Source organism: Arthrobacter sp. ATA002, assembly GCF_026898095.1.
In the GTDB taxonomy this organism is placed as follows: domain Bacteria; phylum Actinomycetota; class Actinomycetes; order Actinomycetales; family Micrococcaceae; genus Arthrobacter_B.
Genome location: NZ_CP114015.1, coordinates 1,717,426 through 1,948,111 on the forward strand (window position 1 = coordinate 1,717,426; position 230,686 = coordinate 1,948,111).

Here is a 230,686-nt window from a genome sequence, read left to right on the forward strand (position 1 = left end):
GCCGCAGGCAACCCGGAAGCGGTTAACCTGTGGGCCGGAACAGGGTTCCGGCACGCGGTTGAAGATCCGGCACCGGTGATTCTCCGCAGGCTGTTCGGGCTGGCTGACTGAGGTCCGCCGCGGGACACCGCAGGGCCCGGCAGCGGGACACCGCAGGGCCCGGCAGCGAAGCGGGTCAGGGCACCGTAATCCGGATGAAAACGGAGCTGGCATCCTTGGCAGCCCGGGCCAGCACCGCCAGTTTGGGGTCCTGAACATCGAGCGGACGCAGTCGGTCCAGTTTGTTCCATGGCGTGAAGATCTTCTGCCGGGCCAGCACCTCGGTCAGCGCACGGTCTCCGCCGAATACCAGGTATTCCGGCGGATGTTCGGTGAAGATCCGCGCCGCCTGTTCAGCGGCGGTCTCCACCAGTGCGTCGGCCTGGTTGGCCCGCCGCCGGGCAAAACGCTGCTGCGATCCGCCGCCGGCAGCCGTGCGCGACTGTACATAGCGGTTGCCGGCCTTGGATCCGAGCAGCCGGCCCTCCCGGCAACCCCCACGGCGTAACCGCCGCGGCGCAGCAGCACAATCCCGAGCGTGCGGGACTGGCCGGCCAGTGAAACCAGGCGCTCGACGTCGCCGGCTCCCCGCCCGGGGCGGCCGTCATCCGGCCACGGCGCCAGCAGGTCCGCTTCGGTGCCGTTGGCTGCGCAGACATGCAGTCCGCCGTGCCCGGGCGTGATGCTCAGCTCCCCGTGGGCGGCGGCCAAACGGTCCAGCCAGCCGGGCAGCCGCTGCGCGGAAACAAAGGTGGAGCGTGTGGCAGGCATATCCGGATTCTCCTGGTGGAACTGCTCACCGAAGGTAAACAGCAGCCGGCATCCGCCGGGCAAACTCCTACGCTACGGCACGAGTAGCCTAGTGGGGTGAGTGATTTGTTCAGCAGTGACAGCGACGGTGACGTCGATACCGCCGACCGGGACGGCGACGGCGACGGCGCCGGCTCGGGTCCGGGGGCCGGCGACGACGCCCGGAAGCGCCCCGCAGCCCCCTGGCAGTGCGGATGCGGCCGCGGACGCTGGACGAAGTGGTGGGACAGCAGCATCTGCTGGGTCCGGGATCGCCGCTGCGCACGCTGGCCGAGTCCGCCGATGACCGCGGGCCGGCGGGCCCGTCGTCAGTCATGCTCTGGGGGCCGCCCGGCACCGGCAAGACCACGCTGGCGCACGTGGTCGCGCGCGGTTCCGGCCGGAAGTTCGTGGAGCTTTCGGCCATCACCGCCGGCGTGAAGGATGTCCGCCGGGTGATGGAAGAGGCGCTGACCAACCGCGACCTGCACCGCATCACCACCGTGCTGTTCCTGGACGAAATCCACCGGTTCAACAAGGCCCAGCAGGACGCGCTGCTGCCCGGCGTCGAGAACCGCTGGGTGGTGCTCGTGGCGGCCACTACGGAAAACCCGTCCTTTTCGGTGGTCTCGCCGCTGCTGTCCCGGTCACTGCTGCTGACGCTGAAACCCCTGACCGAAGAGGACATCGCGTCGCTGCTCCAGCGTGCGGTGGAGGACGAACGGGGCCTGGCCGGGCGGGTGACGCTGACCGTGGAAGCGCTGGAGCACCTGGTGCGCCTCGCTGCGGGGACGCACGGCGCGGGCTGACGGCGCTGGAAGCTGCAGCCGGCGTCGCGTTCTCCGAACGCTCCGGAGACACGGAAATTCCCGAAGTTCTGCTCAGCCACGCCGAGAAGGCGCTGGATGTGGCGGCGCTGCGCTATGACCGTGCCGGCGACCAGCACTATGACGTGACCAGTGCCTTCATCAAATCGCTGCGCGGCTCCGATGTGGACGCCGCCCTGCATTACCTGGCGAAGATGCTCGAGGCGGGGGAGGACCCGCGCTTTATCTCCCGGCGCCTGATGATTTCCGCCGCCGAAGACGTGGGCATGGCGGATCCCACCGCGCTGCAGACCGCCGTCGCCGCAGCGCAGGCGGTCCAGCTGATCGGCATGCCCGAGGGCCGCCTCATCCTGGCCGAAGCGGTGGTGCACATTGCCACCGCCCCCAAATCCAACGCCGCGTACAACGGCATTAACGCCGCCGTCGCCGACGTCCGCGCCGGGCGCGGGCAGGGAATTCCCGCGCATCTGCGGGATGCGCACTATCCCGGCGCCAAGCAGCTGGGGCACGGCAAGGGATACGTCTACTCCCATGACGCACCGCACGGCGTGGCCAGGCAGCAGTATCCGCCGGATGACCTGGTGGGACGCAACTACTACGAACCCACCGGCAACGGCGCGGAGCGGGACATTGCAGCCCGGCTGGAGCGGCTGCGCGGCATCATCCGGGGGACCTAGGCGCATCATCCGGGCCGCCGGCCCGTGCTAGGATTGATGGTTGACTGGCAAGCACGACGCCGGACCCCTTCCCGCTCCACGCGGTGAAGCTGTGCCCGGTGCCGTGTCTGTAGCAGAAGGCAGCGGTTGGCCCGAGCTCTCCCTAATGGAGGCCAGTACTTACGTATCAGTCATCTCGGTATCCCGGTGAGAACCAGGGCTGCGGTGGCCAAACCGCCAGAACAGTGAAAGGTGAACGTGGCTAACAACACACGTGCACGCCGTCAGGCTCGCGCTTCGCGCGCCCTCGGCATTGCTTTGACCCCCAAGGCAGCCAAGTACTTCGAGCGTCGTCCTTACCCCCGGGTGAGCACGGCCGCGCACGTCGCAAGCAGGACAGCGACTACGCGGTACGCCTGCGTGAAAAGCAGCGTCTGCGCGCCCAGTACGGTATCCGCGAAGCACAGATGACCCGTGTCTTCGAGGAAGCCCGCCGCACCGCCGGTCTGACCGGTGAAAACCTGATCGAGCTGCTCGAGATGCGTCTTGACGCCCTCGTGCTGCGCGCCGGCTTTGCCCGCACGATCGCCCAGGCCCGCCAGCTTGTTGTGCACCGTCACATCATGGTTGACGGCGCCCGCGTGGACCGCCCGTCGTTCCGCGTTTCCGAAGGCCAGCTCATCCATGTGCACCAGCGCAGCGAGACCATGACGCCGTTCCAGGTTGCCGCTGCCGGCGCCCACCGCGACGTCCTGCCCGCCGTTCCGGGTTACCTGGACGTTTCCCTGGACAAGCTGCAGGCACGCCTCGTGCGCCGCCCGAAGCGCTCGGAAGTTCCCGTGACCTGCGAAGAGCAGCTCGTCGTGGAATACTACGCACGCTAATTTCGAGTCCTGCTCGATCTTTCCGAACAGCCCGCGGCCTCGGCCGCGGGCTGTTTGGTCAGCGGCACCTGCCGGTCCGGTCCGCTGCCGGCCCGCTGCCGGCCCGCTGCCGGCCCGCTGCGCCGCTTGTGCCGCGGGGCACAAGTGAGTGCTGCGCCCGGGAAGTGGGTAAGGTACATAGCGGAAAGTCTTAGTTTTCAACCCCAAGAGGAGTGCCATGTCGGGTGGAGATATTGCCGGTCTGATTGCTGCCGGTGTGTTCGCAGTGCTGGTGGTGCTGCTGGCCGTCCCGATCTGGAAGCTGGGCAAGGTGTTTGACGAGCTGCGCGGCGCCATTCGAAACATCAGCGACGAGACCACTCCGCTGATCGAGGAAGTCACCACCACGGTGTCCACCACCAACCTGCAGCTGCAGAAGGTGGACGGCATTTCCTCGAACGTCTCCGACGCCAGTGCCAACATCTCCGCGCTGTCCTCCCTGGTGGCCGCAACAGTTGGCTCGCCGCTGATCAAGGTGTCGGCGTTCAGTTACGGAGTCCGTGAGGCCCTTTCTTCCCGCGGCAAGAGCCGCGGCCGCCGCAGCCGCTAACCCCGCCACCAGCACAGGAGCGAACCAGCATGATCAAGCGAGTCTTTTGGATGTCCATCGGCGTCACCATCGGCGTCATCGCCGTCCGCCGTCTCTCGGACGCCAGGAACACCCTGGGTCCCGCGGGACTCAATACGGCCATCGGCACCGCAGCCGATGCGCTGCAGAACTTCGCCGACGCGTTCCGCGACGGCATGACCGAACGTGAAGGCGAGCTGCGCACCGCCCTGGGCATGGAAACCGGCGACACCGTTGCCGCCACCATGACTGCCGTGCGCCGGTAGCCGCCGAAACCGGACCGCACCGCCCGGCACCGTGTGCCGGCAGCCTCAACCTGCGCAAAGCCGAAATTACCGGAAGGGTAAAAAGCACCATGAAGTCCCACGAGATTGCACGCCGCTGGCTGGATTTTTTCAGCGCCAAGGGCCACACGGTGGTTCCCTCCGCGTCGCTCGTCACCAATGATCCGTCGCTGCTGTTCACCGTGGCCGGCATGGTGCCTTTCATTCCCTACCTCACGGCCCGCGAAAAGGCCCCGTATCTGCGGGCCACCAGCGTCCAGAAGTGCATCCGCACCGCCGACATCGAAGAAGTCGGCAAGACCGCCCGTCACGGCACGTTCTTCCAGATGGCCGGCAACTTCTCCTTTGGCGACTACTTCAAGGAAGACGCCATTACCTTCGCGTGGGAGCTGCTGACCTCGGGCGTCGACAAGGGCGGCTTCGGCCTGGACCCCGAGCGTCTCTGGGTCACCGTCTATGAGGACGGCGACGAGCGCGACGACGAAGCACGTGCGATCTGGCGCGACAAGATCGGCCTCCCGAACGAGCGCATCATCGGCACCGGCAAGGCCGACAACTACTGGAACACCGGACAGGCCGGCCCCGGCGGCCCCTGCTCCGAGATCTACTACGACCGCGGCCCGGCCTACGGCCTCGAGGGCGGCCCCGCCGTCGACGAAACCCGCTACATCGAAATCTGGAACCTGGTCTTCATGCAGTACCAGCTCTCCGCCGTGCGCTCCAAGACGGACTTTGACGTTGCCGGCGAGCTGCCGCAGAAGAACATTGACACCGGTCTCGGACTCGAGCGACTGGCGATGATCCTGCAGGGCGTGGAGAACATGTACGAGACCGACCAGGTCCGGCCGGTCCTGGACAAGGCAGCCGAACTCTCCGGCAAGGAATACACCTCCGCTGAAGACCCCGCGGACCCGCACCACGCCGACGACGTCAAGCTGCGCGTCGTGGCGGACCACGTCCGTTCCGCTTTGATGCTCATCTCCGACGGCGTGAGCCCCTCCAACGAAGGCCGCGGGTACGTACTGCGCCGCCTAATCCGCCGTGCCGTGCGCAGCATGCGCCTGCTTGGCGTGGAAACCGCTGTGCTGCCCGAGCTGCTGCCGGTCTCCCGGGACGCCATGAAGGGCACCTACCCCGAGGTGGAGACCGACTTTGCGCGCATCAGCCGCATTGCCTACGCCGAGGAAAAAGCCTTCCTGCGCACCATCGCCTCCGGCACCGAGCGGCTGGAGGAAGCGGTCAAGATTTCGCAGGCCGCCAACAAGCCGCTGTCCGGCGAAGATGCCTTCACCCTGCATGACACCTACGGTTTCCCCATCGACCTGACGCTGGAAATGGCCGAGGAAGCAGGGCTGAAGGTTGACGAGGCCGGCTTCCGTTCCCTCATGCAGGAACAGCGCCAGCGCGCCCAGGCGGACGCCCGCGGCAAGAAGCACGGCCACAACGACGTTTCGGTGTTTAACGAACTCCTCGCCGCCGGGCAAACCGTGTTCACCGGCTATGACGAGCTGACCAGCGAATCCTCGGTCCGCGGCATCATCTCCGCAGGCTCGCGCGTTCCGCACGCCGGCCAGGGCACTGAGATTTCCCTGGTGCTGAACGAAACTCCGTTCTACGCGGAAGCCGGCGGCCAGGCGGCCGACACCGGCCTCATTACCGGTGACGGCTTTGTCCTCGAGGTGCAGGATGTCCAGCGCCCGGTCAAGGGACTGAGCGTGCACAAGGCCATTGTCCGCGAGGGCGAAATTGCCGAAGGCGCCACCGTCCTCGCCGCCGTTGATGCCCAGCGCCGCCACGAGGCCGAGCAGGCGCACTCCGGCACGCACATCGTGCACGCGGCACTGCACCAGATCCTCGGCCCGGAGGCGCTGCAGCGCGGTTCCTTCAACAAGGCCGGCTACCTGCGCTTCGACTTCTCCTGGGGCGAGGGCCTGTCCGACGCCGCGAAGTCGGAAATCGAAGAGGTGTCCAACCTCGCCATCCGCAGCAACTTCCAGGTCGAGACGAAAGTCATGTCCCTGGCGGAGGCGAAGGCCCTGGGCGCCACGGCATTGTTCGGCGAAGCCTACGGCGACACGGTGCGCGTGGTCGAAATGAACGGGGACTGGTCGCGCGAGCTCTGCGGCGGCACGCACGTTGAATCCACCTCCCGGATCGGCAGCCTCACCCTGCTCGGCGAGCAGTCCGTCGGCTCGGGAAACCGCCGGGTCGAAGCCTTTGTCGGCATGGACGCTTTCCGCCACCTGGCCGCCGAGCGCGCCCTGGTCAATGAACTCTCCGAAATGCTCAAGGTTCCGTCCGTGCAGCTGCCGGACCGCCTGGCCGCCACCCTGGCCAAGCTGAAGGCAACCGAAAAGGAACTCGAGAAGCTGCGCCGCGAGCAGCTCGCCGCCTCGGCCGCCGCACTGGTGGGCAAGGCTGTGGACGTCGACGGGGTGCGTGTCCTCGCGCACGACGCCGGTGCCGGCGCGGGCGCGGATGACCTCCGCACCCTGGCACTGGACCTCCGGTCGCGGCTGGGCGGCGGCGCCGCCGTCGTCGCGGTTGCCGGTGTCTCCAACAACCGTCCCGTCGTGATCGTTGCGACCAACGAGGAAGCCCGCGCTGCAGGCGTCAAGGCCGGCGCCCTGGTGAAAACCGCCGCCGGCGTGCTCGGCGGCGGCGGCGGCGGGAAGGACGACGTCGCCCAGGGCGGCGGTTCGGACGCTGCGAAGGTCGGCGAGGCGCTCACCGCCATCCAAGCCGCAGTTGCCAATCGGGGCTGACATGGCCCCGCAGGACTACCCCGCGGGGTTAAGCTGGGGGTGGACGTCGGTTTGGCCCGGGTGGGCCTTGCCGTAAGCGACCCGGACGGCGTGCTTGCCATGCCCGTCAAGACCCTGAAACGGGATGCGAAGAAGGACAGCGACGTTCGGGTCCTCGTCCGTGAAGCGGCCGAGCGCGGAGCGGTGCAGGTTTTTGTCGGCCTGCCGCGCAGCATGAAGGGCACGGAAACCGCGTCCACGCAGATGGCGCGGGACTACGCCGGCGTGCTGCTGGAGGCACTGGAGCGGGCCGGAAACGGCATCTCCGTTCGCCTGGTGGATGAGCGGCTGACCACGGTCAGTGCGCACCGTTCACTGCACGAAGCTGGCTTGAACAGTAGAGAACATCGTAGAGTGGTGGATCAAGCGGCCGCTGTAGCAATCTTGCAGCAGGCTATTGACATGCAGCGTTCCCTTGGACGCGATGTGGGGGAGCCAGTCACGTTATGCCGGCAGCAGCGCCCGACGGGTGCCCTGCCGGCCCCGACCCAGGAGCCAATCATTTCCCAGGATAATAAGCGCGAAAACGGGAACGCGCTGTGAGCCACAGGTATCCGGATTTCCCGCCCATGGGCGCTGAACCGGATTATGAGCCGACTGCCCACCACGGGCGGGACGGCCGGGACCACTACCCGGAGGACAATCCGCCGGTCGACGAGTTCTTCGACGACGGGCAGGGGACGCGCCGCAGTCTGCGCCCTTCCCGGGAGAAGCAGCGCCGCCGGCGCCGCCGTACCATTGTGATGTTCGTCGTCCTCGTTTTCTTTGCCGGCGTGGTGTTCGGACTGACCATGTTCCTCCGCGACCTGCTCGGGATGAACGAGATCAAGGACTACGAAGGAGCCGGAACCGGAAGCGTCAGTTTCACGGTGGCCGACGGCGACGGGCCGATGGTGATCGGGACCAAGCTGGAAACGGCAGACATCGTCGCCACCTCCAAGGAGTTCGTCAACGCGTTCGCCGAGGAGTCCGCCGGACGGGAAATCCAGCCCGGCTCCTACGAAATGAAGCAGCAGATGTCCTCCTCTGCTGCTCTGGAAGCCCTGCTGGGTGAACAGGGTACTGCGGTGCACTATGCCGCTGTTGCCCGCGACCTGCGCCAGAACGAAGTGTTCGACATCCTCACCGAGTCCACCGGTATTCCCCGGACTGAATTTGAGGCTCTCGCCCAGGACCCCGCGGCTTTCGGGCTGCCGCCGGAAGCCGTAAGCCTGGAGGGCTACCTGCACCCGGGTGAATACCGCTTCCCGCTGGAGCAGGACGCAACCTCCATCGTGACTGAAATGGTCGACAACACCTTTGCCACTCTTGAGGAAGCCGGAATCACCGATCCGGCCGAGCAGTACCGCATCCTGACCAAGGCCAGCATCATCCAGGCCGAGGCCGGCGAAGCCGACTACGCCACGGTGGCCGGGTCCATCCAGAACCGGCTGCGGGCCGACAATGTGGAAACCAGCGGCCTGATCCAGTCCGACGCCACCGTGACGTACGGACTGAACCGCAAGAGCTACGACCTGACGCCGGAGGAGAAGGCGGACAAGTCCAACCCCTACAACACGTACGCCAACCCCGGACTGCCGGTCGGACCGATTGGTTCTCCCAGCAAGGAAGCCATCGATGCGGCCGCGAATCCCGCCGACGTGCCGTTCTACTACTGGGTGACGGTCAACCTGGACACCGGCCAGACCGAGTTCTCGTCCACGCTGGCGGAGCACGCAAAGTACGTCCTCCAGTACCAGGAATGGTGCGGCAAGCAGGAACCGGAAGGTGCGCGTAATTGGCGGCCAGTCCCCGGCGGGCAGCCGTGCTGGGACATCCGGTCGGCCATTCCAAATCCCCGCTGCTGCACCGCGCCGCCTACGGCTACCTCGGATTTGACTGCTCCTACGACCGGATCGACCTTCCCGAGGAAGACGCGGCGGACTTCGCCGCGTCCCTGCGGGAGGCAGGTCACGGGCAGCCCCGCTGGGCGGGCCTGTCCGTGACCATGCCGCTGAAAGCGGCACTCATCCCGGCCATGGACCACCTCACCTCTCCTGCCGCTGAGCTGCAGGTCCTGAACACGGTGACGTTCGACTACACGGACGGCGGCGTGGTCCTGACCGGCCACAACACCGACGTCGCCGGCATCGTCAACGCCCTGGGCCATGCCGGTGCCCGGCCCGCGCCGCGCGTGGTGATCCTTGGCGCCGGGGGCACCGCGTGCGCCGCGGTGGCCGCGGCGGCCCGGCTCGGCGCCGCGTCGGTGTCGGTCTGCGCCCGCCGGTTTCCGCCCGGGCCGGACGGCATGCCGGGCGTGGCCGACGCGGGCCTGCGCACCGGCACCGGGGTCCGGATGCTTCCTGGGCGGACGCGGCCGACGCCTGCGCCGCCGCCGACGTCGTGATCTCCACTCTTCCGCCGCACGCGGCCGACGGCCTGGCCGCCGAGCTGGCTGCGGCACCGGCCGCAGCCGCCCCGGATGCCGTCCTGCTCGACGTTGCCTACGATCCCTGGCCCAGCCGGCTTGCCGCTGTCTGGACGGGCCGGGCGGACGGATCGTACCCGGACTGGAAATGCTGCTCTACCAGGCGGTGGAACAGGTCCGGCTCTTCACCGGCGGGACGTTCCGTGAAGCGAATGCCGTCACAAACGTGATGTGTGACGCTGTCGGAGCACCACGGCGCTGAAGCCGGGTACGGGACATGGCAGTATTGAAACCATGTTGCGTTGGTTGACCGCCGGTGAGTCCCATGGGCCTGCACTGGTAGGAATAGTTGAGGGCGTCCCAGCAGGCGTCGAAGTGAACACTGCCATGATCCAGGAGGCGCTGGCGCGCCGGCGGCTCGGCTACGGGCGCGGCGCCCGCATGAAGTTCGAACAGGATGCAGTCCGCATTGTCGGCGGAGTCCGGCACGGGCTGACCCAGGGCGGGCCCGTCGCCATTGAGGTGGGCAACACCGAATGGCCCAAGTGGCAGCAGGTCATGTCGCCTGACCCGGTGGATCCCGCCCTGCTCGCCGAATCCGCCCGCAATGCGCCGCTGACCCGGCCGCGTCCCGGGCACGCCGACTTCACCGGCATGCAGAAGTACGGCTTCGATGAAGCCCGTCCCGTGCTGGAACGCGCCAGCGCCGGAAACCGCGGCCCGCGTGGCGCTGGGCACCGTGGCCGCTTCGTTCCTGAAGTCCCTGGGCGTGGAACTCGTTTCCCACACCGTCAGCATCGCCGGGGTGGGCAGCCCCGAAGGCTCTGCGGTTCCCGGCCCCGGCGACGTCGCCGCCCTGGACGCGGATCCCCTGCGCTGCTTCGACGCCGAGGTGTCCGCAGCCATGGTTGCCGAGGTGGACGCCGCCCACAAGGACGGCGAAACCCTCGGCGGCGTGGTGGAAGTCCTCGCGTACGGACTGCCGCCGGGACTGGGCAGCTACACCCACTGGGACCGCCGGCTCGACGCGCGGATTGCCGGTGTGCTGATGGGGATCCAGGCCATCAAGGGCGTCGAGATTGGCGACGGGTTCCTGACCGCCGCACGGCGCGGTTCAGCCGCCCACGACGAGATCCTTCAGGACGCAGACGGCCGTGCGGTCCGCTCCGGCAACCGGGCCGGCGGGATCGAGGGCGGCATGAGCATCGGCGAGGTCCTGCGGGTCCGCGCGGCCATGAAGCCCATCGCCACCGTTCCGCACTCCCTGCAGACCGTGGACGTCAGCACCGGGGAGCCCGCCCGCGCCCACCACCAGCGCTCCGACGTCTGCGCGGTGCCCGCCGCCGGCGTCGTGGCCGAGGCAATGGTTGCCCTGGTGCTGGCCGAAGCGGTCACCGAGAAGTTCGGCGGCGATTCCGTGGCTGAAACCGCCCGGAACCTGCGGACCTACCTCCAGAACATCCCCGGCGCCCTGGAATCGGCTGGCACCAGTGTCCGGACCGACTGAACCCTGCCGCCACATTGTCCTGATCGGCTTCATGGCGGCGGGCAAGTCGGTGGTGGGACGCGAGCTCGCATCCCGCAACCAGCTGAAGTTCATTGACACGGACCAGCTCATCACCGAGCGCCACGGTTCCATTTCCGACCTGTTCGCCGCACGCGGGGAATGCTACTTTCGGGAAGTGGAAGCGCGAACCGTTGCGGCCGCGCTGGCTGAACAGTCCCGCACGGTGATTTCCCTGGGCGGCGGTGCGGTGCTGGACACCGGCACGCAGCAGCTGCTGCGCGGTGCCACCGTGGTTTTCCTGGATACCGACCTGGAAACCGTACTGCCCCGCATCACCCGCTCCGGCAACCGCCCCCTGCTGGCCGGCGACCCCGCGGGCCGCTGGCAGGAACTGGCGAAGGCCCGGCGCCCCGTTTACGAATCCCTGGCCGACATCACCCTTGACACCAGGGACTTTCCGTCACGGCGGTCATCGACCGGCTGACGACCATCCTCAACGAAGGAGCATAGAACCATGGCCTCCGAACCCACCGTTATCCCGGTGACCGGCGACAGCCCCGCAAGCAATTACGACGTCGTGATCGGCAACGGGCTGCTGGACCGCCTGCCCGCCATGCTCGGTGAGCGGGTGCGGCGGGTCCTGGTCATCCACCCCCGGGCGCTGCGTGCCACCGGCGACACCGTGCGTGATGAACTCGCGGCCACCGGCCTCACCGCCGTTACCGCGGAAATCCCGGACGCCGAAGAAGGCAAGCACATCCAGGTGGCCTCCTTCTGCTGGCAGGTCCTGGGGCAGAACGACTTCACCCGGTCCGATGCGGTCGTGGCGGTGGGCGGCGGGGCCGTCACCGACCTGGCCGGCTTCGTGGCGGCCACCTGGCTGCGCGGGATCAAGGTGGTGCACATTCCCACCTCGCTGCTGGGCATGGTCGACGCGGCAGTGGGCGGCAAAACCGGTATCAACACAGCCGAGGGCAAGAACCTCGTGGGTGCTTTCCATCCGCCCGCCGGTGTCCTGGCCGACCTTGACGCGCTGGCCACCCTGCCGAAAAATGAACTCCTCAGCGGCATGGCCGAGGTCATCAAATGCGGATTCATCGCCGATCCGGCGATCCTGGATTTGGTCGAAGCCAACCCCGAAGCAGTGGCCGACGGCGCGTCCGCCGTGGTGCGCGAATTGGTGGAGCGCTCCATCGCCGTCAAGGCCGAAGTGGTCTCCTCCGATCTGCGTGAAGCCGGACGCCGGGAGTTCCTGAACTACGGCCACACCCTGGGCCATTCCATTGAACTGGCCGAGCGCTATCAGTGGCGCCACGGCGCCGCCGTTTCCGTGGGCCTGGTCTTCGCCGCCGAACTGGGACGCATGGTCGGCCGGCTCGACGACGCCACGGCGGACCGGCACAAGGAAATCCTCACCTTGCTGGGCCTGCCGGTCACCTACCGGAAGGACCGCTGGTCCGCCCTGCTGGACGGGATGCGGCGGGACAAGAAATCCCGCGGCGACCTGCTGCGATTCGTAGTCCTGGACGGACTGGCCCGGCCATCCATGCTTGAGGTTCCCGACACCTCGCTGCTGTTCACGGCCTACCAGGAGATCGCTTCCGAACCCCAGGGCGGCATCCGGCTCAGCCTGTAGCTTCCCGGAGCAGGTAGAATGGTCGACGGACTAAAAACGAAACTTGGCGAATCAACGAAAGAGAAACTGTGGCGACGACCAACGACATCAAGAACGGCACCGTGCTGAAGCTTGAAGGCAACCTTTGGAGCATCATCGAGTTCCAGCACGTGAAGCCGGGCAAGGGTGGTGCGTTTGTCCGTACCAAGATGCGCAACGTGCGTTCGGGCAAGGTTGTCGACAAGACGTTCAACGCCGGCATCAAGATCGAGACCGCGAGCGTTGACCGCCGCGACTACCAGTACCTGTACCAGGATGGCGACGACTACGTCTTCATGGACACCTCCGATTACGACCAGCTGACCGTCCCGGGAACCATCGTGGGCGAGAACGCCAACTTCATGCTCGAATCCATGATGGTGACCATCGCCATCCACGAGGGTTCACCGCTGTACATTGAGCTGCCCCCGTCCGTGGTCCTGGAGATCACCTACACCGAGCCGGGCCTGCAGGGCGACCGCTCCACCGGCGGCACCAAGCCCGCCACCGTGGAGACCGGCTATGAGATCCAGGTTCCGCTGTTCCTGGAACAGGGCACCAAGGTCAAGGTGGACACCCGCAACGGCGATTATTTGGGACGCGTTAACGAGTGAGTGCACGCACTAAAGCCCGCACCCGGGCACTGGAAGTTCTGTTTGAAGCTGAGCAGCGCTCAGCCTCGGCCTTTGACATGATCAGGGCCCGCCGGGAACAGACCGATCAGACGATCAACCCCTACACCGTTGAACTGGTGGAGGGCGTAGTTTCCATGAAGGAGACCATCGACGAGTTCCTGGGCACGTATTCCCAGGGCTGGCCGCTGGAACGCATGCCGTCAGTGGACCGCATTATCCTGCGGATCGGCGCATGGGAACTGCTCTACAACGACGACGTCCCGGACAAGGTGGCGATCAGCGAGGCCGTTGAACTCGCCAAGACCCTGTCCACCGACGAATCTCCGTCGTTCGTGAACGGACTGCTGAGCCGGCTCCACCAGCTCAAGCCGTCACTGCTGGCCTAGCCCGCCGCTGCCGGCTTACCCCGTCACGGCGCACGCCCCGTTTCGGGCCGTCCGCGCCCCAGCCCGCCCGTGCCGCGTTTTCGCGGCACGGGCGGGTTTTGTGCGTCAGCCGCCGGCGCGGGCCAGCATGAGGCCCCGGGTGCGCGTCAGGTCCTGCAGCAGCGTCTGCTCGGCGGCACAGTTGGCCGGCAGATCCCGCCCGGCGGCAATCTGCTGGCGGATCAGCGCGAGCCGGGTGGCCTTCTGGATGAAGGTCCGCATGGTGCTGCGGGCGCCGAAGCGCCCCGCCCAGGCCAGCGCCTGGTGCCGGCCGGCACGGGTGGAGAGCATGAGCACCTCCTGGGGAGTGAACCAGCCGGCAGCGGCATATTCGCCCAGCCGGGCGCGGGTGAGCCGCTGTTCCGCCCGGCGCAGCAGGACGACGCCGGTCACGGCCAGGGCAAACAGCGGCACCTGCAGTACGAAGTAGAAGACCAGGAAGCTTCCGGACACCAGCGCGGTGCCCCCGTTCCAGAACATGTGCCCCAGGATTGCCGCCGCCAGGCCCAGCAGGAACCCCGCGAGAATCCGCAGCGTGCCGCCGCGCCGAACGGCAAGGCCCAGTCCGAGGCCGATGGCTGCTGTGAACAGTACGTGGGCGAAGGGGGAGAACAGTCCGCGCAGCACGAACACGAAGCCCAGTTCAACGCCGAATCCGCCGCTGGAAAGCAGGGCGGAGCCGAAGTAGAGGATGTTCTCGGTGAAGGCGAAGCCGGCTGCCACCGTGCCGGCATAGACAATCCCGTCCACCGGGCCGTCGAAATGGCTTCGCCGCACAAACACGAGGATCAGGACCCCGAGCCCCTTGGCGGTTTCCTCCACCAGCGGCGCTTCCAGCACCGGTCCCGTGAACTCCGGCGCAAGCCCGGGCAGCAGGACGGACAGGGCATCGCCCACATAGGGCCCGGCAAGCAGCGTGATGCCCACCGAGATACCGGCCCCCCATAAAAAGGCAAACACCAGCGCCGAGCGGGGTTCGGGTTCCCAGCGGTCCACCCAGTGCAGTCCCAGCAGGCAGATGCCCAGCGGTATCAGTGCCAGGATGCCGCAGAGCAGGAAGGCGGCGGTTCCCAGCTGCCACCACAGGAACCAGGCCACGAGCAGCAGGGCCAGGGAGGAGCCGATGATCAGCAGGACGGTCGCCGCCGTGCCGGTGCCGCCGCGCGGGGAGCGGACCACAGCGGCTGCACCGGGGCCGGGCCGTGGCCCGGCGGCTGGACCCGGGCGGACCGGGCTTCTCCGGGCGGCGGAGTCCAGGGGACGGCCCCGTTGGGTCCGGACCGGTTGTCGGGGAGATATCCGCTCATGCGCCTGCGCCTGTCATAGGGCAACACTATGAGGAAAACCGGGCTGCGGGTGGAGCACCGCCTGGACTGGGGACAGAAAAGCGGGGCGTACCCCGCCGTCACAGTGCCGGCATGCAGCCGGCGCTGTGATAGCTTGAGACCGCATTCACCCTTTAAATTCCGTCCTGTGAGGCGGGGAAGGAGGAGGCAGAATATGGACTTGTCCAACCCGCCGGGCGCACCCGCGCCCGCACGCACCGTTCTGGCTTCAGCTGACATTGACCGCGCGCTTACCCGGATTGCCCATGAAATCCTGGAAGCCAACAAAGGCGCCGCAGACCTCGTGCTGATGGGGATTCCGCGCCGGGGCTATCCGCTGGCCCGACGGCTCGCCGAGAAGATTGCCGCCGCCGATCCCTCAGTGGATCCGGCCGCCGTGACCGGACAGCTCGACGTCACCATGTTCCGCGACGACCTGGCCCGCCAGCCCACGCGCACACCCCACGCCACCGAGGTTCCGCTCTCCGGGATCGACGACAAAGTAGTGGTCCTCGTCGACGACGTCCTGTACTCCGGCCGTACGATCCGGGCCGCGCTGGACGCCCTCGTGGACCTGGGCCGGCCACGGGTGGTCCGGCTCGCCGTCCTGGTGGACCGCGGGCACCGGGAACTGCCCATCCGCGCAGACCACGTCGGGAAAAACCTGCCCACCGCCATCGTGGAAAAGGTCCGTGTCCACCTGCGGGAGACGGATACCCCGGCCGTTGACGAAGTGGTCATCGAGGGCGCCCTGTGAGGCACCTGCTTTCCACCCGCGACCTTCACCGCACCGACGCCCTGGCCATCCTGGACACCGCCGAGCAAATGGCGGCCGTGTCGCAGCGGGAGGTCAAGAAGCTGCCCGCCCTGCGCGGGCGGACCGTCGTGAACCTCTTTTTCGAGGACTCCACCCGGACCCGGATCTCCTTTGAAGCGGCCGCCAAGCGCCTGTCCGCGGACGTAATCAACTTTTCCGCCAAGGGTTCCTCGGTGTCCAAGGGCGAGTCGCTGAAGGACACCGCCCAGACGCTCGCGGCCATCGGAGCGGACGCCGTCGTCATCCGGCACGGCTCCTCCGGGCGCCGGCCCGGCTCGCCGGCTCCGGCTGGATTGACGCTTCGGTGCTGAACGCCGGTGACGGCACGCACGAGCATCCCACCCAGGCGCTGCTGGACGCCTTCACCATGCGCCGGCACTGGGCACGGCTGCACGGGACGGCGTCCACCGGAACCGACCTCGCCGGCATGCACGTGGTGATCGTCGGCGACGTCCTGCATTCCCGCGTGGCCCGCTCCGATCTGTGGCTGCTGCGCACCCTGGGCGCCGCCGTCACGCTGGTGGCGCCGCCCACGCTGCTGCCCTTCGGCGTCGAATCCTGGCCGTGCACGGTCAGCTACGACCTCGACGAGGCACTGGAATCCGGGCCCGACGCCGTCATGATGCTGCGGGTGCAGGGCGAGCGGATGCAGTCGGCGTTCTTCCCTTCGGTGCGTGAATACTCGCGCCGCTGGGGGTTCGACGATGTCCGCCTGGACCGGCTGGACACGCTGGGCCTGAAGGATACCATCCTGCTGCACCCCGGCCCGATGAACCGTGGCCTCGAAATATCCTCCCGCGCCGCCGACTCGCCGCGGGCCACCATCCTTGAACAGGTCAGCAACGGAGTTTCCGTGCGCATGGCCGCCCTCTATCTTCTGCTGTCCGGTGAGAATTCCCCGGCCGGCACCGCACCCCAGGAGCTGGCACTGTGAACCCCACCCACCCGAGTCCCGCCGCGGACACCGCCGCAACCGGAACCTACCTGATCCGGGGTGCGTCCCTTCTCGGCAGGGACACCGCCGACCTGCTGATCCGGGACGGGCTGATCGCCGCCGTCGGACCGGCGCTCGAGGCCCCGGAAGACGCCGTGCTCATCGAGGCGGCAGGCCTGATCGCCCTGCCCGGCATGGTGGACCTGCACACCCACCTGCGCGAACCCGGCCGGGAAGACGCCGAAACCGTGGAAACCGGCACCCGCGCCGCCGCGCTGGGCGGCTTTACCGCCGTCCACGCCATGGCCAACTCCAACCCGGTGGCGGATACCGCCGGCGTAGTGGAGCAGGTCTGGAGCCTGGGCCGCCGGTCCGGCTGGGTGGATGTGCGTCCGGTGGGCGCCGTGACCGTCGGGCTGGAGGGGGAGCGGCTGGCCGAACTCGGCGCCATGGCCGACTCCCGGGCCCGGGTCCGTGTCTTCTCCGACGACGGCAAATGTGTTTCCGACCCCGTGCTGATGCGCCGTGCGCTGGAATACGTCAAGGCGTTCGACGGCGTGATTGCCCAGCACGCACAGGAACCGCGCCTGACCGAGGGCGCCCAAATGAACGAGGGCGGCGTCAGCGCCGTCCTGGGGCTGGCCGGCTGGCCCGCGGTGGCGGAGGAATCCATCATCGCCCGCGACGTGCTGCTGGCACAGCACACCGGATCCAGGCTGCACGTGTGCCACGTGTCCACCGCAGGCTCCGTGGAAATCATCCGCTGGGCCAAGGAACGCGGCATCAACGTCACCGCCGAAGCCACCCCGCACCACCTGCTGCTCACCGACGACCTGGTCCGCAGCTATGACCCGGTCTATAAGGTCAACCCGCCGCTGCGCACCGCGTCCGACGTCGAGGCGCTGCGCCGGGGCCTGGCCGACGGGACCATCGACATTGTCGGCACCGACCATGCCCCGCACCCCTCCGAGCACAAGGAATGCGAGTGGGCGCAGGCGGCCATGGGCATGACCGGGCTGGAGACCGCGCTTTCCGTCGTCCAGCACGCCATGATCGATACCGGGCTGATGGACTGGGAAGGCTTCGCGCGGGTGACTTCCATCACTCCGGCGGCCATCGGAGCCCTCGAAACCCAGGGCCGGCCGCTGGCGGCCGGGGAACCGGCCAACGTCATATTGGTGAACCCGTCTGCGCGGCGCACGGTGGACCCTTCTAAGATGGCTTCAAAGGGGCGCAACTCACCGTTTGCCGGGCTTGAGCTGCCCGGGACCGTGCAGGCGACCTTCTTCGCCGGCCATCCCACGGTCCTGGCTGCCGCCCTGAACACACCTCACCCCGTTTCCACAGAGGAGTCCGCATGGATCGCGTGATATTCGGCCTGGGCTCGCTTGCCCTGGTCCTGGTGCTCCTGGGCCTGTTCGCCTGGAGCTGGCGCGGCCGCCAGCAGCGCCAGCAGAACGTGCCGCGGCCCGTCCCGATGCCCGACGGGCTGGAGGAACCCCGGTTCCAGGCCCTGGGCCAGTACGTGTGCACCACCACCGCCGGGGACTGGCTGGACCGGATTGCGGTCTACGGCCTGGGCGTGAAGTCCAACGCCACCGCCGCCGTCTTCGACCAGGGTGTACTGCTGGTGCGCAGCGGCGCACCGGACGTCTGGATTCCCCGCGAAGACCTGGACGGCGTCCGCCTGGAAAGCGGCATGGCCGGCAAATTCGTGGAAAAGGAAGGCCTGGTCATCATCACCTGGAAGCTGGGTTCGACCGCCGTGGACACCGGCTTCCGCAACCGGACCCCCGATGAAAAGACACCGCTGGTATCAGCAATCACCGAAATCCTGCCGGCCGAGCCGGCAGAACCAAGCGAGGAACAACTGTGACCGTCTCCAACACTCCCGCCTCCACCGCAGCTGTCCTGATGCTGGAAGACGGCCGCACGTTCCGCGGCCGCAGCTACGGCGCCGAGGGAACGGCCCTGGGCGAGGCCGTCTTCGCCACCGGCATGACCGGCTACCAGGAAACCATCACCGACCCCTCCTACGCACGCCAGCTGGTGGTGCAGACCGCACCCCACATCGGCAACACCGGCGTCAACACCGACGACGCCGAATCCCGGCGCATCTGGGTGGCCGGCTACATCGTGCGCGACGCCGCCCGCCGGCCGTCGAACTGGCGCTCCGAGCGCACCCTGGACGAGGAGCTCGCCGCACAGGGCGTCGTCGGCATCTCCGGCGTGGACACCCGCGCCGTCACCCGCCACCTGCGGGAGCGCGGGGCCATGAAGGCCGGCATCTTCTCCGGGGCCGACGCCGCGCGGCCCGATTCCGAGCTGCTCGCCGATGTCCTGGCGCAGGAGCCGATGGCCGGCGCCCGGCTGGCCGAAGAGGTCAGCGTGGAAGCGTCCTACCTCGTCGAGCCGAAGGACCACGGCTGGGACGGCGAGCCCCGCTTCACCGTGGCGGCCCTGGACCTGGGCATCAAGTCCATGACTCCGGTCCGCTTCGCCGAGCGCGGCGTGCGCGTCCACGTGCTGCCCGCCTCCGCCACCCTTGCGGACGTTACCGCCCTGAGCCCCGACGGCGTGTTCATGTCCAACGGCCCCGGCGACCCCGCCACCGCCGACGTGCAGGTGGAGCTGCTGCGGGACGTGCTGGACACCGGCATCCCGTTCTTCGGCATCTGCTTCGGCAACCAGATCCTGGGTCGCGCCCTGGGCTTCGGCACCTACAAACTGCGCTACGGACACCGCGGCATCAACCAGCCGGTGCTGGACCGCCGCACCGGCAAGGTGGAAATCACCAGCCAGAACCACGGCTTCGCCGTCGACGCCCCGCTGGACGGGCCGGTCACCGCACCCGAGGCCCGTTTCGGGCGGGTCGAGGTCAGCCATGTGTCCCTGAACGACGACGTCGTGGAAGGCCTGGCCTGCCTGGACATCCCCGCCTTCTCGGTCCAGTACCACCCGGAGGCCGCCGCCGGACCGCACGACTCCGCGTACCTCTTCGACCGCTTTGTGGACCTCATGGGCTCCAGCAAGACCGACGCCAGCAAGATCAAGGAATCCCTCTAATGCCCCGCAGAACAGACCTCACGTCCGTCCTGGTCATCGGCTCCGGCCCGATCGTGATCGGCCAGGCCGCTGAATTCGACTACTCCGGCACCCAGGCCCTGCGTGTGCTGAAGGAGGAGGGCCTGCGGGTCATCCTGGTGAACTCCAACCCGGCCACCATCATGACCGACCCGGAGTTCGCCGACGCCACCTACGTCGAGCCCATCACCCCCGAGGTGGTCGAGAAGATCATCGCGAAGGAGCGCCCCGACGCCATCCTGCCCACCATGGGCGGGCAGACGGCACTGAACACGGCCATCGCCCTGGATAAGAACGGCGTGCTCGAGAAGTACAACGTGGAGCTGATCGGCGCCAACATTGCCGCCATCGAACTCGGTGAGGACCGCGAAAAGTTCAAGGGCGTGGTGGAGCGCTGCGGTGCCGAATCCGCGAAATCCATCATCGTGCACAGCATGGACGAGGCCTTCGCCGCCGCTGAAGAGCTGGGCTACCCGATGGTGGTCCGGCCCTCCTTCACCATGGGCGGGCTGGGCTCCGGCCTGGCCTACAACGAGGCGGACCTGCGCCGCATTGCCGGCGCCGGCATCCAGTACAGCCCGACCTCCGAGGTGCTGCTCGAAGAGAGCATCCTGGGCTGGAAGGAATACGAGCTGGAAATGATGCGCGACCGCAACGACAACGTCGTGGTGGTCTGCTCCATCGAAAACTTCGACCCGGTGGGCGTGCACACCGGCGATTCCATCACCGTGGCGCCGGCCATGACCCTGACCGACCGCGAATACCAGAAGCTGCGGAACATCGCGATTGCGGTGATCCGCGAGGTGGGCGTGGACACCGGCGGCTGCAACATCCAGTTCGCCATCGAACCCGGCACCGGCCGCGTCGTCGTGATCGAAATGAACCCCCGCGTTTCGCGCTCCTCGGCGCTGGCGTCCAAGGCCACCGGCTTTGCCATCGCGAAGATCGCCACCAAACTGGCGCTGGGCTACAGCCTGGACGAGATCCCGAACGACATTACCAAGCAGACCCCGGCCTCCTTCGAGCCCACCCTGGACTACGTCGTGGTGAAGGTGCCGCGGTTCGCGTTCGAGAAGTTCCCGGCCGCGGATCCCACGCTGACCACCACCATGAAGTCGGTGGGCGAGGCCATGGCCATTGGCCGCAACTTCACCGAAGCCCTGCAGAAGGCCCTGCGGTCCCTGGAGCAGAAGGGCGCGTCGCTGTCCTTCGCCCCGGTGGATCCGGCCGGGGTGCCCGGCCTGGTCGAAGCCGCCAAGCGGCCGACGACGGACCGGCTCAAGCAGGTCCAGCAGGCGCTGCTGGGCGGCGCCACTGTCGAGGAACTCTATGAAGCCACCGGCATCGATCCCTGGTACCTGGACCAGCTGGCGCTGATCAACGAGGTGGCCGCGGAAATCGCCGCCGCCGGCGCCGTCAACGAGGAGATCCTGCGCCGGGCGAAGCGGCACGGGTTCTCGGACGAGCAGATCGGCGCGCTGACCAACACGCCCGAAGCCGTGGTGCGGGGCGTCCGGCATGCCCTGAACGTGCGTCCGGTGTTCAAGACCGTGGACACCTGCGCCGCGGAATTCGCCGCCTACACCCCGTACCACTACTCCTCCTATGACGAGGAGGACGAGGTGGCGCAGCACGACAAGCCCTCCATCATCATCCTGGGCTCCGGGCCGAACCGCATTGGGCAGGGCATCGAGTTCGACTACTCCTGCGTACACGCCACCATGGCGCTGCGGGAAGCCGGCCACGAGACGGTCATGATCAACTGCAACCCGGAGACGGTGTCCACCGACTACGACATCTCCGACCGGCTCTACTTCGAGCCGCTGACCCTCGAGGATGTCCTGGAGGTTATCGCCGCCGAACAGCGCACCGGGGAGTGCTGGGCGTGTTCGTCCAGCTCGGCGGGCAGACCCCGCTGAAGCTCGCCCAGGCCCTGGCCGACGCCGGTGTTCCGATCCTGGGCACCTCACCGGAAGCGATTGACCTGGCCGAACACCGCGGAGCCTTCCAGCGGGTGCTGGACGAGGGCGGGCTGATCGCCCCGAAGAACGGGACCGCCGTGTCCTTCGACGACGCCAAAAAGATTGCCGACGAGATCGGCTACCCCGTGCTGGTCCGGCCGTCGTACGTGCTCGGCGGCCGCGGCATGGAAATCGTCTACGACGAGGCGAACCTCTCGCGCTACATCGCCAACGCCACGGAGATCACCCCGGACCATCCCGTTCTGGTGGACCGGTTCCTGGAAGACGCCATCGAGATCGACGTGGACGCGCTCTTTGACGGCACCGACCTGTACGTGGGCGGGATCATGGAACACATCGAGGAGGCCGGCATCCACTCCGGCGATTCCGCGTGTGTGCTGCCGCCGATCACCCTGGGCGCCGACGTCGTCGACCGCGTCCGGGAAGCCACCCGGGCCATTGCCGCCGGTGTGGGCGTGCGCGGGCTGATCAACATCCAGTTCGCCCTGGCCTCGGACGTCCTCTACGTCATCGAAGCCAACCCGCGTGCCTCGCGGACCGTGCCGTTTGTCTCCAAGGCCACCGGCGTGCAGCTGGCCAAGGCCGCGGCGCTGATCGGCACCGGAATCTCCATTGCCGACCTGCGCGCCGCCGGTAAGCTGTTTGCCGCCGGCGACGGCTCGGCGCTGCCGCTGGACGCACCCGTGGCCGTGAAGGAAGCCGTGCTTCCGTTCAGCCGCTTCCGCACACCCGAGGGCACCGTGGTGGATTCGCTGCTCGGCCCGGAAATGCGCTCCACCGGTGAAGTCATGGGAATCGACAAGTATTTCGACACGGCCTTTGCCAAGTCCCAGGCCGCCGCCAACTCCGCGCTGCCGACCGAGGGCAAGATCTTCGTGTCCGTGGCGAACCGGGACAAGCGCTCGATCATCATGCCCGTGAAGCTGATGGTGGACCTGGGCTTTGAGATCCTGTCCACCGGCGGCACGGCCGAGGTGCTGCGCCGCAACGGGATCCAGGCCACCACCGTGCGCAAGGTCAGCGAGGGTGCCGGCCCCAACGGCGAAGGCACCGTGGCCGACCTGATCACCGCCGGCGAGATCCACCTGGTGGTCAACACGCCGTCGGGCGGCCAGGCCCGCGGCGACGGTTACGAAATCCGTGCCGCGTCCACCTCCATCGGCTGCCCGGTGGTGACCACGGTGTCCGAATTCGGTGCCGCGGTACAGGCCATCGAGGCGATGCGTTCCTACGAGTGGGATGTCACGTCGCTGCAGGAGCACGCCGCCAAGCTCAAGGCTTCGGCCGTTGCCTGAGCAGTCGCCTGAACCTTCGCCTGAACGGCTGCCGGAGCACGGGGCCGGGACCGGTCCTGTGCGTGCGCCCTTCGGGCAGCGCCTGCGCCGGACCATGGATGCGCGCGGCCAGCTGTGCGTCGGCATTGATCCGCACCCGGCGCTGCTGGCGGCATGGGGACTGAACGACGACGCCGAGGCCCTGGAACGGTTCTCCCTCACCGTCCTGGAGGCGGTGGGGGAGCAGGCAGCTGCCGTCAAACCGCAGGTCGCGCTGTTTGAACGCCACGGCTCAGCCGGCCTGGCGGCCCTGGAACGGGTGCTGGCGGCCTGCGCCGATGCGGAACTGCTGAGCATTGCCGACGCCAAACGAGGCGATATCGGCTCCACTATGGCCGCCTATGCCGACGCCTGGCTGAAGGACGGCTCCGCCCTGGCGGCGGACTCGGTGACGCTGAGCCCGTACCTGGGATTCGAGTCGCTGCGCCCGGCCCTTGACCTGGCCGCCGCGTCCGGCCGCGGCGTGTTCGTCCTGGCCCTGACCTCCAACCCCGAGGGCGCCTCGGTGCAGCACGCCGGCGGAGACCGGTCGGTCGCGGCGCGGATCGTGGAAGCAGCCGCTGCGGAAAACAGCCGCGAACTGGGCCGTGCGGCAGCCGCCGGACCCGGTGCCGCGTCCGGCTACGGCGGCCTGGGCTCCACCGGACTGGTGGTCGGAGCCACTGTGGGCAGCGCACTGGCAGGGCTCGGCATCAACCTGGCTGCAGCCCATACGCCGGTCCTCGCGCCGGGCCTCGGCGCTCAGGGGGCCACCGGTGCCGATCTGCGGTCCACCTTCGGTCCGGCCTACCCCAACGTCCTGGCCACCTCCAGCCGGGACATCCTGCGCGCCGGCCCGGAACCGGCAGCACTGCGGGACGCTGCGCGCCGAACACTGGAGGAGCTCGGCACGTCCTGACTTCGGGTAGAGGTGTGCATTGCAATTGCCGCGCGGTTGCGGATAGGTTCAGACCGTATCCCCATACACCAGCACCGCCCCGGCACCGCCGCTGTGTTTTGTGCAGCGGTTCCGGGTCAGTCCTTGCCCGGGAGGGTCTGTTGAACCTCAAGCCATTGACCGAAGACGAGCGCACCAGGGCCCGGGAGAAGGCAACCGCCGCCAGATCCGTCCGGGCCGACATCAAGGCCAAAATCAAGACCGGGGAAATGTCCGTGGAAGAGGTCATCCTGTCCCGGTCTTCCGAGGAAGCAGTAGGCCGGCTGAAGGTGGTGGACCTGCTCCGGGCACTGCCCGGCGTCGGAGAGCGCCGCGCAGCTGGAATAATGACTACCGTAGGTATTGCCCCAACCCGCCGCGTGCGCGGTTTGGGCGTGCACCAGCGCAAAGCGCTGATTGAACATTTGGAATCCGACTAGGGGCCGCTTTCACTGCGGCCCGCCGTCGGGCCGAAACACAACGAGAGCAAATGAGGTCCCCAGTGTCGCAACCGCGGCTGACAGTTCTTGCAGGTCCAACCGCAGTTGGCAAAGGCACGGTGTCCACGTTCATTCGGGACAACTATCCGGAGGTGTGGCTGTCCGTTTCGGCCACCACCCGTCCGCCCCGGCCGGGCGAGGAGAACGGGGTGCACTACTTCTTCGTATCCGCCGAAGAGTTCGATTCGCTGGTCGAAGACAACCAGATGCTTGAGTGGGCCGTAGTTCACGGGCGCAACCGCTACGGCACACTGCGCAGCACTGTGGAGTCCGCCATGGCCGAGGGCCGCTCCGTGCTCTTGGAGATCGACCTGCAGGGGGCGCGCCAGGTCAAAAAGTCCATGCCCGAGGCGAATTTCGTGTTCCTGGCCCCGCCGTCCTGGGACGAAATGGTCCGCCGGCTGGTCGGACGCGGCACAGAAACACCCGAAGAGCAGCAGCAACGGCTGGAAACCGCTAAACTGGAGCTTGCTGCCGAGCCCGAGTTCGATCACACCGTGGTAAATGATGACGTCCAGCGGGCAGCAGCTGAGCTTGTATCACTCATGGGAATCAGTCCGCGCCCGCGCTGACGCACCGCACCATCCCGTATCAAAGATTTTGGAGAAACTGTGTCTACTGTGTCTGAAGGCATCATCAACCCGCCGATCGACGACCTGCTGAACGTTGCCGACTCGAAGTACGCGCTCGTCATCTACGGCGCGAAGCGCGCACGCCAGATCAACGCCTACTATTCCCAGCTGCATGAGGGCCTGTTCGAGTACGTCGGCCCGCTGGTCGAAACCAAGCTGAACGAAAAGCCGCTGTCCATCGCCCTGCGCGAGATCAACGAAGGCATGCTCGTCAGCCGTCCGGTCGAGTCGGCCGAGTAGTCCCACCCGCCGGATCAAGGCACCGCCGTCCGGCACCGGACGGTCCGTACGAAACAGCCGGCCGCCTGGGCCGGGGTCAGGAGCAGCAGCGGTGCGCATAATTTTGGGTGTGGGCGGCGGCATTGCCGCCTACAAGTCCGCGTCGCTGCTGCGTCTTTTCACTGAGGCCGGACACAACGTGTCGGTCATTCCCACCGAGGCCTCCACCAGATTCGTTGGGGTTGCCACCTGGGAGGCCCTGTCCGGCAACACGGTCTCCAGTTCCGTCTTCGACGAGGTGGAGAAAGTCAACCATGTCCGCCTGGGCCATGAGGCGGATCTCATTGTGGTGGCCCCCGCCACCGCTGACCTCCTGTCCCGTGCGGCTGCGGGGCAGGCCGGTGACCTGCTGACCAACACCCTGCTCATGGCACGCGGGCCGGTGCTTTTCGCTCCCGCCATGCACACCGAAATGTGGTCCCATCCGGCGACCCGGGCGAACGTGGCCACGCTGCGCAGCCGGGGCGCCCTGGTGATGGAACCGGCGGTGGGGCGGCTGACCGGGAAGGACACGGGTGCCGGCCGGCTTCCCGATCCGGAGGACATTTTCGCCGCGGCCATGGCTGCGCTGGAGATGCGCCCGCAGGAGCCTGCCGTCCCGGCCGGAGCACTGGCCGGCAGGACCGTCACGGTAACCGCCGGCGGCACCCGCGAACCGCTGGATCCGGTGCGTTTCCTGGGTAACCGCTCCTCCGGCAAGCAGGGCGTTGCCGTGGCCCGTGCCGCCCTTGAGGCCGGCGCGCGCGTCCGACTGATCGCTGCGCATATGGACGTTCCGGCCCCCGATGGGGTGGAGCTGAGCCGGGTCGAGACCGCACTGGAACTCCGGGAAGCCGTGCATGCCGTAGCCCCTGAGTCCGATGTGCTGATCATGGCCGCCGCCGTGGCAGACTTCCGTCCGGACAGCCAGTCCAACACCAAGATCAAAAAGCGCGACGACGGCGGGGATCCGGTGATTACCCTGGTCCGCAACCCGGACATCCTTGCTGAAGCCGTGCAGCAGCGGAACGCGGCGGCAGCATCCGGAGAAGGGGCCCTTCCCTCGGTCATCGTCGGATTCGCCGCGGAAACCGGCGACGGGTCCGGCGAGGTGCTGGACTACGGCCGGCAGAAACTGGCCCGCAAGGGCTGCGAGCTGCTGGTCCTCAACCGCGTGGGTGTCTCCCTGGTGTTTGGGCAGGACGTTACCGAAGTGACCTTGCTTTCACCCGCCGACTCCGACGCCGCACCCGCCCCCACCTACACGGGAACCAAAACCGAGGTGGCCGCACACATCATCACCCGGGTAGCGCAGGAGCTCACCGGGGCCCTCTCCGTCCACTGACCCCTGCGGTCCGTTCCGCCGAGTGTGGACTTCCTGCCGCTCCGTTCCGCCGAGTGTGGACTTCCTGCCGCTCCGTTCCGCCGAGTGTGGACTTCCTGCCGGAATGCCGCGGGCAGAGTCATATGGTCAGTGCAACGCTCTGAAAATACAGGAGCGATGCGATGCCCAGCGGTTACCCCTTCAGCCAAGATTTCAAGGACCGGTTTTACGACCTGATCTGTTCCGGCGTCTCCCTGACCAGAGCGTGCGAGCTCATGGGCGTGTCAGCGATGGGAGCAAGGAACTGGTGGCGTGATGCTGGTGCAATGAAACTAGTTCAAAGACCCGGTGGTGGCGGACTGGCAAGACCTGGCCCGTCGAATAGACCCGGCGGCCCGGGACGCCGGCTAAACCTGGACGAACGGATCGAGATCATGTGCGGACTGCGGGCCGGTAAAAGCCAAGCCGAGATCGGGCGCATGATTGGCCGGGACAAATCCGTGATCTGCCGGGAAATCAGACGCAACCTCAACGCCAACGGGATCTACCACGCAGGGATGGCGCACTCCCGCGCCCATATCCGCGCCGACCGGCCCAAACCGTTCAAACTCATAGACAACCCGGGACTCTGCACCCAGATCACGCAATGGATGGATCAGGGCTGGAGCCCAAAACTCATTTCGTTGGTCCTGGCCAAGGACTTCCCCGATGATAAGAGCATGCAGGTCAGCCACGAAACGATCTACCAGTGCCTTTACGTTCAAACCCGGGGCCAGCTCCGCAAGGACCTTTACCGCACCCTGAGCCTAAAGCGGGCCCGCCGCAAACCGTTGACCACCGATCACACCACCGGGCGCGGCAAGCTCTTCTCTGACGCGTTCACGATCAGCCAGCGCCCGGCCGAGGCCGAAGACCGGGCAGTGCCGGGGCATTGGGAAGGGGACCTGATCGTCGGAACCGGCTCCCGCTCAGCGATCGGCACGCTGGTGGAACGCTCGACCAGATTCACGATCCTGCTGCACCTTCCCGAACGGCATACCTCCGAAGCGGTCGCGGAGGCCATGATCGCGGCGATGAAGCACCTGCCGGCGGACCTGCTGCGCACGGTGACCTGGGACCGGGGCTCGGAAATGGTCAAGCACAGGCAGATCACTGCAGAGCTCGGGGCGCCGGTCTATTTCTGTGATCCGCATTCGCCTTGGCAACGCGGAACGAACGAGAACACGAACCGATTACTGCGGCACTGGTTCGAGAAGGGTACGGATTTGAGCGTGTATACCAAAGCCGATCTGCGCAAGGTCCAGGACTCCTTGAACCGGCGGCCCCGCCCGACCCTCGGGCTGGCGACACCGGCTCAGAAACTTGCTGAGCTGCTGCAACCTGCAGCAGCCTAAACCCGCGTTGCACTAACCGGTTGACTTAGCCGCGTCCGGAACGGCACGATGCCGACAATGGACCGGGGAAACCGACGCCGTCCCTGCACTGGACCGGCAGTAGAAATCACACCCACAGGGCAGCGCCGGCATTCGGGGTCCCGGCCCGGACCCAGTAGAGTAAAACTCGTGACTTTCCCAGATGCTCCAGTACTTTCCGCTGCCCGCGACGGGCTGCGTCTTTTCACCTCGGAATCCGTCACTGAAGGTCATCCGGACAAAATCTGTGACCAGATCAGTGATGCAATCCTGGACGGCCTGCTCAAGGTGGACCCCGAGTCCCGCGTGGCGGTGGAGACCCTGGTCACCACCGGCCTGGTCCATGTGGCCGGCGAAGTCACCACCGAGGGCTATGTCGAGATTCCGCAGCTGGTCCGCGACACCATTCTCGGGATCGGCTATGACTCCTCGGCGAACGGATTCGACGGTGCACGCTGCGGCGTATCCGTGTCGATCGGCCAGCAGTCCCCGGAGATTGCCTCCGGAGTGTTCAACTCGGTCGAGAACCGCGCCGGGAAGAACATTGATCCCTACGACGTGCAGGGCGCGGGGGACCAGGGCATCATGTTCGGCTATGCCTCGGACGAGACCTCGGTCCTCATGCCCACGCCCATCTGGCTGGCGCACCGCCTGTCGGAGCGGCTCACCGAGGTGCGCAAGGACGGAACGCTGGATTATCTGCGTCCCGACGGCAAGACCCAGGTCACCATCGGCTACGACGGCGACCGGCCGGTCTCCGTGGACTCGGTGGTTATTTCCTCGCAGCACGCGGTCGACGTCGAACTCGCGCAGCTGCGCACGGACCTGGTCACCCACGTGATCAAGCCGGTCCTGGCGAACACCGAGCTGGACGTGTCCAACGTCAAGCACATCCTGAACCCGGGCGGCCCCTTCGTCATCGGCGGTCCGGTCGGCGACGCCGGCCTTACCGGACGCAAGATCATCGTGGACACCTACGGCGGATTCGCCCGCCACGGCGGCGGCGCCTTCAGCGGCAAGGATCCGTCGAAGGTGGACCGGTCCGCCGCCTACGCCATGCGCTGGGTGGCCAAGAATGTCGTGGCCGCCGGGCTGGCCCGCCGCGCCGAGATCCAGATTGCCTACGCGATCGGCATGGCACACCCGGTCGGAATCTACGTGGAAACGTTCGGCACCGAGACCGTGGATCCGGCCCGTATCGCCGACGCCATCCAGGAGGTCTTCGATCTCCGCCCGCTGGGCATCATCAACTCGCTTGACCTGAAGCGCCCGATCTACCAGAAGACTGCCGCCAACGGCCACTTTGGCCGCGAGGACGAGGAGTTCACCTGGGAGCGCAGGGACAAGGCCGGGGACCTCCGCAGCTACTTCAACGCCTAACCGGGCCATGCCCAAGCCCACGCAGCAGGAGCCGGCCGGGGAAACCGGGCAGCTTTCCCTGCTGCACGGGTTTGTCTCCCCGTCCCGGAACCTGGGCACGCAGCCGGCGGCGCCCGAGCTGCCGATCGCGCGGGTACTGCTGGATCTCGCCGCTGCCGCATCTGGACCGGGCGTTCGATTACCTGGTGCCGGCGAACCTCGACGATGACGCCGTGCCCGGCGCGCGCGTGCGGGTGCGCTTCGGCGGGCAGGAGCTCGCGGGGTTCATCACTGCCCGAAGCGCCGAGGCGGACACCTCGGCCCGCCTGATGCCGCTGGGCAAGGTGGTGTCGCCGCAGCCGGTCCTCGCGCCGCAGATCCTGCGCCTGGCCGAGTCCCTGGCGGCCCGCTACTCCGGCACCGTCCACGACGTGCTGCGGGTGGCGGTTCCGCCGCGTGCCGCCCGGGTGGACAAGGAGTTCACGCCCGAGGCCCGGAAAGCAGCTGCGGCGGCAGCAGGTGCCCCGTCCGGTGAGGGCGCTGCTTCCGGCGGTGTCCCGGCACCGGACGGAGAGTCCACGGCCGACAGCGCACTGCCCACAGGTGACGCTGTCCCCGCCGGGCCGGAGGGTTCCGGGCCCAACCCCTGGGCCAAATATCCACATGGACCGCGTTTCCTGACCCATCTGGCGGCCGGACACAGCCCGCGGGCCGTGCTCTCGTCGCTGGGCGGTTACGGGCCGGGCGCCTGGCCGGACGAGATCGCCGCGGCAGTAAAGGCGACCCTGCTTTCGGGCCGCGGCACCGTCGTCGTTGTGCCGGACGCCAAAGATCTCGCCCGCGTCGAGGCGGCCTTGACAACGCGCATCGGCGCAGCGGCCTTTGTACGCCTCTCCGCCGACGACGGCCCCACACCCCGTTACCGCAGTTTCCTGCAGGTGCTGCACGGGGACGTGCAGGTGGTCATCGGCACCCGGTCCGCGGCCTATGCGCCGGTGCGCAACCTCGGGCTGGCCGTGCTGTGGGACGACGCCGATGACCTGCATGCCGAACAGCGGGCGCCGTACCAGCATGTCCGGGACGTGCTGCTGCTGCGGGCTGCCGCTGAAGACACCGCGCTGCTGCTGGCCTCACACTCGCGCAGCACGGAGGCCCAGCGGCTTGTCGCCAGCGGCTGGGCAGCGGGCATTGCGGCCGGGCGCAGCACGGTGCGGTCGCTGGCTCCCCGCGTCGTCAGCACCGTCGACTCCTTCAACCTGGAACGGGATCCGCTGGCGGCCCGGGCGCGGATTCCGCATGCCGCGTGGAAGGCAGCACAGGACGGGCTGACCCGGGGCCCCGTGCTGGTGCAGGTGGCGCGGACAGGGTTTTCACCGGCGCTGTCCTGCCAGGACTGCCGCGAACCTGCACGCTGCCGGGCGTGTGCGGGTCCGCTGGGGCTGGCGAGCCGCAACGGTCTTCCCGTGTGCCGCTGGTGCGGGCGGCCGGAGCCGGTGTGGAGCTGCGGAAACTGCGGCGGTACGCAGCTGCGCGGATCGGCGGCGGGGGCGGGACGCACAGCCGAGGAACTGGGCCGGGCTTTTCCCTCGGTTCCTGTTATTTCATCCGCGGGCGACCATGTACGGTCCGACGTTCCGAACACCCCGGCCCTGGTGGTGGCGACACCGGGCGCGGAGCCGGTCGCGGCGGGCGGTTACGCAGCGGCCATCCTGCTGGACGGAAACGCCATGATGTCGCGCGAATCGCTGCGGGCGGGGGAGGAGACCCTGCGCCGCTGGTTCAGCGCTGCCGCCCTGGTGCGTCCGGCCCTGGACAAGGGGCTGGTGGTGGTGACCGCCGATGACACATCAACGGTCGGGCATCTGCTGCGCTGGGACCCGGCTGGCGCCGCTGAACGCGAACTGGCCCTGCGCGGCGAGCTGGGCCTGCCCCCGGCCGTCCGGTACGCGGAACTGACCGGATCCCGGGAAGCCCTGACGGCATTCCTGCCGCGGCTGGACCTGCCGGCGGAAACGCGGGTGGTGGGACCGGCGCCCTGGAAGATCCGCCTGGCCCGGTCCCGGTGCACCGCGACGGGCAGCTGGGCGGGTCCGGGGCCGGTACCGTACACTGCTTTTCTTTTCCTATGCCGCAGCTCCGGCAGTGACCGCGGCGATGCGGTCCGCCAAAGCCGCCGTCTCCGCCAAACGCACCGGGGATCCGGTGTACGTGCGGGTCGACGGGACCGACGTCCTGTAGGACGGACCGGGTCCAGGGCTGAGACACCAAGCTGTTTAGCGATTTCCTCTCTGGTGTTTCCCTCATCCTGGAGCTTCACGACGTTGGCGCATTCTGCGACCCGTTGAAGTACGCACGTGCGGGACCACTCGTTCACCCCGGCCACTCCTTGGCGGCTCGCGGAGGTGGGGCTGTCTCTGTCAGCAGCCGGGGACGAATCAGCAAGAGCATCGTGGAGGCGCACCAGGCGTCCAACGCCTATACAGGCAGGCGGGCCTGGTAAACGGGTGACAAGCGGAATTGCTTAGGTCCGGAATGATGTGCGGGCCCGGTCGCCGCCGGGGCACAAATAGCAGATGGCCAAGCCCGCACAGCGTACTGGGAACAGTTCCAGCTGTTCCACAACCCGCCACGGTGGACACCCCAGGGGAAGGGCAATCGTCACCCCGCATTTCAGAGCGTATCCCTGATATTTTCGGCGACCACGGTTCAGCGGCGACACGACGTCATTTATCGCTCGTGCGGTGCACCAAGCCGCGCGTTCAGCGGGAGGAGAGCCCCAGCAGGGACAGGGCAGCACGGAGCTCAGGGTGTCGGAACTGAGATCCTCAAGTTCGATGCCGGTAATGTGTGCGCTGGTCTGCCCGTCGGTGTCGCGCTCATAGACGGCCCGCAGCAGCAGATCATCACCATGCCGGGAACGGAACTGGGATTCCGTCGCAGAAGTCAGTGCCGTCGGGAGCCACTGGTCAATCTCCAGTTCCCCGGGACTTGCGCTGAGGAACTGTTCCGCGTCGGAGTCATCTTCGACGATGTCATCGATCTCGGCCACCAGGTAAGGATCGGGCCGGTGCGGTGCCAGGAGCTCCACCAGGCACGCCGAGAGCGAGTCAGCGGCGTAGACCGTGCGGTAGAGGCCATGATCGAGGGGATCCCAGCGGCTGTTGAACCGTCCGTCGGGGCCGGCCCACCGCCAACCGGACCACTCCGAGGGCTGGGGAAGGAAGCCCACCCGCCAGACACGCTGATCCAGTTCTGCGAATTTCATCCCAGACGAGCGAACGCGCGGGCCGCTGCCAAACTTCAGGGCCGCTTTGATTCGGGTTGGTTTCTCGGATCAGGCGCGCGGGGAGCGGTCTTCCAGCTGCGGGTTCATGCCCTGAAACCAGGTCTGGGCGATCCTGGGGCCGTTGGACTCCAGGATGATGCCTGCCACGTGGTAGGCCAGCCGCAGCCGCGCTTCAGTTTCGGAAGGCATCCTGCGGGTGCCTTCCGCCCACTGGCGGACCGCCCGGGTTTCGCCGACTCCTGCCAGATAGGCGACAAGTTTGGCGCCGAGCATGTCGCGGAGCTCAGCGACCAGGGTGCAACCTCGAGGTTGATGGAGTCGCGGTAGGCGCGGATGCCGGGAGATGCTGTCTGGCTCATGGCCCGATCATCTCCCGGATCCAGGGCAATCACAAGACCGATACCAGCATCGATCCCACCCTGCATCCCACCACAAACTTGCGAGCGACACTCGTTAGCTGTGCGATATTCGGCATCGCTTGCTGACATATGCGCTGTTATCGGCGTTTACGGCAAATACGACAACAGGTCGGACCAGACGCGGGGCAGGTTGGCAAGGGATCCTTCACCCAACGATGGCGACGTCGCATGGTCCAGGCAAGTCAGCAGAGTCAGTGACAGCAACCCGCAAGCGGATATTTGTAAGCAAGCAGACCTCAAGGGTGTAGTTGAAGCCTCAGCCATTGAGAAGATGAGAAGATTTAGCAATGAGGACTAACGATACAGCCGGCGAACGCCCTGGCATCGTCTTCAGAAACTCCATCCTGTACTTCGGTCCGCGGGTCTGGTGGGGTGCCGGTTTGGCGGTACTAGTAGTAGGCGCAACTGTTTTAGCCGCCGGCAATGTTCGCAATGGCCTCCTTCTCGGAGCTGCCGCGGTGGCGGGTACGCTCATCGGCGCTCTCTTTTCCCCCGCGCCGAAGCCCATAGACCATTCACAGACAGCGAGCGACTCCATCGTGACTCTGCTCGACCTCAGAGCTGACTTGGAAAGAGCCCGAGATGCTATATATGCAGCATCTACCGAGACGAATAAGGGCCTGCAGGCGATCCACTTGCTGTCTGCTCAGGAGACGTTGCGGAATCAAGACGAACGCCTCGCAAGGTCCGTTGAGAACTGGAACGTTGTCACCCCAGACATAGCCGGGCGTGTAATCGAATCCAGGAAGAGCGGCAAACGAAGACTCGAACAACTCGTGCAGGAAGGAAACTGGAATGACTAGCCAAGAGGCTGAGAAAATTACCGGGAAGGTCGCTGAAATCGTCAGTGACAGAGAACTGATACTTAATCGCGGTTCTGATCACGGTGTTGAAAAGGGGATGTATTTCAATGTCCTCGACACGACCACCGACAGTATTAAGGATCCAGAAACCGGCGAGGTCCTGGGCGGCTTCAAACGAATTAAAATCTCAGTTGTTGCGGTTGAGGTGGCAGAGCGGATCACCTTAGCTCAGACCTTTAGGAGCAAGACCGTCAACCTCGGTGGAAGCGGTTCAGGTTTTTCAGCTATATCGAATATGCTCGCAGAACCCCGCTTCGTAGAACGAGTCGAGACGCTAAAACTGGACCCCGCAGCGGCAAAGCCGCTTGGTGCATCTGAAAGCGTCGTCAGCGTGGGCGACCCATTCGAGCAAGGCGTTGCCAGCGATGGTGACGCTGCCCGTGCCGTTACCCTGTGGAAATAGGGCGTTCCAGAAGGCAAGTCGCGGATTACACGGCCGCATTCCAAGCGCACGCGGCGACGCGTCCGGTCCTCGTTGGCACAGCTTTGCGCTTCCAATGAGGTAAGGGCGCAACTGGCCTCAGTGATTTTCCGGATGTCAGCCAACCGGTGCTAGGCATAATTAGGGTCAGATCCAACAGGAGGAACAGATGGAATCGGCTTCGCGTATCAACTGGAGCAAGATTAGCGAGATCGATTTCAACGAGACCGTCGAAGCCCTGATCGTGCGTGATCGAACCGAAGGCGGATTGGTGGCGCAGGCGATAGACGGCCGGGGTGGCGATGGTGGTATAGACATTGACGTCAAGGTTGCGAAAACGGGGCAGTTGATCGAGATTCTGCAGCTGAAGTGGTTTCCTGAGGGCTTTTCGGGTGCCCGATCGAAGCGCAGAGAGCAGATCAAGAAGTCCTTTCAATCCGCAATGGTCCATAAACCGTCGGTGTGGACGCTGGTTGTTCCAGCCAACCTCACGATCCCTGAGCGGCAGTCTGTCTACGCTTTAAAGAAGAGTCAAAAGGTGCTGATCCGGTTGATTGGTTCGGCTGAGTTGAACAATTTGCTGGCAAAATACCCCAAAATCCATGACTGGGCACTGCGTGATGCTGCCCGGGATTTATTAAGCATCGTAGGCCGCGAAAAGGCCACACTGTCAAAGCCAGGAGACCTGGCCGCAGAAGTGAACAATCTGGCTGACAGAAGTGACGCCATCAGCCCGTATTGGGGATTTAACTTCAGTAGCAGGGAAGGCGTTACCTCTTCGCAGATATACGCAAAGCGCGAGGACGCCATGGAACGAGAGCCCTTGTTCTTCAATCTGGAGGCCGAGTTCGGCCCGGACGACTCCGCGCTACGGCAGGAGTTTGAAGACAGCCTTGATTACGGGGTGACAAAGCGCTTGGTTTTACCTCGCCATGTTGTCAGCTCTTTCACAAAGGAAGGCCCTGAATGGTTCGCAGGGGAGGTTGGTCCGGGCGAGCTTCATATTCTCCCCGCGGAAAACAGCTTTCGTAATATGCGAATAGATGCCACCAGCTTCAACTCAGATGGCAAACGGTTGGCAGCTGTTTCAGCGCGGAGGGAAGATTCGTGATGGGCAACTTAGGGGGAACCCTGGAGTTTTCTGCCCCGGGTGGAGTGTCGATGAGTTGGAGACTCCCCAAGGGTGCCGATGAAGGCTCTGTTCGCGTTGATTTCGAGCCGGAGAGCCACAGCGCCTTGGACGTCCGAAAAGCTTTGGGATTCGTTTCCACTCTCCATTTGGCGGAAAAAGTTCTCCTCGTCGTTGATGGCCAGGTCAGTGAATTGATCTTCTCTGAACGTTCGAGTTCGCCGGTCGGGGATCCGGAGACCGCGGAACTTGTTGAAGACCTTGCAGTCATTGAAGTCAAGACGGGTGTTGCGTTCGCTTTCCCCAAGTTCCCTCCCTCGGTGCTGGACCGCGTATGGGCACGAATTATCAGGCGTATTTTGGAAGGTGGGTATGTAGCCCTTCCCAACACAGATGGTTTCAATGTCGTTCTTCGCGGGAATGGTGGAGAAACTATCGAGCGAGTGCTGTTGGAAGGTGGTGCCATGGTCATCAGCAGTAAAGAGTGGGCCGTGGAGCTTTTTGGGGAAACTGTATTTGTTGGCGACGTCGCGGTCTACCACGGCGATGTCCGTGCTGACAAGGGTCAGGAACATGTTGAAGCGTTGAGGGTCGGAGCTGGTGCCGGTCGTAAGGTGAACTTCAGAAGCGCGTCCGGTTTTCCAGGCGTGATCTATATGCCCGGCCATCCAGACGGAAAAGAGACGGTGGTCCCGGAATCATGGGGGCTTACCGGTGTCCGCGAGCATGTTGGCCTCAGTCCCCATCGATAACCCATCAAGCAGAAGGCACTTCAAGTGTCGATCTATTTACCACGCCCGTAGGCAGCTAATAGCCGGGTCGATGCGTCATGCTCAGAACTCTTTATGAGAAGGCAGGCATTTGGAGCCCGTTCTGATTCAAGCAAGCAAGCCCGCCGCAAACTGCCCTGTGAACCTGTGAAGGCTAAGCCCGAGTCGTCTCCCAACCCGTGGGTTGAAAGACATTGGGCTGAGACAGTAATGCCGCCGCAGAAATTCAGGATGCGGGATGTCTTGTCACCATGTATCGCAAGTACCTGATAGTTTTGCTGACATGAAGACTGCTTGCGAGACTAGTCGAAGTTACATGGGAAAACTGATCGGTTATGCCCGGGTCTCCACCAAATTACAGGATGCGGACCGTCAGATCGGGGACTTGCTCGCGGCGGGTGTACGCCGGGACGATCTGTATACCGACCATGGAGTCAGCGGTGCTCGGGCGTCAAGGCCAGCATTTAGTAGGGCGTTGGATGCGCTGCATGAGGGCGACACCCTGGTCATCACCACCTTGGATCGTCTGGGCCGGTCCACGGTAAACATGCTTGGACTCTCCGAGGAGTTGCGGGGAGAGGAGTCAACCTGCGGGTGCTGAATCTGGGCGGCGGGAATGTGGACACCGGCACGCCGATGGGCTCCATGGTCTTTACCGTGATGGCGGCGCTGGCTCAGATGGAGTTGGAGATCAAACGTGAACGAATCAACGACAGTGTCTCCAAACGCCGTGCAGCGGGCAAAGACCTCGGTGGGCGGCGCCAGCAATTCACTGACTCCCAGATCCGCAACGCGCGACGCTTGATCGATGCAGGGGAGCCGGCGGTCCATGTGGCCAGGGACTTGGGCATGTCCCGGGCGACCTTCTACCGGAGAATGGCCGAACTCGACGCCCGCGAGTGGATGGCAAAGCGTTGAAGTGTTCGCCCGGCGTATCCGGACATAAAATATGGGAGCGCTTCCATAGGATGGGTTCATGACATCCGACCGGCTGGATCCACTTCCCGAGGACTACACAGGGCTGCTGGAATCCCTGAAGGACCGGGTCCGCCAGACCCGGATGCGGGCGCAGCGGACCGTTAATACGGAACTGATCGGACTGTACTGGGGCATCGGCCGAGAGGTCCTGACCCGCCAGGACCGACAGGGGTGGGGCAGCGGAGTGATCCGCCGGCTGGCCGAGGACCTGCGGGCCGCGTTCCCGGAGATGACCGGATTTTCCCAGCGAAACCTGCAGTACATGCGAACCATGGTCGAAGCCTGGGGCAGCGGAGTAAATGTGCCACAGGCTGTGGCGCAATTGCCGTGGGGCCACATCCGCACCATCCTGGACAAAGCCGAGTCCCCTCAATCCCGTGACTGGTATGCCGCTGCGGCGCTGGAGTACGGGTGGTCCCGCAACGTCCTGCTGAATATGATGATGAACCGGTCCATGGAGCGCACCGGGACGGCGCCGTCGAACTTCACCCGCCAGCTGGCCTCTCCGGACTCTGAGTTGGCACAGCAGGTCGCCAAGGACCCCTACGCTTTCGAATTCCTAGGGCTCTCCGGTGAAGTCGCCGAACGGGACCTGGAACAGGCGCTCATGGACCGGATCGTGGAGATGCTGAGGGAACTGGGCCCGGGGTTTGCCTTCGTGGGCCGGCAGGTCCACTTCGAAGTTGCCGGTGATGACTTTTATATCGATCTGCTGTTCTTCCACGTTGAGCAGCTACGCTACTTCGTGATTGAACTGAAAACCGGCAAGTTCCAGCCCGAACATGCAGGCAAGCTCAATTTCTATGTGGCGCTGGTCGATGACCAGCTCCGCCGTGAGGCGCATGCACCGACTGTGGGGATCCTGATCTGCGGCAGCAAAAACGAGCACACGGTCCGGTATGCCCTGGGGCGCACCACCTCGCCGATGGCCGTGGCCGCCTATACCTATGAGCAGTTGCCCGCGGCGGACCAGAGACTGGTTCCGGCCGAGGACCAGCTCACCGCTGCATTGGATTCCCTGCCGGAGACTGCACGAGAGTAATCAGAGGCTGGTGTAGCCGGTGTGCTGGTGGTTACATCACAAGCTGCGGTCTTTTAGGCCTCCCTTCATAGGGCCTTTTTGTCGGCGGGTCATGTGCGAATTTGAACGGCGATCATCGAGATATAGGAGCTTTCAGGCCAGGGGAGCGGCCCCAAGGTGTCGCGGTGGGGGGACCGGCTTACGGGACTAGGCTGCCCGACACGAAAGGCACTGTTATGAGCGGTCTTGGACTCGTGTCATAGCGCGGGGTTCGTAGGGGAGCGGTTCCAGCTCCTGTATGTTCTGATACGTGTCCAATGAAAAAGAGACGGGAGCCCAAATAGAACGAAGAGTGTCAGAATCCAGCTGGCGTCTTTATTTTCGTGGTGCATGTCTCAATGCGGTCGCTGTTGGCGGGCTTGTCTGGGTGTTGGTGGTGACGAGTCCACCGGGTGCCACGGATGATTTCGGTCCTGCTGGCATGGGCTTTATCTTCGCTGCATGGGTTGTAGTTCCCTGGTTTACTTTTTCGCTCCTCGTCGGGGGACCGGTTGTTCTTCTGATGAATGCGGCGTCGAGTCGGCCGCCGTGGATCGCTCTTTGCACCTGTTTTCTCTCGGCTACGCTAGCGGCGTTAGCCGTCCCTGTCCTGTGGCAGGCGGTGGTGGGTTCCATGAGACTCGGGCAGGCTTTTGTCTTTTGGGTGGTCTTACCGTTGCTGAGCGGCGGGTGTTGGGCTTTCGTCATAGCTCGCCGTGTGCTGCCAAGGGGTGGCCTGAGGTCGGCTTTGGGGCAGGCAACCAGACTGTGAATGCAGTGATCGATCGGATTGCGGGCGCACCTTCAATGAAACAGCGGTGAATAAACGGGTTAATTCTTTACATCCACTTTATAAACTGTAAACTACTTCTCATGACTGAACCAGAACGTGCCGCCGCTTCGCTCCAAGCCGCCGCTGACGCGCAAAAACGTGCGCGTACTGATGTCCGCTGGTTTCCCTGGGCGTGCTTAGCTATGTTCCTGATCGTCATTCCGGGGGGAACGGTCGTGCCTTGGGGATGGCCCGATGCTCTCGTTGTTACATCCTGCACCTTTGTCCTCATGCTCTGCGCTGTTCTGGTGATGAGCAGAATGCGGGCAGCTCCACGTGGGAGCAAGACCGCCACCTATCTGGCCGTCGGTTGCTGGATCATCCTCAGTACGGTCGTCTCAACCCTCGGCAACAATATCGAGAGCCTTGGACTGGGGCTGGTCTGCTCTGCCTTTGCTGCGACACCGTTCCTTGTCGTGGCCGCTAAATTCTGGTCTCAAAAGGACGGATCCCGGTGACACATGCCCGCTATGACCTGGACCCGTTGATTCATTCCCCCGTGCGATTCTCGATTATGGGCTACCTGCGGTCCGTCGATGAATGCGAGTTTCATATCCTGCGTGACGCTGTAGAACTGTCTGACTCCAGCCTTTCCCAGAACCTCACCCGGCTTGCAGAGGCAGGGTTTGTCACCATCGAGAAGCGCCAATCAGGTCGGCGTGTAAAGACATGGATTGCAAGTACTGATGCCGGCAACCAAGCACTGGAAAGCAATCTGGCGATTCTTCGAGATATCGCAGGAAGAACCGCCTAGCCCGTCTTCTGCTCCGCTTCCGCGGCCAGCGCGGCTATTACCACCGCTGGGTCCTGTCCCGCTTACCGATCCGCCAGTGGACGCTGACTGGGACAGTTAGTCACCTTAACTGTGCCAATCTGCGAATAGACATGGCATAAGGGTGGACTGCGTTGAAAACTCAGCTCGCGTACTGTTGACGGATGCAAACCAAACACGGAATGTTCAGCTGGAAAATGACACGCTTCCTCTTCTCCAGCGGTAGTTTCGTTGCCATGGCTGGAATTCTCCGAATCGCGACTGCGGCTTCGTGGGGGTACATCTGGTTTGTACTGCTCGGGCTTGCTCTCGTAGCACTGTCCACCCGTGGCCCGTGGGATAGCGAAGCAAGTGGCCGCAATCGGTCAGTTTTGGGTTTCCGCGTCCGTCAATAGCAGGTCCGTAGCGACAGGCTAACTACAAACCACGGGGTTAGCATGAATAGCCCGCAGGGGATATCTTGTGACACGTACGAGAATGCCGCGAGTTAGGCTATGCGTATGACTGCATGGAGCCGCTACCTGTTCGGGGTCTCGTTCGTTCTCGGGGTGGGCACGATGCTACTCGCTGAACAACTGCCGGATTGGTGGCGGCCGGTGTCGGTCCTTTTCATGGTCCTGGCAGCATCCGCGTTCCTCATCTGCTCCGTTCTTGACTACCGACGCGGCCGCACCGCAGCCGGCAGTTTGGATCATCAGCTCCACTCTTAGGGGCACCATGTGTACGACCGGGCGCCGACACGATCGGTGAAGGATCGGCTTACGAGGCGCCTACTTGCGGGGCTCTCTTGCCCGCGGCACTGAGAAACTGTGCAGAGTCTGGAGAAGTGAATTAGAAGAAGTTAATTAGTGTCGTAGCAAGTTCGTCTGGGGCCTCTTCTGCCATGTGGTGCCGCGAATCGACCCCGTGCCCGCGAAGGTCGGACGCCCAGTCTTTCCATATGTCGAGCGGATTACCGTACAGCATTTCCAAGTCATCTCGCAGGGACCAAAGCACCAGCAGCGGCATTTGCAGAGTCTTTTCAGCGGTCCGATCCGCTTCCTCGTGTTCCCGGTCAATCGTTAGCCCGGCGCGGTAATCCTCAAGCATTGCCCGGATTGTCTCCGGATTTCGCACTGCTTGGCGCCACTCATTGTAGTTCTCCTGCCCCATGATCGCGGGATCACCTTGGTACCAGCTGTCGGGGTCGGCGGTTATGACCCGTTCAGGAATCTCGGGTTGGGCGTAGAAGAACCAGTGCCACCAGTTCGTTGCGAAGCTCGCGTTAGCGCGTGCCAGATGTTCACTGATGGGGATGCAGTCCAGCAGTGCGAGCTTTGACACCGCCGATGGGTAGTCAAGGGCAAGACGGAGTGCGGAGTAGCTGCCCCGGTCATGGCCGGCCAGAGCGAACTGTTCGTGCCCCAAATGGTTCATGAGCCCAAGCATGTCCTGCGCGGTGGCACGTTTGGAATGTGCTGAGTGATCAGGAGTGGGTTCCGGTTTGCTGGACCGCCCGTATCCGCGTAGGTCCGGACAAACAACTTGGAACCCCGCCTCGACCAGGCGAGGTGCTACCCGGTGCCATGTCGCTGACGTTCTCGGGTGGCCATGGAGCAGCAAAACAGGCGGCCCTTCTCCTCCAACTCGAACGAAGAGCTGAGAATCTCGGACGTCAACATTCGATTCGACGAATTGTTCAAACATGCCTTCATCCTGCCTCACCAGCCAGTGCCGCAAGCCGATCCCCTGCCGCACGCCGCTTTTCCTCATTTCGACGCCAGCAGATGGCGCATTTGGAGTGTTTTGGCCACGTGTCTCGCAAACCCAACAAGTCTTCAGCCGGAGCGCCGGCTCGTTATTCGGGATTCGCACCTTGACTGCGACGAAGATCTGCATCCGGTTCGACATGGGATGTTGTGGCGGTTGGCCCGCTGGAATGTTCAACCATTGAGCCTCCCGAGGTGAAGCCGAAGATTCTTGATTGAACGGACGCCGAACTGATAATTGGAGCGGCAATCCTCGAACGCCAAGAACGGATACCGGTTAGTACTCGAATCAGGATAAGCACCCCGAGGGCTGCTGCGAGCGACCTGATCCACCCGCTCAGGTCCGCCTCAATCGCTTGGTCCAGTATCGAGATCAGCAGGAGTGCCCCCAGCAGAACGACTGTGGCGGCCGTCAAAACACGCGAGAGTCCTGTTGTCATCAACCCACCCTACTCAGAAATTGGTACCTTTCCACCCACCCCCGTCCATACGGTGAGGGGCTGTAGCGTGTCACTTTTGCGCCAGAGATAGAGACTCCGGGATTGGCGGCGAGTGTCTGATAACCGATCCCTTACTGCCTATCAGGATCCGCAGGCCGGGACCGGTCACGTCTGAGCTGCAGAGCATTAAACAATGCGAAGAGAAGCAGTCCAACAGCCACGATGAGAAACAGTACGTCCAAGAAGGGTGTCCCCAGCCCTCTCTCCCCGGTTACCGCCACGGTGGCCGAGTAAACAAGTCCGACAGATACGACCAACTGGAGGATAACGGCGGTCTTCGAGAGTCCGCGTGGCAATGTTCCTTCTGACATGCAGCTGACTGTAGTAGCTCGTAGGGGGATCCCCAGGGTACACAGGGAGACTAGGCCCAGGGGTGATCTATTGTCAGAGCGAATGGGTGAATTACTCGAAGACACCGCAACTGGAAAGGGTTCTGGTATGGATCTTACGAAGTACGGTCATGCTTGTGTTCAGCTCACAGAGGGCGCAACTACGATCGTGATCGATCCTGGTGCTTTGACCCCGGAGCCCGAAGCCTGCCACGGCGCCGAGGCAGTACTAATCACTCATGAGCATTTCGACCACCTCGATCAAGGCATCCTTGAAGCCGCTGTAGCGTCCAAGCCAGATTTGCGGATTGTTACATGTGCAGGCGTTGCCCGGAAGCTAGAGGCATCCGAGCTCGTTCGAGAGCATGTGGAAGTGATGGAGGACGGCCAGACGGTCTCCATTGGTGACTTTGAGATAGCAGCCGTTGGAACATCGCATGCTTACAGCCACCCTGACGCTAGCCCTGTGAACAACATCGGGTTCCTCATCAATGACACAGTTCTGCACCCCGGTGACGCGCTGACGGATGTTCCCGCCCCCGTCCTTCTGGCTCCCGGCCAAGCTCCCTGGCTGACAGTTCCTGCCCTTGTCGAGTACATCCGCACACGGCAACGGGATCATGTCTATGCAATTCATGACGGGTTGCTCAACCATTGGGGGCTGCAAGTATTGGACTCCGTCCTCGATATCGAAGCTCGACGTGCCGGAGCCAGCATCAGACGCCTCCTCGTCGGCGAAACCGTTCATCTCTGAGGTACACCTCGAACTAGAACGCCCGACCGGGACATCGCCGGTGGTCGTGGTCCCATGAGCCCAACCGCGAGAGCTGATCCCGGCCGCCGCTGGGAAGAGGTCCCCGTGTGCGAGACTCATCTTCATGAGTGAGCAATCAGTCCCGGATGAACAAGACCATTTGGGCCGAGGTGCCGGGTATCTTTCAGCTCAGTTTTCCGGGCCGGAATGGATGCTCGATCCGGCGGATCCGGTTCTCCAGCGGCACGCCGACCACCAGTCCCTGGGACCTAACAACCCCGCCGATTACCGGGATTTCATCGATGATGCGGCAGTGTTGAAGTACTTGATCCGCACGCGTCATATCGCCGTCGTGCTCGATCCCGACAAGGCTCACGCCACCGACGGGATCATCGATCGGTGGGCCCAGGGGTTATCCGCCTCGAAGCCCACAACGTTGGCTGGGTGCGTCGGATCCTTAGGGAGGGAACTAAGGAAGGCCCTCGGTGACGGGCACCTACATGTGCGCCACGGCGAGCATCACGGCAGGGAGAAGGAAACTCTTGGTGAGGACCCCGGTCCAGCGTGGGAAACGACCACGATGAACAGCATCAGGATCATTCGAGTCAGAACCTTGGACGGATCCGACGGGGTCGATTCCGTCCTTCAAGCCGGGGCAGAGAATCATGCCGAGGACTTCACCTTTCAGGACATCATCGTCGATCTGCGCGGCAACGGAGGAGGAGACGACTCCTACATCACCTCTTGGTTCACACCCCACGTTAGCGAGTCGTGGACGAAGCCGTGCGAAGAGCACGGGATGACACTGTCATCCTCGGGTGCGCCCATCGCCTACTGGAATTACGCGACGTGGTTACGGCTCACCGACCACACCGTGCCCGCAGCGTTCACCGCAGACCATCTTCGTCCCCGGCACGATGACTGCGTCATCGTCACCGCTTCCCAGAATGATGCCAATCATTCTGAGACGACCCTGGAGCCTGGCGGCACGGAGCACTGGCGGGGACGGATGCTCGTTGTCATCGATGGTGGCACGGGATCCTCCGGCGAATCAGCGGCCCTGCTGTTAAAGAACGCGTTCGACGCCGTCCTCGTAGGTTCACCCAGTTACGGAATCATTGATTACGGGAACGCAACCCCTACTACCTACCCACTAGCGGCATGCAACTACACGTGCCGTCTCAGGCCAATAACTGGGGAACTGCCATCGACTTCATCGGTATCCAACCCGACATCCTTCTTCCCGCGTCGACGCCGCTCCGCGACATCGCAAGTGCTTTCAATGAGATCCACGTCTCCCGAACCACTGAGATTCACGGCTGACGTCCACTGTCGCAGCCAGGGATCCGTTGAGAGACGTGCACGGGACACCCTTGTTATGGTGAGGCCATGGGGCACATTGGGTCATATCTGTGGAAGATTCGGCAACACCTCGGATCTCAACTCGTTCTTCTGCCAGGCGCTCAAGTGCTCGTGCTAGGAGGGCAAGAAGGCCATGCTTTGTTCCAGCGCCGAGTGGATAACGGAGTGTGGGAGCTGCCTGCTGGCGGCTGCGAACCCGGCCAAAGTTTCCGAACTGCGGCTGTAACCGAGTTGTTTGAAGAAACGGGCATCGTCGCTAAAGCAGAAGACCTCGAACCGTTCGCCAGCCTGTCCGATCCTTCAATACACACTCTGGCCTACCCCAATGGCGATCAGGTTCAAGCCTTCGCTATGTGTTTTGTGCTCGCTAGCTGGGAGGGAAGCCTGTTAGCAGAAGAGTCCGAGGTGAGTGACCTTGGGTTCTTCCCTCTGGCTGATCCACCGTATCCCACTCATATCCCGACTCTGGAAGTGCTGAAGCTGTATGCGCTGTTCTAGGAAACCGGCGTTTTTCAAGCAAATTAGGCGTCGCGGTAGGAAATCCGTTGCTGTGCATAAGTGCATGACAACTACATAGGATTTGTGAATGGGTCGTAGACAGCAGCACAACGTGGAAGCCGTCCGGGTCGAGATAATTGCCGCAGTAGCGGAGCTACGTGCTGTGGCCCGGTCAGAGCAGGACAAGCAACGAATAGATGTTGCCGACTGGCTCGACGAGCAATTCATCGATATCGCGGACCCAGGCGTTCTGCTTGAGACAACGCGAAATGCTCTCACCTTGTACCAAGGCGGGATGGGGTCATTCCAAGATGTCGGCACCGCGGCATCGGCGCACGCGGTCAGCCGGTTGCGTAGCGCTCTGGTGCGTGGGCTCGATAGCGAAGCTGGCAACTCATCAACGTGCTCATGATGGGCCGGCACCGTCCTGGTGAAGGATCCCCAATGAGCGGGCTGTGCAGACGACTTTGACATTCTCTGCAGTCGACTTCGGAAACTGACAGATCCCCTAACTTCGACACTCAGCTGCGGCAAGCCCAAAGATGAGGGCTGAAGAGATGAGCATTGTCGAAGCGGCGAAGCTTCTTCAGATGGGCCGCACGAGCCCCGCCCATGCCTTCCACCGGGCTACCGAGGAAGCGATCAAGACGTGATCAGGCTCGTCCTCGGGATACTCGTCGGAGGTATGTGGATCAACCACCGGGCTGTACGTGCGGTATTTGTGCTGATCCTTCGGCTGTTTTCTTTGAGAGAGCCAACCAGAAATAAAGTCGCAGGAGTCTTAACCCTGGCATTCTGGCTTGTATGGGTCTGGGCTATTTTGATCGGCCTGCAAGTACCTATCTGGACTCACCTGGCTGCTGCTGCGTTCGCTGTCTGGCTGTATGTCGCCGTTGTCCGAATGGAGGGCGCCATCCTCTCCGAAGGGAGGCGCGCCGTGCACCTGTCCGACGCTGAAAGATTCCAGTCCCATGTTCTGCGGTGGCCCAGGCAAGGTAGTGGTTCACGGCGGGATGGAAGGCATCGAGGACATGCAGTCCCGGCATCACTGTGACGTTCCCCTGTGTGTCCGGGCGACAGCCGACGCCCAATCACACCTGGTTTTAGGGACATGATCTGACAACATGATCGACCTCGGCCCGTAAGGGCCAGCTTCCGTCGGCGGCAGCAAATAAATGGCGTCACCTTCCACGCACTGAACGGGCGGCGCATTCCAGGTCACTGCGGAGGCCGGACCTCGATTTTCCGCCGGCGCCGGGCCGGATCCACGGGCAGGAAAACGCTGAGCACGCCGCAGGTGCACTGCGCGCTGATCTTGGCGGTGTCGATCTCCGGGCCCAGGAGCACCTGCCGCTGGAGCAGTCCGCGGCGCCGGTCGCGAACCTGCCAGTCCGGTTCGGCGGCGTCGCGCAGGGTGCGGTACCCGCGGAGCGTCAGGAGCCGTCCCTCGACGCCGACGTACAGGGAACCGGGATCCAGCCCCGGGAGGTCGGCATTCAAAATGTAGTGGTCTCCCTCGCGGTACAGGTCCACGGGGATGCCGCTGGTATCCGCTGCTCCTTGGCTGCCGGAAAGCTGCGGGCCGGGCAGGTCCAATCCCGGTGCCGGATCGAACCGGAAAACCATACGTACCATCTCCCTCGCATGTGCCAGTCCTCCAGCTGCACGCCCCGGGCCGGTGTCCGGTGCGATGCTGGAATACCAGCAGTTTAGGACCGGTGGCGCCCTGCCAAAAAATCGGGGCCGGGGCCGGGGCCGGGGCGTGGACTGTGCCGGGGCTCGCTGCCGTGGGCTGGGTTGGGCCGGGTCCGGGACGTGGCTGACGACGCGTGCGGTGTGCGGAACGGGTAGATCAGTTGTGCACAACTGAATGGTGCGTTAGGTTCGGGGGATGAACGATTCCCTCCACCGCCAGGTCTGCTTCTCGCTGTACTCGGCGTCCCGGGCGGCCACGGCCGTGTACCGCCCGCTGCTGGACCAGCTGGGCCTGACGTATCCGCAGTACCTGGTGCTGATGGTGCTGTGGGAGCAGGACGGGGTGACCGTCCGGGACCTCGGACGGTCCCTTGAACTGGATTCGGGCACGCTCTCGCCCTGCTCAAGCGGCTCGAAGCGGCCGGCCTGGTGCAGCGGCGGCGCTCGGCAGCCGACGAGCGCCGGGTCGAGATCCATCTGACCGGGGAGGGCCGCTCCCTGAAGGAGAAAGCCCTGCACCTGCCGCAGCAGGTTGCGGCCGCCGCCGGCCTTGAGCCCGGAGAACTGCGCACGCTGCAGGAAACACTGGCGAAAGTGACCACGGCGCTGCGCGCAGCGGCACGCTGACCACCCCAAATTTCCAACCCCATCGGGCCCGCGGGCCCGGCAAGGAAGGCATTCCATGAGCGACTACCCCAAGACCGGCCGCGAAATCCAGCTGGCAGCCCGCCCCGAGGGCTGGCCTGCCGGGGAGAACTTCCGGCTCGCCGAAGTACCCGTGCGGGAACCCGGTGACGGACAGGTCCTGGTCCGCAACCTGTACATGTCCGTGGATCCCTACATGCGCGGGCGCATGAACGACGTGAAATCCTATGTGCCGCCATTCCAACTTGATGCTCCGCTCGACGGCGGCGCGATAGGAGAGGTCGTGGAGTCCCGCTCGGACCGCCATAAGGCCGGCGATTTGGTGCTGCACAGTTTGGGCTGGCGCGACTACGCGGTCCTGGACGGAAAGCGTGCCCGCATCATCGACACGGCCCTGGCTCCGGCAACGGCATACCTGGGGGTGCTCGGCATGACCGGCCTGACGGCCTACGCCGGGCTGACGAAGGTCGCGGAGTTCAAGGAAGGCGACGTCGTTTTCGTCTCCGGTGCCGCCGGAGCCGTCGGGTCCCTGGTGGGCCAGATCGCCAAGGCCCTGGGCGCCAGGAAGGTCATCGGCAGCGCGGGCTCGGCCGAAAAGGTGCAGCGCCTGCTGGACCTGGGCTTCGACGAGGCCTTCAACTACCACGACGGCCCCGTCAAGGAGCAGCTGAAGAAGGCCGCCGGTGCGGACGGCATCGACGTCTACTTCGACAACGTCGGCGGCGAGCACCTCGAAGCCGCCATTTCCGTGCTGAACAAGTACGGCCGCATCGCCATGTGCGGGGCCATTTCGCAGTACAACACCACCGATGCGCCCACTGGACCGCGCAACCTGGCGCTGGCCATCGGCAAGGAACTCACCCTGCGCGGGTTCATCGTCGGCAGCTACAACGAGTACGCCGACGAGTTTGCCGGACTGATGTCCGGGTGGCTGCGCGACGGCGCGGTGAGCTACGACGAGACCTTCGTGGAGGGCCTGGAAAACGCACCCCAGGCCTTCATCGACCTGATGAAGGGCGCCAACAAGGGCAAGATGATCGTCACCCTGCAGAATTAACCCTGCAGAATTAACCCGGCAGGATCACGCCCCGGCACGCCCCCCGCGGGCCGGGGCGTGCTGCCCCCGACCGGTCAGCGGGTGCCGTGCAGGCGCACGGCCTCCTCGGCGGCGGCCAGCAGCTGAAGCGCCGACGTCTCCCAGGAGTATTCGGCTGCCCGGCGCAGCCCGGCGTCCGAGACCCGGGCCCAGCGCCCGGGCTCCTCCAGCGACAGCACCGCTTTGGCAAACGCCTCGGGGCTGTCCGGATCGGTCAGCAGGGCGGCGCCGCCGGAAACCTCCCGGAAAATGGGAATGTCACTGGCCACCACCGGAGTTCCCGCGGCCATCGCCTCGATCATCGGAAGACCGTAGCCCTCGGCCCGGGACAGGGTGACAAGGGCGGTGGCCGAGCGCAGCAGCTCCGCGTATTCCGCGTCGGTCACGCCGTCGTGGAACACCAGGCTGCCCTCCGCCGGGGCCAGGGCTTCCAGTTCGCTGCGCCGGGCCGGGGAAATCCGGCTCAGCAGGTGCAGGGTGTAACCGGGCAGGTGCGCCATTGCGCGCACCGCGGTTTCCACGTTTTTGTACGGCATGAACGAGCCCATGTAGAGCAGGGTTTTCTCGGGCGGCTCGGCGGCGCTGCGCACCGGGGTGCCGGGCTGCGGCGCATTCCCCACGATCCGCACCGGCCGCTTCGTCAGCCGGCGCCGGGCCATCAGCGAACGCGTGGTGTCACTGATGGTGGCGACGACGTCGGCCCGGTTCAGCAGCAGCCGCTGCGGCCAGTAGGCCAGGTGGTACAGGCGCCACAGGGCGCGCACGGGCAGCGGCAGGAAGCCCGGGGGCGTTGGGTTGGAGTAGTAGATCAGGTCATGCAGGGTCAGGATCAACGGATACTTTCGGCCCCAGCTGCCCATGGTCTGCATGGGGGATACGACGACGTCGGCGCCCAGCCGGTTCACGCGGAGGGCGACCAGCAACTCGGCCGGCGACAGCGGGCTGTTGATTTGAACCCAGGGCAGGTCCGGCAGGAGCGCCAGCTGCCGTTCATCCGAGATCAGCATCAGGACTTCGGCGTGCCTGGACACGGCGTGGATCAGGGACGCGCCGTACCGGCTGATGCCGTCGTGGTGGTCGGTCCGGGTGAAACGGGCATCCATAGCTATGCGCAGGGTCATGAGTGCCTCCGGTGCAGAAAATCCGTTATCAGCGCTGCCGCCTCGGCGGGGGCTTCGTAATGCACCAGGTGGCCGACACCGGGCAGCACATGGAGTTCGGCGTCAGGCATCAGCCCGGCCAGCGTGCGCTGCCCGGCGACCGAGCCGAGGTCGTCACGCTCCGCCGCGATCAGGAGAACGGGCATGCGCAGCTGTCCCGCCGCGTCCCGGACCGTGGACGAGATGGAGGCCCGGAAGGCGTCCAGGACCACATTCCGGTTGGCAAAGGCACTGAAGTAGGCCCGGTGCTGGCCGTGGATCCAGCGGCGCAGGTCCGGGTCCCGGGTTTTGGCCATGAAAATACTCATGCCGCGCACGATCGCCGGGTGCTGAAGCAGGGCCATGCCCAGGCGTTCCGGCAGGCGTGCCGCCGTCAGGTAGTACAGCTCGGCTGCTTTGCTGGTGATGCCTTTGGGCCCCTCGAGGGCCGGTTCGCAGATGGGATTGACCAGCACCAGTTCGCTGATCAGCCCGGGACGGTCCGCCGCGACCCGGGAGGCGATGATGGAACCGAAGGAGTGTCCGAGCAGGACGGTGTCCGGCCCCAGCTCCGGCACCCCGCCGTCCAGCGCCGCGGTGACGAATCCGGCGTACGCGTCGACGTCGTGCTGCCCGGGAAGCGGATCGGCCGAGCCGAAGCCGGGCAGGTCGGGAACCAGGACGCGGTGCTGCGGCAGTGCCTCGACGATGCGCAGCAGGCCGTGGTGATCGCCGCGGAAGCCGTGCACCATGAAAATTGGCGGCCGGACAGCGGCACCGCCGGCGTCGCCGATACTGTCACCGTCGCCGCCGCCGTCCGCAAGCGCGGGAAAGTCCCAGCAGCGCTGGACCGTCCCGTCCACCGTGAAGGTGCGAACGTCTGCGCGGCGGGTCAGGCCGATGCCGGCAGCGCTGCTGTTTTTGGCTGCGGTCCGCATTAGTTCACGCTGTCCGGGTGCGAGCCGGAGCGCTGGTTCCGCTCCAGGCCCGCGACGGCGTCGAGCTGCGCCGGCGTCAGCTGGAAGGAGAACACATCCAGGTTTTCGGCGATGCGTTCCGGTGAGCTGGCCTTGGGTATGGCGATGTTGCCCTGTTCGACATGCCAGCGCAGGATGACCTGGGCGGGGAAACTCCGAGCTCGGCGGCGGCGGAGGTGATGACCGGATCGGAGAGGACCGCACCGCGGCCCAGGGGGCTCCACGCCTCGGTCAGGATGCCCAGTTCGGCATGCAGGGCACGCAGCTCGCGCTGCTGCAGCCACGGGTGCAGTTCGATCTGATTGACCGCCGGAACGACGTCCGCGGCGTCCATCAGGGTTCTGGAGGTGCTCGGGCTGGAAGTTGGACACCCCGATGGCCCGGACGCGGCCGGAACGGTGGAGCTCCTCCAGGGCACGGTACGTCTCCACGAACAGGCCGCGCTCCGGGCAGGGCCAGTGGATGAGGTACAGGTCAAGGACTTCCAGGCCCAGCCGGTCCATTGAAGCGTCGAAAGCCCGCAGGGTCCGGTCATACCCCTGGTCGGTGTTCCACACTTTCGATGTGATAAAAATCTCATCCCGGCTAACGCCGCTGTCCGCCGTGAAGGTGCGAACGCCTTCGCCCACTCCTCCTCGTTACCGTACAAAGCCGCCGTATCGATGTGCCGGTACCCGGTGCTGAGCGCCGCAGCCACGAGCCGGGCAGCGTCCGGGGCCGGGACCTTGTAGGTGCCGAAGCCCACCTGGTCCAGGTGAACGCCGTTATTGAGGGTCAGTTTGGGGGCCGGTTCCATGCTGAAGACTCTACCGAGAATGCTGTCTGCCGGTGGAATCGCGCCGGGGATGCCGCGCACTGCGGCTCCGGTCCGGCCGCCGTCGTCCTGCCGCCGGCCGGCGGCCTACCTGTTTATCGTGGGATCCTTGATTGCATAGTCCAACATCGAGATACTGCGCAAGTAGAAATACCGCGCATGCGGTACCCGTGTTCCGGACCAGTGGCAAAGTCATGACAGAGTTGTTCCAGGCCGACTGAACATCAGCCGGCAAACTTGACTAGAAGGATGGAGAAGTCAATGGTGACTCTCGGTGAGGTTTTCCTCAGTGAGTTGGCGGGAACGGCAATACTGATACTGCTTGGCTGCGGTGTGGTTGCGAACGTGGCGCTCAGGAAGACGAAGGGCAACGGGGGCGGAACCCTCATGGTCAACTTCGGCTGGGGGCTCGGCGTTTTCGCGGGTGTCTTCGTGGCGGTGCAGTCCGGTGCACACCTGAACCCGGCTGTGACCGTCGGGCTCATTTTCAACGGTTCCGACCTGGCTCCCGGCGTGGAAACCAGCTTCGCGTCCGTCCTGGTCTACCTGGCCGGACAGCTGCTGGGTGCCATGCTCGGTGCCGTGCTGGCCTGGCTGGCCTACAAGAAGCAGTTCGACGACGAGCCGGATGCGGCAAACATTCTGGGCGTTTTTTCCACCGGCCCGACCATCCGTTCCTACGGCTGGAACGTCGTCACTGAAGTCATCGGCACCTTCGTGCTCGTGTTTGTCATCCTGTCCTTCGGCGGAACGCCGAACGAACTGGGACCGCTGGCCGTCGGCCTCCTGGTGGTTGCCATCGGTGCCTCCCTCGGCGGTCCGACCGGCTACGCGATCAACCCGGCACGTGACCTAGGCCCCCGTATCATCCACGCCCTGCTGCCCATCGCCAACAAGGGCAAGAGCGACTGGGCCTACTCGTGGGTGCCGGTTGTCGGCCCCCTCCTCGGCGGTGCCCTTGCAGGACTGGTCTTCAACGGCATCCCGATGCCCGTTGTCTAAGCAACCCGGCACGGCGGCCTGTACCCGTGCCATCCCATCCACCCAGCAGTAAAAGGAGCAACCATGCCTGACCCGAGCTACATCATTGCGATAGACCAGGGCACCACCAGCAGCCGCGCAATCGTGTTTGACCATGACGGCAACATCGTCTCGACCGGCCAGAAGGAACACGAGCAGATTTTCCCGCGGGCCGGGTGGGTGGAACACGATCCCGAGGAAATCTGGACCAATGTCCGCGAGGTTGTGGGCTTGGCCTTGTCCAAGGCGAACCTGACCCGGCACGACATTGCCGCCGTCGGCATCACCAACCAGCGCGAAACCGCAGTGGTCTGGGATAAGACCACCGGCAAGCCGGTCTACAACGCCATCGTCTGGCAGGACACCCGCACACAGCCCACGGTGAACGAGCTGTCCAGTAACGGTGGCCTGGACCGGTACAAGGACAAGGTTGGCCTGCCGCTGGCGACGTACTTCTCCGGCACCAAGATCAAGTGGATCCTGGACAACGTGGACGGGGCGCGGGAGCGCGCCGAAGCCGGCGACCTGATCTTCGGCAACACGGATTCCTGGATTGTCTGGAACCTCACCGGCGGCACCGACGGCGGTGTCCACATCACCGACGTCACCAACGCCTCCCGCACGCTGTTCATGAACCTGGAAACCCTGACCTGGGACGAGGGCATCCTCAAGGACTTCGGCGTGCCGCTGTCCATGATGCCGGAGATCAAGTCCTCCTCCGAGGTCTACGGAACCGTCCACACCTCGCAGCTGCTGCGTGAAACCCCGGTTGCCGGCATCCTGGGCGACCAGCAGGCCGCCACCTTTGGCCAGGCTGCCTTCGGCCAGGGCGCTGCCAAGAACACCTACGGCACCGGCTGCTTCCTGATCTTCAACACCGGCGAAGAAATCGTCCGGTCCGAGAACGGCCTGATCACCACGGTGGCGTACCAGATCGGCGATGCCAAGCCGGTTTACGCACTGGAAGGTTCCATTGCAGTCACCGGCTCGCTGGTTCAGTGGCTGCGCGACAACCTGGGCATGATCCAGAGCGCCGCCGAGATCGAGGCCCTCGCCACCGAGGTCACCGACAACGGCGGCGTCTACATCGTGCCGGCGTTCTCCGGGCTCTTCGCTCCGCACTGGCGCTCGGACGCCCGCGGCGCCATTGTGGGACTGACCCGCTTCGTGAACAAGAACCACATTGCCCGCGCTGCGCTGGAGGCCACGGCCTTCCAGACCCGCGAGGTGCTCGACGCCGTGAACGCGGACTCGGGCGTTCCGCTTACCGAACTGCGCGTGGACGGCGGCATGGTGGCCAACGAGGCGCTCATGCAGTTCCAGGCCGACATCCTCGGCGTGGACGTGGTCCGCCCCAAGATCGTGGAGACCACCGCCCTGGGTGCCGCGTACGCAGCCGGCCTGGCCGTGGGTTACTGGAACGACACCGACGAGCTCGAGACCAAGTGGGCCGAAGACAAGCGCTGGACCCCGCAGATGGAAGACAGCGAACGCCAGCGTCAGATGCGCCTGTGGTCCAAGGCCGTCACCCGGACGTTCGACTGGGTTGACGAGGACGTGCTCTAACCAGCACATCGTCAACCAGCACAGCGCGGCGTCGGCCGGCAGCTGAGCGTCTCCGGACGGCAAATGAATAAAGCTGGGCCGCGAGGGTCTGAGCACGGTATTGCGCCGGGCTCAGGCCCTCGTGCTTTGTCGACTGCACTGCATCAAAACAAAGGGATATAAAGTGGAGATATTTTGGCCCGGAGTCATTATTGGACCCATTCTTTTTACGGGATGCCTGATTGGCTTCCGCAAACTTTATGCTTTGAGCAGGGTTGCAGGTCAGGCAACCTCACAGGTAGTTGGCAAAAAAGTGATGGACAAATTTGCCGGCAGCCCGGAGTATCAGAAGATGAGTCTGATCATTCCCTTATTCGCGGGAATGGCAACGGGGGTTCTCCTTGCTTTTTTCGGAATTTTCGGCAGTTTTTTCAACTAGTTGCATATCCCTCAAGGAGGAGGAGTCACATGCCACCTTTAGCTGTGGTGCTCATCGTGATTGGTTTTGCATGTGGAGCAGCGGCACTCGTCAAGACCCTGCGTTCAAAAGAGTCCCCTCCGCCCCGCAAGGTCCCGCTGATCCTGAGCAATGCCGGCATGCTGTTTATTGTTGCCGCCGGAGTTGTTTTTTATTTCGATAAACAATAGCTGCACACTAAGGAAAGCGGCACGGGACCCGGAAGGCAGCCGGTGAGGCGGTTTGACCCGCCGTAATCACTTCTGTAGCGTTCCAGCAGCATCAACGGTTGCAGGTCACGAAAGCAGGAACGAGTGTCGAAATTCTCCACAGCAGCAGGGGACGGCAAGCTGCCGGTTGCTGTCATCGGATCCGGGCCGAGCGGTCTGGCCACCATGCGGGCACTTTCCCGCCAGGGGTTGGACTTTATCGGCTTTGAGCAATTCACCGATGTGGGCGGACTGTGGAACATCGGCAATCCGGCGAGCACGGTCTACGAGTCGGCACATCTCATTTCCTCGAAGACCACCACTGAATTTGCCGAGTATCCGATGCCGGCCGGCACCCCGGACTATCCCGGCCACAGCCACCTGAAGCAGTATTTTCGCGGGTACGCGGAGACCTTCGGGCTGCGGCGCCACATCCGCTTTTCCACCCGGATAACCGGCGCCGTTCCGTCCGGCGACGGCGGATGGACTGTTGCCTGGGAAGGGCCGGGCGGAGCGGACAGTGGAAGATTCAGCGCCGTCGTTGTTGCCTCCGGCACGCTGCACGCCCCCTTCCTGCCTGCGTTCAGGGGGACGTTCGCCGGCGAAATCCGTCACTCGGCACAGTACAAGAAGGCCACCGACCTTGCCGGCAAACGCGTGCTGATCGTGGGCGCGGGCAACAGCGGCTGTGACATAGCCGTGGACGCCGTGCACCACGCGGATGCCGTGGACATCAGCGTCCGCCGCGGCTATTACTTTGTACCCAAATACGTCTTTGGCCGGCCCACCGACACCCTGAATCAGGGCAAACCCCTGCCCCGGCCGCTCAAGCAGTTTCTCGACAAACGCCTGCTGCGGATGTTCACCGGGATCCGGCACGTTTCGGCTTCCCGAAGCCGGATTACCGGATCTACGAATCCCATCCGGTGGTCAATTCCCTGATCCTGCACCACATCGGCCACGGCGATCTTGCCGTGAAACCGGATATAGACCGGCTGGAGGGCAGCACCGTGCATTTCCGGGATGGCAGTTCGGGGGAGTATGACCTGCTGCTGTGCTCCACCGGATACGTCCTGGACTATCCGTTCCTGGAGCCGGAGCTGCTGGGCTGGCACGGCCCGTCCCCGGATCTCTACTTGAACATCTTCAGCCGCGGGGCAAAGAATTTGATGGTGGTGGGCATGGTGGAAGCTTCCGGCCTCGGCTGGGAGGGCCGGTACCGCCAGGCGGAGCTGGTGGCTGCATATGTCGCAGCACAGCGGGACGCACCTGTTGCCGCTGAGGCCTTCGGCCGCACCATCAGCGGACGCTCACCGGATGTCACCGGGGGCTACCGCTACCTTGACCTGGACCGGATGAGCTACTACGTCAACAAGGATGCCTACCGTGCGGAGCTGACAGCGCACCTGGCCCGGCTTGACGGAACTGACGGAACTGACGGACCTGCCGGACCAGCCATGCCCGCCATGGCGGAGGTGCGTCGCTGATGCCCATTGACGACGTCGTACTGAACTTTTCGCCCGGCTCGCTGGTGATCCTGAACCTGGTCCTGGCCGTCATCATCCTCGGGATTGCCCTGGAGGTCCGGCCCTCGGACTTTCGCACCGTGCTGCGCAGCCCGAAAGCGGTGGTGCTGGGCATCGCGGCACAGTATCTGCTGCTGCCTGCGGTGACAGTCGGCATAGCCCTGGCCCTGAAGGTTCCGGCGTCCATCGCGCTCGGAATGATCCTGGTGGCCTGCTGTCCGCCGGGCGGGATTTCGAATGTGCTCACCCACCGGGCACACGGTGATGTGGCGCTCTCGGCGTCCATGACGGCGGTGTCGAACCTGGTGGCCATTATCGTGATGCCGCTGAACGTTGCCTTCTGGGCGGCGCTGAGTCCTTCCACCGCCTCGCTGATGCGCGACTTCTCCCTGGACCGCGGAGGAATGCTGATTCAGGTGCTGCTGATCATCGGAGTTCCGTTTGCCGTAGGGATGCCCCTGGCCCGCCGCTTCCCGGGTATCACGGACCGGCTCCGGCCCTGGGTGCAGCGGATCGGGCTGATAGCTCTCCTGGCGTTCATCCTCGCAGGGACGGCAAGCAACCTGGAACCGCTGCGCGAACATCTCGGCACCATCTTCCTGGTGGTGCTGCTGCATGACGCCGTGGCGCTTGCGGTTGGCTACTGGAGCGCTGCTGCCGTTGGGCTGGATGAAGCCAGCCGCCGGGCCGTCACCTTCGAAGTGGGTGCCCGCAACACCGGGCTTGGGCTCGGACTGACCCTGACGTTCTTCTCCGGACTGGGCGGCATGGCCATGGTTGCTGCATGGTGGGGGATCTGGGACATCCTGGCCGGATTGCTGCTGGCAGCGTGGTGGCGGCGGCGGGATGCCCGGCGGGCCTTCGCCGCGGAACCCCGGGAGGCTGCGCAGTGAACCGGGTCTGCGTGACCGGCGGCAACGGATTCCTGGGCAGCGCCGTCGTCGCCCGGCTGGCAGCGGACCCCGGGATCAGCTCCGTCCTGAGCCTGGACATCCGCGAGCCCGCCGCAGACCGGCGGCTCGACGGCGTCGAGTACGCACTGGCCGATGTCTGTTCGCCGGAGGTTGGCCGGCTGCTGCAGGCTCACCGGATTGACACCGTGGTTCATTTGGCGGCCATCGTGAACCCGGGCAAGGACACCAGCAGGGAGCAGGAGTTCCAGGTGGACGTGGCGGGGTCGCGGAACGTCCTGGCCGCCTGTGTCTCTGCCGGGGTTCGGCACGTGGTTATCTCATCCTCGGGGGCTGCCTACGGCTACCATCCCGACAATGCACCCTGGCTCACCGAAGGGGATCCGCTGCGCGGCAATGACGAGTTCGCCTACTCCCGGCACAAGCGGCTGGTGGAAGAGGAGCTCGCCCGGGTCCGCAGCGAGCATCCGGAACTGCAGCAGACGATCTTCCGGATCGGCACCATTCTGGGGGAGCGGGTGCGCAACCAGATCACCGCCCTGTTCGATGCACCCCGGCTGCTGCGCGTGGCCGGCAGCGACTCGCCGTTCGTTTTCATCTGGGACCAGGACGTCGCCGACGCCATGGTGCAGGCGGTGCTCACCGGCCGCAGCGGCATTTACAACGTGGCCGGCGACGGCGCACTGACGGTCCGCGAGATCGCTACCCTCATGGGCAAGCGGACCATCAGCGTGCCGGCCCCGGTGCTGGCCGCCGGGCTGTGGCTGGGACACAAACTGAAGCTGACCGTGCACGGACCGGAGCAGCTGCGTTTCCTGCGCTACCGGCCGGTCCTGGACAACACGGCGCTCAAGCGGGAGTTCGGTTTTACGCCGTCGCGCACCAGCAGGGAGGCGTTCCTTGAGTTCCGGGCTGCCAGGGACGCCGCCGCCGCAGATGCCGACGACGACGTCGCTGCCCGCCGCCGCTAGAAGTAGCTCACCCCGTTTGTCTTGAACGGCAGTCCCAGTTCACCGGCCACCTCAGCCAGCACCTCGGGGCAGAAGAAGTACCATTTCAGCTCCGCGATCAGCGCTGCACCGTGGGCGGTGCGCACCCGGAGGACATCGGCCACCACTTCGGGAACCTCCGGCGCGTCCTTAGGGCGCTCCCACAGGAGGATGACGTTCTCCCCACCGAAGTGATGGACCGTCGCCCGGTAGAGTTCGGCGGCATCTGCACCGAAGGTGTGGGTCATGGACCCGGTGCGGATCTGCTCGTGTCCGGTTTCGCTGACGTTCCCGATCACCTCGGACCGTCCACCCGCGAGGAAGAGGTTCACCATGGCGTCAATGTCGTAGGCGTTGAAGGCTTCTGCCAGCCGGCGCAGCAGCAGTTCTTGCCCGGCGGGCCGGACTGCGTCCGAGGACCCTGCCAACGATCCTGCCGGAACTGTAACAGCTGAAGATCCCGAATCGGAGCCGGCATGTGCCGCCTGCAGTGTGGCCCGGCCGCGGTGCAGGGCCGACTTCACGGCACCCTGGGTCGTCTCCAGCATCCCGGCGATCTCAGCCAGAGGATACGAGAACACATCTTTAAGGACCACGCACGCCCGCTCCCGCGGGGGCAGCAGATGCAGGAGGCGGCGGAGCGCAGACTCCACGGCCAGGTTCGCCAGCGGATCGGGTGCCCCCTCATCAGGAAGGTCAGGGGCGGATTCAGTCCACTCAAGGGTCACCCGGTTGCTCCGGCGCAGGGAGTCTATCCAGGTGTTGGTCGCGATCCGGACCAGCCATGCCTGCGTGTTCAGGATGGGTTCGTGCCGCCGGGACGCTTCCTCCAGGGCCTTGGTCAGTGTTTCCTGCAACAGGTCTTCGGCATCCCACACCGTGGGCGTCAGGCTGCGGCAATACGCGTACACGGAGGCCCGTACGGGCTCCAACGCCACCAGGAAGTCGCGCCGGGCCTGCCGCAAATTGTTTCTGTTGTCCGCGAAAGCCGGTGTCTCTGCTGCCGTGCGGGCTTCCACAGCCGCTGCCGTGCCGAATTCCGTTGCCGTTTCGAGTGCCATTGACGTTTCCCCTCGTTCTCCCCGCCCAAGGCGGTACCTGGATGAAAGCATGGCATTGCGCCATGTCCTCACCCGGTAGACGCACGGGTACGCCCAAAAGATACGTCGCCAACGGAACAAGCTGTGGATGCGGCAGAATCGGTGCCTGGAACTGCATACGCCACGGCTGCTCCTGGGCAGCTACCGCCCGGAGGATTTGGCGGCCGCCGTCGTGCACTTTGGCTTTGCCGTGCTGGGCTTGGATCGCATCCGTGCCACCTGCCGGCCGGGCAACGCCGCGTCGTCCAGGGTGCTGGAGAAGACCGGAATGGTGCTGGAAGCCCGCCTGCCCGCGCACAAGCTGATCCGCGGCCGGTGGGAGGACTCCCTGCTGTACGCGATCAGTCCGTCATAAGGCTGTGGCGCGGCTGCTGCAAAGAGGCGGCTGTTGTAAAGTGGAAAGATGAACGCTTTCCTCCTCCTTAGGTAGCCGCGCACCGTCCGTGCGCGGCCCAGCCCCTTGCCTGCCGAGGGGCTTTTGTGTGTCTGGGGGAGAGCGTGACGAAACTTGAGTTTAAGCGGCGGGACCGGCATGGACCGGCAACCGCGGATCAACAGGATTTCTTTGAGGACAGAGGCGACAACAGTGAGTACGCAGTCACAGACGGATGAGTCTGAAGAGGCCGTATACAGTTTTGCGGACATTGAGCAGAAATGGCCGGCGGTCTGGGACGATCTCGGTGTTTTTCAGCCCGTCGACGACGGTTCCAAGGAACGCCGCTACGTGCTGGACATGTTCCCGTACCCGTCCGGTGACCTGCACATGGGTCACGCCGAAGCGTTTGCCATGGGCGACGTCGTTGCCCGGTATTGGCGTCAGCTCGGTTACGACGTGCTGCACCCGATCGGCTGGGATTCCTTTGGGCTGCCGGCTGAAAACGCAGCGATCAAGAACAACGCCCACCCCAGCGACTGGACGTACCGCAACATTGACACCCAGGCGGCGTCGTTCAAGCGCTATGCGATCAGCGTGGACTGGTCCCGCCGCATCCAGACGTCCGACCCGGAGTACTACCGCTGGACCCAGTGGCTGTTCAAGCGCTTCTACGAGCGTGGCCTGGCCTACCGCAAGAACTCCCCGGTCAACTGGTGCCCCAAGGACCAGACCGTGCTCGCCAACGAGCAGGTCGTCAACGGTGCCTGTGAACGCTGCGGCACCCAGGTCACTAAGAAGTCGCTGAACCAGTGGTACTTCAAGATCACCGACTACGCCGACCGCCTGCTCGATGACATGGAGCAGCTCAAGGGCCACTGGCCCGAGCGCGTGCTGGCCATGCAGAAGAACTGGATCGGCCGTTCCGAAGGCGCCCACGTCCGCTTCGTCATCGAGGCCGACGGCGGCAAGCCGGCCGAAGAGGTCACCGTCTTCACCACCCGCCCGGACACCCTGGCCGGAGCCACGTTCTTCGTCGTCGCCGCCGATGCTCCGCTGGCGGTGGAGCTGACCACGGACGAGCACATGGACGCTCTGCTGAACTACCGCGAGCAGGTCAAGGCCCTCTCGGACATCGAACGCCAGTCCACCGAGCGCACCAAGACCGGCGTGTTCACCGGCCGCTACGCCGTGAACCCGCTCAACGGCGAGAAGCTGCCCGTCTGGGCCGCCGACTACGTGCTGGCCGACTACGGCACCGGTGCCATCATGGCCGTGCCCGCCCATGACCAGCGCGACCTGGACTTCGCCAGGACCTTCGACCTGCCGGTCAAGGCCGTGCTGGACACCGGCGAAGAAGATCCCGCCGTGTCCGGCACGGCCACCACCGGCGAGGGCACGCTGATCAACTCCGGGAAACTGGACGGGCTGCCCAAGTCCGAAGCCATCCCGGCCGCCATCGGGATGCTCGAGGAGCAGGGCACCGGCGAGAAGTTCGTAAACTTCCGCCTGCGCGATTGGCTGCTGTCCCGCCAGCGTTTCTGGGGCACGCCGATTCCGATCATCCACTGCGAAAACTGCGGCGAAGTCCCGGTTCCGGATGACCAGCTGCCCGTCACGCTGCCCACCGGGCTGAAGGGCGAAGCGCTGGCTCCCAAGGGCACCTCCCCGCTGGCCTCGGCCGAGGACTGGGTCAACGTGGCCTGCCCCACGTGCAACGGTCCGGCTCGCCGCGACACCGACACCATGGACACCTTCGTGGACTCGTCCTGGTACTTCATGCGCTTCGTTTCCCCGCACTACACCGACGGCCCGTTCGATCCGGAAGCGGCGAAAAACTGGATGCCCGTGGGCCAGTACGTGGGCGGCGTCGAACACGCCATCCTGCACCTGCTCTACGCACGCTTCTTCACCAAGGTGGTCCATGACATGGGCCTGCTGGAAACCAGCGAACCGTTCAGCTCGCTGCTGAACCAGGGTCAGGTCCTCAACGGCGGCAAGGCCATGTCCAAGTCGCTGGGCAATGGCGTGGACCTGGGCCAGCAGCTGGACAAGTACGGCGTGGACGCCGTCCGCCTGACCATGATCTTCGCGTCCCCGCCGGAGGACGACGTCGACTGGGCGGACGTTTCGCCGTCGGGCTCGGCGAAGTTCCTGGCTCGCGCGTGGCGCCTGGGGCAGGACATCACCAGCGAACCCGGCGTGGATTTCTCCACCGGTGACAAGAAGCTGCGCTCCCTGACGCACCGCACGGTCGCCGACGCCACCGAACTGTTGGAGAACAACAAGTTCAACGTGGTGGTGGCCCGGACGATGGAACTGGTCAATGCCACCCGCAAGGCGATCGACTCCGGCGTTGGCGGAGCGGACCCCGCGGTCCGCGAAGCCGCCGAGGCCGTGGCGGTCATCCTGAGCCTGTTCGCGCCGTACACCGCCGAGGACCTGTGGGCCCAGCTGGGCCGCCCGGCGTCCGTGGCGAACGCCGGCTGGCCCGCCGTTGACGAAGCGCTGCTGGTCCAGGACACGGTCACCGCCGTCGTCCAGGTGCAGGGCAAGGTGCGCGACCGTCTCGAGGTGCCCGCCGACATCAGCGAAGAGGACCTGCGCGAACTCGCGCTGGCGTCCGCGCCGGTGCAAAAGGCACTGGACGGCCGGGACATCCGCACCGTCATCGTGCGCGCGCCGAAGCTCGTCAACGTCGTTCCGGCGTAGGCTGGCGTTCAGGCAGCAACAGGTAACAAACGGGTAAGCGGCACGGGGGACACATGAACGCGGACTGGCTGGAAAAACTGAGCCAGCGAGCGAAACGGGGGCGGCTCCGCGAAGCCGCCCCCGCATCCCGGGTCGGCGTGGTCACCGACTCTGCCGCCGCACTGCCCGAGAACTGGGCCGCTTCCGCATCAGTGACTGACCTGGTGCGGGTGGTCTCCATGCCGGTCATGATCGGCGACCAGATTTACGGCGAGGGCACCGACCGCATGATCGGTGCCCTCGCTTTGGCATTGGCGCAGGGATCGGACGTGCGGACTTCCCGGCCCTCGCCGGGGCAGTTTGAGGCGGCCTATGCGGAGCTTGCCGCCGCGGGCTGTTCGTCCGTGGTGTCGCTGCATTTGTCCGGCGAACTGTCCGGAACGGTGGACGCCGCCCGGCTCGCGGCCCGCAGCGCGTCAATCCCCGTGACCGTCATCGACACCGCCAGCGTGGCCATGGGCCTGGGGTTTGCGGTTGCCGCTGCGGCGGAAACAGCGCGCGACGGCGGTTCGGCGGAGTTGGTCGCGGATGCGGCCCGGGTGGCAGCGGCGTCTGCAAGCATTCTCTTTTATGTCCCGAGTCTGGACCAGCTGCGCCGCGGCGGCCGGATCAGTGCCGCAGCGGGATGGTTTGGCACCCTTTTTGCGGTGAAGCCGATCCTCGTGGTGCGCGGCGGGAAGATCGTGCCGCTGGAGCGGGTGCGTTCCGCTCCGCGTGCCCTGCTGCGGCTGACCGAACTGGTGCAGCAGGATATCACCGCCCGGTCCGGACGGGTGCGGGTTGCCGTGCACCACTTCGGCAACGAGGGTGAGGCCGAGCGCCTGGCTGGGACCATCACCGAGGTTTCCCCGGGGTGGAGCTGACGATCTGTTCGCTGCCCGCCGTCCTCGCAGCCCACGCCGGCTTGGGTGTCTTGGCGGTGGCGGTGGCCGGGGAAACCTCGGCGCCCCCACACCCCTGGTTCGCCGCCGGTGCCGCCGGTACCGGGTGAGCGGCCGGACGCGGGGCCGTCCTCAGGCCCCGAAAGTGGTCCGCGCCAGGGATAGCGGCTCGTCCTGTGCGGCTCTGTCCTGCACAGGCAGCCGGAATGCTGCTGTGTGGCAGGTCTTTCCCTCAGCGGTATTGATGACGGCTTTGCGCGGTCCCGCCCGGGACTAAGTTTTGGGGATGGCAAACCACCGCTGGGAGACTTCCCCGCCCCTGTCCCGGCTGTCCGTGCCGCGGTCCGGTCCGGCTGAGAGCCAAACCTTCGGCGACGGTGAACCCGCCGATGACCCGGACCTGAAGGGATCACCCACTCGGCATCGGCGTCGCTGGCTGATGTCTTTTCGTGCTTCGGTTCTCGCAGTCAGTCTGCTCGCGGGCACAGCGGGCGGGCTGGTGCTCTTCAAAGGTGGAGGGCCTCCTGTCCAGATCGCGAGTGTCGAGCTGGATACCGACCGCTCCGTGTCCCCGGCGGATGAGGGTGCCGAAGCCCGTTCCGCGGCGGACGATTCCGCCGGCCAGGACCACGGGGAGGCGCGAGGCGGCGGGGAGGCGGCGGATCCTGCGCCATCGCCGGTTGGGCCGTCGGTCCTTGTCGTCCATGTTGCCGGCGCCGTCACCAGTCCTGGCGTGGTTCGGGTGCCTTCCGGGAGCCGGAACGCAGATGCCGTGGAGGCAGCCGGCGGGGCAGCGCCGGACGCGGACCTGACGGCCGTAAATCTGGCCGCTCCGCTGCAGGACGGCATGATGGTGATCGTGCCACGGATTGGCGAGGAGGCGGCGGTGCCGGTGCCGGTGGCTGGTGCGGACGGCGGCGCCGGAGCGCCCGGCAGTGGTCCTGGAACCGGCATGGATCCGGATTCCGAGCCCGGAGCCTTGGTCAACATCAACACCGCTTCGCTGCAGGAACTCGACGCCTTGCCGCGCGTCGGCCCCGTGACCGCCGAGCGCATTGTCGCCTGGCGCAACGAGCACGGAAACTTTGCCCGCCCCGAGGACATAGATGCTGTGCCCGGCATCGGCGAAGCAATGCTGGCCGCACTGCTGCCGCTCATCACGGTTTGACTGCTGCCCGGCCATGCCTGAGCGGGAGGATAGCCATAACGCAGACATGGCGGCGCGGGGCCGCCGCAGCCGCTGGCACCATTACTCGACGGCGGCAATTCGCGGTCCGGCTCCGCTGCCATCCGCGGGGGATTCGCTGGATTTGCTGGATTCGATGGCAGTACGCGGGGTGCCGCAGGCCCGAGCCATCCGGCGCCGGCCAGGCTCCGGTTACCCGGCCCGGGCCCTGGACCGTTTGCGGGCGCGGGTTTCGGAAGCTCCGCCGGAAATCCAGGTCCGCCCTCTGCTGGAGCTCAGGCTTGTCCCGGTGGCAGCGGCTGCCTGGTTTGCAGCCGCCATAGCCGTGCGAAGTAATGGCGGTGCGGCAACAACTGCCGGCATAGCCCTGGCCCTGGCGGCGGCAGTCCTGCTCGCGGTGGCGTTGCTCGGGTCCAACGGGAAATCGTTGACTGCAACCGGAACAGCGAAAGGCATTCCGGCGCCGGCTGCGCTTGCGGTGGTGAAGACGGCCGCGCGGGCGGCAGCTGTACCCATGGCGGCCGCGGCCGTCGTCATCGTGTGTGCCGGCACGCACCTCTCGGAGAGGATGGCCGGCCCGATTGGCCCCGCCGTCGCCGAAGGGGCAACCATCGCCGGCAGCTTTCGGGCGCTGACCGATGCACGGGCCGCGGCTGCTGACGGGTTCAGCGGTAAGCCCCGTTACCTCGTGGAAGCAGTGCTTGAAGAAGCCACCAGCGGCGGGCAGCGCTTCGGCTCAGCTGCAACGGTCCTGGTGATCGGCGGTGACGGGTTTGAGAGCGTCCATTTGGGGGACAGTTTCACCTCGTCGGGCCCGCTCCAGGGAACCGATCCGGGGGAGCGTTCGGTGGCTGTCCTGTATGCGAACGGAGCGCCGCATGTGGTGCCGGCTGGCGGCTGGTACGCAGTGACAGCGCGCATCCGCGCCGCGTTTGCCGCTGCCGCAGCCCGGTATTCGGGGGTTTATGGCATTGATGCTGCCGGACTGCTGCCGGGCATGGCGCTGGGGGACCGGAGCACGCTCGATCCAACGCTGGAAAGCGCAATGAAGAACACCGGGCTGACGCACATTGTTGCTGTCTCCGGGGCAAACTGTGGTTTTCTCCTGGCCTTTGTTTTCCTCCTTGCCCGAACGCTCCGGCTGCCGCGCGGTGCTGCCGCCGCGGCAGGCATTCTGGCGTTGCTCGGTTTTATGCTCCTGGTCAGGCCGGACGCCAGCGTCCTGAGAGCTGCGGTCATGGGCAGTCTGGGAGCACTGGCCGTTCTGTCGGGACGGGGAAAGCTGCCCGCATCGCTGCTGTGCCTGTCAATCACGGTGCTGCTTGCCGTCGACCCCTGGCTCAGCGGCAGCTACGCCTTTATCCTCTCGGTACTGGCTACTGCCGGATTGATCCTCCTCGGGCCCCGGCTGACAAAACTCCTGTCCAGCCATCTGCCGTGGCCGCTGGCAGCGGCACTGGCCGTACCGCTGGCCGCACAGTTCTTCTGCACTCCAGTCCTGGTGCTGCTTCAACCGCAGGTTCCGCTTTTCTCGCTGCCGGCAAACGTAGCTGTGGCTCCCGTCATACCCCTGGTGACCATCGCGGGGATGGGGGCAGCAGTGCTGGCATCCACGGTCCCGGTGCTGGCCGGCCCGCTGCTGGTTGCAGCAGGCGCCGGAGCAGCTTGGACTGCATTTGTTGCCCGGTCCTTCGACGCCCTTCCCGGCTCACTGCTGCCCTGGCCCGCAGGGGCATCCGGCGCTGTTCTCATGGCCGCAGTGACAGGCGCCGGTGTTGTGGCGCTGTGGTTGGTGGGACGGCGCGATTCGGTGGTTAGGCCACCTCAGCGTGCAGCTGCTCCCGAGGGCTCCAGGCGCTCAGCGGGCCTTCCGTGGGCCGCACCGGCGTGGCGCAAAACCGCAGCGGCAGCCACCGTGCTCTTACTGCTGCCATCCGGGGCATTGTTCGGCTGGGACCGGTTGCGGCCGGCACCCGCACCGGACGGGTGGATGGCGGCTGCCTGTGATGTGGGCCAGGGCGACGGCTTAGTCGTGAGCACCGGGCCGCACAGTGCCATCGTTATTGATGCCGGACCCGACCCGGAGTCCATTGACCGCTGCCTGAAGCAGCTTCGGGTGGAGACCGTGGATCTTTTCATCCTGTCCCACATCCATCTGGACCATTACGGCGGAGCTGCCGGAGTGCTCCGGGGACGCGAAGTGCGGAGCATCGCCTACTCGACCGCCGAACAGCAACTTTCCGGCCCGCTGCTTCAGGCTCTTGACGAGTCCGGTGCAGGGACAGTCCGGCTCAGCGCGGGCATGGGGTCACGCATCGGTGCGGTGCGGTGGGAGGTCCTGTGGCCGCCCGCGAACGGTGCTCCAGGCGCGGCCGAGAATGATGCCAGCGCGGTGGTGCTAATTACTGTGCCCGGTGACCAGGAGCGGCGCGGCACTGAACTCAGGCTCCTGCTGACCGGAGACATCGAGGAAGAGGCTGGCGCCCGGCTGCTGGCGGCTAACGCCCAGCTGGCAAACGATGGAGTCGACATCCTGAAGGTGCCGCATCATGGCGCGAGAAACGGTGGCACCCAGCTGATCGAAGAACTTCAGCCGGACATTGCGCTGATCTCTGTCGGCGCCGACAACGATTACGGGCATCCCGCTCCGTCGATCCTTCGGTCCCTGCAAGAGACCGGCACGATCATCGCCCGTACGGACCTGCTGGGTTCGGTCATTCTCGATACGGATGGCACAGCGCTACGGGTCAATCGCTTGGAGGGCAGATGACCGCCTCCATCCGGCTGGTTGCCCAGAAGCTGTTGGTGGTTCAGAAGTCTTGGAACGGCCCATACCCCAGGAGGTTGCTCGCTTTTTTGGCGGTTTGAGCTACCACTGGTCCCAACCGTGGAGCGTCCTCCTTTGTAACCCGCTGGGTGGGAAAACCTAAGCCGAGCGCAGCAACCAACCGTCCCGCGTGGTCGAATACAGGCGCACTAATGGAGCCAACGTCCTCATGGCGTTCACCGAAAGCTGCGTAGTACCCCAGCGCCCGAGCCTCCTCTGCCTGTTCCCGGAGGCGGCCGACGTCTTTGGGCGTGTCATTGGTAAAGCGTTCCAACCCAGTCGTCTCGGACGGGTTGATAACGTCCCATGCCTCAGGGTCGAATGCGAGAAAAATCTTCCCTGGAGCTCCGGCATGGATTGGCATCACCATTCCAACCATGAAGGGGCGCATGACGACATGCCTTGTCTCAGCCACTGCCACGATTGTTCTGTAGGCGCCGTCCCTGATGTACAACGAGGCCGTCTCTCCGGTGGCATCACGCAGCTCTTGGAGAACTGGTTTGATGAGGCGCACTACATCGAGTCCGAAAGTACCGGGGGTAGCCCACCGCACCAAGCCAATGCCAATCCGGTACCGGTCACCTTCCCGGTCGAGGAAACCCTCGTGCAGCATGCTTTGCACCAGCCGCTGGCATGTGCTTGAAGGCAGTCCAGTGCTTCGAATGATGTCCTGAAGCGTGGGGTCAGGCCGCTCGATTGAAAAGCAATCGAGAATGGTCGTTACCTTGCTCAAAACCAGGAGCGGTGTGGAGCCTTGAGGTTTCTGCGTTGCCATCTGAGCCCTTCCTTCCGGTTGCTTTCGTCGCGCAAATCAGCGGCCCCTACTGTACCCGCTGGGGCCGAGCTGAACCTGAAGCGCGGTCACGTGATGCTTGACACACTCACCCTGAACCCACACTATGGGTTGTGAACTCGCGATGTGGGTTGAAATCGTTCCTGTCACCAATACCTTTTGAGGCGGAGAAAAGTATGAGCACTTCCGACATCACAGCCGAAGTTGAGACTGAACCGAAACGTCCGGGTTCATCCCGAGTGGGACTGATCGTTCCCAGTTCCAACACGACGATGGAAACCGAGCTTCCGGAGTTGTTTCGGCGCCAAACCGAAGCGACCGGGCACAAGTACACCTTCCACTCGGCCCGGGCAGGCATGAAGAATGTCAACCGCGAAGAGCTACTGGCGATGGTGGGCAAAGCAGCAGACTGTGCGGAGGCAGTTTCCGACGCCGACGTCGATGTCATCGCTTACGCCTGTCTGGTGGCCGTCATGGCACAAGGACCTGAAGCGCACGTCGAGTCGGAGCGGGTGCTTGGTGAGGCGGCTGCTGGTAACGGGCACCCTGCGCCCGTTACCAGCAGTGCCGGGGCGCTCGTTCGCACCCTGCAGGGGATTGGTGCCAGAAAGGTTGCGATGGTGACGCCATACATGAAACCTCTGACCAGCATGGTAGTTGACTACATCGAGGGCGCAGGGATATCCGTTCTGGATGCCACGAGCCTCGAGGTTGACGACAACCTCGCTGTAGGGTGCCTGGACCCGCAGAACCTCCCTGACATTGCGCGCCGGCTTAAGCGTGAAGGCGCGGATGCCATTGTCCTGTCTGCCTGCGTCCAAATGCCTTCGTTGCCCGCGGTGCAGGCGGTCGAGGAAGAGTTCGGACTCCCGGTTATCACCGCCGCCACAGCAACGACGTACGAGATCCTCAAATCGCTCGGGCACCAGCCGGTGATCTCCGGTGCGGGCCGCCTGCTTTCGGGGATGCTCGTCGCTGACAACTCGAAAGTCTAGGCGGCCGCGATGTCCTTATCCATCATCGCCTTTGCGGTCCTCATTGTTGCTTTCGCCATCGGATCCTTTACCCGGATTAACGCGGGACTTATCGCTACAGTTGCCGCGTTCGGAGTGGGCACTTTGGTGGCGGGACTGCCCATTACCGATGTCATCGCCCAATTCCCCTCCGGGCTTTTCTTCATCCTTATTGGTGCGACGCTGCTTTTTGCCATTGTGCGGATCAACGGCACCATCGATCTTCTGGCCTACTGGGCAGAGCGGCTGGCGGGCGACCGGAAGATCCTTGTACCTGTCCTGATGTTTCTCTTGACAGCCATCCTCGCTTCAGCGGGAGCCTTTACACCGGCGGCGATTGCCATCGTTGCTCCAGTGGCTCTGGCCCTCGGCATGCGTTTTGGCATTAGCACTCTTGCCATGGGTCTAGTAGTGGTGCAGGGCGCCAACGCCGGTGCTTTTTCGCCGGTGAATCCCTTTGGCGTGCTTGCCAACGTCATGCTTGAAGACGCAGGGGCCTCTGCAGATTCGTTCAAGCTCTACATCTACTGCTTTGTCTTCAATGCGGTGCTCGCCGTTCTGGCTTATGTCCTTGTTCAGTGGGTCATGCGGCGCCGAAACCTTCGGCGAGAGGAAGGGCCGGTATCCACAGGCTCGGACAATGATTCGCCGGCGGCAGGAGCAAGTGGCCAGGAAGAGGCTATGCCGTCCACGGAATCAGAGGCGCTAGGGCACTCGACGTCGCGCAGCGACACTGCTCTGGCCGACACGGAGACCCAGGCATCCCAAGCTCCGGTCAAGGTCGCGGTGACGCCCATGCGGGTGCTGACGCTGCTCGGCATCGGTTCACTCCTCATCCTCACGACCGTCTTTGGCCTTGACGTGGGTGTTGCCTCCCTCATCATTGTCCTGGCGCTGATCTGTCTGGATCCGGGCGTCCAGAAGCCTGCGGTCGAGAACATGCCCTGGTCCGCCATCATTCTGGTCACAGGCATCGTGACCTACGTGGGAATGCTGGAGGAAATGGGTGCGCTGGAGGAGCTGCAGGCAGGAATTGAAAGTCTGGGCAGCAGCTCCGTCGCCGCGCTCATCACCAGCTATGTCGTGGCCGTTGTTTCCGCATTCGCTTCCACCACCGGCACTCTCGGGGTAGTGAGTCCGATCGTAACGCCTATTGCCATGGACCCGCTCCTGACGCCCATCGGAGTGGTGACAGCCATCGCGATCAGTTCCTCTGTGGTCGATGTAAGCCCCATGTCAACCAGCGGTGCGCTGCTCATGGCAAGCGCCCAGCCCAGGATGAGCGCCTGTTCTTCCGGGCACTTCTCCTTTGGGCGGTGGCGATGATCGCCGTCGTGCCACTGCTTGTGTGGTTCATATTCGTGCAGCTCGGCCTAGGATAAAGGCCGGAACGTTCGACAAAGTTCGAATCAACGGGATGCGCATAAGAGTGCGGGGACGTCCACACCGATTGGACGCCCCCGCAGTCTGACTTAATGTTCCGTTCCCGGAGTGAAATGCCCCGGCCACTCTGATTTTCGGATTCTCTTGATCTCGCGGACTTCCCCCAGCATGCTCCATTCATCCAAGCCAAGGCGTGAGAGCGGCTCAAGCTGATGGATCCGGGGTGATCGCCGTCGAGAAACTCAGACAGGACCGCTGCATGAGTCACCCGGCCGAAAATGATGGTGCAGTCTCCCATGGGCAGGATCAGGTGGGTTTTGCATTCCAGGGCCACCGGAGATTCCTTCACCCGCGGCGGCGATACGGTCAGGCTTTCTTCGCGTGTCAGGCCGGCCGCGTCGAACTCGCTGACTTCCGGCGGAAAGCTTGTTCCAGTGGCATTTACTTCAGCCATCAGGCTCGCCGGGGACATGTTCACGACAAACTCACCCGTGGCCCGGATGTTGCGTAACGAGTCCTTCTCTCCGACCGATGTGAACTGAATGATGGGCGGCTTCACCGACGAAACGGTGAAAAAGGAGTGGGGAGCCAGATTGTCGATGCCCTCCGCGGACAGGGTGGACACCCAGGCAATCGGCCGGGGGACCACGACGGACGTCAGCAGGCGGTAGAAATCACCGGAGGGCATCTGGTCTGGGTCAAAGTATGTGCGCACTGCTCCAGACTAGCCATGCAGCTCCACCCGGGGCGGGTAGTGTTGGAGTGTCCCCAGCGTAGTTCCGCCGTCCCATCCCAGGAGTCCGTTTACTGTGAACCCGGCCGTCCCGTCCGCAAAGCGAAGCACCGCAAAGTCTGCCGGTAAATCCGCGGGAAAGATTGTCTCCTGGCGTGAGGTGGAACCCGCTCCGGTGGTACTGCTCAGCGGGCCCGAAGACTATCTGGCCGGCCGCGCCATGGAACGGATCCGCGCTACCCTGCGCCAGGACCAGCCGGACACAGAGATTGTCCGTCTGGACGCGGCAGCCTATGCCGCCGGCGACCTCATGCTGCATTCAAGCCCTTCGCTTTTCGGCGAGGCCAAACTCATCGAGGCCTCGAACCTGGCCGCAATGAATGATGAGTTCCTGACCGACACTCTCGCGTATCTCACGGACACTGCACCCGACACGGTGCTGGTGCTCAGCCACGGTGGAGGCAACCGCGGCAAGAAACTCCTGGATGCGGTGAAGGCCGCCGGGGCGCCGGTGGTGGAGTGCCAGCCGTTCAAGAAGGACGCTGAGAAGCTGGACTTTGTGGCCCAGGAATTCAAAGCTGCCCGGCGGCGGATCGACCCGGCTGCCTCCCGCGCCCTGGTTGCCGCCGTGGGCTCCAAATTGGCGGATCTGGCGGCCGCCTGCCGGCAGCTGATCAACGACGCTTCCGGGGAAATCAGCGAAGAGCTCGTGGAAAAGTACTACGGCGGCCGGGTGGAGGCCACCGCCTTCAAGGTGGCCGATGCGGCGCTGGCCGGACGCGGGGGACAGGCACTGTCCATGCTGCGCCACGCGCTGGACACCGGCGTGGATCCGGTGCCGCTGGTGGGTGCGCTGGCCATGAAGGTCCGGGCCGTAGCCAAGGTGGCGAACCTTCGCGGCTCATCGGCGTCCATGGCGAAGGACCTGGGCATGGCGCCGTGGCAGGTGGACCAGGCCCGGCGCGACGCCCAGCACTGGTCGCAGGAATCCCTGATCAAAGCGGTGCAGGTGCTGGCGGAAGCCGATGCGCAGGTCAAGGGTGCCGGACGCGACCCCGTGTACGCCGTCGAGCACGCCGTGACGGTGATCTCGCTCGCGGCAGCCGGGCGTTGAGGCGCCCCGGCGAAGGCCGGGAGTTCCTGCTGCAAGCGGTCTGGCCGGCCCCCGAAGGGACCGGCCAGACCGATAAGACTAATACAGGAACAACAGCTTAGAGTGCGTTGACCTTCTTGGAGATGGCCGACTTGCGGTTGGCAGCGTTGTTCTTGTGAATAACACCCTTGCTGACAGCCTTGTCCAGCTTGCGGCTGGCAGTGGCCACTGCTGCGACTGCGGCATCCTTGTCGCTGGCCTTCAGGGCAGCGTCAACGGAGCGGATTGCGGTCTTCAGCTCGGACTTCACCGAGTTGTTGCGCATGCGCGCCTTCTCGTTGGTGAGGATGCGCTTCTTCTGGGACTTAATATTGGCCACGTATATAAACTCTCTTTGTATTGCGGACTTGGTCGGTGAGGGAATTTCAGCCCAGACATTGACTGAGCGGCGTGGGGATACCGTAATGGCGCCTGAACTGAAGTGCCCGTCGACCTGCGCGGACACACAGCAATAAATATTAGCAGAACTTGGACGCGAAGGCCCATTGGCGGGCGGAGCGGACGACGGCGCGGCTTTCCTCAGGTGCGCGGCCCCGGCCGGGCGGGCGGCAGGTAATCAGTTCCGAGCCGAGAATCGAGAGGCCACGCGCTGAAACGCGGCGGCGGACATCACGGCCCCCTGGCGCCGGACAGCCGCCGGGTCCAGCTGCAGCACGCGGTCCAGCTTGACCTCGCTGGGCCGGCCCCGGCTGTCCCAGGGGCCGGTGCCAACGTCCACATAGTCCGGATCTGACTCCCGTCCGTTGTTGCGGTCGCGGGTGGTCATCATCAGGGCCAGCAGCCGCGGGCCGCTGCGGCCAATCAGCAGCACCGGGCGGTCCTTGCCCTGGGAATAGTCGTCCTCATAGGGAACCCAGGCCCACACCACTTCGCCCGGGTCGGGGGAGCCATCCGGTGACGGAGCGTATACAGGGGCGACCTTGCCCCGGTAGTCACCCGGGTAGGCGCCCGGTGCGGCAGGTTTCCGGGCCGTAGACGTTGGCGCGGACTTCCGGACGGAGGAGTTCGCTGCCGGCTTCGGACCGGCGGTCTTGTTTCGGGTGGTGGGTGAGCCAGGGGCGGAACGGCCCGGCCTGGCCGCGGAACCGGTGCCGGAACGGATGAGCAGGCGAAGGGCCGAACGGGCCAGGGAAAGAAAGGAGCGGCTGGAGGAGGACATGACCCCACGCTATTACGTTCGGCGGTTCCAGCACGGACCGGCAAACGTGGGAGACTGTTAATTCAGCAGTTAAAACCACCAGGAAAAACGACGAACCGCGCCCTAACCGGTTCCGGCCCACGGCCACCGCCGCAGCCGCCGTGAAGTCCTGTGAACAGTAAAGGAACCGCCACAGTGTCACCTATGGCCCGCTTCTCACCGGTGCCTGCCGCGACGGATCCGGCGATCATCAGAAACTTCTGCATCATCGCCCACATCGACCACGGCAAGTCAACCCTGGCCGACCGCATGCTCCAGTCCACCGGCGTCGTCGAGCACCGGAACATGAAGGCCCAGTACCTGGACCGCATGGACATTGAGCGCGAACGCGGCATCACCATCAAGTCGCAGGCCGTGCGCATGCCGTGGGAGCTCGACGGCGAGTCCTACGCCCTGAACATGATCGACACCCCGGGCCACGTGGATTTCACCTACGAGGTGTCCCGGTCCCTGGCAGCCTGCGAAGGAGCCGTGCTGCTGGTGGACGCGGCCCAGGGCATCGAGGCCCAGACGCTGGCCAACCTGTACCTGGCGATGGAGAACGACCTCACCATCATTCCGGTCCTGAACAAGATCGACCTCCCGGCAGCGCAGCCGGAGAAGTACGCCGAGGAACTGGCGAAGCTGATTGGCGGCGATCCGGCGGATGTCCTGCGGGTTTCCGGCAAGACCGGTGTTGGCGTCGAAGCCCTGCTGGACCAGATTGTGCGCGAGATTCCGGCACCGGTGGGCGACCCCAACGCTCCCGCCCGCGCCATGATCTTCGACTCCGTGTACGACACCTACCGCGGCGTCGTCACCTACGTGCGTGTGGTCGACGGCAAGCTCTCGCCCCGCGAACGCATCCAGATGATGTCCACCCGGGCCAGCCACGAACTCCTCGAGATCGGCGTCAGCTCACCGGAACCCACCCCGTCCAAGGGGCTGGGGGTCGGCGAGGTCGGCTACCTGATCACCGGTGTGAAGGACGTCCGGCTGTCCAAGGTCGGCGACACCGTCACCAACCTGGCCAAGCCGGCCGCCGAATCGTTGCCCGGCTACGCCGATCCCAAGCCCATGGTGTTCTCCGGCCTGTACCCGATCGACGGTGCGGACTACCCGGTGCTGCGCGACGCGTTGGAAAAACTGATGCTCAACGATGCCGCCCTGGTCTACGAGCCGGAAACCTCGGCCGCGCTGGGCTTCGGCTTCCGCGTGGGCTTCCTGGGGCTGCTGCACCTGGAAATCACCCGTGAACGGCTCGAGCGCGAGTACAACCTTGACCTGATCTCCACCGCGCCCAACGTGGAATACGAGGTGACGCTCGAGGACAAGAAGGTCGTCACTGTCACAAACCCCAGCGAGTACCCCGAGGGCAAGATCAAAGAGGTCCGCGAGCCAATGGTCTCGGCCACGATCCTGGCGCCGAACGAATTCGTCGGCGCCATCATGGAGCTGTGCCAGTCCCGCCGCGGTGTCCTGGGCGGCATGGACTATCTCTCCGAGGACCGGGTGGAAATCCGGTACCGCCTGCCGCTGGCCGAGATCGTTTTTGACTTCTTCGACATCCTCAAATCCAAGACCCGCGGCTACGCCTCGCTGGACTGGAAAGCCGACGGCGAGCAGGTGGCTGACCTGGTCAAGGTGGACATCCTGCTCCAGGGCGAACAGGTGGATGCCTTCAGCTCCATCACGCACAAGGACAAGGCCTACTCCTACGGTGTGATGATGACCGGCAAGCTGCGCGAACTCATTCCGCGCCAGCAGTTCGAGGTGCCCATCCAGGCTGCCATCGGCTCCCGGATCATTGCCCGCGAATCCATCCGTGCCATCCGCAAGGACGTGCTGGCCAAGTGCTACGGCGGCGACATCAGCCGTAAGCGCAAGCTGCTCGAAAAGCAGAAGGAGGGCAAGAAGCGCATGAAGATGGTTGGCCGCGTGGAAGTTCCGCAGGAAGCCTTCGTGGCTGCACTTTCCTCCGACGATTCCAAGGACAAAGCCAAGAAGTGACACCCAGCGCACTGCCCCTCGGGGATCCCGCACCCGCCGACGGCCTCCTGCCCGCGCAGGCGGCGGAGGGAGCGGCGGACCGGAACTTCGGTCTCTACGTCCATATTCCGTTCTGCTCCGTCCGCTGCGGGTACTGCGACTTCAACACCTACACCGCCACCGAGCTCGGGGGCGGCGCCTCGCAGGACGCCTACGGCGGCACGGCGCAGCAGGAAGTGCGGTTCGCCGCGCAGGTGCTCGAGGCCTCGGGGCTTCCGGCGCGGAAAATGGGCACCGTCTTTTTCGGCGGCGGCACTCCCACCCTCCTGCCGGCGGAGGATCTTGCCGGGATCCTGAAAACGGCCGTGGACGCATGGGGCCTGGAGCCGGGGGCCGAAGTTACCACCGAAGCCAATCCGGATTCGGTCACCCCGCAGTCCCTGCAGTTGCTCGCCGACGCCGGTTTCACCCGGGTCTCCTTCGGCATGCAGTCGGCTGTTCCGCACGTGCTGGCGGTCCTGGACCGAACCCACACGCCGTCGCGCGTTCCCGAGGCCGTGAAGTGGGCGCGCGACGCCGGCCTGAAGGTGAGCGTTGACCTGATCTACGGCACGCCGGGGGAGTCCCTGGCAGACTGGAAGGTTTCCGTGGAGGAGGCGCTGAGCTACGAGCCGGACCACATCTCGGCCTACGCGCTGATCATCGAGGACGGTACCAAGCTGGCCGCGCGCATGCGGCGCGGCGAGGTGCCGCCGATCGACGACGACGACCACGCGGACAAATACCTCATGGCCGACGAGATGATGTCGGCGGCCGGCCTGTCCTGGTACGAAGTGAGCAACTGGGCCCGGACCCTGCCGACCAGTGCCGGCACAACCTGGCCTACTGGCGCAGCGGTGACTGGTGGGGCATCGGCCCCGGCGCGCACTCGCACGCCGGCGGCGTGCGCTGGTGGAACGCCAAGCACCCCACCGCCTACGCGCAGCGGCTGGCTGCCGGTGAGTCACCGGCGGTGGGCCGTGAAACGCTCGACGCTGAAACCCGGTATGTGGAAGACATCATGCTGCGCACCCGGCTGGCCGAGGGGCTGGAACTGTCCCGGCTGAAGGAATCAGGCCGGCTCGCGGTGGCCGGGCTGATGGCCGACGGGCTGGTGGATGCCAGGGCGGCCCTGACGGGCCGGGTGCTGCTGACGACCAGGGCCGCCTGCTGGCGGACGCCGTCGTGCGCCGTTTGCTGCCTGACTGACGGCTCCGCCGAACCGAAGAGGGCCCCGGGCCGGCAGCAAATGCCGACCCGGGGCCCTCCGTGCAGGCGGTCCCTACTGGATGCGGCGCAGGTTCACTGGATGCGGCGCAGGTTCAGCCGGTACCGGTAGGGGCGTCCGCGGTTGACTTCGACGCCGGCGACAACCGAGGCCACGGCAATGGCGATCCAGAGCAGGGCGTTCAAAAGGGCGAAGGCACCGCCGACGACGGGAATGAAGGACAGCAGCCAGGCGACCAGGGCAATAACCGTGGGAGGGAGCGTGAAGTTCAGCGCTTCCTTGGATTCCTGGGCCGTGAACGGCCCGCGGTCGCGGAAGACCAGATAAATGACCAGTGACGGAATAAACCCCAGAATGCCGCCGAAATGCGCCATGGTGGCCCACTGCCGGTCCTCGGAAGCAGTCAGGGGCAGGGCAGTGGCCGGCGCGCCCCGGTAGGCGGGACGGTCGCCGGAACTCCGGTCGTCGGGCTGGGGGTGGTCGTTTTGGCGAAGATTCGACACTGCTGATTCCTTTGTGACTCTGGATGCCTGGTCGGTGCGGTTTGCTGCCCTGCATCTCCACTAGATTACTGGCAACCGGGCCGGCCCCCGGCATGCGGGGCCGCGCGCGGGTCGCTACGGCACCGTCAGGAAGTCGATCACTTCCTCCACCCGGCCCAGCAGCGAGGGTTCCAGATCAGCGTACGTGGTGACGGCTCCCAGCAGTTTCTTCCATCCCACGGCCACATCCGTGTGGTCCCGGTGCGGCCAGCCCAGGCCCCGAAGGATGCCCGTCTTCCAGTCCTCGTTCCGGGGCACGGCCGGCCATGCGGACAGGCCGATGGTCTGCGGCTTGATGGCCTGCCACACATCCACGTACGGGTGGCCGACGATCAGCACGTTTCCGCGCGCGCCGGGGTGTTTCATGGCTTCGGCGGCGATGCGGGATTCCTTGGAGCCGGCCACCAAATGGTCCACCAGGATGCCCAGCCTGCGCTCCGGGCCCGGATTGAAGTCGCGGACCGCCGCGTACACGTCATCCACGCCGTGCAGGGGCTCGACGACGATGCCCTCCACGCGCAGGTCATCGCCCCACACCTTCTCCACCAGTTCGGCGTCGTGCTTGCCTTCCACCCAAATCCGGCTCGCCCTCGCCGTGCGCGCCCGCATGTTGTCCACACGGACGGAGCCCGACGCCGTCCGGCGGGGCGCAGGAGCCGATGCCTTCACCGCGGGGATTACCTCCACGGGCTCACCGTCGAGCAGGAAACCGAATCCCAGTTCAAAGGACTTGGTTTTCCCCTGCGGTCCTCCAGCACCATCAGGTGCAGTCCGCCGGACTTCTCCACCCGGACCACGGCTCCGACCCACCCGCTTTGCACGTCCTCGAGCACCAGGCCCGTCTCGGCACCGACTTTGGGGAGCGTTTTCCGGGCCGGGGCACTGATGTCCTGCGGCCCCCACGAAAAGTTGGACACGGGTGTTTTCCTCGCTTTGGTTGGTCCGGTGCAGCCGGCACCTGCGCGTCCGGCAGCTGCGCGGCACGGGACACTCAATGCTAGCAACGACTCCGATCCGTATTAGACTTAGCACTTAGGCATGGGGAGTGCTAACCGGGGCGGGAGCCGTTCCCGGGACGCAGGCAGACATAGGGCCATCGGCGAGGGAGGGAAAACCATGAGTGAGCCACGCAGACTCGAGGTGCTCCGGGCCATTGTTGAAGACTATGTCCATTCGCGCGAGCCCGTCGGTTCCAAGGCCCTGGTGGAGCGCCACCAGCTCGGTGTGTCCAGCGCCACCATCCGCAACGACATGGCAGCCCTTGAAGAAGAGGGGCTGATTGTTGCTCCGCACACCTCAGCCGGCCGCATTCCCACCGATAAGGGCTACCGGCTGTTCGTGGACCGGATTTCGGATGTAAAGCCGCTGTCGGCCGCGGAACGGAAGGCAATCCAGACCCTGCTTGAGGGTGCCGAAGACCTCGACGACGTCATGGAGCGCACGGTCCGGCTGCTGTCGCAGCTGACCAACCAGGTGGCCGTGGTGCAGTACCCGCACCTGGGCAACGCCCGGGTGCGGCACATCGAATTTGTGCTGCTTGCCCCGGCCCAGGTGCTTGTTGTCCTGATTTCCACCACCGGCAGGGTGGAGCAGCGGGTCATCACGCTGCCGGACCAGGTCGCCGAACCGGATCTCCTGGAACTGCGCCGGCACTTCCTCGCAGTACTGGGCGGCACCGCGCTCACGCGCATCACCGGCCAGCTGGCCGAGTGCCTGGCAACCGTTCCAGCCCCCAAGCGGCGCAACGCCGGCGTCCTGGCCCGCTGCCTTGAGCAGTTGGCCGGAATCAACCGCGAGGACCGAATGGTGATGGCCGGGACCGCCAACCTGGCCCGCTCCACCGTAGACTTTCCCCTGACGATCGGCCCGATCCTCGAGGCGCTTGAGGAACAAGTGGTCATGCTGCGGTTGTTGTCCGAGATGGAGCAGGATGCCCGGGGAGTGTCGGTCCGGATTGGACGGGAAAATCCGCACGGTTCCCTGTCGGAAGCGTCTGTCGTGGCAACCGGCTACGGGCCTGATTCTTCCGCCAAGGTGGGGGTCCTCGGGCCGACCCGGATGGACTATCCCACGACTATGGCAACGGTCCGTGCCGTGGCACGCTATCTTTCCCGGATACTAAACAACTAGAAAAACGTTAGAGAATACAGCAGCAGTCGCCGGTGCAGGCACGCGTGAAGCGGGCGGGCACCGGCGGAAGTCTTCGAAGCGAAGAGGACACCGCGCAAGCGGATACTGCAACTACAGGAAGCGATGTGCACGAGTGAGCGATCACTACCAGGTCCTGGGCGTTGGACGCGACGCCACGGGCGAAGAAATCAAGAAGGCGTACCGGAAGCTGGCCCGCAAGCTGCATCCGGACGTCAACTCCGCTCCCGGAGCGCAGGATGAGTTCAAGGCCGTAACCCACGCCTACGAGGTGCTCGCGGACCCGCAGAAGCGCCGCATCTATGACACCACCGGCAACGAGAACGGCAGCGACAACGGCTTCGGCGGCGGTGCCGGCTTCGGCGGCCAGGGCTTTGGCTTCCAGGATATCTTCGATACGTTCTTCGGCGGTGCCGGACCCGGAGGGGGCGGCGGCCGGGGCCCGGCCTCGCGCACCCGCCGCGGCCAGGACGCCCTGATCAACGTGCGGATCGATCTCAAGGACGCCGTCTTCGGCACCAACAAGAAGATCGACGTCGACACCGCCGTCACCTGCCCGACCTGCGACGGCAGCTGCTGCCAGCCCGGCACCTCGCCGCGGACCTGTGACATCTGCCACGGTACCGGCCAGGTGCAGCGCGCCGTCCGCTCCATCCTGGGCCAGGTCATGACCAGTGCTCCCTGCGGCTCCTGCCAGGGCTACGGCTCGGTCATTCCCGACCCCTGCCACGAGTGCGCCGGCGAAGGACGCGTCCGCAGCCGCCGCAGCCTGAACATCAAGATCCCCGCGGGTGTGGCCACCGGCACCCGGATCCAGCTGGGCGGCCAGGGCGAAGCCGGAACTGCCGGCGGACCGCAGGGCGATCTGTACGTGGAGATCCGGGTCAACGCCGATCCCACTTTCGTGCGCGAGGGCGACGACCTGCATGCCACCCTGACGGTGCCCATGACCGCCGCAGCGCTGGGTTCCTCGATCAATTTCGAGACGTTCGACGGCGACCGTGAGATCAACGTCAAGGCCGGCACCCAGTCGGGGGAGATCACGACGCTCAAGGGGCTTGGCGTCACCCATCTGCGCGGTTACGGCCGCGGGGACCTGCTGGTCCATCTTCACGTGGAAACGCCGCAGAAGCTGGACACGGAGCAGGAGGAACTGCTGCGCAAGCTGGCGCAGCTGCGCGGCGAGGAGTACGCCGAAGGCCGCCTGGCCGGCAGCGGATCCGGCGTCTTCGCAAGGCTGCGGGACCGCCTGGGCAACCTCTAGCCATGACCAACCCGATTTTCTTCGGGGATCCGGGCGCTGTACGCGCGGCTGTGCCCGGATCCGTGGTGGTTCTTGAGGGTCCGGAAGCCCATCACGCCGTTGCCGTGAAGCGGCTCGCCCCCGGTGAGCCCGTGGACATTGTGGACGGTGCCGGAGTGCGGCTGACGGGAACCGTGTCCGCGGCGTCGCCGGCCCGGCTGGAAGTCCAGGTGGAAACCGTCACCGAAGAAGCAGGGGCCGCCGAAACGCTCATCCTCGTCCAGGCCCTGGCCAAGGGCGGCCGCGATGAGCAGGCCGTGGAAGCGGCGACCGAACTCGGCGCCGGCAGGGTTATCCCGTGGCAGTCCGAACGCAGCATTGTCCGCTGGCGCGCCGACAAGGCAGCCAAGGGGCAGGCAAAGTGGCAGGGCATCGTCACGGCTGCCGCGAAGCAGTCCCGCCGTTCGCGGATCCCTTCGGTGGAAGACATGGTGGAGTCGAAGGCGCTGGCACGCCGGCTCGCCAATGTGGACCTGGTGCTGGTGCTGCATGAGGAGGCCGACGGCGCCCTGGTTCCGGCGGTCACGGAGGCGCGGCGGCTCGCCGGGGACCGGCCGCTGAGCATTGCCGTGGTGGTGGGCCCCGAGGGCGGCATCAGCGCCGCGGAGGTGGAGCTGCTGCGCGGCGGCGGCGCGGTGGCGGTCCGCCTGGGTCCGCATGTCATGCGTTCTTCCACCGCGGGACCTGCCGCCCTGGCGGTGCTGAATTCCGTGCTGGGACGCTGGTAGGTCAGGGATTCCGCGGGTAGGACAGGAACCCGGTCGGAGCCCGGAGTTACTGCGCCGCCGACGACACGGTCACGCGTTTGGAATCTTCGTTGGCGCGTTCCGTCCCGTGGAAGACGCTCACGCTGTAGTCGCCCGCCGGCAGCTCCACGGTAAAGCTGAAGAGTGAGGGCCCGCCGGTGGATGCGTCGAGTTCGGCATAGCCGCGTTCCACGGCTTCCCCGGTGGGCCGTCCGTCCACAATGGGCTCCACGCGCCAGGACAGCTGTCCGCCTTCCGGCACCGCCGTTCCCTGCACCGTGAGTGAGGACTGGGAGCCGTGCCCCTCCTGCGGATCGATAATCCAAATCGGTGCCATGAGCGCCGGATCACGCAGCTGCGGACCTTCCAGGACTTCATGGCCGAATGCCGTGTAGCCGGCCTTGCCGTCCACCAGCAGCACCACCGAGGACTCGTGGCCCACGGTGGTGAGTCCGGCATTTGAGGCCGCGGCGGTGGCGGTGTAGACCAGCTGCTGCACGGCGCGGTGAGCCATTCCTGCGTCCATGGAGGTTCCGAAAGCGTCTTCGGAGATGTCCACGGTGATGACGTTCTTGCCGGAGATTGACGCGGTCACGCTGCCGGCCTTTTTCCAGGGATTGAAATAGTCCGGGTCCGACGGTGTGCCCGACGTCATGGCGAGGACTGCTTCGCCGATGGGGTCACCGTCTTTTTCAGCCGGCTGGAACTCCCTGTACAGGTGCACGTCCGAACCGTTCAGGCCCAGCCAGTACACCGGGATGCGGCCGGGTGCCGGTTTGCCTTCCAACGGGGGAACGGCAGCCAGGGGAGCAGCAATGGTGCTCCCGGCGGAGTCGCCGAAGGAAATGGGCATGGTGGTGGTCGGGCTCGCGGCAACCACGCCGCAGCCGCTGAAGAGGAGTGACGAAACAACCAGCAGTCCGGCGTAGCGCCGGCGGCCCGGCCGCATCAGCCGGCGGTCCATTAAGCCCATTCAGTCCTCCTTCCGCGAAATGATCGCTTTCCAGCTTGGCACATGCCAAACGCCCGATCCGCGGTCTTGACCATCCTGCGGCCGGACTGAGACCCGATTGAGACCCGGCGGGCAGCCGCGGCGCCGGGGGCGGTACCGGGGGCGGTACCTGCACGATCCGGGACGCGCCAAATGAGGGAAGACTTCGTGCGGAGGCATCAAGTAATATTGGAGTGTCTGTCGTAACAGCGCCCGCGTCGGGCGGCCGCACCCGGCAGGACCGGGCAGTTCCAACATGCTCAGCACAAAACACCACACACTCTGCAAAAGGGGCGATGAAAGGCCTGGGAAGGCCGAATATATGACTGAATCCTCAGGAATTGGCACCATCGGGCTGGATCAGCAGACCATCGTCTTTGATTCCACTGAACACATGGTCCAGTCGCTGGGTGCCAATGACGAGGCACTCAAGATTATCGAAGCGGCATATCCGGAAGTCAGCCTGCACGTCCGGGGCAATGAGCTTTCCATCTCAGGTGCGGCGCCGGCCGTGGCTCTCACACACCGGCTGGTTACCGAGGTGCGGGTCCTCGCGCGCAGCCAGACCAAGGTCACCCCGCAGCTCCTGGAGCAGCTCATCACTATGCTCAGGGACCAGACGGCGCCGCGGCCGGCGGAAGTCCTGACCCAGAACATCCTGTCCAGCCGCGGGCGCACCATTCGGCCCAAGACGCTGAACCAAAAAAACTACGTTGATGCCATCGACCGGAACACCATCGTGTTCGGGATCGGGCCGGCAGGCACCGGCAAGACCTACCTGGCCATGGCAAAGGCCGTGCAGGCGCTGCAGCAGAAGGAAGTCAACAGGATCATCCTGACCCGTCCCGCCGTCGAAGCGGGAGAACGCCTCGGCTTCCTGCCCGGGACGCTCAGCGACAAGATCGACCCGTACCTGCGCCCCTCTACGACGCCCTGCACGACATGATGGATCCGGACTCGATTCCGCGGCTCATGGCCGCCGGAACGATCGAGGTTGCGCCGCTTGCGTACATGCGCGGACGCACCCTGAACGACGCGTTCATCATCCTGGACGAGGCGCAGAACACCACGCCGGAGCAGATGAAAATGTTCCTCACCCGGCTCGGGTTCGGCTCCAAGATGGTGGTCACGGGCGACGTCACCCAGGTGGACCTGCCGGGCGGAACCGCTTCCGGGCTGCGGATCGTGCACGACATCCTTGGCGATATTGACGATGTCTCCTTCTCCGAGCTGCACGCCTCGGACGTGGTGCGCCATTCCCTGGTCAGCAGCATCGTCACCGCCTACAGCGAATGGGACGAGTCCAGGCGCGCCGGTGACGCCGCTGCCGGGGGAAACCGCCGTTCCGCGGGACGGAGCAGCGCCAAGTGAGCATCGAGGTCAACAACGAGTCCGCGGTTGCCGTGGATGACGCCGAACTGGCCCGGCTGGGCCGGTACCTGCTGGAGAACCTCTATGTGCATCCGGAAGCGGAACTCTCCATCATCCTGGTGGACGAGGAAGCCATGGAAAAACTGCACATTGAGTGGATGGACATTCCCGGTGCAACGGATGTGCTCTCCTTCCCCATGGACGAACTGCGGCCGGGCGTCCCCGGACGCGTGACGCCGGCGGGCGTGCTTGGCGACATTGTGCTCTGCCCGCAGGTGGCTGCCGAACAGGCGGAAACGGCCGGACACAGCATGCAGGAAGAGCTGCTGCTGCTGACCACGCACGGCGTGCTGCACCTGCTGGGCTATGACCACGCCGAGCCCGAAGAAGAACAGGAAATGTTCGGCCTGCAGCGCGAGCTTCTCTCCTCCTACCTGGGCCGGGAGGCCCCGAAGGAGACGCGCAGTTGAGTTTTGCCCTGCTGATTTTCATGGCTGTGGCCTTCATGGTCCTGGCCGGGCTGCTCACCGCGGCCGAATCCGCGTACGGCTACCTGCCGCGGCATGAAGCCGAGGCACTGCTGAACGGCAAGGCCGGAAAACCGCTGCGCAGGATCCTGCAGCATCCCGTGGCACACATGCACGCGCTGCGGTTCTGGCGTGTCTGGTTCGAAATGGCCACTGCCGTTTCGGTGGCCACCCTGTTCCAGATGCTTCTGGACAACATTTGGCTGGCCGGACTGCTGGCAACGGTGGTGATGGCCGGAATCGGCTTCGTGCTCGTTGGCGTATCGCCCCGGCAAATCGGGCGTAAGCACGTGACCGGCGTCGTCGTCCTGACTGCCGGCATGGTGCGCCTTCTGCGCGTGGTGCTGGGGCCGGTGCCGGGCTGGCTCGTCCGCCTGGGCACCGCCGTCGCGCCGGGCACGCAGGGGCCCGATGCCGCCTTCTTCACGGAGGAGGAATTCCGTGAACTGCTGGACCGTGCGTCCGAAGCGGACATGATCGAAAATACGGAGGCCGAGCTCATCCACTCCGTCTTCGAACTGGGTGACACGAAGGTCCGTTCCGTGATGGTGCCCCGCACCGACATGGTCTGCATTGACGCCGGGTCCAGCCTGCGCCAGGCGATGTCCCTGTTCCTGCGCTCCGGTTACTCGCGTGTTCCGGTGATCGAGGACAGCGCCGACCAGATTGTGGGCATCCTCTACCTCAAGGATGTGGCTGCGCAGATGCACTCCAATCCTGCAGGGGCCACGGTCCGCCGGGTGGAGGAGGTCGCCCGCGGCGTCCGCTACGTTCCCGAGTCCAAGGCAGTGAGCGAACTGCTGCAGGAGCTGCAGCGCGAATCCACCCATGTGGCGGTGGTGATTGACGAATACGGCGGAACCGCAGGCCTCGTCACGCTGGAGGACCTGATCGAAGAGATCGTGGGCGAGATCGTGGACGAGTATGACTCCGAGCGCCCGGAGATCGAGAACCTCGGCGGAGGGCGCTACCGCATCAGCTCCCGCGCCGGCATTGGCGACCTCGGCGAACTGTTCGGCGTCGACCTCGAAGACGACGAGGTGGACACCGTGGGCGGCCTGCTGGCCAAGGCCCTGGGCCGCGTGCCGATTGTCGGCAGCGAGGTGGTGGTCGACGGCGTCGTACTCCATGCCGAGCGCCTCGAAGGCCGCCGCAACCGCGTGTCCCACCTCATCGCCTGGAAACAGCACCGCGACGCTGACACAGACGCACAACACGACGACGGCAGGGAACCCTCCCGCGTCCATTCAACAGAATTGGTACCCCGCAATGACTGATCCACAATTCCGCGCCGGCTTTGTCTCGCTCGTGGGCCGGCCCAACGCCGGAAAATCCACACTGACCAACGCCCTGGTGGGCCAGAAGGTGGCCATCACCTCCTCCAAACCCCAGACCACGCGCCACACCATCCGCGGGATCGTGCACCGCGGGGACTCCCAGCTGATCCTCGTGGACACTCCGGGCCTGCACCGGCCCCGGACACTGCTGGGCAAGCGGCTGAACGATCTGGTGGCCGACACCCTCTCCGAGGTGGACGCCATCGGCTTTTGCCTTCCGGCCAATGAGGCAGTGGGCCCCGGTGACCGCTACATTGCCAAGCAGCTTGCCGCGCTGAAGAAGAAGCCGGTGGTGGCACTGGTCACCAAGACCGACCTGGTGGACCGGGCGGCCCTGGCCAAGCAGCTCATGGCTGTGACAGCCCTGGGCAATGAGGTCCTGGGCGGGGCAGGATGGGCCGATATCGTGCCGGTTTCCGCAGCGGACGGCTTCCAAGTGGACACGGTCGCCGAGGTCCTCTCCGGCTACATGCCGTCCTCGCCGCCCCTGTACCCGGACGGCGAACTGACTGACGAACCCGAAGCGGTCATGGTCGCGGAGCTCATCCGCGAAGCCGCGCTGGAAGGCGTCCGTGATGAGCTTCCCCACTCCCTGGCCGTGGTGGTCGACGAAATTGTTCCCCGCGAAGGGCGCTCCGAGGACAACCAACTGCTGGACATCCGCGTGAACCTGTATGTGGAGCGGTCCTCGCAGAAAGCCATTATTATCGGCAAGGGCGGCGCGCGCCTGCGCGAAGTCGGCACCAACGCACGGCTGGCCATCGAAGCCCTCCTGGGCACCCGCATCTACCTTGACCTGCACGTCAAAATTGCCAAGGACTGGCAGCGGGATCCCAAGCAGCTGGTAAAGCTCGGTTTCTAGGCCCGCTGGAAACGCTGCCCTGACGTTTCCTGTCAGGGCAGCCGCGTACACTTGCACCATTCAGGTGCGCATCACCGTCGTTGACCACGAATCAGAACACGAAACATTGAAGGGGACCGGCTCATGTCATCTCGCCGTGCCGTAACGGGTGCCGGTCCCTCCGGAAACTCAGGATCCGGAGCATCCCGGGCGCAGCATCCGGGCGGCCGGCATCTCGGACGCCGGGGCGCCCCGCATCCCGTACTGCGCGCCGTTGCCCTCGCCCTTTCCCTGACACTGGTCTCGGGTCTGGTCTTCGTGGGCGTGCAGGTAGTCCGCCTGCAGAACAACCTCGACACTAAGCCGCTGAACCTCGGCTCGGACCAGGAATCTGCGGCGCCGGTGGATGCCAACACCGATCCGCTGCAGATCCTGATCCTGGGCACCGACAACCGTGAAGGCCAGGAAAGCAACAACTCCGACGTCATGATGCTCGCCAATATGTCGGCGGACCGGTCCCACGTAACGGTGGTCAGCTTCCCCCGCGACCTGCTGGTGCCGCTGCCGGCCTGCACCGACCCGGAAACCGGCACCACCTATCCGGCAATGGAGCTTGCCCAGATCAACGGTGCCCTGGGCAACGGCGGGCCCGGCTGCACCGTGGCCGCCATCAACGAGGTCACCGGCCTGAGCATCGACCACTTCATGATGGCCGACTTTGATGCGGTGAAGGAACTGTCCAACACCCTGGGCGGCGTCGAAGTCTGCGTCAACCAGCCGGTGGAGGACGAGCTGTCCGGGCTCAGCCTTCCCGCCGGCGTCAGCAGCGTCCAGGGTGACCAGGCCCTTGCCTTCCTGCGGACCCGCCACGGCTTCGGCAACGGCGGCGATGAGGGGGAGGATCCGGGCGCAGCAGAGCTTCCTGGCGTCCATGGTCCGCAAAGTTCAGGACGAGGGCACCCTTAACAACCTGCCCAAGCTCTACTCCATAGCCGAAACGGTCACCCGGAACCTGACTGTCGATAAGGAACTGACCAACCCGACGTCGCTCGACTGCCCTCGCGGGGCGCCTGAAGGATGTTGACCTCACCCGTGTGGCGTTCGTTACGGCCCCGGTAGTGCCGTACGAGTATGACAACAACCGGCTGGTGCTTGATGAGGCCGCCGCTGGACCGCTTTTCACCGCACTGGTGGAAGATCGGGACATTACGGCGCCGGCCCCGGGCCCGAGCCGGATGCGACGGCACCGGAGGGGGAATTCGCGCCCGTTCCGGAGGAACAGGCGCCGCTCTTCGACCCGGCGACCATCCCCGTCACGATCCTTGATGCCACCGGCGGGGCCGACGACGCCGGCACGGAATCCCGTGACCAGGCCCTCGCCGCCCACCTGCTCTCGGAAGGCTTCGCCCTGGCCTCAGCCGCCGGGCAGACCGCTGAGCCCAGCCCGGCCACCCAGATTTTCCACGGCCCCGGCTACCTGGAAATGGCCGAACAGGTGGCTGCTGCCCTTGGTGTTCCGCCGGTGCAGGTGATGGCGAGCAACTTGGTGGCCGGCGTCAGCGTGCAGGTGGGACAGGACTTCACGACGGGGACCACCGTGCCCGACGCCGGTGACCTGGGTGGCCTGACGGGCCAGACCGCGGCCCAGGTTACGTGCCAGACCGCATTCGGCAATTAACAATTGGGCAGCTCCCCGGGCTGCTGTTAGGGTGGTCACGTGCGCGCAGAGCTTCTCCTTCTTAGCTGCCGCGGCGGGGCCATAACCACCATATAGGCCGTCCCCCGCTGCGGAGTTTGTGTTGCCCGGCCGCTCTTCTGAACTTCTAGAAAAGGCCCCACCAGACATGCGAAATGCACAGCAGCCCTCGGGAATGCCCATCTCCAAATACGTTCCTTTCTCGGAACAGATCAGCTTTGAACTCCCGGACCGGACGTGGCCCGACAAGCTCATCACCCAGGCGCCGCGCTGGTGCGCAGTGGACCTGCGGGACGGAAACCAGGCCCTGATCGATCCCATGAGCCCCGAACGCAAGCACAAAATGTTCGACCTGCTGGTGAAGATGGGCTACAAGGAGATCGAGGTCGGCTTCCCTCCGCCTCCCAGCTGGACTTCGACTTTGTCCGCCAGCTGATCGAAGGTGACCGCATTCCGGACGATGTCACCATCCAGGTCCTCACCCAGTCCCGGGAGCACCTGATCGAGCGCACCTACGAGTCGCTTGAGGGCGCGGACCGGGCAATTGTCCACCTGTACAACTCCACCTCCGTGCTGCAGCGGAAGGTCGTGTTCAACACAGACCAGGACGGCATCGTCGATATTGCCCTCTCCGGTGCACGGTTGTGCCGGAAGTATGAGGAGCAGCTGCGCGGCGTCGACGTCACGTACGAGTACTCGCCCGAGTCCTACACCGGCACGGAGCTGGACTTCGCCCTGCGCATCTCGAACGCCGTGGCCGAGGTGCTGGAAGCATCCCCGGACCGGCAGATGATCCTGAACCTGCCGGCCACGGTGGAAATGGCAACCCCCAATGTCTACGCCGACTCCATTGAGTGGATGCACCGCAACCTCGCCAACCGCGACTCCATCATTCTGTCCCTGCACCCGCACAATGACCGCGGCACGGGCGTTGCCGCAGCCGAGCTGGGCTACCTGGCCGGCGCCGACCGGATTGAGGGCTGCCTCTTCGGCAACGGCGAGCGGACCGGCAACGTGGACCTGGTCACGCTGGGCATGAACATGTTCAGCCAGGGCATCGATCCCCAGATCGATTTCTCCGACATTGACCATGTCCGGCGCACCGTCGAGTACTGCAACCAGCTGCCCGTTCCCGAGCGTTCCCCCTACGGCGGGGACCTGGTGTTTACGGCGTTCTCCGGTTCGCACCAGGACGCCATCAAGAAGGGCTTCGAGTCCATGGAGAAGGACGCTGCGGCGGCCGGAACCACGGTGGACGGGATTCCGTGGGCCGTCCCGTACCTGCCCATCGATCCCAAGGACATTGGCCGCAGCTACGAGGCCGTGATCCGCGTGAACAGCCAGTCCGGCAAGGGCGGAGTGGCGTACCTGCTCAAGAGCGAGCAGAACCTGGACCTGCCCCGGCGCGCCCAGATCGAATTCTCCGGCGTTGTCCAGCGCCGCACCGACACCGCCGGCGGCGAGGTCACCGGCGCCGAACTGTGGAAGGTGTTCCAGGACGAGTACCTGCCGTGCACGCCGGAAACCGGCGGTGAGCCGTGGGGTCACTACGCTCTTTCCTCGGTCAACGCGGACACTGCCGAAGACGGTTCGTTCAAGTTGACCGCGGCGCTGATGAACGGCGGGGTGCAGCAGAAGCGCACCGCCTCGGGCACCGGCCCAATCGCCGCCCTGCTGGAAATCCTGGGCGAGGACGGCATCGATGTCCGGCTGCTGGACTACACCGAGCATGCGCTGTCCGCCAGTGGAAACGCTGCCGCAGCAGCGTACGTGGAACTGGCCGTGGGGGAGCGGGTGCTCTGGGGTGTGGGAATTGATTCCAATACCACCATGTCGGCGCTCAAAGCCGTGATTTCCGCGGTCAACCGGGCGATCCGCGACCGGTCCTGATTTCCCGAAAAGACCGCGGCAGGCGCGCCCGGCAGCCTTATATTCCCGGGTGCGCCCCGCTTGCCGCCGGACGTGGGAAAATAACACGGTGGCAGGAAAATCATTTGCTTCCCGAACATACCGGGACGAGGGCGTCATCCTGCGTACCCACAAGCTGGGTGAGGCGGACCGCATCCTGGTGCTGCTGACGCGCAGCCGCGGCCAGGTGCGGGCCGTGGCCAAGGAGTGCGCCGGACGTCAAGCAAGTTCGGTGCCCGGCTGGAGCCGTTCATGGTGGCCGACCTTCAGCTCTCCTCCGGACGGAACCTGGATATCGTGACGCAGGCTACCACTCTGGGCGCGTACGGACACGGGATCGTCTCCGACTATGCGCGCTACACCGCCGCGGCGGCCATTGCCGAAACCGCCGAGCGGCTTACCGACGTCGACGGCGAATCCGCCAACGCCCATTACCACCTCGTCATCGGCGCCCTGGCTGCGCTGAACCGCGGAGCCCACGCCCCGGAACTGATCCTGGACTCCTACCTGCTGCGCGCCCTGGCCACCGCAGGCTGAGGCCGAGCTTCACGGACTGCGCCCGCTGCGGCGCGCCGGGACCGCATTCGGCGTTTTCCCCGGCGCTGGGCGGCGCGGTGTGTCCGGTCTGCCGCCCGCCGGGCGCCGCATCGCCCTCGCCGGAAACCATGGTGCTCCTGGCGGCCCTGCTGTCCGGCGACTGGAGCACCGCCGACGGCGCCGGGCAGCAGCCCCGGCGGGAGTCGGCCGGTCTGGTGAGCAGCTATCTTCAGTGGCACCTGGAACGGGTCGTCAAATCACTTCAACATGTGGAGCGTGTCTAAGCTTGCGTTCAAAGTCCCCTTCCCAGGGCTCCGGCCCGGTTTCGCGTCCGGCACCGCACCCCTCCGGTGCAGTGCCGCCACCGGTTCCCGCCGAGTTCGTGCCGCAGCACGTGGCCATTGTCATGGACGGCAACGGACGCTGGGCCAACCAGCGCGGACTGCCCCGCACGGAGGGCCACCGGGCCGGCGAAGCCGCGCTCCTGGACGTGATGGCCGGTGCGGTCCAGATGGGCATCCGGCACGTCTCCGTGTACGCCTTCTCCACCGAGAACTGGAAGCGTTCGCCCGAGGAGGTCCGCTTCCTCATGGGCTTCAGCCGGGACGTGCTGCGCCGGCAGCGCGACCAGCTCAACGAGTGGGGCGTACGGATCCGCTGGTCCGGCCGGCGCCCGCGGCTCTGGCAGTCGGTGGTGAAGGAACTGGAGACCGCCGAGGAAGTGACCCGGAACAACACTGTGTGCACCCTGAACATGTGCGTGAACTACGGGGGGCGGGCGGAGATCACCGACGCGGTCTCCGCGATTGCCGCCGACGTCGCCCGGGGCACGCTGCGCCCGGGCTCCATCACGGAAAAGACCATCCAGAAGTACTTGGACGAACCGGATTTGCCGGATGTGGACCTTTTCCTGCGGACCTCCGGCGAGCAGCGTCTGTCCAACTTCATGCTCTGGCAGTCCGCGTACGCCGAGATGGTCTTCATGAACACCCTGTGGCCCGACGTCGACCGGCGCACCCTGTGGGAGGCCGTGGAAATCTACGCCCGGCGCGACCGCCGGTACGGGGAGCGGTGGACCGGGCGGCACCGGCGCAGCCGTAGGCCCCGTCCAGCCGCAGAGAGCCGTTAGCTTTTCAACAGGAAAGCGCGCGCCCACTGTTCAAGCTTGCCGTACACCCGGCGCCGCACGGGGCCGGCCGAGAGCAGCACGTCGTGCAGGGCGTTCTCGAAGCGGTACACGGTCACCTGCGGGCCCAGCAGCAGGCCGCGCTGCACCATCAGGTTCACGTCCAGGACGCTGTCCGAGGTCTTCATCGTCTCGTTCCAGGAAACGGCCACCGTGGACCTGGCTGACGCCAGCAGCAGGATCGGCACCCGGATATCCAGCCCCCGCGCCACCTGGGCATGACCGCTGAGCACCGCGCTGATCCAGCCGACCCGGATCGGCCAGCTTGCGGGCGGCCGCAGCTGCGGATCCAAGTCCCATTCGCCGTCGCCCTCGCTGCTGATGCTGCGCCAGTAATTGGTGAGTTCGGGGACTTTCAGCCGGGCCTTCGGCCGCATCCGGGCGAGCGGCTCCAGCAGGGATGCGGTGGCATTGCGCACCACCCACGAGCCGCCGAGCTCCAGCCATGGACTGTTCAGGATTAGAGCCTCGATGCGTCCGGGGTTGCGGTGGGCCCACAGGGACGCGACCAGTCCACCGGTGGAGTGGGCCATCAGGGAAATCCGCACCGGGGTGCCGGCGCCGCGGTGTTCCCGGATGTGCGCTGTTATGGCTGCAATCGCAGCCTCAATGTCGGCGTCGTACTCCTGCAGGTCCAGCGTGAAGCCCTCGGACTGCCCGGGCCGGAGACTCCGGCCGTATTTGCGCAGGTCCAGGGCATAGAAGGCGACGCCGAGCCCGGCCCAGAAGTCCGCCAGTTCCGTCTGAAAGAAGTAGTCGCTCCAGCCGTGGATGTACAGGACGGCGTGAACGGGTTCGGGTTCCACCGGCGCCCGCAGCCCGTGCAGCAGCTGCCGGACGCGGCCGGTAATGGACGGCGGGGGCGGAGGCTTGGGGGTATATGACACCAGCGTGGCTACCACGGGCCCCTCGTCGTCTTCCCCCAGCTCCAGCGTCAAATACCGGTAGCCGTCGCCAAGGATGTCCGGCTTCCACTGCGGGCCGCCGGGCCCCGTGCCTGTATCACTAGCCATATATTGAGAGTAGCTGTCCGTGGGCCGGGTGCCGGACCGGACGGCGGCTGAACCGGCCGCGGAACACCGGAGCAACCGGATTTGGTGCAGCGCCCGGGTAGTGCAAGCATAAAAAGTATGCGCGTTTATCCTGCCTTCTTTCGTGCCGTTTTTGCCGGCATGGACCCGGAAAAGGCACACACCATAGGCTTCGACCTGATCAAACTGGCCGCAGCGACTCCGGCCGGGCCGCTGATGCGCCGGCTGATGCGTCCCGCTCCGGAGCTGCGGGTCCGGGCCCTGGGACTGGATTTCCCCTCTCCATTCGGTCTGGCCGCCGGATTCGACAAGGAAGGATCCGGCATCGTGGCCCTGACCAACATGGGCTTCGGCCATGTGGAGGTCGGAACGGTGACGGGACGGGCCCAGCCGGGGAATCCTCAACCGCGGCTCTTCCGCCTCGTCGAGGACCGTGCGGTCATCAACAGGATGGGCTTCAACAATGACGGCGCCGCTGCCGTGGCTCCCCGTGTTGCCGCCGCACGGCAGGCCCTGGAGGAGACCTGGGGGAGCCATCGTCCGGTCATCGGCGTCAATATCGGCAAAACCAAGTCGGTGGACCTGGCGAACGCGGTCGACGATTACCTGATCAGTACCCGTGAGCTGGCACCGCACGCCGATTACCTGGTGGTCAACGTGTCCTCCCCCAATACCCCCGGGCTGCGGCTGCTGCAGAACATCGAGTCACTGCGGCCGCTGCTCTCCGCAGTGGCAGCGGCCGCCGACGACGCCGCCGGACGGCACGTGCCGCTGCTGGTGAAGATCGCCCCGGACCTCACGGACGACGACGTCGACGACGTTGCCCGGCTGGCCCTGGACCTGGGCCTTGACGGCGTCATTGCCACCAACACCACCATCACCCGCGACGGCCTCGCGACAGATCCGCACAAGGTCATCGCATGCGGCGTGGGCGGCCTGAGCGGAGCGCCGCTGCGGCGCCGTTCACTCGAGGTGCTGAAGCGGCTGCGCGCGGGCCTGGGCGAGGACGGGCCGGTCATCATTTCAGTCGGAGGCGTGGAGTCGGCCCGCGACGTGCATGAGCGCCTCAGCGCCGGTGCAACCCTGGTGCAGGGCTACACCGCCTTTCTCTACCAGGGGCCGTTCTGGGCCGCACGCATCAACCGGCGGCTGGCCCGGCTGCTGAAATAGCGGCAGGACCACCTGATTGATGCAGGACCACCTGCAGGCAGCAAAAATGAAGGGCCGCTCCAAAGAGCGGCCCTTCATTTTGGTTTGCCAACGGGCAGTGCGCTGTTACTCGGGCTTTTCGCCGCGCTTAACCAGGGCCTTGGGCAGACGGAAACGGCGCAGCTGAAGCGCCCGGGAAACGCCGTACCACACGTCGCCGCGGTTGGGTTCGCCGAATTTTGCGGTCAGGCGGCGGCGGAGCAGCGAACGCAGAATGAACGAATCCAGCACGACCGCCAGGATCAGCACCCAGAAAGCGAGCATGACGATGCTCTGCACGGTGAGGTTCGGGATGAAGCTGACCACGACGAAGACAAGGGCCGCGATCATCACAAACTCTCCCAGGTTCCAGCGGGAGTCCACCACGTCGCGGATAAACCGGCGCTGCGGTCCCTTGTCGCGCAGCGGCAGGTAGCGCTCGTCGCCGGTGTCCAGGGCGGCCCGGGTCTTCAGCCGTTCTTCGCGCAGGGCCTCGCGGTTCGCGTTCTTCGCGGCCTTGCGGTCGGTGGGAACCAGCGGGCGCTGACGCGCGGCCACCTGGTCCCGGCGCTTGGGCGTGGGTACTCCCTTCCCCGCAGCGGTGCGGGTTGAGCCGGTCTGGGCTGCAGCAGCAGCCTGGTCCACAGTTTCCTGCGCGGTGGGCGCTTCATTCTTTCGTCCAAACACCCTCTAGGATACCTTGGCGGCGGCGGCCGCGGACCGGATGCCCGCATGTACTGTTTTGTTATGACTTTGAATCCAGAATCCTCTTCTGCGCCAGTGGATATCGACGCCCTCCGCGCCGCCGTGGCAGCCGATTTCCCCCGCACCGTCGAGCAGCTGAAGTCCCTCGTGGCAATCCCCGGAATCGCCTGGGATTCGTTTGACCCGGAGCGGCTCAACGAGAGCGCCGAGGCCGTTGCATCGCTGATCCGCGGCGCCGGGCTGACCGACGTGCAGATCCTGCGGGTGGACAACAACGGCAAGCCGGGAGGCCCCGCCGTCGTCGCGCGCCGCCCCGCCCGCGAAGGACTGCCCACGGTGCTGCTCTATGCCCACCACGACGTCCAGCCTCCGGGGGATCCGGAGCTGTGGGAGTCCGACCCCTTTACCGCCACCGAGCGCAACGGACGGCTCTACGGACGCGGCGCCGCCGATGACAAAGCCGGCATCATGGCGCACATCGGGCGCTCCGCGCACTGGACGAAGTGCTGGGGGAGAACTCCGGCGTGGGCATCACGCTCTTTATCGAAGGCGAGGAAGAGGCCGGTTCGCCCACCTTCCGTACCTTCCTGGAGACTTACCGCGGCCTGCTCGAGGCCGATGTCATTGTGGTGGCGGATTCCGGAAACTGGAAGGTGGGGGTGCCGGCGCTGACCACGAGCCTGCGCGGTCTGGTGGACGGCACGGTGGAGGTGCAGGTCCTGGACCACGCGGTGCATTCGGGCATGTTCGGCGGTCCAGTGCTGGATGCGCCCACGCTGCTGGCCCGCCTGATTGCCACGTTCCACGACGACGCCGGTGATGTCGCCATTGACGGCCTGGTGGCCTCCGACACCGCTGCGGTGGAATACGCCGAAGCGGACTTCCGGGAGGATTCCTCGGTGCTCGACGGCGTGCAGCTGGCCGGCACCGGCTCAATCGCCTCGCGGCTGTGGACCAAACCCGCCCTGTCCGTTATCGGCATCGACGTTCCCACCGTGGCACTGTCCTCGAACACCATCCAGCCGAAGGCACGCGCCAAATTCAGCCTGCGGCTTGCCCCGGGCAGAGCCCGGAGGAAGCGATGGCAGCCGTCGAGCGCCATGTGCAGTCCCATGCGCCGTTCGGTGCGAAGGTGACGTTCACGCCGGGGAGCAGGGCCAGGCGTTCGCCACGGATACCTCGGCTGCCGCCGCCCGGACCGCCCTGTGGGCGCTGCGGGAAGCCTGGGACGGGGTGGAGCCCGTGGAGTCCGGAATGGGCGGCTCCATTCCGTTCATTGCCGACCTCACCGAACTGTTCCCCTCGGCACAGATCCTCATCACCGGCGTCGAAGATCCGGACTCGCGGGCACACAGCGCCAACGAGTCCCTGGACCTGGGTGACTTCCGCAACGCGGTGCTGGCCGAAGCGCTGCTGCTGGCCCGTCTGGGGCATGCCGGCTCCTAGGCAGCCCCTGCGCCCCGGGCCGCCGGGCGGACGGCCGGGCCGGAAATCTTTTCCGGCCCGGCCGCGTTGCCCCAGTGTGGATGCACCGACGTACCATGGAGAATGAACTGGCCCGGAGTCCGGGGAGCGCAACTGCCCTCCCGCGCACGGACCACGTGAAGAAAGAGAGAAGCAATGAGTACTTCCACCAGCGAAACCGGCACCAGCGTGGATACGGCAGCTGCCGCAACCCCGGAAACGGAGCTGCCGACCCATGAAGTTGCCCTCTCCGATGTTGCCGCCGGGAAGGTGCGCAGCCTGCTGGAGCAGGAAGGCCGGACCGACCTGCGGCTTCGCGTGGCTGTCCAGCCCGGCGGCTGCTCCGGCCTGATCTACCAGCTGTACTTCGACGAGCGGGTCCTCGACGGCGACGCCGTCCGGGACTTCGACGGCGTCGAGGTCATCGTGGACAAGATGAGTGTTCCGTACCTGTCGGGCGCCTCCATCGACTTCGAGGACACCATCTCGAAGCAGGGGTTCACCATCGACAATCCCAACGCGGGCGGATCGTGCGCCTGCGGCGACTCGTTCCACTAAGCTTCGCCACGGGTACCCCGTTTCACTAACGGGGAGCCCGCGGCCGCAGGTGCCGTAACACACGGTATTTTGCGTCCAACGCGGTGCGGTCTGTCACTGGATGGCCACGCGTGCGGGTAAGCTCTACACGTAGTAGTAAAACTGATCGTGCGCAGTGGGAGGATTTTTTCTGCCCGCTGTGCCGCACTTGCACGTAACAAGAGGAAGGGCCGTCTGTGAGTTCGCAGGACCGAACCAGCAGCCGACGCGCCAGGATCTTAAAGATCTCAGCCGTAACGTCGGCCGGCGCGTTGTTTTTATCGGGTTGTTCGTCAGAAGTCCAAAGAGGCTGGTTGCCCACGGAACGCGACGTCACCAATCACACCGGCCGAATCATGGACCTTTGGGTCAATTCATGGATCGCGGCACTGGCAGTAGGTGTGCTCACCTGGGCACTGATCATTTGGTGCATCGTCGCTTACCGCCGGCGGAAGAACGAAACCGGCTACCCCCGGCAGCTGAGCTACAACCTTCCCCTGGAGATCTTCTACACGGTGATCCCGCTGTTCATGGTGCTGGTGTTGTTCTACTTCACCGACCAGGACATCCGCGCCATCAGTGAGCGCGTGGACGACCCCGACGTCGTTGTCGACGTCCGCGGCAAGCAGTGGGCCTGGGACTTCAACTATGTCAATGAGGACAAGTACGACCTCAACGTGCAGGTGAATCTGGACGGCCAGGAGAAGGCGGAGTCGGAAATGCCGACCCTGTACCTGCCTGTCGACCAGACGGTCGAGCTCCAGCTGAACTCGCGCGACGTGCAGCACTCCTTCTGGGTTCCCGCCTTCCTGCAGAAGATGGACCTCTACCCGGGACGCACCAACTACATCAACATCACGCCCGGCGTCGAGGGCACCTACGAAGGTAAGTGCGCCGAGCTGTGCGGCGAGTACCACTCGGAAATGCTTTTCAACGTCAAGGTGGTTTCGGAAACCGAGTACGACGAGTACCTGGCAACCCTGCCCGACGGCCAGGTCGGCTCCGAGTACGACCGCGTGTACAACTCAGAATCAAGCGAAGTAAGGAGGTAGGAGGAAGCTGTGACTACTCTCGAATACACTTCGGAAGATACTCAAGTTGCACCGCGCGTCGTCCCCGTCTCCAAGGGACGCATCATCGTCAGTTGGATCACCTCCACTGACCACAAGACCATCGGGTACATGTACCTGATTGCATCATTCATTTTCTTCTGCCTTGCAGGTGTGATGGCCCTTGTCATCCGCGCCGAGCTCTTCGAGCCCGGCATGCAGATCGTGCAGACCAAGGAACAGTACAACCAGCTCTTCACCATGCACGGCACCGTGATGCTGCTGATGTTCGCAACACCGCTGTTCTCCGGCTTCGCCAACGTGATGATGCCGCTGCAGATCGGCGCACCCGACGTTGCGTTCCCGCGGTTGAACGCCCTGGCGTTCTGGTTCTTCCTCTTCGGCAGCACCATCGCAGTTGCCGGCTTCATCACCCCGCAGGGCGCCGCGTCCTTTGGGTGGTTCGCCTACGCGCCGCTGTCTAACACCACCTTCTCGCCCGGCGTGGGCGGGGATCTATGGGTGTTCGGCCTGGCGCTGTCCGGATTCGGCACCATCCTGGGTGCGGTCAACTTCATCACCACGATCATCTGCATGCGTGCCCCGGGCATGACCATGTGGCGCATGCCGATCTTCACCTGGAACACGCTCGTGACCGGTATCCTCGTCCTGATGGCCTTCCCGCCGCTGGCGGCCGCCCTGTTTGCGCTCGGTGCGGACCGGCGCTTTGGAGCCCACATCTTTGATCCGGAGCGCGGCGGAGCAATCCTCTGGCAGCACCTGTTCTGGTTCTTCGGCCACCCCGAGGTGTACATCATCGCGCTGCCGTTCTTCGGTATCGTGTCCGAAATTTTCCCGGTGTTCAGCCGCAAGCCGATCTTCGGTTACAAGGGTCTCGTCTACGCCACCATTGCCATTGCAGCCCTGTCCGTGACCGTCTGGGCGCACCACATGTACGTCACCGGTGCTGTCATGCTGCCGTTCTTCTCCTTCATGACGATGCTGATCGCGGTGCCAACCGGCGTGAAGTTCTTCAACTGGATCGGCACCATGTGGCGGGGATCGATTACCTTCGAGACTCCCATGCTCTGGAGCATCGGATTCCTCATCACCTTCCTGTTCGGCGGACTCACCGGCATCATCCTGGCCTCCCCGCCGCTCGACTTCCACGTCTCGGACACCTACTTCGTGGTCGCCCACTTCCACTACGTGGTCTTCGGAACCGTTGTGTTCGCCATGTTCGCGGGCTTCTACTTCTGGTGGCCCAAGTGGACCGGCAAGATGCTCAACGAGCGCCTGGGCAAGATCCACTTCTGGATGCTGTTTGTCGGCTTCCACGCAACGTTCCTTATCCAGCACTGGCTGGGCGTGCTTGGCATGCCGCGCCGCTACGCCGACTACCTGCCGGAGGACAACTTCACGGTGATGAACCAGTTCTCCACCGTGGGATCCTTCCTGCTGGGTGCCTCGATGATTCCGTTCTTCTGGAACGTGTACGTCACCTGGCGCAACGGCAAGAAGGTCGAAGTCGACGATCCCTGGGGCTTCGGCGGATCGCTGGAGTGGGCTACCTCGTGCCCGCCGCCGCGCCACAACTTCACGTCCCTGCCGCGCATCCGTTCGGAGCGTCCGGCCCTGGACCTCCACCACCCTGAACTGCAGCAGACGGTGACCGACACGTCGGCCGCCGGAAAGGTCTTCGGACCGGGCGACCGTAAGGAGAAAGTCAATTGAAGGTAGAGACTAAACTCTTCGCTTACATGGCGCCGTTCTTCCTGGTGGTCGGCGTCGTGTACGGCTACCTCGTCGAGTGGATGGAACCGGTGGGCTACCTCGCCCTGTTCCTGACCGCCGGCATGTCAGCCATGATCGCCTTTTACATCGGCTTCACGGGCAAGCGCATCGGCGCCCGCCCGGAGGACCGGCTCGACGCCGAGATCCACGAGGGTTCCGGCGAACAGGGCTTCTTTAGCCCCTGGAGCTGGTGGCCGCTGCTGCTGGGCCTCTCAGCCGCCGGCGGTTTCCTCGGCATGGCCGTGGGCTGGTGGGTCCTGTACATCAGCGCCGGCATGGCCCTGATCGCCCTGATCGGCTGGGTTTTTGAATACAGCCGCGGAGCCCACGCACACTAAGGCTCCGGAACGAAGTTCCCCGGGCCCGTCCCGGTAAGCAGTACCTCGCAGAGGACCCGCTCAAGCAGCGGGTCCTCTGTTGGTCAACCGCAGGGATGCCACCAAGCTGTCTCCGGCCCGTCGCCGCGCCCGTTATCCTAGATGAAGCACCAATGCCCCGAGGGAAGGAACCGGATGCACAGGACGACGGTCACCGGATTCCGGCTCCCATGATGCAGCCGGGGCTCAAGGATTTTCCGGACCGGCTTGATCCGCTGTCCGATGTGGCCAAACACCTGCAGCTGCAAAACATTCTGCGCCGCTTCGTGGAGCACTACGCTGCGGCCGGCGCGGCCATTCCCTCCGAGCGGGTGTTGGCCGAGCACTTTGGCGTGGCACGCATGACGGTGCGCCAGGCCATTGATGCCCTGGTGGCCGACGAGGTCCTTGAACGGGTGGTGGGCCTGGGCACCTTTGTCGCACGTCCCAAGATGGACCTGCAGATAAAGCTGACATCCTACAGCGAAGAAATGCACCGGCGGGGCATGGTTCCGGATGCCCGGGTGCTCAGCTTCGAACAAATCGGTGCATCCCGCTTGGTGGCGCGGGAACTGCAGATCGAACCGGGGCAGCCGGTGATCCGCTTCCGACGGCAGCTTCTCGCGGACGGTGAACCCATGAGCGTTGACGAGAACTTCATTCCGGCGTCCCACGTGCCGGGGATGCTCGATGAAGAGCCCCCCACGTCCTTGTACCGTGTGCTCAGCGAACGCTACGGGATGGTGATTGAGTGGGGTGAGGACACGATTGAAGCTACCGCCGCGTCAGCATCCACCGCACGTCTGCTCAACGTCGAACTCGGTGCCCCGCTGCTGAAGATCCAGCGCCATGCCTACGTGGCCCGTTCTATGGTGGACTACTCCGTCTCGTACTACCGTGCGGACCGCTACAAGCTGTGGGTGCCGCTGCAGCGGCCCGGAATGCGAACACCCCGCTCCTACCACCCCGGCCGGCATACGGGCCCCTAACGCCGCGCCGGAGCCCGGCCGTGGCCGGGCCTTGGGTACTTCCGCACCCGGGTCTCCCGCAGCGCTGCCGCACTGCCCCTTGAACGGCGTGGATCCGCCACAGACCGCATAACTGAGCCAGGAAGGCTACCAAGAAATGAACAACATCACCGTGATGTACCACCGGGACGGCAAAGGCGTCCTGCACTTCCGCGAGGCGGTGTACGACGCCGAATCCGAGGAGTTCATGATCAACCAGGGGCCCGTCGGACATATGGGCACCGGCAGCGCCGTGGCGGGTGTGGACGAAGCGGCGGCCGAGCGGAAGTTTGCTGCCTTCGCAGCCAAGTCCGAGGAGCTGGGCTACGTGGAGCTTGCGCCTGAAGTACAGCACTGGGTCGTGGCGCAATACGCGCTGAAGTCCGCCGAAGGCACCGAGCGGGACCGCTATCTCGAACATAAGGCCCGCGCTGCCCTGACCTCGTATTTCTCCTGGCGGGGGCTCGGAACGGTCGAGGACAGTGAGTTTGTGCCAGGCAAGCTCAACATTTTCTGTTTGGTGCCCGACGTGCCCAAAGCAGTCAAGGGCATGCTCGTGGTGCTGCGCGACGCCAACCTGGACTTCACCAAGCTGAGTATCGGCTCCTCGCCGTTCGCGGAGCCGGGGACATGGAAGCGGCGGCATCCGCTTCCGGCCAAGAAACCGTTCGTACTGGATTAGCGGCAAAAGTCCTCGCCAACGCCAAGGGAGCCGGTCAGCGAATGCTGACCGGCTCCCTTGGTCTATCCGTACCGCTGTGCCGCGGGAGGACTACCGGTTCGTGATCGAAGCCTGGTCTTCCGCCTGTGCTTCAACTTCAGCGGGCGACTCGTGATGATGCGCTGCTTCAAGTTCGCGCGGCGTCACCGGGGCAACCCGGTCCTCGAAGAAGAAGCGTGACAGGCGTCCGCGCAGTTTCTCCTTGCCGGAGATCTTGCCGCGTGCGTCGGGCTGGGCGGGCGACACTTCGTGCGAAGTGAAGTCGACCAGCTTGTAACGCTTGTACTCGTCCACGGGCTCGTGGACCTCGATGTACTCACCGTGCGGAAGCCGGACAATGCGTCCGCTCTCCACGCCGTGGAGGACGATTTCGCGGTCCTTGCGCTGCAGGGCCAGGGCGATGCGGCGGGCGACGGCGAAACCAATCAGCGGGCCGAAGATGACCAGGAAGCGCAGCCAGTAGGTCACGTCGTTCAGCGACACCATGAAGTGCGTGGCGATGAGGTCGGAGCCGGCAGCTGCCCACATGACGCAGTAGAAGATGATGCCGGCAACACCGACGCCGGTGCGGAACGGGGCGTTCCGCGGGCGGTCGAGCAGGTTGTGCACAGCCTTGTCCTTGGTCAGCCAGGCCTCAATCCAGGGCCAGGCGAACAGCAGCGTGAAGACAATGCCGGCCGGGACCAGTGCCGGGAACAGCACGTTCATGGAGAGCGTGTTGGTGCCCCACGGGAACGGGATGTTCCACTCCATCGGAATGTTGCCAATCCAGCCCGGCATCAGGCGCAGGGCACCGTCAACCCAGCCGATGTACCAGTCAGGCTGGGTACCGGCAGACACGGGGAGGGATCGTATGGCCCGTAGTTCCAGATCGGGTTGATCGTGAACAGGCCGGCGATGATGGCGATGATACCGAAGACGATGAAGAAGAATCCACCGGCCTTGGCTGCGTAAACCGGACCAACCGGGTAGCCCACCACGTTCATGTTCGTACGGCCGGGACCGCGGAACTGGGTGTGCTTGTGGATAACCACCATGAAGAGGTGGATGGCGATCATCAGCAGGATCAGGGCCGGCACCAGCAGGATGTGCAGCATGTACAACCGGCCGATGATGTCCATGCCCGGGAATTCTCCGCCGAAGAGGAAGAAGCTGATGTAGGTTCCGACAACCGGAACAGCCTTGATCACGCCGTCGATAATCCGCAGGCCGTTGCCGGAAAGCAGGTCATCGGGGAGGGAGTAACCGGTGAAGCCGGCAGCGAGGGACAGGATGAGCAGGACACCGCCCACCACCCAGTTCAGTTCGCGGGGCTTGCGGAACGCACCGGTGAAGAACACGCGGAGCATGTGCACGGAGACAGCGGCAACGAAGAGCAGCGCGGACCAGTGGTGCACCTGGCGCATGAAGAGGCCGCCGCGGACATCGAAGGAGATGTTCAGGGAGGACTCGTAGGCCACCGACATCTCCACGCCCTTGAGCGGGACGTAGCTGCCGTTGTAGTGCGTTTCGGCCATGGACGGGTCGAAGAAGAACGTCAGGAACGTTCCTGACAGCAGGAGGATAACGAAGCAGTAAAGCGCCACTTCGCCAAACATGAAGGACCAGTGGTCCGGAAAGACCTTGCGGCCGAATTCCTTGACCATGGCAGAGCCGCTGACCCGGGAATCAACGAAGTTGGTGACGCGGCCCAGACGGGTCTTGGGCTCGTAGGGAGTAGCAGAGGGAACACTCATGGTTTAGCCACGCTCCCAGTAGCTCGGTCCAACGGGTTCATGGAAATCGCTGGTGGCGATCAGGTAGCCCTCGCTGTCAACGGCGATGGGCAGCTGCGGCAGCGGGTGAACAGCCGGTCCGAAGATGACCTTGCATTCCTGCGTGAGGTCGAAGGTGGACTGGTGGCACGGGCAGAGCAGATGGTGGGTGTGCTGTTCGTACAGCGCAACCGGGCAACCGACGTGGGTGCAGATCTTGGAGTATGCAACGATGCCGTCGACGTTCCAGTTTTCCCGGCCCGGTGAAGGGTTGAGGGATTCCGGGTCCAGGCGCATCAGCAGGACGACGGCCTTGGCCTTTTCCTCCAGCTTGTGCTCGGACTCATTCAGGCCCTCGGGGATGACATGGAAAGCGGAGCCGAGCGTGACGTCCGAGGCCTTGATCCTGGTACCGCTGGGATCGCGGGTCAGGTGTACGCCGTCGGCCCACATGGTGTGGCGCAGGACGTCACCGGGCAGCGGACCGAGGTCGCGGAAAATGGCGACGGCAGGAAGAGGAGCCAAAACCATCGCACCCAGGAGGGTGTTGCGGATCAGTGGACGGCGCTTGATGCCCGTTTCCTCGATGATGTCGCCGAGCATCTTCTCAGCCACAACGCGGTCCTCTTCGGGACGGATTTCATGCCGTTCCTCGATGATTTCGTGGTCCGGCATGAGCGTCTTGGCCCAGTGGACAATACCGACGCCGATGCCCAGCATCGCAAACGCGGTGCCCAGCCCCAGGAGCAGGTTCTGCACCCTGATGTCGGCAATGGTGTGGCCGCCTTCGAGCTTGATGCCGAAGTAGCCGACAAAAAACACGATCGTGCCGATAACGGAGATGACGAACAGCGCCGCCACCTGCCGTTCGGCGCGCTTCTCAGCCTGGGGATTCGTATCGGCCAGGCGAGGACGGTGCGGAGGAAGCCCGGGATTCCGGAACTTCTCTTCATCGTCCTGGCCAGCCGTAGCGACGGTGCCCGAGGTGTTCGGACTGCCGTGACTATGGTCGCCCATGATCCCCCTCATCCTTCTCTTGAAACTGCATTTATAGACCTATGTGTAACTGTGATGTCACCCCGAAAGGTGAGCGCGGGTGATGTCTAGGAAGACCGGGCGGTCAACCAAATGGTGAAAGCAATGACGAGGCCGAGGCCGGCTGTCCAGATGAACAGACCCTCGGACACGGGACCCAGCGATCCGAGCTCGGCACCGCCCGGGGAACCGTTGGCTTCAATGTTCTTCAGGAACGCGATGATGCTCTGCTTGTCCTCGGGGGAGATGTTGGCATCGTTGAAGACAGGCATGTTCTGCGGGCCGGTGACCATGGCCTCGTAGATGTGCTTCTCCGAGACCCCTTCCAGGGACGGAGCAAACTTGCCCTGGGTCAGCGCGCCGCCGGCGCCGGCTGCGTTGTGGCACATGGCGCAGTTCACGCGGAACAGCTCGCCGCCTTCGGCAGCGTTGCCGGCTGCGGCGTTGGTCATCTCTTCGTCCGGAACAGCGGGACCGGCGCCGAGGCTGGCGACATAGGCAGCAAGCTGGGCGGTCTGCTCCTCGGTGAACTGGACGGGCTTCTGCTGGGCCTGCGGCCCCTGCATGGCCATCGGCATGCGGCCGGTGCCGACCTGGAAGTCGACCGACGCGGCACCTACGCCGACGAGGAAGGGCCATTGGCGGAGCCGGAGGCATCCATGCCGTGGCAGGTGGCGCAGTTGGCGATGAAGAGCTTCTCGCCCTCGTTTTCGTCATCGACCGAGTAAACGGCGGTGCTGCTGGCGGCCTTGGCTTCGTTGGCGCCGCTGACTGCTGCGTATAGCCCACCTGTTACGAGGAGTCCCAGCAGCAGCAGCGCAACTGCTGCTAGGGGATGACGTCGCCTTTGCGATAGTGCCTTCACTTGGTGGTTCCTAACTTGTGTGGTCTTTGGTGTACTGGTGCCACTGTGGATTTCTTGGTAATTGCCGGCTCAAGCAGGTGTTACTTGAGGAAGTAGATGATGACGAACAGGGCAATCCAGACTACGTCCACGAAGTGCCAGTAGTACGAGGTCACGATCGCGGAGGTGGCTTCAAAGTGGCCGAACCGCTTTGCTGCGTAGGCCCGTCCGATGATGAACAGGAACGCGATGAGTCCACCGGCCACGTGGAGGCCATGGAAGCCGGTGGTCAGGTAGAACGCCGAACCGTAGGAGTTCGAGGAAAGGGAGACTCCTTCAGTCACAAGCACGGCGTATTCGTAGGCCTGGACGGATACGAACACCGCGCCCATGACGAAGGTGAGGAGGAACCACTCGACCATGCCCCAGCGGGAGACTTGGAAGAGTCCTCCCGTGCGGCGCGGCTGGAGGCGTTCTGCGGCGAAGACGCCGAACTGGCAGGTAACGGAACTAAGAACGAGGATCACCGTGTTCGCGAACGCAAACGGAACGTTGAGCTTCTCCGTCTCCATGGCCCACAGATCGCTCGAAGTGGAGCGAAGTGTGAAATACATGGCAAAAAGGGCGGCGAAAAACATCAGTTCGCTGGCCAGCCACACTACGGTTCCGACGGAAACCATGTTGGGGCGGTTCAGCGTGGGGTGAGCCGGGGTACTGGGGGCATGGGTCGCTGTTGTCACATAGACATTATGGACGTAAAACGGCCCAGTTCTCCAACAGATATAGACGGGCGGCGAGTCTAAATAGTGCCGAAACCCCGCCGATCCCAGTAACGGCGCGGAAGTGGCTCGCCAGAAACAAATCAGTATTTTCTACGAAACGTAGATAACCTAGGAGATGTGACTACGATTCCGAGCACCGAACACGCCTGGCCGCAGCTTCTCAACGCCCTGATTTCGCGGCGCGACCTGCGCGCCGACCAGACCCGCTGGGCGATGAACACGATCATGGCGGGGGAAGCCTCGGATGCCCAAGTGGCAGGCTTCCTGGTGGCCCTGAGGGCCAAGGGAGAGACGGTTGAAGAGCTGACCGGTCTGGTGGAGGCCATGCTGGCCAATGCCCGGCCGATCGAAATTCCAGGGGAAACGCTGGATATCGTCGGCACCGGCGGCGACCGCCACAACACGGTTAATATCTCTTCCATGGCGGCCCTGGTGTGTGCCGGTGCCGGCGCCAAGGTGGTCAAGCACGGAAACCGGGCGTCGTCGTCGGCCTCCGGCTCGGCCGATGTCATTGAAGCCCTCGGGGTGCGGCTGGATCTGCCCGTCGACCGGGTGGCCGAGGCCGCGGTAAGCGCCGGGATCACGTTCTGCTTTGCCCAGGTGTTCCACCCGTCCATGCGCCACGCTGCCGTTCCGCGCCGGGAGATGGGGGTGCCCACCGCATTCAACTTCATGGGTCCGCTGACGAATCCCGCGCGGCCTGCGGCATCGGCCATCGGCGTGGCCGATGCCCGTCTGGCGCCCCTGATTGCCGGGGTCCTGGCAGCGCGCGGGGTGCGCGCCCTGGTCTTCCGCGGGGAGGACGGGCTGGACGAGATGACGACGACGGGCGTGTCCACTGTCTGGGAAGTCCGTGACGGGGCCGTGGAGACCTCGACGGTGGATCCCCTGGACCTCGGGATACCCCGGGCCACCCTGGAGGATCTGAGGGGCGGAGACGCCGCCGTCAACGCCGCGGTGGTGCGAAGCGTGCTCGCCGGTGACCGGGGCCCCGTGCGGGACGCGGTGGTCCTCAATGCCGCCGCCGCCCTGGTTGCCCTGGACCGGGATGCCGCAGGCAGCCTGACCAAGCGCCTTGCCGCCGCAGCTGCCCGTGCCGAGGCAGCCATTGACGGCGGCAGCGCGCGGGCTGCCCTGGACCGCTGGGTCGAAGTCACGCGTTAGCGCAGACCTAATACGAACACAAAAATGAGGCCGCATTCCCGATACGGGCGGCCTCATTTTTAGTATCCGGAGGGCTTTTCAGGACTCCGGAAGCCCTTTAAATCCTCAAAATGTTATACATTCGTTACCTCGGCGATGCTTCATTGTGATATTGGCGTACGTTTTTATGCTGCCCGGATTGGGTCAGCTGTCGAACCCGAGGGAGAACGCGGCGTCGAGGTCATGCTTGGAGTAGGCCCGGAAAGCAATCTGGGTGGTCGTGCCGATCACTCCTTCGACTTTGGACAGCCGGTTGGCGATGGCGTCGGCCAGGTCTTCATGGCGGCGGACCCGTGCGATGGCGATGAGGTCCCACTCGCCGGTCACTGAGTAGACCTCGCTGATGCCTTCAATCTCAGAGATCTCCTCGGCGCACTCAGGGATGCGTGCTGAATCGGTCTGGATGAGTACAAAAGCGGTGATCATGGTGGGCCCTTTCATGGTGCTGCCGTGGGGGAGAGACGTTACGCCCCGCTGTTGAGCCTATCGGACGGTGTGGTGGTCCGCGGCGGTGGTCCGGGCTCCGCCGGAGCGGCGGCTGCGGCACGCCAGTGCGGCCGCGGCCCGGGGAGCAGAAGGAAGGCGCCCAGGACGCCGAACGTGACCAGGGCAAAGCTGGGGGCCACGCCGCCGCCGGCCAGGGCGCGGATCATGAGGCCGGCGCCTGCCGTGATGATCCACAGGAGGATTCCTGCGGGCCACACGGAAGCCGGGGAGTACCGGCGGCTGAGAAGCGCCCAGCCGCCCAGGCACGCGGCGAGGAACGGAGAAGCGGTGATGAGGATCCCGGCCGGGTCCAGCCCGTGTTCGTGCGTGTCCCGCCCAAGGGCGGCAAACACAATGATGAGGACGGCGTCAAGGGCCGCGAAGAGGAAGGCGCGTCCGGAACGGGGCGCGGCGGGTAGGTTGCTCACGGTTGCTGCTCTCCGGAAACACCGCGGCGGTGCTTCCGTACGTAGGGTTCCAAAAGTTCAGTGACGCGGGCCTCCACGGCGTCCTGCGTCCGGTCACCCTCCAGCAGTTTCGTCGCGGTGTGGACGATTCCGTTGATCAGCTCGGCGGTGGCCGCCGGATCCGGAACTTCCATTTCCTGGAGGGTTCCGACCAGCGGATCCAGCAGCTGTGCATGCATCAGGGCGCTCTGGGTGTTCAGCTCCTCACTGGGTGCCACGGCGGCCAGGGCGTTGCCCACGGCGTGTTCGCCCTCCGCCACCAAGGCGATGTTAGTCAGCACATAGGCGAGAATCCGGTCCGCGGGTTCCGGTTCGGCGAGCATCGCTTCCTCGACCCGCTGCGCCCAGCGCGGAAAAACGTCCAGGACCAGGGCATGGAGCAGGTCCTGGCGCGACTTGTAGTACTGATAGGCGCTCGGCCGGGCGAGGCCGGCCAGTGCGGCCACTTCGGCCATGCTGGGGGCCTCGCCGGTCTGTGCCAGCAGGGTGCGTGCCGCATCCAGGAGCGCCCGTTGCTGGGCCGCGCGGTGTTCGGCGACCGTGGGGGCGGTAATGCGGGGCACATGCCCTCCTGTTGCTGCGGTTACGGGTTGATGAGCCGTCCGTCGACCATCTCCACTACCCGGTGGCAATGGTGCAGTACGTCGTGATCGTGCGTCACCATAACTGTAGCAACGCCGCGCTCGGCGGCTTCCCGTGCCAGCAGTGCCACCACGTCCTGGCTGCGCTGCCGGTCGGGGGCAGCGGTGGGTTCATCCACGAGCAGCAGGCGCGGCCGTGTCACCAGGGCACGGGCAATTCCACCCGCTGGCGTTCACCGCCGGAAAGCCGGCCCGGCCGGCTCTTGAGCTTGTGGTCCATTCCCGCCGCTGCTGTCCGGGCCGCGCGGGCAGCAGCCCGGGCTGTGCGGCTGGTCACGCAGGATTCGGCAGAGCAGTTTGTGCGGACCCCGGCGGCGGAGGCGCGGATGTTCCGGACCGAGCCGCGGCGCATGGCCGCTGCCGGGCTGCCCGCGGCCCTGCGGTATCTCCTGGATGCCGTGTCCCTGCGGCTGGGGGTCCTGCGCCGGACGGCGGCACAGACTTCCCGCACGCAGGCGGCGGCCCCGGAACCTGGGTCCCGGGGCCGCCGTCGTGCTGTGTGGAGGGGTTCGGGCCGGCTAGGCCGAGATGCTCTGGCCTGTGCCGCCCCAGATGTCGTCGCCGCGCAGCGTGGCGTCGGCCCCGCCGTCGGTGTAGATCGTCTGGCCGGTGGTGTGGGTGTTTTCCTCGCTGGTCAGCCATGCCAGCAGCCGGGCGATGACTACGGGCTCGGAGTGGCCGTTCAGTGGCATCGGCACTGAGGAGTCCACCATCTGGCGGCCTTCCGGCGTGGCCAGCAGTTCCTTGGTCATGGCGGAGAGGACTGTGCCCGGAGCGACGGCGTTCAGCGGGATGCCGGCGCCTGCCCACTGGCCGGTCACGCTGGCGCGGCGCACCCAGCGGCTGAGGGCGCGCTTGGAGGACGGGTAGTTGAGGTAGCCGACACGCGGTCCCTGCTCGGCCAGGGCGGCGCCCAGCTCCAGTGCGCGGGCTTCATTGCCGGCAAGCATTGCGTCCACCAGCTCGGGGGAGTTGGGCTGCAGGGAGGCCATGGAGCTGACGACGGCGGCACGGGGAGCGTCGCTCTTGGCCAGCTCCGGTGCCAGCAGTTCCAGGAATTCGGTGACGCCGAAGTAGTTTACGGCCACGGTGATCGGGGCGGAGCTGAAATCCCGGCACAGGCAATGACGGCATCAACCCGGCCGTTGGCCAGTTCCAGCGCCTTGTCCGCGGCGCTCCGGCGGCCCTCGGGGGTGCTGAGGTCAGCTTCGACCTCGGCACCGCGCAGGTCCACGCCCACTACGGTGAAGCCGCGTTCGCGCAGCAGTTCGGCAGTAGCGGCGCCGATTCCCGATCCTGATCCGGTAACAATATAAGTACGAGTCATGCCTAAAGCTTACGCTGTAAACACGGCGGTAAGCCACCGGATGCGCCGCCGGTTTGGGGCGTGTCCCCGGCCAGGTCCCGGTCAGCGCTCGAGCCGGGTTTCCCAGTCAGGCGGGACGAGGCCGGCCGGTCCGGGAACAGTCTGGTCCAGGGGATGGGACTGCGGAGGTGCCAGTGGCGGGCCCGTGAATAGCGAGCCGCTGCGGTAATCCCAGAACCACTTCTCACCCGGTTCATAGCTGCGGATAACGGGATGCCCGGTGGCTGCTTCATGAGCTGTGGCGTGGCGGTTCGGCGAAGAGTCGCAGCAGCCTATATGCCCGCACTCGGCGCAGCGGCGCAGGTGGAACCACCAGCTTCCCTAGGCGGTACATTCCACGCATCCGGGTCCGGACGGCGGAACCGAAACATTGATGCCCGTGGACTCGTGCATGGTTCCTCACTTTCTGCCGCAGCGGAGCCACCCCCGGCCCTCCCACCGTAGCGGGCGGCCGGTGCCGGCAACAGGGCCGGCAACAGGGCCGGCAACAGGCCCGGCGGTTAGGCCGGGCCGGGCGAGGGGCGGGTGGGCGAGGGGGCGGGTGCTTTCGCGCACCACCAGCTCCGGAGTGAACCGCACCTGCCGCGGCGCGGCCGGTGCGGACCCGAGCTGCTCCTGCAGGAGCTCCACTGCGGTGCGGCCGATTTCCTCGGCCGGCTGGCGGATTGATGACAGCGGCACCACCGTGGACTGGGCAAAGTCGATGTCGTCATAGCCGATCAGCGCCACATCCCCGGGAACCCGCAGCCCGTTGATCAGGAGCAGGGACTGCAGGACGCCGACGGCGAGAAGGTCGTTGGCACAGAAAATCGCTTCCGGCAGCCTGTCCCGGCCCCGCTTGATGAGCTCCCCGCCCACTGCCCGTCCGGCAAGGACCGTCATGCCGGCGGCCTCCACAACTTCGAGGCTGGCGCCGGGAACGCGGTCGACGGCGGCGCGGGCTCCGGACAGCCGCTCGGCGACCTGGCGGATACCGGGGGATCCGCCCACGAAGGCGAGCCGGCGCCGGCCGGTCTCCAGCAGGTGCTCCGCTGCCATGCGGCCGCCCGCGGTGTCATCCACTGAAACCGAGCTGTGGACGGCGGGGTCGCCTTCACTGTCCACCAGGACGGCCGCCACTCCGTGGTCCCGCAGCGAACGGAGGCGGCTGTCGGCGTCGCCGGCGGGGGAGAACAGCACGCCCTGCACCCGCTGCTCCTCGAACAGGGTCACGTAGCGGGCTTCGCGCTTCGGGTCGCTGCCGCTGTTGCCGAGGATGATGTCAGCGCCGTGCCGGGTGGCTTCATTCTCCGCCGCGCGGGCCACGGCGGCGAAAAACGGGTTAGAGGAGTCGAGCACGATCAGGCCGATGGTGCGGCTCTGGCCGGCACGCAGCTGCCGGGCGGCGTCGTTGCGCACGAAGCCCAGCGCTTCAACGGCGTTCATCACCCGCAAAAGGGTGGGCGGGGAAACCCGGTCCGGGTGGTTGAGGGCATTCGACACGGTCCCCACGGCCACGCCGGCGCGCGCGGCCACCTCTTTGATGCTTGCTGCCATTGGATCCCCTAGGTGTTCCGGCGGTGGCCTGTCTTGACAGCGTATCGCGAAAACCCTAGGTTGAACCGTACGAATGAAACGATTCAACATCAGCCGCCCACGTACGCCCCGGCTGGAGGTTCTGCCCGTCTGCACATTTTGGAGTACAGCCCATGACGTCACTGAACGACATCCTCCCCGCCCTTGCCGCCCTGGAAATCGAGGTCCCCTCCTGGGCCTACGGCAATTCCGGTACCAGGTTCAAGGTGTTTGCCACCCCCGGAACCCCGCGCAGCGTCCACGAAAAGATCGCCGACGCGGCGAAGGTTAACGAGCTGACCGGGCTGGCCCCCGCCGTCGCCCTGCATATTCCCTGGGACGCGGTGGACGACTATGCGGAGCTGGCGACATTCGCCAAGGAACACAACATTGTCCTGGGCACCGTAAACAGCAACACGTTCCAGGACGACGAATACAAGTTCGGCAGCCTGACCCACAGCAACCCGGCCGTGCGGCAGAAGGCCGTTGACCATATGTATGAGTGCATTGAGGTCATGCACCAGACCGGATCCAGGACCTGAAGATCTGGCTGGCCGACGGTACCAACTATCCGGGGCAGGGCAACATGCGCTCGCGGCAGGACTGGCTGGCGGACTCGCTGCGCAAGGTGTACGACCGCCTCGGCGAGGACCAGCGGATGGTCCTCGAATACAAGTTCTTCGAGCCGGCTTTCTACCACACCGATGTTCCCGACTGGGGCACCTCCTACGCCCACACCCTCGCCCTGGGCGGGAAGGCACTGGTGTGCCTGGACACCGGCCACCACGCGCCGGGCACCAACATCGAATTTATCGTTGCCCAGCTGCTGCGCCTGGGCAAGCTTGGCTCGTTCGACTTCAACTCCCGGTTCTACGCGGACGATGACCTGATTGTCGGCGCCGCCGACCCGTTCCAGCTCTTTCGGATCCTGTTCGAAGTGGTCCGCGGCGGCGGGCTCGGCCCGGACAGCGGAGTCTCCCTGATGCTGGACCAGTGCCACAACCTCGAAGAGAAGATTCCCGGCCAGATCCGTTCCGTGCTCAACGTGCAGGAAATGACGGCCCGCGCCCTGCTGGTCGACACTGATGCCCTGGAGGCGGCGCAGACCTCCGGCGATGTCCTCGGCGCGAACGCCGTCTTCATGGATGCCTTTTACACCGATGTGCGTCCGGGCCTGGCGCAGTGGCGCGAGTCCCGCGGACTGCCTGCGGACCCGGTGGCCGCCTACGCTGCCAGTGGCTATCAGGAGACGATCAACACCGAACGCCGGGGCGGCCGGCAGGCCGGATGGGGAGCCCAAGGAAATGACCAACGAAACTGTCAGCGCGCTGATTGCACGCTCCAACCGTCTGGGGGCCGACAAGCGCAACACCAACTACGCCGGCGGCAACACGTCCGCCAAAGGCTTCGATGCTGACCCGGTCACCGGCGACAACGTGGAACTGCTCTGGGTCAAGGGCTCCGGCGGTGACCTGGGCACCCTGAAGGAATCCGGGCTGGCCGTCCTGCGGCTGGACCGCATGCGCGCCTTGGTGAACACCTACCCCGGCGTGGACCGCGAAGATGAAATGGTGGCTGCCTTTGACTACTGTCTCCACGGCAAGGGCGGAGCGGCGCCCTCGATTGACACCGCCATGCACGGCCTTGTTGACGCCGCACACGTGGACCATCTGCATCCGGATTCCGGCATTGCGATTGCGACGGCGGCCGACGGTGAAGCCCTGACGCAGAAGATCTTCGGCTCCAAGGTTCTCTGGATGCCCTGGCGCTGCCCGGGCTTCCAGCTCGGCCTGGACATTGCCGCCATCAAGGAGGTCAATCCCCAGGCCGTCGGCACCATTCTGGGCGGCCACGGCATCACCGCCTGGGGTGCCACTTCCGAAGAAGCCGAAGCCAACTCGCTGTGGATCATCGAAACCGCCGAAGCCTACATTGCCGCCAACGGCCGCAAGGACCCGTTCGGCCCCGTGCTGCCGGGCTATGCGCCGCTGCCCGAAGCGCAGCGGCGTGTGAAGGCTGCCGCGCTGGCTCCGGTGATCCGCGGTCTGGCCTCCACTGACAGGCAGCAGGTGGGGCACTTTACCGACGACGCTGCCGTCCTGGACTTCCTGGAGCGCGCCGAACATCCGCGCCTGGGCGCCCTGGGCACCTCATGCCCGGACCACTTCCTGCGCACCAAGGTCAAGCCGCTGATCCTGGACCTGCCCCCCGGCGCCTCCGTGGGGGACAGCATTGTCCGGCTGAAGGAACTGCACGACCAGTACCGCGCGGATTACCAGGCCTACTATGACCGCCACAGCACCGACGAGTCCCCGGCCATCCGCGGCGCCGACCCCGCCGTGGTCCTGGTGCCCGGCGTGGGCATGTTCACGTACGGCGCCAACAAGCAGACCGCCCGGGTGGCCGGCGAGTTCTACCTCAACGCCATCAACGTGATGCGCGGCGCGGAGTCCATTTCCACCTATGCCCCGATCGGGGAAGCCGAGAAGTTCCGGATCGAATACTGGGCGCTGGAGGAAGCCAAACTGGCCCGCATGCCCAAGCCGAAGTCCCACGCCACCCGCATTGCGCTGGTGACCGGAGCGGCGTCGGGCATCGGCAAGGCCATCGCCACCCGGCTTGCCGCCGAGGGCGCCTGCGTGGTCATCGCCGACCTGAACCTGGAGAGCGCCGAAGCCGCGGCCGCGGAACTGGGCGGTCCCGACGCCGCCGTCGGCGTGCAGGCCGATGTGACGGACGAGGCGCAGGTGCAGGCGGCAGTCGACGCCACCGTCCTGGCCTTCGGCGGGCTGGACCTGGTGGTCAATAACGCCGGCCTGTCCATCTCCAAGCCGCTGCTGGAAACCAGTGAAAAGGACTGGGACCTGCAGCACGACGTCATGGCCAAGGGATCCTTCCTCGTCTCCAAGGCCGCGGCCAAGGTCCTGATCGACCAGGAGATGGGCGGCGACATCATCTACATTTCCTCCAAGAACTCCGTCTTCGCCGGACCAAACAACATTGCCTACTCCGCCACCAAGGCCGACCAGGCGCACCAGGTGCGCCTGCTGGCCGCCGAGCTGGGGGAGTACGGCGTGAAGGTCAACGGCATCAATCCCGACGGCGTGGTCCGCGGGTCCGGCATCTTTGCCGGCGGCTGGGGTGCCAAACGTGCCGCTGTCTACGGCGTTCCCGAGGAGGAACTGGGTAAGTTCTACGCCCAGCGCACCCTGCTCAAGCGCGAAGTCCTGCCGGAGAACGTGGCCAATGCGGTGGCCGTGCTGACCGGCGCGGACCTCTCGCACACCACGGGACTGCACATTCCGGTTGACGCCGGCGTGGCGGCGGCTTTCCTGCGATGAGTGCGGACACGCCGGGTGGGCCCAGGATGCCTCGCACGGCGGGGGGCCTGGGACCGCGGATACGCCTGGCGCGGCCGGGGAGTTCGCCGGCGTGTTTGCCGCCGTCGATGTTGGCGCCTCCTCCGGCCGGGTCATCCTCGGCCGGATGGGCGCCGGCGGACCCGCACTGGAAACGGTGCACCGTTTCCCCAACGGGGTGCGGGACATCGACGGTGCGCTGCGCTGGGATGTGCGCGGCATTTTCGAGGAAGTCCTCACCGGCCTGTCACTGGCTGCGGTACGCGCCGCCGAAGGGGGCGAGCGGATTCTTAGCATCGGGATCGACACCTGGGCGGTGGACTACGCCCTGATCGACGCCGACGGCGCGATGGCGGCGCTGCCGCACAGTTACCGCGACAGCCGCACCGCCGCCGTCGTGCCCAAAGTCCATGAAAAGGTGAACGAAGCGCAGCTGTACGCCGTCACCGGCCTGCAGTTCCTGCCCTTTAATTCGGTGTACCAACTGGCCTGTGAGCCGAACCTTGCCGGCCGGCAGGCACTGCTGGTTCCCGATCTGCTGGCGTTTTGGCTGACCGGGGAACGGCGCACCGAGGAAACCAACGCCTCCACCACCGGTCTCTTTGATGCGGTGGCGGGGGAGTGGGCTGCTGAATTCCTTTCCGTCCTGGGGCTGCCGGAGAAACTGTTCCCGGAGCTGGTGGCACCGGGAGAGACAGTGGGGGGACTGCTGCCGGTGGTGGCTGCGCGCACCGGACTGCCCGCCGGTACTCCGGTGGTGGCCGTGGGCTCGCATGACACCGCTTCGGCGGTGGCGGCGGTTCCGGCGCTGGAACCGAACTTCGCGTTCATTTCCTCCGGCACCTGGTCGCTGGCCGGAATTGAGCTGGCACATCCGGTGCTGACCGGGGCCAGCCGGGACGCCAACTTCACGAATGAGCGCGGCGTGGATTCCACCATCCGCTACCTGCGCAATGTCGGCGGGCTGTGGCTGCTGAGTGAATCCCTGCGGGTTTGGGAAGCGGACGGGGCGAGCCTCCAGCTGCCGGATTTGCTGGCAGCGGCAGCCCTGCTGCCGGCCGGCGGGCCGGAGATTGACGTGGACTCCGACGGGTTTATTGCCCCGGGGGAGATGCCGGACCGGATCCGCGCCGCCGTGCATGCTGCCGGCGGGTCGCTGCCGGAGGATCCGGCCGCCGTTGCCCGCTGTATCCTGGATTCCCTGGCGGCGGCCTACGCCCGCACGCTGCGTGCTGCCGCCGAGCTCTCGGGCCGGCGGATCGACGTCGTGCACATCGTCGGCGGCGGCTCCCAGAACGCCCTGCTGTGTCAACTCACCGCGGATGCCACCGGCCTGCCGGTGGTCGCCGGACCGGTCGAAGCGACAGCGCTGGGCAACGTCCTGGTCCAGGCGCGGGCCGCCGGCGCGGTCTCCGGTTCCCTTTCCGGCCTGCGGGAACTGGTGGCACGGAGTTCCGCCACGGTGGCCTATCAGCCGGCCGGCGGTGCGAGCCCCACCATCCGTTCGCTCTCGTCCCAGAGCCGGGCGGACAGCGCGGCGTCGTAGGCATCCTTGTTGGCCTTCGAAATCTTGGACTTGTAGTAATACTTGCCGGAGTGCCAGGCCTGCCCGGGAGCTGACGTGGCCAGCCACACCAATGTTTGGGCCCCCTGCTCCGGGGAGATCAGGAACTTGTTCAGTGCAGTCCGGTACATCACCCGCATCAAGCTCGAGGATTCCGACGCGAACGATGTGGCGACGGCGCCGGGGTGAAAGGCAGCGGTGGAAATTCCCTGTGCCCCGTACCTGGCATCCAATTCCCGGGTGAAGAGAATGTTTGCCAGCTTGGCGTTCCCATAGGCCCGGTTTGGCGTGTATTTGCGGCGGGCTTCCAGATCGTCAATGTCGAAGTGCGCAAAGATGCTGTTGGCCACGCTCGAGGTGTTGATGACGCTCGCCCTGGATTCCACCAGCCGGTCCAGCAGCAGGTTGGTCAACAGAAACGGTGCCAGGTGATTGACCTGCAGCGTCTTCTCATGGCCGTCCACGGTCTCCTCCCGCGGGCCCATGATGCCGCCGGCGTTGTTCGCCAGGACATCAATCCGCGGGTAGCGGTCCAGCAGGGTGCCGGCCAGGGAGCGTACGTCGTCGAGCCGGGCAAAATCCGCCAGCAGATACTCCGCGTCCAGTTCTTCGGCCACTGCCGCTGTCTTCTCGCGCGACCGGCCGACGACGACGACCCGGTCACCCAGGCTTCGCAGACTGCGTGCCGCGGCGGCTCCGATGCCGTCGCTCGCTCCGGTAATGACGATCGTTCGATCTGGCACGTGGCCCCTCTCGGGCAGATGATGGCGGCGGAACCTCCCGGTGGAGGTTCCTCCAAGTATTGCCCGGCGGAGCCGATTCGCCAACGAGCGTGCGGCGGTTCCCCGGTCAGCGTATCGGCGTAGGCCGGGCCGCTGCGTAGGCGGGGCGTTCCGGCGTAGGCGGGGCGTTCCGGCGTAGGCGGGGCCGCTGTGTGGTCGCGGCGCGCAGCGCACCTGGAGCAGGCGGCGGCTTTGACGCCTCCTGGAACTGGTGTGTCTGCTCGTGAGCGTGCCGATCGCCGTCGTCGCCAGTGCCGCCGGCCTGCCCCTGATCCGGGAGAGCAGGGTTCGCGGCAATACCCGCTACAACCTGCCTGGTGCCTTCCTTGTGGTTGCCGGCCTTGCCTCTCTGGTCTTTGGCTTTGCTCAAGCGGCATTCTGTTCCTGGTGTTTTACTTCCAGATCGTGCCCGGTTATTCGCCGCTGAAGTCGGGCCTGGCGTCGCTGCGGATGACCCTGCCATGGCTGCCGGTGCCGGTGTGCTGTCCAAGTTCCTGCCCCGCACCGGCGCGCGCCTGCCCATGACCTGGGTCCTGGAAGCCCTGCCGGGACTGATCCTGCTGGGCTTTGGGATGGCGACGATATTCGTCCCGCTGCAGGACGTTGCCCTCGCTGGAATCGGCGGGCACGACGCCGGTGTTGCCAGTGCCGCCGTTCACGCACTGCGATAAGCACACAGTGGGGCATCGTATCTACGACCCGTTCAGGAACGCGGCCGTGTCACCGGTACTCGACCCCAGGCACGCGGCCACACGGTGTCCCAGCGCGTGACTACGGGGTAGGAAATCCGGGAAAACGGGGCAGGTAGTCCGGTGAAAAAGACGGGTATTTGAACGACCCTGAATCGGCTGTTTTGGGGCTGTTTTGGGGCTGTTTTGGTCAGTTGGAGAGCCGGAAATGTCAGTGCCGGGTGAAAGCCTGAAGGCATGGATCAGAACGGATCTTTTCCCGGCGAAGCGGCCGGCAGCGAAGTAACCGGCAGGGCAGGGGCGGCTCCGGGCGCGGCGGCTCAAGCCGCGGCTCCGGGCGCGGCGGCTCAAGCCGATGTTCCGGGCGCGGCTCAAGCCGCGGCGGTTCATCGCCTGTCGGTCTTCACCGCCGTGCCGGGCGTTTCCGCTGTTGATCCTGCTGCCCCGGTTCCTGCCGCCGAGTTTGTTGCCCCGGCCCTGTTCCTGCCCTCGATCCTGCGGTGGCAGGCTCCGCCGTCTTCAAGGGATCCCTAACGCTCGAAGCCGCGGAAACGTTCAGCCAGGACGAGGCCGGAACCGTGTTGACCCGGTTGGATCAGCTCATCCAGTGGGCGCAGGCCCAGCAGGCACGGACCCTGCACCGGATCCACACGTTGTTTCGTGAGGAGTATGTGCAGGGCACCGGAACCCTTGATCCAGGAATGGCTTTCAGTCTCGCCGCAGAGGAAGCAGCAGCCATCCTGCACCTGCCCACAGGCACCGCGGCAGCGCTGATGACCGAAGCCGGAACCCTGTGCACTACCCACACCGCCACCCTCCACACCCTGGATGCGGGGCAGATCAGTTACGGACACGCCCGAATCGTGGTGGATCAGTCCCAGAACATACCGTCCGGGCAGCTGCCCGCCTTCGAAGCCGACCTGCTCACCGCAGCGGCCGGACAGACCAGAGCCCAGTTCCAGGTTCGTGCCCGCCGGCTTCGGGAGAACCACTATCCGCAGACCATCGTGCAGCGCCAGCGCACCGCGTTTGACCGGCGCACGGTGTGGGTGCAGCCCGAGGACGACGGGATGTCCTGCTTCTCGGCACTGCTGCCGGCGGAAAAAGCCCAAACCTTCTTCCACCACCTCACGAAAGCGGCCCGGGGCGAACAAGCCCACGGCGATCCCCGAACGGTGGACCAACTGCGCACGGACATTCTCTCGGACTTGCTGGAGAGCGGAAGCCGTGCCGGCTGTGGCAGCTCCTGCCACCCCGGCGGCACTGTTGCCGGCCACGGCAATGGTGCTGGTGCTGGTGCTGCTAGGAATGACTTTGACTCCGGTACAGATTCAGGGAAGGCCCGGCACTCCGGCCCACTGCAGGACAAGCGTTCCCCTGGCGGGAAGGGCCGCGGGCCGAAGAACGGGGCCGTGTGCGGTGGCCATGGTGCCCGGGCCCGGACTGAGATCCTGGTCCTGGTGACCGCTGAAACCCTTTTCGGTGCGGACGAGCAGCCTGCGGAACTGCACGGGTACGGGCCGATCAGCCCGCAGACCGCGCGCCGGATGGCCCGGGAAGCGGCTAAATGGACACCGGTGGAGCGGGATCCGGACAGCGGAGACATTCTTCGGGTGGGCCGCAGCCGGAAAGTTCCGGCCGGTCTGAGACGGTATCTGAGGTTGCGGGATGAAACCTGCCGGTTCCCGGGCTGCCGGACGAACGCGGTGATCTCCGAAATCGACCACACCAAACCCTGGGCCCAGGGCGGGGCCACGGACCATGACAATTTGGAGCATTTATGCCGCCGGCACCACCTGTTCAAAACCGAAGGGTTCTGGAAAGCACGGCAACCGAGCCCGGGCGTCATTGAATGGACCTCACCGGGAGGACGGAACTACCGCACTGAAGCGCACGTCACTCTGGCCCGGGACCGAGGGGAAGCACCGGCTGCCTCCGGCACCGGGGGTATTCCCAGCGGCGCGGGCGGGGAAGTTCTTGCGGGCCGCATGGTGGGGGCGCCCAGCGAAATGCCGCTTCCTCCGGACCGGGCTCAATGAGCCCCTGCGGCCAGGATCAGGATCAGGATCAGGATCAGGATCAGGATCAGGATGATGATTACGGAGGCAACCCACCGCCCTTCTAACCGCTGGGCGAACGCGTGCAGGTGAGCGGCGGTTCCTCAGGCCGTGTGGAGCCCGGAGCCCGGAGCCCGGGGCCTCAGGCCCTGTGGTAGCCCGGAGCCCGAGAGCCCGAGAGCCCGAGAGCCCGAGAGCCCCAGAGCCCCAAGCCTGAGAAGCCCGGAACCCCGGAACCCCAAGCCCCGGCGGTCCAAGCACGGAACTGGTCAGCGGAATCCGCCGTCGCTGCTCAGCACCTGTCCGACCATCCAACGGCCCTCATCGCTCACCAGCCAGGCAATGAGGCGTGCCGGATCGTCGGGTTCGCCGAATCGTCCGCCGGGGAAGCGTGAAAGGACCTCTTCGAGGACTTCGGGAGGACGGTCTGCGGTGTCGGCCTCCAGGTATCCGGTGTTCACGGGACCGGGGTTCACCGTATTGAGGACGATTCCGGCCCGAATCAGATCGGCAGCCACTGACGGCGTGATGCCGGCAAGGGCGGCTTTCGACGTGGCGTAGGCGATTTCGTTCTCCATCACACCGCCGTTGATCTGGCCCGAGGTCATCCAAATAACCCTGCCCCTGGCCGTCCGTCGTGCTGCTCGGCGAAACTTCTGGTGAGCAGCAGGGTGGACCGCGTGTTGACCTGCCAATGAGCATCCAGTTTCTCGCTGGTCATCTCCGCCAGGGTGCCGTCACCGCCGCTGCGGGCATGATTGCTGATCAGGATGTCCAAATGGCCCAGTGCCGACCCGGCAGCGTCAATCACCTGAGCGGCTCCGTCGGCCGCTGCCAGATCGGTGCTGCCATGGGCCAGCCGCGCGCCGTCGGCAAGCTGGGCGCGCAGTCCGCCGACGACGTCGTTCACGTTATCTGCACCCCGGGGCTGCTGCGCATCATGAGGGGAAAAGTGCGCCAAGTACAGGCTGGCACCCATTTGCGCCAGCCGGGAGGCAACGGCAAAGCCGATGCCCTGCCTGCGGCTGACTCCCGTGACGACGGCAGTCCGGCCGGCAAGCGGAAGGGGGAGCCTGAGTGTGCATTCATGTTTTCCTTCGGGGCAGAGATCAGCGGGCAAACAGTCATGCAATCGATACCGACCGCAGCGTCCGTGGAGAGAGCCGGTCCTGCAGCACCAGTGTCGCAGCGCCGAGCGCCGCAGCATCGTTGCCGTTGACGGACATGCGCACCTCCACGCGGTGGATTGCGCGTGCCATGGCGCGTTTATCCAGGGCCGAAGAAATGGCGTCGACGTAAAAGGAGCCCGCCGTGGCGAAGGCGCTGCCGGCCAGGACCACGAGCTGCAGGTCCAACAGATTGACCATGGAGATCACAGCACTGGCCACATAATCGGCGGAACGCCCGATGAGCTGCAGGGCCACCGGGTCGCCGTCGTTCGCCGCAGTACCTATGGCGGCGAAATCCTCGGAGACAATTCCGGTCAACGGAAGCATGAGTTCACCGCGCGCGACGGCGTCCGCGGCCTGGGCGACAACGACCTGGGGACTGGCATACAGCTCCAGGCAACCGATGTTCCCACAGGAACAGGGGAGCCCGTTGGCATCGACGCTCACATGGCCGATTTCCCCGACATTGGAACTGACGCCCTGATAGATGGTGCCGTCCATGACAATTCCCGCACCGATGCCGGAACCCATGTACACGGAGGCATAACTTGTGTAGCCGGCGGTGGCGCCGAGCCAGTATTCCCCGATGGCCGCTGCCGTGGCGTCATTGTCGAACTCGCAGTGCAGTCCGGTGGTGGTGGACAGTGCGCGGCGCAGCGGAAAATCGGTCCACTCCCGGAAGGACGGGGCGCCGATCATGGCGCCGGCAGTCCGGTCCAGGGGCCCGGGGCGGCCACCCCCATTCCCACTACGGTTTGGCGGTCCACGGCCAGCGCCTCAAACAGGTTGTCGACGTCGGCGGTGATGCGGCTGACCACGGCCATGGGTGTGGCATTGCCGGGCCCGCTGACCCGGCGGCGGCCCACTACGCGCCCGCTGAGGTCCGCCACCACATAGGTGATGTAATCCTGGCCGATGTGCACGCCGAGGCCCAGCCGGGACGCCGGGTTGAGTTCCAGGAGCATCCGCGGTTTGCCACCGGTGGACTCGCCGCGTCCGGCTTCCAGCACTACTCCGTCATTGAGCAGCGAACGCACCGCGGTGGAGATGGTTGCCTGCGTGAGACCGGTCATTTCGGCCAGTTCCACGCGGCTGACCGGGCCGGAAACCCGGATCAGGTCAAGGATCTTCCCGCGGGATGATTCGCGGGGACGGTTTTGGTTCACGGGTGGGTCCTTGTCGGGCGTCCCTGCAGCGTGCCCCTGCAGAATGGCAGAACAGGTGTGGGGGACGGGTGGGATGAAGTGCCGGGCGGTGCCGGGGCGGGTGGACGGACAGTCCAGCTGTCCGGTGGGCAGCCGGCCGGCTGGACGGGCTGCCGGCGGGCTGCGCCGGGCCGGGGTGCCATGCTGCTACCTCACAGAGCGGGCGGTGACTGCTTCCAGCCAGGCATCGGCGATGGCAGCATGCCCTTCCGGTGTTGGATGGACACCGTCGAGGGCCAGGGACTCAGGCGGCCTGCCGGAGGCAACCAGGCTATTGAGGATCTCATCGGTGCGTACGAGCACCGCGCCAAATTCCTTGGCCAGCCTCCGGACAGCGGCGATCTTGGGATCCAGATCCTCCCGCCACGATTGTTGGCCGGCGGTTACCGGCAGCAGGAACGGTTCCATGAGCACGACGGCGGTATCCGGCGCCAGCCTCTCCAGCAGAGCCCGGTATCGGGCCAGGAAGGTGGCGTGATCCGATTCCTGCCCGGCATCGTACCGGCGCCAGGTGTCATTGATGCCAACCATGACGGACACGGCGTGCGGGGATTCGATCACCACATCGGCGTCCCAGCGCCGCGCGAGGTCCTCAACTCGGTCACCGCCGACACCGCGGTTGAGGACCTCGGTCCGGTGAAGGCCGGCACTCTCGGCCAGCAGGCGGACGTAGCCTTCCCCCAAGCCGCCGCCGGCGCCTTCGCGCCGGCCGCAGTCCGTGACACTGTCGCCCGCGAATACCACCCGGCGCCCTTCAAAGAGCGGTACCGCAGCTGTCATGGGGTCTCCTTGGATCATGAATGTAACTCACATCACTTACTTTAGTTCTCAAAGTAACCCCTGCCTGCCCCGGTATCAAATGGATGGAGGCCTGCCCCGAGTCTCGCCCCACTCAGGGACTCCGGATCGTCGACTTTTCGGGACGCTCCGATCCATGCCGACCAACTTTCTGCCCCACGGCCTCTTGGCCATGGACTGCCTCCCGGTATGCCGCCCGGCAGGTCAGATCCTCCGGCTGCAGAGAAATAAATTCACTGATTCTCCGAAACTTCCTTGACGCGCCTAATAAAGTCGCCTAAGAAAGTACCAGCGGTTCTGATTGTGGCGAACCTCACATAGTCCGGCGGCGCACCGGCCGTCCGAATTCCGAAAGGTACAACGATGTCCTTCAAATTTTCAGGCACGCGTCCAGCCCGAAAGCGGCTGGGTTTGGCCGCTGCGGCGATTGTGGGCTCCACCGCCCTGGTCCTGACCGGCTGCGCCTCCGGGGAGGAGGATCGACCGACGACGCCGTCTCCTCCATTACGGTGTTCAACGGCGCCACCGGAACGATTACGGAGAACTTCAATCCGTTCTCGACGACGGCTCTGCAGCCAACCCTGGGCGTCGTGTTCGAGCCGCTGTTCTGGTACAACGCCGCAGTCGAGGAGGAACCAACGCCGCTGCTGGGTACGGCCTATGAATGGAATGAGGCGGGTACGGAGCTGACCATCACCACCCGCGAAGGCGTGAAGTGGTCCGACGGCGAAGACTTCACGGCCGAAGACGTGGCCTTCACCTTCAACCTGGTCAAAGACACGCCCGAGCTGAATACGACGGGGCTCTCGGCCTCCGCCGAGGCCACCGACACGAACACCGTTGTGCTCACTTTTCCCGAAAACTCCTTCATGCAGGAGCCCAGCGTGCTGGGCAACCAGGGCATCGTGCCCGAACACATTTGGAAAGACGTCGCTGATCCGATCACTGAAATAAACTCCGGCCCGGTGGGAACCGGCCCGTACAAGGTCAAGGACTTCACGGCCCAGAGCTACTTGATGGAGAAGAACGAGCAGTACTGGGAGGAAGGCAAGCCGGAAATTCAGGAAGTGCGCTACATCGCCCTCGAATCGGCCGACGCTGCCACCGGCGCGCTCCTTGACGGACAGATCGACTGGATGAGTTCCTTCCTTCCGGGGCTGGAGACCATCCTGGAGGACAACGAGAACCTTTCCTACGTGAACACCCCCGCCATGATGACCTCCATCTTCACCTGCGCCAATGAGGCACTGGGCTGTGACGGACCGCAGACCGATGAAGCCGTCCGGCAGGCAATCAACTTGGCCATGGACCGGGAGCAGCTGAACCAGCTGGCCGGCGGAGGCTTCGCGGAGCCGGCGTCTCCCGTCATGGTGCTGCCGGAACGCGACGCGACATGGATCTCCAACCCGGAGCACAAGGAAGTGCCGCAGAGCGCCAACGTCTCGGAAGCCGAAACGGTCCTCGAAGCGGCGGGCTGGACCAAGGGCGGCGACGGAATCCGCACCAAGGACGGCGAGCGCCTCAGTCTGAGCATCCAGACGGTGTCCGGTTGGAGCGACTACATCTCCATCAATGACGCGCTGACCCAGCAGCTGGCCGAGGCCGGTATCGAACTGAAGCCGACGCAGGTGACGTACAACGAGTGGAACAGCAACCAAACCCTGGGACAGTTCCAGCTTTCCCTGGACTCGATCGGCCTGCAGCCGTCCAACAACCCGTACTTCACCTACGAGAAGTGGTACAACGTCCAGAACACCACGCCGGTTGGCGAATCCGCGATCGCCGGCAACGCCGCCCGGTATGACAACCCGGTGGTGAACGAGGCCATCGGCGTTGCGCGGGCCACCAATGACGAGACCGTGCAGAAGGAGCAGTACGCGGTCATCCAGGAAGAGATTGCCGCTGACCTGCCTTACATCCCGATCTACGTGAACTCCATGCTGACCGAGTTCAACACCGACCGGGCCACCGGCTGGCCCAGCGAAGAGGATACCTACGCCCTCCCCGCCTCCTGGAAAGCCTGGGACAACGGAATCGTGCTGAAGAACCTCACTCCTGCGCAGAAGTAACCTTCCGCTGTTGCCGGTCCCGCCGGGACCGGCAACAGCGCGGACCCTCCCTACCTGCTGCAGAAAGTAGTGCTAATGCGATACATCCTTCAAAAGCTCGGGTTCTACCTGGTGGCCTTCTGGGCGGCACTCACGCTGAATTTCTTCCTGCCCCGGCTGATGCCCGGAAACCCGGTGGACATGATGCTCACCAAGCTTGCCCAGCGGGGGCCAGTGAGCCCTGAAGCCCGGGAGGCCATCGAGCTGCTCCTCGGCACCAACTCGCAGGCCTCCCTGCCCGTGCAGTACTTCGAATATCTGGGCAAAATCTTCTCCCTGGACCTGGGCGTCTCAGTGGCCTACTTTCCCGCGTCCGTGTCCGACGTCATCGGACAGACGCTGCCCTGGACGATCGGGCTGATCGGCATCGCCACGCTCATTTCGTTTGTCATCGGGGTTGGCCTGGGAATGCTCGCCGGCTGGAAGCGCGGCTCGTGGCTGGACAATTTCATCCCCGTCACCACCATGTTTCAATCCGTCCCCTATTTCTGGTTGGCCCTGATCCTGCTGTTCCTGCTGGGCAGCACCTGGCAGCTGTTCCCCCTCAACGGGGGCTACAACGTGTACACCACCTCACCCGGATGGTCCTGGGAATTCATCGGCAGCCTGATCTACTACGGCACACTGCCCGCCCTCACCATCGTGATCTCCTCGGTGGGCGGCTGGATGCTGGGGATGCGCAACATGATGGTCTCCACGCTCTCCGACGACTACATCCTTACCGCGGAAGCCAAGGGCTGCGCCCGCGGCGCATCATGACCGCCTACGCGGCACGCAACGCGGTGTTGCCGTCCGTGGCGGGCTTTGCCATTTCCCTGGGCTTCGTGGTGGCCGGATCCATCGTCACGGAAGCGGTGTTCTCCTACCCCGGCATCGGCTCCGCACTGCTGAACGCCGTTAGCAGCAACGACTACTCCCTGATGCAGGGTGTCTTCCTCGTCATTACCCTCTCGGTGCTCGGTGCCAATCTGCTCGTGGACCTGCTCTACACCATCATCGATCCCCGTACCCGGGCACGAAGCTGAAAGGCCGGCCATGACCAGCACCACGCAGGATCCCGACATCGCCGCTGCCGCGGCACGCAGCACCCGGCCCAAACGAGCCTTCCCTCCGATGACACCCAAGCTTGCCGCCGGGCTAATCATCGCCGGATCGATCACGGCATTCGGACTCTTCGGGCCGATGCTGGTGGGCGATCCCTCCACAGTCAACAACATCGGCCTCTCCGGTCCCGGCGACGGTTACCTCCTTGGCACCACGCAAACCGGACAGGACGTCTTTGCCCAGCTGGCCTACGCAACCCGGGGATCCTCACCATCGGACTGATCGTTGGGGTGCTCACCGTAGTCCTGTCCGCCATCTTCGGCATCATCGGCGCCTATGCCGGCGGCTGGCTGGACGAATCATTTTCACTGTTCAGCAACGTCATGCTGGTGATACCGGGGCTTCCCCTGGTGATCATCATTTCCAGCTATGTTCCCGACAAGAGCATTTTCCTGGTGGCCATCGTCCTCGCCCTCACCGGCTGGGCCGGCTCGGCCCGGGTACTGCGCGGCTACACCCTCAGCGTCCGCAACCGTGACTATGTGGCTGCCGCCCGGGTGTCCGGGGAGAAGTCCTGGCGGATTCTGGGTGTTGAAATCCTGCCCAACCTGATTCCGCTGCTGGCTTCCCAGGCTGTTTTTGCCGTCATCTTCGCGATCCTCGGCGAAGCGGGTCTGTCCTTCCTCGGCCTCGGCGCATCGGGTTCCTTCACCTGGGGCACCATGCTGTTCTATGCCCAGAACGGACTCGCCCTGCGGCTCGGGGCGTGGTGGTGGTTCGTTCCGCCTGGACTGCTGATCGCAGCCTTCGGCGCGGCCCTGTCGCTGATCAACTTCTCCATTGACGAAATTATCAATCCCAAGCTCCGGGCCCAGACGCGGGCAACCCGCCGCAAATGGAACGTTTCCAAGGCCCAGCTTCGCCAGGCCGACAAGGAGGGAGCACTGTGAGCATCGACCAGCCCGTGAACATCGTCGAAACAGGGCCCCGGAACAACCGCACCGAACGCGCCGCCGAGGCCCGCAGCCATCCGGTCCTTACGATCGAGGACTTCAGCGTCGAGTACCAGGGGGAACGCACCGTCCGTGCCGTACGGAACGTAACCCTCGCCCTGGGCCGGGGCGAGATTCTCGGTCTGGCCGGCGAGAGCGGATGCGGCAAATCCACCCTGGCCTACGGCATCAACAGACTGCTGAAGCCTCCCGCAGTCATCACCGGCGGCGGCGCTGCCTTCCATTCACGGGAGGGCTACAGCATTGATCTCGCCGAACTCACGGGGGAGGAACTTCGGGCCTTTCGCTGGGACAAAATCTCCATGGTCTTTCAGGGCGCCATGAACTCCCTGAACCCGGTCATCACTATCCGGGCCCAAATGGAGGACATCTTCACCACGCACCGGCCGGACATGCCCAAAAAGGACCGGCGGGAGAAATGTGCGGAGCTGCTGGAGCGCGTTGGCGTGGACCGCTCCCGGCTTCTGTCGTATCCGCACGAGCTCTCCGGCGGGATGCGCCAGCGCGTCATGATCGCCATGGCCATGGCGCTGGATCCCCAGGTGATGATCATGGATGAACCGACCACCGCGCTCGATGTGGTGGTGCAGCGGGAAATTCTGCGCGAGATCACCCGGCTGCGCGAAGAACTGGGGTTCGCCGTCATCTTCATCACCCACGACCTGCCGCTGCTGCTGGAAATCAGCGACCGCATCGCCGTGATGCGCGAGGGCGAAATCGTGGAACTTGGAGATGCCGTGGAGCTGTACACCAACCCGCAGCATGAATACACGCGCACTCTGCTGGCGTCCTTTCCCAGCCTCACGGGTGAACGCGGCGCCTTTGTCCGCGGAACCGTCACCGACCATGAAAGCGGAGTGCAGCGATGAGCGTCCTCGAAGTCCGGGATCTGGTCAAGGAATACCGTCTGCGGGACGGACGGCAGTCACGGATCCTCACCGCCGTCAATCACGTCAGCTTTTCCATAGAAACCGGCCGTACGGTAGCCCTGGTGGGCCAAAGCGGCAGCGGCAAGTCCACGCTGGCGAAGCTGCTGATGCAGCTGGAAAAGCCAACGTCGGGACAGATCATCTTGGATGACACACCCGTTCTCCGCCGGGGTGCGGGACTGAAGCAGTACCGCAGCGACGTCCAGATGGTTTTTCAGGACCCGTTTGCGTCGCTGAACCCGTACCACACCATCGCCCACCACCTGGGACGCCCGCTGATCCTGCACGGCAAGGCATCGGGGCGCGAGGAGGTCATGGCCGGCGTCCACCGGCTATTGGAACGGGTCCGGCTCGACCCCGACATGGCGGAGCGCAAGCCGCACGAGCTCTCGGGCGGACAGCGCCAGCGGATCGCCATCGCCAGGGCGCTGGCGCCGAACCGCGCATCCTCGTAGCCGACGAACCGGTGTCGATGCTGGATGTTTCCATCCGCCTCGGCGTCCTGAACCTGCTGGCCGATCTGCAGCGCGAGGAGAACCTCGGCGTTTTCTACATCACGCACGACCTGGCGACCGCCCGGCACTTCTCCGACGACATCCTGGTGATGTTCAAAGGCGAAATCGTCGAGCGGGGCGCCGCCGACGACGTCATCCTCAACCCCCGGCACGAGTACACCCAGCTGCTCGCCGAAGCGGCACCCAACCCCGAGAAACGCCTGCACGCCTAATCCGGTCCGGGCAAGCCACCGCCACGCGCCGGGAAGCCGCATCCCGGCAAGCCACCGCCATACGCCGGGAAGCCGCAATTCCGGCACCGCGGCAGCCTTCTGCACCCGCAACCCCTGAACCACGTTTGGAGCTCCGACGCCATGACACACCCCCGCACCGCCCACCGCGTTTCCCTGGACCTCACCGGCCCGTGGGAGCTGACCTGGCAGGACGGCCCCGCAGACACCCCCGCCTATGCCCGGTCCCGGACGCCGCTGTCCGCCACGGTACCGGGGCAGGTGCACACCGACCTGATGGCCGCGGGCCTGCTCGAGGACCCGGACGCCGGCTTCGGCGAACTGGAGCAGTTTTGGATCGGGCACTCCACCTGGACCTATTCCCGGAGCTTCACCTGGACCGGCGTCCCTGAAACACCCGGTTCAGCTCAGCCCCGCACTGATCTGGTGGCGGAGGGCCTGGACACGTTCGCCGTCGTTCACTTGAACGGAACGGAGATCGCCCGCACCCGGGACCAGCACGTTGGTTGGCGCTGGGATGTCAGCGGGCTCCTGGCGGAGGGCGAGAACATCCTCGCCATCACTTTCGGCTCCGCCTGGGACGCGGCACATGAGTGCGAGGCCGTGGTCGGCGAACTTCCTCGGCCCTACGATGAGCCCTACGCCTACGTCCGTAAGAGCGCCTGCAATTTCGGCTGGGACTGGGGTCCGCACTACGTGACGGCGGGAATCTGGCAGCCCATCCGGCTGGAGACCTGGTCGGCGGCGAGGATATCGTCGGTCCGCCCGGCGGTCGAACTCACGGGCTTCACCCTGCCGTCGGCACCGGTGAAGCGGGTGCAGTCTCGGCCACGGTGCGCGTCACCGTGGGAATCGATGTTCCGGGTGTTGACCATCCGGAACAGGACGGACCGGCACTGACTCTGGATGCGGTGCTGACCGATCCGGAGGGCAACGAGGCCGCACGGGCCAGCGTGCCGGTGGTTTCCGTCGGCGACACAACGGTGGAACTGAGCGTCGCCGAGCCCCGGCTGTGGTGGCCGGCGGGACTGGGCGGACAGCCCCTGTACGGGCTCAGCGTCGAGGTGCAGTACGACGGCGAACTTGTGGCGGCCGCGGAACGGCGCCTGGGGCTGCGCACTGTCACCGTCGACGAAAGCCCCGACGAGGCCGGCACGGGCTGGGCGATCGTGGTCAACGGCCGCCGGGTGCGCATCCGCGGTTACAACTGGATTCCGGATGACCCGTTCATTGCCGAGGTGACCGGGGACCGGCTGGGGCAGCGGCTGGACCAGGCCGTCGACGGCGGCGCGAACCTGCTGCGCGTCTGGGGCGGAGGCTATTTCTCCACCGAGGCGTTCATGGACGGCTGCGACGAGCGCGGCCTCATGGTCTGGCACGACTTCCTCTTTGCCTGCAGCGCCTATGACGAGTCTGAGGAAATGATAACCAGCGTTACCCTCGAGGCCGAGCAGGCCGTGGCCCGGCTGGCGGCACACCCGAGCCTGGTGCTGTGGTGCGGCGGCAACGAATGCGTCTGGGGTGACTACGACTGGGGCTGGCGGGAGATCCTGCAGGGCCGTCCCTGGGGAGCGAAGTTCTACACCGAAATCCTTCCCGCCGTCATTGACCGGGTGGACCCCGGCCGTCCCTATTTGCCGAACAGTCCGTGGTCCGGCTCCCTGGACGTCCATCCCAACAATCCGGAGAGCGGACCCATCCACATTTGGACGGTCTGGAATAACCTGGACTACGCCCACTACCGCGATGCCGACCCCGCGTTTGTCTCTGAGATGGGTTGGTGCGCGCCTCCTGCGTGGAGCACGCTGCGGGCGGCAGTGACCGAAGGGGAGCTGCTGCCGGACAACCCCCAGGTGGTGCACCATATGCGCGCCGACCGCGGCATGGAGAAGCTCGCCCGCGGCCTGGCGCCCTACTTCGGCACCCCGGACACCGCGGAGGACTGGCATTACCTCACCCAGGTGGTCCAGGCACGGTCCCAGAGCGCCGGCGCGGAGTGGCTGCGCTCCCGTGAGCGCTGCGCCGGCGTCATCATTTGGCAGCTCAACGACTGCTGGCCGGTGCTCAGCTGGTCGGCCGTGGACGGCTCCGGAATCGAGAAACCGGTGTTTTTGGACTGCGGCGCTCCTTTGCGCCGGAACTGGTGACCATCGTGCCCGTGGCTCCGGGAGGCACCGGCGATCCCACCGGAACCGCCGGCCTGGAGCTCGTGGCCGTCAACGACGGCACCGGTCCCTGGCTAACCGATGTCCGGGTCCGGCGGCTGCGGGTCGACGGCACTGAGGTGGCACGGGCGGACTACCGGCTGGAGACGGCTGCCGGCTCCACCTCCCGCGTGCAGCTTGATTCCGTGCTGGCGTCATCAGACAACGGCACGGAAGAGTTCCTGGTGGCCGACTATGGTCCGGCCGGACAGGAACAGCGCGCCCTGTGGTTCTTCGTCCCGGATGCTGCCCTTGACGCCGAAGCCCCCCGTTTCCAGGCCTCGGTGGCGCTCGCCGGCGGTGCACTGCAGGTCACGGTCCGGGCCGAAACACTGCTGCGCGATGTCTGCCTCTTCGCCGACCGGCTCGCCGCCGGCCTGGACGTTCCGGCTTCGCTGCTGCAGGTTGATGACATGATGCGCACCATCCTGCCGGGGGAATCCGTGACCTTCGCCGTGTCCCGGCGCGACGGCGAAGCGCTGCGGGCCGCACCGCCGTCGGCCGGAGCATGGCCGGTGCTGCGCAGCATTGGCGACAGTGGTGTGGACAACGCCAACGGCGACGGCGCCGCCATCCCGGCGGGGACAGCGGAGCCGGCCGGCTCCGGACGGCAGCTGCTGTGATTGCCGGGATCGAGACCGGCGGCACGAAGGTCATTTGCGCCGTAGCCCAGACCGGGAAACCCGGAACAATCGTGGACCGGCTGCGTATCCCCACGACGTCGCCGGCGGAAACCCTGGGTGCCGTGCGCTCGTTTTTGGACCGCTACGCGTCGGCGGGCGCGCTGGACGCCGTCGGTCTGGCGGCCTTCGGCCCGGTCAACGTGGACAGATCGTCGCCGTCCTACGGGTGGATCACCTCCACCCCCAAGGCAGGCTGGCGCAACACCGATATTCCCCGTGCCCTGGGACTGGGCGACGCCATGCCGCTGCAGGTGGTTACCGATGTGACCGGATCGGCCGTGGGGGAGCAGCGCCTGGGGGCAGGGGTGGGACTGCGGAACGTGGCTTACGTAACGGCCGGAACCGGAATCGGAGCCGGCTTCGCTGCTGACGGCGTTCCGTTCCTGCAGCGGAGCCACCCGGAGATGGGTCATCTCCCCGTGCGCCGGTATCCGGGGGATGACTTCCGGGAACATGCCCGTTCCACGGCGACTGTCTGGAAGGGGTGGCGTCCGGGCCGGCCGTCCGGGCCCGCTGGGGCCGTCCGGGTGAACACCTCGGCGCCCTGCGGTCAGAAGCCGTGCCCGTGCTGGCGTTCTATCTGGCGCAGCTGCTGGCGGCTGTCACCTACACGGTGGCTCCTGACCGCATTATCTTCGGCGGCGGCGTCGTGAAGATCCCCGGCCTCCTGGAGGCTTCCCGGGAACGGCTGTCGGAGGTAGTGGGCGGGGCGTTGGAAGGGCATCCCCTGACCAGTCCGGACAGCGGCTATGTCTGCAGCCCGGCGCTCGCTGATCTGGCCGGCGTGCACGGGGCTTTGTACCTGGCGCACGATCTGGCAGAGAGCAGGGCTCCGCTCAGCACAGTGTGAGGCGGCAGCCTGGGGCAGCGGCGGGCCGGCAGGAATGCCGGCCCGCCGCTGCTTTTGCCGAAGGCTGACAGCAGGCTGCCCGCCGGAACGGATGTGCCCGCCGGTACGTTCCAGCCGGAACCAGCCCGCTAGGAAGGACGGCTCTCGGGCGACTGGGTTTTCGCCGCATCCCGTTCAGCCAGCCCGCCGACCGCCTCGTCGATGCGGGCCAGCACGTCGGGCTTCAGTTCCACCCCGGCGGCCAGCACGTTGGAGGTGACCTGCTCGGGGCGCGAGGCGCCGATGATGGCTCCGGCGACGTTCGGATTCTGCAGCACCCAGGCCACAGCCAGCTGGCCCATGGTCAGGCCTGCCTCGTCGGCAATCGGCTGGAGCTTCTGCACGCCGGCCAGGACGTCGTCGTTCATCCAGCGGCCGATCATCTTCGCGCCGCCCTTCTCATCAGTGGCACGGCTTCCCTCGGGCAGTTCCGCCCCGGGCTTGTACTTGCCGCTGAGCACTCCCTGCGCCATGGGTGAGAACACGATCTGGGACATGCCCAGCTCCTCCGAAGCCGGAACAACGTCGGCTTCGATGACGCGCCACAGCATGTTGTACTGCGGCTGGTTGGAAATCAGCTGGAACCCCAGCTGCTTGGCGAGGTCGTGGCCCGCGCGGATCTGGTCGGCATTCCATTCGCTGACACCGATGTACAGGGCCTTGCCTTGGCGTACGACGTCGGCGAACGCCTGCATGGTCTCTTCCAGCGGCGTCTCGTAGTCGTACCGGTGGGCCTGGTACAGGTCGACGTAATCAGTCTGCAGCCGCTGCAGGGATCCGTTGATGGACTCCATGATGTGCTTGCGGGACAGGCCTGAATCGTTGTGGCCGCCCGGGCCGGTTGGCCAGTAGACCTTGGTGAAGATCTCCAGGGATTCCCGGCGTTCGCTCTTCAGGGCCGCCCCCAGGACTCCTTCCGCGATGGTGTTGGCGTACGCGTCGGCAGTGTCGAAGGTGCTGATGCCGGCGTCGAGCGCCGCACGCACGCAGGATGCGGCGACGTCGTTCTCCACCTGGGAGCCGTGGGTGAGCCAGTTGCCGTAAATGATTTCGGAGATTTTCAGTCCGCTGTTGCCGAGGTGCCTGTGTTCCATCTGCGCGCTCTCTCTTCCGTGGGGTGTAGGAGCAAAACTAAGCCAGCTTTCTAAATCGGTCAAGGGGGTCCGCAGTGTGACACGCATGCTGTACTAAAGCGGTGACGATCAACGGTATGGGACATGTGGTGGAGCGCACCGTGGAGCTGCCCGCCCGGCAGCCCTTCGATGCGCCGGGGATTTTCGGGTTCCTGGCGGCCCGCGCCGTTCACGGCGTGGAGGCGGCGGACCTGTCCTGCGCCGGCGGGCTGCGGTATGCCCGTACCCTGACGCTTCCACACGGACCGGCAGCGGCGAGGATCACGGCCACTAAGACCGCCGGCGGGCAATGGCGGCTGCGGGCGGACCTGGAACTTGCATCGCTCTCCGACACGGCGCCCGCCCTGGCCCGGGTGCGGCGGCTGTTGGACCTCGACGCAGATCCTTTGGTCATCGACGCTGCCTTGGCCGCTGATCCGGCGCTTGCCCCGCTGGTGGAACGCACCCCGGGGATTCGGATTTCCGGCGCGGTGGACCCGCATGAACTGGTGGTGCGTGCGCTCGTCGGCCAGCAAATTTCCGTAGTTGCTGCCCGAACGCACCTCACCCGGCTCACTGCACACGCCGGACCAGCGTACGCGTCCTCGATCCCGGGCCTGGACCGCCTGTTTCCCGCCCCGGAGGATATTCTCGCCCGGGTGCCGGAGCCGGTTCCGGGAGAGGTACTGGACCCCGGCCGGCCGCTCCGGCTGCCCGGGCAGGCAATCCGGGCCGTGGTGGCCGCCGCACGCGATGTGGCGAGCGGAGAACTGGACGTTCAGCCGGGATCGAATCCGGAGATTCTGCGTGCCCGGCTGCTAGCCCGTCCGCGGATTGGCCCCTGGACCGCCGGCTATATCGCCATGCGTGTGCTCGGCGACCCGGACGCGTGGCTTCCGGGAGACGTGGCCCTCGTCGCCGGAGCGAAGGCGGCCGGGGTACTGGAAGGAGGACTTGGCGCTGCAGCAGCACACCGGACGCTGGCCGCCCGGGCAGCGGGCTGGGCGCCGTGGCGCTCCTATGCTGCGATGCACCTGTGGCAGGCCGTCCAGCCGAACGGAGCTGCCGGCCTGCCGGTCCGGCTTAGGCCTTCTGCACCGTGATCGACCATTCCGCCGGACCGATCTTGGAGAAGTCGGTCACGGGGTAGTTGTTCTCCGCGGCCCAGCGCGGAATGGCGTCGGTGGCCTGGGTGCAGTCGAACGCGATGACCAGTTCGTCGCCGGACGCCAGCGTGGTCATGGCTTCCTTCGCTTCGACGAGGGGGAAGGGGCAGACCTGTCCGTTTGTTTCGAGGGTTACCTGTGCCATGGAGGGGATTTCCTTTCAGGGCCGCCCGGGTAGGGCGGGTGTGGGTGGGTTTTGCGGAAGTGGGTGGTGACGGAGTAGTTGCTGCGTGCTTCTTGCCGGCGTTGCGGCTAAATGCGTGCCGCTGCGCGGGCCGGGGCTTTTCCGGGTACAGCGGACCCCGAACTGCCCGAGCCGCCTGCACCTGAGCCCGAAGCGGGCCGGCGGTTCATGATGGTCAGCCGGGCGCCGAGGCCGGTGCCCAGAAGCATGAAGACCAGGGCCGTCCAGCCCTGGAAGCTGAACTGCGCGGTCTCGACCATGGCGTTGCCGATGGTGCAGCCGCCGGCAAGAGCCGCACCGACGCCCATCAGGGCGCCGCCGCTCAGGCTCTTCACGACGGTGGCGGCGTCGGGAACCCGGATCCTGAACTCACCGCTGCCCTTGGCAGCGATGTACGAGCCGATCAGGATGCCGGCGACCAGCAGGACGCCCCAGTCCACTAGTTGAGGGTCTCCGGTGACCAGGTAGTTCACCGCGTTGGAGGACGGAGTGGTGATGCCCAACCCGGCTTCGCGTCCCGTGGCCCAGCTCAGCGGCCAGGCGGCAATGGCGATCAGGCCGATGACCACCGCGGTGGCAAAGGCGTTCCAGGGCTTTTCGAAGAGCAGGTGCGCCAGTCCGGTTTTCGACGCCGGCGGGGAAGCCATCGTGAAGCGCGGCTTGTTCAGATGATGGCGGACAGCCAGGCCGACGCCGGCCACCAGCAGCACCACCAGGATCCACGGAGAAACGTTCAGGACCGAGTGGATGGTGTTCTGCTCCACGGTTACCGACCGCAGGGAGGTGTTGAGGCCGGACAGCGGACCGGTTTTCATGACGGCGGCAAACAGCGCATAGGTAATCAGCGCCAGCCAACTGCCCACCAGCCCTTCACCGGCGCGGTAATACGTTCCGGTGGCGCAGCCGCCGGCAAGAATAATGGCAAACCCGAAAATAAAGCCGCCGATGATCGTGGCGAGCCACGGAAAGGGGCCGGAGTTTAGGGAAATGACACCGGCGGCATCCAGGGCAAAGACACCGACGCTTTGAACGGCAACCACCACGAGGAAGGCGGTCAGCCAGCGCGTATTGCGTGTTACCCACACATCGCGGAATGCGCCGGTGACGCAAAAGCGGCCGCGCTGCATAACAAAGCCCAGCGCCATGCCCACAAAAAGGCCGGAGATCAGCATGGGGTACTCCTCAAGCGTTTCGAAAAGCTGCGGGCTAATGACCCGCAGCTTGGAAACACTAGGCCCGGGTTCCGGGGAAGGCCAAGGAAGATGGCCTGCGGTGAACGCAGATGAAGCCCCGTGACGGCCGGGGAATGCCGGGCGGCTAAATGGCGTTTACGGCCCGGCAACGCGGGTTGCCGTGAATTTTCTCCGCCGTTCGTGCATTCTTACAGACGGACGGGTGCCCGGGCCATATATGACGCGTCTGAAATGGCAGCTGCTGTGGAGCGCCTGCGATGCCCCTAGCAATTAGTAGGGAGTCCAAGTAAGTTGGGCGTCACGGCACCAATGAAGGGCGGGACATGTTCGAACTCACGGAGGACCAGCGGGCGGTCAGGGACATGGTGTCGGAATTTGCTTCCGACGTCCTTGCACCCAATGCCGCGAAATGGGACGAAACAAAGCACTTCCCGGTGGATGTCCTGGCGCAGGCCGGCGAGCTGGGCATGGGCGCCATTTACGCCTCGGAGGAATACGGCGGTTCGGGCCTTTCCCGTTCGGATGCCGTGGTGATCTTTGAGGAACTCTCCAAAGCCGATCCGTCCCTTGCCGCCTACATCTCCATCCACAACATGGTGGTGTGGATGATCGACTCGTTCGGGAACGCGGACCAGCGGTCCCGCTGGGTTCCGGAGCTGGCGTCCATGCAGGCGCTGGGCAGCTACTGCCTGACCGAGCCCGGTGCCGGTTCCGACGCAGCAGCCCTGACCACCCGGGCCGAACGCGACGGCGATGAGTACGTGCTCAACGGCGTCAAACAGTTCATCTCCGGGGCCGGATCCTCCAGTTATTACGTTGTCATGGCCCGCACCAGCGGCACCGGCCCGCGCGGAATCACCGCGATTGTGGTGCCGGCAGACACTCCCGGCCTGTCCTTTGGCCCGGCCGAACGCAAAATGGGCTGGAATGCACAGCCCACCGGCCAGGTCATCTTCACCGATCTGCGGATTCCCGTCGCCAACCGCCTGGGCGGGGAAGGCGCCGGCTTCGGCATCGCCATGAAGGGCCTGAACGGCGGGCGGCTGAATATGGCGCCTGCTCCTGGGCGGAGCGCAGGCGGCACTGGACAAAACCGTGGCGCACCTGAAGCAGCGCACCGCCTTCGGCAAACCGCTCATCGACCAGTCCTCGCTGCTGTTCCGCCTCGCGGACATGGAAATGGACCTCCAGACAGCACGCACCATGCTGTGGCGCGGCGCCGATGCCCTGGACCGCGGCGCCCCCGACGTCGTTGCCCTTTGCGCCATTGCCAAACGGGTCGCCACCGACAACGGATTCAGGGTGGCCAACGAGGCCCTGCAGCTGCACGGCGGGTACGGCTACCTCTCCGAGTACGGGCTGGAAAAAATCGTTCGGGACCTGCGGGTCCATCAAATCCTGGAAGGATCCAACGAGATCATGCAGCTTATTGTCGGCCGGACGCTGGCGGAGGCCTGACATGGGCACCTCCGCCGGTCTCCCGGCAGCCTCCGAACCCGATGCCGTCTCCGAACCCGAAGTCCGGCTGGAACGCCGGGGACAGCTGGGGCACATCATCTTGAACCGGCCCCGGGCCATCAACGCCCTGACCGCCACCATGGTGGCGATGATTCGCACAGCCCTGAATGAATGGGAGCACGACGACGGCGTCGCCACGGTCCTGCTCTCCGGTGCCGGCGAGCGCGGGCTGTGCGCCGGCGGCGACATTGTGGCGCTGTACCGCGACGCCGTGAACGGGGAACGGATTCCGCCCGATTCTGGGCGGAAGAGTACGAGTTAAATGCCCGGATCAGCACCTACCCCAAGCCGTACGTGGCGCTGATGGACGGCATCGTCCTGGGCGGCGGCGTCGGCGTCTCAGCGCACGCCCGGCACCGGATTGTCACTGAACGCACCAAGGTGGGCATGCCCGAAACGGGCATTGGTTTTGTTCCGGATGTGGGCGGCACCTACCTGCTGTCCCGGGCGCCCGGCGAACTGGGCACGCACGCAGCCCTGACCGCGGGAACGGTGTCCGGTGCCGATGCCCTGCTGCTGGGAATGGCCGATATCTATCTGGACAGCTCACGGCTCGCGGAGCTAACGGAGGCACTGGAGCAAAAGCCGGCGGCGGAAGTGCTGGAGGGCTTCGCCCAGCAGGCTCCGGCCGCGCCCCTGGCCGCGGCTAGAACCTGGATTGACGAGTGCTATGCGTACGACGACGTGGAGGCCGTGGTGGAAGCGCTCCGCCGCCGCGGCGAGGGGCCCGGAGCGGATCCGGTGCCCGGAGGGAGCGTAGACGCAGGAACCGCGGAAGTCGACGCCGACGCGGCAGCGGACGCCATTATGTCCAAATCGCCGTCCGCGCTGAAGGTGACGCTGGCGTCGCTGCGCCGGGCCCGGCAGCTTCCGGATTTGGCGGCCGTGCTGGCCCAGGAGTACCGGGTGTCGCTGCGCGCCCTGGCCGCCCCGGACTTCGCCGAGGGGGTACGGGCCCAGGTTATCGACAAGGACCGTAATCCACAGTGGCAGCCGGCAATGCTGGAGCAGGTGCGGCCGGCCGACGTTGAAGCCTATTTCGCCCCGCTGGAGGGCGGGGAACTGTGGGAGCGGCGGCCCGCCGTAGCGCCGCCGCCGCGGGCAGTCCCGCAGCCCGGACCAGCGGAATGTCCCCGACCAGGCAGGAGCAGACATGACAGACATGACCGACGAACAGGGCCCCCGGATCGGCTTTATCGGCCTGGGCAACATGGGCGGTCCCATGGCCGCCAACCTCGTGGCTGCCGGCTACCCCGTCACCGGGTATGACCCCGTGCCGGCCGCGGCTGAACGCGCGGCCGCGTCCGGAGTCCGGATGGTGGATGCGGCCGACCGGGCAGTGGCCGGCGCCGACGTCGTCATCACCATGCTGCCCACCGGAACCCATGTGCTTAACGCGCTCTCGGGCGACGGCGACACCCTCGGCCTGCTTGCCGCAGCCGGCGCCGACACCCTGTTTATCGAGTGCTCCACGATTTCCGTGGATGACGCCAACACGGCCCATGCGCTCATGCTGGAGACCGGACACCGCGGCCTGGACGCTCCGGTTTCCGGCGGCGTGGTGGGTGCCGAGGCAGGGACGCTGACTTTTATGGTGGGCGGAGCTGAGAAAGACTTTGGCGCCGCCCTGCCCGTGCTTGAGGTGATGGGCGGACGGGTGGTGCACTGCGGCGGTCCCGGCGCGGGACAGGCAGCCAAAATCTGCAACAACATGATCCTCGGCGTGTCCATGATCGCCGTCAGCGAGGCCTTCGTCCTGGGCGAGGAACTCGGCCTGACGCATGAGGCGCTGTTCGACGTCGCCTCGGCTGCGTCCGGCCAGTGCTGGGCCCTCACCACCAACTGTCCGGTTCCCGGCCCGGTTCCGGGCAGTCCGGCCAACCGGGACTACCGGCCGGGATTCGCCGCCGCCCTCATGGCCAAGGACCTGGGACTCGCCGCCGATGCCCTGGACTCCACCGGCGTCCGGGCCGAGCTCGGCCGCCGGGCCGGTCAAATCTTTCGGGACCTCACCGAGGCCGGCGGCGGCGGCGAGGATTTTTCCGCCGTCATCAAGACCATCCGGGCCGCAACGGCAGGCGCCGCGGACAGCAGTACCGGGACCCACAGCAATACCGATACCCACAGCAATACCGCCGGCCAGCAGCCGGCAGGACAGAGCGGAGCAGTATGAGCGAGTACGAGAACATTCTCCTGGAGCGCAGCGGACGGGTGGGCATCATCACCCTGAACCGGCCCAAGGCCCTGAACGCGCTGAATTTCGGGATGATGCAGGACGTGGTGGCGGCGGCCACCGACCTGGACAGCGATCCGGACATCGGCGCGATCGTCATCACCGGATCAGAGCGGGCGTTTGCCGCCGGAGCTGACATCAAGGAAATGTCCGAAAAGACCTACATGGACATGTACCTCGGTAACTGGTTCGGCGGCTGGGACACGCTGGCGGCCGTGCGCACCCCGGTGATTGCCGCCGTCGCCGGCCATGCCCTGGGCGGCGGCTGCGAACTGGCGCTGCTGTGTGACTTCATCATCGCCGCGGACACGGCCACGTTCGGCCAGCCTGAAATCAAGCTCGGCGTGGTTCCCGGCATCGGCGGCTCCCAGCGCCTGACCCGTGCGGTGGGCAAGGCCAAGGCCATGGAAATGATCCTGACCGGCCGGACCATCGGGGCCGAAGAAGCGGAGCGTGCCGGTTTGGTCTCCCGCGTGGTGCCCGCCGCCGAGCTGCTTGATGACGCCCGCTCCACCGCGGAAACCATTGCCTCCATGTCAGCCCCCGTGGCCATGCTCGGCAAGGAACTGGTGAACGCTGCCTTCGAAACCAGCCTCGATTCGGGGATCCGGCTGGAACGGCGGGTGTTCCACTCGGTCTTCGCCCTGGAGGACCAGAAGGAAGGCATGGCCGCGTTCATCGACAAGCGCAAGCCCGACTTCAAGCACCGCTAAGTCCACCGGAACCACCCCACCCCCACCCACCCTCCCCGAGACGAGGCATCATGACCCAGCTCAACATTCCGTCGGATCCGGCGGCCGGAGCCAGCGAAACGCCCGATTACAGCTCCTTCCTCTCCGGCATGGACCAGCCGATGTGGATTGGCGGGGAACCGGTGGAGTCCGCATCCGGGCAGTGGCGCGAAGTGATGAACCCGGCGAAGCGGGAAACCGTCATTGCGCGGGTTCCGGCCGCCGGGCCCGAGGACGTCGACCGTGCGGTGGCCGCCGCCCGGCAGGCTTTTCCGGGCTGGCGCAACCTCCACTTCACCGCCCGGGCCCGGGCACTGTCGCTGATCGCTGACGACATTGAAGCGCGGGCGGAGGACTTTGCCCGGCTCACTGCCCTGGACACCGGCAACGCCCTGCGCACCCAGGCCCGTCCCGAGGTCACCACGCTGGTGGCCCTGTTCCGGTACTTTGCCGGCATCGCCGGGGAGGTCAAGGGCGCGACCCTGCCGGCCGGTGACGGCCAGCTGCAGTACACCCGGCTGGAACCCCTCGGCGTGGTGGCCTGCATCCTGCCGTGGAATTCACCGCTCATGATCGCCGGCTTCAAGCTCCCCGCAGCCCTGGCCGCCGGGAACACCGTGATCCTCAAGGCCGCCGACGACGCCCCGCTCACCATCCTGCTGCTGGCCGAACTCTGTTCCCGCCACCTGCCGGCCGGCACCGTCAACGCCGTCACGGGCCGCGGCAGCATCATCGGCGCAGCACTGGCCGAACACCCCGGCGTGGACAAGGTCTCCTTCACCGGATCCACCGAGGTGGGCCGCGGCGTTGCCCGCACCGCCGGGGAACGGCTGGCCCATGTGTCGCTGGAACTGGGCGGCAAGAACCCGTCCATCGTGTTTCCGGACGCCGTTGATGAGGACCTCATCGACGGGCTGCTGCTGGCCTCCCGCTTCACCCGCCAGGGCCAGAGCTGCACGGCCGGATCCCGGCTGTTCCTGCACGAGGACATCTACGACGAGGTCCTGGAGCGGCTTACCGCCAAGCTGGGCGCCCTGACCGTGGGCAATCCGCTGGATGAAGCCACCGATATGGGGGCCATCATCAACAACAGCCAGTTCTCCTCCATCAGCGGCTACCTGGAGGACGGCCGCAGCTCCATGGATACGATCCTGGGCGGCAGCGTTCCCGCGGAAGGTCCGCTCACCGAGGGCTACTTCCATGTGCCCACGATCTTCGGCGGCGGACGCAACGACTTCCGCCTGGCGCAGGAGGAGATCTTCGGTCCGGTGCTGGTGGCCATTCCGTGGCGGGACACCGAAGAGGTCATCCGCATGGCCAATGACTCGCACTACGGCCTGGCCGCGTACGTCTGGTCGCACAACCTGGACAACGCCCTGAACACCGCCCACCGCGTGGAAGCCGGCTGGGTGCAGGTGAACCAGGGCGGCGGACAGGTGGTGGGCCAGTCCTACGGCGGATACAAGCAAAGCGGGATCGGCCGCGAGGTGTCGCTTGAAGGGATGCTTGCCGGGTTTACCCAGACCAAGCAGGTCAACATCAAGCTGCGCGGCTGAAGCCCCGGCGAACGGCTGAGGATCCCATGAGCAAAGGTACCCTACGCCTCACGCTGGACGGCCCGGTGGCCACGCTGAGCATGTCCAACCCCGGCCGCCGCAACACCCTTACGGCCCGCATGTGGCGCCAGTTCGCGGTCGTGCTTGCTCCGCTGGCGGAGGACGACGCCGTCAAGGTGGTCGTCATCCGCGGCGACGGGGAAGACTTCTCCGCCGGCGCGGACATCTCCGACCTAAAGGCCATCCTCCACAACCCGGACAACGGACTGCACGACGGCGGCGACGTCACGGCGGGGGAGGAAGCCATCGCGGCGTTCCCCAAACCCGTCATCGCGGCCGTGGACGGGTACTGCCTGGGGAGCATGGCAGGTGGCCGGCGCCTGCGATTTCCGGCTCGCCTCGGACCGTGCCGTTTTTGGCATCACGCCGGCCAAGATCGGCATTGTCTACCCGCTTTCCGGTATCGAGCGCCTGGTCCGGCTGGCCGGTCCCGGTGCCGCTAAGTACCTGTTGTTCAGCGGCGACTTCGTGCCTGCGGAACAGGCGCTGCGGCTGGGGCTGGTGGAGCGGGTTATTCCGCAGGCCGATTTTTGGACCGATGTGGCCTCCTTTGCGCGCCGGCTTGCCGGACGGTCCCAGCTCTCGCTGCAGGCCATGAAGGAACTGGTGGACACGATTGCCGCCGGTGGGCAAGGAGCGGGCGGCAGGGATGCAGTGGAGCTGACCAGCCGCCGCTGGCAGCAGGAAATGGCCGCGGCAGCGGACCCCGTCATTGGTGTCCGAGCGTTCCTGGCCAAGGAAGAGCCCGTTTTTACGTGGACAGGCAGGGACCGGACCGCGTGGGACAGCACCCCGCAGGGCAGCACCCGGCAAAACGGTAGCCTGACGGACAACGCAACGCAGGAAGAGGCACCATGAACCAGAACAGCGCCACCACTTTGTTCCGAGCCGCCCGCGACGAGCTGCTCGCCCTGTCCGGCAGCTACGAGAAGGCGGTGGATGCCTTTGCCTGGCCGCGTTTCGAGGGAAAGTTTAACTGGGCGGTGGATTGGTTTGACGCGATGGGCCGGGGTAATTCCGCCTGTGCGCTGTGGATCGTGGAAGAGGACGGTTCCGAGCAGAAGTACAGCTTTGACGACATGGTGCGCCGCTCCGACCAGGTTGCCGCCTGGCTTTCGTCCCGGGGAGTGCGCCCGGCAGACCCGGTGATGCTCATGCTCGGCAACCAGGTGGAGCTCTGGGAAACCATGCTTGCGGCCATGAAGCTTGGAGCCGTCATCATGCCAACAGCCGCGGCTGCCGGAAGCGCGGACCTCGCCGACCGGGTTTCGCGCGGGGGCGCGCGCTGGGTCCTCGCCAACGCTGACGACGCGGCAAAGTTCGACGGCGTTCCGGGGGACTACGGGAAGATCCTCGTCGGCGGTGGTACCCCCGGCGGCGGTGCGGACCTCATACGGGACGGCGGATGGCTGGACTACGGCGAGGCGTACACAGCGGCCCCGGTTCCGCTGCGCACCGTTACGGATGCCGCCGATCCGCTGCTGTTTTACTTCACCTCCGGAACGACCAGCCGTCCCAAACTGGTGGAACACACCCAGGTGTCCTATCCCGTGGGGCATCTGACCACCATGTATTTCCTCGGGCTGCAGCCGGGGGACGTGCACCTGAACATTAGTTCGCCGGGCTGGGCCAAGCATGCCTGGAGCAGTTTCTTCGCTCCCTGGAACGCCGAAGCCACCGTCTTTATCTATAACTACGCCCGCTTCCGCCCGGAGGCACTGCTGGAGCAGATGCACCGGGCCGCCGTGACCAGCCTGTGTGCGCCGCCGACGGTCTGGCGGATGATGATCCAGTCCAGCCTCGGCGAGCGGCCGGCGCGCCTGCGGGAGCTGATCGGCGCCGGTGAACCGCTGAACCCGGAAGTGATCGCCACAGTGCAGTCCGCCTGGGGGCTGTCCATCCGCGACGGGTTCGGGCAAACCGAAACGACAGCCCTGGTGGGAAATACGCCCGGCGCTGACCTGCGTCCGGGATCCATGGGCCGGCCGCTGCCGGGCGTTCCGGTGGTTCTTCTTGATCCGGCAACCGGCCGGCCCGGCGAGGAAGGCGAAATCTGCCTTGACCTCACGGGAGCGCCGCCGCTGAACCTGATGACCGGATACCGGGGTGATCCGGTGCGCACCCGGGACGCCATGGAAGGCGGCTACTTCCACACCGGGGACATGGCCGTACGGAGCACGGATGGATACATCACCTACATCGGCCGCACCGATGACGTGTTCAAGGCCTCCGATTACAAGATCAGTCCCTTTGAACTCGAGAGCGTCCTGATCGAACATCCGGCGGTCGCCGAGGCCGCCGTCGTGCCCGCCCCCGACGAACTGCGCCTCGCGGTGCCCAAGGCCTATATCGCCCTCGCCGCGGGATGGGAGCCGAACCGGGACACCGCCCTGTCGATCCTGGCATACGCCCGCGAACATTTGGCCCCCTATCTGCGGGTGCGCCGGCTGGAGTTCCACGAGCTGCCCAAAACCATGTCCGGGAAGATCCGCCGGGTAGAGCTGCGGGCAAGGGAGAACGACGGCGGTGCCCGGGGCCGGCGTCGAATACCGCGATGATGAGTTCCCGGAGCTGCGCGGGTGACGACGCCGCACAAACCCTGGCGCAGGATCCCGTTGCGCAGGCCCGCCGGCACTGGGAGGAACAGGGATGGGGCGGGGCTGCCGAGGGTATGGCCGCTGTCACGGCGGTCATGCGGACGTCGCAGATCCTGTTCACCCGGGTGGAACAGGTCCTCAAACCGTTCGGCCTGACGTTTTCCCGGTTCGAACTGCTGGCGCTGCTGAGCTTCACGGCACACGGTGCACTGCCGATGGCGAAGGCGGGTGCCAGGCTCCAGGTGCATCCGACGTCGGTCACCAACGCCGTGGACCGGCTGGAACAGGCGGGCCTGGCCGAACAGCGCCCCATCCGTCCGACGGGCGGACTGTGCTGGTGGCGATCACTCCCGCCGGCCGGAGCCTGGTCCCCAAGGCAGCTTCTGCCCTGAACGCGGAGGTGTTTTCCTCACCGGGGTTTGGCGCCGAAGATCTGGCGAACCTGACCGGCATCCTGACGCGCTTCCGCCGGCAGGCCGGGGACTTTTCCGGAGCGGGGGAGTAGGGGAGCCGCCCGGCCGGGCCGAAATCCGGCTTCCGGCCTAGACCTGCCCCTGGCCGGGGGTTCCGGCCGGACGGGGCATGAGCACCTGGACGTCCATTTCCTCAGCCAGCTTGCCCTCAAGGCCGGCTGTCAGCGCCTTGAATGCGGGACTCGCCGAATGCGCCTGCAGGTTTTCGGGGCTGGCCCATTTTTCGATCATGACCAGACGGTCGCGGCCCTCATTGAGGCTGTACACCTCGCAGCCGGGATCTTCAGCGTGCACGCGGGCAATCGACTCTTCCAGGACGGCGATGACGTCGTCCCGGAACTCGGGCCGGGGAACCATGGTGGCTACGACGACGAGGCTCATGCGTTCTGATCCTTCACGGCGTCGAGGGCGGCGTCAACCGGTACGGAACCGTTGTTGAATTCGATGGTCTGCCCAATCGTGCCGGGACGGTCCAGCACGGCTGCGGCCACCAGGGCCACATCCTCACGGGAGACCTGGCTGCCCTCGATGCCGGGACCGGTTTCGATCCTGCCGGTGCCCGGATCCATGGTCAGCGCGCTGGGGCCGAGGATGGTCCAGTCCAGGCCGCTGCCGCGCAGGTGCTCATCCGCGGCGGCCTTCGCTTCCGCATAGGCAAAGAAGCCGTCGTCTTCGGGGACTCCGTGGTTCGGGCCGGCGCCGAAGTAGGACACCATGACATACCGGGAAACGCCGGCATCCCTGGCGGCGTCCATGGACCGGATGGCGGCGTCGCGGTCAACGGCATAGGTGCGTTCAGCGGTTCCGCCGCCCGCGCCGGCGGACCACACCACGGCGTCCTGGCCTTCCAGTGCCTGTGCGATCTCCCCCGTGGTCAGGTTTTCGACGTCGGCAACGACGGCGGCAGCCCCGGTGGCTTCGACGTCGGCCGTGTGGTCCGGGTTGCGGATCAGTGAGGTGACCTGGTGGCCGTTGGCGCTCAGGCCCCTGGCCAGGTGCAGGGCAACCTTGCCGTGGCCTCCGATAATGGCAATGCGTGACATGGTGAGTCCTTTCGTGGGGATCAGTGTCGGTGCCACCATAAGCACACTGATGGTTCTCATGCACATTTGTTCCGCTATGCGCGGAGCGTCCCGGAATAAGCCGAGCAGGCACCCAGCCACCCGGCCGCTTGCAGCTGGTTCCGGAACGGGGCAGCAGGGAAGCGGCCTGCCTGGCTAAAGCGGGAGATCCCGCAACAGGCCGCCAAGCCGCATGAGCTCCACCGGAAGGTGCTGGGTCAGGGTCAAACCCGCGATGCCCGCCACGCCGGACACGTCGGCGACCAGGCGCGCCAGGTCGGCCATCCGGATGCCGTCAGTGGCCGCGCCTGCTGTATCCGTGAAATCGCGCCGGTCCAGGACATCAAGGTTGATATGGACTGCCACGCGGGTTGCTCCGGTGCCGGCCAGCCAGTCCTGGATCCGGCGGCTGTCGTCAGGGGTATCGGTGATGCCGACGCTCCGGATACCAAGCCGTTCCTTGACCGCGATGCCTTCATCCTTCCACTGCCGCAGCCCGACCTGAAGGATTTTCGCCGGTGGAATCAGCGCCGGCAGCTCGGCAACGATTCCGGCGTCGCCCTCTCCGGCAAGGGCAGCCAGTGCCATGGAGCGGAACCCGGTGTAGGAATCGCCCGGAACCCCCGTGTCAGGGTGCGCATCGATCCAGAGCACCGCCAGGTCATCCCCGTATATTGACGCGAGGTGGCTGAAGGGAGCCACGCTCACCGAGCACTCCCCGCCGAAGGTGACCACCGACTGGGGCGCAGCGTCACGCAGGATCCGCAGCGCCTCACGCAGCTGGCGCACCACGGCGCCCCGTGCGTAGATGCCGTCCACGGTGGCGAGGGCCTCGTGGCTGGTGTCCGTGCTCACGGGCACGTAGGCGGTGGGGCCGTCATGGTCCGGCGACATCAAAGCCAGCAGGGCCGGACCCAGATGAATGGAGAGCTGGGTGTCGTGCGCATCCACCCCCGGAAGCAGCTGATGGGTCGAAGGTCCGGCGGCGCCCTGCCACTGCGGAAACATCAGGCGCAGCGCGCCGGGACCGGAGGGATGCGTCAGGCTCATGGCCCCAACTTACGCCGCGGCGCGGATGCGGATAAGGGTTCGGGGCCGGACGGACGGGCCGCGCGGCAAAATGGCGCCGAAAAACCGGCGATCCAAACAAAATAGGATGGAAGCATGACTGCAACACTCGTAGCGCGCGATTTGTCCGGCGGCTACGCCCACCGCACCCTGTTTTCACACCTGAACCTCACTGTCGCGCCGGGCGACGTCGTGGGGGTGGTGGGCTCCAACGGCGCCGGAAAATCCACCCTGCTGCGCCTGCTGGCGGGCGCTGCCGAGCCGCTGGCCGGCAGTGTGTCCACGGCCCCGTCCGACGCCTTCATCGGCTGGCTGCCGCAGGAACACGAACGCGTGGACGGTGAAACAGTGGCCGGCTATATTGCCCGCCGTACCGGCGCGGCCGCAGCCACGGAGGCGATGGAATCCACGGCGGAAGGGCTCGGATCCGGGGCCAAGGGGGCCGACGACGCCTACGCCGCCGCCCTGGATCACTGGCTGGCCAGCGGCGCAGCTGACTTGGAGGACCGGATTCCGGCGGTTCTGGCCGAGCTGGGACTGGACGTGGGCGCCGGTGCGCTGATGACTTCGCTCTCAGGCGGGCAGGCGGCCCGGGTGGCGCTCGCCGCCCTGCTGCTGAGCCGCTTCGACATCGTGCTGCTGGATGAGCCCACCAATGACCTGGACCTCGCCGGCCTTGCCCGGCTGGAGGAATTCGTGCAGGGCCTGCGCGGCGGCGTCGTCCTGGTATCACACGACCGGGAATTCCTGGCCCGCTGCGTGACCACGGTGGTCGAGCTTGACCTGGCGCAGAACAAAGTGGCGGTGTATGAGGGCGGGTACGAGGCATTCCTGGAAGAGCGCGACGTCGCCCGCCGGCATGCGCGCGAAGCGTATGAGGAGTTCGCCGACAAAAAGGCGGATCTGGTTTCGCGGGCCCGGACCACGCGGGAGTGGAGTTCGCAGGGTGTCCGCAACGCCATGAAGAAGTCCCCGGACAATGACAAGATCCGGCGCCGGGCATCGATGGAGTCCTCGGAGAAGCAGGCGCAGAAGGTCCGGCAAATGGAGTCGCGGATCGCGCGCCTGGACGAGGTGGAGGAGCCGCGCAAGGAATGGCAGCTGCAGTTCACCATCGGTGCGGCTCCGCGGTCCAGCTCGGTGGTGGCCACGCTGAACAACGCGGTGGCGAACCGCGGATCCTTTACGCTGGGACCGGTCTCGGTACAGGTCAACGCCGGAGAACGGATCGGCATCACGGGCCCCAACGGCGCAGGCAAGTCCACGCTGCTGGCGCTGCTGCTGGGACGTCTGGAACCTGCTGCGGGCGGTGCTTCCCTGGGTTCGTCAGTGGCCGTGGGGGAGATTGACCAGGCCCGCGGCCAGCTGGATCCCGCCCTGCCGCTGGGGGACGCTTTCGAGGCGGCCGTTCCGGAAATGAACAGTGCCGAAGTGCGGACGCTGCTGGCGAAGTTCGGGCTGAAGGCCGATCAGGTGACCAGCCCGGTGCAGTCGCTGTCCCCGGGGGAGCGGACGCGGGCATCGCTGGCGCTGCTGCAGGCCCGCGGAGTGAATCTGCTGGTGCTCGATGAACCGACCAACCACCTGGACCTGCCGGCCATCGAGCAGTTGGAAGAGGCGCTGGAGAGCTACGAGGGGGCCCTGCTGCTGGTCTCCCATGACCGCCGCATGCTGGAAAACGTGCGCCTGGATGCCCGCTGGGAAGTTGCCGGAGGTGCCGTGACCGTTCTGTGAGGGTTTCCTGAGTACCGGCGGCGGCGCGAATGTGGTAAGTGTTACACACCGTTTGCGTTGAATCACCGACGTGACCGGCTGGTCTCGGTAACGTTCACGGTCTCGTCCTTGGGGGAGTAGTTATTATGGCTTCACTGCAGCTGCTTGGAAGGAACGCCCCGTGAAGGGCCTTCGCATCATGGATGTGCCGGTGCTCCTGAGCGTCTGGGTGCTGTGCGTGAGCACCGATTGGTCCACCGGCACCAAAGCCGCCCTCAACATCGCCGCGGTGGCCCTGTTGTGCCTGAAAGAGGTCCTGGTGCACCGCCGCCTGCAGCGCGACGCCGTCATGCGCCGGCAGTCCGCGCCGTCCCGCGCTCCGGAAATGGTCTTCGCCGCGGTCTAGCCGGCGCACGCGTGGTTTGTGCTTCCCCGCTCCTGGAAGGGGCTGGGGCCTAGGAGGCGTGCCGGTGCCGGGTCTATGGTTTTAGGGCCGCACCGTGACCGTTGACAGGAAGCGAGCAGCTCATGACCACCGGCGTGACAGACCTGCTGATCCCCACGGCCAACGGCCTGGTCCGCGGAACCGTGGCCGGGGGAGTCCGCACCTGGCGGGGTATCCCGTACGCGGCGCCGCCTGTTGGTGAGCTGAGGCTCCGGTCCCCGCAGCCTCCCCAGCCCTGGAACGGGGTGCTGGACGGCAGCACCTTCGGCGCGGCACCTCCGCAGTCGCGCAACCCGTCGCTGACCGGATCCCGGCGCCGGGCACCCATGGACGAAGACTGCCTCACGCTGAACGTCTCGGCACCGCTGGACCCGGCGGCCGAGCGGCTCCCCGTGCTGGTCTACTTTTACGGCGGTGCGTTCAGCTCCGGATCGTCCACGGTGAAGACCTACCGGGGTGCCAACCTGGTCCGGACCGGGGATGCGGTCTACGTGTCCCTGAACTACCGGATCGGAGCCCTGGGATTCATGGATTTCAGCTCCTTTTCGGAGCCAGGGCGCACCTTCGACTCCAATCTTGGCCTGCGCGACCAGGTGGCCGCCCTGGAATGGATCCGGGATAACATTGAAAACTTCGGCGGGGATCCGGGGAATGTCACCATCTTCGGGGAATCGGCCGGCGGAATTTCCGTGACATCGCTGATGTGCATTCCGGCGGCCCGGGGTTGTTCCACCGGGCCTACGCCCAGAGTGCCGCCCCTTCAAGCGCGTACTCGCAGGAGCTCCACGCGTCCTGGGCCCGGGATTTGCTCCGGATCCTCAAGGTTCCCCTGACCGATGCCGCAGATGCCCTGTCCACGCTTCCCGCCGCGGCGCTGGTCCGCGCCACCAACCGGCTGACCTCCAAGATCGGACCCGCTGACAAGCCCGGCTCACTGAGCGTATCGCCGGTGGTCGACGGCGGCTTCCTGCCCGAGCACCCGCTGGACGCCTTTATGAAGGGCCGGTCGGCTCCGGTGCCGCTGGTACTGGGCACCATGGCCCGGGAAGGGGCGCTGTTCGCGAGGATTGTCGATATCCTTCCCTCCACTCCGGACCGGATCGAGAAGATGTTTGCCGTGACCGATCCGGAGGCACAATCCCGGGTGCTCGCGGCCTATCCCGGGTATCCGTCCAAGGAACAGTCGGTGGAAATCAGCGGCGATCTGGTGTTCTGGTATCCGTCCACCGTGGTGGCCGAGTCACACGCGCTGGTGGCTCCCACCTGGTCCTACCGGTACGACTTCGCCACGCCCATGATGAATCTGCTGGGCTTCGGAGCGACCCACGCGATGGATGTGCCGGTGATGTTCGGCGAGACCCGTGAGCCCATCACCCGTGCACTGTCCCTGCTGGGCGGGGCAGCGGCAATGAAGGGGCTCTCGGCGCGTTTTCAGGGCACGCTGCTGAGCCTGGCAAAGACCGGAAGCCCCGGGGACGACTGGCCCCGGTACGAACCGGTGCAGCGCCGCACCAGGATTTTCGACCGGGAGGACCGGATTGAGTCGGATCCATTTCCGGAGCGGCGCAGGGCCTGGGCGGGCTACCGAGGGTATCTGTAACCGCACCCGATTCTGTGATGGAGTCCGCAGACAGGCCGTGAGAGGGTTAACCCAGCTTGTGAGTTTCTCTATCGCCCGAACCCCTAACCGCAGTGCGCAAAAGGAGAGTTGGCCAGCATGAGTGAACATTACGACGTCGTGGTCCTGGGAGCCGGTCCCGGCGGCTACGTGGCGGCCATCCGGGCGGCCCAGCTGGGGCTGAGTGTGGCTGTGGTGGAGGAAAAGTACTGGGGCGGCGTGTGCCTGAATGTCGGCTGCATTCCTTCCAAGGCCCTGCTGCGCAACGCCGAGCTGTCCCAGATCTTCACCAACCAGGCAAAGACGTTCGGCATGACCGGAGACGTGAGCTTCGACTTCGGCGCTGCCTTTGACCGCAGCCGACAGGTGGCTGACGGCCGCGTCAAGGGCGTGCACTTCCTCATGAAGAAGAACAAGATCACCGAGTATGACGGCCACGGGGTGTTCACCGATGACCACACCCTTGAGGTCAGCCTGTCAAAGGGCGGCACGGAGACGGTCACCTTTGACAACGCCATCATTGCCACCGGAACCTATGTGCGGCTGCTGCCCGGGGTGGAGCTCTCCGACAATGTGGTGACGTACGAAGCGCAGATTATGGACCGGGATTTGCCCAAGAAGCTGGTGATTGTTGGAGCCGGTGCCATTGGCATGGAATTCGCGTACGTGCACCGCAGCTACGGGGTGGACGTAACGATCATTGAGTTCCTGGACCGGGCGCTGCCCAACGAGGACGCCGATGTTTCAAAGGAAATCACCAAGCAGTACAAGAAGATGGGCGTGCCCATCCTGACGTCCACCAAGGTGGAAACGGTCACGGATAACGGCTCCTCGGTAACCGTCACGTACACGGACAAGGACGGCAAGGAAGGTTCCATCGACGCAGACCGGGTCATGATGTCCATCGGTTTTGCCCCCCGGACCGAAGGTTACGGGCTGGAGAAGACGGGGTTCAGCTCACCGACCGCGGCGCGATCGGCATCGACGAGTTCATGCGCACGAACGTTCCGCACATCTACGCCATTGGTGACGTGACCGCGAAGCTGCAGCTCGCCCATGTGGCTGAAGCGATGGGAGTCGTCGCTGCGGAAACCATTGGAAAAGCGGAAACCATGGGGCTGGGCGATTACCGCATGATGCCCCGTGCCACCTTCTGCCAGCCGCAGATTGCCAGCTTTGGGCTCACCGAGCAGCAGGCCCGCGACGAAGGCTACGACGTGGTGGTGAGCATGTTTCCCTTTACCGCCAACGGCAAGGCCCATGGCCTGGGCGAGCCCGTCGGATTCGTAAAACTCGTGGCCGACAAGGAACACCTGGAGCTCCTGGGCGGACACTTGATCGGTCCCGACGTTTCCGAACTGCTCCCGGAGTTGACGCTTGCGCAGAAGTGGGACCTGACCGCCTACGAACTGGCACGGAACGTACACACGCACCCAACGCTCAGCGAAGCACTCCAGGAAGCGTTCCATGGCCTGACCGGGCACATGATCAACTTTTGAGGCATGCCGCTGTCCGGGGCGGGCGGTGCCGGACAGGACGGCACCGCGCACCCCGGCGTGGACGCGTAAATCTTGACACTCCGGGTGCCGGAGCGAACCCTGAGAACAGGGGTGGTTCAGGGTAGGGCTGTGCCGTGAGAACAAGCAGAATCATCATGCTGGTCATTGGAAGCCTGTTGATCCTGATGGGTCTGGGCTTGGCGGCAGGAGCGGCGGCGGTGGGCGTGCTGAATGCCCGCCAAAGCGATGACGGATTCCTGTCCCTGCCGGAGGGCGTCTACGAAGTGGACACCTACGCGATCACCACTCCGGAGATCGAGGTTGGTCCGGGCGTACGGGCAGAGGACGCCGTTGGCACACTGCAGATAGAGGGAAGGGCGACGGACGCCGGCACTGACCTGTTTATCGGGATCGGCCCGGAAGCGGCAGTGGAACAGTACCTCCTGGACGTGCAGCACAGCGAGCTGCAGGAGGTCAGCTTCGATCCGTTCCGGGCCTACTATGAGGAACGGCAGGGCAGCGCCCCCGCAGAGCTCCCGGGAAACGAGGACTTCTGGGTGGCCAGCACCAGCGGCAGCGGCGAACAGTCCCTGGAATGGAACCTGGACGACGGGGACTGGACCGTTGTGGTGATGAACGCCGACGGTAGCAGCCCCGTGTCGGCGCAGCTGCAGATCGGCGCCCGCACCAGTCTGCTGGGGCCGTTGACCTGGATCCTGCTGATCAGCAGCATCGTCCTCCTTGTTGCCGGCATCGGACTGGCCGTCGCGGGCGCAGCAGGACTGCGGCGGCGTTCGGCTGGCCCCGGGGGGCCTTACGGAAGCTACTCCTCGGCCGGCCTGCCCGGGCAACCCGGAGGGCCGGCGCATGTCGGGCCGGGCCCGGCCGGTGCGGACAGCGGGTCGGGTCCGGATATGCCGGCGCCTGCGCCGCAGACGTATGGACAGATGCAGGACCGCTACGGCCGGGAACAGCAGGCAGCAGGCCGCAGCGGACCGGGCGGCAGGGCCGGTGCGGCGGTTGGCGCTTCCGCGGCTGGAGCAACAGCGGCGGGAGCAACCGCCACCGGCCGTTCCGCCGTCGGGCCCGGACTGGGAGTACGGGATCCGGGACTGGCCGGTCCCCGCTACCCGGCGCGCTTGTACGGTGAGCTGGATCCCGGTGTGTCCCGCTGGATGTGGCTGGTGAAATGGTTCCTGGCCATCCCGCATTACATCGTGCTCTTCTTCCTGTGGATTGCCTTCTTTGTGTCCACGGTGATCGCCGGGATCGTGATCCTGTTTACCGGGCGTTATCCGCGCGGTCTGTTTGACTTCAATGTGGGCGTGGTCCGCTGGAGCTGGCGGGTGACGTTCTATGCCACCCGCGTGCTGGGCACCGACAGGTATCCGCCATTCACGCTGGAACGCACCGACTACCCCGCCGACTTCAGTGTCGACTATCCGCGCAACCTTTCGCGCTGGCTGGTCCTGGTGAAGTGGTGGCTGCTGGTGATTCCGCAGGCGCTGGTGGTCAGCGCGATCACCGAGGGGACGCTCGTGGTCAACCGGTTCTGGCGCGGCGGCGCTGCCGGCGACTTGGGTGACGGCGACTGGACCCGCTGGGGCGCGGGCATGTGGCAGGGCGGAGATGACGGATGGGCCGACGGCGTGTATACCACGGTGAGCCGGCAGGGCCTCTCTCTCCTGGGCCTTCTGGTGCTCATCGCCGCGCTCACGCTGCTGTTCACCGGGCGCTATCCGCGCCAACTGTTCAACCTGCTCATGGGACTGAACCGCTGGACCTACCGGGTCCTCGCCTATGCGGCCCTCATGCGGGATGAGTATCCGCCGTTCCGCCTCGACCAGGGTCCGGCCGACCGCCGGGATGAGGCAGCCGGACTTGGACGGCCGGGGCCGGACAGAGGGTAGGAACCGTCGCGGGTGCTGTGCGCCGGCTGGACGTGCACCTTCACTGACCCATTTCATGCCCAGCCGCCAGCTGAGTAAGGGGATGAACCCAGCGAACGAAAGCATCACCGCCCAGTAGAGGATCTGCGTGCCGCTCGGAGCGCCTGCAGGGTGAAACACGTCCTGCGCGGTGAGTACTCCTGTCACCCGAAAATGAACGAGGCCGCAGCGATCGCCGCTCCGATCAGTGCGGCGTGGAGAGATTCTTTGTGCTCCAGCATGCTTGGCTCCTACGTGGGCAGTAGATCAAATAGTCGAAAGAGCACACATGCTTGGCATGAATCAGGTCATGGCCGTCTGCGCGTCCGACAACACCGCATCAATAAGAACTTTCGAGCACCAGGGTGGCGTTCTGGATCAAACAGAAACGAGAGCGCGGTCAGGCGCTATTGGATCCAGACCCGATCACCGCACGAGTCGGCTCACCCGGGCCCCTGAGCCCTGCGGTGAAGGATCGGTTACCAGACACTCGCAGCCAATCCCGGAGTCTTTATCTCTGGTGCAAAAGCGACACGCTACGGCCCCTCACCGTATGGACGTGGGCGGATGGAAAGGCACCAACTTCTGAGTAGGGTGGGTTGATGACGACAGGACTCTCGCGTGTTCTGACGGCCGCCACAGTCGTTCTACTGGGGGCACTCCTGCTGATCTCGATACTGGACCAAGCGACTGAGGCTGACCTGGGGCGGTGGAGCAGGTCGCTCGCAGCCGCCTTCGGGGTACTTATCCTGATTCGCGTATTATCCGGTATCCGTTCTTGGCGTTCGAGGATTGCCGCTCCAATTATCAGTTCGGCGTCCGTTCAATCGAGAATCTTCGGCTTCACCCCGGGAGGCTCAATGGTTGAACACTCCAGCGGGCCAACCGCCACAACATCACATGTCGAACCCCATGCAGATCTTCGAGGCAGTCAAGGTGCGGATCCCGAATAACGAGCCGGTGCTCCGGCTAAAGACTTGTTGGGTTTGCTAGCCACGCGGCCAAAACGCCAAATGCGCCACTTGCTGGCGCCGAAATGAGGGAAGGCGGCGAGCGATAGGGAGGCCCGGTATTTGATGGCTAACGGAGAACCGGGCGCATATCGGAGGGCATGAAGGGTGTTTTCCCTCACGGGAAACACGGCGAGAACGCGCGGGTGAACGGCGGAAGCCGCTGCCGGCCGCACGGGGTGTGACGGCGGTCCGTCTGCTCGGTCACAGCCGGTCAACCACGCCGCCCGCGGCTGGATAGTCTGGGAATATGGACCTCGAAAACATTAATTTTCATACCCGGAAGTGGGTCCGTCCCGAAGATCTCAATGCCAACGGCACCCTGTTTGGCGGCAGTCTTCTGCGATGGATTGATGAAGAAGCAACTATCTACGCCATCCTCCAGATGGGCAACGGCCGCGTGGTCACCAAGTTTATGTCGGAGATCAACTTCGTCAGTTCCGCCCAGCAGGGCGACATGATTGAAATGGGACTGCGGGCCACGAAGTTCGGCCGGACCTCACTGACCATGCGCGCCGAAGTGCGCAACATGATCACCCGCCGGAGCATCCTCACGATTGACCGCATTGTGTTTGTCAGCCTGGACGGGCACGGCCACCCCATGCCCCACGGCTTCACCGAAATAACCTACGACCGCGACCGGCTGCCCGACCACCACATTCCTCCGGTGGCGTTCGACGCTCACGCCTGACGCCCAGCCGGCGCCGCCGCCTAACCCCGCTGCATAACCCAACACCGGCGGCATTTCCGCGTCGCGGAACGGGCGCCGGACGCCTGTTCCGCGTCCGCTATTTTCCCGCCGGAAGGTCCGCAGGCCGCTGCAGGGAAGCCAGGGGAAGGCCGTCATGGGATACTCGACGCAGCAGCAACGCCCATGACGGAAGCCCGGTAACGACGGCGGCGCGGCACCGCCCGCTGGGCCCGCCGACCGGAACCCGGGCTGGAACGGAGCCTGCATGCCGGAACCCGCCCACCTGGGAATCGATTCGCTGATCGGCGACTGGCTCGACCATCCCACCGGACGAACTGTCCTGATTGACCTGCTGGCCCGGCGGAGTCCGGATGCCCGGGCACTCTATGCCATGCGCATGCTGCCGCTCTCCGCCCTGGTGACCGTCAGCGGCGGCGTCGTCACCACCGACTATCTACACCTCATGGTGCAGGCGGCCAACAAGCTCATCGACCTGAAGCCGGGGCACTCTGCCACCGCGCACCTCTTTCCGTCCGCTGCGCCGCCGGCACCCAACGACTGGGAGGAGCCCATCGTTGAGGGAAGGTTCCACGGCAAAACGGTGGTGGTCTCGGGAGCTGCATCGGGCATCGGCCGGGCCACGGTACTCCGGGTTGCCCGCGAAGGCGGGCACGTGCTGGCCATTGACCTCAGTACCCTGCGGATGGAAGCGCTCCTGGAGGAAAACCCGGAGCTGGACATCACCGGCGTCGTGGCGGACATCTCCAACCAGGAGGACGTCAACAAAATTGCGGTCCAGGCGAGGGGACGGGTGGACGGGCTTGCGGTGGTCGCCGGAATCGCAGACAACATGGTGGCCCTTCACGAGGTGGAGGACGAGCTGTGGGAAAGCGTGTTCAGGATCAACGTTGACGGCCCTTTCCGGCTCTCTCGGGCCATCATTCCGCTGATGCTTGCCCGCGGCAGTGGATCGATCGTGAATGTTTCCTCCCAGGCGGGCCTGCGCGGTTCCATTGCCGGAGCCGCCTACACGGCGTCCAAGCACGCGGTTATCGGACTCACGCGCAGCGCCGCTTACATCTACAGTCCGCGCGGAATCCGCGTGAACGCCGTCATCCCGCGGCCGACCAGGTCCGCGCTGGAATCGAACTACGGATCGCTCGGCGGAGCGGGACCGCTGCCGTCGCCGACCTTCACCTCACCGGAAATAGAGTCGGCGCAGGTCGCTTCGCCCATGACCTACCTGCTCAGCGACGACGCCGCCAACGTCACCGGCGCCATCCTGCCGGCGGACGAAGGCTGGGGCGTGGCGTGACGCTCAGGCGTTCCGCCGGCGGTTCAGTTCCGCTTCGAGCTGCTGCAGCAGAGTTGGCGTGACCGGGCTGCCGGGGAAGCGTGCGAGCCGGTTAAGCGGCATGCTGCCCACCAGCGCCAGGGATGCGGCGAGCTGCGCGCCGCCAGCCGCGCCGCCGGCTGCTCCGGCGGATTCCGGTTGGCTTCCCGGAGCGGAACCGGTCATTGCGCTGACCAGCGCGGCCGCGGCCTCCGGATCCGCCAGCCACTCTTCAATGGAGGATCCGGTGCCCAGGGATGGGGCAGGCACGGTGCCGTCCAGGGCGGCGACTCCTGCCAGCCGGATGTCCCTGGAGGACGCGCCCACCTCAAGCCGGTATTCCCCCGCATCCGCTACCCAGCCTTCGGTGCCGGAGTCATAGCGCGAGAGGGCCCGGACATCCAGGCGGAATTCCACGCGCCGTGACTCACCCGGCTCCAGGTGCACCTTCTCGAATCCTCGCAGCTCCCGCCGCGGATACAGCGGGCGCTGCCCGCCGCCGCCGTCGGCCTCGGGCGCACCGGAATACAGCTGCACGACGTCGCTGCCGCTGCGGGCTCCGGTGTTGGTGAGGGTGAGCGCAACCTCGACCCGCTGTCCGGCTCCGGCGCCGTCGGTACTGACGTGCAGGTCGGAGTAATTGAAGGTGGTGTACGAGTAGCCGTGCCCGAAGGGGTACGCGACCTCCATCCCGCGGGTGTCGTACCAGCGGTACCCCACCAATAGCCCCTCGCCGTACCGGACCGTCCCGCCCTCGCCGGGGTAGTTGCCGTAGGCGGGGGTGTCGGAGAGCCGCAGCGGAACGGTTTCTGCCAACCGGCCCCCGGGTTCCTCCACGCCCAGCAGCACATCGGCGATGGCGCTTCCGCCGGCCTCACCGGGAAGCCACGTTTCCAGGACCGCCGGCACCGACGCTGCCCATCCCATGGCCACCACGCCGCCGTTGGCCAGCACCACCACGGTCCGCGGGTTTGCGGCGGCGACGGCGGCAAGCACCTCCAGCTGGGTATCCGGCAGGTCCAGGCTGGTCCGGTCGTATCCCTCGGATTCCGCAGCCTCGGGCAGTCCCAGGAACACGACGGCGGTGTCGGCTGCTGCTGCAGCCGCGGCAGCCGTTTCGGCCAGGTCTTCCCCTGCGCAGGGGGAGTCCGGTGACAGCACATAGCCCGGTTCGAACAGCAGCGCGGGGACCTGCTCCTGCAGCGCATCCAGGGGCGTCACCAGCTGTACCGGGTTGACCCGGGAGGATCCGCTGCCCTGGTACCGGGGCGTGCGGGCCAGTTCCCCGATGACCGCCAGGGTGCCGCCGGATGGCAGGGGAAGGATGCCGCCGTCGTTCTGCAGCAGCACCATGGATGCGGCGGCGGCCCGGCGGGCCAGCTCGTGGTGCGCCGCGTAATTCCCGTCCGCGGCTGTTGCGGCTGCCGAACCGGCGTGCCCGGGTGCGGCACGGCGCACCAGGGCCAGGATCCGCTCGACCGAAGTGTTGACCTGCTCCTCCGAGACGGTGCCCGCCTCCAGGCCGGCAGCCAGTTCCGCCGTGCCCAGCCCGGCGCTGGACGGCATTTCCAGGTCGAGGCCCGCTGCGAGCGCTGCGGCCCGGTCAGTCACCGCGCCCCAGTCGGAGACAACCACGCCTTCATACCCCCAGGTGTCCCGCAGCACGGTCCCGAGCAGCCAGGGGTTTTCCGCGGCATGCAGGCCGTTGACCTTGTTATAGGCGGCCATGACGGTCCACGGCCGGGCACCGCGGACCACTATCTCGAAGGCGCGGAGATATATTTCATGCAGCGTCCGCTGATCGACGACGGCATCGACCCGCATTCGGTCCGTTTCCTGGTTGTTTGCCGCAAAATGCTTGGGGCTGGCACCCACGCCTTCGGCCTGGACCGCGGCCGTCCATGCAGCGCCCAGTTCCCCGGCGAGCAGCGGGTCTTCCGAAAAGTACTCGAAGTTGCGTCCGCACAACGGTGTGCGCTTAATGTTCAGCCCCGGCCCCAGCAGGACGTCGACACCCTGGGCGCGGGCCTCGCGGGCGGCGGCGGTCCCCAGCTCGGCGAGCAGGCCGCGGTCCCAGGAACACGCCGTCGCGCATTCCGCCGGAAAACAGGTGGCCGGAACCGACTCTCCCAGGCCCAGCCCGCCGCGGTCGCCGGCCGGACGCCGGACGCCGTGCGGCCCGTCGGAAAGAACAAGGGCCGGTATCCCGTGCGCGGGCAGGGACGCCGTTTCCCAGAATCCGGCCCCTGACAGCAGTTCGAGCTTTTCCGCCAGGCTCAGGTCCGGCATGGCTGGAATCTCCACGTGCGCCTCCTCGTCGATGGGCTCCGAGTCTAAGCCGCGCCCCGGAGCGGTGAAAGGGTGCACGGGCCCTGTTCCCGGGTTCGCGGGAGCCTTAGGGTTCAAGTACGGCTGCAGGTGTTCATGGCCTTGCCGCCGGGACGGGAGCTACGTGTGAAGAGCCACCTTGACCGCTATAAGCAGATGGCGGAAATCCTGTACCGCAACGGACTGGGGTACCTGGTTGCAGCTTCGGGCCTGGAAGCGCGGATTCCTTTCCGGCGCAAGGCCCAGCCCGGGGACCGGCCCGATCATGCCAGCAGCCCGGAATACCTGCGCAGGGCCCTGGAGGAACTGGGACCCACGTTCGTGAAATTGGGCCAGCTCCTCTCCACCCGGCAGGACCTGCTGCCGCCCCGGTACCAGCAGGAACTGGCCAAGCTGCAGGACAACGCCGAACAGGTGCCCTGGGAACAGATCCTTCCGGTCCTGCAGGGTGCGCTGGGGGAGCAGGTGCTGGAGCGCTTCAGCAGCTTCGACACCACGCCCTCGCCAGCGCCTCCATCGGGCAGGTGTACGGGGCAAGGCTACCGGGCAACAACGACGTCGTGGTGAAAATCCGACGGCCGGGGATTGACGAGGAAGTCAACGAGGATCTGGATATCCTGCAGGGCCTGGCCGGATACGCCGGCAAACACTGGGAAGCGGCCCGTGACTATGACGTTCCGGGCTTGATGGACGAGTTCGCCGAAACGCTGCGCTCGGAACTGGACTACGCGCAGGAGGCACGCAACACGCGAAGATTCGCGGTGAACTTCGAGGACAACCCCGCCGTGCAGATTCCCGTTGTCTTCGATTCCCTCAGCACCGCAACGGTCCTGACCCAGCAGCGGCTGTACGGGATGAAGGTCACTGACACCGCGGCCCTGGACGGCGCCGGGATTGACCGCAAGGCGCTCGCGGTCACGGCGGCCGACGCCGAAATGAAGATGGTCTTCGACGACGGGTTCTTCCACGCCGATCCGCATCCGGGGAACATCTTCGTGGAGCGCAGCGGCCGGATCGGACTGATCGATTTCGGCATGGTGGGGGAGATTGACGACAAATTCCGGACCCAGCTCTCGGCACTGTTCGTTGCCGTCATCCGCAAGGACCCGGACCGGATGGCCTCGGCCCTGATCCGGATGTGCACCAGGACCCGCAGGATTGACCGCTTCCGGCTGCGGCTTGACCTGCAGCAGCTCATCCGGCTCTACGACGGACGGACCCTGGGGAACGCCCCGGTGGGCCGAATCATCAATGCGGCCATGGGCATCATCCGCAGCCATCACCTGCAGCTGCCGCGGCAGATGGCCCTGCTGCTGCGGATGCTGATCATGACCGAAGGCATGGGCGAAGTGCTGGACCCGGATTTCAGCATGGGCAACACGCTTGCGCCCTACGCCCGCCGGATGGCGGCCCAGCAGCTGAATCCGGTGGCCTTCGCCCGGCGGCTGGGCCAGGCCGGAGCCGAAACGCTTGAACTGGGCACCGAGCTTCCGGACCAGCTGCGGCGGCTGCTGAACACCCTCGATTTTGAGGGGCTGGAAGTGCACCTGCGGGCCGAGGAGCTGTCCCCCCTGGTGGAGCGGCTGGAACGTGTGGGCAACCGGGTGGTAGCGGCACTCTTCGCGGCGGCCTTCATTCGCGGCGTCGGCGAGCTCGCCATGGGCGACGCCGACCGGTGGAAGGGCTGGCAGGCTCCGCTCATGACCGCCGGCCTTGCCTCGACCGGCGCCCTGGGCGGGTATCTGGCCTGGAGTGCGCGCAAACAGCGCGTCAGGAACTACTGATGGGCCTCGCGCTCGCCGGGCTGACCGTCCTCGTGACCGGCGGCACCCGAAAACCCGGGCCGCTGGCGCCGAACCGCCGCGGACCCGGATTTTGTTACTGAGCGAAATCGGTTGAGTTGTAGATGTTCAGGTTCAGCGCCGCGGCCACCTGCGCCACGGCATTCTGCGCCCGGACACTGTTGCCCGCCGGATCCAGCGGAGGAGAAAAGGCGGCGATGGCCAGGGTCCCGGGCATGATGGCCAGGACCCCGCCGCCCACTCCGCTCTTGGCCGGCAGGCCCACCCGGTAGGCCCAGTCACCCGACGTGGTGTACATGCCTTCCATCGTCATCTCCGCGAGGATCGGCGGAACCAGCGACGCGTCGAACACCTGCTTCCCGGAGACCGGATTGCGCCCCGCGCGGCCACAGTGGCGCCCATGGTCGCCAGATCGATGGTGGTAACCAGAGTTGAACACTGCCGGGTATACACCTCGCAGGCCTCCATGGGATCCGAGTACATTGTTCCGCCGGAGTACAGCAGCCAGGCAATGGCACGGTTATGGAAGTTGGTGGACTGCTCGGAGTCATTCACGGCATCGCTGATGCGGATCTCCCGGCCGGCAAAAGCACTCTGCATGGCCAGAATTTTTTCCAGCGCTCATCCGGTGAATCGGCCGGAATGAGCGAGACTGTGGACATGGCGCCGGCGTTCACCAGCGGCGAGACGGGTTTGTCCCCGTGCAGGGCTACCGCAATGACCGAGTTGAACGGTTCGCCGGTCGGATCGGCACCCACCTTGTCGTGGAACCCGGGCAGGCCCACGCTTTGCATGGCCAGGGTCATGGAGAACACCTTGGAAATGGATTCCAGGGCAAACTCGAACCGGGCATCCCCGGCTTCGAACACCTCACCGTCAGCCGTGACTACGCAAACACCGAACAATGCCGGATCCACGGACGCAAGATACGGAATATAGCTGGCATTCGTGCCGCCGAAGTCATTGACGTGGTCAGCGTGGGCTGTTCGAACCGCCTGGGCGATAGTTGCTTTATCGGGCATCATAGCGCTGCGCTCCCGCCTACTGCGGGCCGCGGCCGCACAGTTCGTTGATCGGTATCGGCCGGTTGCGGTTTGGTGCCCGCTGCGGAGTCGCCCTCCGCGGGTGCTCCGGAGCCGGCTGCTCCGGAGGCCAGTGCCTGCTCGGTGAGGACCGCGGTCGGCACGGAGGACTGCGTCGGGACTCCCGGATGGCTGTGCTCCAGCTGCCAGGTAAAGGGCACGAAAGTACTTGCCGGGTCCCGCCAGTGCGGTTTGCGCACCGCGTAAATCACCAGGGGAAGGACGAAGAACACTGCAGCGCCGCCCACCAGGATGCCGACATAGAGTACGGGCGACCCGACGGCAATCTGCCCCGGCGGTATGAAGCTGAAGGCGAAGGCCATCAGTGAACCGAGGAATCCGACGCCGCCCACGATCCACATGCCCGCTTCCCCGCCGGGAACCCGGTACGGCCGGGGGCGGTTGGGCTGGGGAGTACCGCAGGTAGATGGCGCCGGCGAACATCAGCATGTACATGATCAGGTACAGGATCACGGTGAGCTGGCTCAGGATCTGGTAGGCAGCCTGCACCGACGGCAGCACGACGTACACCAGGCCCAGAGCCGTCACCACGAACGCCTGGAAGAACATGATGTGGGTGCCCATGCCGTGTTTGTTGGTGTGCTGCCAGAAGCGGGGCAGATACCCTGCCTTGGCGACCGCCAGCAAACCGGAGGACGGCCCGGCAACCCAGGTGACGACGCCGGCCAGGACACCGATCAGCAGCATCGCCGCAATGATGGGCCCGGCCCAGCCGATCCCGGCCCAGGCGAACATATCATTGTAGGAGGTCAGCAGCGACTGGGTGAGATTGATGTCGGCCTGCGGCACCACAAAGGCGATGGCGAGCGTCCCCAGGACAAAGATCACCACCGTGCCCAGCGCCGCAATCAGCACGGCAATCGGATAGTCGCGGGTGGGGTTCTTAACCTCCTTCACATGAATGGCGTTCATCTCCATGCCGGCATAGAACAGGAAAATGCTCGCCGCCAGCACCACATTCGAGAAGTTGGTGAAGTCGGGAATGACCTCGCCCCAGCCCATCTGGATCTGCGGGGTGTTTCCGGCAAAATAATAGGAAAAGCCCAGCACGATCAGGACGGCGGCGGGAATGATGGTGCCGATGATGCCGCCCCACTGGGCGACCTTGGAGAAGGCGCCCGCGCCCCGGAAGGCAATGAAGGTGGCCAGCCAGTAAACAACCAGCACCACCGCCAGGACAAAGGCTTTATTGCCGGAGAGCTGGGCGTCAAGGTTCTGGTTGGTCCCGGTGTATGCCAGCGACACCGCTCCGAAGGTGAGCACTGTGGGGAACCAGATGCTGACCTCGATAAAGAGCATGAACATGGCAACAAACGCCCAGCGCGGACCAAATGCTTCCCCACCCATCGGAAGACGCCGCCCTGCTCCGGCCAGCCGGTGGCGAGTTCAGCGGCGACCAGGGACACCGGAACGAGGAAGACAAGTGCCGCGAACACGTAGTAGAAAATGGAGCTGAGGCCGTATTCCGCCTCGGCCGGCAGGCCGCGGAGGCTTACCACGGCGACAATGTTCATGACGGCGAGGGCGCCGATGGTGATTTTGGCGGTCTGCCGTGCCTTGGCCTGCGCCTGATCCGGGGAACCGGGGGTGGACGAACCCGACGACGGCGAACCTGCCGAGGATGACCCGGTTGATGCAGTGGAATCACTCATCCCACTCACCTCCTAAAACTAGTGGTGGAAACCTGGATGTGCGGCCTCCTGCGGCATCGGCGATTCAAGCCGGTCGAGGTAATTGGTTTCCGTCCGGATGTCATTCAGAAGACTGTCGGCCAGGTCCATGCTGAGTCCGTTGCGCACCACGATCCGCTCGACGGTCAGGGCCTCAAGGTTGGCCGGCATCGGATACGCGGGCACCAGCCAGCCCTTGGTCCGCAGGCGCTCGGCCAAGTCGTACAGGCTCCACTTGTCGGTGTGGCCCTCCTTCAGCCGCCAGGCGAACACTGGAATGTCCGACCCGTCGTTCCACAGCTCGAAGGCCCCCATTTCGGTGATCCCCGAGGACAGGTACAGTGCAACGTCCTGGCACGCCTGCTGGATTTTCGTGTAACCGGCGCGTCCCAGCCGCAGGAACAAATAGAACTGCAGCACCACCTGGGCACCCGGGCGGGAAAAGTTCAGCGCGAAGGTGGGCATGTCGCCGCCGAGGTAACTGACGTAGAAGATCAGGTCTTCGGGCAGCCACCGGCGCTCGCGCCACACCACCCAGCCCAGGCCGGGGTAGACCAGGCCGTACTTGTGCCCGGAGGTGCTGATGGAGTGGACCCGGGGAATCTTGAAGTCCCACTCCAGGTCCGGCTGGATAAAGGGGGCGATCATGGCACCCGATGCCCCGTCCACGTGAATGGCAATATCAAGGCCGGTCGATGCCTGGATCTCGTCCAGTTTCGCGGCGATCTGCTTCACCGGCTCATACATCCCGGTGTAGGTCACGCCCATGATGGCAACCACGCCGATCGTGTTTTCGTCGACGTACTTTTCCAGCTCGAAGCCGTCCAGGCACTTGTGCTCCTCGCTGATCGGCACCATCCGGGCCTCCACATCGAAATAGTTGCAGAACTTCTCCCAGCAGACCTGGACGGCCGAGCTCATAACCAGGTTGGGTTTGTCGGTGGGCTTGCCGTCCGCGCGGCGCGAATGCTGCCACAGGCGCTTCAGGGCAAGGCCGCCCAGCATGCAGGCCTCGGACGAGCCGACGGTTGAGGTGCCGATGGTGCCGCCGGGGTCGGGGGAGTGCCACAGATCAGCAAGGATCTTCCAGCAGTTCTGCTCAATCTGGGCAGTCTGCGGATACTCGTCCTTGTCGATCATGTTCTTGTCGTACGTCTCCGCGTACAGCTTGTTGGCATGGTCGTCCATCCAGGTGCTGACGAAGGTGGCCAGGTTCAGACGGGCGTTTCCATCCAGCATGGTCTCGTCGTGGACAATTTGATACGCCGTCTCCGGCAGCATCTCGCCGTCTGCAAGCTTGGTCTTGGAAGCGACAGTATCCTCACCGGGACGGGCGAAGAGTGGATTGACGCTCAATGAGTCTTTATCGCGTTCCTGCGGCATCATCTGGACCTTTCAGTTGGGTGTGAACCGCACCGGATAAGGGTGTGAACTGCACCGGACCGGTGGGATCGTCGGTCATGAATCCCCATGAGGCTGCGCGCACCAAAAACTCTACGCGGGGCCAAAAACCGTCGCTAGGCTGCGGACCCGTGATGGCCCGGAGGGTCCTACATAGGTCCCGGTTCGGGTTCCGGGCCGCCGGATGGGGCGTGGACCGTTGAGGCAGGATGGGCGCGCGCGTACTGTGAAACGACCGCATACGTGAAACGGCTAAACACGTGAGACGGCTAAATACGTGAAGCGGCGAAAGACGCGAAACCACACAGGGCACATCTGCAGGAGGCACCCCATGGCGGGACTGGCGCGGCGTGATCGGTTCGAACTGCCCGAACCTGTACGCAAATTCTTTGAAGGTGACTGGGAGGTTCCGGCGTTTCCGGTCGAGGAGTACCGGGACGGCGCCACCATGGTGGTGAAGGCCGAGCTGCCCAACATCGATCCGGACAAGGATCTGGAAGTTTCCGTGAGCGACGGCATCCTGCACATCAAGGGCGAGCGCCGCGAGGGCAGCGAGCACAAGGACAAGAACGGCTACCGCAGCGAGTTCCGCTACGGATCCTTCACCCGCGACATTCCGCTGCCGGCCGGTTCAAGCCAGGACAACGTCACCGCGTCCTACAACGACGGCGTGCTCGAGGTCCGGGTTCCGGTGCCTGAGGTGGGGCCTTCGTCCACGAAGGTGCCCATTTCCAGGGGCTAGCCGCCGACACCGGGGATGACGGCCGCGGATTCCAACGCCGAGGAAAATGCTGCGGCAAGGAGGTTCCATGAGCGGCCATGCCCCCACTGCCCCCGGCAACGGAACCGGCGGTTCCGCCGCCGGGGCACAACCCCGCAAGTACCCCGACTGGGTCATCATCACCACCCTGGCCAGCGGCGGCGTCGTCGTCTCCCTGGAGAAAACGGCCGTCGTCGTCTCCCTGGAGAAAACGGCCGTGGTTCCGCTGCTGCCGGAGTATCCCGGGATCTTTGGGGTCACCAGCGATGACGTGTCATGGATGGTGACGGTTACGCTGCTGAGCGCAGCCGTGGCGACGCCGATCGTATCCCGGCTTGCCGACATGTTCGGCAAACGGCGCATGCTGCTGGTGGCGATGACCCTGATGGTGGTGGGGGCCTTTACCGCGTCGATTGGAGGCACCTTCCTGTGGGCGCTGGTGGGGCGTGCGCTGCAGGGTTTTGCCGGAGCGGTCATTCCGGTGGGCATCAGCATCCTGCGGGACACCCTGCCGCAGCGGAAGATCGCCGGTGCCGTTTCCCTGATGAGCGCCAGTTTTGGCATCGGAAGCGCCCTGGGCCTGCCCCTGGCGGGCCTGATCTATGACCGGCTGGGCTGGCGGGCGACCTTCTGGGTGGTCGGGATTATTGCCGCTGTGCTGATTGTCGCCGTCATCGTGTTCGTTCCCGAATCCAGGGTCCGCACGCCGGGACGCTTCGACTACGAAGGCGCCCTGGTCCTTTCGGCCGCCATGACCGCCCTCCTCCTGGCCATCAGCAAGGGCGGAGTATGGGGCTGGACCAGCGACCCAATCCTTGGTCTCTTTGCCGCCGCCGTCGTTCTCCTCGCCGTATGGTTTCCGCTGGAGCTGCGCAAGGGACAGCCCCTGGTGGACCTGCGAACCTCGGCGCGACGCCCGGTGCTCCTGACCAACGCCGCCACCGTCCTGGTGGGGTTTTCCATGTACGCGAACATGCTGGTCACCACCCAGCAGCTGCAGCTGTCCAAGGAATCCGGGTACGGCTTCGGCCTGAGCGTCGTGGTCGCCGGTCTAACCATGATCCCCGCCGGCCTGGCCATGGTTGCGGCGGCGCCGCTCTCGGCGCACATCACCAATTCCTTCGGCGCGAAGACCACCATGGTGGTGGGCTGCGCAGTGATGGCCGGCGGCTACTTCTCGCGGGTCCTGCTGGTCCACACGGTCACCGGCATCATCATCGGCGCCGTCATCGTGTCCATCGGCACCGCCATTGCCATGGCAGCGATGCCAACGCTCATTATGAGCAACGTTCCCCTCACCGACACCGCCGCTGCGAACGGCGTCAACACGCTGCTGCGCTCGGTGGGCACATCCACGTGCAGCGCTGCCGTGGCGAGCATCCTGGCCTCGATTACGGTCACGGTCGGGGGAGAGACGTTCCCCGGGGTGGACGCCTTCCGCGCGATATTCTCCCTGGCCTGTTTCGCTGCCCTGGCCGCGACCGGAATCTCCTTCCTTATTCCCCGTGCCCCGCGCCGGGAAGCCACCCACCCGGCGCTGCACGCCAAGCCCGGGGAGCGCCAGCCTTCCCCGGCAGACGCCAGGCACGAGATCATGGTCACCGGGACCATGCTGGCCGGAGACGGGGAAACACCCGTTCCGGGAGGCGTCATCACGGTGCTGGACCGCGCCGGCGAGCCGGTGGACTGGGACCGGGCCGACGACGCCGGGCACTACGCCGTCGTACTTCCCGGAGACGGCCGCTACGTGCTGGTCGCGACCCAGCACCAATGGCGTCCGGTGTCCGAGGCGCTCGCCTTTCCAGGGGTTCCTGCCAGCCACGACATCCGCTTCCGCGACCGGCTGACCCTGACCGGTCAGGTCACCCACAGCGGGCGTCCGGTGTCCGGCGCCGTAGTGATCCTTGTCCAGCCGGCGGGGGAGAACCACGGATCCGCGCGGTCGGACAGCCGTGGGTACTACGAACTGCCGCTGCCGCGTCCGGGAACCTACATCCTCACCGTCGTGGAGCCCGACGGCGCAACCACCCACACCCGGCGGGTCACCCTGCCGGCGCCCAACACGGTGATAGACGTGGAACTGGGCGGAGAACCGCCCACAACGGGTTTGCGGATCTAGGACCGGGGCAGTTCGAGATGAACCGCGCACTCCCGCCGTTGGTGCCTGCTTGGTCCAGCGCATAGGATCAACCTGGCGTGCATGGGGTGCGGTCCCCGGGGGTCCGCCGGGCCGGCGCCTTCACGTCCCGGGCCGCCGTTTCCTACACAACATTTCCAATAGACCCGAAGCTCACTGCGGTGCCACGGCCCTTGACGTCCGTGCGGGCTGCGGCGTGCCGACGGAACTCCTGTGTCTTTAAGTCCTTAAGTTAGGGTATGTGGTGGACCTCACCCTCATGGTGGCGCTGGTGATCGCGCTCGCATTATTCTTCGACTTCACCAACGGCTTTCACGACACAGCAAACGCAATGGCAACTCCCAGTGCCACCGGTGCGATCAAGCCGAAGAACGCCGTGGCCCTGGCTGCCGTGCTGAATCTCGTGGGCGCGTTCCTGTCCACCGAAGTAGCCAAGACCATTTCCGGTGGAATTATCCGCGAAGGGGAGGGCGGGATCCAGATCACGCCCGTCATGATTTTCGCCGGACTGCTCGGCGCGGTGATCTGGAACCTCATCACCTGGCTGCTTGGCCTGCCCAGCAGCTCCTCGCACGCCCTCTTCGGCGGCCTGATTGGTGCCGCCGTCGTAGGTGCCGGATATGGTGCCGTCGACTATTCGGTGCTCATGTCGAAAGTGATCCTGCCGGCGTTCATCGCCCCGGCAATCGCCCTCTCCGTGGCGTTCCTGGCCACCCGGCTGGCGTACTCCATTACCCGCCGGCACGGGCAGGAGGGCGACAAACTGCCCCGCAGGCGCGGCGGTTTCCGGTACGCGCAGATCTTCTCCTCCTCGCTGGTCGCCCTGGCGCACGGTACCAACGACGCACAGAAGACCATGGGTGTCATCACCCTGGTGCTGATTTCGGGCGGATTCCAGGCGGTTGGCACCGGCCCGGTGTTCTGGGTGGTCGCAGCCTGCGCCGTTGCCATTGCGGCGGGTACCTACGCAGGCGGCTGGCGCATCATCCGCACCATGGGCACCGGCCTGACCGACGTCAAGCCGGCTCAGGGATTCGCCGCGGAGACCAGCACCGCGGCAGCCATCCTGACGTCTACGCAACTTGGCATGGCGCTGTCCACTACGCAGGTTGCCTCGGGATCGGTCATCGGCTCCGGTCTGGGCCGCAAGGGCGCCGAAGTCCGCTGGGGCACGGCACGCCGGATCGCCGGAGGCTGGCTGCTGACCCTGCCCGCCGCCGCCGTCATGGGCGCTGCCGCAGCCTTCACCGCGAGCACCGGTCCGGTGGGCGTGACGATCGACGGCGTCCTGGGGCTGGCGATCATCCTGTTCATCTTCCTCTGGTCACGCCGCAACCGCGTGGGCCATGACAACGCGGTCAGCAACATCGACAACGCCGGTGCAGCCGTAAGGATCAACAAGCGCAAAGCCCGCTCCCGGGGCCGAGCCGCTGCCGGCCGCTCCGCCGCCACCACCACCACCACCAAGGCTAAGGAATCGTCCAAATGAGCATCGACTGGGTCGCCTACCTCATTGTTGCCGGCATCACGCTGCTGTCCACGCTCGTCGTCGTCGGGCTGTACTCCACCGGTGTCCGGCTGTCCGCTGCCGCCTCCGACCGTGATCCCGGGCAGGCGGCCGGAAACCGGCTTACGCTCGCCAAAGCCGGCGCCTATGCCTGCTTCACGGTTTGCGGCGCCGCGGTGCTGTTCGGTATTTATCTGATTGTTCCCGCGCTGCACGGCTAGGAACGCCCCCGCACCCATTGCCCACCCCTGCTGATTCACCGCACCCCAAGGAGACCCCCGATGGTCATGCCCCGGAACCTGTTTCTCATCCGTCACGGGCAGAGCGAAGCCAACATCATGCAGCGGGCGTCCACGGCCGGTGATCCCAGCATGTACAACGAAGAGACGATGACGGTTCCGGACCGTTCGTGGCGCCTCACCGAACTGGGGGTCCAGCAGGCCCGGGTGGCGGGAGCCTGGATCACGGGCCTCAACATGGAGTTCGACCGGGCCCTGGTCTCCACCTATACCCGGGCCCGCGAGACGGCCGCACACCTGGGACTCGATGTCCGGTGGGAGGAGAACCGGGTTATCCGGGAGCGTTCCTGGGGCGAAATCGGTTCCATGTCCAAGCAGGACTTCGCCCGGAAATACTCTCAAAACGCTGCCTACCGCGACAGCGATCCGCTGTACTGGGCTCCTCCCGCCGGTGAATCCATCGCCCAGGTGGCCGAGAACCGGGTCCGGAACATCCTGAGCACCCTGCACCGGGAAAACGCGCGGGACAACGTCCTCCTGGTGACACACGGCGAATTCATGTGGGCGACGCGCCTGGTCCTGGAACGCTGGAGCGACGAGGAGTTCCTGGAGCGGGACGGCGACAGGGAGCAAATGATCCACAACTGCACCGTCCTCCAGTACACCGGCACCGATCCGGCCAACCGGAACAATATCCGCGAAAAGCTCAGCTGGGTGCGCCGCTGCTGGCCCGTTCAGATCGACGGAGAGTGGACGATGTGCGTTGGCGAGTGGGAGGAATTCGACCGCGCGTACTTCACCGGCCGGGACCTCCTGGAAAAAGTGGAGTCCAACCGGCACTTCTTCCAGGACGTCTTCGGCAGCTAAGACTCAGTCACCTGCGCTGCCCCCGCCGGACGGGGCAGCGGCGGCGGTGTGCCGCTAGGAGGCTTCGGCGTAGGCCGGGTAATCCGTGTAACCGGCGGGGCCGTGGGAGTAGAAGGTGGACGGGTCCGGAATGTTCAGCGGGAGGTCCTCCTGCCAGCGGCGGACCAGGTCCGGATTTGCGATTACGGGACGGCCGACGACGACGCCGTCACCCAGGTCCTGGTCCATGAAGCGCAGGGCTTCCTCACGCGTGGTGAGGATGCCGAAACCGGAGTTCAGCAGCACCGGACCGCCGAAGGACTTCCGCAGCTCCTGCACGAGGATGTCGGACGGGTCCCGGTGCAGGATGCTGAGGAAGGCCGGCTTCAGCGGTGCAATTCCGGCCACCAGCGCGGTGTAGGTGGCCAGCACATCCGCGGGGTTGGTTTCCAGTACGCCCTGGATATTGTTCTCCGGTGAAATCCGCAGGCCGGTCCGGTCGGCGCCGATGGCATCAGCGACCGCGCGGTACACCTCAATGACGAAGCGTGCCCGGTTCTCCGGCGAGCCGCCGTACATGTCAGTGCGCAGATTGGAATCCGGGGAAAGGAATTCGTGCAGCAGGTAACCGTTGGCACTGTGCAGCTCAACGCCGTCGAACCCTGCCTCCATGGCCGCGCGTGACGCCGCGACAAACTCGGCCGTGATGGCGGGGATTTCGGCTGTGGTGAGGGCGTGCGGAACCGGGTAGGGCTGCTTGCCCTCATAGGTGTGGGTGAGGCCGTCGACCGCTATCGCGCTGGGAGCCACGACCCGGCGGCCTCCGTTGGTGCCGGGGGAGGTGACCCGCCCGGCATTCATCACCTGGGCCACAATCCGGCCGCCGGCGGCGTGCACGGCGTCGGTCACGTTCTTCCAGCCGGCGATCTGCTCATCGGTTGTCAGTCCCGGCTGCCAGGTGAACCCCTGCCCCTCGAGGGAGGTGTAGATCCCCTCGCTGATAATCAGCCCCATCGAGGCGCGCTGGGCGTAGTGCTCGGCCATGAGTTCGGTGGGGACGCCGCGGCGGCCGCTGCGGGTGCGGGTCAGCGGCGCCATAACCAGGCGGTTGGGCAATTCGAGACGGCCAAGCGTAAGCGGTGAGAAGAGGTTCAAGGAGAAAAAGTCTTTCTGCAGGGCGCAGCCGGCGCTTTTACTGCCGGCACCCGCGCATGTGAATAGGATGTCTAATTCGCCCAACCCAGATCCGGACTACAGTATTCCCTGGCGTGGGATACCTCACCGGCAGCGTATGCGGTGTTTTTGTCCGGTGCCGCGGCTAGCATGGCGGCATGGTCAGAACTGTCTATTACGTGGCGGCGTCGCTGGACGGGTTCCTGATCGACGCGCAAAACCATCCCGACGGCCTGGATCCGGGGAGCGAAATCCGGGGAAACAGAATCCGGGGGAGCAGCCGGGGAGATCCGTGACATCCCTGTTGGGCGACCACTATCTAAAGTTTCTGGACGGTGTTGGAGCCGTGGCGATGGGCGCCGGAACGTACCGGTCCTTCCTGGCTGCCACGGCGTCGTGGCCCTATGGAAGTATTCCGGTATGGATATTTACCCACCATGAATTTCCGGGCATTCCAGGCGCAGACATCGCCTTCATTCGCGGGGAAGTTGCGGAATTCCATCCGGATATCGTGTACGACGCCGGCGAAAAGGACGTCCTGCTGGCCGGTGGTGGGAATATCGCCAGTCAATTCATGGACGACGGACTGATCGATGAGCTGGTCTTCACCGTGGTGCCTGTCGCGCTGGGCAGCGGCCGGCCGATGCTCCCGGTGGGAGGCATCACAAAACCGGCGGTGTTGCTCGGCACCCGTTCCTTGGGGAATGGGCTTGTGCAGCTGCACTACGCGTTCGGGTCCGGAGAGCACGCCTTCGGTTCCGGGGAGTGAACGGGGGAGCAAGCCGGGGAGTAAAAGGGAGTGCAGTGAGCGAACACCATGAGCCGGCCGACGAGGTGCTGCTCGAGGGCGAGGGGTGGACCGAGGTCTATCGGGTGGGAGACACCGTTCGCCGGCCCGCACGTCCGCAAACCGCCACCGTGCATGCGTTCCTGGCGTACCTGAATCAGCGTGGCTTCACGGGTGCGCCCCGTCCGTTCGGGTACGACCCCAAGGGCCGGGAGGTCCTGAGCTATGTCGACGGCGTTGTGCCAAAGGAGCCGCTTCCGGGATGGGCCGCCGGGGAAAGGCAGCTCGCGGAGCTTGCCCGGCTGATTCGGCGGGCGCACGATGCCGCCGAGGGATGGGATCCCCCGCCCGGCGCTGTCTTCGGCAGCATCCCGGGACCCCCGCAGCAGGGAACCGAACCGCTGGTTGCCGAGCCCGAACTCGTGGCGCACCAGGATTACTGTCCGGGCAACGTCGTCTTCCGCGGCGGAATGCCGGCAGCCTTGATTGACTTCGACCTGGCGCGGCCCACCACCCGCGTGGCGGACGCCGTCAACGCGATGTATTGGTGGGCGCCGCTGTGCCACCCGCAGGACCGCGGACCAGCCCTCGCCGGCGCTGATGCCGCGCGCCGGGTGCGGATCTTCGCTGACGCCTACGGGATGGATGAGGTCCAGCGCAGCGGGATTGTCGACGCCGCACTCCGGCGCCAAAGAATATCAGCCGTCACCATGAGGGCTGCTGCGGAATCGGATCCCGTCTTTCGCCGGTGGTGGGACGAAGGGATGAAGGACAAGCTGTCCCGTGCGGAAAGCTGGTTGACCGCGCACGCCCCGGCGCTGCGCGAAGCGCTGCTGTAGGGCTGCTGTTCCTTAGCTGCTTCTCCTTAGGTGCTGTCCCTTAGCGGCTCTGCCTACCGGGAGTCGCGGATCATATTGGTCATCCGGGCGGTGCTCAGGCGGCGTCCCTGCTCGTCCGTCATGACGATTTCGTGGGTCACCAGCGTGTTCCCGCGGTGGATGGCCGTTGCCGTTCCGGTCACGGTTCCGGAGGAAATGGAGCGGTGATGGGTGGCGCCGATTTCGATGCCGAGGGCATGCCTGCCCGGACCGGCATGGAGCGCGGCGCCAAAGGAGCCCAGCGTCTCGGCCAGGACCAGGTGCGCCCCGCCGTGCAAAATTCCGGCCACCTGCTCGTTGCCCTCCACCGGCATGGTCGCCACCATCCGCTCGGCCGACATTTCCGTGAAGCGGATTCCGAGCTTCTCCACCAGCTGCCCGACGCCGTTGGTGCTCAGCCAACTGTGCATCTCCGGCGGCACGCCCGCCTCGTTTAACTGGTCGGTGAAGGCGTTGGGCGCCTCGGACGGGGCGCCGTTGCCCGGCGTGAAATTGTCGCTCATGCCAACTAGGCTTACATCTGTGAGTGAATCTACCAAACTGGCCGACAGCCAAGCTGAAACCCCTGCTGAAACGATAGTCGAAGGGGCCGCTGACCCCGCATCATCCGAGGCACTCGGGACCGTTACCGCGGGAGGGCACAACCGGCTGCTGGTTATCGACGGCCATTCCATGGCCTTCCGCGCCTTCTATGCCCTGCCGGCCGAGAACTTTTCCACGGACACCGGCCAGCACACCAACGCGGTCTACGGATTCACCTCCATGCTGATCAACCTCATCAAGGAAGAACAGCCCACCCACCTGGCAGTGGCGTTCGACCTGGACACCCCCACCTTCCGTTCCGAGGAGTACACGGAGTACAAGGGCGGACGCAACAAGACTCCCGAGGAATTCCACGGGCAGGTGGACCTCATCATCAAGGTGATGGAGGCCATGCGCATCCCCACCCTTTCCATGGACGGCTACGAGGCCGACGACATTCTGGCGACGCTGGCTGAAAAGGCCTCCGCCCGGAACTGGGACGTCATGGTCGTTTCGGGGGACCGGGACGCTTTCCAGCTCGTGGACGACCACGTCACCGTGTTCTATCCGAAAAAGGGCGTGTCGGACCTGCCGCGCATGGACGCCGCCGCAGTGGAGGCCAAATACCTGGTGCCCCCGGACAAGTACTCGGACCTTGCCGCCCTGGTCGGCGAATCCGCCGACAACCTCCCCGGCGTGCCCGGCGTCGGGCCCAAAACGGCGGCCAAGTGGATCAAGCAGTACGGCGGTCTTGAAGGCATCCTGGAGAACCTCGACAGCATCAAGGGCAAGGTGGGGGACTCCCTGCGGGCCAACATCGAGGACGTCAAGCGCAACCGACGCCTGAACCGTCTGCTGCGGGATCTGGACCTGCCGGTGGACCTGGATGCCATGTCCGCGCGCCGCCCCGACCGCGAGGCGGTCGAAGAGCTTTTCGACGCCCTGCAGTTCAACGCCCTGCGCAAGCGGCTCTTTGACATTTACGGCGAAGAGGAGACCGTCTCCACCGGCCACGGGCTCACCCTCCCGAACATGCGGTCATCACTGACGCAGCAGCGCTGAAGGACTGGATCGCCTCCACCAACCAGGACAAGACGGCTGTCCAGCTCGTCACCGAGGGCGCGGCGGCGGGGCGCGACGTCGTCGGGTTGGCCCTGGTCACGAACAGCGTGGCGGCCTATGTTCCGCTTCCCGAGCTCGACGCCGAAACGGAGCAGGTGCTCGCCGGCTGGCTGTCCGACCTGGACGCCCCGAAGGTGGTGCATGACTTCAAGGAGGCCTACAAGGCCCTGGCCGGACGCGGGCTGCACCTTGCCGGAGAGGTGGACGACACCGCCATTTCCGGGTACCTGATCCAGCCGGACCGGCGCAGCTACGACCTTGCGGACCTGAGCCAGCACCACCTGCGGATGTCGCTGGCCCCGGCGGCTGCCGGCAGCAACCAGCTGCAGCTGCAGCTTGAGGAAGAAGATGTTGCCTCGCCGGCCGTCATGGAGGCCTTCGCCGCACTCCAGCTCAGCGACCATTTCGCCGGACAGCTGGTCGAGCGAGGAGCGAACCAGCTCCTTGGCGGGCTCGAGCTGCCGCTCTCGGAGATCCTGGCCGAAATGGAACTGGCCGGCATCGCCGTGGACACCGAAAAGCTGGACCGGCTCCTGGACGACTTCAGCGCCACGATCGCTCAGGCCAGCAGCGAAGCCTTCGCCATTATCGGCAAGGAGATTAACCTCGGCTCACCGAAGCAGCTGCAGGTGGTTCTCTTTGACGAGCTGGGCCTGCCCAAGACCAAGAAGATCAAGACCGGTTACTCCACCGACGCCGACGCCCTTGCGGACCTCATGGTCAAAACGGGCGGGCACCCGTTCCTCGTCAACCTCATGGCCTACCGAGACGCTACCAAGCTGCGCCAAACGGTGGAAGGGCTGCGCAAAGCAGTGTCCGACGACGGCCGCGTGCACACCACGTACGTCCAGACCGCTGCGGCCACCGGACGGCTGTCCTCCACGAACCCGAACCTGCAGAACATTCCGATCCGGTCCGAGGAGGGCCGGCGCATCCGCGAAGTGTTCACCGTGGGCCCGGGATACGAAATGCTGCTGACGGCCGACTACTCCCAGGTGGAAATGCGGATCATGGCCCACCTCTCCGGGGACGAGGGCCTGATCTCCGCGTTCCGCGAAGGCGAAGACCTGCACCGGTTCGTCGGCGCGCATATTTTTGGCGTGCCGCCGGAGGAAGTCACCAGTGCCATGCGCTCCAAGGTCAAGGCCATGTCCTACGGACTGGTCTACGGCCTCAGTTCCTTTGGGCTGTCGAAGCAGCTCGCCATTCCGGTGGACGAGGCACGCACCCTGATGCGCGACTACTTCGACCGCTTCGGCGCGGTGCGGGACTACCTGCGCGGCGTCGTCGAGCAGGCGCGGAAGGATGGCTTCACCTCCACCATCGAGGGCCGCCGCCGGTACCTGCCGGACCTGTCCAGCGACAACCGGCAGCTGCGCGAAATGGCCGAACGCGCCGCCCTGAACGCCCCCATCCAGGGCTCCGCCGCGGACATCATCAAGAAGGCCATGATCGGCGTTGACGCGGAACTGAAGGCGCAGGGCCTGAAATCCCGGATGCTGCTGCAGGTCCATGATGAACTGGTGCTCGAAGTTGCCCCCGGGGAACGGGATGCAGTGGAGAAGCTGGTCCGCGAACAGATGGGCGCGGCCGCGGACCTGTCCGTTCCGCTGGACGTCTCCGTGGGCATCGGAGTTAGCTGGCACGAAGCCGGGCACTAGTCCCCGACCGCATCCTCAGGGCGGCCGGACCGGATCATCAGGACGACGCGAAAGCAGGGGGATCATGCAAACGGACACGGGGCTGCGGCTGGAATCCTTCGCGCCGGGGTACGACGGCGCAGATCCCCCTGCCGCTGATGCCGCGACCGCCAACTGGCTTGAGGCGGTGCGGCTCGGATTCCATGAGCCGCGGGCCGATCCGGAACGGCTGCCCGCCATGGTGGACGCATACCGGCGGGACGGCCGCGTCCTGACCGGTGTGTACGACGACGAGTCGCCGGACGGCGCCTGGGACGCAGCCATTCCCGTTGCCACCTACGCCACCATGGTCAACACCCTGAACGTCGGCGGCGGACAGCTGCTGCCCGCCCACCTGGTGACCTGCGTGACGGTGCGCGCCACCCACCGGCGCCGCGGCATCCTGCGCCGGATGATCACCGCGGATCTGGCTGCTGCCCAAGAATCAGGCCTGGCGGTGGCGGCGCTGACGGCGTCGGAAGCCACCATTTACGGCCGCTTCGGCTTTGGTGCTGCCACCTCCACCGCGGCGGTGGCTGTTGACACCCGGAACGGCCTCGGTTTTCGGGCTCCTGCCGCGGGTATGGCGGTGATCGCCGACAGCGCCCGGCTCCTGGAGCTGGCGCCGGAGATTTTCCGCGCCCACCACAGCCGGACGGCGGGGGCACTGGGCCGCCAGCACGCCTACGCCCTGCGTGCCTCGGGAGCGTGGAGCGAACACACCAGCGAACCCGACAAGGAACTGCGGGCCGTCCTCCATTACGACGCCGCCGGAAACCCCGACGGCTACGCCACCTACAAGTTCACGGGCTGGGATACGGAACCGCAAACCCTAAAAATCACTGATCTCATCGCCGCCACCGGGGAGGCCTACCGGGAGCTGTGGCGTTTCCTGGGCTCCATTGACCTCGTGGACCGGCTGACCTATGACGCGGCGCCCCTGGCGGACCCGCTGCCGTGGATGCTCGCCGACCGCCGCCGGTACGGGGTTACCGGCGTCGAAGATGTGCTGTGGCTGCGGATCCTGGACACCCGCGCGGCGCTGGAAGCCCGGCACTACACGGGCAGCGGCGCCGTCGTCCTCACGGTGGCCGATCCGCTGGGCCTGGCCGCCGGGACCTGGCACCTCGCCGCGGAAGGTGGACGTGGAACCGCCACGGAGCTGCCCGGCGGCACGTCGCCGGCCGGCCTTCCCGGCGTTCCCGCTGCGGAGATCGACGCCGATGCCCTGGGATCGCTGTATCTGGGCGGCGTCAGCGCCGCCACGCTGGCCGCAGCCGGCGGAATACGAGGCGGTGCGGCCGCGTTGGACGCTATCGATGCGCTCTTTACCGCGGGGAAGGCCCCCTACTGCAACACCCATTTCTGATTACCCGGGCAAAGTGTTCCGGGTGCTTTGACCTGAGTTGCAGGCTGCGGCTAGACTGATCTGGCGCGTAATTGCGCAGTAAGTTACCAATTCTGTCCATCTCCGGACAAACAAGCACTGTCTTGAGGCAGGCCCGAACGGCTGCTCTGAGTTCGGTGGGAGCGCATCCGGAATACAAAACAACTTCCACATCGGAGTCCCAACTACATGACCATCACCACCACCGAGAAGTCCGGTACCCCGCAGGTCGCCATCAACGACATCGGTACTGCCGAGGACTTCCTCGCCGCCATTGACGCCACGATCAAGTACTTCAACGACGGCGATCTTGTCGAAGGTACCGTCGTCAAGGTTGACCGCGACGAGGTCCTGCTCGACATCGGTTACAAGACCGAGGGTGTCATCCCTTCCCGTGAGCTTTCCATCAAGCACGACGTTGACCCCGGAGACGTAGTTTCCGTTGGTGACCTCGTCGAAGCTTTGGTCCTCACCAAGGAAGACAAAGAAGGCCGCCTGATCCTCTCCAAGAAGCGCGCGCAGTACGAGCGTGCCTGGGGCGACATCGAGAAGGTCAAGGAAGAAGACGGCGTCGTTACCGGTACCGTCATCGAGGTTGTCAAGGGTGGCCTCATCCTGGACATCGGCCTGCGCGGCTTCCTGCCGGCCTCCCTCGTCGAGATGCGTCGTGTCCGCGACCTGGCTCCGTACATCGGCCAGCAGATCGAAGCCAAGATCATCGAGCTGGACAAGAACCGCAACAACGTTGTTCTGTCCCGCCGTGCATGGCTCGAGCAGACGCAGTCCGAGGTTCGCTCCACGTTCCTCAACAAGCTGGAAAAGGGTCAGGTTCGTCCGGGCGTTGTTTCCTCCATCGTCAACTTCGGTGCCTTCGTGGACCTGGGCGGCGTCGACGGTCTCGTCCACGTTTCCGAGCTGTCCTGGAAGCACATCGACCACCCCTCCGAGGTCGTTGAAGTTGGCCAGGAAGTCACCGTCGAGGTTCTGGAAGTTGACCTCGACCGCGAGCGTGTCTCCCTGTCCCTGAAGGCTACGCAGGAAGATCCGTGGCAGACCTTCGCCCGCACCCACGCCCTGGGCCAGGTTGTGCCGGGTAAGGTCACCAAGCTGGTTCCGTTCGGTGCGTTCGTCCGCGTCGAAGACGGCATCGAAGGCCTGGTCCACATCTCCGAGCTGGCAGTCCGCCACGTGGAGCTGGCCGAGCAGGTTGTCTCCGTTGGCGACGAGCTGTTCGTCAAGGTCATCGACATCGACCTCGAGCGCCGCCGCATCTCCCTGTCGCTGAAGCAGGCCAACGAGGGCGTCGACCCCGAAGGCACCGAGTTCGATCCGGCTCTGTACGGCATGGCCGCAGAGTACGACGAAGCCGGCAACTACAAGTACCCGGAGGGCTTCGACCCCGAGTCCAACGAATGGCTCGAAGGCTACGAGACCCAGCGTGCCGCTTGGGAGCAGCAGTACGCTGACGCCCAGGCCCGCTGGGAAGCCCACAAGAAGCAGGTTGCACAGCATGCTTCCGAGGACATCGCAGCTGCTTCGGAGACCTCCGAGTCCGGCTCCACGAGCTACTCCTCCGAGCCTGCTGTTGCCGAGACGGGTGCCGGCACGCTGGCTTCCGACGAAGCACTTGCCGCTCTGCGCGAGAAGCTCACGGGCAACTAATTTCCCGGTGCGCTAAAGAGACCGGTTCAAGCAGCCGGTTGATATAGCTCCAAAAAGCGGGCCCCCACTTCGGTGGGGCCCGCTTTCGTTCTGGTGCCGGTGGTGTTGTGCGTGCTGTTGCGCCGCTGGTGTCACACCGGGGTGTGGCCCTTAGACCCGCGCGTCGTTGGCGTAGCGCAGGCCGAGCTGGTCCCTCACGCCGTCGAGCAGTTCCATGGTCCGCAGCGTATCCGCCAGGGGCATGGTCGGGCTCTCCGTAAGTCCCTGCTGGATGCAGCGGGTCACCTCGCGCAGCTGGTACGTGTAGCCGGCGCCGGCAGGATCAGAGGTTTCGACGCGCGCTCCGTCCGGGGCGTGGACGTGGAGCTCGCGGGGGTTCGGGATTTGGCCGCCTCCGGTCCGCATCCAGCCGCGGCTGCAGGCGATCGTAGCGCTTCCCGGGCCCGAGGCGGAGATGGAGGACGTGAGCTGGGCGTGCCGGCCGCCGTCGTACCGCAGGGTCAGCGCGTTCTGGATGTCCACGCCGCTGTCGTTCAGCTCTCCGGAGGCGGTGACGCTGTCGGGGAAGCCAAGGGCGCCGAACGCCCAGGTCAGGGTGTAAACGGACAGGTCGAGCAGCGCGCCGCCGCCGGCGGCCGGGTCCCACATCCGGCTGGTTGGATCCACCGGGGCGGCGAAGCCGAGATCGGCCTGCACCCAGGCCGGAGTGCCCAGCTCGCCGGAGGCCAGGATGTCCCACGCCCGGTTCGCGCTTGGCAGGAACCGGGTCCACACGGCTTCCATCAGGAAAAGGTTCCGGCCCCGCGCCAGCCCGGCCAGCTCCGCCGCCTCCGCCGCATTCACGGTGAAGGGTTTTTCACACAGCACGTGCTTGCCGTGCTCCAGGGCGCTTTGGCGACTTCGTAGTGCTGGGCATGCGGGGTGGCAACATAGACGACGTCGACGGCCGGGTCCGCGAACATCGCTTCATACCCCGTGGCAGCCGCTGAATCGGAATACGGGACGGTGAATCCGAAGCGTTCGGCGAAGTCCGCGGCCTTGGCTGCTTTCCGTGAACTGACCGCGTACAGGACGGCATCCTCCAGCAGGGCTATGTCGGCGGTGACCGTGCCGGCAATTCCACCGGTGGCCACCACGCCCCAGTTCAGCGGGCGCCCGGTGGCGGCCAGGGGGAGGGTGCGCCGTCTTCGGCGCAGGGCGGACGGACAAAATGGCGTTGCTCGGTAGTGAGGGTCATGCGGTGTTCAGCTCCTAGGGGTATTCGGGGATCAAGCGGATTCACGGACCACGAGGGAGGTGGGCAGCCGGTGGATGCGTTCAACGGCACGACCCTCGATCAGCTCCACCAGCAACTCGGCCATTTTTTCACCCAGCGCCGCAATCGGATGGTGGATGGTGGTCAGCGCCGGGCTGATGCTGGTGGCGTAGTAGTCGTCGTCGAAGCCGACGACGGCGATGTCCTCCGGGATGCGCAGCCCGTGTTCCTTGATCACCGAGTAGGCGCCGGCGGCCATCTGGTCGTTTGCCGCGAAGAGGCCGTCCAGCGGCTTGCCGCGGCCCAGCAGCCGGCGCATGGCCGCGGCGCCCGACGCCACCGTGAAGTCACCCGTTTCCACCAGTGCGTCATCGAGGCCGGCCGCCAGCAGGAGGAGCGCCAGCCGGCCAGCCGGTCCACGCCGGGCGGCATGTCCTGCGGGCCGGCGATGGTGGCGATGTGGCGTCGGCCGTCCGCTATCAACCTGGTGGTGGCGTCAACGGCGCCCTCTTCGTTGTCCACCTCCACGAAGTAGCTGTCGGACACCCCCATCAGGGGACGGCCGGCAAAAACAAGCGGAAGGAGCCGTTCAGGTGTGCCCAGGAATGGTCTCCGCTGTGGTGGGACACCACGAGGACGCCGTCCACGTTCCCGCCGAGCAGGTACCGCCGGGTTTTTTCCGGGTTCGCTTCCGACGACGTGACCATGTTCAGCATGTAATCGGTGGTATTCAGGTAGCGGGCCACGCCCTCCACCACGGTGGCGAAGAAGGGATCAGCGAAAACCTTGGACGTGGATTCCGGCACGAGCAGCGTCACGGTGTAGGTCCGCCGGCTGGCCAGGGTCCGCGCCGCCCGGTTGGGCACATAATTCAGTGTCCGTACTGCCTGTTCCACGGACTGCGCCAGATGCGGGTCGACGGACGGAGCACCGTTGACCACCCGCGAAACGGTTGCCCGGGACACCCCGGCCAGGGCCGCCACCATTTCGAGCGTGGGGGCGGGCCTGGCAGAGCCGGAATCGGTGCTCACTGTGTTCTCCCTGCACTGTTGTTCCGAAGGGGCGGCTGGGTTTCCACTGTACCGGCGGGTTTCACACAGCGGGCGCCGCGGCGCGGCTGGCGGCAATCAGCCGGCTGTAGGCCAAGCCGCTGTCCTTCACGGTGCGCTGCTGCGTGTCGTAGTCCACGCGGACGATGCCGAAGCGCCTGCTGTAGCCCCAGGACCACTCGAAGTTGTCCAGCAGCGACCAGACGAAGTAGCCGCGGACGTCAGCCCCGGCTTCAACGGCACTGTGCACGGCACCGATGTGGTCGAGGATGTACTGCGTGCGTTCCGGATCCGGGACGGTTCCTTCCGGGCTGACGGCGTCGTCGTACGCCGCACCGTTTTCGGTGACATACAGCGGCGGCAGGGACGGGTATTCCTCGCCGAGCCGAACCAGAAGCGTGCGCAGGCCGTCGGGATTCACCTCCCAGTCCATGGCGGTGCGCGGCAGGCCGCGGCTCGGGAAGGTGATGTGCTCGGCGCCAATCCAGCATGACGCCGCCGTCTTGCCGGAGCCTCCGCCGTGGCCGTCGGCACCGGTGGTGTCCGGATGGCCGCTGATCATGTCGTCGTGGTAGTGATTGACGCCCAGGAAGTCGATCGGCGCGCCGATAATTTCCAGGTCACCGGGACGGATGACTTCACCCAGTCCGAAGGGCTCCAGATCCCGCAGGGTGTCCTCCGGGTAGCTGCCGCGCAGGATCGGGTCCAGGAAGATGCGGTTCTGGAGGGAATCGAAGAGCCGGGCCGCTTCCAGGTCCACCGGATCGCTTGGGTCGCGGGGGATGGAATTGCTCAGGTTCAGGGTGATGCCCAGGTTCTCAGCGCCCCGGCTGCGCAGCTCAGTGACGGCAAGGCCATGGGCCAGGTGCTGGTGGTGGACGGCGGCGATTGCTACCCGCGGTTCCTGCCGGCCCGGTGCATGGACCCCGGAGCCGTAGCCCAGCAGGGAGGAGCAGAAGGGTTCGTTGAAGGTGGTCCAGTGCTGCACCCGGTCACCCAGGGCCGAGTAAACGTCATTGGCGTAGTCCACGAACCGGTGGGCCGTGTCCCGGTTGGCCCAGCCGCCCTTTTCTTCGAGTGCCTGCGGAAGGTCCCAGTGGTAGAGGGTGAGCCAGGGCAGGATGCCGGCCCCCAGCAGTTCATCCACCAGCCGGGAGTAAAAGTCCAGTCCCTTGGCGTTGGTGCTGCCGCCGCCGGGCCGGACGCGCGCCCAGCTGGTGGAAAAACGGTAGGAGTCCAGTCCCAGGTCCTTCATGAGGGCCACGTCCGCCGGCATCCGGTGGTAGTGGTCCACGGCAACAGCGGGGGTGTCTCCGTTGAGGATGTTTCCGGGAGCAGCGGCAAAGCGTCCCAGACGGAGTCCTCCTTCCCGTCTTCGCGGGCCGCACCTTCGACCTGGGCGGCGGCGGTTGCCGATCCCCAGATAAAGCCGGCCGGCCAGATGTTGTTTACCGGGATGTTGATTGTCATTAGCCCTTCACTGCTCCCTGCATAATTCCGGAAATAAGTTGTTTGCCTGCCAGTACAAAGAGAACGAGCAGGGGGATGGTGGCGAGTATGGCGCCGGTCAGGACAACCGAATAGTCCACGTAGCGGGCCGACGACAGCTGGCTCAGTGCGGTCTGAAGCGTGGGATTGCCGGCATCAAGGACCAGCAGCGGCCAGAGGAAGTCCGTCCAGGCCATCATGAACGTGAACAGGCTCAGGATGGCCATGGCCGGCTTGGCCGCCGGCAGGGCCACATGCCAGAAGGTCCTGATCATGTTGGCACCGTCCATCCGTGCCGATTCGATCAGCTCGTCGGGGATCACGTCCACCAGGTACTGCCGCATGAAAAACACGCCGAAAGCCGTGACGAGGGAGGGAATGATGACCGCCCCGATTTCACCCGTCCAGCCGAAGGTCCGCATGACCATGAAGAGCGGAATGATGCCCAGCTGGGTGGGGATGGCCATGGTGGCGACCACCGCCACCATCAGGGCTGCGTTTCCGCGGAACTTGAGCTTGGCGAAGGCGTAGCCTGCCAGTGTGGAGAAGGTCACCACCGAAACCGTGATGATCGTGGAGATGAGGATGCTGTTCCAGAGAGCGGTCCAGAACGGGATGGTGGCAAAGACTTCGCCAACGTTGGTCCAGAAGTTTCCGCCCGGCAGCAGGGGCGGCCATTCCAGCCCCAGTGCTTCATTGGTGCGGCTGCCGACGACGACGGACCACCACAGCGGGTAGGCGGAGCCCAGGAAGAAGGCCAGCAGAAGTCCGTAGGTCAGGTAGCCGGGTTTGAGTCCATTGCCGAAGATGCGCTGCCGGAGCGGCCGTCCGGGCCGGGCAGGCGAGGAGGTGCTTCTCCCTGCGGTCTTTTTTTCCAGGAGGCTCATTTGCGTTTCCCTTCGGCGCGGCGCTGTGCCCGGTTTCCCGGCTTTTTGGCATCGGCGGACGCAATCCGTTTCGAGATGGAGAAGTTGACGATGCCGATGATCACGATCAGCAGGAACAGCAGCCAGGCAATGGCGGAGGCCTTGCCGAAGTTCTGCCGCTGGAAGCCCATCTCCCACAGATAGAGCACGGTGGTCTGGAACTGGCGCTGGCGCCGCCGGCGTCCGTTGGGTCGAAGAGGCGGGGCTCGGCGAAGATCTGCAGGCCGCCGATGGTGGAGGTGATGATGACAAAGATCATCGTGGGCCGGATGCTCGGCAGCGTGATGCTGAAGAAGCGGCGGAAGGCGCCGGCGCCGTCGATCGCCGCCGATTCGTAGATGTCGCGGGGAACCGCCTGCATGGCTGCCAGAAGGATCAGCGCGTTGTAACCGGTCCACCGCCAGTTGACCATGGTGGCGATCGCTATGTGGCTCGGCAGGGTGTCCGTCCGCCACATGATGGGGTCAATGCCGAAGTTGCCGAGCAGGTTGTTGATCAGTCCCTGGTCCTCGCCGAACATGTTGGTGAAGATCATGGCGACGGCCACGGGAGTGACGATATAGGGCAGGAGTACGCTCATGCGCCAGAACGTCTTGGCCCTCAGGTTCTGGTCCAGGACGGCGGCGATGAACAGGGCGGCGATCAGCTGCGGAATGGCGGAGAGCAGGAAGATGCTCATCGTGTTCCCCAGCGAGTTCCAGAAGAAGCGGTCCTGCAGGACTTCGGTGAAGTTGTTCAACCCGACAAACTCGCCCTGCCCCTTGAGCAGGTGCCAGTCGTACATCGAGACGAAGAAGGTGTAGACCAGCGGGAAGAGGCCCACCAGCGCGAAGAGCAGGAAGAAGGGGGAGATGTACAAATAGGGGGAGTACTTAAGGTCCCAGCCGCTGAGGCGGTATTTGAAGGGGGACTTGGTCTTGGGTGGCGCCGCAGCGGGTACGGGGCGTTTATCGGTTACGGTCATGGCGATTCTCGCAGTCCATCCGGGGGCCTCCGGCACTGCCGGAGGCCCCGCGCTCGACGATTTGCTAGTTGTTGACTACGAGCTCGTTCAGGAGCTTCATGGCCTCGTTCCAGGAGGCTTCACCGTCGGCAGCGCCTGCATCAAGCTGGCCCAGTGCGGCGCTGAAGACCTTGTCCTGGATGATCGAGTCCTGCGGGCCCTTGAACTGGGCGGTGACGCCTTCAGCGCGCGACGCGAGGATGGAACCGGTGGGAGCGTTGTTGAACAGCTCATTCGGTGCGGCTTCAGCAGCAAGCTGTTCCTGGGCCTCAACGGTGCTGGGGAAGTTGTTGGCCGCTGCGCTCTGCTTGACCTGCTGCTCGGGCGCGGTCAGCCAGGCTGCCAGCTTGGCGGCTTCTTCCTTGTGCTCGGACGTCTCCGGGACTGAGAGGAAAGCGCCGCCCCAGTTCGAGGCTCCGCCGGGGAAGACGTCGGCGAAGTCCCAGCCGGCTTCCGCTCCCGCACCTGCGGATTCGAGCTGCGTCTGGATGGTGCCGAGCATCCAGCCCGGGCAGACGAAGGTTGCGAAGGATCCGTCGGTGAAGGCCTTGCCCTTGCCCCAGTCCCACTTCTTCTCGTTGGCGGACAGGCCGGACTCCGTGTTTTCGGCCAGCTGCATGAACTGTTCCTTCATCGCGGCGTTGTCCTCGATGTTCAGTTCGCCGTCGGCGGTGTAGTAGCCCTCCTCCATCTGGTTCACCATGGAGTTCCAGACGAAGCCTGACTGGTCGTACCAGGCCAGGCCGGTTTTGTCGTGGTACTGCTGGCCGACTTCGAAGTACTTCTCCCAGGTGGCGTCGTCTCCGCCGAAGAGTTCAGCCACTGCTTCACGGTCGCTGGGCAGCCCGGCGGCTTCGAAGAGCTTGCCGTTGTAGCAGAGGCCCTGCGGGCCGATGTCCGTTCCGTAGCCGATAACCCGGCCGTCTGAGTCGGTGCCCTGCTCGTACTTCCAGTCGACCCAGTTGTCCTTGATGTCTTCCGCGCCGTACTCGTTGAGGTCAACGAACTGGTCGGATACTTCCATGATGGAACCGAGCCAGCCTTCTTCAATGGCTACGACATCACTCAGGCCGGACCCTGCCGACAGTTTGGTGAAGGCATCGGTGCGGGCGTTCTCGCCGCGGTCGATGTTGTTGTCATTGATCTCAATGCCGGGGTTGGCGTCTTCGTACTCGGCGTACAGATCGTTGTAGCCGAAAGTTCCGAAGGTGGTCACGGACAGCTCGATGGGGTTAGCCTCGCTGGCCGCTTCGGTGTCGCCTCCGCCGCAGCCTACGGCGAGCAATGCCACTGCGGCAGCACCTGCGATCGCCGCTGCGGGATATCGGAAATTCTTCACGGTCACTCCTTTGTGTGTGGGTGGAGCAGTTGGATATCCCGGGGCAGTGGACCGTGCGTCGTGGAACTGGTGAGGCCTGATCGACGGAAGCGGGAAGGGGATAGCTGGAATTGGATTGCTGGATCAGAGTCGTACGCTCGGGCGGGATCCGGGGCTAAGCGGAACTTCCGGCCCAGAGAGCGCTCTCTTGACTTCTCCATCACACTAAGAGTGATCCGGATCACTGTCAAGAGAGCGCTCTCTGGAATATTTTCGGACCGGGCGCAGCTCTTGGCTGACCGTGGAGTCGGCTTAGCTGAGACCAGACGCGGGCGGGCCCAGCTGGCCCTCACCAAGGACGCCGACTACCCGGTCCGGCGAATGCTGCTGCGCAAGGCTGAAATCTGAGCTGGGAGCTACGCCGGGGGCCCGTGGGCGGTTACTCTGGCCGGATGCTAAAGGGATTCAAAGACTTCATCATGAAGGGCAATGTCCTGGACTTGGCGGTTGCCGTAATCATCGGCGCAGCGTTTACGACCGTTGTGAACGCCCTGGTCAACTCGGTGCTTATGCCGTTTATCTCCGGGCTCGTCGGTTCGCCGAACTTCGACAGTTTCGCGGTGGTTAACTTTAACGGGAACCAGATTCAGTTCGGGGTCCTGCTGACCGCCGTCGTGAACTTCCTGCTCGTCGCAGCTGCCGTGTACTTCGCGATCGTGCTGCCGATGAACAAGATGATCGAACGGCGCAACCGCAGGCTTGGGATTACCCCGGAACAGAGCGCGGATCCGCAGGTGATGCTGCTAACCGAAATCCGGGATGCGCTCACTTCGCCGCCGCCGAACGGGACACCACAGTCCCAGGTCGGGCCCACACACTAAGCGGACTCCGGCCGGGCAGGGCGAGCCAAGTGGGAGAGCGCCCAGAGTCGGGTGGCCCGCGAATGGCATCTCGCGATCCAGAGTGAAGATTCCGACCGGTAGTCAGCCCCTGGTTGTGTCGGCGGCAGGAGAAAAGCGGTCTCCGCCGGCGTGCTGGTCCGGCGGGAAGACCGGGGAACACATGCTCGATCCGCCCGTCCCGGACCAGCAAAGCCAAACGTCGGTAGACCGTGAGATCCCCTGCCGCGAACGTGGGTAACCCGGGATCTGTTGAAAGGGACAGATCTCTCTGTAGGATCGTCTAGTGAATATTCTCTTGCGAGAGCATGACGCCAAGTAAGCCTCCAAATCCCGCTGCTAGGACGTGTGCGTTTGCGAGCGGCATCCACCAGCAGGTCCAGCTGACGTTTCCCCACCAAGTGATGAGTCAGGTTCTCCTGCTGACCACCGCTCCGTCAGGTCCGCGTCCGGCATGCTCAGTTGGAAGTAGTGCCGCACCGCTATCTCGTTTCGTGCCGGCCTTAAGTCGTAGCGCTGAATACCGACGCTGCGCACCAAGCAGCCCTGTCGGCCGGTTTCTTCAAGCAGCTCGCGGAGAGCGGCTTCTTCAGGGGATTCACCGGTCCTGGATCGAGCCAGCCGGCACTTGTACACCGGTCATCGTTATCGGAACGTCGTCGTGAGTGAATACCAGGAGGTGCTCGTCGTGAACTACGTAGCAGGCAACTTTATGGATTTCACTGGACATGTCCACATTCTTCTCCATGTCCGGTTTCCCGGAGCGCAATGACCCGGTGATGGGTCGGCTTACAGGCGCTCCTGGTAGGGCGACGGCCTTGGTCCCGATATGCCGTTCGAGAGGAGTGGGCGATGATGGCGGAACTCGGATGGCGTGATTCCCAGATGCCTTTTGAATGCTGTGCTGAAGGAGTAGGCGTTGTTGTAGCCGACACTGTGAGCGACTTGCGCGACGGTGGTGTCCGGTGTTTGCAGGAGGTCACTCGCGAGGGTAAAGCGCCAACGAGTGAGGTAGGTCATGGGTGGCTCTCCGACGCTTGTTCGGAAGCGCGCTGCGAGGGAGGCCCGTGAGGTGTTGACGCGACGGGCGAGGCTTTCCACGGTCCAGGGAGCTTCGGGGGCGGCATGCAGCAGTTCCAGTGCATCAATGACCATGGGATCGGTGGTAGTAAGCCAGGTTGGTGCGCTTGAACGCTCGGAGCTTTCAATCCAGCGGCGGATGGTGCTGACGACGAGAACGTCCAAAAGACGATCAATGACGACTTGGGCGGCTGGGCTGTCCTGCGAAATTTCACGGACCAGCAGATCAACAAGCATGTGATCGGCTTGCTCACGCGGGACAACAGCGAGCCGGGGGAGAGCGCGGGCGACGAGACCCCCGGCTTCATCAGGACGTGCATACGTTCCCACGAGGAGGGTCGTTTCGCCGTCCTCTGCGTTTCCCCATCGTCGCACGCCGTGACGGAAATCCTCGCGGAGATCGTGTCCGTCGACCGTGGTGCACTGCTGACCGGGACCAATGTCTATCGTCGGTGTGCTGGCCGCTGTGTCGGTCACCTCATACTGTTCAGGGCCTCGGATCAGGGCAACGTCACCTTCCATAAGCAGTGCCCCATCAACCAGGGCCTGGCCCGAGGTCACAGCAAGAACGGTCAGTGCGGCGTTGTCCCGAACGGTTATGCCCCAGGGTGCGGTCATCTGCATGGAAAGCGCGAAAGCCCTTGCGGCGCGGGGGCCGTCGAGGAAGTGCGTCAAAGGGTCCATACGTTGGGACGCTAGACGATCGCGAAGACATTTGCGAGCCTAGGCTATTCTTCATCCAGCGGAATGGCGGTTCACTGGGGGTATGACAATCCATATTTCCGGAGCTGCCGGGCGCACCGGAGCACATATTCATCGCCGACTCTCCGCCAAAGGGGTTCCAACACGGTTGGCCTCACGCCGCACCGGGTTCGACCGGGATCAACCAGACACCTGGTCGGATGCCGTTCACGATGCAGCGTTCGCCGGCGTTGAGAACTTATTGGGCCGGCCGGCGTCGTCGTTCAGCGCGTACGCAAGGACGACGGTTATGTCCGGGGCGCGGTCGTGATCCAGGTAGCCGCAGTGGTGGGAGCCGGGCTCGTCGGAGGCGTCTACACTGCCTTTTCTGTAATGGTGATGCCAGCATTGCGCCGAATCGATGACCAGGGCGCGTCGAACACAATGATCACGATCAACCGGGCGGCCGAACGTGGACCGTTCATTCTGATCTTCGGATCAGCTGCCCTCTCCGCCCTCGGACTTGCCGTGTCCGCGGCGTCACGCGGCGCCGTCGGCGATCTGGTCCTTGCTGGCGCGTCCATCGCCAGCGCAATCGTCACCATGGGAGTCAACGTCCCGCTTAACCGCAGGCTTGAACGCGAAGGGGTCAGGTTCTGGGCGGCTTATCAACGGCGATGGACAAGGGCAAACACCATACGAGCCGCCCTAGCCGCATCCGCCGTCCTCATCGCTGGCACACAATGGATACAAAACAAATGATCGTAACGAGCGGCATGGGAAGTCGCGTTATGAGGACGCGCTTATAGGAATAGTGGCTGCCCTCGGTGCGCTCCTCTTCGTCCTCGCTGGAAGACCGGATCAGACTCGCTGACTATGGCCACCGCTGCCGCAACAGATTTCTGGCGGGAAATACACTACGGGTTCACCCGCGACAGCGGGCATTTGCTCTATCGGGAAGTGGGGGGATTTTGTCGTTACTGCGACGGTGTCCGGGGGATTCACCTCGCTTTACGACCAGGCCGGCCTCATGATCCGATCCGATGAGCGAACGTGGATGAAGGCAGGCGTCGAGTACAGCGATGGTGCACTTCAGCTGAGCACGGTTATTACCAACGGCACCTCGGACTGGTCGCTAAGTCCCTTGGACGTGTTGACGGATCCTCTCCATCATTTAAGCCGCCATTTCCACCCATCGGAAAAGCGGCTCGAAACCAGGAAAACAGGTTGATCGGGCGTCACTAGGTCTTTGCGCGGGCCCCGTCCCGGGAGTGGCGTGCCGACAGACCCCTTGCCTTTGCTGCCGAAAGTGCTTATCGTTTCTCAATACGTATTGATAATCAATATAAGGGGGAACAATGAGCACCACTGCAGTACTAAGCCGAACGTCAGGTGCGTCAGTGAAGCTTTCCGTGATCGCCGTCTGGATTGTCGCGGTCCTTGCCGCGGCCGGAAGTGCCCTCGAATCATTCACCGTCATCACCGGACGGGTGGTCTTCGCCCTGAATGGGGCTGACCCGCGGCTGCCGTTGACAAGCCTGCCCCAAATCAACCAGGCCGAACTCAGGGAGGGTTCAGCCGGCTACCTCGCAGATGCCCCGACCTGGCTGCGGGTTCTGTGCGCAACACCGGCAATGGTCTATATCATCATTGCGCTCCTCGCCGCAGTCCTTATCACCCGTGCCTTACACGGAATCGCAGCCAGCCGTCCCTTCTCGTCCTCCGTGCGGCGAAGTATGACCATTCTGAGCCTGATCCTCATCATGGGAGGAATCCTCTACGGAGTGCTCGACAGCATTGCCGGTCAAGCGATCTACGATGTGGCGGTGACCTTCTTCACCCAGGGAATCCAGTTTCCTCTTGGCGCTGACTATGCAGTCACCAGTACCAATCCGGCCCGCTGGCCGTTCTTTATGATCATCACCGGGGTCGTCGGGCTTGCCCTGTCCTCTGCCTTTAGGGCAGGAGCACGACTCGAGGAAGCAGCGGATGGCCTTGTCTGAACCACGCAGGGCCAAAGCGGACAACGGCGCGCCGGGGGAGGAACCGGTCAAACACCGCATCGAGTGCCACCTCGACCGGGTCCTTGCCCAGCGCGGCATGACGCTCACGGAACTCTCCCGGCGAACAGGAATAACCATGGCTAACCTGTCCATCCTGAAGACAAACAAGGCCAAAGCCATCCGCTTCAGCACGCTCACCGCTATCTGTGACGCTTTGGATACCACCCCAGCAGAACTGATCACCATCAAACCCCTGTAGCCGGCCTCTGGCCCTTGAACCGGAGCTGGGGCATCACCTCGGACGTCGATCCGCACTGGGCCGGCATCGGGGCTGAAGAGGCACTGATCGATAAGCTGCTGGCCGAACCGCGCATCGACGTCATTCCGGTCGGGACGAATCAAAACTGCCCTTCTACTATTAGCGGAAGCTGCCGCCACTCGGTGGGTATATTCGCCTCCGGAGCACTTTGGGGGAAGGCAGGCGGGAATCATGGACATTGACGTGCGAACACCAGGCACCGTCGAGCTCGGCCGGATCTGCAGCGTTTTGGGTGAGTGGCAAAACGACGGCGGACCACTGCATCTGCACCCGGGCGACCTGGGCTGGTACTCCCTGCGGGGGCCGGCCGCCACTGCCGCTGCGACACGGGTGTGGTCGCAGGACGAGACCATCCTTGCCATTGCCCTGCTCGACGGTCCCGACCTGCTGCGGTTCGCCATCCATCCAAGGCGGCGCAGGGATGCAGCCCTTGCCCTTCGGATCGTTGCAGACGTCAACAACCCAAGTGCCGGAATCCTCGGCGCAGGAGCAGCAACTATCGAGGCGCGCGGTGCGGTCGCTTTGAGCGGGGAGCTTGCGCAGAACGAGTGGTCGCCCGACGAACCATGGACACCTCTCCATCACGATATGACAGCATCTCCGACACTATCGGGCTTCCACATTGAGGCCGTGGAACCGGCCGACACCGATGAGTGGGTGGCTGTTCACTGGTCGGCCTTCCGCGGTACCCCGATACCGGACGAACGCATCCGGCATTTTGTGGATGGATGGTGCCTGGCCGCGGAAAGCCCCTTTTCCGACCTTGCGCGCATCCTGTCCCTGCGGTCCGGGGACGGTCAGGCCGTCGCGGTCGCCGCGGTGTGGTCGGCCGGCGAAGGGCGTCCCGGGCTCATCGAACCGCTGGCAGTACACCGGGAACACCGCGGCCGCGGCTACGGAGTAGCCATGACAAACGCGGCAGTGGACGCGCTCCGGCACCTGGGGTCATCGAGCGCCATGGTTTGCGCGGAAACTTCCAACGCCTGAGCCGTAGCCACCTACATCGAGGCAGGATTCAGGGCGCACCCCGAAGTCACCGATTGGCACCGGCGTAACGCTCCGGAACCGGGACCCCGGAACCTCAGCGGCGCGTACTGACCGTCACCGTGAACTTGGGGTTACGGGCCACTTCCCGGGTGGGACCGACCAGCCGGTTTAACGCCGGCTTGTACATGAGGTGGCTGTTCCAGACCGTCCAGAGTTCGCCGCCGGGCTTCAGGACCCGGCCCGCATCGGCGAACAGCTTCAGGGCGATGCCGGCATGAACGGTGGCTCCGATGTGGAACGGCGGGTTCAATACCACCAGATCCTCGGAAGCGTCCGGAAACCCGGCAAGGGCATCGCCGCGGCGGACCGTCACCCGGTCACCGACGCCGTTTGCGGCCGCGGTGAGCCGGGCCGAGGACACTGCGGCAGCTGACTGATCCGTGGCAATTACCTGCAGCTGTGGGCGGGTCAGCGCCAGATACGCGGTTATGGCGCCGGTGCCGCAGCCCAGGTCGACAGCGCGCTCCGCGGAACGGGCATCGGCCAGAAGAGGCAGCAGGAAACGGGTGCCGATGTCCAGGGCCGGTCCGGCAAACGCGGCGCCGTGCGCCCACAACTCCAGCGGCACGGCCAGGCCGACGTCATGGCGCTGGGACACCGGAAAGCGCGGCGCCGGCAGGTCCTCCGGCGGCAGGGGGGACGAGGCGGTCAGGATCCGCGACTTCTGCCGGCCCAGCCCCGCCGAGACTGCCCCGAAGTACCGTGCCAGCACGTCATTCATGGCCGTGGACATGTGCTTGATCCGGCCGCCGGCGTAAACCCTCACGTCGGGAGAGGCATGGGCGGCGATCAGCCCGGCGATCTCCTCCAGCGCATCCAGCGAGCGCGGCAGGCGCAGCAGCACCAGCCGGGCGCCGTCCACCAGCGCCGGTTCCAGGGCATAGGGGCGGTATGCGCCGTCCAGTCCCAGCTGCCGGGCATTGTTCTCCAGCGCTTGCTCGCCGCTGAGCGGATCCTGGTGCACCCGAAGGCCCGTCAGCCCGTGGCCGGCGGCGGCTCCCAGCGTCAGCGCACCGTAGGAATCACCGATGACGACGACGGCGCCGCTTCCCTTGCGCTCGGTGCCGCCGCCCGCGGCTGCAGCCAGATCCGCGGCTGCAGTATCAAGCAGGAGCCGGTCCGCGGCGTCCCACGCCTGCAGATTCTCCGCTTCCACATCCGGCCACCGGCCCAGGCGGGAGAAATCGAAGGCCGCGGGGACAGCGGGCTCCGGGGATGCATCAGTCAAGGTCAATCCATTTCGTTCCAAGGGGGACCGGGGCGGAGACTCCGGCGGTCATGGCGGCCAGCCGGGAATGGAAGGCCTCCAGGGAATTGGCGGTATCGGGCAGTGCAACACGCAGCTCCGCGCCGGCGGCTGAGTAGTCAGTGCCAAGGACGCTGACGCCCGCAGTCCGCAGGTCGTTTTCCAGCCGGCCTGCGGCGGAATGTCCGGCCGGAATGCCGTACAGCTGCATTCTGCGCCGCCGGGTCATCCGGGCGGTGGCCACCGCTGAGGACACCGATTCGGAATAGGCCCGGACCAGGCCGCCCGCGCCGAGCAGGATGCCGCCAAAATACCGCACGGTCACTGCGGCGACGTCGCTGAGGTCGGCGGCGCCGTTGAACGTCTCGCGTTTGGTGAGGGCTTCCAGCATGGGAATGCCGGCGGTACCGGAGGGTTCGCCGTCGTCGCTCGAACGCTGCACGCTGCGGTCCGGGCCCAGCACAAACGCGCTGCAGTGGTGCCGGGCGTCGTGGAACTCGCGGCGCAGGCCGGCCACCAGGGCGCGGGCCTCATCCTCGGTCTCGACCCGCCGCAGGACGGTGATGAAGCGGGACCGTTTAATCTCCAGCTCGTGCCGGTGTTCGCCGGCAACGGTGGTGTAGCGACCCCTGGTCCCGGCCTGTTCATCAGTTCCGACCTGTTCATCCACTGCTCCAGTTTAGGTGCTGGCCGCCGGGGCCGCGGCCGGTGCACGGCCCCCGCCGCGCACGGTAGCCTTGGGCGCATGCTGAGAGTAGGACTGACCGGCGGAATCGCCGCGGGAAAATCGCTGGCCGCACGGACCCTGCAGGATCTGGGAGCGCTGGTGATTGATGCCGATGCCCTGGCCCGGGAAGTGGTGGAGCCGGGCACTGACGGCCTGGCCGACGTCGTTGATGCCTTCGGGCCGGGCATGCTCGACGGCGAGGGCCGGCTGGACCGGCCGGCGCTGGCCGCCGTCGTCTTCTCCGACGAGGACAAGCGGAAAATCCTGAACGGGATTGTCCATCCCCGGGTCCGGGCACGGGCCGCGGAGCTGGAGGAGCAGGCGGCGCGGGAAACAATTGTCGTCCATGACATTCCGCTGCTGGTGGAGACGGGCCAGCACCGGAATTTTGACTTTGTCCTGGTGATTGACGCGCCTGAGGAGGAGCGGATCCGCCGGATGGCCGCTGACCGCGGCATGAATGTTGATGCTGCGCGTGCCCGCATTGCCGCGCAGGCCGGAGCTGCGGAGCGTGCCGCCGCCGCCGACGTCGTCCTGGTCAATGACGGCACCGCCGCGGAGCTGGTCGAAGCAGTCCGGAACCTGTGGGAGCGCCGCCTTGCACCAATGAACCAGAACCTGCTGCAGGCCGGCGAATGAGTGTTCAGCCCTCAGCTAACCGGGGGCACCGCGGACGCGTCCTGACCGCAGCGCGGAGTAGCTTTTAATCATGAGTCTTGCGCAGGACATCAAGAGAGTCGTCGCCCCCTTTGAAGTAATCAGCGATTACTCGCCCGCGGGCGACCAGCCCACCGCCATCAAGGAACTCGCCGAACGCATTAAGGCCGGAGAAAAGGACGTGGTCCTCCTCGGTGCCACCGGTACCGGTAAGAGTGCGACGGCGGCATGGCTGGTGGAGCAGGTGCAGCGCCCCACGCTCGTGATGGTGCAAAACAAGACCCTTGCGGCGCAGCTGGCCAACGAGTTCCGCGAGCTGCTGCCGAACAACGCCGTCGAGTACTTCGTCTCGTACTACGACTATTACCAGCCCGAGGCCTACGTGCCGCAGACCGACACCTTCATCGAGAAGGACTCCTCCATCAACGAGGAAGTGGAGCGGCTGCGCCACTCGGCGACCAACGCGCTGCTGACCCGCCGCGACGTCATCGTGGTGGCCACGGTGTCCTGCATCTACGGCCTGGGCACCCCGGAAGAGTACATCGAGCAAATGGTGACGCTGCGCAAGGGCCAGCAGATGAACCGCGACGACCTGCTGCGCCGCTTCGTGAACATGCAGTACGCCCGCAATGACATGGACTTCCACCGCGGCACCTTCCGGGTCCGCGGCGACACCGTCGAGATCATTCCGATGTACGAGGAAAACGCACTGCGGATTGAGTTCTTCGGCGATGAAATCGAGAACATCTACACCCTGCACCCGCTGACCGGCGACGTCATCCGCGAGGAAGAGGAAATGTACGTCTTCCCCGCATCCCACTACGTGGCCGGCGAAGACCGGATGCAGCGGGCGATCAAGCACATCGAGGATGAGCTGCAGGTGCGGCTGGCCGAACTGGAATCCCAGAACAAGCTGGTCGAAGCCCAGCGGCTGCGGATGCGCACCACCTATGACCTGGAAATGATGCAGCAGATGGGCTTCTGCAACGGCATCGAGAACTACTCCCGGCACATCGACGGCCGCGGACCCGGCACCGCTCCGCACTGCCTGCTGGACTACTTCCCGGACGACTTCCTGCTGGTGGTGGACGAATCCCACGTCACCATCCCGCAGATCGGCGCCATGTATGAAGGCGACATGTCCCGCAAGCGCACCCTCGTGGACCACGGCTTCCGGCTGCCCTCGGCCATGGACAACCGGCCGCTGAAATGGGACGAGTTCCTGGAGCGGATCGGGCAGACGGTCTACATGTCCGCGACGCCGGGCAAGTATGAGCTCTCCAAGTCCGACGGATACGTGGAGCAGATCATCCGCCCCACCGGACTGGTGGACCCGGAGGTGATCGTCAAGCCGAGCAAGGGACAGATCGATGACCTGCTGGGCGAAATCCGCACCCGCACGGAACGCGACGAGCGCGTGCTGGTGACGACGCTGACCAAGCGGATGGCCGAGGACCTCACCGGCTACCTGCTGGAGCACGGGGTGAAGGTGGAGTACCTGCACTCCGACGTCGACACGCTGCGCCGCGTGGAGCTGCTGCGCGAGCTGCGGATGGGCACCTTTGACGTGCTGGTGGGCATCAACCTGCTCCGTGAAGGCCTTGACCTTCCCGAGGTGTCGCTGGTGTCCATCCTCGACGCCGACAAGGAAGGGTTCCTGCGCTCCTCCACCTCGCTCATCCAGACCATCGGCCGTGCCGCCCGTAACGTCTCGGGTGAGGTTCACATGTACGCGGACCGGATCACCGACTCGATGGCCAAAGCCATTGACGAGACCAACCGGCGCCGCGCCATCCAGGTGGCGTACAACAAGGACCACGGCGTGGACCCGCAGCCGCTGCGCAAGAAAATCGCCGACATTACCGACTCCCTCGCCCGGGAGGACGCCGACACCAAGGCCTTGCTGGCAGAGGCTGCGGAGAAGAAGAACCGCAAGACCACCGGCAAGGGCAAGGGAGGCATCCGCAAGGACGGGCTGGCCGCCGCTCCGGCCGAGGACCTGACCGGGCTGATTGCGTCCATGACCGAGCAGATGCACGCAGCGGCGGCGGAACTGCAGTTCGAGCTGGCCGCCAGGCTGCGCGACGAGGTGGGGGACCTGAAGAAGGAACTGCGCCAGATGCAGAACGCCGGGCACGCCTAAGCCAGCCCGCCGAAGCACGCCCGGGCCGCATGCGGCCGGCCGGGGCTGTCGTCTCCCTCCATAAGAGGCGGTTTCCGCTGGAGTAGACTTCCTGGCGGCGCAGGGGAGTATCCTTGGTCGCTGTACCCCTCACTACGCGGGGCGTCGTCCCGCCGGGAGCAGCGGGCACCGGTTTTCATCAAGCAGTTCACGGTGCCGGAAAGACCCGCGCCTACAGTCGTGCCCGAAAGGTCTTTGCACATGCCCGAATTACCCGTTGTCTTTGAGGTCGGCACCTTCGTTGTCCTCGGACTTGTTCTGCTATTCGATTTACTCCTGGTGGTCAAGCGGCCCCATGAGCCCTCCATGAAGGAAGCCGGCCTGTGGGTCGGCTTTTACGTTGGACTGGCCCTCGTCTTCGCCGGCGCCATGTTCGTGTTCACCGGACCGGAGTACGGCAGCCAGTTCGTGGCCGGCTGGGTGACCGAATACAGCCTGAGCATCGACAATCTCTTCGTGTTCATCATCATCATGGCCCGCTTCTCGGTACCCCGTAAGTACCAGCAGGAAGTGCTGATGTTCGGCATCATCATCGCCCTCATCCTGCGCGGGATCTTCATCATTATCGGCGCCGCAGTGATCGAAAACTTCAGCTGGGTGTTCTTCATTTTCGGTGCCTTCCTGCTCTGGACCGCGTACAAGCAGGCCACGGACAACGGCGAGGATGAAGAAGAGGGCAGCGACAACAAGCTGATCGCCAGACTCCGCCGCGTGCTGCCCATGACGGACAAGTATGACCAGGGCAAAATCCGCACGGTGGTGGGCGGCAAAAAGGTTTTCACCCCCATGCTGATCGTGTTCATCACCATCGGAGTCACCGACCTGATGTTCGCGGTGGACTCCATCCCGGCCATCTTCGGCCTGACGCAGAGTGCCTTCATTGTCTTCACCGCCAACATCTTCGCCCTGATGGGCCTGCGCCAGCTGTACTTCCTGCTGGGCGGCCTGATGGACCGGCTCATCTACCTCAAGCACGGCCTGTCCGTCATCCTGGCGTTCATCGGCGTGAAGCTGATCCTGCACGCGCTGCACGTCAACGAGCTTCCCTTCATCAACGGCGGCGAGCATGTCGCCTGGGCACCGGAGATTCCCACGTTTGTCTCCCTCGCCGTCATCCTCGGCACCATCGTGATCGCGACGGTCGCTTCCCTGCTCAGCCCCAAGGCGAAGGCGGTCCAGGCCGTGGCCACGCTGGAGAACGCCCTGAAGATATACCGCAGCCTGGAGGAAGACGCCCCGCACGAGGAGCGCGTCGAGGCTTACGACAAGGTCACCGACAGTTACCGCACCGCCGCGTCGGTCGCGAAGGACCGCGACGACGTCGACATGCCGGAAATCTCGGACGAAGCCCGGGCACGTTTCGTGGCCAACGATCCGCGGAACCAGCGGCCCGGCACCGGCACGGATACCGCCCCGGTGAACCAGGCCGAGATGTAGGAACCAGCTGGTGGGGTAACCGGCCGGGAAGAGAGCATGCGGGCGCGGATCAGCCCGCCGGCACCGGTTCGTCGCTGACCGCTTCGCCACGGACCATGGCGAGGAGCCGGTTAAAGATGCCTTCGCCGTCGTCAGCGATGCCGTCATGGTGGAAATCGGCGCTTTCCCACACCTGCAGGCCGCGGACCCCAGCGGCGGTTTCCAGGGACAGGTCCCGGTCCACGTAGATGTCGTCCGTGTACACGGCGGCTGCCACGGGCACGGTGTTTTCCGCGAGCTGCTGCGGGTCGTAGAGCGCCGGCCAGTCGTCCTTCGCGGCCAGCAGTCCGGCGGTCTCCTTCAGCGGTACCAGTGCCGGATCCTCGTCGAAGTACCAGGGGTAGACCATCTCGCCGGTGTACAGCGGCTCCGGAGCTGTGGGCTCGAACTCGGGAAAGGACCCCAGCACCCGTTCAGCCGCCCAGCTGGTGGCTTCGCCCTGGCCGTAGATGGACTCGTGCATCACCGCGTACAGGGGATTCGCTGCACGGCTGACCAGCCCGTGGACGGTCTCCAGGAACGCATCCGAAAGGCGTTCCCCGTCGGAGGTGGAGACAAACGCTTCCTGCAGCAGGTAGTGCAGACCGTCCATTCTGGTGTTGCCGCCCAGATATGAGCCGACCATTTGGAAACGCCGCACGCTCAGGCGCTCTCCGGAGGGCAGGAACTCCGGGACGGTTTCCAGGTGCCGGGCTATGCGGGTCGTGATTGCGCGGTCCGCAGGGTACTTCGCGAAGTACCCTGCATTTCGGGCGGCCACCCGGGCAAAGGTGGCCCGGTATACCCGGTCGGCGGGTCCGGTCAGCGGAGCGAGACCGCCGGTGATTAGCGATTCACGCAGTCCGTGCGGAGCGAAGGAGAGGTAGGTCAGCGTGCAGAAGCCCCCGTAGCTCTGGCCGTAGGTGCTCCAGGGGCCGGAACCCAGGGCTTCCCGGGCCAGTTCGGCGTCGGTGACGATCGAGTCGGCCCGGAAATGCGTCAGGTACGAAGCCTGTGCTGCGGCGTCCCCGCGCAGCGGCAGGGTCTTCCGGTCGGCCGGGGTGGACAGCCCCGTTCCCCGCTGGTCCAGCATCAGGATGCGGAAGTGCTTCGATGCGGCCTTCGTCCAGCCGCCGAGGGACAACAGGCGGGAGCCCTTTCCGCCGGGTCCGCCCTGCAGGTACAGCAGCCATGGAAGCTGTTCGGCTTCGGCCGGGGGAAGGGCGGCGTCGGTGTACTCGCGGGCGAAGACAGTGATCGTTTCGCCGTCGGGTGCGCCGTGGTCCAGCGGTACGGTGAACCGGTGGTCAGTAACGCGCATGCCGCGGACCTCGTAGGGCACGGATGCGGTGTGCGGAACGCTCATGCCCGCGGCTCAGCTGCTGCCGGCGCCGGACGGCCGGATCCGAAGGACTCCAGCGCCTCGCCGGTGAGCCGGAACGTGGTCCACTCGTCCTGCGCAGCCGCACCAAGGGACTTGTAGAAGCGGATGGAGGGCTCGTTCCAGTTCAGCACGCACCATTCCACCCGGGCGTAGCCGCGCCCGACGGCGATTTCGGCCAGGGTGCGCAGCAACGCCTTCCCTGCGCCTTTGCCCCGGGTTTCCGGACGGACATAGAGATCCTCGAGATAGATGCCGTGCACGCCCTCCACGTGGAGTAGTTCAGGAACCAGAGCGCAAAGCCCTGCACCGTGCCCTGCTCCACGGCGACGTGGGCGAAAATCGCCGGGTTCTCGCCGAAGAGGTTCCGCTCCAGTGCCTCCCCGGTGTTCTTCACAGCGTGCGGTTCTTTTTCGTAGATCGCCAGGTCATGGATCAGTTCGAGGATGACCGGGACGTCTGCCGGGCGGGCGGGGCGTATTTCCATGCTGTCCAGCCTAGTCGAGCCGTCCTGCCGTGATCACTTTGATGACGGGGAAGCCGGCAGCGTCGGACGCCGCAAGATCCACCTCGGCGGTGATACCCCAGTCCAGATGGTTGGCCGGATCCTTGAAGATCTGCCGGACTTCCCATTTGCCGGGCAGCTCCTTGATGATCAGCAGGTTCGGGCCGCGCCCGTCGGGTCCGTCGTCGATGTCCTCATGCTCTTCGAAGTATGCGTCCAGGACATCGGCCCAGCGGTCGGCGTCCCAGCCGGAACCGCCGTCGAGCTCGCCCAGGGCGCGGTCGTCCTCATCGGCAAAGAGCTTCACACGGGAGAACATTTCGTTGCGGACCATGACCCGGAAGGCACGCACATTGGCCGTGAGCTTATCCGGCACCGGCGGCAGCACGGGCTCGTTGGTGGCGTCGGGGTTGATGCCGCTGGTCAGCTCTTCCCATTCGTCCAGCAGCGAGGAGTCGGTCTGGCGGACCAGCTCGCCGAGCCATTCGATGATGTCCTCCAGGTCTTCGCGCAGCCGTTCCGGCGGAACGGTGTGCAGCAGGGCCTTGTAAGTGTCCGAGAGGTAGCGCAGCAGCACACCCTCGGAACGGGCCAGCGAGTAGAACTGTACATACTCGCCGAAGCTCATGGCCCGTTCGTACATGTCCCGCACGATCGACTTGGGGCTCAGCTCGAACTCGCCCAGCCAGGGTGCGCCGGAGCGGTACACCTCGAAGGACTGCTCCAGCAGCTCGGCCAGCGGCTGCGGATAGGTGACCTCTTCCAGCAGCGCCATCCGCTCGTCGTACTCGATGCCCTGGGACTTCATGGCGGCAATAGCTTCGCCGCGGGCCTTCTTCTCCTGCGCGGAGAGGACCTGGCGCGGCTTTTCCATGATGGCTTCGATCACGGACACCACGTCCAGGGCGTAGGACGGGCTCTCCGGGTCCAGGATTTCCAGGGAGGCCATGGCAAACGGGGACAGCGGCTGGTTCAGGGCGAAGTTGGGCTGCAGGTGCACCTTCAGCCGGACGGTGCGGCCGTCGGCGTCGGGCTCGGGCAGTACCTCCACGATGCCTGCGGTCTTCAGTTCCCGGTAAATGCTCAGCGCCTTCTTCATCAGGGCCAGCTGCGAGGACCGGGTTTCGTGGTTGTTGGTGAGCAGTTTCTTGGCCGCGGTGAACGGGTCACCGGGACGTTCCAGCAGGTTCAGCAGCATGGAGTGGGTGATGTTGAAGCTGGATGTCAGCGGCTCCGGAGTGCCGTCCACGAGCTTTTCGAAGGTGGGCTTGCCCCAGGACACAAACCCGGCCTGCGGCTTCTTCTTCACCACCTGGCGCAGCTTTTTCTGGTCGTCGCCGAACTTGGCGTGCGCCTTGGCCATGGCCTTCACGTTCTCAATGACGTGTTCCGGTGCCTGCACGACGACGGTGCCTGCGGTGTCGTAGCCCGCGCGGCCCGCGCGCCCGGCAATCTGGTGGAATTCGCGGACCTTCAGGGGCCGGGTGCGGGTGCCGTCGTACTTGGACAGGGCCGTGATCAGCACGGTGCGGATGGGCACGTTGATGCCCACGCCCAGGGTGTCGGTGCCGCAGATGACCTTCAGCAGCCCGGCCTGGGCCAGCTGCTCCACCAGTCGGCGGTACTTGGGCAGCATGCCGGCGTGGTGCACGCCGATGCCGTGCCGGACGAGCCGGTTCAGGGTCTTGCCGAAACCGGGGGCAAACCGGAAGCCGGCAATCAGCTCGGCAATCCGGTCCTTTTCCTCGCGGGTGCAGACGTTGATGCTCATCAGGGCCTGCGCCCGGTCAATGGCTTCGATCTGGCTGAAGTGCACTACGTAGACCGGCACCTGCTTGGTGGCCAGCAGTTCCTCCAGGGATTCCTGCACCGGGGTTTCCACGTAGTAGTAGTGCAGCGGGATGGGACGCTGCACCGAGGAGACCGTCACGGTGTCACGGTTGGTGAGCTCGCTGAGTTCGTTGGCGATCCGGGTCATATCGCCCAGGGTGGCGGACATCAGCAGGAACTGGGCCTGCGGCAGCTCCAGCAGCGGCACCTGCCAGGCCCAGCCGCGCTGCGGGTCGGAGTAGAAGTGGAACTCGTCCATGATGACCGTGCCCAGGTCAGCGTCGGGACCCTCGCGGAGGGCAATGTTGGCCAGGATTTCCGCGGTGCAGCAGATGATCGGCGCGTCCTTATTCACCGAGGAATCTCCGGTGACCATGCCAACGTTCTCGGCGCCGAAGATCTCGCACAGGGCAAAGAACTTCTCCGACACCAGGGCCTTGATGGGGGCGGTGTAGTAACTGCGCTCGTCGTGCGCCATGGCGTGGAAGTGCGCGGCAATGGCCACCATGGACTTGCCCGAGCCCGTGGGGGTGGCCAGGATGACGTTGTTGCCGGTCACCAGCTCCATGACGGCTTCGTCCTGCGCCGGGTACAGTGCCATGCCGCGGCTCTCGACCCACTCCAGGAAGGACGTGTAGGTCTCGTCGGGATCGATGGTGCGGGTGCTGGACGGGCCGGAGGCAAGCTGTTCAAGAAGTTTCATGTCCCTACCAGACTATCGGGCGCGGCTGTGCGTTGCGGACCGGCGCCCGGAACGGCTGGGAGAGCCCGGAACGGCTAGGAGAACCGGCGCACCTGCGTCCATCCCGGGTCGGGATCGTGCCGGAGCGTGCCGCCGGCCGCCCGGGCCGCAGCCGAAACCGCCGCGAGCCCGGCGGGGTCCTCCGAATCCGAGTAGTAGTGGAGCACCCGGGCACCGGCGGCGCTCTCATGGGCGACAAGGATTCCGGCAGCTCCGAGGGAGGAGGAGATGGCCGCTTCGTGCCCCGGAGCGCCTCCAGGCCGGCCTGCGTCGGGAGACCGTTCTCTCCGCCGCTGTAGGGGAGGCGCACCCGGGTATGGAGGTCGAACGTCGGATAGTCGATCCACCGCAGGGGCCGGCGCGCCGCAACCATGACAGGGCCGCCGTCCTGCGTCGTTCCGTTCAGCAGGACCCATCCGGCCGGTGCGGAGGCCGCGGCAGCGGTAACGGCGGCCAGGAGCTCGCCGGCGGCCACATCCGCCGCCGCGCCGGCGGCGGCCGGCTCGACGGCACCTATCCACCGGGTCACACCGTCTTCGCCGAGAAGCCAGTCAAGGAGGAGGAAGCAGATTTGCCGGCTCCGGCCCTCGGCCACCGCGGTGAACAGCGGATGGTGGATGACGACGTCGAAACGGCCCGTGCGGGAATCTTCCCGCAGACCGAAACGGGCGGAGCCCAGAGAAAAGCTGCGGCCGTCAATCTCGAGGCTCTGGCCCGCCACGCCGGGCACCGGCTGTCGGGCGGCGGCGAACTCCCATTCCCCGTCCGCGCGGGGAGCGCGCCGGAGCCAGAGTTCCGCGATCCGCCGCAGCACGGGATCGCCCTCGGAACTGACGGCGAGGAGATGGCGGGAGGTGCGCCCCGGGGCCGTGTCCCACGCCAAGTCCGGATGCACGGCGGCGAGCCGTTCCTCCATCTCGGCGGGAAGGGAACCCCAGTGGCCGGTCGCCGCGGCCGCACTGAACCGGGAGCCGGCGCCCGATGTCCACCACGTCCAGAAGTTGTCAATGTGCTGTTCCGGCCCCGCAGAGACCCCGCGCCTGAAAATTCCCATGTCCGCCCTTTCCCGCCGCTGCCGTGTTCCGCCATGAACCTACCCCGGACAGTCCGGGAGACGCCGCCGGCCGCGGTACCGGCGCGGCGGCAGCGGCGGCCATCCGCGCATGACCCGGGATGAAGGCCCGGCCGCTGCCGCACCGGCCCCTTTGCTAGGCTCGGCGGCATGAAATGGGATCCCCGGAAGTACACACAGTTCTCCTCGCACCGTGACCGGCCGTTTTTGACCTCACGGCCCGCATCGCCGCTGATAATCCGCGCAGGGTTGCTGACCTGGGCTGCGGTCCGGGAACCCTGACTGCCGCGCTCGCCGCCCGCTGGCCCGGTGCGCAGGTCACCGGCGTCGACTCTTCGCAGGCAATGGTGGACCAGGCCAGGGCTCTGGAACTGGCACCGGACAACCTGGACTTTGTGCAGGCGGGCATTGAGGAGTGGGAGCCGCAGCCCGGCACCGATGTGGTGGTTTCCAACGCGGCCCTGCAGTGGGTGCCGGGCCACGCGGACATGATGCGCCGCTGGGCCAAGCAGCTGGACGCCGGTGCCTGGCTGGCCGTCCAGGTGCCGGGAAACTTGGGGCGCCTTCGCATGCCTTGATGCGGGAACTGGCGGCAAGCGCAGAATGGGCGGACAAGCTTGACGGCGTGCTGCGCCACAGCGACGCCGTGGATGAACCGGAGGACTACCTGGGACTGCTCATTGAAGCCGGCTTTGAGGCCGACGTGTGGGAGACGAGTTACCAGCAGATGCTGCACGGTGAGGACCCGGTGCTGGAATGGGTCCGCGGAACCGCGCTGCGGCCGGTCATTGACGCGTTGGACGCCGCAGACTTTGCGCGCTTCGAAACCGAATATGCGGCCCTGCTCCGCGAAGCCTATCCGCAGCACTCCTGGGGAACAGTCTTCCCGTTCCGGCGTATTTTCATGGTGGGCCGGAAGCAGGGCTAAGCTCAGGCCTCGGGAGGCAGGTGCCGCTCGTCGGGCCAGGTGCCCGGAATATCGATCGTCCGGTTGCGGGCCGCCCGCATCAGGGGGGTGTTGAGCGTATCAATCTGCGCGTTCGCGTGGCCCTGGGCGCCGGCGCCGCCGCGCGGGTTCTGCCGGGAGAGATACAGCGCCGCGCCGAGCGCGGTCAGCAGGAACCCGGCCAGCAGGGCAGCGGGGTTCAGGGAGGGCAGCTGGCCCGCCGCCGCCAGCGCCGCCAAGATCGGGATCACCGGTCCCAGCGGCAGCCGCGCGCCGTCACCGGGCCACTTGCGGTAGCCCAGCACCGCGGCCGCAATGCTCACCACCACCATGGCGATGATCGCGGCGACGTTGGCGATCGACACCACAAACGTGGTGTCGCGCAGGAGGACCAGCAGCACGGTGATGACCCCGAGCAGCAGCACGCTCACATAGGGGTGGCCGCCGCGGGTGTGCCGGCCCAGGGCCGCGGGAACATCGCCGCGGGCCACCATGCGGAGCATGATTTCGGAGGCGCCGAGCACGTTCGCGTTGGCGCCGGAAAGCGTGGACAGGCACGCAGCGAACGCCACCAGCAGACCGCCCCAGCTGCCCATCACGATCTCGGCCGCCTGGGACACCCCGGTTGCCTTGAAGACGGTGATGCCGCTGGCCGTCATCGCCAGCACCGTGCCCAGGTAGACCAGGCCCGACACCAGGATGGTCAGCATGATGGCCCGCGGCACCGTCTTGCGCGGGTTCTTCACCGAGCCGGCCATGTTCGTGATGACGTTGAATCCCGTGTAGGCGGTGAACAGCAGCGCCGTCGCGGAGAATACGCCGCCGGTGCCCGACGGAAGCGGACGGTCCAGGTCGTCGGGGCGCAGCTCGGTCAGACCCCAGACAGCAAACAGCACCAGCAGGGCCAGCTTGATGCCCACAATCCACGTTTCGGCCCGTGCCACCGCCGACGTCGGGCCGAGGTTCAGGGCTGTCACCAGTGCGGTGACCACGAGCGCCACCAGCAGGATGCTTGCCGCCGGCAGGAAATATTCACTGAAATAGTCTCCGAAGGAGACCACCAAATAGGCGATGATGGTGGCGCCGTTGAGGTAGAACGCCCACATCACGATGAACCGCCAGAAGGGTCCCAGAAGGGTGCCCACCGGGGCATATCCGGACTCGCCGTCCTTGGCGCGGGTGGAGACCACGATGAAGGACAGGGCGCACAGGAACATGACGATCCCGGCAAGGATGTAGCTCAGGGCGGCAGCCGGTCCGGCCAGGTTGACGGCGGTTCCGGAAAGCGTGAACACTCCGCCGCCCACCGTGGTTCCGACGCCGAACGCGACACATGACACCAGCCCGATCTGCCCCGGTGCCCTCGGTGTGCTGGCTGACGGTGGACTGGCCATGGCTGCACGCTCTCAGTTAGTCCGGCAGAGCCCCCTTGGAGCGTACGGCCGCCCTCGGCGCCGGTCAACGGACCGGCCCCCCGCGGCGCCGGCAGGCACCTACCAGCCGCGTTCCTTCCATTCCTGCAGATGCGGACGCTCGGCACCGAGGGTGGTGCCGGCGCCGTGGCCGGGGTGCACCACGGTGTCGTCCGGAAGATAATCGAACACACGTTCGACAGTATCCTCGTACAGCGACGCGAAACGCTCCGGATCCTGCTGTGTGTTGCCCAATCCGCCCGGGAACAGCGAGTCGCCGGTGAACAGATGCGCCGGGCCGTTCGGGCCGCGGTACAGCAGCGCGACGGAGCCGGGCGTGTGGCCGCGCAGCTTAATGGCCTCCAGCTCAAAACCGTCGAACCTGCCGACGTCTCCGTGGTCCAGCGGTACGTCGGTGGGCACCTCGATGTCCGGAATATCCTCGCTGCCCGCGGCCGTCCGGGCTCCGGTGGCCCGTACGGCTTCGGCTAGCGCCCGCACATGGTCCCAGTGGCTGTGCGTGGTGACTATCAGCTCCACCTTTGCCGGAACGGCGGCGTCTGCGGCCGCTTCCTCCAGCAGCCCGGCTATGGCCGGGAAATCATCGGCGGCATCAATGAGTACCTGTGCGCCGGTGTCTTTGGCCGTTATGACGTAGACGTTGTTGTCCATGCTGCCCACGGACCGGCTGCGGATAGTGACTTTCTCCAAATCGAACATGACGGTAAGTCTAGTTCCGGCCGGTGGCGAACCGGGAGAAGCCACGGGAACAGCGGGGGCGCTCGCCGGTGCCGGCCGGAGCACGGGCAGCCGGGGGTATTGCCTGCCCGTGGGAGGCGGCGTACGTTCGGATGGTGCCGGTGCTGGAACCGGCCGGTCCGGGAGGAAAGCGTGCTCGTACGGCTCATCCGGCAGAACCTGGCACCCTACAAGGGCGCCGTGGCCGCCGTCGTCATCCTGCAGTTCCTGCAGACCGCAGCCACGCTGTACCTGCCCACCCTGAACGCCGACATCATCGACCGCGGCGTGGTGGTGGCCGACACGGGAGTCATCCTGGGCCTTGGCGGCTGGATGCTCGCCATTACGGCCGGGCAGGTGCTCTGTGCGGTCACCGCCACATACTTTGCCGCCCGGGTGGCCATGAGCGTGGGCCGGAACATCCGCGACAACCTGTTCACCACGGTTGAGTCCTTTTCCTCCCGGGAAGTGGGGGTCTTCGGCGCCCCGTCCCTGATCACCCGGACCACCAACGACGTCCAGCAGGTGCAAATGGCCCTGCTGATGACCTTCACCGTGATGGTTTCCGCGCCGATCATGGGTGTGGGCGGAGTACTGCTTGCGCTGAACCAGGACGTGGCACTCTCCGGCATCCTGCTGCTGATCCTGCCGGTGCTGTTCGTGGTGATCGGGCTGGTGCTGCGCCGGCTGATTCCGTTGTTCCGCCGTGCCCAGAAACAGATCGACCGGGTGAACTCGGTCCTGCGCGAACAGATCATGGGCGTTGCGGTCATTCGGGCCTTCGTGCGCGAGCGCACCGAGGAAACCCGCTTCGACAGCGCCAACCGGGACCTGACCGGAACGCAGCTGCGGACCGCGCAGTACATGGCCCTGCTCTTCCCCGCCGCGATGCTCGTCGCGAACCTGGCGTCCGTGGCGGTGGTGTGGCTGGGGGCCTACCGCATTGATGCGGGCCAGATGCAGATCGGAGCCCTGACCGCCTTCATCGCCTACATCATGCAGATCCTGATGGCGGTCATGATGTCCATGTTCATGATCATGATGCTCCCGCGCGCCGCCGTCTGCGCTGAACGCATCTATGAGGTCCTCGACACTGAAAGCACGGTGCATGACGCGCAGGGCGCGGTCCCGCTGGTGTATGACGGCGGAAGCCTGGTGTTCGACGGCGTCGGCTACACCTATCCGGACGCGGAGGCGCCGGTGCTGCACGGGATTTCCTTCACAGCAGAGTCCGGCAGAACCACCGCCGTCATCGGCTCCACCGGATCCGGCAAATCAACGCTGCTGAATCTGGTGCCGCGGCTGCTGGATGCCACCTCCGGAGAAATCAGCATTGACGGGCAGGACACAGCCGCGGTGACGCTGCAGTCGCTGCGCAGCGGGATCGGACTGGTGCCGCAGAAGGCCTACCTGTTTGCCGGAACGGTCGCCTCCAACCTGAGGTTCGGCAAGCCGCAGGCCAGCGAGGCTGAGCTCTGGGAAGCGCTGGAGATCGCCCAGGCCGCCGATTTTGTCCGTGCCTCCGAAGGGGCGCTGGAACACCGGGTGGAACAGGGCGGCGGGAATTTCTCCGGCGGGCAGCGGCAGCGGCTGACCATCGCCCGGGCACTGGTGGTCCGGCCCTCCGTCTACCTGTTCGACGACAGCTTCTCCGCCCTGGACTTCGCGACCGATGCCCGGCTGCGGGCCGCCCTCAAGCAGCGCACCCGCAACTCCACCGTGCTGATCGTCGCCCAGCGGGTCAACACCATCACCGACGCCGCGCGGATCGTGGTGCTGGAGGAGGGACGGATCGCCGGGCAGGGAACACATGAGGAGCTGATGTCCTCCTCGCCCACGTACCGCGAGATTGTCGAATCGCAGCTCACCGCCGAGGAAGTACAGTGAGCGCCCCGGCACGCGGCGCCTCCCGGCCGCCGGCGTACGGTCCCGGCAGGGGCCCCGGGGCCGGTCACGGCGGAGGGCACGCTCCGGCGGCAAAACCCCTCAATTTCCGGGCCAGCGTGAAGCGGATCCTCTCCCTCATGGGTCCGGACCGGCTGCGCCTGGTGCTGGTGATGACCGCCGCCGTCGTATCCGTGGCGCTCGCCGTCACTGCCCCGCGGATCCTGGGCGAAGCCACCAACGTGATTTTCGACGGCGTGATTGGCGCCGGCCTGGAACCGGGAGTCAGCAAGGACGAGCAGGTCCGGGCGCTGCGCAGCGCAGGGGAGGACCAGCTGGCGGACATGCTCGCCGCCATGAACGTGGTTCCCGGGGCCGGGGTGGACTTCAGCCGGCTGCGGGTGCTGGTGCTGGGGGTGCTGGGCATCTACCTTGCGGCCTTCTTCTTCGGCTGGCTGCAGGCACGCGTCACGGCCCGCGTGGTCCAGAACGCCATGTACCGGCTGCGGAAGGACGTGGACGGCAAGCTCTTCCGGCTGCCGATGTCCCATTTCCAGCGCGAATCGCGCGGAGATGTGCTCAGCCGGGTTACCAATGACATCGATAATCTGGCACAGACCCTCTCCCAGACGCTGACCCAGATCGTCACCTCCGTGCTCACTATTGTGGGGGTGCTGGGCATGATGCTGTGGCTCTCCCCGCTGCTGGCGCTGATCGCGGTGATTACGGTGCCGGTCTCCGCCGTCGTCACCGTACTGATTGCCCGGCGCTCGCAGGTGCAGTTCATGCAGCAGTGGAAGTCCACGGGCGAGGTGAACGGATACATCGAGGAGATGTTCAGCGCGCAGGACGTGGTGAAGGCCTTCGGGCAGCAGGAACGCGTCGTGGAGGGTTTCCGGCCGGCCAACGAAACCCTCTACCGGTCCTCCTTCCGGGCCCAGTTCGTTTCCGGCATCATCATGCCCACCATGCAGTTCATCTCGAACCTGAACTATGTGGCGGTTGCCGTGGTCGGCGGCATCCTGGTGGCCAACGGGCGGCTCTCCATTGGCGGAGTGCAGGCCTTCGTGCAGTACAGCCGCCAGTTTTCCCAGCCGCTGGGACAGATCGGGTCACTAATCAACATGCTGCAGTCCGGTGTCGCATCAGCCGAACGTGTGTTCGAACTTCTGGATGACCGGGAGCAGGAGCCCGACCCGGCGGATCCGCTCCTCCTGCCGGACGTCAGGGGGCGGGTGGCCTTTGAGCACGTGGACTTCAGCTATTCACCCGACGCTCCGCTGATCCGGGATCTGTCCTTTGTCGCCGAACCCGGGCAGACCGTTGCCATTGTCGGTCCCACGGGGGCGGGCAAGACCACCCTGGTGAACCTGCTCATGCGCTTCTACGACCCTGACGCCGGCCGGATTACCATTGACGGCGTGGACACCGCACGGATGCGCCGGGACGATGTGCGGAAGAACATTGGGATGGTACTGCAGGATGCCTGGCTCTTTGAGGGGACCATCCGGGAGAACCTGGCCTACGGGGCGCCGGAAGCCACCGCGGAGCAGATTGTCGAGGCGGCGCGGGCCACCCACGTGGACCACTTTGTGCGCTCGCTGCCCGACGGGTACGACACGGTGCTGGCGGACGACGGCGGAACGCTCAGCCAGGGGCAGCGGCAGCTGATCACCATTGCCCGGGCATGGTTGGCGAATCCGTCCATCCTGGTTCTCGATGAAGCAACCAGTTCGGTGGACACCCGGACCGAAATCTCCATCCGGCTGGCCATGAACGCCCTCCGGGAAGCCCGGACCAGCTTTGTGATCGCCCACCGGCTGTCCACCATCCGGGACGCCGACGTCATCCTGGTGGTGCGCGGCGGGGAAATTGTTGAACAGGGAACCCACGAGGGGCTTCTGGCGGCCGAGGGGTTCTATGCGGAGCTCTACCGTTCCCAGTTTGCGGAGCCCGCCGCGGCGGATGACCCCGGGAACGCGGCAGGCCCCCCGGTGTGACCCTCCTCCCGGCACCGGAGGGCCGGGCATGGCAAAATGGAACTGCAGCGGGTGGAAACCGGCCCGCATCACCAGCCCGGCCGGCGCAATCCCCCGGACGGCACCAGCTCCCAACATGAAGGCGGTCCCATGAGTGACGACGTCCTGTCCTGGGTCCGCATCGACGGCACCAGCACCGTTCCTCCTTTCGAACAGCTGCGGGTCCAGATCCTCGACGCCGCAAATGAAGGGCGGCTTGCCGTCGGGACCCGCCTGCCGCCGGTGCGCGCGCTCGCCGCCCGGCTTGGCCTGGCGGTGAATACCGTGGCCCGGGCCTACCGTGAACTGGAACAGGCCGAAGTGGTCACCACGCGCTCGCGGGCGGGCACTGTCATTGCCGCGGCCGGGGACAACGGCCGGCGGCGCGTCGCCGAGGCGGCCGCCGTTTTCGCGGATTCCGTCCGCGCCAACGGCATTGATCCCCGGGAAGCCCTCACCTATGCCGAAACGGCGCTTCGCCTGCGGTGAACAGGGCGGTGTCGAATACATCTTCGAACCAAACGGTGAACTACAGTGGAATTTGTGTCTACAGCTACCTCTTTGATGGCCGATAATGCCAACGAGCCGCACCGCGGCAACGATCTTTCCCGCCTGGTCGTCAAGGGCGCCCGGGAACACAACCTGCGCAACGTGGACCTGGATCTGCCGCGCGACGCCATGATTGTCTTTACCGGCCTGTCCGGGTCCGGAAAGTCCTCCCTGGCCTTCGACACGATCTTCGCCGAGGGCCAGCGCCGCTACGTCGAGTCGCTCTCTTCCTACGCGCGGATGTTCCTCGGCCAGGTGGACAAGCCCGACGTGGACTTTATTGAAGGCCTGTCGCCAGCGGTGTCCATCGACCAGAAGTCGACCTCCAAGAACCCGCGCTCCACCGTCGGAACGATCACCGAGATCTACGACTACATGCGCCTGCTCTGGGCACGCGTCGGCACCCCATACTGCCCGGTGTGCGGCGAGCCGGTATCCCGGCAGACACCGCAGCAGATCGTCGACCAGCTGCTCGAACTGCCCGAGGGCACCCGGTTCCAGATCCTGGCCCCCGTGGTGCGCGGACGCAAGGGTGAGTTCGTTGACCTCTTCGCGGAGCTCGCCGCCAAGGGGTACTCCCGCGCCAAGGTCGACGGTAAGCAGGTCCAGCTCTCGGATCCGCCGAAACTGGGCAAGCAGTACAAGCACACCATCGAGGTGGTCGTGGACCGGCTGGTCGCCAAGGACGGCATCCGGCAGCGGCTGACCGACTCCGTGGAAACCGCACTGGGCCTGGCCGACGGGCGCATTCTGGCGGACTTCGTGGACCTCGATGAGAAGAGCGCCGACCGGGTGCGGCCGTTCTCCGAACACCTGGCCTGCCCGAACGAGCATCCGCTGGCCATCGACGAAATCGAGCCCCGGTCCTTCTCCTTCAATAATCCCTTTGGCGCATGCCCGGTCTGCACCGGCATTGGCAGCCGGCTGGAGGTTGACGAGGAACTCGTCATCCCCAACCCGAACCTGAGCCTGGCCGCCGGAGCCGTGGCACCCTGGGCGCTGGGCAACGCGACGCTGGAGTACTGGAACCGACTGCTGGCCGGCCTGGCCAAGGACATGGGCTTTTCCATGGACGTGCCGTGGAAGAAGCTTCCGGCTAAGGCCCGTGAAGCCATCCTCAACGGCAAGGACCACAAGGTGGTGGTCCAGTACAAGAACCGCTTTGGCCGGGAACGCAAGTACAGCACCGGCTTCGAAGGCGTCATCCAGTACATCCACCGCAAGCACCTCGAAACCGAATCGGACAGCGCCCGCGACCGGTACGAAGAGTACATGCGCGAAACGCCGTGTCCCGAGTGCGGCGGCGCACGCCTGAACCCGGCGTCGCTGTCGGTCCTGATCAACGGTAAGAACATTGCCCAGGTGGCTGCCCTGCCGCTGCGCGAAGCGGCGGAATTCCTCGGCGGACTGGACCTTACCGCCCGCGAAGCGCAGATCGGGGACCAGGTCCTGAAGGAGATCCTGGCCCGCCTGACCTTCCTGCTCGACGTCGGGCTGGAGTATTTGAGCCTGGAGCGGGCCGCTGCCACACTCTCCGGCGGCGAAGCGCAGCGCATCCGCCTGGCCACCCAGATCGGCTCCGGACTTGTTGGCGTCCTGTACGTCCTCGACGAGCCCTCCATCGGGCTGCACCAGAAGGATAACCGGCGCCTGATCGAAACCCTGGCCCGGCTGCGCAACCTCGGCAACACGCTCATTGTCGTCGAGCACGACGAGGACACCATTCACGAAGCCGACTGGGTGGTGGACATCGGACCGGGTGCCGGTGAACGCGGCGGCGAAGTGGTGCACTCCGGCTCCCTGGCGGACCTGCTCACCAATGAACGGTCGCTGACCGGTGCGTATCTGTCGGGGCGCCGCAGAATCGAGGTTCCGGCCAAGCGCCGCAAGGTGGACAAGTCCCGCCAGCTGAAGATTGTCGGGGCGCGGGAAAACAACCTGCGCAACATCGACGTCTCCATTCCGCTGGGCGTTTTCACCGCGGTGACCGGGGTCAGCGGTTCGGGTAAATCCACCCTGATCAACGACATCCTGTACAAGACGCTGGCGGCCAAACTCAACGGAGCGAAGCACGTCGCGGGCCGGCACCTGCGCATCGACGGCCTGGAGAACCTCGATAAGGTCATCCACGTGGACCAGAGCCCCATCGGCCGCACTCCGCGGTCAAACCCGGCTACTTACACAGGAGTCTGGGACCACATCCGCAAGCTGTTCGCGGAAACCAACGAGTCCAAGGTGCGCGGCTACCTGCCCGGCCGGTTCTCCTTCAATGTCAAGGGAGGGCGCTGCGAAGCCTGCCACGGCGACGGGACGCTGAAGATCGAAATGAACTTCCTGCCGGACGTGTACGTGCCCTGCGAGGTGTGCCACGGCGGACGGTTCAACCGAGAAACCCTCGAGGTCCACTACAAGGGCAAGAACATCGCCGAGGTGCTGGGCATGTCCATTGAGGAGGCTGCGGAGTTCTTCGCCGCCTTCTCGCCGATCGCCCGGCACCTGAACACGCTCGTCGACGTCGGACTGGGCTATGTCCGGCTCGGGCAGCCGGCCACCACCCTCTCCGGCGGCGAGGCGCAGCGCGTCAAGCTCGCTGCGGAGCTGCAGAAGCGGTCCAACGGGCGCAGCGTGTACGTGCTGGATGAACCGACCACCGGACTGCACTTCGAGGACGTCCGCAAGCTGCTGCTGGTCCTGCAGGGGCTCGTGGACAAGGGAAACACCGTCATCACCATCGAGCACAACCTGGACGTCATCAAGAGCGCCGACTGGATCATCGACATGGGTCCTGAAGGCGGAAACGGCGGCGGACAGGTGATTGCCACCGGAACTCCGGAAAAGGTGGCATCCTCCGAGGTGAGCCACACGGGCCGGTTCCTGGCTGAACTGTTCGACAAGCAAAAGGGCGCGGCATAAAACCGCCGGCCTAAGCCGAAGCGCGGCGGACTTCGCAGGAAAAGGTATTCCCCGGCGGGAATGCCTTTTTCTGTACCTGGCCGCTGGTGTGGGAAACTGTCCCGGTGAAAGATTCCCGGCTCTTAGTGCTCTTTGACCTGGACGGAACCCTGGTGGATCCGGCAGGCAGCATCACCGGCGGTATCAGTGCCGCCCTCGAAGCGTGCGGCCTGCCCGTGCCTGACGCAGCGGACCTGCAGCGGATGGTCGGACCGGCGCTTGTCACGTCGCTGCGGGAAATTGCCGGTGTGCCGGAAGGGCGCATCAGCGAGGTTGTGGCGCATTACCGTGCCGGGTACCGGGAAAGCGGAATGGCCGGCAGCCGGCCCTATCCGGGAGTCGCCGGGGCCGTGGAGGCGCTGCGCGCCGGCGGCGCCGCAGTGGCTGTTGCCACCCAGAAGCCGGAGCCGCTGGCCCGGGACCTGCTCCGGATGCAGGGGCTGGCCGGACTGTTTGACTCCGTTCACGGTTCGCCGGCCGACGAGCGGGCTGCCGCGGCCCTGGACGGGAAGGCCAGCATCATCCGAGCCGCGCTGGACCGGCACGCCGGACGCTATGACCGTGCGGTGATGGTGGGGGACCGCCGGCATGACGTCGAAGGCGCCGCCGCCAACGGACTGGAATGCATCGGTGTTTCCTGGGGATTCGCCCCCGACGGCGAGCTTGCCGCTGCCGGCGCCGCCGCCGTCGCCGGCTCGGCCGGTGACCTGCTGACGGAGCTCGAACGCTTCCGGGCGCAGGAAAGGGACACCGCGCATGGGCGTCTATGACCTGACGCGGGCGTCCACCCGGGGCCTCATCGCGGGCCTGTGCCGGCCCACTGTTATCGGCCTGGAGAACGTGCCCGCCACAGGTGCGTTCATCGTGGCCGCGAACCACCTCTCGTTCCTGGACAGCGTGCTCACGCAGGCGCTGATGCCGCGGCCGGTCGCGTTCTTCGCCAAGGCGGAGTACTTTACCGGCACCGGCGTCAAAGGCGCCGCCATGCGGACGTTTTTCGAAGGCGTGGGGTCCATTCCCGTGGAGCGCGGCCAGCAGGCGGCATCAGTGGCCGCGCTCAAGACCCTCCTGGACCGGCTGGAGCAGGGCAGCGGAATTGGCATCTACCCGGAAGGAACCCGCTCCCGCGACGGCCTGCTGTACCGCGGCCGGACCGGCGTCGGCTGGCTCGCCCTGACGTCCGGCGCGCCGGTGGTCCCGGTGGGGCTGATCGGCACCGGGAACCTGCAGCCGGCCGGCAGGAAGTGGATCAAGCCGCAGCACTTCACCATGAAGGTGGGGCGGCCGCTCTACTTCCAGAAAACCGGTCCGGACCACGCACTGCCGGCCCGCCGGCAGGCCACCGACCGGGTCATGGACGCCATTGCCGAGCTGTCGGGGCAGGAACGCTCCGGCAGCTACAACCAGAACAAGGCCGAAGGGTAGCGGCTGCCCGGCAGGCCGGCCGGTTCAGCGTCCGGCGAAAGCGGCGCGGGCCTGCGCAGCGGCGCCGCGCAGCGACCGTAGGATGGAAGAGTGGCAGATCCAGCAACATACCGGCCGAAGACGGGGGAGATCCCCACCGCTCCCGGCGTTTACCGTTTCCGTGACGAGCACCGCCGGGTCATCTATGTCGGCAAGGCCAAAAATCTCCGGTCCCGCCTGAACTCCTACTTCGCCAATCCGCGCGGCCTCATGCCTAAAACCCGGGCCATGGTGCACACCGCCGCCGGCGTGGAATGGACGGTGGTCGGCACCGAGCTGGAAGCCCTGCAGCTGGAATACACCTGGATCAAGGAGTTCAACCCCCGGTTCAACATCATGTTCCGGGACGACAAGTCCTACCCCTACCTGGCCGTGACCATGGGGGAGAAGTACCCCCGCGCCCAGGTGATGCGCGGGGACCGGCGCAGGGACACCCGCTACTTCGGCCCGTTCTACCCGGCCAAGGCCATCCGGGAAACCCTGGACACCCTGCTGCGCGTCTTCCCGGTCCGCACCTGCAGCTCCGGGGTCTTCAAGCGCGCCGAACGCACCGGCCGCCCCTGCCTGCTGGGGTACATCGACAAGTGCTCCGCCCCCTGCGTGGGCCGGATCAGTCCGGAGGACCACCGGCAGCTGGCCGCCGAACTGTGCGACTTCATGGCCGGGGAGGGCAAGCGCTTCATCGGCACGCTCGAGAAGGAGATGCAGGCAGCCGTCGCCGAGCTGGACTATGAATCCGCTGCCCGGCTCCGTGACGACATCGCCGCCCTGCGCAAGGTCTTTGAACGCAACAACGTGGTGCTCAGCGAAGACACCGACGCCGACATTTTCGCCCTCGAGGAAGATGAGCTGGAAGCCTCGGCCCAGGTGTTCCACGTCCGCGCCGGACGCATCCGCGGCCAGCGCGGCTGGGTCGTCGAAAAGGTCGAAGACACGGACACCGCGGACCTGGTGGAACACCTGATCCAGCAGGTGTACGGCGAAGCCGGATCCACGGACCGCATTCCCCGCCAGGTGCTGGTCCCGGCGCTCCCGGCCAACGCGGAAGAACTGGGGCAGTGGCTCTCCGGGCTGCGCGGGGCCCATGTGGACCTCCGGGTGCCGCAGCGGGGGGACAAGAAAGCCCTGATGGAGACCGTCGCGCGCAACGCCGCCGACGCCCTGCGGCTGCACAAGAGCCGCCGGGCCGGCGACATCACCACCCGCTCCGCCGCCCTCCAGGAACTGCAGGAGGCCCTCGACCTGCCCGTGGCGCTGCTGCGGATCGAGTGCTACGACATCTCCCATGTTTCCGGCACCAACGTGGTGGCCTCCATGGTGGTGGCCGAGGACGGGCTCCCCAAAGTCGGACTACCGGAAGTTCTCGATCACCGGGGACGCCGCCCGCGACGACACCTCCGCCATGTACGACGTGATCTCCCGGCGCTTCCGCAACTACCTGGCCGAAAACGCCGATCCGGCGGCCGACCCCGCTGTCCGCCCGGAGGTTCCCGCGGAACTGCCCGCCGAACGCACCGGCACCGACGTCCAGCCGCTGACCGATACCCTGACCGCGGCTCCGCGCGCCAAGTTCGCCTATCCGCCCAACCTGGTCGTGGTCGACGGCGGCCAGCCCCAGGTAGCCGCAGCCTCCCGAGCCCTCGCGGACCTTGGCATCACCGACATCTACGTGGTGGGCCTGGCCAAGCGCCTGGAGGAAGTTTGGGTCCCGGACAGCGACTTCCCGGTGATCCTGCCGCGCGCCTCCGAAGCGCTTTTCCTGCTCCAGCGCATCCGGGACGAGGCGCACCGCTTTGCCATCACTTTCCACCGGCAAAAGCGGGCCAGGTCCATGACCGCTTCCCTGCTGGACGAGATTTCCGGCCTGGGACCGGCCAAGCGCGCGGCCCTGCTCAAGGAATTCGGCTCCGTCAAAAAGCTGCGGAATGCCTCCGTGGAGGAACTGCAGCGGGTCCCGGGCATCGGGCCGGCCCTCGCGGCGTCGGTCCACGCCCAGCTGGCGGAAAAGGGCGGGCAGCCCGCTGCCCCCGCCGTCAACATGACCACCGGCGAAATCATGGAAACTTAGCTAGGCTGGGTAATCGGCTTCTTCCCCTGCAGCCGCTGGCCTGCGCAGCATGCCCGGCACCGCTGCGCAGTAATTCACGGCAGAACACACCGGCGCGGGCCGCAGTGCCCGGCGCCGGACAAGACCCTAAGGATGGGACGACGGACATGAAGGAACAGGACGCGCTGACCCCGGTCAAGCCCGCCGAGTCGGAGCTGCTGGTGGTCACCGGCATGTCCGGCGCCGGACGCAGCACGGCCGCCAATGCCCTCGAAGACCACGGCTGGTACGTGGTGGAGAACCTGCCGCCCATGATGCTGGGCACCCTGACCGAGCTGGTGTCCCGGATGCCGCATTCCATCCCCCGGCTGGCGGTGGTCATCGACGTCCGCAGCAAGGAGCTCTTCCAGGACATCAGGGAGGCACTGAGCGGACTCCGGTCGGCCGGCGTTTCCTACCGGCTGCTGTTCCTGGACGCCGAGGATGAAACCCTGGTGCGCCGCTTTGAGCAGGGTCGGCGTCCCCACCCGTTGCAGGAGGACGGCAGCATCCTGGACGGCATCGCCGCTGAGCGGGACGTGCTGAAGGAACTGCGCGCGTCCTCCGACGTCGTCGTGGATACGTCCAAACTGAACGTGCATGCGCTGGCAACCACGATCACGGAACTTTTCACCGAATCCGGTCCGATCGTGCTTCGGCTCAACGTGATGAGCTTCGGGTTCAAGTACGGGCTGCCCGTGGACGCGAACTACGTGGCCGACGTCCGCTTCATTCCCAACCCGCACTGGGTGCCGCAGCTGCGCCCGCACACCGGACTGGATGAGGACGTGAAGGACTACGTCCTCGACGCGCACGGGACCCGCGACTTCCTGGACCGGTATGTCGACGCCCTGGAGCCGGTGATTGACGGCTACCGGCGCGAAAACAAGCACTACGCCACCATCGCCGTCGGCTGCACCGGCGGCAAGCACCGCTCCGTGGCCGTGACCGAGGAACTGTCCAAGCGCCTGGCGCAGCTGCCGCATGTGACGGTCAGCGCGCACCACCGTGACCTTGGGCGCGAATAGATGACGTTTTTGACCGGCCCGCTCCCTCTGATTCCGCAGACCGGAACGGCCCGCGAGGCCGGAGGCAGCGACGGCTCGCCGGCGGTGGTGGCGCTGGGCGGCGGGCACGGCCTGTCCGCGTCGCTGTCCGCCCTCCGCCTGCTGACCACAGACCTGACCGCCGTGGTCACGGTGGCCGACGACGGCGGTTCCTCCGGCCGGCTGCGCCACGAACTGGACGTGCTTCCGCCCGGCGACCTGCGCATGGCGCTGGCCGCCCTGTGTGACGACACCGACTGGGGCCGGACCTGGCGCGACGTCATGCAGCACCGCTTCCAATCCCGTCCCGGCGTCCGCGGATCGCTGGACAACCATGCCCTGGGCAACCTGCTGATCGTGACCCTGTGGGAGCTGCTGGGCGATCCCGTGGCCGGCCTGCAGTGGGCGGGGGCGCTGCTCGGCGCCCGCGGCCAGGTCCTTCCCATGTCCACCCGGCCGCTGACCATTGAAGGCGACGTGCTGCGGCGGTCCGAAGCGGGCGAGCATCTGGAACTGGTGACCGGGCAGGCACGGCTGGCCACAGCCGGAGCGCGGGGAAAGGTCGCCGAAGTCCGGCTGACGCCCGCGGATGCCCCGGCCTGCCCGGAAGCGCTCACCGCCATTGAACGGGCTGACTGGGTTATTTTGGGCCCCGGCTCCTGGTATACCTCCGTGCTGCCGCACCTGATGCTGCCGGAACTGCGGTCCGCCCTTTCCCGGACGAAGGCCAAGCGGTGCCTGACCATGAACCTGAGCAATGAAACCAAGGAAACTGCGGGAATGTCCGCGCTTGACCATTTGGCCGAGGTCAGGCGGTACGCACCCGGACTGCGGGTCGACGCCGTGCTTGCGGATCCGGCCGTCATTGAAGACCCCGGCGCCTTCAGCGATGCCGTGGCCGCGATGGGCGGGCGGGCCGTCTTCGGTAAGGTGGGGGCAGCGTCAGGGCGGCCGATCCATGATCCGCTGCGCCTGGCCACTGCCTACCACGATATGTTTGGGGAGAACTAGGAGTGTATTTGTGGCGTTGACCGCAGCAGTAAAAGAGGAACTTTCACGGCTTGATGTGAAAAAGTCCTCCGTCCGCAAAGCGGAAGTATCGGCATTGCTGCGATTTGCCGGAGGACTGCACATTATTTCCGGCCGCATCGTGATCGAAGCTGAAGTGGATCTGGCATCCACGGCGCGCCGGCTCCGCGCCGCCATCGCCGAAGTGTACGGCCACGCCTCGGACATCATCGTGGTATCCGGGGGAGGCCTGCGGCGGGGCAACCGGTACGTGGTGCGGGTCGTTAAGGACGGCGAGTCACTGGCCCGCCAAACGGGGCTGCTGGATGCACGGGGGCGTCCCGTGCGCGGCCTGCCGTCCGTGGTGGTGAACGGTTCAGCCGCCGACGCCGAGGCCGTGTGGCGCGGCGCTTTCCTGGCCCACGGGTCACTGACGGAGCCCGGCCGGTCCTCTTCGCTGGAAGTGACCTGCCCCGGCCCGGAAGCAGCCCTCGCGCTGGTGGGCGCAGCCCGCCGGATCGGCATCGCCGCCAAGGCCCGCGAAGTGCGGGGCATCGACCGCGTTGTTATTCGTGACGGCGACACCATTGCCGCGCTCCTCACGCGCATGGGCGCCCACGATGCCCTGATGGTCTGGGAAGAACGGCGCATGCGCAAGGAGGTGCGGGCCACGGCCAACCGGCTTGCCAACTTCGACGACGCCAATCTTCGCCGGTCGGCCCAGGCCGCGGTTGCCGCCGGTGCCCGGGTGGACCGGGCCCTGGACATTCTGGGCGACGACGTGCCGGAGCACCTGCGGTACGCCGGCGAGCTGCGCGTGGCCCACAAACAGGCCAGTCTTGACGAGCTCGGACACCTCGCGGAACCGCCCATGACCAAGGACGCCATTGCCGGCCGCATCCGCCGCCTCCTGGCCATGGCGGACAAGCGCGCGGCCGAGCTGGGGATCCCCGGCACTGAGGCCAATGTGACTCCTGAGATGCTTGACGAGTAGCGTGGAAGCATAGGATGGACTAAGCATGCTGCCGTTTTGGCGGCACTTGTGTTTCCGGGCGGAATGCCGTCCGGATAACCGATCCGCCCTAGTTTCCGACTCTTACAGGAGGATTTTGTGAACGAGTACACACTGCCGGAACTGCCGTACGACTACGCGGCACTCGAGCCGAACATCTCGGCCCGCATCATGGAGCTGCACCACGACAAGCACCACGCAACGTATGTTGCCGGTGCCAACACGGCGCTGGCGCAGATGGCCGAAGCCCGGGAAAAGGGCGACTTCGCCACCATTCCGAAGCTGTCCAAGGATCTGGCGTTCCACGTTGGCGGCCACGTCAACCACAGCATTTTCTGGAACAACCTTTCCCCGAAGGCGGCGACAAGCCGGTTGGCGAGCTTGCTGCAGCCATCGACGACTTCTTCGGTTCCTTCGATGCGTTCCGCGGCCAGTTCACCGCCGCGGCCACGTCGCTGCAGGGCTCCGGCTGGGCACTCCTGGCCTACGAGCCGCTGGGAAAGAACCTTGTTATCGAGCAGCTGTACGACCAGCAGGGCAACGTCCCCGTTGGCACCATTCCGCTGCTGATGCTGGACATGTGGGAGCACGCCTTCTACCTGGACTACGTCAACGTGAAGGCTGACTACGTCAAGGCCTTCTGGAACATCGTCAACTGGGCCGATGTGGCCACCCGCTTCGAGGCTGCCCGCACCGGCGCCCACACGCTGGTGCTCCCGGCCTAATCGGGTTCACGGGGTCAAAATCGGCGCCGTGCCGGTACCCCGGACAGGTCCAGCGCGTAAGATGAGTGCGAGGGTCCCCGCCGGGCCGCAAGGCCTGCCGGGGCTTCCGGCCCGGCCGGCCAACGTTGTTTGCCGGCCGGGCCGGGACCAGTCCCGGCACCACCAATCCCTGTCAGACCAGTGGCCTGAGCACACCCCCCAAGGTCACGTTTTCGGTACACCCGCAATCAAGGAGACAGAAAAGTGACTACTCGTGTTGGAATCAACGGCTTCGGACGCATTGGACGAAACTACTTCCGCGCAGCACTGGAGCAGAACGCCGACCTCGACATTGTGGCCGTCAACGACCTCACCAGCCCCGAAACCCTTGCCCACCTCCTGAAGTACGATTCCGTGACCGGCCGGATCGGTGCAGACGTGGAAGTGCGGGACGGCGACCTCATCGTCGGCGGCAAGACCATCAAGGTCCTCGCGGAGCGCGACCCCGCCAGCCTCCCCTGGAAGGACCTTGGCGTAGATGTCGTCATCGAGTCCACCGGGTTCTTCACCAAAGCCGACGACGCCCGGAAGCACCTCGACGCCGGCGCGAAAAAAGTCCTCATTTCCGCTCCGGGCAAGGGCGCTGACCGCACCATTGTCATGGGTGTCAACGACGGCGACTACAACGGCGAGACCGACCACATCGTGTCCAACGCCTCCTGCACCACCAACTGCCTGGGCCCGCTGGCCAAGGTCATCCACGAAGCATTCGGCATTGAACGGGGCCTCATGACCACCGTTCATGCCTACACCGCGGACCAGAACCTGCAGGACGGCCCGCACCGCGACCTGCGCCGCGCGCGTGCCGCAGCCCTGAACATCGTGCCCACGTCCACCGGCGCAGCCAAGGCCATCGGCATGGTCCTGCCGGAACTGGACGGCAAGCTGGACGGATTTGCCCTGCGGGTGCCCGTGCCCACCGGCTCCGTCACCGACCTCACGGTGACCCTCAGCCGGGACGCCAGCGTCGAGGAAATCAACGACGCGTACAAGGCAGCCTCCGGCGGAGCACTGAACGGCATCCTGCGCTACACGGACGAACCGATCGTGTCCTCGGACATCGTGACGGATCCGGCTTCGTGCATCTTCGACTCGGGCCTGACCCGGGTGATGGGCAACGAGGTCAAGGTCGTCGGCTGGTATGACAACGAGTGGGGCTACTCCTGCCGCCTGGTGGACCTGACCAAGCTGGTGGGCTCCAGCCTGTAGCGGCCGGCACCGCACCACCTCCCCCAAAGCCCCCAATGCCCGCAAGGGACGTAAAGGTAGACATGACAGTCAAGACACTCGAGGAACTGATCAGCGACGGCGTCGACGGCCGGTATGTGCTGGTCCGCTCGGATTTGAACGTGCCGCTGGACAACGGCCGGGTGGCCGATGACGGGCGTATCCGCGCGTCCATCCCGACGATCGGGAAACTGGTGGAGCACGGGGCCAAGGTGATCGTCATGGCGCACCTGGGCCGGCCGAAGGGAACGCCGGACGAAAAGTACTCCCTGCGCCCGGCAGCGGACCGGCTGGACGAGCTCGCGCCGTTCGCGGTCGAGTTCGCCGAAGACGTGGTGGGTGAAAGCGCGCATGAGCTGGCATCCTCGCTGGCCGCCGGTTCCGTCCTGGTGCTGCAGAACATTCGGTTCGATCCGCGGGAAACGTCCAAGGACGACGCCGAACGCCTGGCGCTGGCGCGTGAACTGGCCGGCCTGACCGGAAACAGCGGGGCCTACGTGGACGACGCGTTCGGTGCGGTGCACCGCCGGCACGCCAGCGTGTACGACATCGCCGAGATCCTGCCGGCCTACCAGGGCGATCTGGTGCACACCGAGGTGAAGGTGCTCAAGCGGCTGACCGAGAATCCCGAGCAGCCCTATGTGGTGGTCCTCGGCGGCTCGAAAGTCAGCGACAAGCTGGCCGTGATCGAAAACCTCATGGACCGCGCCGACTACCTCCTGGTGGGCGGCGGCATGGTGTACACCTTCCTCGCCGCGCAGGGATGCAAGGTGGGGGCTTCGCTGCTGGAATCCGACCAGATCGAGAACGTCAAGGGCTACCTCAGCCGTGCGAAGGAGATGGGCTGCGAGTTCGTGCTGCCGACCGACATCGTGGTTGCCGACGCGTTCGCCGCCGATGCCGACGTTGATGTGGTTCCTGCGGATTCCATGGAGAACAGCCGCTTCGGCGTGTCGGGCATCGGGCTGGACATCGGCCCTGATTCCGCAGCCGCCTTCGCGGAGAAAATCGGATCCGGCAAAACGATCTTCTGGAACGGGCCCATGGGCGTGTTCGAATTTGACGCGTTCGCCAACGGCACCCGCACGGTCGCTCAGGCGCTGAAGGACTCCGCCGGCTTCTCCGTGGTTGGCGGCGGCGACTCCGCCGCTGCCGTCCGGAAGCTTGGTTTCAGCGACAGCGACTTCGGCCATATTTCCACCGGCGGCGGCGCTTCCTGGAATACCTCGAAGGCAAGAAACTTCCGGGGCTGACCGTCCTGGACCAGTAACACCGGGATGCGGGCCTGCTGCCGAACGGCGGCGGGCCCGCACTTCCATGTCCGCTCTTCCCGCCCGGACACACCAACCATCCCTATAGCCACAAAGAAACCGGAGCGATGATGACCACCTCGACCAACGGCAAGTTTGACCGGACACCCCTGATCGCGGGCAACTGGAAGATGAACATGGACCACGTCCAGGGCATCACCCTGCTGCAAAAGCTGGCGTGGACGTTGAAGGACGCCCAGCACGACTACAACCGGGTGGAGGCAGCGGTCTTCCCTCCTTCACCGACCTGCGCAGCGTGCAGACCCTGGTGCGGGGCGACAAGCTTGACCTCGAATACGGCGCGCAGGACCTCTCACCGGAGGACTCGGCGCCTACACCGGCGACATTTCCGGTGCCTTCCTGTCCAAGCTTGGCTGCAAGTACGTCCTGGTGGGCCACAGCGAGCGGCGCACCGTCCACGGTGAAACCGATGAAATGCTGAACAAAAAGCTGAAGGCTGCCTACCGCAACAACCTTGTGCCGGTGCTGTGCGTGGGGGAGGGCCTGGTGGTGCGCCAGGCCGGCCGGCATGTGGACCACACCCTGGAGCAGGTGCGCAGGGACCTCGAGGGGCTCGACGCCGAGCAGGTATCGGCCCTCGTCATCGCGTACGAGCCCATCTGGGCCATCGGCACCGGTGAGGTTGCCGGCCCCGGCGATGCCCAGGAAATGTGCGCAGCCATCCGCAGCGAAATCGCGGATCTGTACGACGGCGCCGTTGCCGCCAAGACGCGGCTGCTCTACGGAGGATCGGTGAAGGCAGCGAATGCGGCGAGCATTCTGAAGCAGCGCGACGTCGACGGCGTGCTGGTGGGCGGTGCCAGTTTGGATGTGGCCGAGTTTGCTAATATTGTCAGGTTCGAACAACACCTGGTGACCGACTGATTGCAGCTGACCTGCACCGCAGCGCACGTCTCCAATCCATGAGTCACCCCGAAAGGCCGTAAGTGGAAATTCTGAAGATTATCCTGCTGGTTCTTCTCGCCATCACCAGCCTGCTGCTGACGCTGCTCATCCTGCTCCACAAGGGGCGCGGGGGCGGCATGTCGGACATGTTCGGCGGCGGCATGACCAGCAGCATGGGGTCCTCCGGGGTTGCGGAAAAGAACCTGAACCGTTTCACCGTGATGCTCGGACTCTCCTGGGGTGCCGTGATCATTGCCCTGGGCCTGATCCAGCGTTTTTCCGGCGAAGCCTGGTTCGGCAGCAAGCGCCCCGCGGCGCAGAAGCCTGAGGGCCTGCTGCAGCCCGGTGAGGCGGCTGCAGCGGGCCATCCACGTCAAAGCCCCGGTGATCCCTGCGGATCACCGGGGCTTCCGTTGCCCGGGGCGGGGGCGCGGCTACTCGTCCCCGCCGGGCCCGGACCCCTCGGGGTCCAGGAGACGCTCTGAGAGCTGGGATGCTGCCGCCTGGTCAACGAGCCAGCGTGTCTTGATCCGCCCGCGGGCACCTGCAGCGGGAACCTGGACCGGTCCGGCGCCGGCCAGCGCCAGGCCGACGGCACCTGCTTTGTCTTCACCGGCCACGGTCAGCCATACTTCCTCGGCGGTGTTAATCGCTTCCAGGGTCAGGGAGACCCGTTCCGGAGGCGGCTTCGGCGCGTTGCTGACCGAAACCACGGTTTCCCCGGTGGTTCGAACACCGGCCATCTCGGGGAAGAGGGACGCGATGTGGGCGTCCGGGCCGACTCCCAGCAGCAGCAGGTCAAAGCGCGGGAGCCGGGAATCAGGGGCCTCGAAACCCTGCGGCAGCCGCTCTTCGGCGGCTGCGTCAGCCAGGGCGCGGGCATAGCCGGCGGCCGCCTCGTCCACGGAGGCAACCTCCTCGGAGGAGGGGACGGGGTGCACCCGGGCGGGATCGACCGGCAGCCGGGACAGCAGGGCCTGCCGGGCCTGCACCGCGTTGCGGTCCGGAGAATCCGCAGCCAGGAACCGTTCATCGCCCCACCAGAAGTTCACCTTTGACCAGTCAACGGCGACGCGTGCCGGAGCGGTGGCCACGGCGTCAAGCACGGCAATTCCGACGGTTCCTCCGGTCAGGACCACAGTGGCCACCCCCCGGCGGCTCTGTACGTCCACGAGTTTGGTGATCAGCCGGGCCGCGGTCGCCGTGGTCAGGGCCTCAACACTGGGATGGATGCTTACTCCATTGGGTGAATAACTCATGCGGTGGCCCCTTCCCGGGACAGGCAGGCTGCCAACCCCTGCGTTAGTACTTCGCCGTACACTTCATCCGGATCCAGCCGGCGGAGTTCCTCGGCCAGGCAGTCGCGCAAATTGCGGCGCGGCAGCGGGATTTGCTGCTCCGGCTGTCCGGGCTGGGTGAGGTGGGCAGTGACCTGGTCAGGACGCGACAGTTCCACGTTACCGGCAGCCCGCTCGAAAACCACCCGGCGGATGCCCGTTCCGGGCTCTCCCTCGATGATCTCCACGGGTACCTGCAGGGCGTGCTGCAGCCATGCTGCGAGCAGGAAGGTGCTCGCCGAGTCGGAGGCTCCGGCCACGCTCACGGACTGCACGGGATCCGGCCCCGCCCCGTCCAGCACCGCTGCCAACTGAATCCTCCAGTTGGTGAGCCGTGTCCAGCTCAGGTCGGTGTCGCCGTCGGCGTAGTCATCGGCCAGGGCGAGCAGCGCCTTTTTGGGGTCCGGGGCGGTTGCGGCGTCGGTTATCCTGCGGTGCGCGATACCGCCCAGGGGAGTCGAGGAGGGGTTGTCCGGAACGCCGTGGGGCCACCAGACAACAATGGGGGCGTCCGGCAGCAGCAGGGCGGAGACCAGTGAAACGCTCTCACCGGCGAGCTCTCCGCAGCCGGACAGGACGATCACCTCGGAGGCTCCCGCATCACCGCCGACCCGGATTTCGGCGTCGAGCCGTGTGCCGGCCTCGAGCGATCCCTCGGCCAGCACGATGATCCGGCAGGGGTGTTCCCGGCTGGCTTCGTTGGCGGCGGCGATGGCCTCCTCGACGAAGTCGGGCTGGGTGTCGACCACCAGGGTCAGCACACGGCCCAGGGTCACCACGCCGCCCCTCTCGCGCATGGCGACAATTTCCTTGGATACCTTGGACGTTGTTGTGTCCGGCAGTTCTACGATCACGGCCTTCTCCAGGTCCTTCCGTCTTGGGCCAGCAGTTCATCAGCGGAGTCCGGACCCCAGCTGCCAGGGGCGTACGGCTCCGGCTGGGTGCCCAGGGACGCCCAGTACTCTTCGAACGGATCAACGATCTTCCAGGAAAGTTCCACTTCCTGGTGCCGGGGAAACAGCGGCGGCTCACCCAGCAGCACATCCAGGATGAGACGTTCGTAGGCTTCCGGGCTGGACTCCGTGAACGAATGGCCGTAGCCGAAGTCCATCGACACGTCACGGACTTCCATTTGCGTGCCCGGTACCTTGGACCCGAAGCGGATGGTGGCGCCTTCATCCGGCTGGACCCGGATCACGATGGCATTCTGGCCAAAGTCGTGGTCATTGTGGTCCCGGAAAAGCAGGTTCGGGGCACGTTTGAACACCACCGCAATTTCAGTGACACGCCGGCCGAGCCGCTTCCCGGCCCGCAGGTAGAAGGGGACCCCGGCCCAGCGGCGCGTGTTGATGTCCAGGCGGACGGCGGCGAAGGTTTCCGTGGTCGAGTCGGGGTTGAAACCCTCTTCCTCCAGGAATCCGGTGACTTTTCCCCGCCCTGCCAGCCTCCGGTGTACTGGCCGCGTGCCGAGTGCTTGGACAGGTCCTCCGGAAGCCGGACGGCCGCGAGGACTTTTCCTTCTCCGCGCGCAGGTGGTCGGCGTCAAAGGAGATGGGCTCCTCCATGGCGGTCAGCGCCAGCAGCTGCAGCAGGTGGTTCTGGATGACGTCGCGGGCTGCACCCACGCCGTCGTAGTAGCCGGCGCGGCCGCCGATGCCGATGTCTTCGGCCATGGTGATCTGTACGTGGTCCACGAAGTTCGCGTTCCAGATTGGTTCGAACATCTGGTTGGCGAAGCGCAGGGCCAGGATGTTCTGAACCGTTTCCTTGCCCAGGTAGTGGTCAATGCGGAATACCGAATCCGCGGGGAA

Annotated in this window: 176 protein-coding genes and 47 pseudogenes (2 of these 223 running past the window's edge); 157 read left to right on the forward strand and 66 right to left on the reverse strand. The window is 65.5% G+C overall.

Features of this window, described 5'->3' with window-relative positions; genetic code table 11:
- Positions 1 to 111 carry the 3' end of a nitronate monooxygenase gene (locus OL239_RS08465; protein ID WP_268911457.1) on the forward strand. The gene continues 627 nt to the left of window position 1, outside the view, so only the last 111 of its 738 coding nucleotides appear in the window; the start codon falls outside the window, past its left edge; it ends in the stop codon at positions 109 to 111.
- Between the two features lie 64 nt (positions 112 to 175).
- Here OL239_RS08465 and OL239_RS19450 read toward each other — a convergent pair whose 3' ends face one another.
- On the reverse strand, positions 176 to 517 hold the full coding sequence (locus tag OL239_RS19450; RefSeq protein ID WP_329609403.1) for an acVLRF1 family peptidyl-tRNA hydrolase: 342 nt from the start codon (positions 515 to 517) through the stop codon (positions 176 to 178).
- 389 nt (positions 518 to 906) lie between these two features.
- On the opposite strand from OL239_RS19450, the pseudogene OL239_RS08475 reads away from it, so the two are divergent.
- The 14 genes and pseudogenes from OL239_RS08475 (at position 907) to nusB (ending at position 13,479) form a co-directional block, all read left to right on the forward strand.
- Positions 907 to 2,332, forward strand: a pseudogene (locus tag OL239_RS08475) (replication-associated recombination protein A).
- 237 nt (positions 2,333 to 2,569) lie between these two features.
- Positions 2,570 to 3,195, forward strand: a pseudogene (gene rpsD, locus OL239_RS08480) (30S ribosomal protein S4).
- A 217-nt stretch (positions 3,196 to 3,412) separates the two neighbouring features.
- Positions 3,413 to 3,784, forward strand: a complete 372-nt coding sequence (locus OL239_RS08485) for a DUF948 domain-containing protein (RefSeq protein ID WP_268911458.1) — start codon at positions 3,413 to 3,415, stop codon at positions 3,782 to 3,784.
- 29 nt (positions 3,785 to 3,813) lie between these two features.
- A complete protein-coding gene (locus OL239_RS08490) occupies positions 3,814 to 4,068 on the forward strand; it encodes a hypothetical protein (protein WP_329609381.1) in 255 nt (84 codons plus the stop codon).
- A gap of 89 nt (positions 4,069 to 4,157) precedes the next feature.
- Complete coding sequence (gene alaS, locus OL239_RS08495) at positions 4,158 to 6,851, forward strand: alanine--tRNA ligase (protein ID WP_268911459.1); 2,694 nt, start codon at positions 4,158 to 4,160, stop codon at positions 6,849 to 6,851.
- 51 nt (positions 6,852 to 6,902) lie between these two features.
- Positions 6,903 to 7,433 carry a Holliday junction resolvase RuvX gene (gene ruvX, locus OL239_RS08500; RefSeq protein WP_442864255.1) on the forward strand — a complete coding sequence of 177 codons (531 nt, stop codon included), beginning with the start codon at positions 6,903 to 6,905 and terminating at the stop codon, positions 7,431 to 7,433.
- A 272-nt stretch (positions 7,434 to 7,705) separates the two neighbouring features.
- Positions 7,706 to 8,575: pseudogene (locus tag OL239_RS08505) on the forward strand (endolytic transglycosylase MltG); the annotation flags it as partial.
- A 119-nt stretch (positions 8,576 to 8,694) separates the two neighbouring features.
- Positions 8,695 to 9,276 (forward strand): shikimate dehydrogenase family protein, encoded by a 582-nt coding sequence (locus tag OL239_RS08510; protein ID WP_329609382.1) that lies wholly within the window; start codon positions 8,695 to 8,697, stop codon positions 9,274 to 9,276.
- Positions 9,277 to 9,445: 169 nt separating this feature from the next.
- A complete protein-coding gene (locus OL239_RS19455) occupies positions 9,446 to 9,559 on the forward strand; it encodes a hypothetical protein (RefSeq protein ID WP_329609383.1) in 114 nt (37 codons plus the stop codon).
- A gap of 32 nt (positions 9,560 to 9,591) precedes the next feature.
- A pseudogene (aroC, locus tag OL239_RS08515) lies at positions 9,592 to 10,804 on the forward strand (chorismate synthase).
- Positions 10,788 to 11,288, forward strand: coding sequence for a shikimate kinase (locus OL239_RS08520; RefSeq protein ID WP_268911460.1), 501 nt, complete (start codon positions 10,788 to 10,790; stop codon positions 11,286 to 11,288). The pseudogene aroC and the gene OL239_RS08520 overlap by 17 nt, the downstream one beginning before the upstream one ends.
- 30 nt (positions 11,289 to 11,318) lie before the next feature.
- Positions 11,319 to 12,440: a 3-dehydroquinate synthase gene (aroB, locus tag OL239_RS08525; RefSeq protein ID WP_268911461.1), complete on the forward strand. Its 1,122-nt coding sequence runs from the start codon at positions 11,319 to 11,321 to the stop codon at positions 12,438 to 12,440.
- Positions 12,441 to 12,508: 68 nt separating this feature from the next.
- Positions 12,509 to 13,072 (forward strand): elongation factor P, encoded by a 564-nt coding sequence (gene efp / locus OL239_RS08530; protein WP_268911462.1) that lies wholly within the window; start codon positions 12,509 to 12,511, stop codon positions 13,070 to 13,072.
- On the forward strand, positions 13,069 to 13,479 hold the full coding sequence (gene nusB / locus OL239_RS08535; protein ID WP_268911463.1) for a transcription antitermination factor NusB: 411 nt from the start codon (positions 13,069 to 13,071) through the stop codon (positions 13,477 to 13,479). Before efp ends, nusB begins: the two co-directional genes overlap by 4 nt.
- A gap of 105 nt (positions 13,480 to 13,584) precedes the next feature.
- Here the strand turns inward: nusB and OL239_RS08540 are convergent, their stop codons facing one another.
- Positions 13,585 to 14,697 (reverse strand): PrsW family intramembrane metalloprotease, encoded by a 1,113-nt coding sequence (locus OL239_RS08540; protein WP_268911464.1) that lies wholly within the window; start codon positions 14,695 to 14,697, stop codon positions 13,585 to 13,587.
- A 321-nt stretch (positions 14,698 to 15,018) separates the two neighbouring features.
- Here OL239_RS08540 and pyrR point away from each other — a divergent pair, with 321 nt between their 5' ends.
- The 15 genes and pseudogenes from pyrR to OL239_RS08615 all read left to right on the forward strand — a co-directional run bounded on the left by pyrR (position 15,019) and on the right by OL239_RS08615 (position 31,740).
- Positions 15,019 to 15,600 carry a bifunctional pyr operon transcriptional regulator/uracil phosphoribosyltransferase PyrR gene (gene pyrR, locus OL239_RS08545; protein WP_268911465.1) on the forward strand — a complete coding sequence of 194 codons (582 nt, stop codon included), beginning with the start codon at positions 15,019 to 15,021 and terminating at the stop codon, positions 15,598 to 15,600.
- Positions 15,597 to 16,594, forward strand: a pseudogene (locus tag OL239_RS08550) (aspartate carbamoyltransferase catalytic subunit). Before pyrR ends, OL239_RS08550 begins: the two are co-directional and overlap by 4 nt.
- Entirely contained in the window at positions 16,591 to 17,964 is a 1,374-nt protein-coding gene (locus OL239_RS08555) for a dihydroorotase (protein ID WP_268911466.1), read from the forward strand. Before OL239_RS08550 ends, OL239_RS08555 begins: the two are co-directional and overlap by 4 nt.
- Positions 17,952 to 18,470, forward strand: coding sequence for a PH-like domain-containing protein (locus tag OL239_RS08560; RefSeq protein WP_268911467.1), 519 nt, complete (start codon positions 17,952 to 17,954; stop codon positions 18,468 to 18,470). The genes OL239_RS08555 and OL239_RS08560 overlap by 13 nt, the downstream gene beginning before the upstream one ends.
- 38 nt (positions 18,471 to 18,508) lie before the next feature.
- Positions 18,509 to 19,660 (forward strand): glutamine-hydrolyzing carbamoyl-phosphate synthase small subunit, encoded by a 1,152-nt coding sequence (gene carA / locus OL239_RS08565; protein WP_268911713.1) that lies wholly within the window; start codon positions 18,509 to 18,511, stop codon positions 19,658 to 19,660.
- Positions 19,660 to 22,955, forward strand: a pseudogene (gene carB / locus OL239_RS08570) (carbamoyl-phosphate synthase large subunit). The gene carA and the pseudogene carB overlap by 1 nt, the downstream one beginning before the upstream one ends.
- Positions 22,956 to 22,983: 28 nt before the next feature.
- Positions 22,984 to 23,892, forward strand: coding sequence for an orotidine-5'-phosphate decarboxylase (gene pyrF / locus OL239_RS08575; RefSeq protein ID WP_268911714.1), 909 nt, complete (start codon positions 22,984 to 22,986; stop codon positions 23,890 to 23,892).
- Between the two features lie 140 nt (positions 23,893 to 24,032).
- A complete protein-coding gene (gene mihF / locus OL239_RS08580) occupies positions 24,033 to 24,350 on the forward strand; it encodes an integration host factor, actinobacterial type (RefSeq protein WP_268911468.1) in 318 nt (105 codons plus the stop codon).
- A gap of 50 nt (positions 24,351 to 24,400) precedes the next feature.
- The gene (gene gmk / locus OL239_RS08585) at positions 24,401 to 24,982 is read left to right on the forward strand and encodes a guanylate kinase (RefSeq protein ID WP_268911469.1); all 582 of its coding nucleotides are present in this window, start codon (positions 24,401 to 24,403) and stop codon (positions 24,980 to 24,982) included.
- Positions 24,983 to 25,021: 39 nt separating this feature from the next.
- Positions 25,022 to 25,282: a DNA-directed RNA polymerase subunit omega gene (gene rpoZ / locus OL239_RS08590; protein WP_152217989.1), complete on the forward strand. Its 261-nt coding sequence runs from the start codon at positions 25,022 to 25,024 to the stop codon at positions 25,280 to 25,282.
- A 91-nt stretch (positions 25,283 to 25,373) separates the two neighbouring features.
- Entirely contained in the window at positions 25,374 to 26,645 is a 1,272-nt protein-coding gene (coaBC, locus tag OL239_RS08595; protein ID WP_268911470.1) for a bifunctional phosphopantothenoylcysteine decarboxylase/phosphopantothenate--cysteine ligase CoaBC, read from the forward strand.
- 161 nt (positions 26,646 to 26,806) lie between these two features.
- Complete coding sequence (locus OL239_RS08600; protein ID WP_268908791.1) at positions 26,807 to 28,018, forward strand: IS30 family transposase; 1,212 nt, start codon at positions 26,807 to 26,809, stop codon at positions 28,016 to 28,018.
- Between the two features lie 168 nt (positions 28,019 to 28,186).
- Positions 28,187 to 29,416: a methionine adenosyltransferase gene (gene metK, locus OL239_RS08605; protein WP_268911471.1), complete on the forward strand. Its 1,230-nt coding sequence runs from the start codon at positions 28,187 to 28,189 to the stop codon at positions 29,414 to 29,416.
- A gap of 7 nt (positions 29,417 to 29,423) precedes the next feature.
- On the forward strand, positions 29,424 to 29,624 hold the full coding sequence (locus OL239_RS08610; protein WP_268911472.1) for a hypothetical protein: 201 nt from the start codon (positions 29,424 to 29,426) through the stop codon (positions 29,622 to 29,624).
- Positions 29,602 to 31,740 (forward strand): primosomal protein N', encoded by a 2,139-nt coding sequence (locus OL239_RS08615; RefSeq protein ID WP_268911473.1) that lies wholly within the window; start codon positions 29,602 to 29,604, stop codon positions 31,738 to 31,740. Before OL239_RS08610 ends, OL239_RS08615 begins: the two co-directional genes overlap by 23 nt.
- 176 nt (positions 31,741 to 31,916) lie before the next feature.
- Here the strand turns inward: OL239_RS08615 and OL239_RS08620 are convergent, their stop codons facing one another.
- Both OL239_RS08620 and OL239_RS08625 read right to left on the reverse strand, forming a co-directional pair.
- On the reverse strand, positions 31,917 to 32,660 hold the full coding sequence (locus OL239_RS08620; RefSeq protein WP_268911474.1) for a hypothetical protein: 744 nt from the start codon (positions 32,658 to 32,660) through the stop codon (positions 31,917 to 31,919).
- Positions 32,661 to 32,729: 69 nt separating this feature from the next.
- Positions 32,730 to 32,954 carry a hypothetical protein gene (locus OL239_RS08625; RefSeq protein ID WP_268911475.1) on the reverse strand — a complete coding sequence of 75 codons (225 nt, stop codon included), beginning with the start codon at positions 32,952 to 32,954 and terminating at the stop codon, positions 32,730 to 32,732.
- Between the two features lie 433 nt (positions 32,955 to 33,387).
- On the opposite strand from OL239_RS08625, the gene OL239_RS08630 reads away from it, so the two are divergent.
- The 9 genes and pseudogenes from OL239_RS08630 (at position 33,388) to OL239_RS08665 (ending at position 39,907) form a co-directional block, all read left to right on the forward strand.
- On the forward strand, positions 33,388 to 33,903 hold the full coding sequence (locus tag OL239_RS08630) for a hypothetical protein (RefSeq protein WP_268911476.1): 516 nt from the start codon (positions 33,388 to 33,390) through the stop codon (positions 33,901 to 33,903).
- Positions 33,896 to 34,366, forward strand: a complete 471-nt coding sequence (locus tag OL239_RS08635) for a hypothetical protein (RefSeq protein ID WP_268911477.1) — start codon at positions 33,896 to 33,898, stop codon at positions 34,364 to 34,366. Before OL239_RS08630 ends, OL239_RS08635 begins: the two co-directional genes overlap by 8 nt.
- Before the next feature lie 187 nt (positions 34,367 to 34,553).
- The gene (locus tag OL239_RS08640; protein ID WP_268911478.1) at positions 34,554 to 35,495 is read left to right on the forward strand and encodes a hypothetical protein; all 942 of its coding nucleotides are present in this window, start codon (positions 34,554 to 34,556) and stop codon (positions 35,493 to 35,495) included.
- Positions 35,492 to 36,265: a hypothetical protein gene (locus OL239_RS08645; RefSeq protein ID WP_268911479.1), complete on the forward strand. Its 774-nt coding sequence runs from the start codon at positions 35,492 to 35,494 to the stop codon at positions 36,263 to 36,265. Before OL239_RS08640 ends, OL239_RS08645 begins: the two co-directional genes overlap by 4 nt.
- Positions 36,266 to 36,599: 334 nt before the next feature.
- Positions 36,600 to 36,967 (forward strand): annotated as a pseudogene (locus OL239_RS20100) (recombinase family protein); the annotation flags it as partial.
- Positions 36,962 to 37,201 (forward strand): helix-turn-helix domain-containing protein, encoded by a 240-nt coding sequence (locus tag OL239_RS20105; RefSeq protein WP_442864290.1) that lies wholly within the window; start codon positions 36,962 to 36,964, stop codon positions 37,199 to 37,201. The pseudogene OL239_RS20100 and the gene OL239_RS20105, both read left to right, overlap by 6 nt.
- Before the next feature lie 58 nt (positions 37,202 to 37,259).
- Positions 37,260 to 38,303, forward strand: a complete 1,044-nt coding sequence (locus OL239_RS08655; protein WP_268911480.1) for a PDDEXK nuclease domain-containing protein — start codon at positions 37,260 to 37,262, stop codon at positions 38,301 to 38,303.
- 891 nt (positions 38,304 to 39,194) lie between these two features.
- Positions 39,195 to 39,611 carry a hypothetical protein gene (locus OL239_RS08660; RefSeq protein ID WP_268911481.1) on the forward strand — a complete coding sequence of 139 codons (417 nt, stop codon included), beginning with the start codon at positions 39,195 to 39,197 and terminating at the stop codon, positions 39,609 to 39,611.
- Entirely contained in the window at positions 39,608 to 39,907 is a 300-nt protein-coding gene (locus tag OL239_RS08665) for a transcriptional regulator (RefSeq protein WP_268911482.1), read from the forward strand. Before OL239_RS08660 ends, OL239_RS08665 begins: the two co-directional genes overlap by 4 nt.
- An 849-nt stretch (positions 39,908 to 40,756) precedes the next feature.
- Here the strand turns inward: OL239_RS08665 and OL239_RS08670 are convergent.
- Positions 40,757 to 41,851 carry an alpha/beta fold hydrolase gene (locus OL239_RS08670; RefSeq protein WP_268911483.1) on the reverse strand — a complete coding sequence of 365 codons (1,095 nt, stop codon included), beginning with the start codon at positions 41,849 to 41,851 and terminating at the stop codon, positions 40,757 to 40,759.
- Positions 41,852 to 42,611: 760 nt separating this feature from the next.
- On the opposite strand from OL239_RS08670, the gene OL239_RS08675 reads away from it, so the two are divergent.
- From OL239_RS08675 to OL239_RS08685, 3 genes are all read left to right on the forward strand, one after another.
- Positions 42,612 to 43,256: an MBL fold metallo-hydrolase gene (locus OL239_RS08675; RefSeq protein WP_268911484.1), complete on the forward strand. Its 645-nt coding sequence runs from the start codon at positions 42,612 to 42,614 to the stop codon at positions 43,254 to 43,256.
- A gap of 124 nt (positions 43,257 to 43,380) precedes the next feature.
- Positions 43,381 to 44,736, forward strand: coding sequence for a S41 family peptidase (locus OL239_RS08680; RefSeq protein WP_268911485.1), 1,356 nt, complete (start codon positions 43,381 to 43,383; stop codon positions 44,734 to 44,736).
- On the forward strand, positions 44,646 to 45,116 hold the full coding sequence (locus tag OL239_RS08685) for an NUDIX domain-containing protein (RefSeq protein ID WP_268911486.1): 471 nt from the start codon (positions 44,646 to 44,648) through the stop codon (positions 45,114 to 45,116). The genes OL239_RS08680 and OL239_RS08685 overlap by 91 nt, the downstream gene beginning before the upstream one ends.
- Positions 45,117 to 46,334: 1,218 nt before the next feature.
- On the opposite strand, the gene OL239_RS08690 is transcribed toward OL239_RS08685, so the two are convergent.
- On the reverse strand, positions 46,335 to 46,742 hold the full coding sequence (locus OL239_RS08690; RefSeq protein ID WP_268911487.1) for an Hsp20/alpha crystallin family protein: 408 nt from the start codon (positions 46,740 to 46,742) through the stop codon (positions 46,335 to 46,337).
- 265 nt (positions 46,743 to 47,007) lie between these two features.
- On the opposite strand from OL239_RS08690, the pseudogene OL239_RS08695 reads away from it, so the two are divergent.
- Positions 47,008 to 47,438 (forward strand): annotated as a pseudogene (locus tag OL239_RS08695) (MarR family winged helix-turn-helix transcriptional regulator).
- 55 nt (positions 47,439 to 47,493) lie between these two features.
- A complete protein-coding gene (locus tag OL239_RS08700; RefSeq protein WP_268911488.1) occupies positions 47,494 to 48,513 on the forward strand; it encodes an NADP-dependent oxidoreductase in 1,020 nt (339 codons plus the stop codon).
- Between the two features lie 74 nt (positions 48,514 to 48,587).
- Here the strand turns inward: OL239_RS08700 and OL239_RS08705 are convergent, their stop codons facing one another.
- From OL239_RS08705 to OL239_RS08715, 3 genes and pseudogenes are all read right to left on the reverse strand, one after another.
- Positions 48,588 to 49,667 (reverse strand): glycosyltransferase family 4 protein, encoded by a 1,080-nt coding sequence (locus OL239_RS08705; protein WP_268911715.1) that lies wholly within the window; start codon positions 49,665 to 49,667, stop codon positions 48,588 to 48,590.
- Positions 49,668 to 49,669: 2 nt separating this feature from the next.
- A complete protein-coding gene (locus OL239_RS08710; protein WP_268911489.1) occupies positions 49,670 to 50,629 on the reverse strand; it encodes an alpha/beta fold hydrolase in 960 nt (319 codons plus the stop codon).
- Positions 50,629 to 51,464, reverse strand: a pseudogene (locus OL239_RS08715) (aldo/keto reductase). The gene OL239_RS08710 and the pseudogene OL239_RS08715 overlap by 1 nt, the downstream one beginning before the upstream one ends.
- Before the next feature lie 282 nt (positions 51,465 to 51,746).
- Between OL239_RS08715 and OL239_RS08720 the strand changes: the two are divergent.
- From OL239_RS08720 to OL239_RS08755, 8 genes are all read left to right on the forward strand, one after another.
- Complete coding sequence (locus OL239_RS08720) at positions 51,747 to 52,484, forward strand: MIP/aquaporin family protein (RefSeq protein WP_268911716.1); 738 nt, start codon at positions 51,747 to 51,749, stop codon at positions 52,482 to 52,484.
- A gap of 63 nt (positions 52,485 to 52,547) precedes the next feature.
- Positions 52,548 to 54,068 (forward strand): glycerol kinase GlpK, encoded by a 1,521-nt coding sequence (glpK, locus tag OL239_RS08725; RefSeq protein WP_268911490.1) that lies wholly within the window; start codon positions 52,548 to 52,550, stop codon positions 54,066 to 54,068.
- Positions 54,069 to 54,231: 163 nt separating this feature from the next.
- Positions 54,232 to 54,486, forward strand: coding sequence for a hypothetical protein (locus tag OL239_RS08730; RefSeq protein ID WP_268911491.1), 255 nt, complete (start codon positions 54,232 to 54,234; stop codon positions 54,484 to 54,486).
- Positions 54,487 to 54,515: 29 nt separating this feature from the next.
- Complete coding sequence (locus OL239_RS08735) at positions 54,516 to 54,695, forward strand: hypothetical protein (protein ID WP_268911492.1); 180 nt, start codon at positions 54,516 to 54,518, stop codon at positions 54,693 to 54,695.
- Between the two features lie 123 nt (positions 54,696 to 54,818).
- Positions 54,819 to 55,655 carry a flavin-containing monooxygenase gene (locus tag OL239_RS08740; RefSeq protein ID WP_268911493.1) on the forward strand — a complete coding sequence of 279 codons (837 nt, stop codon included), beginning with the start codon at positions 54,819 to 54,821 and terminating at the stop codon, positions 55,653 to 55,655.
- Positions 55,640 to 56,200, forward strand: coding sequence for a hypothetical protein (locus tag OL239_RS08745; protein ID WP_268911494.1), 561 nt, complete (start codon positions 55,640 to 55,642; stop codon positions 56,198 to 56,200). Before OL239_RS08740 ends, OL239_RS08745 begins: the two co-directional genes overlap by 16 nt.
- Complete coding sequence (locus OL239_RS08750) at positions 56,200 to 57,132, forward strand: bile acid:sodium symporter family protein (protein ID WP_268911495.1); 933 nt, start codon at positions 56,200 to 56,202, stop codon at positions 57,130 to 57,132. The genes OL239_RS08745 and OL239_RS08750 overlap by 1 nt, the downstream gene beginning before the upstream one ends.
- Positions 57,129 to 58,121: an SDR family oxidoreductase gene (locus OL239_RS08755; protein WP_268911496.1), complete on the forward strand. Its 993-nt coding sequence runs from the start codon at positions 57,129 to 57,131 to the stop codon at positions 58,119 to 58,121. The genes OL239_RS08750 and OL239_RS08755 overlap by 4 nt, the downstream gene beginning before the upstream one ends.
- Here OL239_RS08755 and OL239_RS08760 read toward each other — a convergent pair.
- Positions 58,118 to 59,200, reverse strand: coding sequence for a sigma-70 family RNA polymerase sigma factor (locus OL239_RS08760; protein WP_268911497.1), 1,083 nt, complete (start codon positions 59,198 to 59,200; stop codon positions 58,118 to 58,120). The genes OL239_RS08755 and OL239_RS08760 overlap by 4 nt on opposite strands.
- 127 nt (positions 59,201 to 59,327) lie before the next feature.
- Here OL239_RS08760 and OL239_RS08765 point away from each other — a divergent pair, with 127 nt between their 5' ends.
- The 5 genes from OL239_RS08765 to OL239_RS08785 all read left to right on the forward strand — a co-directional run bounded on the left by OL239_RS08765 (position 59,328) and on the right by OL239_RS08785 (position 67,200).
- Positions 59,328 to 59,594 carry a GNAT family N-acetyltransferase gene (locus tag OL239_RS08765; RefSeq protein ID WP_268911498.1) on the forward strand — a complete coding sequence of 89 codons (267 nt, stop codon included), beginning with the start codon at positions 59,328 to 59,330 and terminating at the stop codon, positions 59,592 to 59,594.
- Positions 59,595 to 59,825: 231 nt separating this feature from the next.
- Positions 59,826 to 62,324: a leucine--tRNA ligase gene (gene leuS, locus OL239_RS08770; protein ID WP_442864256.1), complete on the forward strand. Its 2,499-nt coding sequence runs from the start codon at positions 59,826 to 59,828 to the stop codon at positions 62,322 to 62,324.
- 53 nt (positions 62,325 to 62,377) lie between these two features.
- Positions 62,378 to 63,226, forward strand: coding sequence for a DegV family protein (locus OL239_RS08775; protein ID WP_268911500.1), 849 nt, complete (start codon positions 62,378 to 62,380; stop codon positions 63,224 to 63,226).
- Positions 63,227 to 63,530: 304 nt separating this feature from the next.
- A complete protein-coding gene (locus OL239_RS08780; RefSeq protein ID WP_268911501.1) occupies positions 63,531 to 64,412 on the forward strand; it encodes a helix-hairpin-helix domain-containing protein in 882 nt (293 codons plus the stop codon).
- Between the two features lie 154 nt (positions 64,413 to 64,566).
- Entirely contained in the window at positions 64,567 to 67,200 is a 2,634-nt protein-coding gene (locus OL239_RS08785) for a ComEC/Rec2 family competence protein (protein WP_268911502.1), read from the forward strand.
- Positions 67,201 to 67,240: 40 nt separating this feature from the next.
- Here OL239_RS08785 and OL239_RS08790 read toward each other — a convergent pair whose 3' ends face one another.
- Positions 67,241 to 68,032 (reverse strand): IclR family transcriptional regulator, encoded by a 792-nt coding sequence (locus OL239_RS08790; protein WP_268911503.1) that lies wholly within the window; start codon positions 68,030 to 68,032, stop codon positions 67,241 to 67,243.
- 194 nt (positions 68,033 to 68,226) lie between these two features.
- On the opposite strand from OL239_RS08790, the gene OL239_RS08795 reads away from it, so the two are divergent.
- Positions 68,227 to 69,045, forward strand: coding sequence for a maleate cis-trans isomerase family protein (locus tag OL239_RS08795; protein WP_329609384.1), 819 nt, complete (start codon positions 68,227 to 68,229; stop codon positions 69,043 to 69,045).
- Between the two features lie 9 nt (positions 69,046 to 69,054).
- Positions 69,055 to 70,389 carry an SLC13 family permease gene (locus OL239_RS08800; protein ID WP_268911504.1) on the forward strand — a complete coding sequence of 445 codons (1,335 nt, stop codon included), beginning with the start codon at positions 69,055 to 69,057 and terminating at the stop codon, positions 70,387 to 70,389.
- On the opposite strand, the gene OL239_RS08805 is transcribed toward OL239_RS08800, so the two are convergent.
- Complete coding sequence (locus OL239_RS08805; RefSeq protein WP_268911505.1) at positions 70,319 to 71,161, reverse strand: flavin reductase family protein; 843 nt, start codon at positions 71,159 to 71,161, stop codon at positions 70,319 to 70,321. The genes OL239_RS08800 and OL239_RS08805 overlap by 71 nt on opposite strands.
- 94 nt (positions 71,162 to 71,255) lie before the next feature.
- On the opposite strand from OL239_RS08805, the gene holA reads away from it, so the two are divergent.
- The gene (gene holA, locus OL239_RS08810; RefSeq protein ID WP_442864257.1) at positions 71,256 to 72,293 is read left to right on the forward strand and encodes a DNA polymerase III subunit delta; all 1,038 of its coding nucleotides are present in this window, start codon (positions 71,256 to 71,258) and stop codon (positions 72,291 to 72,293) included.
- Between the two features lie 97 nt (positions 72,294 to 72,390).
- On the opposite strand, the gene rpsT is transcribed toward holA, so the two are convergent.
- Together rpsT and OL239_RS08820 are read right to left on the reverse strand one after the other, a co-directional pair.
- Positions 72,391 to 72,651: a 30S ribosomal protein S20 gene (gene rpsT / locus OL239_RS08815; RefSeq protein ID WP_104054078.1), complete on the reverse strand. Its 261-nt coding sequence runs from the start codon at positions 72,649 to 72,651 to the stop codon at positions 72,391 to 72,393.
- Between the two features lie 237 nt (positions 72,652 to 72,888).
- The gene (locus OL239_RS08820) at positions 72,889 to 73,491 is read right to left on the reverse strand and encodes a type II toxin-antitoxin system PemK/MazF family toxin (RefSeq protein ID WP_268911507.1); all 603 of its coding nucleotides are present in this window, start codon (positions 73,489 to 73,491) and stop codon (positions 72,889 to 72,891) included.
- A 174-nt stretch (positions 73,492 to 73,665) separates the two neighbouring features.
- Between OL239_RS08820 and lepA the strand changes: the two genes are divergently transcribed.
- Both lepA and hemW read left to right on the forward strand, forming a co-directional pair.
- The gene (lepA, locus tag OL239_RS08825; protein ID WP_268911508.1) at positions 73,666 to 75,519 is read left to right on the forward strand and encodes a translation elongation factor 4; all 1,854 of its coding nucleotides are present in this window, start codon (positions 73,666 to 73,668) and stop codon (positions 75,517 to 75,519) included.
- Positions 75,516 to 76,746 (forward strand): annotated as a pseudogene (gene hemW / locus OL239_RS08830) (radical SAM family heme chaperone HemW). The gene lepA and the pseudogene hemW overlap by 4 nt, the downstream one beginning before the upstream one ends.
- A gap of 93 nt (positions 76,747 to 76,839) precedes the next feature.
- Here hemW and OL239_RS08835 read toward each other — a convergent pair.
- Both OL239_RS08835 and OL239_RS08840 read right to left on the reverse strand, forming a co-directional pair.
- Positions 76,840 to 77,268: a DUF4870 domain-containing protein gene (locus tag OL239_RS08835; RefSeq protein WP_268911509.1), complete on the reverse strand. Its 429-nt coding sequence runs from the start codon at positions 77,266 to 77,268 to the stop codon at positions 76,840 to 76,842.
- A 114-nt stretch (positions 77,269 to 77,382) separates the two neighbouring features.
- A pseudogene (locus OL239_RS08840) lies at positions 77,383 to 78,224 on the reverse strand (DUF3097 domain-containing protein).
- A gap of 199 nt (positions 78,225 to 78,423) precedes the next feature.
- Between OL239_RS08840 and hrcA the strand changes: the two are divergent.
- The 3 genes from hrcA to OL239_RS08855 all read left to right on the forward strand — a co-directional run bounded on the left by hrcA (position 78,424) and on the right by OL239_RS08855 (position 81,486).
- Positions 78,424 to 79,437 (forward strand): heat-inducible transcriptional repressor HrcA, encoded by a 1,014-nt coding sequence (hrcA, locus tag OL239_RS08845; protein ID WP_268911510.1) that lies wholly within the window; start codon positions 78,424 to 78,426, stop codon positions 79,435 to 79,437.
- A gap of 133 nt (positions 79,438 to 79,570) precedes the next feature.
- Complete coding sequence (dnaJ, locus tag OL239_RS08850) at positions 79,571 to 80,719, forward strand: molecular chaperone DnaJ (RefSeq protein WP_268911511.1); 1,149 nt, start codon at positions 79,571 to 79,573, stop codon at positions 80,717 to 80,719.
- A gap of 2 nt (positions 80,720 to 80,721) precedes the next feature.
- A complete protein-coding gene (locus OL239_RS08855; protein WP_268911512.1) occupies positions 80,722 to 81,486 on the forward strand; it encodes a 16S rRNA (uracil(1498)-N(3))-methyltransferase in 765 nt (254 codons plus the stop codon).
- Positions 81,487 to 81,532: 46 nt separating this feature from the next.
- Here OL239_RS08855 and OL239_RS08860 read toward each other — a convergent pair whose 3' ends face one another.
- Positions 81,533 to 82,477, reverse strand: a complete 945-nt coding sequence (locus OL239_RS08860) for a GerMN domain-containing protein (RefSeq protein ID WP_268911513.1) — start codon at positions 82,475 to 82,477, stop codon at positions 81,533 to 81,535.
- Between the two features lie 622 nt (positions 82,478 to 83,099).
- Here OL239_RS08860 and OL239_RS08865 point away from each other — a divergent pair.
- The 9 genes and pseudogenes from OL239_RS08865 (at position 83,100) to OL239_RS08905 (ending at position 91,841) form a co-directional block, all read left to right on the forward strand.
- Positions 83,100 to 83,866: pseudogene (locus tag OL239_RS08865) on the forward strand (PhoH family protein).
- A complete protein-coding gene (ybeY, locus tag OL239_RS08870; protein WP_268911514.1) occupies positions 83,863 to 84,336 on the forward strand; it encodes an rRNA maturation RNase YbeY in 474 nt (157 codons plus the stop codon). The pseudogene OL239_RS08865 and the gene ybeY overlap by 4 nt, the downstream one beginning before the upstream one ends.
- Positions 84,333 to 85,670 (forward strand): hemolysin family protein, encoded by a 1,338-nt coding sequence (locus OL239_RS08875; protein ID WP_268911515.1) that lies wholly within the window; start codon positions 84,333 to 84,335, stop codon positions 85,668 to 85,670. The genes ybeY and OL239_RS08875 overlap by 4 nt, the downstream gene beginning before the upstream one ends.
- On the forward strand, positions 85,663 to 86,592 hold the full coding sequence (gene era / locus OL239_RS08880) for a GTPase Era (RefSeq protein WP_268911516.1): 930 nt from the start codon (positions 85,663 to 85,665) through the stop codon (positions 86,590 to 86,592). Before OL239_RS08875 ends, era begins: the two co-directional genes overlap by 8 nt.
- A gap of 123 nt (positions 86,593 to 86,715) precedes the next feature.
- Entirely contained in the window at positions 86,716 to 87,537 is an 822-nt protein-coding gene (locus OL239_RS08885; RefSeq protein WP_268911517.1) for an LCP family protein, read from the forward strand.
- 352 nt (positions 87,538 to 87,889) lie between these two features.
- Positions 87,890 to 88,249, forward strand: a complete 360-nt coding sequence (locus OL239_RS08890; protein ID WP_268911719.1) for a LytR C-terminal domain-containing protein — start codon at positions 87,890 to 87,892, stop codon at positions 88,247 to 88,249.
- Between the two features lie 166 nt (positions 88,250 to 88,415).
- Positions 88,416 to 90,157, forward strand: a pseudogene (gene leuA / locus OL239_RS08895) (2-isopropylmalate synthase).
- Between the two features lie 88 nt (positions 90,158 to 90,245).
- Positions 90,246 to 90,996: pseudogene (gene recO / locus OL239_RS08900) on the forward strand (DNA repair protein RecO).
- A gap of 2 nt (positions 90,997 to 90,998) precedes the next feature.
- Positions 90,999 to 91,841: an isoprenyl transferase gene (locus tag OL239_RS08905; RefSeq protein ID WP_442864258.1), complete on the forward strand. Its 843-nt coding sequence runs from the start codon at positions 90,999 to 91,001 to the stop codon at positions 91,839 to 91,841.
- On the opposite strand, the gene OL239_RS08910 is transcribed toward OL239_RS08905, so the two are convergent.
- On the reverse strand, positions 91,838 to 92,911 hold the full coding sequence (locus tag OL239_RS08910) for an alpha/beta hydrolase (RefSeq protein ID WP_268911519.1): 1,074 nt from the start codon (positions 92,909 to 92,911) through the stop codon (positions 91,838 to 91,840). The two genes, OL239_RS08905 and OL239_RS08910, sit on opposite strands and share 4 nt — an antisense overlap.
- A 117-nt stretch (positions 92,912 to 93,028) precedes the next feature.
- Here OL239_RS08910 and OL239_RS08915 point away from each other — a divergent pair, with 117 nt between their 5' ends.
- Positions 93,029 to 94,099 (forward strand): quinone-dependent dihydroorotate dehydrogenase, encoded by a 1,071-nt coding sequence (locus tag OL239_RS08915; RefSeq protein WP_268911520.1) that lies wholly within the window; start codon positions 93,029 to 93,031, stop codon positions 94,097 to 94,099.
- Between the two features lie 105 nt (positions 94,100 to 94,204).
- Here OL239_RS08915 and OL239_RS08920 read toward each other — a convergent pair whose 3' ends face one another.
- Entirely contained in the window at positions 94,205 to 94,762 is a 558-nt protein-coding gene (locus OL239_RS08920; protein WP_442864259.1) for a DUF3043 domain-containing protein, read from the reverse strand.
- 102 nt (positions 94,763 to 94,864) lie between these two features.
- Here OL239_RS08920 and OL239_RS19460 point away from each other — a divergent pair.
- From OL239_RS19460 to OL239_RS08965, 7 genes and pseudogenes are all read left to right on the forward strand, one after another.
- A pseudogene (locus OL239_RS19460) lies at positions 94,865 to 96,268 on the forward strand (dipeptidase).
- A 174-nt stretch (positions 96,269 to 96,442) separates the two neighbouring features.
- Positions 96,443 to 96,844: a HesB/IscA family protein gene (locus OL239_RS08940; RefSeq protein ID WP_268911524.1), complete on the forward strand. Its 402-nt coding sequence runs from the start codon at positions 96,443 to 96,445 to the stop codon at positions 96,842 to 96,844.
- A 215-nt stretch (positions 96,845 to 97,059) separates the two neighbouring features.
- Positions 97,060 to 97,914 carry an aa3-type cytochrome oxidase subunit II gene (gene ctaC / locus OL239_RS08945; RefSeq protein ID WP_268911525.1) on the forward strand — a complete coding sequence of 285 codons (855 nt, stop codon included), beginning with the start codon at positions 97,060 to 97,062 and terminating at the stop codon, positions 97,912 to 97,914.
- Between the two features lie 9 nt (positions 97,915 to 97,923).
- Positions 97,924 to 99,645, forward strand: a complete 1,722-nt coding sequence (ctaD, locus tag OL239_RS08950) for an aa3-type cytochrome oxidase subunit I (RefSeq protein WP_268911526.1) — start codon at positions 97,924 to 97,926, stop codon at positions 99,643 to 99,645.
- Positions 99,642 to 100,043 carry a cytochrome c oxidase subunit 4 gene (locus OL239_RS08955; protein WP_268911527.1) on the forward strand — a complete coding sequence of 134 codons (402 nt, stop codon included), beginning with the start codon at positions 99,642 to 99,644 and terminating at the stop codon, positions 100,041 to 100,043. The genes ctaD and OL239_RS08955 overlap by 4 nt, the downstream gene beginning before the upstream one ends.
- A gap of 212 nt (positions 100,044 to 100,255) precedes the next feature.
- Complete coding sequence (locus OL239_RS08960) at positions 100,256 to 101,050, forward strand: GntR family transcriptional regulator (RefSeq protein WP_268911721.1); 795 nt, start codon at positions 100,256 to 100,258, stop codon at positions 101,048 to 101,050.
- A 136-nt stretch (positions 101,051 to 101,186) separates the two neighbouring features.
- A complete protein-coding gene (locus tag OL239_RS08965) occupies positions 101,187 to 101,750 on the forward strand; it encodes a hypothetical protein (protein ID WP_268911528.1) in 564 nt (187 codons plus the stop codon).
- Between the two features lie 90 nt (positions 101,751 to 101,840).
- Here OL239_RS08965 and qcrB read toward each other — a convergent pair.
- From qcrB to ctaE, 4 genes and pseudogenes are all read right to left on the reverse strand, one after another.
- Positions 101,841 to 103,525: pseudogene (gene qcrB / locus OL239_RS08970) on the reverse strand (cytochrome bc1 complex cytochrome b subunit).
- A gap of 3 nt (positions 103,526 to 103,528) precedes the next feature.
- A complete protein-coding gene (gene qcrA / locus OL239_RS08975) occupies positions 103,529 to 104,560 on the reverse strand; it encodes a cytochrome bc1 complex Rieske iron-sulfur subunit (RefSeq protein ID WP_268911529.1) in 1,032 nt (343 codons plus the stop codon).
- An 86-nt stretch (positions 104,561 to 104,646) separates the two neighbouring features.
- A pseudogene (qcrC, locus tag OL239_RS08980) lies at positions 104,647 to 105,443 on the reverse strand (cytochrome bc1 complex diheme cytochrome c subunit).
- A gap of 80 nt (positions 105,444 to 105,523) precedes the next feature.
- Positions 105,524 to 106,162 (reverse strand): aa3-type cytochrome oxidase subunit III, encoded by a 639-nt coding sequence (gene ctaE / locus OL239_RS08985; protein WP_268911530.1) that lies wholly within the window; start codon positions 106,160 to 106,162, stop codon positions 105,524 to 105,526.
- A 159-nt stretch (positions 106,163 to 106,321) separates the two neighbouring features.
- Between ctaE and trpD the strand changes: the two genes are divergently transcribed.
- Positions 106,322 to 107,368 (forward strand): anthranilate phosphoribosyltransferase, encoded by a 1,047-nt coding sequence (trpD, locus tag OL239_RS08990; RefSeq protein ID WP_268911531.1) that lies wholly within the window; start codon positions 106,322 to 106,324, stop codon positions 107,366 to 107,368.
- Between the two features lie 183 nt (positions 107,369 to 107,551).
- Here the strand turns inward: trpD and OL239_RS08995 are convergent, their stop codons facing one another.
- The 7 genes and pseudogenes from OL239_RS08995 to OL239_RS09025 all read right to left on the reverse strand — a co-directional run bounded on the left by OL239_RS08995 (position 107,552) and on the right by OL239_RS09025 (position 111,903).
- Positions 107,552 to 107,833, reverse strand: a complete 282-nt coding sequence (locus OL239_RS08995; RefSeq protein ID WP_268911532.1) for an Lrp/AsnC family transcriptional regulator — start codon at positions 107,831 to 107,833, stop codon at positions 107,552 to 107,554.
- Between the two features lie 38 nt (positions 107,834 to 107,871).
- Positions 107,872 to 108,321 carry a DUF3054 domain-containing protein gene (locus OL239_RS09000; RefSeq protein ID WP_268911533.1) on the reverse strand — a complete coding sequence of 150 codons (450 nt, stop codon included), beginning with the start codon at positions 108,319 to 108,321 and terminating at the stop codon, positions 107,872 to 107,874.
- Positions 108,318 to 108,923 (reverse strand): TetR/AcrR family transcriptional regulator, encoded by a 606-nt coding sequence (locus OL239_RS09005; RefSeq protein WP_268911534.1) that lies wholly within the window; start codon positions 108,921 to 108,923, stop codon positions 108,318 to 108,320. Before OL239_RS09005 ends, OL239_RS09000 begins: the two co-directional genes overlap by 4 nt.
- A gap of 20 nt (positions 108,924 to 108,943) precedes the next feature.
- Complete coding sequence (locus OL239_RS09010) at positions 108,944 to 109,144, reverse strand: hypothetical protein (RefSeq protein ID WP_442864260.1); 201 nt, start codon at positions 109,142 to 109,144, stop codon at positions 108,944 to 108,946.
- Between the two features lie 375 nt (positions 109,145 to 109,519).
- Positions 109,520 to 110,328: pseudogene (locus tag OL239_RS09015) on the reverse strand (SDR family oxidoreductase).
- Between the two features lie 81 nt (positions 110,329 to 110,409).
- Positions 110,410 to 110,760 (reverse strand): annotated as a pseudogene (locus OL239_RS09020) (UBP-type zinc finger domain-containing protein).
- 6 nt (positions 110,761 to 110,766) lie between these two features.
- Positions 110,767 to 111,903 carry a LacI family DNA-binding transcriptional regulator gene (locus OL239_RS09025; RefSeq protein WP_268911535.1) on the reverse strand — a complete coding sequence of 379 codons (1,137 nt, stop codon included), beginning with the start codon at positions 111,901 to 111,903 and terminating at the stop codon, positions 110,767 to 110,769.
- Between the two features lie 152 nt (positions 111,904 to 112,055).
- Here OL239_RS09025 and rhaI point away from each other — a divergent pair.
- From rhaI to OL239_RS09040, 3 genes and pseudogenes are all read left to right on the forward strand, one after another.
- Positions 112,056 to 113,218, forward strand: a pseudogene (gene rhaI, locus OL239_RS09030) (L-rhamnose isomerase); the annotation flags it as partial.
- 7 nt (positions 113,219 to 113,225) lie between these two features.
- Positions 113,226 to 115,262, forward strand: a complete 2,037-nt coding sequence (locus tag OL239_RS09035; RefSeq protein ID WP_268911536.1) for a bifunctional aldolase/short-chain dehydrogenase — start codon at positions 113,226 to 113,228, stop codon at positions 115,260 to 115,262.
- A gap of 91 nt (positions 115,263 to 115,353) precedes the next feature.
- Positions 115,354 to 116,826, forward strand: a complete 1,473-nt coding sequence (locus OL239_RS09040) for a rhamnulokinase (protein ID WP_268911537.1) — start codon at positions 115,354 to 115,356, stop codon at positions 116,824 to 116,826.
- Here the strand turns inward: OL239_RS09040 and OL239_RS09045 are convergent.
- Positions 116,751 to 117,587, reverse strand: coding sequence for an SDR family NAD(P)-dependent oxidoreductase (locus tag OL239_RS09045; protein WP_268911538.1), 837 nt, complete (start codon positions 117,585 to 117,587; stop codon positions 116,751 to 116,753). The genes OL239_RS09040 and OL239_RS09045 overlap by 76 nt on opposite strands.
- 262 nt (positions 117,588 to 117,849) lie before the next feature.
- On the opposite strand from OL239_RS09045, the gene OL239_RS09050 reads away from it, so the two are divergent.
- The 4 genes from OL239_RS09050 to OL239_RS09065 all read left to right on the forward strand — a co-directional run bounded on the left by OL239_RS09050 (position 117,850) and on the right by OL239_RS09065 (position 120,354).
- Positions 117,850 to 118,053 carry a hypothetical protein gene (locus OL239_RS09050; protein WP_268911539.1) on the forward strand — a complete coding sequence of 68 codons (204 nt, stop codon included), beginning with the start codon at positions 117,850 to 117,852 and terminating at the stop codon, positions 118,051 to 118,053.
- Between the two features lie 34 nt (positions 118,054 to 118,087).
- Positions 118,088 to 118,297, forward strand: a complete 210-nt coding sequence (locus OL239_RS09055) for a hypothetical protein (RefSeq protein WP_268911540.1) — start codon at positions 118,088 to 118,090, stop codon at positions 118,295 to 118,297.
- A gap of 255 nt (positions 118,298 to 118,552) precedes the next feature.
- Complete coding sequence (locus OL239_RS09060; RefSeq protein ID WP_268911541.1) at positions 118,553 to 118,849, forward strand: hypothetical protein; 297 nt, start codon at positions 118,553 to 118,555, stop codon at positions 118,847 to 118,849.
- A complete protein-coding gene (locus OL239_RS09065; RefSeq protein ID WP_268911542.1) occupies positions 118,816 to 120,354 on the forward strand; it encodes an HNH endonuclease signature motif containing protein in 1,539 nt (512 codons plus the stop codon). The genes OL239_RS09060 and OL239_RS09065 overlap by 34 nt, the downstream gene beginning before the upstream one ends.
- Before the next feature lie 287 nt (positions 120,355 to 120,641).
- Here the strand turns inward: OL239_RS09065 and OL239_RS20110 are convergent.
- The 4 genes and pseudogenes from OL239_RS20110 to OL239_RS09090 form a co-directional block, all read right to left on the reverse strand.
- A pseudogene (locus tag OL239_RS20110) lies at positions 120,642 to 121,579 on the reverse strand (SDR family oxidoreductase).
- Positions 121,497 to 122,240, reverse strand: coding sequence for an ROK family protein (locus OL239_RS09080; protein ID WP_268911545.1), 744 nt, complete (start codon positions 122,238 to 122,240; stop codon positions 121,497 to 121,499). The pseudogene OL239_RS20110 and the gene OL239_RS09080 overlap by 83 nt, the downstream one beginning before the upstream one ends.
- The gene (locus tag OL239_RS09085) at positions 122,237 to 122,707 is read right to left on the reverse strand and encodes an ROK family transcriptional regulator (RefSeq protein WP_268911546.1); all 471 of its coding nucleotides are present in this window, start codon (positions 122,705 to 122,707) and stop codon (positions 122,237 to 122,239) included. Before OL239_RS09085 ends, OL239_RS09080 begins: the two co-directional genes overlap by 4 nt.
- A 186-nt stretch (positions 122,708 to 122,893) precedes the next feature.
- Positions 122,894 to 123,526 (reverse strand): SGNH/GDSL hydrolase family protein, encoded by a 633-nt coding sequence (locus tag OL239_RS09090; protein WP_268911547.1) that lies wholly within the window; start codon positions 123,524 to 123,526, stop codon positions 122,894 to 122,896.
- Positions 123,527 to 124,053: 527 nt separating this feature from the next.
- Between OL239_RS09090 and OL239_RS09095 the strand changes: the two genes are divergently transcribed.
- The 11 genes and pseudogenes from OL239_RS09095 to OL239_RS09145 all read left to right on the forward strand — a co-directional run bounded on the left by OL239_RS09095 (position 124,054) and on the right by OL239_RS09145 (position 133,120).
- Positions 124,054 to 125,613 (forward strand): ABC transporter substrate-binding protein, encoded by a 1,560-nt coding sequence (locus OL239_RS09095; RefSeq protein WP_268911548.1) that lies wholly within the window; start codon positions 124,054 to 124,056, stop codon positions 125,611 to 125,613.
- A 75-nt stretch (positions 125,614 to 125,688) separates the two neighbouring features.
- Positions 125,689 to 126,677 (forward strand): annotated as a pseudogene (locus OL239_RS09100) (ABC transporter permease).
- 10 nt (positions 126,678 to 126,687) lie between these two features.
- Positions 126,688 to 126,978, forward strand: coding sequence for a hypothetical protein (locus OL239_RS09105; protein WP_268911549.1), 291 nt, complete (start codon positions 126,688 to 126,690; stop codon positions 126,976 to 126,978).
- Positions 126,979 to 126,986: 8 nt separating this feature from the next.
- Positions 126,987 to 127,646, forward strand: coding sequence for an ABC transporter permease (locus OL239_RS09110; RefSeq protein ID WP_268911550.1), 660 nt, complete (start codon positions 126,987 to 126,989; stop codon positions 127,644 to 127,646).
- 92 nt (positions 127,647 to 127,738) lie between these two features.
- Positions 127,739 to 128,578 carry an ABC transporter ATP-binding protein gene (locus OL239_RS09115; RefSeq protein WP_268911722.1) on the forward strand — a complete coding sequence of 280 codons (840 nt, stop codon included), beginning with the start codon at positions 127,739 to 127,741 and terminating at the stop codon, positions 128,576 to 128,578.
- Positions 128,575 to 129,365, forward strand: a pseudogene (locus OL239_RS09120) (ABC transporter ATP-binding protein). The gene OL239_RS09115 and the pseudogene OL239_RS09120 overlap by 4 nt, the downstream one beginning before the upstream one ends.
- Positions 129,366 to 129,506: 141 nt before the next feature.
- Positions 129,507 to 130,283, forward strand: coding sequence for a glycosyl hydrolase 2 galactose-binding domain-containing protein (locus OL239_RS09125; RefSeq protein ID WP_268911551.1), 777 nt, complete (start codon positions 129,507 to 129,509; stop codon positions 130,281 to 130,283).
- A complete protein-coding gene (locus tag OL239_RS09130) occupies positions 130,229 to 131,530 on the forward strand; it encodes a hypothetical protein (protein ID WP_268911552.1) in 1,302 nt (433 codons plus the stop codon). The genes OL239_RS09125 and OL239_RS09130 overlap by 55 nt, the downstream gene beginning before the upstream one ends.
- Positions 131,527 to 132,210, forward strand: coding sequence for a hypothetical protein (locus OL239_RS09135; protein WP_268911553.1), 684 nt, complete (start codon positions 131,527 to 131,529; stop codon positions 132,208 to 132,210). The genes OL239_RS09130 and OL239_RS09135 overlap by 4 nt, the downstream gene beginning before the upstream one ends.
- Positions 132,096 to 132,704 (forward strand): annotated as a pseudogene (locus OL239_RS09140) (ROK family protein); the annotation flags it as partial. The gene OL239_RS09135 and the pseudogene OL239_RS09140, both read left to right, overlap by 115 nt.
- A gap of 50 nt (positions 132,705 to 132,754) precedes the next feature.
- Positions 132,755 to 133,120 carry an ROK family protein gene (locus OL239_RS09145; RefSeq protein ID WP_268911554.1) on the forward strand — a complete coding sequence of 122 codons (366 nt, stop codon included), beginning with the start codon at positions 132,755 to 132,757 and terminating at the stop codon, positions 133,118 to 133,120.
- A 128-nt stretch (positions 133,121 to 133,248) separates the two neighbouring features.
- On the opposite strand, the gene OL239_RS09150 is transcribed toward OL239_RS09145, so the two are convergent.
- Positions 133,249 to 134,253 carry an aldo/keto reductase family protein gene (locus OL239_RS09150; protein ID WP_268911555.1) on the reverse strand — a complete coding sequence of 335 codons (1,005 nt, stop codon included), beginning with the start codon at positions 134,251 to 134,253 and terminating at the stop codon, positions 133,249 to 133,251.
- A 101-nt stretch (positions 134,254 to 134,354) separates the two neighbouring features.
- Between OL239_RS09150 and OL239_RS09155 the strand changes: the two genes are divergently transcribed.
- Entirely contained in the window at positions 134,355 to 135,374 is a 1,020-nt protein-coding gene (locus tag OL239_RS09155) for a DNA-3-methyladenine glycosylase family protein (RefSeq protein WP_268911556.1), read from the forward strand.
- On the opposite strand, the gene OL239_RS09160 is transcribed toward OL239_RS09155, so the two are convergent.
- Together OL239_RS09160 and OL239_RS09165 are read right to left on the reverse strand one after the other, a co-directional pair.
- Entirely contained in the window at positions 135,355 to 135,582 is a 228-nt protein-coding gene (locus OL239_RS09160) for a sulfurtransferase TusA family protein (RefSeq protein ID WP_268911557.1), read from the reverse strand. The two genes, OL239_RS09155 and OL239_RS09160, sit on opposite strands and share 20 nt — an antisense overlap.
- Before the next feature lie 107 nt (positions 135,583 to 135,689).
- A complete protein-coding gene (locus OL239_RS09165; protein ID WP_268911558.1) occupies positions 135,690 to 136,793 on the reverse strand; it encodes a YeeE/YedE family protein in 1,104 nt (367 codons plus the stop codon).
- A gap of 344 nt (positions 136,794 to 137,137) precedes the next feature.
- Between OL239_RS09165 and OL239_RS09170 the strand changes: the two are divergent.
- The 9 genes and pseudogenes from OL239_RS09170 (at position 137,138) to OL239_RS09210 (ending at position 146,014) form a co-directional block, all read left to right on the forward strand.
- Positions 137,138 to 138,272 (forward strand): annotated as a pseudogene (locus OL239_RS09170) (acyl-CoA dehydrogenase family protein).
- A 139-nt stretch (positions 138,273 to 138,411) separates the two neighbouring features.
- Positions 138,412 to 139,601, forward strand: a pseudogene (locus OL239_RS09175) (enoyl-CoA hydratase/isomerase family protein).
- The gene (mmsB, locus tag OL239_RS09180) at positions 139,495 to 140,505 is read left to right on the forward strand and encodes a 3-hydroxyisobutyrate dehydrogenase (protein WP_442864291.1); all 1,011 of its coding nucleotides are present in this window, start codon (positions 139,495 to 139,497) and stop codon (positions 140,503 to 140,505) included. The pseudogene OL239_RS09175 and the gene mmsB overlap by 107 nt, the downstream one beginning before the upstream one ends.
- On the forward strand, positions 140,502 to 141,278 hold the full coding sequence (locus tag OL239_RS09185; RefSeq protein ID WP_268911560.1) for an enoyl-CoA hydratase: 777 nt from the start codon (positions 140,502 to 140,504) through the stop codon (positions 141,276 to 141,278). Before mmsB ends, OL239_RS09185 begins: the two co-directional genes overlap by 4 nt.
- Before the next feature lie 128 nt (positions 141,279 to 141,406).
- Complete coding sequence (locus tag OL239_RS09190; RefSeq protein ID WP_268911723.1) at positions 141,407 to 142,852, forward strand: aldehyde dehydrogenase family protein; 1,446 nt, start codon at positions 141,407 to 141,409, stop codon at positions 142,850 to 142,852.
- Positions 142,853 to 142,878: 26 nt separating this feature from the next.
- Positions 142,879 to 143,355 (forward strand): enoyl-CoA hydratase/isomerase family protein, encoded by a 477-nt coding sequence (locus OL239_RS09195; protein WP_268911561.1) that lies wholly within the window; start codon positions 142,879 to 142,881, stop codon positions 143,353 to 143,355.
- Positions 143,273 to 143,770: an enoyl-CoA hydratase/isomerase family protein gene (locus tag OL239_RS09200; RefSeq protein ID WP_268911724.1), complete on the forward strand. Its 498-nt coding sequence runs from the start codon at positions 143,273 to 143,275 to the stop codon at positions 143,768 to 143,770. The genes OL239_RS09195 and OL239_RS09200 overlap by 83 nt, the downstream gene beginning before the upstream one ends.
- Positions 143,767 to 145,495 (forward strand): annotated as a pseudogene (locus OL239_RS09205) (AMP-binding protein). Before OL239_RS09200 ends, OL239_RS09205 begins: the two are co-directional and overlap by 4 nt.
- Positions 145,470 to 146,014: pseudogene (locus OL239_RS09210) on the forward strand (MarR family winged helix-turn-helix transcriptional regulator). Before OL239_RS09205 ends, OL239_RS09210 begins: the two co-directional pseudogenes overlap by 26 nt.
- A 37-nt stretch (positions 146,015 to 146,051) precedes the next feature.
- On the opposite strand, the gene OL239_RS09215 reads toward OL239_RS09210, so the two are convergent.
- The 3 genes from OL239_RS09215 to OL239_RS09225 form a co-directional block, all read right to left on the reverse strand.
- The gene (locus OL239_RS09215; protein ID WP_268911562.1) at positions 146,052 to 146,363 is read right to left on the reverse strand and encodes a putative quinol monooxygenase; all 312 of its coding nucleotides are present in this window, start codon (positions 146,361 to 146,363) and stop codon (positions 146,052 to 146,054) included.
- The gene (locus OL239_RS09220) at positions 146,360 to 147,025 is read right to left on the reverse strand and encodes an SDR family oxidoreductase (protein ID WP_268911563.1); all 666 of its coding nucleotides are present in this window, start codon (positions 147,023 to 147,025) and stop codon (positions 146,360 to 146,362) included. Before OL239_RS09220 ends, OL239_RS09215 begins: the two co-directional genes overlap by 4 nt.
- A 174-nt stretch (positions 147,026 to 147,199) precedes the next feature.
- Entirely contained in the window at positions 147,200 to 148,093 is an 894-nt protein-coding gene (locus OL239_RS09225) for an arginase family protein (protein WP_268911564.1), read from the reverse strand.
- 114 nt (positions 148,094 to 148,207) lie between these two features.
- Between OL239_RS09225 and OL239_RS09230 the strand changes: the two genes are divergently transcribed.
- From OL239_RS09230 to OL239_RS09265, 8 genes and pseudogenes are all read left to right on the forward strand, one after another.
- Positions 148,208 to 149,845 (forward strand): ABC-F family ATP-binding cassette domain-containing protein, encoded by a 1,638-nt coding sequence (locus OL239_RS09230; protein WP_268911565.1) that lies wholly within the window; start codon positions 148,208 to 148,210, stop codon positions 149,843 to 149,845.
- Positions 149,846 to 150,005: 160 nt separating this feature from the next.
- Positions 150,006 to 150,230 (forward strand): hypothetical protein, encoded by a 225-nt coding sequence (locus tag OL239_RS09235; RefSeq protein ID WP_268911566.1) that lies wholly within the window; start codon positions 150,006 to 150,008, stop codon positions 150,228 to 150,230.
- A gap of 122 nt (positions 150,231 to 150,352) precedes the next feature.
- Positions 150,353 to 151,869, forward strand: a pseudogene (locus OL239_RS09240) (carboxylesterase/lipase family protein).
- Positions 151,870 to 151,986: 117 nt separating this feature from the next.
- Positions 151,987 to 152,058: pseudogene (locus OL239_RS20115) on the forward strand (hypothetical protein); the annotation flags it as partial.
- Positions 152,047 to 153,386 (forward strand): annotated as a pseudogene (gene lpdA / locus OL239_RS20120) (dihydrolipoyl dehydrogenase). The pseudogenes OL239_RS20115 and lpdA, both read left to right, overlap by 12 nt.
- A 134-nt stretch (positions 153,387 to 153,520) precedes the next feature.
- Positions 153,521 to 155,296 carry a DUF4389 domain-containing protein gene (locus OL239_RS09255; protein WP_268911567.1) on the forward strand — a complete coding sequence of 592 codons (1,776 nt, stop codon included), beginning with the start codon at positions 153,521 to 153,523 and terminating at the stop codon, positions 155,294 to 155,296.
- 1,278 nt (positions 155,297 to 156,574) lie between these two features.
- Positions 156,575 to 157,015, forward strand: a complete 441-nt coding sequence (locus OL239_RS09260) for an acyl-CoA thioesterase (protein WP_268911568.1) — start codon at positions 156,575 to 156,577, stop codon at positions 157,013 to 157,015.
- Positions 157,016 to 157,280: 265 nt separating this feature from the next.
- The gene (locus OL239_RS09265) at positions 157,281 to 158,330 is read left to right on the forward strand and encodes an SDR family NAD(P)-dependent oxidoreductase (protein ID WP_268911569.1); all 1,050 of its coding nucleotides are present in this window, start codon (positions 157,281 to 157,283) and stop codon (positions 158,328 to 158,330) included.
- Positions 158,331 to 158,333: 3 nt separating this feature from the next.
- On the opposite strand, the gene OL239_RS09270 is transcribed toward OL239_RS09265, so the two are convergent.
- A complete protein-coding gene (locus tag OL239_RS09270) occupies positions 158,334 to 160,715 on the reverse strand; it encodes a glycoside hydrolase family 3 C-terminal domain-containing protein (protein ID WP_268911570.1) in 2,382 nt (793 codons plus the stop codon).
- 87 nt (positions 160,716 to 160,802) lie between these two features.
- Between OL239_RS09270 and OL239_RS09275 the strand changes: the two genes are divergently transcribed.
- The gene (locus tag OL239_RS09275) at positions 160,803 to 161,243 is read left to right on the forward strand and encodes a hypothetical protein (protein WP_268911571.1); all 441 of its coding nucleotides are present in this window, start codon (positions 160,803 to 160,805) and stop codon (positions 161,241 to 161,243) included.
- Positions 161,201 to 162,460, forward strand: a complete 1,260-nt coding sequence (locus OL239_RS09280; RefSeq protein ID WP_268911572.1) for an ABC1 kinase family protein — start codon at positions 161,201 to 161,203, stop codon at positions 162,458 to 162,460. The genes OL239_RS09275 and OL239_RS09280 overlap by 43 nt, the downstream gene beginning before the upstream one ends.
- A 94-nt stretch (positions 162,461 to 162,554) precedes the next feature.
- On the opposite strand, the pseudogene glsA reads toward OL239_RS09280, so the two are convergent.
- Both glsA and OL239_RS09300 read right to left on the reverse strand, forming a co-directional pair.
- Positions 162,555 to 164,928 (reverse strand): annotated as a pseudogene (gene glsA, locus OL239_RS09295) (glutaminase A).
- Positions 164,929 to 165,251: 323 nt separating this feature from the next.
- Positions 165,252 to 166,637: a glutamate decarboxylase gene (locus OL239_RS09300; RefSeq protein WP_268911576.1), complete on the reverse strand. Its 1,386-nt coding sequence runs from the start codon at positions 166,635 to 166,637 to the stop codon at positions 165,252 to 165,254.
- Positions 166,638 to 166,983: 346 nt separating this feature from the next.
- Here OL239_RS09300 and OL239_RS09305 point away from each other — a divergent pair, with 346 nt between their 5' ends.
- The 5 genes from OL239_RS09305 (at position 166,984) to OL239_RS09325 (ending at position 172,162) form a co-directional block, all read left to right on the forward strand.
- The gene (locus tag OL239_RS09305; RefSeq protein WP_268911577.1) at positions 166,984 to 167,394 is read left to right on the forward strand and encodes an Hsp20/alpha crystallin family protein; all 411 of its coding nucleotides are present in this window, start codon (positions 166,984 to 166,986) and stop codon (positions 167,392 to 167,394) included.
- A 67-nt stretch (positions 167,395 to 167,461) separates the two neighbouring features.
- Positions 167,462 to 169,531 (forward strand): MFS transporter, encoded by a 2,070-nt coding sequence (locus OL239_RS09310; RefSeq protein WP_268911578.1) that lies wholly within the window; start codon positions 167,462 to 167,464, stop codon positions 169,529 to 169,531.
- 262 nt (positions 169,532 to 169,793) lie between these two features.
- Positions 169,794 to 171,038 (forward strand): inorganic phosphate transporter, encoded by a 1,245-nt coding sequence (locus OL239_RS09315; protein WP_329609386.1) that lies wholly within the window; start codon positions 169,794 to 169,796, stop codon positions 171,036 to 171,038.
- Positions 171,035 to 171,277 (forward strand): hypothetical protein, encoded by a 243-nt coding sequence (locus OL239_RS09320; protein ID WP_329609387.1) that lies wholly within the window; start codon positions 171,035 to 171,037, stop codon positions 171,275 to 171,277. The genes OL239_RS09315 and OL239_RS09320 overlap by 4 nt, the downstream gene beginning before the upstream one ends.
- Before the next feature lie 60 nt (positions 171,278 to 171,337).
- Positions 171,338 to 172,162: a histidine phosphatase family protein gene (locus tag OL239_RS09325; protein ID WP_268911580.1), complete on the forward strand. Its 825-nt coding sequence runs from the start codon at positions 171,338 to 171,340 to the stop codon at positions 172,160 to 172,162.
- 54 nt (positions 172,163 to 172,216) lie between these two features.
- On the opposite strand, the gene OL239_RS09330 is transcribed toward OL239_RS09325, so the two are convergent.
- Positions 172,217 to 173,296 carry an alkene reductase gene (locus OL239_RS09330; RefSeq protein ID WP_268911581.1) on the reverse strand — a complete coding sequence of 360 codons (1,080 nt, stop codon included), beginning with the start codon at positions 173,294 to 173,296 and terminating at the stop codon, positions 172,217 to 172,219.
- A gap of 176 nt (positions 173,297 to 173,472) precedes the next feature.
- Here OL239_RS09330 and OL239_RS09335 point away from each other — a divergent pair, with 176 nt between their 5' ends.
- The 3 genes from OL239_RS09335 to OL239_RS09345 are packed head-to-tail and all read left to right on the forward strand — an operon-like array spanning position 173,473 to position 174,940.
- A complete protein-coding gene (locus tag OL239_RS09335) occupies positions 173,473 to 173,610 on the forward strand; it encodes a hypothetical protein (RefSeq protein ID WP_268911582.1) in 138 nt (45 codons plus the stop codon).
- Positions 173,607 to 174,083: a dihydrofolate reductase family protein gene (locus OL239_RS09340; RefSeq protein WP_268911583.1), complete on the forward strand. Its 477-nt coding sequence runs from the start codon at positions 173,607 to 173,609 to the stop codon at positions 174,081 to 174,083. Before OL239_RS09335 ends, OL239_RS09340 begins: the two co-directional genes overlap by 4 nt.
- Positions 174,084 to 174,118: 35 nt before the next feature.
- Positions 174,119 to 174,940 carry a phosphotransferase enzyme family protein gene (locus OL239_RS09345; RefSeq protein ID WP_268911584.1) on the forward strand — a complete coding sequence of 274 codons (822 nt, stop codon included), beginning with the start codon at positions 174,119 to 174,121 and terminating at the stop codon, positions 174,938 to 174,940.
- Positions 174,941 to 174,993: 53 nt separating this feature from the next.
- On the opposite strand, the gene OL239_RS09350 is transcribed toward OL239_RS09345, so the two are convergent.
- Complete coding sequence (locus tag OL239_RS09350) at positions 174,994 to 175,482, reverse strand: PaaI family thioesterase (RefSeq protein WP_268911585.1); 489 nt, start codon at positions 175,480 to 175,482, stop codon at positions 174,994 to 174,996.
- Between the two features lie 169 nt (positions 175,483 to 175,651).
- Between OL239_RS09350 and polA the strand changes: the two are divergent.
- From polA to rpsA, 3 genes and pseudogenes are all read left to right on the forward strand, one after another.
- Positions 175,652 to 178,284, forward strand: a pseudogene (gene polA / locus OL239_RS09355) (DNA polymerase I).
- Between the two features lie 64 nt (positions 178,285 to 178,348).
- The gene (locus OL239_RS09360; RefSeq protein ID WP_268911586.1) at positions 178,349 to 179,671 is read left to right on the forward strand and encodes a GNAT family N-acetyltransferase; all 1,323 of its coding nucleotides are present in this window, start codon (positions 178,349 to 178,351) and stop codon (positions 179,669 to 179,671) included.
- 207 nt (positions 179,672 to 179,878) lie between these two features.
- Positions 179,879 to 181,351, forward strand: a complete 1,473-nt coding sequence (gene rpsA / locus OL239_RS09365; RefSeq protein WP_268911587.1) for a 30S ribosomal protein S1 — start codon at positions 179,879 to 179,881, stop codon at positions 181,349 to 181,351.
- Positions 181,352 to 181,501: 150 nt separating this feature from the next.
- Here rpsA and OL239_RS09370 read toward each other — a convergent pair whose 3' ends face one another.
- The 7 genes and pseudogenes from OL239_RS09370 to OL239_RS09395 all read right to left on the reverse strand — a co-directional run bounded on the left by OL239_RS09370 (position 181,502) and on the right by OL239_RS09395 (position 188,411).
- On the reverse strand, positions 181,502 to 182,134 hold the full coding sequence (locus OL239_RS09370; protein WP_442864292.1) for a Gfo/Idh/MocA family protein: 633 nt from the start codon (positions 182,132 to 182,134) through the stop codon (positions 181,502 to 181,504).
- Between the two features lie 57 nt (positions 182,135 to 182,191).
- Positions 182,192 to 182,487, reverse strand: a pseudogene (locus OL239_RS19465) (Gfo/Idh/MocA family protein); the annotation flags it as partial.
- A 132-nt stretch (positions 182,488 to 182,619) separates the two neighbouring features.
- Positions 182,620 to 183,637: pseudogene (locus OL239_RS09375) on the reverse strand (LacI family DNA-binding transcriptional regulator).
- Between the two features lie 61 nt (positions 183,638 to 183,698).
- A pseudogene (locus OL239_RS09380) lies at positions 183,699 to 185,125 on the reverse strand (GH1 family beta-glucosidase).
- Positions 185,125 to 186,030: a carbohydrate ABC transporter permease gene (locus tag OL239_RS09385; RefSeq protein ID WP_268911588.1), complete on the reverse strand. Its 906-nt coding sequence runs from the start codon at positions 186,028 to 186,030 to the stop codon at positions 185,125 to 185,127. Before OL239_RS09385 ends, OL239_RS09380 begins: the two are co-directional and overlap by 1 nt.
- Positions 186,027 to 187,033 (reverse strand): annotated as a pseudogene (locus OL239_RS09390) (carbohydrate ABC transporter permease). The gene OL239_RS09385 and the pseudogene OL239_RS09390 overlap by 4 nt, the downstream one beginning before the upstream one ends.
- Positions 187,034 to 187,097: 64 nt before the next feature.
- The gene (locus OL239_RS09395; RefSeq protein WP_268911589.1) at positions 187,098 to 188,411 is read right to left on the reverse strand and encodes an ABC transporter substrate-binding protein; all 1,314 of its coding nucleotides are present in this window, start codon (positions 188,409 to 188,411) and stop codon (positions 187,098 to 187,100) included.
- 431 nt (positions 188,412 to 188,842) lie between these two features.
- Here OL239_RS09395 and mscL point away from each other — a divergent pair, with 431 nt between their 5' ends.
- Positions 188,843 to 189,271: a large conductance mechanosensitive channel protein MscL gene (mscL, locus tag OL239_RS09400; RefSeq protein WP_268911590.1), complete on the forward strand. Its 429-nt coding sequence runs from the start codon at positions 188,843 to 188,845 to the stop codon at positions 189,269 to 189,271.
- Positions 189,272 to 189,628: 357 nt separating this feature from the next.
- Here the strand turns inward: mscL and OL239_RS20125 are convergent, their stop codons facing one another.
- Positions 189,629 to 189,925, reverse strand: coding sequence for an NUDIX domain-containing protein (locus OL239_RS20125; protein WP_442864263.1), 297 nt, complete (start codon positions 189,923 to 189,925; stop codon positions 189,629 to 189,631).
- A gap of 153 nt (positions 189,926 to 190,078) precedes the next feature.
- The gene (locus OL239_RS09405; protein ID WP_442864264.1) at positions 190,079 to 191,044 is read right to left on the reverse strand and encodes an AraC family transcriptional regulator; all 966 of its coding nucleotides are present in this window, start codon (positions 191,042 to 191,044) and stop codon (positions 190,079 to 190,081) included.
- A 267-nt stretch (positions 191,045 to 191,311) separates the two neighbouring features.
- Between OL239_RS09405 and OL239_RS09410 the strand changes: the two genes are divergently transcribed.
- The 5 genes and pseudogenes from OL239_RS09410 to OL239_RS09425 all read left to right on the forward strand — a co-directional run bounded on the left by OL239_RS09410 (position 191,312) and on the right by OL239_RS09425 (position 194,359).
- Entirely contained in the window at positions 191,312 to 191,812 is a 501-nt protein-coding gene (locus OL239_RS09410; protein ID WP_268911727.1) for a DUF1772 domain-containing protein, read from the forward strand.
- A 96-nt stretch (positions 191,813 to 191,908) separates the two neighbouring features.
- Positions 191,909 to 192,281 (forward strand): annotated as a pseudogene (locus OL239_RS20130) (DUF1349 domain-containing protein); the annotation flags it as partial.
- A 127-nt stretch (positions 192,282 to 192,408) separates the two neighbouring features.
- On the forward strand, positions 192,409 to 193,053 hold the full coding sequence (locus tag OL239_RS09415) for a hypothetical protein (RefSeq protein ID WP_268911593.1): 645 nt from the start codon (positions 192,409 to 192,411) through the stop codon (positions 193,051 to 193,053).
- Positions 193,046 to 193,312, forward strand: coding sequence for a helix-turn-helix domain-containing protein (locus OL239_RS09420; RefSeq protein ID WP_268911595.1), 267 nt, complete (start codon positions 193,046 to 193,048; stop codon positions 193,310 to 193,312). The genes OL239_RS09415 and OL239_RS09420 overlap by 8 nt, the downstream gene beginning before the upstream one ends.
- Before the next feature lie 231 nt (positions 193,313 to 193,543).
- A complete protein-coding gene (locus OL239_RS09425) occupies positions 193,544 to 194,359 on the forward strand; it encodes a GNAT family N-acetyltransferase (protein ID WP_268911596.1) in 816 nt (271 codons plus the stop codon).
- A 94-nt stretch (positions 194,360 to 194,453) separates the two neighbouring features.
- On the opposite strand, the gene OL239_RS09430 is transcribed toward OL239_RS09425, so the two are convergent.
- Positions 194,454 to 195,647, reverse strand: coding sequence for a class I SAM-dependent methyltransferase (locus OL239_RS09430; protein ID WP_268911597.1), 1,194 nt, complete (start codon positions 195,645 to 195,647; stop codon positions 194,454 to 194,456).
- The gene (locus OL239_RS09435; protein ID WP_268911598.1) at positions 195,640 to 196,335 is read right to left on the reverse strand and encodes a YigZ family protein; all 696 of its coding nucleotides are present in this window, start codon (positions 196,333 to 196,335) and stop codon (positions 195,640 to 195,642) included. Before OL239_RS09435 ends, OL239_RS09430 begins: the two co-directional genes overlap by 8 nt.
- A gap of 75 nt (positions 196,336 to 196,410) precedes the next feature.
- Between OL239_RS09435 and coaE the strand changes: the two genes are divergently transcribed.
- The 3 genes and pseudogenes from coaE to OL239_RS09450 form a co-directional block, all read left to right on the forward strand.
- Positions 196,411 to 197,031 carry a dephospho-CoA kinase gene (gene coaE, locus OL239_RS09440; RefSeq protein ID WP_268911599.1) on the forward strand — a complete coding sequence of 207 codons (621 nt, stop codon included), beginning with the start codon at positions 196,411 to 196,413 and terminating at the stop codon, positions 197,029 to 197,031.
- A 70-nt stretch (positions 197,032 to 197,101) separates the two neighbouring features.
- Complete coding sequence (gene uvrB, locus OL239_RS09445; RefSeq protein WP_268911600.1) at positions 197,102 to 199,192, forward strand: excinuclease ABC subunit UvrB; 2,091 nt, start codon at positions 197,102 to 197,104, stop codon at positions 199,190 to 199,192.
- A 240-nt stretch (positions 199,193 to 199,432) separates the two neighbouring features.
- Positions 199,433 to 200,428 (forward strand): annotated as a pseudogene (locus OL239_RS09450) (TerC family protein); the annotation flags it as partial.
- A gap of 289 nt (positions 200,429 to 200,717) precedes the next feature.
- Here OL239_RS09450 and OL239_RS09455 read toward each other — a convergent pair.
- From OL239_RS09455 to OL239_RS09470, 4 genes and pseudogenes are all read right to left on the reverse strand, one after another.
- Positions 200,718 to 202,052 carry an alpha/beta fold hydrolase gene (locus tag OL239_RS09455; RefSeq protein WP_268911601.1) on the reverse strand — a complete coding sequence of 445 codons (1,335 nt, stop codon included), beginning with the start codon at positions 202,050 to 202,052 and terminating at the stop codon, positions 200,718 to 200,720.
- A pseudogene (locus OL239_RS09460) lies at positions 202,049 to 202,554 on the reverse strand (GNAT family N-acetyltransferase). The gene OL239_RS09455 and the pseudogene OL239_RS09460 overlap by 4 nt, the downstream one beginning before the upstream one ends.
- Before the next feature lie 10 nt (positions 202,555 to 202,564).
- Positions 202,565 to 205,105, reverse strand: coding sequence for a DEAD/DEAH box helicase (locus tag OL239_RS09465; RefSeq protein WP_268911602.1), 2,541 nt, complete (start codon positions 205,103 to 205,105; stop codon positions 202,565 to 202,567).
- A gap of 4 nt (positions 205,106 to 205,109) precedes the next feature.
- Positions 205,110 to 206,198, reverse strand: coding sequence for a hypothetical protein (locus OL239_RS09470; RefSeq protein WP_268911603.1), 1,089 nt, complete (start codon positions 206,196 to 206,198; stop codon positions 205,110 to 205,112).
- Between the two features lie 168 nt (positions 206,199 to 206,366).
- Between OL239_RS09470 and OL239_RS09475 the strand changes: the two are divergent.
- Positions 206,367 to 207,144, forward strand: a pseudogene (locus tag OL239_RS09475) (trans-aconitate 2-methyltransferase).
- Positions 207,145 to 207,146: 2 nt separating this feature from the next.
- Here the strand turns inward: OL239_RS09475 and OL239_RS09480 are convergent.
- On the reverse strand, positions 207,147 to 208,556 hold the full coding sequence (locus OL239_RS09480) for an APC family permease (RefSeq protein ID WP_268911604.1): 1,410 nt from the start codon (positions 208,554 to 208,556) through the stop codon (positions 207,147 to 207,149).
- A 99-nt stretch (positions 208,557 to 208,655) separates the two neighbouring features.
- Complete coding sequence (locus tag OL239_RS09485) at positions 208,656 to 209,294, reverse strand: MBL fold metallo-hydrolase (protein WP_268911605.1); 639 nt, start codon at positions 209,292 to 209,294, stop codon at positions 208,656 to 208,658.
- A gap of 171 nt (positions 209,295 to 209,465) precedes the next feature.
- Between OL239_RS09485 and OL239_RS09490 the strand changes: the two genes are divergently transcribed.
- From OL239_RS09490 to secG, 15 genes and pseudogenes are all read left to right on the forward strand, one after another.
- On the forward strand, positions 209,466 to 211,199 hold the full coding sequence (locus OL239_RS09490) for an ABC transporter ATP-binding protein (protein ID WP_268911606.1): 1,734 nt from the start codon (positions 209,466 to 209,468) through the stop codon (positions 211,197 to 211,199).
- Positions 211,196 to 213,196, forward strand: a complete 2,001-nt coding sequence (locus OL239_RS09495) for an ABC transporter ATP-binding protein (protein WP_442864265.1) — start codon at positions 211,196 to 211,198, stop codon at positions 213,194 to 213,196. The genes OL239_RS09490 and OL239_RS09495 overlap by 4 nt, the downstream gene beginning before the upstream one ends.
- A gap of 129 nt (positions 213,197 to 213,325) precedes the next feature.
- Positions 213,326 to 213,703 (forward strand): GntR family transcriptional regulator, encoded by a 378-nt coding sequence (locus OL239_RS09500; RefSeq protein WP_268911607.1) that lies wholly within the window; start codon positions 213,326 to 213,328, stop codon positions 213,701 to 213,703.
- Between the two features lie 75 nt (positions 213,704 to 213,778).
- Positions 213,779 to 216,676 carry an excinuclease ABC subunit UvrA gene (gene uvrA / locus OL239_RS09505; RefSeq protein ID WP_268911729.1) on the forward strand — a complete coding sequence of 966 codons (2,898 nt, stop codon included), beginning with the start codon at positions 213,779 to 213,781 and terminating at the stop codon, positions 216,674 to 216,676.
- 125 nt (positions 216,677 to 216,801) lie between these two features.
- Complete coding sequence (locus tag OL239_RS09510) at positions 216,802 to 217,485, forward strand: HAD hydrolase-like protein (protein WP_268911608.1); 684 nt, start codon at positions 216,802 to 216,804, stop codon at positions 217,483 to 217,485.
- Positions 217,472 to 218,140 carry a lysophospholipid acyltransferase family protein gene (locus OL239_RS09515; RefSeq protein WP_268911609.1) on the forward strand — a complete coding sequence of 223 codons (669 nt, stop codon included), beginning with the start codon at positions 217,472 to 217,474 and terminating at the stop codon, positions 218,138 to 218,140. The genes OL239_RS09510 and OL239_RS09515 overlap by 14 nt, the downstream gene beginning before the upstream one ends.
- A 90-nt stretch (positions 218,141 to 218,230) precedes the next feature.
- Positions 218,231 to 220,247: pseudogene (uvrC, locus tag OL239_RS09520) on the forward strand (excinuclease ABC subunit UvrC).
- 146 nt (positions 220,248 to 220,393) lie between these two features.
- Positions 220,394 to 221,293, forward strand: a complete 900-nt coding sequence (rapZ, locus tag OL239_RS09525) for an RNase adapter RapZ (RefSeq protein ID WP_268911610.1) — start codon at positions 220,394 to 220,396, stop codon at positions 221,291 to 221,293.
- Positions 221,294 to 222,322 (forward strand): gluconeogenesis factor YvcK family protein, encoded by a 1,029-nt coding sequence (locus OL239_RS09530; protein WP_268911611.1) that lies wholly within the window; start codon positions 221,294 to 221,296, stop codon positions 222,320 to 222,322.
- Positions 222,323 to 222,332: 10 nt separating this feature from the next.
- Positions 222,333 to 223,313: a DNA-binding protein WhiA gene (gene whiA, locus OL239_RS09535; protein ID WP_268911612.1), complete on the forward strand. Its 981-nt coding sequence runs from the start codon at positions 222,333 to 222,335 to the stop codon at positions 223,311 to 223,313.
- A gap of 117 nt (positions 223,314 to 223,430) precedes the next feature.
- Positions 223,431 to 224,056: pseudogene (locus OL239_RS09540) on the forward strand (superoxide dismutase).
- Positions 224,057 to 224,299: 243 nt separating this feature from the next.
- The gene (gene gap / locus OL239_RS09545; RefSeq protein WP_268911613.1) at positions 224,300 to 225,304 is read left to right on the forward strand and encodes a type I glyceraldehyde-3-phosphate dehydrogenase; all 1,005 of its coding nucleotides are present in this window, start codon (positions 224,300 to 224,302) and stop codon (positions 225,302 to 225,304) included.
- 62 nt (positions 225,305 to 225,366) lie between these two features.
- Positions 225,367 to 226,592 (forward strand): annotated as a pseudogene (locus tag OL239_RS09550) (phosphoglycerate kinase).
- Positions 226,593 to 226,703: 111 nt separating this feature from the next.
- Positions 226,704 to 227,517, forward strand: a pseudogene (gene tpiA / locus OL239_RS09555) (triose-phosphate isomerase).
- Positions 227,518 to 227,579: 62 nt separating this feature from the next.
- Positions 227,580 to 227,822, forward strand: a pseudogene (gene secG, locus OL239_RS09560) (preprotein translocase subunit SecG); the annotation flags it as partial.
- Between the two features lie 150 nt (positions 227,823 to 227,972).
- On the opposite strand, the gene pgl reads toward secG, so the two are convergent.
- The 3 genes and pseudogenes from pgl to zwf form a co-directional block, all read right to left on the reverse strand.
- Positions 227,973 to 228,797: a 6-phosphogluconolactonase gene (gene pgl, locus OL239_RS09565; RefSeq protein ID WP_268911614.1), complete on the reverse strand. Its 825-nt coding sequence runs from the start codon at positions 228,795 to 228,797 to the stop codon at positions 227,973 to 227,975.
- Entirely contained in the window at positions 228,794 to 229,729 is a 936-nt protein-coding gene (locus OL239_RS09570; protein ID WP_268911615.1) for a glucose-6-phosphate dehydrogenase assembly protein OpcA, read from the reverse strand. Before OL239_RS09570 ends, pgl begins: the two co-directional genes overlap by 4 nt.
- Positions 229,726 to 230,686, reverse strand: a pseudogene (gene zwf / locus OL239_RS09575) (glucose-6-phosphate dehydrogenase) (it continues 582 nt past the right edge of the window). Before zwf ends, OL239_RS09570 begins: the two are co-directional and overlap by 4 nt.

Bases quoted from the DNA above. Each gene is read 5' to 3' on its own strand.
- OL239_RS08485 (WP_268911458.1), top strand. From the start codon at position 3,413: ATGTCGGGTGGAGATATTGCCGGTCTGATTGCTGCCGGTGTGTTCGCA.
- OL239_RS08490 (WP_329609381.1), top strand. From the start codon at position 3,814: ATGATCAAGCGAGTCTTTTGGATGTCCATCGGCGTCACCATCGGCGTC.
- alaS (WP_268911459.1), top strand. From the start codon at position 4,158: ATGAAGTCCCACGAGATTGCACGCCGCTGGCTGGATTTTTTCAGCGCC.
- OL239_RS19455 (WP_329609383.1), top strand. From the start codon at position 9,446: ATGCTGCTCTACCAGGCGGTGGAACAGGTCCGGCTCTTCACCGGCGGG.
- aroB (WP_268911461.1), top strand. From the start codon at position 11,319: ATGGCCTCCGAACCCACCGTTATCCCGGTGACCGGCGACAGCCCCGCA.
- pyrR (WP_268911465.1), top strand. From the start codon at position 15,019: ATGGACTTGTCCAACCCGCCGGGCGCACCCGCGCCCGCACGCACCGTT.
- OL239_RS08560 (WP_268911467.1), top strand. From the start codon at position 17,952: ATGGATCGCGTGATATTCGGCCTGGGCTCGCTTGCCCTGGTCCTGGTG.
- carA (WP_268911713.1), top strand. From the start codon at position 18,509: ATGCTGGAAGACGGCCGCACGTTCCGCGGCCGCAGCTACGGCGCCGAG.
- gmk (WP_268911469.1), top strand. From the start codon at position 24,401: ATGAGGTCCCCAGTGTCGCAACCGCGGCTGACAGTTCTTGCAGGTCCA.
- OL239_RS08600 (WP_268908791.1), top strand. From the start codon at position 26,807: ATGCCCAGCGGTTACCCCTTCAGCCAAGATTTCAAGGACCGGTTTTAC.
- OL239_RS08610 (WP_268911472.1), top strand. From the start codon at position 29,424: ATGCCCAAGCCCACGCAGCAGGAGCCGGCCGGGGAAACCGGGCAGCTT.
- OL239_RS08620 (WP_268911474.1), bottom strand. From the start codon at position 32,660: ATGAAATTCGCAGAACTGGATCAGCGTGTCTGGCGGGTGGGCTTCCTT.
- OL239_RS08625 (WP_268911475.1), bottom strand. From the start codon at position 32,954: ATGCTCGGCGCCAAACTTGTCGCCTATCTGGCAGGAGTCGGCGAAACC.
- OL239_RS08630 (WP_268911476.1), top strand. From the start codon at position 33,388: ATGAGGACTAACGATACAGCCGGCGAACGCCCTGGCATCGTCTTCAGA.
- OL239_RS08635 (WP_268911477.1), top strand. From the start codon at position 33,896: ATGACTAGCCAAGAGGCTGAGAAAATTACCGGGAAGGTCGCTGAAATC.
- OL239_RS08640 (WP_268911478.1), top strand. From the start codon at position 34,554: ATGGAATCGGCTTCGCGTATCAACTGGAGCAAGATTAGCGAGATCGAT.
- OL239_RS20105 (WP_442864290.1), top strand. From the start codon at position 36,962: ATGGAGTTGGAGATCAAACGTGAACGAATCAACGACAGTGTCTCCAAA.
- OL239_RS08655 (WP_268911480.1), top strand. From the start codon at position 37,260: ATGACATCCGACCGGCTGGATCCACTTCCCGAGGACTACACAGGGCTG.
- OL239_RS08660 (WP_268911481.1), top strand. From the start codon at position 39,195: ATGACTGAACCAGAACGTGCCGCCGCTTCGCTCCAAGCCGCCGCTGAC.
- OL239_RS08675 (WP_268911484.1), top strand. From the start codon at position 42,612: ATGGATCTTACGAAGTACGGTCATGCTTGTGTTCAGCTCACAGAGGGC.
- OL239_RS08680 (WP_268911485.1), top strand. From the start codon at position 43,381: ATGAGTGAGCAATCAGTCCCGGATGAACAAGACCATTTGGGCCGAGGT.
- OL239_RS08685 (WP_268911486.1), top strand. From the start codon at position 44,646: ATGGGGCACATTGGGTCATATCTGTGGAAGATTCGGCAACACCTCGGA.
- OL239_RS08690 (WP_268911487.1), bottom strand. From the start codon at position 46,742: ATGGTTTTCCGGTTCGATCCGGCACCGGGATTGGACCTGCCCGGCCCG.
- OL239_RS08700 (WP_268911488.1), top strand. From the start codon at position 47,494: ATGAGCGACTACCCCAAGACCGGCCGCGAAATCCAGCTGGCAGCCCGC.
- OL239_RS08710 (WP_268911489.1), bottom strand. From the start codon at position 50,629: ATGCGGACCGCAGCCAAAAACAGCAGCGCTGCCGGCATCGGCCTGACC.
- glpK (WP_268911490.1), top strand. From the start codon at position 52,548: ATGCCTGACCCGAGCTACATCATTGCGATAGACCAGGGCACCACCAGC.
- OL239_RS08735 (WP_268911492.1), top strand. From the start codon at position 54,516: ATGCCACCTTTAGCTGTGGTGCTCATCGTGATTGGTTTTGCATGTGGA.
- OL239_RS08750 (WP_268911495.1), top strand. From the start codon at position 56,200: ATGCCCATTGACGACGTCGTACTGAACTTTTCGCCCGGCTCGCTGGTG.
- OL239_RS08760 (WP_268911497.1), bottom strand. From the start codon at position 59,200: ATGGCACTCGAAACGGCAACGGAATTCGGCACGGCAGCGGCTGTGGAA.
- OL239_RS08765 (WP_268911498.1), top strand. From the start codon at position 59,328: ATGCGGCAGAATCGGTGCCTGGAACTGCATACGCCACGGCTGCTCCTG.
- OL239_RS08775 (WP_268911500.1), top strand. From the start codon at position 62,378: ATGAACGCGGACTGGCTGGAAAAACTGAGCCAGCGAGCGAAACGGGGG.
- OL239_RS08780 (WP_268911501.1), top strand. From the start codon at position 63,531: ATGGCAAACCACCGCTGGGAGACTTCCCCGCCCCTGTCCCGGCTGTCC.
- OL239_RS08785 (WP_268911502.1), top strand. From the start codon at position 64,567: ATGGCAGTACGCGGGGTGCCGCAGGCCCGAGCCATCCGGCGCCGGCCA.
- OL239_RS08790 (WP_268911503.1), bottom strand. From the start codon at position 68,032: ATGGCAACGCAGAAACCTCAAGGCTCCACACCGCTCCTGGTTTTGAGC.
- OL239_RS08795 (WP_329609384.1), top strand. From the start codon at position 68,227: ATGAGCACTTCCGACATCACAGCCGAAGTTGAGACTGAACCGAAACGT.
- OL239_RS08800 (WP_268911504.1), top strand. From the start codon at position 69,055: ATGTCCTTATCCATCATCGCCTTTGCGGTCCTCATTGTTGCTTTCGCC.
- OL239_RS08820 (WP_268911507.1), bottom strand. From the start codon at position 73,491: ATGTCCTCCTCCAGCCGCTCCTTTCTTTCCCTGGCCCGTTCGGCCCTT.
- hrcA (WP_268911510.1), top strand. From the start codon at position 78,424: ATGAGTGAGCCACGCAGACTCGAGGTGCTCCGGGCCATTGTTGAAGAC.
- OL239_RS08855 (WP_268911512.1), top strand. From the start codon at position 80,722: ATGACCAACCCGATTTTCTTCGGGGATCCGGGCGCTGTACGCGCGGCT.
- OL239_RS08860 (WP_268911513.1), bottom strand. From the start codon at position 82,477: ATGGGCTTAATGGACCGCCGGCTGATGCGGCCGGGCCGCCGGCGCTAC.
- era (WP_268911516.1), top strand. From the start codon at position 85,663: ATGACTGATCCACAATTCCGCGCCGGCTTTGTCTCGCTCGTGGGCCGG.
- OL239_RS08885 (WP_268911517.1), top strand. From the start codon at position 86,716: ATGTCATCTCGCCGTGCCGTAACGGGTGCCGGTCCCTCCGGAAACTCA.
- OL239_RS08910 (WP_268911519.1), bottom strand. From the start codon at position 92,911: ATGGCTAGTGATACAGGCACGGGGCCCGGCGGCCCGCAGTGGAAGCCG.
- OL239_RS08915 (WP_268911520.1), top strand. From the start codon at position 93,029: ATGCGCGTTTATCCTGCCTTCTTTCGTGCCGTTTTTGCCGGCATGGAC.
- OL239_RS08940 (WP_268911524.1), top strand. From the start codon at position 96,443: ATGAGTACTTCCACCAGCGAAACCGGCACCAGCGTGGATACGGCAGCT.
- OL239_RS08960 (WP_268911721.1), top strand. From the start codon at position 100,256: ATGCAGCCGGGGCTCAAGGATTTTCCGGACCGGCTTGATCCGCTGTCC.
- OL239_RS08965 (WP_268911528.1), top strand. From the start codon at position 101,187: ATGAACAACATCACCGTGATGTACCACCGGGACGGCAAAGGCGTCCTG.
- qcrA (WP_268911529.1), bottom strand. From the start codon at position 104,560: ATGGGCGACCATAGTCACGGCAGTCCGAACACCTCGGGCACCGTCGCT.
- OL239_RS08995 (WP_268911532.1), bottom strand. From the start codon at position 107,833: ATGATCACCGCTTTTGTACTCATCCAGACCGATTCAGCACGCATCCCT.
- OL239_RS09025 (WP_268911535.1), bottom strand. From the start codon at position 111,903: ATGGCAGCAAGCATCAAAGAGGTGGCCGCGCGCGCCGGCGTGGCCGTG.
- OL239_RS09035 (WP_268911536.1), top strand. From the start codon at position 113,226: ATGACCAACGAAACTGTCAGCGCGCTGATTGCACGCTCCAACCGTCTG.
- OL239_RS09055 (WP_268911540.1), top strand. From the start codon at position 118,088: ATGGCTGCCGGTGCCGGTGTGCTGTCCAAGTTCCTGCCCCGCACCGGC.
- OL239_RS09060 (WP_268911541.1), top strand. From the start codon at position 118,553: ATGGATCAGAACGGATCTTTTCCCGGCGAAGCGGCCGGCAGCGAAGTA.
- OL239_RS09080 (WP_268911545.1), bottom strand. From the start codon at position 122,240: ATGATCGGCGCCCCGTCCTTCCGGGAGTGGACCGATTTTCCGCTGCGC.
- OL239_RS09090 (WP_268911547.1), bottom strand. From the start codon at position 123,526: ATGACAGCTGCGGTACCGCTCTTTGAAGGGCGCCGGGTGGTATTCGCG.
- OL239_RS09105 (WP_268911549.1), top strand. From the start codon at position 126,688: ATGACCAGCACCACGCAGGATCCCGACATCGCCGCTGCCGCGGCACGC.
- OL239_RS09125 (WP_268911551.1), top strand. From the start codon at position 129,507: ATGACACACCCCCGCACCGCCCACCGCGTTTCCCTGGACCTCACCGGC.
- OL239_RS09150 (WP_268911555.1), bottom strand. From the start codon at position 134,253: ATGGAACACAGGCACCTCGGCAACAGCGGACTGAAAATCTCCGAAATC.
- OL239_RS09160 (WP_268911557.1), bottom strand. From the start codon at position 135,582: ATGGCACAGGTAACCCTCGAAACAAACGGACAGGTCTGCCCCTTCCCC.
- OL239_RS09165 (WP_268911558.1), bottom strand. From the start codon at position 136,793: ATGCTGATCTCCGGCCTTTTTGTGGGCATGGCGCTGGGCTTTGTTATG.
- mmsB (WP_442864291.1), top strand. From the start codon at position 139,495: ATGACCGACGAACAGGGCCCCCGGATCGGCTTTATCGGCCTGGGCAAC.
- OL239_RS09185 (WP_268911560.1), top strand. From the start codon at position 140,502: ATGAGCGAGTACGAGAACATTCTCCTGGAGCGCAGCGGACGGGTGGGC.
- OL239_RS09190 (WP_268911723.1), top strand. From the start codon at position 141,407: ATGGACCAGCCGATGTGGATTGGCGGGGAACCGGTGGAGTCCGCATCC.
- OL239_RS09195 (WP_268911561.1), top strand. From the start codon at position 142,879: ATGAGCAAAGGTACCCTACGCCTCACGCTGGACGGCCCGGTGGCCACG.
- OL239_RS09215 (WP_268911562.1), bottom strand. From the start codon at position 146,363: ATGAGCCTCGTCGTCGTAGCCACCATGGTTCCCCGGCCCGAGTTCCGG.
- OL239_RS09220 (WP_268911563.1), bottom strand. From the start codon at position 147,025: ATGTCACGCATTGCCATTATCGGAGGCCACGGCAAGGTTGCCCTGCAC.
- OL239_RS09225 (WP_268911564.1), bottom strand. From the start codon at position 148,093: ATGAGCCTGACGCATCCCTCCGGTCCCGGCGCGCTGCGCCTGATGTTT.
- OL239_RS09230 (WP_268911565.1), top strand. From the start codon at position 148,208: ATGACTGCAACACTCGTAGCGCGCGATTTGTCCGGCGGCTACGCCCAC.
- OL239_RS09260 (WP_268911568.1), top strand. From the start codon at position 156,575: ATGGACCTCGAAAACATTAATTTTCATACCCGGAAGTGGGTCCGTCCC.
- OL239_RS09265 (WP_268911569.1), top strand. From the start codon at position 157,281: ATGCCGGAACCCGCCCACCTGGGAATCGATTCGCTGATCGGCGACTGG.
- OL239_RS09300 (WP_268911576.1), bottom strand. From the start codon at position 166,637: ATGATGCCGCAGGAACGCGATAAAGACTCATTGAGCGTCAATCCACTC.
- OL239_RS09305 (WP_268911577.1), top strand. From the start codon at position 166,984: ATGGCGGGACTGGCGCGGCGTGATCGGTTCGAACTGCCCGAACCTGTA.
- OL239_RS09310 (WP_268911578.1), top strand. From the start codon at position 167,462: ATGAGCGGCCATGCCCCCACTGCCCCCGGCAACGGAACCGGCGGTTCC.
- OL239_RS09320 (WP_329609387.1), top strand. From the start codon at position 171,035: ATGAGCATCGACTGGGTCGCCTACCTCATTGTTGCCGGCATCACGCTG.
- OL239_RS09325 (WP_268911580.1), top strand. From the start codon at position 171,338: ATGGTCATGCCCCGGAACCTGTTTCTCATCCGTCACGGGCAGAGCGAA.
- OL239_RS09335 (WP_268911582.1), top strand. From the start codon at position 173,473: ATGGTCAGAACTGTCTATTACGTGGCGGCGTCGCTGGACGGGTTCCTG.
- OL239_RS09350 (WP_268911585.1), bottom strand. From the start codon at position 175,482: ATGAGCGACAATTTCACGCCGGGCAACGGCGCCCCGTCCGAGGCGCCC.
- OL239_RS09360 (WP_268911586.1), top strand. From the start codon at position 178,349: ATGCAAACGGACACGGGGCTGCGGCTGGAATCCTTCGCGCCGGGGTAC.
- rpsA (WP_268911587.1), top strand. From the start codon at position 179,879: ATGACCATCACCACCACCGAGAAGTCCGGTACCCCGCAGGTCGCCATC.
- OL239_RS09370 (WP_442864292.1), bottom strand. From the start codon at position 182,134: ATGGAAGCCGTGTGGACCCGGTTCCTGCCAAGCGCGAACCGGGCGTGG.
- OL239_RS09385 (WP_268911588.1), bottom strand. From the start codon at position 186,030: ATGAGCCTCCTGGAAAAAAAGACCGCAGGGAGAAGCACCTCCTCGCCT.
- mscL (WP_268911590.1), top strand. From the start codon at position 188,843: ATGCTAAAGGGATTCAAAGACTTCATCATGAAGGGCAATGTCCTGGAC.
- OL239_RS09415 (WP_268911593.1), top strand. From the start codon at position 192,409: ATGAGCACCACTGCAGTACTAAGCCGAACGTCAGGTGCGTCAGTGAAG.
- OL239_RS09425 (WP_268911596.1), top strand. From the start codon at position 193,544: ATGGACATTGACGTGCGAACACCAGGCACCGTCGAGCTCGGCCGGATC.
- coaE (WP_268911599.1), top strand. From the start codon at position 196,411: ATGCTGAGAGTAGGACTGACCGGCGGAATCGCCGCGGGAAAATCGCTG.
- uvrB (WP_268911600.1), top strand. From the start codon at position 197,102: ATGAGTCTTGCGCAGGACATCAAGAGAGTCGTCGCCCCCTTTGAAGTA.
- OL239_RS09455 (WP_268911601.1), bottom strand. From the start codon at position 202,052: ATGAGCGTTCCGCACACCGCATCCGTGCCCTACGAGGTCCGCGGCATG.
- OL239_RS09465 (WP_268911602.1), bottom strand. From the start codon at position 205,105: ATGAAACTTCTTGAACAGCTTGCCTCCGGCCCGTCCAGCACCCGCACC.
- OL239_RS09470 (WP_268911603.1), bottom strand. From the start codon at position 206,198: ATGGGAATTTTCAGGCGCGGGGTCTCTGCGGGGCCGGAACAGCACATT.
- OL239_RS09480 (WP_268911604.1), bottom strand. From the start codon at position 208,556: ATGGCCAGTCCACCGTCAGCCAGCACACCGAGGGCACCGGGGCAGATC.
- OL239_RS09485 (WP_268911605.1), bottom strand. From the start codon at position 209,294: ATGTTCGATTTGGAGAAAGTCACTATCCGCAGCCGGTCCGTGGGCAGC.
- OL239_RS09500 (WP_268911607.1), top strand. From the start codon at position 213,326: ATGAGTGACGACGTCCTGTCCTGGGTCCGCATCGACGGCACCAGCACC.
- uvrA (WP_268911729.1), top strand. From the start codon at position 213,779: ATGGCCGATAATGCCAACGAGCCGCACCGCGGCAACGATCTTTCCCGC.
- OL239_RS09515 (WP_268911609.1), top strand. From the start codon at position 217,472: ATGGGCGTCTATGACCTGACGCGGGCGTCCACCCGGGGCCTCATCGCG.
- rapZ (WP_268911610.1), top strand. From the start codon at position 220,394: ATGAAGGAACAGGACGCGCTGACCCCGGTCAAGCCCGCCGAGTCGGAG.
- OL239_RS09530 (WP_268911611.1), top strand. From the start codon at position 221,294: ATGACGTTTTTGACCGGCCCGCTCCCTCTGATTCCGCAGACCGGAACG.
- pgl (WP_268911614.1), bottom strand. From the start codon at position 228,797: ATGAGTTATTCACCCAATGGAGTAAGCATCCATCCCAGTGTTGAGGCC.